Origin of the sequence: Ruegeria sp. HKCCD7221, from assembly GCF_013031225.1 — a bacterium.
In the GTDB taxonomy this organism is placed as follows: Bacteria; Pseudomonadota; Alphaproteobacteria; order Rhodobacterales; family Rhodobacteraceae; genus Ruegeria.
The window spans coordinates 508,819-739,504 of sequence record NZ_WPZE01000001.1 but is presented as its reverse complement, the minus strand read 5'-3'; the positions used below and the strand labels follow the sequence as shown (position 1 = coordinate 739,504).

The following is a 230,686-nucleotide window of genomic DNA, read 5'->3' as shown; positions in this document are numbered from 1 at the left end:
AGTCGATCACTTACTTAGTGGATACAACCTCATCATCGACGAGGTCGTAAACCCCTTTGAGGTGGACCAGACAGTCCGAAAGGTTGACTTTGACACAGCCTACCTAGGCCTTGGTATGGCAAAAGAGGAGCCTGACGGACGAATTGTTCCAACGGAAATGTGGGATGAACTATACCGCAAAGGGAACAAGACATTTGACCGATCCCTCTATGACAAAGCCAAGTCGGGAGCACTGTATCGCATAAGCGAGAAGCTGTTCGTCCTCGCCATTCCCAAAGAACTCTTGCTCAAGCCCAAGTCCGTGACGATTTACACGTATCTTTCGGAAGGATCGGTGCTGCTGCAGTACCTGCAAAAACTGCAGAAAGAGCATCCCGGCTCATTCACTTTGGATGTGCAGCGTCTAGACAAGGAAGTCGAGGCAGCGTGGAGAGAAGATGTTGCTAACGCGCTGACGGTATTACCCATACCGGAACTAAAGAACCAAAAGTGGACACATTGCGCTCAGCTAAAGACGATCAAAACGCACCCGCAGTGCTCCTCGATTGGTCACAAGCTACGCAAGTTCAAGGCAAGAGAACTGTATGGCGTAGACCCCAAAACGGTCATGCTGACGTGTGCACGCCGCCTGTGGCATGACGCTGAGACCGGACAAAAGCCAAAGGCAGGAAGGCTAGCAACGCACACACGGTTGTTTGGTCGCGCCTTAAAAGAAGAGGTGTACAACAAGGACACAGAGGTCTTTGATACAGTGTGGACCACAGACGGTGTTAGCTTCGTACCCAACACCACACGTGGGACCAATGACCATATCGGGTGCACAACTGCGGTGTACCTATATGACCAAAACCCCAACCCACAACTGCTCACATTCCTTGGTATGAAGCGCAACAGCGACGAAGCTCGAAGGTTCTCTGACGCCTATGCGTTGACCGAACTGGTGCAGTGGCTGTTCAGGTCTGCAATACGTGTCGGTGGCCTAAACGGTACGGGACACGCCTTCACACAAAGGCGTCGAGTAACACTCTACATGCCTTCTCAGAGAATGCGGAACCTATTGCTGAACTGGCTGCTATCGGGTCAGGTCAATAGTGGACAGGTTTGTGCCAAAGGGCATAGGCAGAATGAGTTGCTTGCCCGGTTGGAGGGGCGTCAAGTGGCGGCAGCAGCATAATGCCGTTTGACATAGCTGGGGAACAGTTGTTCCCAACTCGTAAAGAGGCCGCACTGCGCGGCCTTTCGCGTTTCTGGACAGGGCGTCCGTGCAAGTATGGGCACATGGCAGAGCGCTACGCCAGCAATCGCCAGTGCGTTCAGTGCAACGCTGAGAAAACGGTCGAACGGGATCGACAGTGTCGAGCAAACGATCCTTCTTACCGTATGTTTCGGTCGGTACTAAACCGGTCAGGGCAAGTGCTGATGGGTCGGGCGAGACCATCCAATTCGGTTGGCTGTTCTAAGGATACACTAACGCGGCACATAGAGGTTCGGTTCTCAGCCGGCATGACATGGGATCGATATGGTCAATGGGAGGTGGACCATATCACCCCTCTCTCGGCTGCCCAGTCACTGGAGCACCTCATCAAACTTTGCCACTACAGCAACCTGCAGCCTCTTTGGAAACGGGACAACCTAGCAAAGGGCGGGGCATAAGCCTCGCCCGTGCGGGCTAGCATCTATTTTCTTTGCACAAGGCTTTTTGGGAAATTGGTTAATTCCGCACCGATAGCGACCATTAAGGAAAAAAGGCAAAGCCGACATCCCTGATTTTAGGCTGAACGTCCGTTCTGCGGGACATACCCGCCGTTGCCGTCAGAACACTTAGAAATTGCTCCCGGCCCCATTGGGCAAACAAGTCATCGTTGGCCCGAGCGTAGCGTATCGCGCCGGCCACCCCATGTCCGGTCAGTGCGAGACGATCGCGAGCCCCGCAAATATGAGCGCGCCGCCTGTCCAATCGCGCGGCTCTAGGCCTTCGCCGATACTGTAGGCGTAGGTCAGTACGATCAGCGTCTCGAGCGCAATTATTATTAGATACAGCTCGGAAAGTGGAACTGTGCGCATCAGCACCACCTCGGACTGGGTGGCGGCAAGAAAACCCAGAATGATCAGAGCGAGCGCCACCGCCGTCCATTCGGCTGAGGCCAGTTTCATTCCGATGGTTGCAACGCCATACCCCACTGCCGCCAAGACGGCCAAGGCCAGTGGTTTCAACGCCAGAAGCTCCATGTTTCAAATCCTTCACCGTGCGCAAAAAAACCGCGCACCTCTCATGAACCAACATTCTCTGCGTAGGATTTTAGCATGCGTATTATGTCGCATCAGTGAAGCCGATTACTTTATTTTAGCGAAGTGAAAGCCGGTAAGAGTATTGCTTATTCAGATGAAGCGAATAGCTGATACCCGCCTTCGAAACGGATGCTGCGCCTGACCCAAAGTCTGAAAAGGGCTCGGTTCGGTCAGCCTTGTATGAGCTTCCCCAACTGAATTGGTCCACTGCTATATTTAGGAAACGGAGGACCAAGAATGGCAAGCAAGAGACCGAAACCTGAAGCGTTGTCCGCCCAAGCACTCAAGATTACGTGTGCGCTCTGGTGGAAATCTGATGCTCGAGAACTTCGGTCCTTGCTGATGCTGACTGACAAACATCTTTGAAACTGCGAAGCGGTGTGGCAACGTTTGGCTATCCTGCGAAACTGTGTGCTACTTTGCAGACTTCCATCATCAATCTCATTAGGAGAAGACATGCTAATCAAACTTCTTGCGTCCGCATTTTTCTTGATTTTGCCCGCGCTCAGTTTCGCTCAAACAGCTGAGCGCAGCGTGACCATCGAAGCCGATGCGACAGTTAAGTCGGTCGATCCGGACACTCGCCTTATCGTGCTGCAAAACTCAGAGACGGGCGAAGAAGAGACCATTGTTGCGGGACCGGAAGTCGTAAACTTCGACCAAATTGAAGAAGGCGACACAGTCAAAGCGGTTTACACACTGGGGGTAGCTGCAAGCATGGCGTTCCCCGGCGAGGTTGACAGTATGGTTGAATTGGAAGCCCAGGTTGCAGAGGGATCAACACCGGGCGTGGCTGCCGGAACGATGGTTACGTTAATTCTGACTTTTGTTTCCTTCGACGCCGCGAGCTCAATCGCCACTGTGACGGACAGCAGCGGCACGGAACAAATGATCGAGGTTGAAACGGATGTTGGTCGTGAGTTTGTTGAACAGCTTAGCCCGGGAGACAGAGTAGCTCTGAGCTTCACGGAAGGTCTCGCTGTGGGAATTGTTGAAAAATAGGCGTCGTCCGCAGCGCAACCTCATAAGGCGTACCTGTTGTTTCTTATGTCGCCACCAATGGAACAACTCGTCCCACAGCTTCCGCCCCCCCAAAGCTCTTAGCATTGTTGGTCCAAATTGGGCGTCGAAAGGTGGAGAAAACCCGCCTTCCAAAAAGGGATAAGGCTGAGGTCATACAATGGTCTCTGCCACCGTATCGATCCGGCACGCGATGGATCACAATAGGCCGCTTTGGGCTCGAAGCGGTCATTCGCTTCAGATCATAAGAACATCCGCTTTGGGACCGGACGAGAGTTTGCAACACATTTTTTTGGGAGGGTATCTATACTAACTGTGTAGCCAGTTGCCCCCATACCCCCATGGCAGGTGACGACCGCTGCGCCTCCGCTGCAAACGCGCTACTGCTCTTACTGAATTACAGCGTTTAGGTATGGGCAAAACACACTTACAGCATTGCATTGCTTTGTCCACTGTGAGAGCGTCAAGCTACTGGCAACGCAAGACATCTTTCAATGGAGTGTCGGTGGCGGCAGTGGAAAACAGCACCTTGTTGCACGTGCGGATTGGGTTAGAGCGCTTCGTTCACATCGAAGATGTCAGGAGTTCAAATCTCTTATCACCCACCACCTACCCTTTTTAGGATCGCGAACAGACCTTTGGACTTGTCGTCCGGGCATAAGAAGAAGGGCGAGGTCGAAACCCCGCCCAATCCATTAAGATCAAAGCTTAGTGCGTCGTTGCAGACGCCCCTGAACTATCCTTCGACTTTGCCGCCGCAGCTGCTGCTTCTTCTGCGGCTTCGTCCCATTCGATCGGCTCAGGCTCGCGCACCAGCGCTTGTTTCAGAACTTCGGACACATGGGTTACGGGAATGATTTCCAGCCCCTCTTTTACATTGTCCGGAATATCCGCCAGATCTTTCTCATTCTCTTCCGGGATCAGGACCGTCTTGATACCACCGCGCAGGGCCGCCAGCAGCTTTTCTTTCAGCCCCCCAATCGGCATTGCGTTACCGCGCAGAGACACTTCGCCCGTCATGGCGATGTCTTTGCGCACCGGAATACCGGTCAGCACCGACACGATCGACGTCACCATTGCTAGTCCGGCAGAGGGCCCATCCTTGGGCGTCGCGCCGTCCGGCACGTGAACGTGGATATCAAGCGTGTCAAATTTCGGCGGCTTGACCCCGATCTGAGGCGAAATTGAACGAACATAAGACGAAGCGGCGTCGATCGACTCTTTCATCACATCGCCCAACTTTCCCGTGGTCTTCATGCGACCTTTGCCCGGCAGTTTCAGCGCCTCGATGTGCAGCAGATCTCCACCAACCGACGTCCAGGCCAGACCGGTTACAACACCAACCTGATCGTCCTGTTCAGCCAGACCATAACGGAACTTGGGCACGCCAAGAAAATCATCCAGATTTTCGGGCGTCACGGTAACCGATTCCGCCTCTTTCTTGATGATCTTGGTCAGCGACTTCCGAGCAACCTTGGCAATTTCACGTTCAAGGTTCCGCACGCCCGCCTCGCGGGTATAGGTGCGGATGATCGACTGCAACGCCTCATCGGTCAGTTCAAATTCCTTGGCCTTTAGACCGTGGTTTTTGACCTGCTTGCTGATCAGGTGCTGCTTGGCGATCTCGGACTTCTCTTCCTCCGTATAGCCAGCCAGCGGAATGATCTCCATCCGGTCCAACAGAGGCCCAGGCATATTGTAGCTGTTCGAGGTGGTTAGGAACATCACGTTGGATAGGTCATATTCGACCTCAAGGTAGTGGTCCATGAACGTGCTGTTCTGTTCCGGGTCCAACACTTCCAGCATCGCCGAAGCCGGGTCGCCACGGAAATCCTGCCCCATCTTGTCGATTTCATCGAGCAAGATCAGCGGGTTCGTGGTTTTTGCCTTCTTCAGCGCCTGAATGATCTTACCGGGCATCGAGCCGATATAGGTCCGGCGGTGACCTCGAATCTCGGATTCGTCGCGCACACCACCCAGCGAGATGCGAATGAACTCGCGCCCCGTGGCTTTGGCAACCGACTTACCAAGCGAGGTTTTACCCACACCCGGGGGGCCAACAAGACACAGGATCGGGCCTTTCAGCTTTTTCGACCGCTGCTGAACCGCTAGATATTCGACGATCCGTTCCTTGACCTTCTCAAGGCCATAGTGATCGGCATCCAGAACATCCTGCGCACGGCCCAAGTCCTTTTTGACGCGGGATTTGGTGCCCCACGGCAGAGACAAGATCCAGTCCAGATAATTCCGCACGACTGTGGCCTCAGCCGACATGGGCGACATGTTCTTGAGCTTCTTCAGCTCGCCTTCGGCCTTTTCGCGCGCCTCTTTCGACAACTTGGTCTCGGCGATTTTGGCTTCCAGTTCAGCAACTTCGTTGCTGCCGTCCTCACCATCGCCCAGCTCCTTCTGAATGGCCTTCATCTGCTCATTCAGGTAGTACTCGCGCTGGGTCTTCTCCATCTGAGATTTCACGCGGGTCTTGATCTTTTTCTCGACCTGCAGAACCGACATCTCGCCCTGCATCAGACCATAGACCTTCTCAAGCCGCTCACTGACGCTGAGGGTTTCCAGCAACTCCTGCTTCTGTTCAACCTCGATGCCCAAATGACCCGACACAAGATCAGCCAGCTTCGCCGGTTCGGCAGTTTCACCTACCGCAGTAAGGGCTTCTTCTGGGATGTTCTTGCGTACCTTCGCGTAACGCTCGAATTCATCGGCAACGGTGCGCAACAACGCTTCGGTTGTGGTCACGTCACCGGGAATTTCGGTCAGGTATTCCGCGCGGGCTTCAAAGAATTCGTCATTCGTCAGGAATTCGTTGATCTGAACACGCGCCTGCCCTTCAACCAGCACTTTTACAGTACCGTCAGGCAGTTTCAGCAGCTGCAGAACATTCGCCAAAACACCTGAGCGATAGATGCCGTCTTCCGAAGGATCATCATCGCTTGGGTCAATCTGGCTGGACAGCAGAATCTGCTTGTCGTCCTGCATCACTTCTTCCAGCGCGCGGACGGATTTTTCCCGACCCACGAACAGCGGCACGATCATGTGTGGGAATACCACAATGTCGCGCAGCGGAAGTACTGGGTACGAGGAATTCAGAGGCTCTTGCATGCTCAATCCTTATCATTGGCAAGACGGCACCGGTCCCTCATCGAGGCAACGCCCGACCGTCTCCTGTTTGGACGATTAAGGTGGGGCTTCACCGCCCGTTTTCAACCTCACCGTCATTTGTCTCAATCAGAATGACCCGTGGTTTTTCGGACTGCAAGGCGTCGCGCCAATATATCCACGGATTTTACCACAAGAAGGTGGGTCCGCGTTATTAAATCGGCTCAATATCGCCTTGCGCGCGCTGCGCGTGGAATTCGGAATGCCACGCCTGAAAGGTTCCCGCCGCGATAGCGTCACGCATTCCCTGCATGATTTCCTGAAAATAATGCAGGTTATGCCAGGTCAAAAGCATTCCCGAAATCATCTCATTCGACCGGAACACGTGGTGCAGATATGCGCGGGAATAGTTGGAACAGGCCGGGCACGCGCAATTCTCGTCCAATGGGCGTGGATCATCGGCGTGGCGCGCATTCTTAATGTTTACAACGCCATAGCGCGTGAACACCTGCCCCGTGCGCCCGGACCGAGATGGAAGGACGCAGTCCATCATATCAATTCCGCGTGCAACGGCCCCAACGATATCGTCGGGCTTTCCGACACCCATAAGATACCGAGGCTTATCTGGCGGCAGCATATCGGGGGCGAAATCCAGCACGTCGAACATGGCCTCTTGGCCTTCCCCAACGGCCAATCCGCCGACCGCGTAACCTTCGAACCCGATTTCTTTCAACGCGTCGGCCGATTCCTCGCGAAAGTCCTGTTCCAGCCCCCCTTGCTGGATACCGAACAATGCATGACCGGGACGGTCACCAAAAGCCTCGCGCGACCGCTCGGCCCAACGCATCGACAGGCGCATGGACTCGGCTATCCGATCGCGGTCAGCAGGCAGCGCCGGACATTCATCGAAACACATGACGATGTCAGACCCCAGCAGACGCTGGATTTCCATCGACCTTTCTGGCGTCAGTTCATGTTTTGACCCGTCAATATGAGATTTGAAGGTCACGCCCTTTTCGGTCAGCTTACGGAGGCCCGCCAACGACATGACCTGAAACCCACCCGAATCCGTCAGAATGGGACGTTCCCAGTTCATGAACTTGTGCAGGCCACCCAGCCGATCAATACGCTCGGCAGTTGGGCGAAGCATCAGGTGATAGGTGTTGCCCAGCAATATATCCGCACCGGTCGCACGCACGCTTTCCGGCATCATCGCCTTTACGGTGGCCGCAGTGCCAACAGGCATAAAAGCGGGTGTACGTACGTCGCCACGCGGCGTGTTTATGACGCCCGTTCTGGTCTTGCCATCGGTGGCCTTTAGCTCGAAAGAAAACCGCTCGGTCATTGGATCGCTCTTTGGGTCGCTGAACCGGGCAGCATTTGCCTGATCTGAGGCTGTATTGCAACCCGTCGGCAAGTCGATGCGCAAAGCCCGGTTTTTATGGATCGCACAATACCCGGAGAATAAACGCCAAACGTGGGGTCGCCTTCGTACATTTACCTCAACCGTACCCAACCTTTTCAGGATGCAAAGCAGCCACATTCCCAAAAATCCGGTACACGGCGTTAAGGTCAAAGATATGCAATTATGCGCATTCCCTTCATACCTGAGTTGAAATTGTGCGATTCAATCCCCAAATGTATACCATCGTACACAATAATAGAGGACAGATATGACCGAAGACCAAATTTTTGGACTGCTTTCATCAAACATTATCTACTTACTTGCGGCGGTTCTGGTTGTCGTCGTTATTTTCAAAGGCATTAAAATCGTACCTCAATCCGAAAAATACGTGGTTGAACGGTTTGGCCGACTGCATTCGGTCCTTGGCCCCGGCATCAATTTTATCGTTCCGTTTCTGGATGTTGCGCGCCACAAGATATCCATTCTGGAACGCCAACTTCCCAATGCAACGCAAGACGCGATCACCAAGGACAACGTGCTGGTGCAAATCGACACCTCGGTGTTCTATCGCATTCTGGAACCGGAAAAGACGGTTTACCGTATCCGCGACGTAGACGGAGCGATTGCCACCACCGTGGCGGGGATCGTGCGAGCCGAGATCGGTAAAATGGATCTGGACGAGGTGCAATCAAACCGTGCCCAACTGATCACTCGCATTCAGGAAAGCGTTGAAACCGCTGTGGATGATTGGGGAATCGAAGTGACCCGGGCCGAGATTCTGGATGTGAACCTGGATCAGGCAACCCGCGACGCGATGTTACAGCAATTGAACGCAGAACGTGCGCGCCGTGCGCAGGTTACCGAGGCCGAAGGTCAGAAACGCTCGGTCGAGCTTCAGGCGGACGCAGAACTTTACGCGGCCGAACAGACTGCTAAGGCGCGCCGTATTCAGGCCGAGGCCGAAGCTTATGCCACCGGCGTTGTTGCCAAGGCCATTCAGGACAATGGCATCGAAGCCGCCCAGTACCAGGTCGCGTTGAAACAAGTTGAAGCCCTGAATGCGCTGGGGAACGGAACCGGTTCGCAAACGATTGTTGTGCCCGCCAACGCACTTGAAGCATTCGGCGATGCGTTCAAAATGCTGAAAGGAGCAAAGTGATGGCCGACCCGTTCTGGCTGACATGGTGGATCTGGCTTGCCGGGGCTTTAGCCCTCGGCATCCTAGAGATCGTCTTGCCCGGGTTCATCTTTCTTGGCTTTGCGATCGGTGCCGCAATTACGGGTATCTTGCTGGTAATTCCCGGCTTCGCCCCGTCGCTGTCGATTTTGCTGCTGATCTTTGCGGTGTTGTCATTGGTTTCCTGGCTTGTGTTGCGCCGCATGTATTCGTTGCCCCATGGACAGGTGAAAACCTTCAACCACGACATCAACGAAAAATAGCGCTGGCGCCCTTTTTGGCGCCACACCCCCACTGGACGCTGCCAGTGGCTTTCCCTATATAAATTCTCAGGAAACAGACCCGAGGCAAAAATGACTCATCCGAGTGAACAGTTTGAAGGAACCCCGCTGATCGCGCCTTCAACCATTGAGCACCCCCTGTATGACGCAGTGGTCGAAGCTTGCCGGACGGTCTATGACCCTGAAATCCCTGTAAATATTTACGATTTGGGCCTGATCTATACGATCGACATTACCAGCGATAACGCAGTCAAGGTCATCATGACACTGACGGCTCCGGGTTGCCCTGTTGCCGGTGAAATGCCCGGCTGGATCGTTGAGGCTATTGAGCCCGTCGCTGGCGTCAAAGAGGTCGACGTCGAACTGACGTGGGAGCCGCCCTGGGGCATGGAAATGATGTCCGACGAGGCGCGGCTTGAACTGGGCTTCATGTAAACCCAGTGATTACAATGGCCTAAGTTGAATAGGGCAACCAGGCCGATATCCCGCCGATCACTGAATGTTGCAAGTGGTCTTTATCTCGTCGGCGCGCTGGTCCAACTGTTTGACGTAATCGCCTGACAACATTGTAAGTCTTTTCTTTTCGGTTCCGGTGACCAGCCCCAGCAACGCGCCTGCGGGGGTGATCGCAATCGCGCTCTCAACTTGCTGATCCTGCGCATGTTTCTTTTCTGCGGCAATTGCGCGAAGATCACCTTCGGCGGTTGCGCAGTTTACAGGGTGACGAGCTGCCTCATCCGCCATCGACATGCCCGAAACGGCTAGAATTGCTGCGGTTGCGGATAAAACAAACAATCCGCGCTGCGTCTTCTTAAATCGACTGTTCATAAGATTGTGCCCTCTGAATTCTCTGCTCAAACACGGTTCAGGCTAAAACCATCATGTTGCCAAAAGCAAACGAATACAGGCCCATTTCGCAAACTTGACTCGAAAAGTTAGGTAAGCAGGGCTGCTATGACTTGAGACTGCGTCGAGTCAGCATTAAATTGAAACCAACCTGTGAAAACGGAGATCAACATGTTCGGCATTCCCGGCAAAAACGCCGTGACGATGACGCCTAAAGCTGCTGCGCAGATTGCCCGCCTGATGGATACTGGCGGACATGCCGGTTTGCGTATTGGCGTAAAGAAAGGGGGTTGTGCGGGCATGGAATACACGATGGACTATGTCGACGAAGCCGATGTCAATGATGAGGTCGTTGAACAGGACGGTGCGCGGGTCATGATCGCGCCGATGGCCCAGATGTTCCTGTTCGGAACCGAGATCGACTATGAAGTGTCGCTGTTGGAATCCGGCTTCAAGTTCCGCAACCCCAACGTTGTCGATGCCTGCGGTTGCGGTGAATCCATTAAGTTCGACGAAACCCTGTCAACACAGCGTTAAGACGCCGTCTTTAGGTGGATGTATGTTTCATTGAACCGACGGGTGAGGTGTTCTCCGGCGGATATAATTTGATCTGAGTCCGGTGGCGCGACATTGGTGTCGTAGGACGGGTTGAAAAACAGCGGAATTGAAAGCCGCTCTTCCGCGCCTCCGACAACCCTGTGCATCGTCGCTTTAACCTGCCCTTTGGTCCAGAACTCCAACATTTCCCCGAAATTGATAATAAAGGTGCCTGGATCAGCACACACCTCGGCCCAGTTACCATCCGGCAACTGCGCCTCAAGACCCGGCGTACCATCTGTGGCCAATAGGGTCAGACAGCCATAGTCCGTATGTGCGCCGATACCGAAATCCTGCGCGCCAGCCCACGCGGGGCGTTGTGGGTAGAAATTGCCCCTCAGCAAAGCCATGGGTGTCTCAAAAGCCGTATCAAAGCTGTGCGCGTCCCGGCCCAAAGCGGCAGCAATAGCGCGCAGGATACGCAGCGCAACAGCACAGGCATCGTCATAGTAATCTTGGATCGTGTCCCGAAACCCTGACGGCGATTGGGGCCACAGGTTCGGGGCATAGACGCTCAACCCCCGGTTTGCATAGGGATCGCCAGCCGCCAGTTCATAGCCGCAATCAAACACCTCTTTGAAATCAGGGTTTGCGCTGGGGTCAACCTGCTCGGATCTGGATGCACCCCAGCCCCGGTTTGCGCCGGTCGTAGCCATGTCAACGCGCCTTTTCTCAGCTTCCGGCAGATGAAAGAACGCGCGGTATTCCAACAGCACCCTCTCGACGCGGGCATTGTCCAAACCCGTGTTGGACACACACAGAAAGCCGACATCCCTGACAGCGCGCTGCAGCCGGGCCAACTCGACCTTGTTGCGGGTATCCAGTTTTTCCAGATCCAGAGTGTCGATCATATCTGCCTCATTCTTTTGCGGGATTTCTGTCGATTTCGCCGCTGGTCTGCAACCAGAATTGTCACGCCCTGCCCCGGGTGTTATCCGAGGGTCAAACAACAGATCATGTGGGAGTACGTAAGATGCGGCGCAAGCTGGCGGCAGGTAATTGGAAAATGAACGGAACGTCATCTGCTTTGGGGGAGTTGACGTCGCTCGCAAATACGTACCCCGCCCCGTCGGTTGAAGTTCTGATTTGTCCGCCTGCCACATTGCTCCATAGGGCTGCCGAAACGGTGCATTCCACCCATATCGAAGTTGGAGGGCAGGATTGCCACGCCAACGGGTCTGGCGCGCATACAGGTGATATCAGCGCCGAGATGTTGGTGGATGCGGGGGCCACGGCCGTTATCCTGGGTCATTCCGAACGGCGCGAAGATCATGATGAGCAAAACGAAGACGTCCGCGCCAAGGCTCGCGCTGCCATGGACGCAGGTCTAAAGGCAATTATCTGCGTTGGCGAAAGCCTTGAACAGCGCGAGGCGGCCAATACGCTGGATATCATCGGTGGACAGATGTCGGGGTCGATTCCTGATCTATCCACCGGCGAGAACCTGATCGTCGCATATGAACCCATCTGGGCCATTGGCACCGGCAAGGTGCCGACCTTGGACGAAATTGGTGAGGTTCACGACTTTATCCGCGCCCGTCTGGAACGGCGATTTGGCGAGGGCGTGGGCCGCTCGGTCCGGCTGCTGTATGGTGGGTCGGTCAAGCCGGGTAATGCCGCTGAAATTTTTGCCGTGTCCAATGTGGACGGGGCTTTGGTCGGCGGATCCAGCCTCAAGGCACAAGATTTCGCCGGTATCATCGACGCGCTCCAAAACGCCTGAGCGTCAGGCCAGCTTCATCATCACCAGACCAGCCACGATCAAGGCCGTTGCAACAAGGCGCGGGGCTGTAAGAGCCTCGCCCAGAAACATGACCCCGACCATAAAAGCGCCAACCGCACCGATCCCGGTCCAGATTGTGTAGGCCGTTCCCAGTGGCAGGTCGCGCATCGCCAGCGCCAACAGGCCAAACGATCCGATCATTGAAACACCCATCAGGGCCGTAGGCCAAAGCCGCGTAAATCCTGCCGATTGCTTCATCGCAACCGCCCAGACGATTTCCAGCAGACCGGCAAATAACAGAAAAACCCAAGGCATTGAGGCACCTCATGTCCGTTCGAGTCGTCCCGAATGATTGACCATAATGGTGAGGTCGTCCTCTGCCCTCAAGATGGGGATGGCGGAAGTGTCATCAAGAGGGGTAGAAAAGAAAAAGCCGGACCGATGAGGCCCGGCTTTTGTGCCGCTTCGGCTAGTTCGTTATGATCTCTGGCCCCATGAAGGTGTTGGGCAAGAAGGTCGATATCCATGGGATATATGTGACCATGATTAGGAAGACGAACAGAACCGCCAGGAAGGGCAGCGCCGCCTTCACGACGCTCATCATAGGCATTCCGGCAACGCCCGAGGTCACGAACAGGTTCAGCCCGACCGGAGGTGTGATCATCCCGATCTCCATGTTGACCACCATGATGATGCCCAGATGGATCGGGTCGATGCCCAGCTCGATGGCAATCGGAAACACCAAGGGTGCAACGATGACCAGCAAGCCCGAGGGCTCCATGAACTGACCGCCGATCAGCAGGATCACGTTTACCACGATCAGGAAGGTCACCGGACCCAGACCAGCCGAAAGCATCGCGCTGGCGATATGTTGCGGTACTTGCTCGTCCGTCAGCACATGTTTCAGGATCAGCGCGTTGGCGATCACGAACAGCAGCGTGACGGTCAACTTCCCAGCCTCAAACAGCGTGTGCTTGGTGTCGGGGTGGATGAACGCCGTGATCAATGCATAGGGCTTTTTGATCAGCGGCAGGTTGGGTTGCCCTTCTTCCGTGCTGAGCGGGCCCATGTCCTTGTAGACAAAGCTGGCGATCAGGAACGCATAGACGGCGGCCACGGCTGCGGCCTCGGTCGGGGTGAAGATACCGCCGTAGATACCACCCAGAATGATCACGATCAGGAACAGGCCCCACCCGGCCTCACGGGCCGAGGCGAAGATCTCGCCCCACCCTTTCCAGTCACCTTTGGGAAGGTTCTTGACCTTGGCAATCACGTAGATGGTAATCATCAGCATCAGACCGGCCATCAGGCCCGGAATAACCCCGGCCAGGAACATGCGCCCGACCGAAACCTCGACCGCAGCTGCATAGACCACCATCACGATGGAGGGCGGGATCAGGATGCCCAGCGTACCGGCGTTACAGATCACACCGGCGGCGAATTCTTTAGAATAGCCCACCTGACGCATACCTGCGATCACGATCGAACCGATGGCTACCACAGTCGCCGGGGACGACCCCGACAAAGCGGCAAACAACATACAGGCAAACACACCCGCAATCGCCAACCCGCCCGGCAGATGCCCCACACAGGCAATCGAGAACCGGATGATCCGACGCGCCACCCCGCCCGTCGTCATGAAGGACGACGCGAGGATAAAGAACGGGATCGCCAGCAGGGTAAAATGCCCCTCGAATGCCTCAAACAGCGTGCCCGCGACCGAGGCCAGAGAGCTATCGGAATAGATCAGCAGGAACAGTGTCGAGCTGAGGCCAAGCGCCACCGCAATCGGAACACCGATCAGCAGCAGGCCGATGACCATTGAGAATAGAAGAACGACGTCCATTAGTTATGCTCTCCTTGCTGAGCGCGGACTTCTTCAATCTCGTCCTCGACTTCGTGGCTGGCGACAAGGCGGTCGGTTTCGCCGCGCCAGATTTGTACAGCGACTTGCGAAAACCGGATTACCAGCAGTAGCATGGAAACCGGCAAAACCAGATACGGGATGACTTTCGGGATCTTCTCGTAGCCCTCGCCATAGTTGATTAAATCTTCCAGAAAGCGCAGCGGTGCGACCATTGGAATGTCGTCAACTTCATAGAAGCTCTGGCTGCGCGCGCCGGTGTCGAACCCGGTCGGGAACCAACGCCCCGAGGTGGGCGGCAGGTCTGCAAATACCGCCCAATAGTCGTATGACCCCTTCAGCAGCAACAGCGAGAAAACCAGGCAACACGCCACCGAAATCAGCGCCAGAATGCGGCGCGGCCCAGGGGCCAGCATGTTCAGGATCGCGTCCACGCCCAGATGTGCGTGCTTTTTGACCGCATAGGATGCGCCCAGCAGAACCAGCCAGCCAAACATGAACACTGTCAGCTCAAGCGCCCAAAGAATGTTGGAATTAAAGGCAAACCGCGCGATCACGTTGGCAAAGGTCACAGCCGTCATCAGGCCAAGCAATACCGCGATCAGGGTTTCCTCGATATGGTCGATCAGCCCGCCTTGGCCGGGATTCGCACCAGACATCTTTCTGTCCCCACATTTTTTTGTGATGAGAAATATTGGGGCGGGCACATTATGGCCCGCCCGGGCGACGCGTCGATAACTCCCCAGTCCCCCGACGCGTTGCCTGAACCGGGATTAGAACCCGGCGTTGATCGCCTGAGCGGCGTCGATCTTGTCCTGACCCACGTCATCAGCGAATTTGTCCCAGACGGGCTTCATCGCATCGACCCAGGCCTGACGCTGTTCAGGGTTCAGGTCACGGATGATACCACCCGCGTCGGTGATCGAGGCTTTGGCCGCTTCGTTCACAGCAAAGGCTTCCTTGTTCCGGGTCTCTGTCACTTCGTCCAGAATGGTCAGGAACTGTTCACGCACTTCCGGCTCGAGGCTGTCCAGCCAGTCGACCGAGGTCACGACCAGATAGTCAATGATGCCGTGGTTGGTTTCGGTGATGCCGTCCTGCACCTCGAAGAACTTTTTGCCGTAGATGTTAGACCAGGTGTTTTCCTGCCCGTCCACAACGCCCTGTTGTAGCGCGCCGTAGACTTCCGAGAACGCCATTTTCTGCGGGCTGCCACCGATGGCTTCCATCTGCGCCACCAGAACGTCCGAGGACTGAACGCGGAACTTCAGACCATCCGCATCCGACGGGTCAACCAGAGGTTTGTTGGCCGACATCTGCTTCATGCCATTGTGCCAGAACGCCAACCCTTGCAGGCCGCGACGCTGCATGCTGTCTTTCATGGCCTGACCGTCTGCCGATGCCTGGAATGCATCGACCGCGTCGATGTTCTTAAACATGAACGGCAGGTCAAACAGGCGGAACTGCTTGGTGAATTTCTCAAATTTCGACAGCGACGGAGCGGCCAGTTGCACGTCACCCTGCAGCATCGCTTCCAGCACTTTGTCATCATTATAGAGGGTCGAGTTTGGGAACACCTCCATGCACATCACGCCGTTCATCTCATCATTGACGCGCTGTTCCAGCAGCGAGGCCGCAATACCCTTGGGGTGTTTATCCGTGTTTGTCACATGGGCGAATTTCACTACGATTTCGCCGTCATCGCAGGCCGCCATACCAGCAGTTGCAGTTACGGTCAGCGCAACAGCGGTTGCAGCCGTTGTCAGGAATTTCATCAGTCTCTTCCTCCCAGACTTCATAGATGCATTCAAAGGACGCATAGGCTGCGTCGCATGCCGGGGAGTGAACCGAATCGTCCCTTACGCCTCAACTTTTTGTTCGATTCCAGATTCCAAAACTTATTTTTGTTTATTTTCAGATACCTATTGGACATTCCCAACCAACTCTGCGTCAAGGGAATTAGGCCAGTGCGAAATTCCGCACAGGTTTGAACCACTTTGTGCGAAATTCCGCACGATTGACGATTCGTTTACCGAGAATCACCCGGAATCGACCGCAGTTCGCCTGGACGAACTGCCACCTCCAACGCCTTTAACTGCATGACAATGCAGAAAAAGGGGGCGCGAGGGCATGTTACCTGCGATAGTCTTCTGGGCGAATCTGATATCGGGCAAGCTTGTCATAGAAAGTCTTCCTAGGAAGTTTCAGTGCCTTTGCTGCGTCTGCCGCCTTGCCGTTGTGGCGACCCAATGCCGCGATCAGCAATGACCTTTCCACTTGCGCCATCTGCTCATTCAACCCCAAATCCGCTGCCCGGGATACCTCTTCGGGCATACCTAGGACAAAGCGCATCGCAGCCGACATCAAAGACCGAGAGTTACCCGGCCAATCACTGGCCATAAGCGATGCCAAATGCTCTGAGGTCACTTCTGGGGCCGCAATCCCCGTCTGCTCGGCCGCCTGCCCCACATAGTGCCTGAAAATTACCGGTATATCCTCACGACGTTCAGCCAGAGAGGGAATGCGCACCCGCATTACGTCCAATCGATAGAAAAGATCGGCGTTAAACTGTCCCTTGGCTGACAAACTGGCCAAGTCGGTCGTCGTTCCTGCCAGAATCCTTGCCTCGACGCCCTGCTCCAGCATCTCAAGGGCTGCATATTGCGTTGCCTCGGGCATCGTCCCGATCTCATCCAGAAACAAGGAGCCGCCCGCAGCATCTTCACATGCCCGCACCAAATCCTCACGCGAAAGCCCTGAAACCTGTCGTTTGACAAAAGCACCCTGTGCCTGCGGTGACATCATATGAATGACCTCGGCGACCTTGGCGATACCACTGCCCGCCGGCCCCGTTACAAGGACCTCGGCTTTGGTCGGGGCAGCGGTTCGGGTGCGGTTTCGTAGTTCTTCCGCTTGGGGAGAATGCCCAAACAGCAATCGGGCCGCCGGATCGCCGCGCTCAAGCTCTCGCTTAAGCGCCCGCTGTTCCAGGACCTGCGATCGCGCGTCCGCCGCCCGCCCAATAACTTCAAGCAACTCGGCGGCGGCACAGGGCTTTTCCAGAAAATCAAAAGCCCCCTTCCCCATCGCCTGAACAGCCATCGGGATGTCGCCTTCTCCGGTCAACAGAATGACCGGCAACTCGGGATCGACCTCGTGCGCGTAGGTGAGCAGATGAAATCCATCCCGACCGGGCATACGGATATCCGAAACAATTACCCCCTGAAAATCGGTCCGAATGTGATCCTTGGCCGCAACGAATGACCCGGCTGTCACAGGCGCATAATCAGCCAGTTCAAGCGTTTGCGCCAGTGCCTCGCGAACGGCGGCATCGTCATCGACCAGTAATACCTTTCGGGTCATATCGCTTCTTTTTCCCTGAAATGTTCAAGTTCAACAGTGAACTCTGCGCCCCTTTCAGTGTTGGAGCCACGAATGTTTCCGCCAAAACTCTGGATCAGACCATAAGAAATCGAAAGCCCCAGCCCCATGCCTTCCGAGGACCCAACCGTCTTTGTCGTGTAAAACGGCTCGAACAGTTTTTCCGAGTTTTCTATGCCCGGACCAATATCCCGAACAGTAACAGACAATTTGGACCCCGATCCGATGTGAATACGAATTCGGACCAGCCTTTCATCCTGATGGCTCATGGCATCAGCGGCGTTATTGATGAGGTTTACAAAGACCTGAACCAGCCGCACCTCACCGCCCCACGCATAAACTGGTTCCGCAGGTGAGGCCCAATCCATTTGCACCTGTTCCGACCTTAGCCGGGCTTGGGTCAACTCCACCGCAGTATCAATGACCTGTACCAAATTGACCTTGCCCATCGGTTCGCTTTCATTTCGGGAAAAGGCACGCAAGTTCTTGATGATCCGCGCCATGCGCGCCGCCATCTCGGAGATACGAGTCAGGTTTTCCGCTGCCCTTTCTTCGCGCCCTCGTGTCAGGAACGCGGTACCGTTGTCCGCAAATTGTTGGATGGCCATTAACGGCTGGTTCAACTCGTGACTGATACCGGCTGACATCTGACCCAGCGCATTCAACTTACCCGCTTGAATAAGGTCCTCTTGGGCGTGCTTCAAGGCTGTCTCAGCCTCCTGCCTCTCGCGCACTTCACGGCGAAGTGCCGTATTCGCAGCCGTGAGAGCGTGGGTTCTCTGCGCGACCCGACTTTCCAAAACTGCATTGGCTTGCGCAAGGGTACGCCTGCGCTCGGTTGCGAGAAACAGCAACGCGCCAAACGCAAGACAGATCGCTGCAACAGTCGCCGCCTGAAGGCTGGCAAGACGTTGGGCTGGCGCAATGTCCATGACAACTTCGCCCGTCATGCCGATCACCGGCAAATCACGGCTCAGATGCAACGCCCGCGCGGGAAGGTATGGCCCCCATCCCAAGTCCCAAACCTCAAAAGGACCAACCTGATCTGCGGCAAACGATAAGGTCTGACCGTCCGGCGGCGTAAGGCCGGGTTGACCTTTCTCGCGCTTCCAGAACAACAGTTCAGTCCTGTTGCTGATGAAGACAACCCCGTTGCGATCTACGAAAAACACAGCTTCGGTGCTGCCGCGCCATTCCTGTTCGATGTCCTCAACATCGGCAATCACCACCAGCGCGCCGGATACCTGACCGCTTGGGGAAAAATCCGGGGCCGCATAGGAAAAGAACCGGTCGCCCTGACTTGTCAAAACACCGTGCTCGCTTCCGAGGGCGCCTTGCATCGCACGTTCGAAGGCCGGCTGCCCGGAAACGCTGCCACCAACCACGTCATGGGCAGCGGCCAGTACACGGCCCGTTGGATCGGCATAGATCACGTCGACAGCGGCTGTTTTGTCGGCGACCTCCAACAACAGCGCGCGCGCCTGCGCCGGGTCATCCGACACCTGAAGGTTTCTCAGGTCCGGGTGACCGGCCATAAGAACAGCCAATTCCTGATATACTTGCAGTTGGGTGCTTAAGCGGTCGGCTGCCAGTTCCAAATCCGCCTGGGCTTTTTCGCTGAGTTGTGACAACGCCTGCCGGAAACCATAGGACCACACCCCGGCCGCCAACAGCGCGACAGCAAACAAGAATCCCAGTACGACCCAAACCCTTTGCATGTCATAGGGTCTTGCATTCACCGGGCCGCATGGCAAGTGTGCCCGTCATGAAGACCCTATCACAATCGCCGGTCGACCCGGATTTCGTCCAAAACCCCTATCCTTTTTATGACCGGGCCCGAGAGCATGGCGACCTGTTCTATTGGTCTGAGTACAAAATGCCCGCAGCCGTTTCGCACAAGGCCGTGCAGACACTGCTGAAAGACCGCCGTTTTGGCCGCGAAGTCCCGGTTGAAATGCAAAGCCCCGGCCCCAGCCACCTTGCGCCGTGGCTCGCCGTCGAAGCGCACTCTTTGCTAGAGGCAGAGCCGCCGCGTCACACACGCCTGCGCGCCCTTGTGATGCGCGCCTTTACGTCCCGCGCCATTACGGGCCTTGAAGATTCCATCTACGATCTGAGCCATTCCCTGATTGAACAGTTTCCAGCAACTCCGTTTGACATACTGGGCGGTTTCTGCACTCAGATACCTGTCGTTACAATTTGCAGGCTTCTGGGCGTTCCCGAGGAAAAGTCGCCCGACCTTCTTAGGTGGTCGCATGATATGGTCGCCATGTATCAGGCCAGCAAAACCCGTGAGACCGAAGACAACGCGGCGACCGCGTCCCGGGACTTCACTGCGTTTCTGTCGTCATACATCGAAATGCGCCGCGATGATCCTCGCGACGACCTGATCACCCGCCTGATCGAGGCCGAGGAGCATGGTGAGAAACTCAGCAAAGAAGAGTTGGTGGCCACCTGCATCCTGCTGCTGAACGCTGGGCACGAAGCAACGGTTCATTCCCTGGGAAATGGGATCAAAACGGTATTAGAACTTGGAATTCACAAGGACGCGTTTTCACCAGATGCGATCGACAAGACGGTTGAAGAATTTCTGCGCTTTGACCCTCCACTGCATATGTTCACACGCTATGCCTATGAAGACATTAAGATATTCGATCACAGCTTCAAGCGAGGGGATCAGGTAGCACTGTTGCTAGGCGCGGCAAACCGTGATCCGGTTGTATGGGCAAACCCCAATACCTTCGATCCGACCCGCACGATAGTAACGAACAGCAGCTTTGGAGGGGGCTTGCATTTCTGCGTTGGCGCGCCGCTTGCACGGCTCGAAATGCGTATCGCGCTGTCAGTTCTGTTCGAACGGTGCCCGAATTTGCGCCTTAGCAAAGGCCCCGACTATTCAAACAGTTATCACTTTCACGGGTTGAGCCAACTTATAGTCGAGGTTTAAGGCTTCAGCTTTCGATCAAGGCATTCAGGGGCAGCATTGTCGTGGATTTGATTTCCTCCATTGACAGCAACGCCGTGACATTATGAACGCGCACCTCAGAGATCAGTGTCTGATAGAATTCGTCATAGGCACGCGCGTTTTTGACCCGGACTTTCAGGATATAGTCAATGTCACCAGCCAGCCTGTGAGCCTCCTGAACTTCGGGACGATCACGAAGGGCTTTCAAGAACTTTCTCTGCCAGTCTGCCTCATGCTCGGACGTGCGAATTAGAACAAAGAAAGTCGCTTCGAATCCAAGCGCCTCGGCGTCCAACAAAACGGTTTGTTGACCAATAACGCCTGCGCCCTTGAGCTTGCGAATACGATTCCAGACCGGGGTCTTCGAACTGCCGACCCGAGCCGCAATTTCGTCCAGTGATTGACTGGCATCGCGCTGAAGCTCTACCAGAATTTTCCGATCCGTATCGTCAATCCGCACCGACATTCCAATTTTTCCTTCGTTTTAAAACTTTCGTTCCAAATGGGCCCCCCACCGGAACGATTGTTCTTATTTACCTGCCCATATGGCGCATTACCGGGAATATTTCCTATATTGCAAGCCAAGTCAAACCAACCGTGGAACGGGACATGCGGCATTCGCAAACAAATGATGGCATTGGGAACGTCGACTTTGTCGGCGCAGGTCCGGGCGATCCCGAGTTGCTGACCCTCAAGGCGCTAAAAGCCTTTGAGCGTGCAGATGTCGTCCTGCATGACCGACTGATCAGCGCCGAGGTACTGGCGCTGGCTGGCCGAAACGCTGTTTTGGTCGACGTAGGCAAGGCGGGGTTTGGTCCGTCTTGGAAACAAGAAGACATCGACGCCCTTCTCGTCAGTCACGCGGTCAACGGTCAGCACGTAGTTCGCCTTAAGTCCGGCGATCCCACGGTGTTTGGACGTCTTGATGAAGAAATCCAAGCGGTTCAGGCCGCAGGAATCTCGTGGACCATCGTTCCGGGCGTTACTGCGGCCTCTGCCGCTGTTGCCGGGATCGGTCAAAGCCTGACCCAACGGGGGCGCAATTCCTCGGTCCGGTTCCTGACGGGCCACGACATGAAAGGTTTCGCGGACCACGATTGGACCGCGCTTGCCCAATCCGGATCCGTCGCTGCGATCTATATGGGCAAAAAGTCCGCTCGGTTCATTCAAGGTCGTCTGATCATGCACGGCGCAGATCGCGCGACTCCGGTAACGCTGATCGAAAACGCATCCCGACCCGATCAGCACGTATTGGCGACCACACTTGATCAACTGCCTGACGATCTAATTGCCGCCGAAATGGATGGCCCAACCCTTATGTTTTATGGCCTCGAACCGCGCAACGCGGTTACTGCCCTGACCCAATACAAGAAGGAGCACGCCTGATGCCCCGCGCTTTTACTCCAAAAGTAATCACCGCAAATCATTTGCTGGAAGGCGACGTGATCTATCTGACCGAGGACGACCGCTGGTCCCGTGACCTGTCCGAGGCCGAGCTAATTACCGACGAAGCACATGCGCAAGTCCGCCTGCTGGATGCTGAACGTCAGGCAAATGTCATCGTCGGCGCGTATCTTGCGGACGCTGTGGCCGGTGAAAACGGCCCCGAACCGACCCATTTTCGGGAAGACTTCCGTCGGACTGGCCCGTCCAACTATGCCCATGGCAAACAGGAAACTTCCCCGCAGCCCCGGACCTGAGATCAGGCCCTCTCTCTCCCCATTAAGCCCCCAGGTATCGGGGCTGCAACCAAGGACAGCTAATCATGTATCGCTACTCCGAGTTCGACACAGCATTTTTGGCAGAACGCAACAAACAGTTCCGCGCACAGGTCGAGCGCCGCATTGACGGCTCATTGACCGAGGACGAGTTTAAACCCCTGCGCCTGATGAACGGCCTGTATCTGCAATTGCACGCCTATATGCTGCGGGTCGCTATCCCTTACGGCACACTCTCCAGCGCGCAGATGCGCCAACTGGCCCTGCTGGCCGAAAAGTGGGACAAAGGTTACGGCCACTTCACCACGCGGCAGAACATCCAGTACAACTGGCCCAAGCTAAAAGACGTGCCGGATATGCTGGACGCGCTGGCCGAAGTGGGAATGCACGCCATTCAGACCTCGGGCAACACCATCCGCAACGTAACTGCCGACCATTTCGCCGGTGCCGCCGCGGATGAGGTCGCCGACCCGCGCCCCTATGCCGAACTGTTGCGCCAGTGGTCCACCGACCACCCGGAATTCCAGTTCATGCCGCGCAAGTTCAAGATCGCCATCACCGGCAGCGAAAACGACCGCGCCGTGATCAAGGCACATGACATCGGTTTGCAACTGGTCGAGCGTGACGGCGTTCTGGGTGCCCGCGTCATCGTAGGCGGCGGTCTAGGCCGCACGCCGATGATCGGCAAAGAACTGTCGGACTTCGTCGCCTTTGATGACCTGCTGGCGTACCTTGAGGCCACAGTGTCCGTGTGGAACCAGATCGGTCGCCGCGACAACAAGTACAAGGCACGCATCAAGATCACTGTGCACGAAAACGGCATCGACACGATCCGCGCCAAGGTCAACGAGCGTTTCCTGCAGGTTCGCCCGCAGTTCAAGGGCGCCGACATGGCCTTGCTGGATGAGATCAAAACCCACTTTGCCGCGCCCGATTTCCGCGAAGCTTCGGTTGCCTCGTTCGAGAGTGCCTACAGCAACGATCCGGTGTTCCGGTCGTGGGTCGACACCAACATCGCGCCGCATAAGAACGCGGACCACGCGATTGTCACGATCTCGATCAAAAAGCACGGCGCAACGCCGGGCGATGCGACCGCCGAACAGATGCGTGTGATGGCCGACCTAGCCGAAGAATTCGCCTATGACGAACTGCGCATCAGCCATGAGCAGAACGTGATCCTGCCGCATGTCCACAAGTCGGACCTGCCCGCGATCCACGCGAAGCTGAAGGAATACGAACTGGCCACCGCCAATATTGGCCTGATCAGCGACATTATCGCTTGCCCCGGCATGGACTATTGCGCGCTGGCCACAGCACGCTCGATCCCGGTTGCGCAGGAAATCGCAACCCGCTTCGATGACCTGAAGCTGGAGCATGATATCGGCCACCTGAAGATCAAGATCTCGGGCTGCATCAACGCGTGCGGGCATCACCACGTGGGTCACATCGGTATCCTGGGCCTGGATCGTGCAGGCGTCGAGAACTACCAGATCACTCTGGGCGGTGACGGCACCGAGACAGCAGCCATTGGCGATCGCACCGGTCCCGGCTTTGCCTATGATGAGATCGTCCCGGCAGTCGAGCGGATCGTGAACACCTATCTGGAACAGCGCGACAGCGCCGAAGAGGAGTTCCTGCAAACCTACCGCCGTGTTGGCATGGCTCCGTTCAAGGCTGCTCTGTACCCCGAGGCTCAGGCGAATGCCGCTTGATCTGATCCAGACGGAACTGGGCAAGGACCGCAGCGAGCTGACCGAAAAGGTCGATGCGCTGAACGCCCGGTTCCGGCACCACAGTGCGCATGACGTGATGCACGGTGCCATCGACCAGATTGAAGACCTTGCCCTGGTGTCTAGTTTCGGGGCCGAGTCGGTGGTGTTGCTGCACATGGCGGCGGTCGTCGACAAGATGACCCCGGTGCTGTTCGTGGACACGCAGATGCTGTTCACCGAAACGCTGGAATACCAGCAGGGGGTGAGCGAACGTCTGGGCCTGAAAAACGTGCAGATCATCCGCGCCGAGGACGAAGATGTGCAACGTGACGACCCCTATGGAGCCTTGCGCTTGCGGGATACGGACGCGTGCTGCAACTTGCGCAAGACCTTTCCGCTGCAAAAGGCCCTTATGGGCTATAGCGGTTGGATAACCGGGCGCAAACGGTTTCAGTCCGGCACCCGCGCTGCGCTTGACTTCTTTGAGGTCGAGGACGGAACGGGCCGGATCAAGGTCAACCCGCTGGCGCATTGGGCACCCGAGGATGTGCGCGCCTATATGGACGAAAACAACCTACCCCGGCATCCGCTGGTGGCCAAAGGATACCCTTCGATCGGCTGTGCGCCCTGCACCTCGCCGGTCAAGGAGGGCGAAGACCCGCGCGCCGGACGCTGGCGCGACCAGAACAAGGAAGAATGCGGCATCCATTTTGTCGATGGCAAGATGATGCGCGCCGGAGAGACATCATGAACGTAATCGTTACCGATGAGGGCTTTGCCCCCGACGACTGGACCGATGGGTTTGTCACACTGGAAGACACCGCCAACGACGTTGTTGCGCTGGACGTTGCCTCGGACACTGACCCCGATGAACTTTTTGAACGCCTGGGTAACGCCAAGATGGTGCGCGTGGATTTTCCGTCCTCGGCAGACGGACGTGGCTTTACGATCGCGCGCATTCTGCGCTTGAAAGGCTATTCAGGCCGCTTGCGCGCAAAGGGGCATGTCCTGGCCGATCAATACGCCATGGCCCGCCGCAGCGGATTCGACGAAGTAGAAATAGATCACAACCTTGCAAATCGGCAACCCGAGGATCAGTGGCTAGCGCGTGCGAACTGGGATGAGAACAACTACCAAGCCCGCCTGCGCGGTTAACCGCAACTAATCGACAGCTTGTCGACAGGACGTAGCGGCAACTGCCCCCTTTTCCTGACTTGGATCAAAGATTAAACGGAGATGTCGGTTTAGCAAACCGACAGTGAAACGATGACAGAGATGAAGCCCGTGACCGAAGCAACCACCGTGAAGGCCCCCGTTCTGCCGGACGCGCAGACCGTAACTGACGTCAAGCATTGGACCGACAGCCTGTTTTCCTTCAAGGTATCGCGCCCTGCCTCGCTACGCTTCCGCTCGGGTGAGTTCGTGATGATCGGCCTGTTGGGCGACAACGGCAAGCCTTTGCTGCGCGCCTATTCGATCGCTTCGCCATCGTGGGATGAAGAGCTAGAGTTCTACTCGATCAAGGTTCAGGATGGCCCGCTGACCTCGAAGCTGCAGCATATCAAGCCCGGCGATCAGATCATCCTGCGGCCCAAGCCCGTGGGCACGCTGGTCCACGACGCCCTGCTGCCGGGCAAGCGATTGTGGTTCTTTGCCACCGGCACCGGTTTCGCGCCTTTCGCTTCGCTGCTGCGCGAGCCGCAGACCTACGAAGATTACGACGAAGTCATCATCACCCACACCTGCCGCGAAGTGGCCGAGCTGGAATATGGCCGTCAACTGATCGAAGACATACGTCAGGATGAGATGCTTGCCGAACTGATGGGCGAAGGTTTTGCAGACAAGATCCGCTACTACCCGACCACGACTCGGGAAGAGAGCCCAAAGATGGGCCGCATAACCAATTTGCTGAACGACGGCACCGTTTTTGCGGACCTTGGCATCGAAGGCGGCATCAAACCCGAGACCGACCGCGCGATGGTGTGTGGCTCGCTAGCCTTTAACCTCGATATCAAGGAAATCCTTGAAGGGTTCGGCCTGCGCGAGGGCGCAAATTCCGAGCCCAAGGAATTTGTGATCGAAAAAGCCTTTGTCGGCTGATCAGACCGTGCCGGTCACCGCACAGACTGTGACCGGCGCATAAACCTGCCGTGAATCATGTGAATTTCAATCGTTTCAGCGCGGTTGGCGCTTGAATCAGGGCGCGTGGCAGTCTAAATTTCGGGCTCGAAATTCTGCAATCATCAAAGGAATGAACCCATAGCCCGCAGACCTCACAACGCGCCGCCGCAACGAGAAACCGGCCCGCGCGTCAATGAAAAGATCCGTGCCCCCGAAATTCGCCTGATTGGTGCTGATGGTGACAACGTCGGGGTGGTTCATCCCGCTAAAGCCATGCAACTTGCCGCCGATGCCGGCCTCGACCTGGTTGAGATTTCGCCCAACGCGAACCCCCCGGTCTGCAAGATCATGGATTTTGGCAAGTTCAAGTACGAACAGCAGAAACGCGAAAGCGAAGCCCGCAAGAAACAAAAAGTCATCGAAGTGAAAGAGGTCAAATTCCGGCCCAACACCGATACGCATGACTATGACGTCAAGATGAAGAACGTCTTCAAGTTTCTGGAAAAGGGCGACAAGGTCAAAGTCACCCTGCGCTTCCGTGGTCGTGAAATGGCACACCAAAATCTGGGGCGTGAGCTGTTGGAACGTGTGGCCGAGGACATCAAGGAACTGGGCAAGGTCGAGAACATGCCCAAGATGGAAGGCCGCCAGATGATCATGATGATCGGGCCGTTGCCGCAGAAATAAATCTGACTCTGTTTAATTTTGCAAAGCCCCCTTTTCAGGGGGCTTTTTTGGACACAAAACACACCTTACCAGACCCGACCTGAACGATAACAATCGCCATAAAATAAAGGCGTTTGCATCCCCTAAGTAATCCCCCTATGTATTTACATGGCACGGTCCGACCGGGTGCGGTTGGAAGCGGTATTCGGGACACAATCGGACGCGTGCGGGACACAACAACGGAAGGTGGATGCGATGGGCAAGGCCCAATCAACTAGCTATGTGGCGCGTCACCTGCCCAAAGAAAGGCGGGGAACGTGGCGCGATAAGGAATTCCGCGGTCTGGAATGCGTGGGGCGTTCTGACAAGGGCGCATGGTATTTGCGGCACACAATCGACGGAAACCGTTTTCGGGTTCGTCTGGGTGACTTTCCAGAAACCACGCCCGCCAAGGCGCGCGAACTGGCGCAGACAAAACTAGGTGCGGTAAATGCGCGGGTTGCAGCCACGGACAAAACAGCGGTTGCCCGCGAACTGCGCCAGTAACAGGCCCAACGACGGAACCGGGCCGAAGCGCCAACGCTGGGCGATGCGATAGACACCTATGCAGATATTCGGCTGGCGGGCACGCGGCTAAAGGATAAGACCGTCAAAGCTATGAAACGGCTATTCGCGAAGTATCTGCACATGCGCCCTGACGCCCTGCCCCCCGAAGCCGTGCGGTTGTGGATTGAAAAGGAACGTGTTCGCGCCCCCTCATCCATCAACACGACGTTGCGCCGCTCAAAGCCGCTGTTTCGCTGGATGTTCGAACAGGGGTGGACCACGCAAGACATTCTGGCCCCGCTAAAGGTGAAGGTCGAAAAAGAGCGCAATGTTTCCCCAACGAAAGAGCAAGTAGCGCAAATCCTGATTGCGCTGGAGGATGAAAAGAGCGCATCCGCCCGCGGGTTTGTTACCGCGCTGATATACACCGCGCAAAGGCGGGCAAACGTGGCGATGATGCAGGCGGGCGAAATCGACGTTGAAAACCGCGTTTGGACCATCCCCGCCGAGAAAGCAAAAACGGATGAGGATTATAAGACACCGTTAAGTGAAACCGCGCTGGAACATATCAAAGCCGCGGCTGAAGCGATTGGCGTTGACCTGAACGGCGACCCCGACACTTACGTTTTCCAAGGCAAGCGCGATGGTCCCTTCGGTGGCTTTGGTTCGATCAAACAGAGGTTAGACGATGCGCTGGGCGCGGACTTTCTGGATTGGACGTTTCACGACCTACGCCGCGCGTTTTCTGACGGGGCAATCAAGGCGGGTTCGGACGTGGCGATTGTTGACAGATGCTTAAACCATAGCGCCAGCGCCACGACGTCACGGCTTCAACGACGGTATCAGCGCGACCAGCAAGTCGAGCGCCAACGCGCCGTGTTTGAAGCGTGGGCGTCGTTGTTGGCCGATGCGCTGGCCGAAGCGCGCGGCGAAGAGCCTGCGAACAGAGTAATCAGTTTGAGCCATGGAAAGGGCTGATGATGAGTGACAATGTTTATGAAGTGCTGAACCTTGAAAACTGGAATGAGGATAAACCTAGCCTGATAAAAGCGCGGTCTATCGTGGGCGACGTGGATCTGAACGCGAACCGCGACGCGGATGGTGATTTGATTAAGTACCCCGCGACATGGGAAACCGGGGCGGAACACTTTATAACGCCATCACGCCGCGTGACCGTTGACTATCTGAAAGACTGCCGCGCGATGGTGGACACCGCCAACCAGAACGAAATTGAAGCCTCAGATTCGTTAAGCCTAAAGGCTGAGGCGTTGGGTTCTGACGTTGTGATGGACCTGAAAAAGGTTGCCCATGGGGTGCACATGGCCGCCCGCGACATGGGGATATCCGCTGACGCTGGCATGGTTAGCCTGTTCATGCATAGCGTAGCGGAAGGGCTTGAACGCGCCGTAACTGAAAACACGGGCCGTGGTGCTGACACGGTAAAAGCGGCAAAACAGACTTTCGACCGCGCTTTATTGGATAGCTTCGGAACGTCAAAAGACGCGCTTAAGTCAGCCCGCGCCCGCGCCAAAAAGCGGTAGGTAACGCAGGCGACACCACGCCGTTACCCACAAACAAAGCTAACCCACCCAACTTACCCCCATCAGTAACCGCAGATGGGGGTTTTTTTTAATGAACCTGACACTATCCCAACCGTTTCCAATGGCCGCGTCCATTCCTGACTTGGTGGCGCTATGGTCTGAGGAAGTAACACCAACGTCAGACACAACAGGGCGGCGCTATCCCGGCAAACGGAACACCGCCACCGGAAAAACCGTTGTAGACCCGATTGATTGGGCTGGGTGGATGTTGGCAAAGGCTGACGACGATTTCGCCCAACGCGTCCTGCACGGCATGTCCATTCACTCAAAAGGGCGTGTGAAGGACGCAATGAAATCGTGGCGCGAAAGGGGCATTCAACCGTCCCGCCGCGGCCACAACCTGACCGCCGATAACGCGGCTTAACCCGACATGAAAAACACCCTGCGCCGCTGGAACGGCACAGGGCGTGTAGGTCGGGCAGTCGATTAAAATCCGTAGTCCCGGCATATCACAGGTTTTCGTGTCTCAGAAATCCGAAGGGATTGAGACAATGACTAAACTTAAAAAGAGGTTCACCGTGAAGGATGAGGGCGGCGAAACGCGCCAGATTAGCGTCGGCGGCAATGACTGCCGGATGCTGGAACAGCTTCGCGCTGGCCCCGTTGAATGCCCGTCGCGGCGTCGCCATAGCGCGGTAGTTCACCGCCTGCGCAAACACCACGGCGTCAACATCAAGACTGAGCGTATCGACGACGGCGGCGGTGCATGGCACGGGCGCTATCACCTGATTTCGGAAATCGGTGTCGTGCGCGACATCACCGAGACAGGGGCGGCGTGATGCGTGTCTATGAGCAAAGCGACGGTTGTTTGACCGTCGCGATTACCGACGGCATTCACCGCATTATCCGCTGTCGCGACAACATTCAGTGGATTGTGCAACAGCGGACCAGCCCGAACGGAAAGCGGCCTTGGTCGTCGCTGGCGTTCTGCGCAACAAAGCGCGGTCTCGAAATCGCGACAAACGCGCTTGATTTGGGCAATCCAATTGCCTGTTGGGTCGGTTGGCTACCCGAACCCGAAACTGAGCCGTTTAACGACGTGACCCACCTTAGAAACGGGCGGGCGGCGTGATGAGCACGCACGAATTCCGTTCTGACAAACTAGACCGCCAGCGCATCGGGTCCGCCCTGCGCGCGCTGGCATGGGCCACAACCGACAAAGCCATGTCACCTGAAGCGTTACGCCGGGGGCTGGCCGAAATCGACACAATGGCCCGCGGCGCAACGCCCGCAATGGATGCGCTGATTGCGGCGCATCAAGACGAAATCTCAAATCAAAAGGATTTATTCCATGACTGAACAACCGAAACAAAACGGCCTGAACGCGCTGGGCAATGGGGCGGCTAGTCCGGCTGGCCCGTCGTTGGCCGATGCGATGAAATCCGCGGCGAAGGTGTTGGAAGCGGGCCTTGCAAAGTCGGGGCGCTACACCGCCGTTGTAACAGACACCAGCGTGGGTGAACGCACTGGCCCCGTGGGTTGGGGTGTTGTCCGCTTCGCGTTGGAAGGCGTGGACGACGTGGACGAAATCGCCGCGTTTGTTCCTGTCAGTCATGGCGCTGACGCGCTGGTTGACGATGGCAACGGAGGCGTGACCCTTAACCCTGCTGTGTTTGAGCCGAAACAAGCCCGCGTTGTTCTGGGTGGCCTCAACCGCCTGCACGCGCTGGTGACGGCCGCGGGGCTGGAAGCGGACGCAATCACGGATGGTGACGACCTGCCCATGTTGCTGGGCGCGCGGGTGGCTGTGATGGTGTCGAAAGGGAAGGACCGCGACGGGCTTCCGCAAAACGAAATCGCCAAAATCATCGGCCCCGCCCCTGTCGATGCAGACGCATCAGCGCCCGAACCTGCCGAAAGCTATGACCCGACGGACGCGCCGTTTTAATCGAACGGCACCTTGAAATGGCACTCAGGCGGGACACAACCGCCTGATGCTGAAATTTCCTGTTGTTTTTTAATTAGTAATCCCATCGCCAAGCCCCTCAGTGGAGGGCTGAGGTGGGGAAGGTCCGAACCTGATGAGATTTGCAGACGCGCCCGAACTTTTTGACAACGGATGGACAACCGTTGTCCCTGCCCACGGCAAAGCCTGCGGTAAGGGCTGGAACAGATGGCAGGCGGAAACACCGCCGCGCCACCTGATTGAAGCATGGGCCAACGTCCGCGCCGCCGAAAATGTCGCCCTGATAATGGACGGGACGATTGTTGCGGTGGACCTAGACCACGATGACGCCGAACGCGCTTTTGCAATCCGCGAAATTGCCGACGAACACCTTGGACAAACCGACCTGTGGCGCACCCGCAAACCGGGCCATAGGACTTTGCGCCTGTACCGCCCTGCCAATGAAAGCATAACCACCCAGCATTTCCACGGCGTTGATATATCCGTCTATTGCACGACTGGCCTGATTATCTTGGGCGGCAAGCATCCCAACGGCAACGAATACACATGGCCCGAAACCAGCCCGTTGGATTGCGGCCCCGATGATTTGCCGTTGGTGGACCAAACCCGCGTGTTGGGTTTCATCGAAGCCGTCACATCGGCGTTTCCACCCCCCGAAGGCGTTACCGGCTTCCGCGCGTCCACGCCGCACGGCGTCAACGCCGACGACGTTTTCGCGCATTTCATGGCTGGGCATGACCGCTTTATCAGCCTGCCCGCCGCCGCCAGCGACTTTATTCAGCGTTCCACCCAGCTACACCCCGCCATGGCCGCCGCCGTTTGGACGCTGGCGAACTACGGATATTCCGAAGCCGCAATATCGGGGTTCCTACGCGAAGCCGTGACAACGCACCCGCGCGCCATCGCGACCAGCCCAACGAACCGCGAACGGGAATTAGAACGGTCTGCCCGCGGTGCTGTGGCTCGGATGGGTGGTTAACTGCGTTGGGTGTGCTGGATAGATATTCGCTGATTATCGGGCTGGATGCGGAATATGTGTCCGCATCCGAACTGCCGAACCCGTCCGCGGATATGCTGGCCCGCCAATGTCCGACCTGCACACGGAAGGGGCCGGACATTCATTGCGAAAAGCGCACCTGCCATCCCGTGAAAAACATAGTCCTGTCGCACCAACTGAGTTACCGCACCCCCAACAACCCAGCGGCCCGCGACCATGTCGTCTATACCGAAGGCCGCACGCGCCGCCCGTATTTCAGTCACATGATTGGCGGCGTGATAGAAGATGCCCGCGCCGCTGGGATGATTTCCGAAGCCGACATTTGCAACGATGCCATCAACATTATCGTTGCGGCGCATTTCAGCCGTGCAGAACTGGCGACGTTTGCCGATTTCAACAAACTGAAAAAGCGCGCGCAGAACGTCCGCGGCACATACGCCACGATTAACCATAGGGACGGCATTCGTGTTCCTTACCGGATGCCGGGCGTCGGACGGGTGAATATCCGTGTGCGTTTGCTGGATACGATGTTGTTGGCCCCCGGCCGCGCACCACTGGCGGCGCTGGGCGATTGGATGGGCGTTGAAAAGCTGAGTATGCCCCCGGTGATTGATGAACAGGGCCAGCGTGTGCCCGCTATCCGCCGCATGGATTTGTGTTTGCAACAACACCCCGCCCCGTTTGAGGCATACGCCCTGCGCGATGCGGTGATAGCGCGGGATTGGATATTTGAAGTCGCGACGCTGGCCGATGCGTGGGGATTGGAAACAATGCCCGCAACCGTCGCCAGCATGGGCATTGAAAAAATACGGTCCTGCATATCGGATTGCGATTTGGACCCGTTACGCTTTTGCGGATGGCAGAAACCCCCTCGTGAACAGAAAACCATGTTGCCAGCCGTGGGCGATATAAAAACGCTGACGGCCGATTGCTTCCATGGCGGGCTGAATATCGCCTGCGAAATCGGCGTGCATGACGGGGATATAACCGACCTTGACCTTAAGGGGGCATACACGTCTGCCATGGCCGCCTTTCGCCCCGCGGATTGGGACTCCATCCAATACACTAAGGACGTGGACACACTGGCCCGCCACGACGCTTTGACGTTTGCACGGGCCGAATTTGAATTCCCGCCAGACACGCGCTTTCCGTGCCTGCCAGTTGCAAACGGGGGTTATGGCCTTTGCTATCCGCTATCGGGGGAAACCTGCTGTTGCGGCCCCGAACTGGAGTTAGCGGTGCAGATGGGCGCGCGCATCACCGTTAAACACGGCGTCTATGTGCCGTGGGCTGGAACGGCGCGGCCGTTGGTTGATTTCGCCAAATTCATCAACCATTGGCGCGCACGGTTTCCGAAGGGCACGCACCCCGGCCTGCACGCGCTGGTTAAGGAGGTTGGCAACAGTGGGTACGGCAAATTTGCGCAGGCTGTGGCAGGCTGGAAAACAAACCCTGTGACAGCTCGCGTGTTTGACACACGCAACGGCACATATCAGGACATGCCAGAAAGCGGCATAACCTGCGCGCCATATGCGGCCTACATTACGTCTATTGTCCGCGCGACACTGGCCGAAGCCGTTGCCGGATTGCCTGCCCACGTCACGATGATGAGCGCGACAACAGACGGTTTTCTGAGTGACGCGACGCTGGCAGAAGCGAAGGCCGCAACGTCGGGGGCAATAGGTACATGGTTTGCCGAACTGCGCGGCATGGTGGACCCAAACGGCGACACTGAAACGCTTGAGGTGAAGCATAGGGCGCAACGCGTGCTGGTGGTGAAAACCCGCGGGGGCATGGCGCTATTTGTCGAAGATGAAACAAACGTTTTTATTGCGCGCGCTGGGCACAAAATCCCCCACTGGGATAGGACAAAGCCGAAGATTGGGGAAGCGCACGCGTGGGAGGAAATCATACGGAACCGCGAATACGGTGACGTCATGACCAGAAAGTCGCTGGTGTCCCTGCCGAAGCAATACCGCCTTGGGTGCGACCTGATAGATGAAACCCGTGACGTTGCATCCAATCTAGACTTTGACTTCAAACGTATGCCCGTGGACGTGCGGGATTATGACGGGATTATCCGGTTTGGAACTGCCCCATTCGCCACGGTTGAGGATTGTTTGCACTGGCGGCGCGCGTGGGATGAATACAGGCATAAGGCCGAAGCGGTACTAAAAAGTGCTGACGATTGGTTGCGCTTTCACGGCTGGATGATGGACGGGCAACCGGGCGGTGTTGATTTGAAGCGGACGCAATTTGAACGCGCTGTGCTTGCGGCGTTTGCGCATCGCATACCCGGCTTTGACATTAAGTACCCCGACGCAGTGAAACTGCTGGATGGGTGCGGGGTGGCAGGCATAACCACCCGCACGTTGGACAACATACGCAGGCGCACTGAACAGCCACAACCGCGGGCCATAGCCATGACGTCCACCGACCTTGCGCTTGGCGGTAATCTGGCCACCGCCCTACCCCTCAACGCCCTGAAATCGGTGCTGTTATGACGGCTGTATCCACACAACTAGAAATAGGTTGTGCCCACTCAACCGGGGGCGATCAAATGCTAGGTTTTTCCGTCAGCGATTTTCAAAACCGCGTAAGTTGTTGTTTTCAGAGAGTTACCAACTGTCGAGATTTTCCGTCAGAATATACTAAGGGGGGGAGTAGGCACCTGACGGAAAAACGAAACCCGCCCAAATCCCCTGCATGGAAGGAAGCGAAATATGCAACCCGAACATCCAGACGATAAGGAACGGGAATTCACGATAACCCTGATGGACCGTGGCACCCACTACCACGCCAAAGTGGTGGACGATTTGACCAGCGCCGACGTGTTTGACGGCGAAGCGCCCACGCAACGCGATATTGTCCACCGCGTGAACATGGCGATTGAACAGTTTCAGGATTGCGTCGCGGAACACGGGGAAAGCATTGCCGTTGCGGTTTGGGGCGCAAAGGGGCTTTCGAATGCCTAAGACGTCGCGTCGTGCTGGCGTAAAATGGCGCATTTTGCGTGAAAAAGGGCGTTTCAATCTATCCAACATCATGGCGCGCGTGGACCTTCCGTCCTGCCCGATATGCGCGATGGACCTTCAAAACCGCCGCGCGGTGGCAACCCTGCACTATGCGGGCCTGTCGAATGCGGACATTGCCGAACGTATTGGCGTGACGCCCGCGACCGTGTGGCGGCATGTCGTGCGGTGCATCCCTCAAATCATCGAAGCGACGCACCGATTGGAACGTCAACGCGACGTTGACCACATTGGCGACCTGCAGAAGCTGGTGCTGGACACGCTGGAAACCATGAAGGTCGGGATTGAAACGCAGATGGGCGAAGGGAACACGGCGGCGGCCCTTCAAATCGGTGCGGACTTTCTGGACCATCTGGATATCTACATGGGGTTGCTGGACCGGGTGGACAAACATCGCCAGCGCCAGTTGTCCGACACAATCCGCGCCCTGTGCGCCGAAATTGTCAAATTGGACCCAATTCGCGGTGCCGATGCGATTGATGCTATTATTGGCGGCAATCCCGCCGTGCAAAATGTTCTGGATGAGGAAAGCGATAATGTCCGAGACAATACCTATACCGACTGAATGGACGATTGAAAGCGCCGCCCGTGCTTTGAAACATGAAGATGATGCGGCCGAAGATATGAGCACCGACGCTAGGGCAATCGCGGCTGTGGTTGCCCCCACGTTTGACCCAAGCACCAGCGACATAGATGGGGCCCGCGATGCCGCGTTTCAGGCGGTGGAAAGGTTAATGGTGCTGGCCGAACTGCATGACATGGATTTTGCGCGTAAGCGGGCGTTGAAGGTTGGCTTTTGCCATCTGGTGAATTGCGCGACCGAAGAACAGTTTCGGGACTATGAACAGGGCGCGTTTGCGGCGCTATGCGAAGGTTTTGGGGTGACACTGGAACAGGTACGCGGGGTTGGGGACGATGAGTAAGGCCACAAAGATTGTGAAGATGCCGAAGGGGAAAGCCAGTGCGCCCCCTGTTGAGGAAAGCGCCGTCGCGCCGCTTCCGACTGCAAACGACTTTCTGGCAATCCTGACTGCTGTGACACGCGACGTCGCATCCATCGCGATGGACCCGAGCAACGACCCGATGGACCGGACACGGGCCGCGGCTGTGGCTGGCACGCTGGCCGTGCGGGGGATTGAAGCGGAGGACCGGGCCGCCGCGGTGCATAGTGCCCAACGCAACAACGCCATACATGACATGTCACCTGCCCGTGTTTGGGATACTTACGACGACAAACCAAGGTTCAATCCGTTTGCAAAGATTGAATACAGGGAAGCCGTAAACCTGCTAACACGCGACGCAAAAGCGGTTGGGCTGGGCGTTACCCTCAAAAGGGGGAAGTGTAAAAGATAAATAACCAGATAAATTATAGTTTTAAGTAAGGCTGATAAACGCTGTGTCCCGCCTGTGTCCCGCAATTGCCGTTTTTCGGGGTTGATGGGGCGACGCGTTTGGAAGCCGCGACCGCCCCGGCACGGAAGGTGCCTTCCCCCTGATATGTCCACCGCGAGCATCGTGCAACCGTTCAACATTTGTTTTGGAAAAAAGTGCTGGATGCGTTTCAGGTGCTGTAGGTCGAGCCAAAGCAAGTGCGACACGGACAATCGTCCCGCCGCCCTTTAATCACGACGGCGTTTCCGATGGAATCGGCCAATGCAACGGCCGCTCGGAATGGCGGACCGGTCATCCGACGAAAAGCCCTGATGACGGCGGTGAGCCCATTTTATCCAGTGATGCGCGGCGCATGAATGTCCGTTGCTAGGTATCTACTCCATGGCAAGCGACGTCGCATTTCCGGTATGATCGTTTCTCCGTGCAATTCGTTTCTGCCATCGCGCTCGCAGCTACTTTCTTTTATTGGCTATGAATCTTGACCCTAAAACGGGAGAGGCAAACTGGCGCGAAACAAAGGTAGTTCCCAACGGAAAGTTCACGTTTAGCGTCGGTTTTGGCTTCTCGCCACAGAAAAAATGATTCCGGCACATACGTTCATGCTGATCCAGTAGAGTATTAGTGCAGATGCAAGTGAATAGACCAACGCAAACAGAACAACCGACACGATCAGGTAGCGGATCAATTGATCCTTTTGGTCATGCCAGCGCAATAAGGCTTCACTAATCCCAAAGAGCAACATCAAAACAGGTAGTAAATTAAATCCAAAAATCAGATGATCTTGGTCCGATAGGTCACTAATTGATAAAAAACTAACGCCTTTCAATTCATCCGAGCCTCCAAAAATAAAGATCGCCGAAATCAGAAATGGAAGCATAACTACGAACGATGTTCCGGCGACGATCGATTTGATCGGATGATAGCCGTGTTTCTCATAGACTTTTTCAACGACTTCGAAACGTTTTTCACCTTTTAGCCCAGCAGCTTGCTTTGCGATGTCGGCATCGACCAACTGCTTGAGCGTAAGAAATTTATCCTCAGACTTTTTCGCCCACTTCTTCAGCGGGATAGTCAAAATCGAGATCACCATTGCAAGCAGAATTATCGATAGCCCTGCAGAATTTGTTGCTGTCCACATCAATTCGAACAGCAACTCCATCGGATATATTACCGGCAACAGGACCGTATAAACGACATCCCGAATCACAGCGGTTCAGTGTGGTAAATCACGCGCTTACCGCCTTTGAGTTCCTTGGAAGCACGCACTTTAAAGCGCTCTTGTAGCTCGCGCTCGAAGCTCTCCCGGCTGTAATCCAGATACTGTTCCGTTTTATTTTGCAGCAACTTGACGACCATCTCGTCGTTCCGATCAACGAACTCAATAACAATGTCGCAATTGAAGGATCGCAACCAGTCAAGGAACAATGCCATCGGAATATTGGCAGAAATCCGAATGTGGTGAACAAGGGCTAGAACCAAGATTGCATCTGGATTGGCGCGGCTGTCAAATGAAGAGCGTTCCTTGCCTGCCCATCCCTGATTGGGGGAAACGTTGGACAGATCCAGCACCAAAGGCAAGATGTTGTTGTGCGCCGAGTGGGTAGATTCGTGCATAAACAGTTTCTGGACCGCATCGTGGTCGCCATCAGCTGCAATGACCAAATCTGCGTGTTCCGCAGCGATTTTTGAGAACGTGCCTGTATTGCAGCCAATATCCATTAGGCAGGATGGTTTCTTTTCCTGTACGAATTCTTGTACGAAGCCTTTTTTTGCCTGGAATTCATCGTCATCGTAAGTGTGGGTTTTGTCGTATTCCGACCAGTCCGTGTGTTCGATGTTTACAGAGAGCGACTTGACGAGGCGCGTTACACTTTCAACAAGTGCCAGCACATATTTTCGACTGACTTTGCGTTGACTTCGGTCCTGGGCAGGAACGGCATCGCGTTCACGCGCCTCAATCCGCCTTTCCACGCGTGCAGGTAGCATAATGTGGCTAGCGACACCGCGCTTGAAACGGGAGAAACCTCTGAAATAGTTGGCTGCCTCAACCGGAGGTATGCCATCTAAGTAGGACCGCAACAACGGAAGGTGATTGATTCCCAAGTGGCTGCGCATCATCAACGGCGTCAGAAAACAGCAACAAAACTGTCGATATGCCACCCAGGGTTCGCCTTCTTGCCAAGGCACAAACGACGGGATGTCGATAAAGACTGGCGCTGTACCTTCAAATTGGATGTTATAGGGCGTTGAGTCCTTCACGGTCCACCCAGCTTCCAACGCGTCGGTCAAGATACGCAGATGCAATAAAGCCGCGCGTCTTAGCATGGCGAAAGACCATTCGTATGAGTACGAAACGAGTGAGACAGGCTCGTGCCGCATCACACCTGCCCAGCCAGCTTCCAGGATTTCCTTTGCGACCGGATCGGCAGGTGCACAAAGAGTGGTTTTTACAACGCGATTTTCGTTTTCAAGTTGTTTGTAGAAGGGCTCAGCCTGGAGCTTTTGGAAGTTTTCAAACGTTTCACTGTCGACACCACGATAAATTGCGCGACCTTTTTTATCGGGCGCGTCGACTGCGTAAACACGGCTGCTGGGGTCACGAAAGGAGCCACTGATTGCGTTAATCATCGAGCGCTCGACTGTCTTCTTCGTCACTTTTTCCGCCAAACATCTTTCGCTTCAGCTTATAGAAGTATTTGCGAAACGTGTACGCAATGGCGGCGAAGAACCCAAGAATTGTGGTTACGATTACACTTCCTGAACCCGGGTCTACATATGCGAGCGCGACGGACGGGTGCACGATGGATGCTACAATAACGAGTAAGGTCAATTTTTTACGATTATTCATATATGTAGTCCTCGAATTTACTGCTGATGCCGTCAACGCGGCCTCTGATTCTATAGTCCTGATCCAGTTCCTGATAGCGACCCTCAGTCAAACATTTGAGGATCGCTTCCGCACCTTGAACGCTTGTCGTATAAGGCTGTTCATTTCTCAAGTTCACATAAGTTTTGCAGCGCCCTTTTGGAAAAATACCCCCTAATATCCCAAAACGGTCATGTACAAAAAACTCTGGGTCTTTCGCAAAACGGGTCTTTCTATCTCCGCGGCTCCGCCAGGGACCGTGATCTCCAAAGATATAAAGAATCGCTGTTGGATCTTCCCGTTCAAGCTGATCCAGCAACTGATCCAACGTTTGCCGTGCTTCTAAAGATTTATTCAAATAATAGTCATTGTAAGCGGCATTCGCTTCTTCGTCTTCGATCAAAAAGTCTTTTCTGGTGTGACCTGGGGAGTAGATGGACGCCAGTAAAAACTGTGGCTTCTTCTGACGTGACAGATACGATACGAAATCCAGCACGTGTGCTGCTTTGTCGATCTTTATATCAGTTTCATTTTTGTCGATGAATCTGCAGAGGCCAAACAATGACACCTGTCGAAACTTGCTATCATTGAATTCGCATGCGCCTGCTGTTTGCAACGGAATGTGATACCGATCCACAAAGCTGCCCTGTTCGGTCCCAAAGTAATTTCCGGAATAGGCTGTGTTGATTTCGTAGCCATTGTTGCGGAAAATCGCGTTTAGACGACCGTCATACTTACCCCTATAGAGTTCTAAACTTTTACCACTAGATTTACCGCGATCAAATTCATCAAGCTCCATCCGTAGCATTAGATTCATCGCGTTCTTTGTGGGGACACGTGCCGAAAACAGATTCTCGAACCTGTCCATTCTGGAGTAAATCGGTTCGTGGAAAGCGGTCTCTTCAATGCCCATGTAACGAGATGTCAAGCTCTTGGGGTGAATTGAGTCAAGCGAGATAAGGTAAACATTTGGTTTATTATCAAACTTGATATCGTCGATGGCTGGAAACTCCGTGTACTCAACCTCTTCATATGCATCCAGTACATCCCGCAAGGGGACAATGATGAAAGCCACAGCCACGAGAATAGCAACTATTGCTCGGCCCCGAATGCCCAAGCTCAGAACAATGTAAGTTAGATAGATCGCAAGAAGGCAAATGCCAATCATCGCAATCGTCGGAAGCAAAACGAATGCTTCGACCATCGACCAGTTTATCGAAACAACGGCAGCAGCAAAAAAAAACCCTGTCACGGCACGTGCCGCGATTGCGAGTTTTGGCGGCAAAAAGTTTGTAACGATGACCAGGGCAACAAGGACTACAGAACAAGCCACAAATGCTGTTCTGATGTAGTCCAGTTCGACAGGGCGAAACTCATTTTTTGCGCTGTAGATGGTATCCAACGTGAAGATCGATAGCGCAACGACCAAAATGAATACACTTAAAAACACACTTCGGTATCGCATTTGGATATTTTTTGTCGCCAAGTCAGAATCTAATTGTCGGGTGCGTGTTAGGTCTAATTTGCTCAACGGCTATTGAAAAGCAGTTTTTTGGTTCATTCGCGGTTTTTGGTAAGCCCGTTTTGACTGGTCCGGATTGATTGTTAGGGTCAGGACTCGTAACCAATAGATGACGGTTGCTGCAAGGGCGATTGCTGAGAGGAAGACCTTTGGGCATCTGTCGTATCGGGTTGCTACGCGCCGCTAGTCCTTGAGCCTGCCTAACATGATCTCGATCCGGTTGCGACGATTACAGTGGTGCTTGTCGTATTTCACAGTCTTCTTGCGCTGTTTCCGGCCGGTGATACAGGTACGTATCCCTTTGTCTTTCAATGCTTCTCTGAAACAGTCGGCGTCATAACCACGGTCACCAAGCAGCCAATCGACGTCCGGCAGGCTGCTCAGCAACTCTACTCCGCAACCACTGGGACGACAACGCCTGACAACCAAAGAAGCCAATGTGAGGGGGTTGGAACTGTGCACGGGCTATATTGATACCCGAGAGCGCCCCGAAACGGCCTTCCGTGGCCCAACATTGCAAATTGACTGCCCCAAGAACGAATAATTCGCATCAAAACAGCATATTAGAAAAATTCTGGCAAAAAATCACAAGTAGACATCGCTCGACTTGAATATATCGCGGGCATAAGGAGTTTCGGACATGAAAAAAATTATCATCCCCGCGTTGGCGGGTTCTATGGCGTTGTCTGCCTGCGCACAAAAAGCAGAAAATGTAACGGCAAGTTATGTTCCCATGACGCTGTATACGGACCAAAACTGCAAACAGCTTCGGCAGGAACAAGCACGAATTGTCGCTCAAGTGAACCATCTGACTGGTGAACAGAATAAGAAAGCAACCAATGATGCCGTGGCAATGGGCGTTGGCTTGGTGTTGTTCTGGCCCGCGCTATTCTTGCTTGCGAATGATAAAGACGAAAGCGCGCAACTGGCCCAAATGAAAGGCCAATACGACGCCATCCAAGCGGCTGGCGGGCAAAAAGGATGTTGGACCTAAGTCCAGCATCCTCGCCACAAAATTTTGGCCGATGCCATTAGAAGCCATTATACTGATAACTTTATTAAATTTGCGGACACAGCAAATCTAAAGCTTAAGAGATGAACACACGCGCCATGTGCGCCGAGAACCCGGCAAACTAATGGCTTGAGGTATTCGGACGCCTAAAGCCCTAATTGCTTTGGTAACGTGGCTTTCGGGACACGGTCGGGACACAGCGCAAAGATTGCGCAAAAACCTGTGTCCCGATATTCGTATTAATTATTCTATAACAATAGGTTAATGCAATATCCTTTGCGGGGTTGTGTCCCGCAAGACGCCCTTTTCAGGGGGCTTTATTGTTCCGCCTGTCGTTCACGCAGCCAAACGATCGAGTCGTTCACATCGAAACCAAGAGAAATGAGATCGACCACCAACAGCAGCACCAAAAACTGCACATAACCCGGTGACAATGCGGAAGCATCCATCAACAGCATTATGACGATTGCCAGCATTGGAACCCAACAGACCAAATGCGGCAGCGCCATCGCCTTTGTCATACCTCTGGCCGCGCGCATGATGGGAATGTTCAGCGCCATTCCAGTCACCGACAGCGCAGCGATCAATGCACCTTGTGGTTGATCGACAAATGCTAGTGGAGCCAAGTTGACGGGAATAAGTACGAAAGCCATCCAAAACTGAACCCAAAGGGGTAATTCCCTAAAGCTCAGCCAAATATCGCGAACCATTCGTCACCTGTGCACTATTAACTAATCAATTACTTTAATTGATACACAGGATTAGTCAGTTCACAAACACGTTAAACGGCTGCAGATAGCGCTTTACTCAACTTTGTGACTAATTCGCCGATTTCCGAGTTTCCGATAATGAAGGGCGGCGCCAATAGGATATGATCGCCATGCCTGCCATCCCGCGTACCGGACATGGGATAACAGATTAGTCCTTCAGAAAACGCGGCTTTTTTTATCTTGGCTGCTGTGCCGTGCGATGGATCAATCGGTGTTTTTGTCGCACGATCTCCAACCAGCTCCAACCCTCGGAACAACCCACGACCCCGGATATCGCCGACATTCGGATGCTGGCCAAACTCCTCCAGCAGCGCATTTTGCAAAACGTCCCCCATCTCGGTGGCCCGCGTTGGAAGGTTGCGTTGTATCAGTTGCTGTACAACTGCCAAGGACGCAGCCGTTGCTACAGGATGGCCAACATACGTGTGCCCGTGCTGAAAGAAACCGGAACCTTCCTCAATCGCGCCATACAACTTACTGGTGCACAGCATCGCTCCGATAGGCTGATACCCTGCCCCCAAACCTTTTGCGATACACAGGATATCCGGAGAGATTCCGTCGTGGTCACAAGCAAACAAATGCCCGGTTCGCCCCATACCGCACATCACTTCGTCCAGAATCAACAGAACACCATACTGATCGCAAATCTCTCGGATGCGGCGAAAATACCCCTCGACCGCCGGGACCGCGCCCAACGTCGCGCCGACAACCGGCTCGGCCATGAACGCCATCACCGTTTCAGGCCCCAATCGCAAAATCTCTGACTCAAGTTCGTTTGCAACACGCTGCCCGTAGTCGTAACTGCTCTCGTCATCCGGCTTCTCAGCGTATTCATAACACGGGGCGATATGTGTCATCTCGATCAGCATCGGCGCGAACTGCGCACGTCGCCACGCATTGCCACCCGCAGACAACGCCCCCAACGTATTTCCATGATAGCTTTGACGACGCGCAATCACATGACGTCGTTCGGGTTGACCAATCTCAAGGAAATACTGTCGCGCCAGCTTGATCGCCGCTTCGGTCGCCTCGGACCCACCGGACACAAAATAGACGCGGTCCAGATTACCCGGCGCATGTTCAATCAACAGGTCTGCCAAGGCTTCGGCTGGTTCGGATGTCATGAAACCGGTATGCGCAAAGGCGATCTTGCCCACTTGATCCTGCACGGCCTCAATAACCGATTGATCCGAATGACCCAAACAAGACACCGCAGCATCCCCGCAATCCAGATAACGCTTTCCTACGGCGTCAATGACGTAACACCCGTCCCCTGCAACAGCGACCGGCAAGTTGGATTTTGTATGGCGTGGAAAGACATGGCTCATGAAACATTCTCCTTCAATGCTGCGACAAGTGCCTTCACCGAGGACCCATTGTCCTTCCAGGGCATGTCATCCCGATCAGTCATGCTGTTTTCAAAACCGACGCGCACATCACCGCCACGTCTGGCGGCTGCCAACAGGCATTCATGCTCTTGCCGGCCAAACGCACAAGCCATCCATCGCGATTGAGCGGTTGGAAACAGGTCCAGTTCCTTCGGATTTGATTGCTGTCCTTCCACATACCGACCAAGAACCAACAACCTGTCTGTCTGACCCGACCTGATCAGCCCCTGTTCCTGCCAGCGACCCAACACTGCGGCATCATCGGCATCGTACAAGATATGTTGCACCTGCGTTCCTTGCTCGGCGCAAACGCCATAAACCTTGTCGACCAGCTCCGGTGATCTGGCAATTTCTCTGACCGCGATCGAAACCCATTTGGGGCAGACCCGCTCTAGACACTCTAACTGAGCGGAAACATCGTACATGTCAGCAGCTTCGGTCGTAATCTGAACGTCCATTTCAGGGACGACCCTGTGCAACTCGGCAATCGTTTCTATGTATCGGCCAGCATCCAAACTGTGCTGCCCATTTTCATCGCGCACGTGCAGATGAATACCTTGCGCACCAGCATCGAAACAGGCCTGCGCCGCCGCTACAATCTGCTCGGTCGTAACGGGCAGATTATGATGGTCACTTATCCCGCGGCGCGCGCCGTTGGGTGCCACAAGAATATACGGCGCATGCTGTAATTGCTCGGGTGTCATCAAAGCGGCCTTCCACAGTTCAATTTTATCTACCCCCATACACCGTGTTTTCAATTTGCAATTTGCAAAACATATGTTTTTTTCATGCTATGAAAGACACGCTCAACAACCTCACCAACAAGCTACGCCGGGACATCGAACAGATGCCCCCCAGCCTTCAAGCCGCAGCAAAGTACATCATAGATTATCCGGGCGATTTTGGCCTGAACCCTATTCGCCTAACGGCTGCACATATTGGCGTCAGTTCAAACGTTTTGGTTCGCCTCGCCCACCGCATGGGGTTTGATGGCTTCGATGCTTTTCGTGAACCTTTTCGGCAAGCTCTGGTTACGGACCGAGAGGGCGAATTGGGTCAAGATTGGCTGGCAAATCTGCAATCAGGGGACCAGCTAAGCCAATCACAAGCAAAATACGCGCAGAATGCTCAGAACGTCGTAACCCGATCGCTCAGGCTCATGCACCCGGAAAAGATACGCAGGGCCGTTGATTTTATCACCAAATCTAAAAGATGTTTTGTGACGGCCACGCGTGCCAGCTATGCGCTGTCATACTATTTTTCCTATGTCGGACGAATGGCACATCCCGGCATTCAACTTGCACCCCGGCATGTCGGGTCGGCTGTTGATGATTTGCTGGACGCAGACCACAGTGACTGCCTTATTGCGATTACAGTCCACCCATATTCAGCCGAAACAATTCAATCGATGCGGTTCGCAAGGCAGAAAGGGATGAAAATCATCCTTGTGTCCGACAGCGATGTCATTGCGCCAAAAGTTGAGCCTGACGTGACGTTTCCCGTCAGCGTCCGCTCCCTACATGATTTCTCGAATTTTACCGGCGCGATGGCTGTTTTGGACTGTATCCTGGGGCATCTTTTCGACGCGGGTGGCAAAGACGCACACCACCGTGCAAGACAATATCAACAAGCGCGCGAAAACACCGGCGCTTATTGGAGGCCTTCGAAAGCACCCAAAATTCGAAAACCATAACCAAGGCCCTTTGTTTCCGGGCCTTGGTTTATTGGTGTGTTACGAGCAGGCGTTGATTGCGCGTTTAGTCATGACGCTGACGAGGTGGGCGCGGTAGTCCTTGCTGCCGTGCAGGTCGCCGATCATGTTTGCGGGGTTGATGCTCAGGCCGGTCAGGGCGTCGGGGCGGAACTCGGTGTTGAGCGCTTGTTCAGCCTCGGACCAACGGAACACGCCATCCTCGCTGGCGCCGGTGACAGCCACGCGCACGCCATCTGCGAACCGCGCCAGATAGACGCCGACCAACGCAAAGCGCGACGCAGGTTGCAGGAACTTCTGATAGCTCGCGGCCTGCGGCACGGGAAAGCGGATCTGGGTGATGATCTCGCCCTCGTCCAACGCCGTTGTGAACATGCCCTGAAAGAAGTCATCCGCCGCGATCTGCCGCGCGTTGGTCACAATGGTCGCGCCCGATCCCAGCACGCCCGCCGGATAACAGGCCGCCGGATCATTGTTGGCCACCGAGCCACCAATGGTGCCGCGATTGCGCACCGCCGGATCACCGATTTGCCCGGCCAAAGCCGCCAGCCCAGGATAGGACCCCGCCGCCTCGCGCGCCACCACCGCATGGGGCGTGGCCCCGCCGATCGAGACCGAGCCGTCATCCTCGACGCACACGCCCTGCATCTCGGCAATCCCACCCAGCGATACCAGCGCCGAAGGGGCCGCCAACCGCTGCTTCAGCGTCGGGATCAGCGTCTGCCCCCCGCCCAACGCCTGTGCGTCCTCGGCCCCCAACGCGGCAACCGCATCGGCAATGGTCGAAGGCTTCTCAAACTCGAAACTGTACATTTCGCATTTCCTTTCCGAAGAACACGGATCCGTTCTTCATCTGGCTATAAATATCCCGGGGAGCGCGAGGGGCTGGCCCCTCGCACCCCAACCTCTCAACTGTTCATCGCCGCCCAGACGCGCGACGGGCTCACCGGCATGTCGATGTGATCGACAGCCTTGCCACCCGAATGCATCGCATCCAGAACCGCATTGACCACAGCGGGGGGCGAGCCGATGGCCCCGGCCTCACCACAGCCCTTCACACCCAGCGGGTTATGCGTACACGGCGTCTGGCTGGAATGATCCACGCCATAGAAAGGCACGTCATCGGCCCGCGGCATGGCGTAGTCCATATAGGACGCACTCAGCAGTTGGCCATTCTCGTCATAGGCGCAGTTCTCCAGCAGCGCCTGACCGATGCCCTGACCGATACCGCCATGCACCTGGCCATCCACGATCATCGGGTTGACGATGTTGCCAAAGTCATCGGCCGCGGTGAACGCCTCGATGGTGACCTTGCCGGTCTCAGGGTCCAGCTCGACCTCGCAGGCATAGGCGCCCGAGGGGAAGGTAAAGTTGGCCGGGTCGTAAAACGCGGTCTCCTCCAGCCCCGGCTCGACTTCCAGCGGGTAGTTATGCGGCACATAAGCCGTCAGGGTCACATCGCCCCAGGCCACCGACTTGTCGGTGCCCGCGACGCTGAACTGACCGTCCTTCAGCTCGATATCCGCCTCGGACGCCTCCAGCAGGTGGGCTGCGATCTTCTTGGCCTTGTCGATCACCTTCTCGGTGGCCTTGACCATGGCCGAGCCACAGACCGCGAGGCTGCGCGAGCCATAGGTGCCCATGCCGAACGGGATCTTGGACGTATCGCCATGCACGATTTCGACCATCGACTCGTCGATGCCGATCATGTCGGCCACAACCTGCGGGAAGGCAGTCTCATGCCCTTGCCCGTGGCTGTGTGCGCCGACCATGACACTGATCGATCCGGTAGCATTCACCCGCACGGTCGCCGCATCATAGAGACCCGCCCGAGCCCCCAGCATCCCCACGATGTTCGAGGGCGCAATGCCGCACGCCTCGATATAGCAGTTGATGCCCAGGCCCCGCAGCTTGCCCTTGGCTTCGCTTTCCGCACGCCGCGCGGCAAAGCCCGCCAGATCGGCGGCAGCCTCAAGCTTGTCCATGGTCCCGTTATAGTCCCCGGTGTCATAGGTCAGAGCCACCGGCGTGTCATAGGGGAACTGGGTGATGAAGTTCTGACGGCGCAGCGCAATCGGATCGACCCCCAGCTCGCGCGCGGCCTTGTCGATCACGCGCTCCAGTTGGTACGTCGCCTCGGGCCGGCCCGCGCCGCGATAGGCATCCACCGGCACCGTGTTGGTAAAGGTCGCCTTGACGTTCACCTGAATGACCGGCGTGGTGTAATTGCCCGCCGCCAGCGTGCCATGCAGCCATGTGGGTACCGAGCTGGCAAAGGTCGACAGATAAGCCCCCATATTGGCCAGCGTATTGGTGCGCAGCCCGACAAAGTTGTTCTCCGCATCCAGCGCCAGTTCGATCGTGGTCACGTGATCGCGGCCATGGGCATCGGACATGAACGCCTCGGACCGGCTGGCCGACCATTTGACGGGCCGGTTGCAGGCCTTGGCGGCAAAGGTCACAAACGCCTCTTCCGCATAGTGGAAGATCTTGGTGCCAAAGCCACCGCCCACATCCGGGGCCACCACGCGCACCTTATGCTCGGGCAGGCCCAACACAAAGGCACACATCAGCAGCCGGATCACATGCGGGTTCTGCGAAGTGGTGTAGAGCGTATAATCCTCGGTCCCGCGGCTGTATTCCGCCACCGCCACGCGCGGCTCCATCGGGTTGGCAACCAGACGGTTGTTCACCAGATCCAGCGTGGTCACATGGGCCGCATTGGCGAACACCTCGTTCACCTTGGCATCGTCGGTCTCGCCCAACTGCCAGTCATAGCAGACATTGTTCTTCAGATCGTCATGGACCAGCGTCGCGCCATCCTGCACCGCCGCCTTCATGTCGATCACGGCAGGCAGTTCCTCGAGGTCGACGTCAATCGCCTCGGCCGCATCGCGGGCCTGGGCCAGGCTGTCGGCCACCACGGCGGCGATGGGATCGCCCACATGGCGCACCTTGCCCTGTGCCAGAATGGGATGCGCCGGTTCCTGCATGGGTGCGCCGTGCTTGTCGGTCACTTCCCAGCCGCAGGGGATGCCGCCCACCCCTTCGAAATCCTTGCCGGTAAACACCTTGACCACACCCGGCATGGCCTCGGCCGCCGAGGTGTCGATGCTGTTGATCTTACCATGCGCGATATCCGAGCGCAGAAAATACACATAGGCCTGTCCGGCCACGTTGATGTCGTCGGTGTAATTGCCTGCTCCGGTCAGAAAGCGCACGTCCTCGCGCCGCTTGGAACTGGCTCCGATGCCACTGTCTTTGGGCATTGCTTGTTCTCCTCCCTCGGGCCGCTTATTCGACGGCGATGTTGCTCACGTCCTGACCAGATGCGGCCATGATCGCCTTGACGATGTTATGATAGCCCGTGCACCGGCACAGGTTGCCCTCCAGGTAATGCCGGATCTCTCCTTCCGTCGGGCGCGGGTTCTCTTTCAGCAAAGCCGCCGCGCTCATCACCATCCCCGGCGTGCAAAAGCCGCACTGAAGACCGTGATGATCCTGAAACGCCTGCTGAATCACGTTCAACGACCCATCCGCATTGGCCTGACCCTCAATCGTGCCAACATCGGCTCCATCCGCCTCCAAAGCCAACATGTTGCACGACTTCACAGCCTGACCATCCACATGCACAACACACGCACCACATTGCGCCGTGTCACACCCAACATGCGTACCAGTCAAAGACAAATGCTCGCGCAAAAAACCAGACAACAACGTCCGACCCTCAACCTCACCGCTCACAGCTACGCCGTTCACAGTCATCGAGACCTGTGTCATGAACTCCTCCCATTTCGTGTTTTCCCTTAACGAGAGTTAAACACGAGGATTTTCATTTGAGAACAAAAAACTGCGATTTTTCTGCGGTCTGGCGAATTGCCGGAACTCAATTACGCTTTCGCGATGACCGTGGCTGTGGCCGTGTCGGAATTTCCTTGAGCAAGCCACCCACGCCCATCCCGGCAATATCGACACCCGTAGTTTCGACCCCGCACGCCACGCGGGACAACACCCAGTCAGCCCCGTTCAATGCCGGAGAGCGCGCACATCCCGGTAGACCGATCACCGGCCGGGATTCCAATGACCCCAAAAACAGCAGGTTTCCGGGGTCTACAGGCATGCCAAACCGATCCACCTGCCCTCCGGCGGCGCGAACCGCTTGGGGTGCCACATCATAAGCGTCGGATGTCGCAGAGCCGGTCAAGATCATCACCAGATCACCAGACATTGCTGCAATCGCCTCAGCCAAAGGCTCGGGGCTATGCGGGACAATACGCACATCTGTAAGCTGCATTCCCAAGGTTTCGACCCGGTTGCGGATTGCCGCAATTCCCTTTTCATTGGACGGTCCGCCGGGGATATCTGTCACCACAAGCCCCGCTGTTTTCAGCGTCGGTTGGACCAATCGAATGGAAGCTTTCGCAAGACGAGAGGCATGCAGCACATCAGCCCCCGGCACGGCATAGGAAATAATCTTGATGGTCGCGACCATCCCCCCTTCGCTCATCTGCTGATATTGCGGCACGGTCGCCACGGAAATCATCGGATTGACCCGATTGAATTCCTCAAGCGCGTCGACATCCAAAACGACGACACCCGGCCCATCCGCAAGCAGGTTCACACGGCCGGTGAAGGGCGACGTCACGCGCAGCCCGACAGCGCCCGGGTCTGGCGCAAGCGAGTCCGCCAACATCTGCGCGGCATCATCTTCATGGCAGTCACCCGGTTCCAGTCGCGCAACTGTAACCGAGGTATGGCCCGCAGCCGTCAACTGATCAAGATGTTCAGGCGCAAGAACAATCCCCTTGCGCAGTTTGTTTTCACCAACCTTGACCGAGTGGGCAAGTATCGCACCGTTTGCATCAGCTACGGGAATGGGTCCGAATTTCACGCCTTGCCTCTTAGTACAGCGGTCATCTGAGCCAGAATTGCCACCGCAATCTCCGACGGGTCGGCGGCCCCGATATCCAAACCGATCGGGCCATGAATACGGTCAATCTGGGCTTTGGTGAAGCCTGCCTCGGTCAGTCGGGCGACGCGTTTCGCATGCGTTCGGGTAGACCCCAAGGCACCGATATAGAACACCCCGGCCCGAAGCGCAGATTCAAGCGCCGGATCATCCAGCTTGGGGTCATGGGTCAGCAAAACGACGGCAGTGCGCACATCCAACCCGAGCTTGGCGACGGCTTCGTCAGGCCAATCGGTTAGTATGGTTTCCCCCGGAAAACGCGAGTCCGAGGCAAATGCATCCCGCGGGTCGATGATCGCGGGGTCGTACCCGGCTATCCGCGCCATCGGTACCAACGCCTGCGCAATATGAACAGCACCCACGATAATCAGACGTAGCGGAGGGTTATGGACCGCCACAAATGTCTTTCCGTCTTCCTCAAAACCCGATCGGTCCATGCGCACACGCTGCGGATAGGCATCTCGTTTCAGGGCCCTGTGGCCCGTTTCGACATTAACTTCGTACACGACAGGCTCGCGCCCGGCCCGCGCATCGACCAGTTCACGCAACATGGCTTCGGGCAGCACGCTTCCGATGGGCTCGACCAGAACCCGGATCGTACCGCCGCAGGCAAGCCCAACGGCAAAGGCGTCTTCGTCGCTGACACCGAATTCCAGCAATCGCGCCTCTTTCTCGTCGATCGCTTCCAGCGCCTCGACAATGACTGCGCCTTCGACGCAACCGCCTGACACTGACCCTTCGATCCGGCCATCTCCGGCGATGACCAATTGCGCTCCGACGCGGCGTGGCGCGCTGCCCCAGGTTTCAACGACAGTGGCAAGAGCGGCAGATTTACCCTCATCATACCAACGCAAAGCCGTTTCCGGGCTGTTGTCGAATCTGTCCATGGCACCCTCCCGGCGTATTCTGATCCAACATAGGGAGGTTTGCCGTAATGAAAAGTGAGCCTAAAGGCCAATATGTTCGTGACCGTTTCTAACCCATTGGTTCATCGCGTCCGTTCGGCGCAAAAAGGCTCAGTTCGAGGCGGATTTTTCAAACCGTTGATTGTCGTGTTCTCTGGTCGTAGCTTGAGCCCACCGCTGGCAGCATCCAGCGTATAACAGATCTCATTTTTACAACGGAGACAGAGAGTTGAAACGCATTGTTACACTGGGAATAGCCATTGGTCTGTTCACATCGACGATCGCATCGGCAGACACATTCCTGCGCTATGGCGAGGTTGAGGGCTGGAAAGTATTCATCGACCAAGACAAGAAATCCTGCCTGATCGAAGCGGTGGATGACTCGGAAAATGTGGTTCAGATGGGCCTAACCGAAGATCGCGGTGTTGGATATGTCGGCGTTTTCACCAAAGCCAAGACCGATATCAAACGCGGCGACACCGAGGCCGTGGCCGTTCTGTTGGGTGATAACCTTTATATCGGCGAAGCGACCGGCATGAAGGGCAACATTACCAAAGGGTACTCGGGCGGCTATGTCTTGTCGGACGACCCGCAATTTGCCGAAGACATCGCCAAGCAAAAGGTCATGGTCGTGTTCCCCGAAAAGGAATTCGCCTTTACCGTTGATCTGACGGGCACCTACAAGGCCATGGAAATGGCCCGCAAATGCAACGAAGAACAACTAAGTTAGACTTCACCCGGAAAGCGCGGACATGAGCCGCGCTTTCTCACCCACATCGTCGGGTTTAGAAATTACGTCTGCTAGGTCTTCTAGCGTGGCAATGGAATGTCCCGCGCGAAAGCTGTCCACATGAGGCAGCATTGCTGCAACACCTTGCGCCTTGGGCGCAAACCCGTCCCAGCGCAGCAACGGGTTCAGCCAGATCAGGCGGCGCGATGACAAGTGCAAACGTTCAGTTTCCTTGGCCAGAGCCTCGGGTTCTCCGCGGTCCAGCCCGTCGGAAATCAACAACACGACCGCACCCTGCCCCATAACACGCCGAGACCAGTCTCGATTGAAGGTGTGGAGGCAATCACCAATGCGGGTTCCCCCTTCCCAATCCTGCGCTTCGGACCCTGCCGCAGCAAGGGCTGCATCCACATCGCGTTGCTGCAAATGCCGAGTGATGTTGGTCAGTCGGGTGCCGAAGGTAAACGCGTGAACCTTGGCCCAGCCCGCCCCCTTTGCATTTGAAACCGTATGAAGGAAATGCAGGATGATCCTGCTGTATTGGCTCATTGACCCAGAGATATCGCAAAGCACGACAAGATTGGGCCAGCGCGGTTTTGGCTTGAGATGCTGGATGTCCCGCAGTTCTCCACCCTGGCGCATGGCCGCGCGCAGGGTTCGGGCCCGGTCAATGCGGTTGCCTAAATGGCTGGCCTGTCCACGCCGCGACTCGATGGGTTTTACCGGCAGGGTCATCCGCGCCAACATGCGCTTAGCCAATGCGATTTCGGCCGTGCTCATCTGTTCAAAGTCAAGGCTGCGCAGCCGTTCCTCGGACGACGCCGTTTGTGATGCGTCAATTTCAAGTTCGGTCTCTTCGTCGGTTTCAGACGTTTCAGGAAGGTCACGCTCGACACCGTCCAATAGAGCCTCGGCCGCGCGTTTTTCGCCCGCATCGGCCTTGCGATCCTCTTGAACGCCCCGCACGGCAGGCAGCATCATGGCCATCATGTGCTCCATATAGCGCGGATCACGCCAGTACATGCGAAAGACTTGCGCGAAAACAGTTCGATGTTCAGGTCGGTTCACGAAACAGGCATGGAGGGTCCAATAGAAATCCTGTTTCTCGGAGAATCCTGCCGCCTGCACCGCACGAATGGCGTCCACGACACGGCCTGTGCCAATAGGCAGTCCGGCTTTGCGCAGAGCCCGGGCAAAATGCGTGATGTTCTGCGCCAGCTTTGGATTTTCAGGGATATCCAGCGGGAGTTGCTCGACCATCAAAAATCATGGGGGCTCTGCCCCCATACCCCCGAAGTATTTTTGAACAGAAGAAACATCAGGCCGGTTCAAGAGTGGCTTTGGCTTCGTCCAAAATGCGTTTCGCCTCGGAGCCCTGAAGTTTCTGAATGTCGTCCTGGTATTTCAGGATCGCGCCCAGCGTGTCGCCGATGACTTCAGGGCTGAGGTTGATCACATCAAGGGCCAGCAGACACTTGGCCCAGTCAATCGTTTCAGCCACACCCGGTTTCTTGAAAAGATCTTCGGTGCGCAAGTGCTGAACAAAAGCCACCACCTCGCGGCTGAGGGCTTCGGCCGCTTCGGGGGCACGGGCGTGGAGGATTTCGATCTCACGCTCGAAGTCCGGGTAGTCGACCCAGTGGTAGAGGCAGCGGCGTTTAAGGGCATCATGCACTTCGCGCGTGCGGTTTGAGGTGACGATGACAATAGGTGGCTCGGGCGCTTGCACAGTACCCAGCTCGGGGATCGTCACCTGAAAATCGCTGAGGGCTTCGAGCAGGAAGGCCTCGAATGGTTCATCCGTGCGGTCGAGCTCGTCGATCAGCAGGACCGGTGCGCCGTTTGCGTCGGGACGCATGGCCTGCAGCAAAGGGCGTTCGATAAGGTAGTCGTCCGAGAAAAGCTCGGTCTGAAGTGCGCCCCGGTCCGCGCTACCAGATGCCTCGGCGGTACGGATCGCTACCATCTGCGCCGGGAAGTTCCATTCATAGACGGCAGAGGACGCATCCAGCCCCTCATAACATTGCAGTCGGATCAGTCGGCGGTTTAGCCCGGCGGCCAGCGCCTTGGCGATCTCGGTCTTTCCGACCCCGGCCTCGCCTTCCAGAAACAGCGGGCGGCCCAGTTTCAGCGACAGGAAGACGACCGTGGCCAAGGCCCGGCCACAGACATAGCCCTGTTCGCCCAGCATGGTCTGAACGGCGTCGATAGAATTTGGCTGCGTCATGGTTTTCTCCCCTTCGGCACAACAGGTCATGACCGAACGCGCGCGTCAAGACCATCGGCTTTCAGGTGACTTACGACGTTCCGACAAGTTGACAAGAGATAGGTGCAAAATCGGGGCCTTTCGCGGCTGCGCGCACTGTGCTAGCCGGGGGCCATGACCGATACCCTGACGATCCGCCGCCCCGACGACTGGCATCTGCATCTGCGCGATGGCGCGATGCTGGAAGCCGTCCTGCCCGAAACCGCGCGCCATTTTGCCCGTGCGATCATCATGCCGAACCTCGTGCCGCCCGTGGTGCGCGGTGATCAGGCCGCCGCCTATCGCGACCGCATTCTGGCCGCCCTGCCCGACGGGATGACGTTCGAGCCGCTGATGACCCTATATCTGACCGAGAACACAGACGCCGAGGACGTCGCTGCAGCCCATGCCAGCGGGCTGATCAAGGCGTGCAAGCTGTATCCGGCGGGGGCCACGACCAATTCGGCCTCGGGCGTGCGGAATTTCGACAAGATACGTCCGGTGCTTGAAAAGATGGCCGAGATTGGCCTGCCCATGTGTGTGCATGGCGAAGTCACGGATGCAGAGATCGACATCTTTGACCGCGAGGCCGTGTTCATCGACCGTGTTCTGGACCCGATCCGTAAATCGACTCCCGGCCTGCGTGTGGTGATGGAGCATATTACCACCGCGAACGGTGTAGACTACGTCAAGGCCAATGACAGTGATCTGGGCGCGACGATCACAGCTCATCATCTGATCATCAACCGCAACCACATTCTGGTCGGTGGCATCAAGCCGCATTACTATTGCCTGCCCGTCGCCAAGCGCGAGAAGCACCGGCTGGCGCTTTTGGCTGCTGCGACCTCGGGCGATGCAAGGTTCTTTTTGGGTACCGACAGCGCGCCGCATACGGATGCGAACAAGGAAATGGCTTGTGGCTGCGCCGGGTGTTTCACCGCGACAAACACCATGTCGCTGGTGGCCGAGATGTTCGACCGTGAAGGCGCTTTGGACAAGCTGGAAGGGTTTACGTCGCTCAATGGCCCCGGATTTTACGGCCTGCCGGTTAATGAGGGCACAATCACGCTGACCAAGGGCGAACCGGTCGTCTATCCCGACAAGATCGAGTCCGGTGACGGGCCTGTCACAGTGTTCGATCCGGGATTTCCGCTGCACTGGCGCGTGGTCTAACCCGCCAGAAGCTCTGCCAGATCACGGGCGCGGCCTCCGGTGCGTAGCATCGACCAGATCGCGTCCGCTTCATCCCCTCCGATCAGCTTGGTGGCCTTGCCGCGCACCCGATCCTCGCGCTCGGACAGAGGCAACTGGGTCAACAGATCATGGCTCGCCTCTTTGCGGATACCGTCGCGGCGCAGCAGGGTCAGGTGGGCTTGAGTCTCAGATAAAGTCTCATCTGCCTCGACCGTCACACGGTCGCGCAGCGAAAGTAGACGCGGATCGGAGCATGTTTTTTCGCAATAGCTGGCTGGCAGCGCCGTGTCATAACCCAGCGCCTGCATCGCAATCACTGTCCGATAGGAAAACTTGGCCCCCAACCCCGTTGTGGGCGACATCTGATTGCACACGCTCATCCAGCGTGGGTGGGTCCTGATCTTGATTTCGGCCACTTCCGGTTCTGCTATGTCGAGTTCCAAGGCGGCCTCAAGCGCCGCGTGCAGGCCATGACAACAGGCATGAAATTTGTGGCTGACCGACTCGAACAACCAATCCTCCCCTAGCCCGTTCAATGCTGCTTCTGCCTCGGATTGACCCTGATGCGTTGCACCGAAACCAAACGGCCCTTCCAACGCATTGGAACTGGGCTCAAACCCCTTGGCGACCAACAGCGCGGCTTCGACGCCCGCTGATGCTGCAAGCCCCGCATTATAGGGTTTGCCCATCGTTCCAAACTGAGCTTTCAAACCTGCCGCCCGGGTGGCCGTCAGACCCAGAGCCTTGCGCATCTTCCCCACATCGAAGCCAAGCACCCGGCCCGCTGCAGCCGCCGCTCCAAACGCTCCGGACGTCGCGGTTTGGTGGAACCCGGCCTGATAATGGTCCCGCCCTAGCCACAGCCCCATCCGGATGGACAGCTCCATCCCGACCAAAGCGGCCTCGAGAAAATCTACAAGTATCCGATCATCCCATTCACATAGCGCCAACGCTGCTGGCAGCACTGCGACCGACGGGTGCCCGATATGAGCGAAATGCGTATCGTCGTAATCCAGAGCATGAGAAACTGTCCCATTAACCAACGCGGCCCCTCGCAAAGGTGCGCGGCCGCCACCAAATAGATGCGCCTGCCCTGTGCCGCCTTCGCCCAAAACAAGATCGCGCACCGTCATAGAAACGGGTTCGTTGGCGCCCGCACGACCAACGGCCATCCAGTCGAATACCGAAAGGGACGTCACAATACGGGTCTGGGACGAAGTCGAAATTGGGCCGGATGCAAACTCGGCCAGAGCTGAAGTGAAATCGGTCATGAGGCGCAGTCTAGCGTGCGCCCATTCCTGGTAAAGGCTTAGCCGTATAAATCGGAAGCCCGGCTCTCGAACGCCTGAACAATCCGGTGCATGGCCTCGTTAAAGACGACTCCGATGATGCCCTGTAAGATTGCGTTCTTGAACTCAAAATCCACGTGGAATGAGATGTTGCATCCCCCCTCGGGCGCATCCGCGAACTGCCAATCGGATTTCATGTATTTGAATGGCCCGTCCAGATACTCGGTGTCGATCCGCCGAGCCTCGGCGTGCAATGTCACACGGCTGCCGAACCGTTCGCGGAACACTTTGAACGAGATCACAAGATCGGCCTCAAGCACCTGCGCCTCGCCCGCCGCATAGGTGCGTCTGATCCGGGCTGCCGCGCACCACGGTAGAAACTGCGGATACTTGGCCACATCCGCGACAAGGTCATACATCTGCTGGGCTGTATAAGGCAGGTGACGTGTCTCGGAATGGGTTGGCATGGCGGTCCGCTATTTGCAGGTGACAATGGCGCGTCATGTCGTATGTTGCGCGCCAAAGATCAAGGGGGCAGTGATGACAGACCGCGCATATGTGATAGATGAGATGATCTCGGCCAAGGCGATCGCCGCCCGGATCGAAGAGCTTTGCCGCGAGATAACGCAGGAATTCGGGAATACCGACAAGCTGGTCGTGGTCGGCCTGCTGCGTGGCAGTTTTGTCTTCATCGCCGATCTTGTGCGCGAACTCGACCTGCCGATCGAGGTGGACTTCCTCGAGGCATCATCTTACGGAGACTCAATGGAAAGCAGTCGTGAAGTTCGTATTCTCAAAGACTTGCGTGGCGCAATTGAAGGGCGTGACGTGCTGGTGGTCGAAGACATCGTCGACACAGGCCATACGTTGAATCATGTGACCAAGCTGTTGAACAGTCGGAAGCCCAGCCGCCTCAAGTCTATTGCCCTGCTCGACAAACCCAGTCGGCGTGAGGTTGACTTTCGCTCGGACTGGATCGGGTTTGAAATACCGGACGAATTTGTCGTCGGCTATGGCATCGACTACGCCCAACGCAATCGCAACCTGCCCTTCATCGGCAAGGTGCGTTTTGTGGACGGCTAAGATGACAAAACACGTGTCTGCGTACCCAACTAAATTCAAACTTTCGAATACAAATAGACAAGGACCGCGAAATGCCCTTACTCTTTCCATGAAAGTGGGAGGAATTTGATGAAGCGACTTGTTGCGACCGTTGGTGTAGTTATGGCGATTGTAGCGTTTGCCGGTGCATCGTCCGCAAAGGACAATAAGGGCAAAGGGCACGGAGCTAACAAAAACAAAGCTGAGAAAGTTATAAACTCAAACGGCAAGGCTGTTCCGCCCGGACAAATCAAACGATATACGCGCGGCCAGAAATTGCCGAATGATCTGAACTTTGACTACATTGACGACCTCGATAACTGGAAGCTGAAGCCGCTGGGTCCCGGTCAACGCTACATTCGGGTCGACGACGAAATTCTTTCCATCTCGGACGACACGAAAACTGTAATAGAAGCCGTTGGAATTGTTAGCGATTTGGCCAACTAGGCGGGCCGATACTAGAACACCCCTTCCAGCACTGCGTCTATGGCGCTTAGGAACACGCCGGTTCCTACAGGTATCAAGTCATCCGGAAAATCATAATCCGGGTTGTGCAATTGCGGGTGCGTCCGACCTGCACCCAACCAGAACATGGCCGTCTTTGCACCTTTGGAAAACTGGCCGAAGTCCTCGGAGAATTTCTGTGGGCTTTGGACAAGCTTGCAAGGCACGCCGTACGTCTTGCATGCAGTCTGCAGATATTCGACCGCCTCAGGATGGTTGACGCAGGCTTCAAACACATCGTCGTAAGTGATCTGGCACGCCAACCCATCAGACGCCGCAGCGTCCTGCACCAACGCTTCGGCGTCCGCAATCATCTGATGCATTCTGGCATCCGTCACAGTGCGCAAGGTCACCCATAGCTCTGCTTGTCCAGGTGCAACGCCGAATGTCCGCTCGCCCAAATTCGCATGAGTGACCGTCACCAGCGCAAAATCCTCGTCCAGATCGTCACCGCGGCTTAGGTTGGCCAATTTCGGGACTAGCTCAGACAACGCAAATGCCGGAGACACCCCATCTTGCGGTGCCGCGGCATGTGAGGTTTTCCCGACCAGTGTCACCTTCATTCCGCGAGAGGCACAATTTGCGGGCCCTTCGCACAGTTCGACCGAACCAAGGTCCAATCCCGGCAAGTTGTGAAGAGAAAACACATAATCTGGGGCGATGTTCGAAAAACCAGTTGAATTTCGGAACGCCGCAGCGCCTTTGCCGGTTTCTTCGGCGGGCTGAAAAATCAGCACGACGCGCCCTTTGGAGGGTCTACACCGCTTTAGCGCCTCAGCGACCCCCAGCACCATGACCATATGGCCGTCATGCCCACACAAATGGCCATTACCAGCGTTCTGCGACGCGTATTCCGCATTGCTGATCTCTTGAATTGGCAAGCCGTCCAACTCGCAGCGGATGGCGACCGTCGGGCCGGGCCTGTTGCCCTCAAAGACTGCAGCGACTCCATAGCCGCCCAACCCTTGCAAGATACGGTCCGCACCAAGATCGGACAACAAACCGACCACGCGCGCCGAAGTTTCTCGCTCCTGCCCGGATAGTTCGGGGTAGCGGTGAAGATCGCGGCGTAAGACCGTGAGCCGTTCAAGGGCGTCAGGGGTCACCCTTGCTCCAGCATTTTTTGACGCGCATCCCGCAGGCGCGCAAAGTCATCGCCAGCGTGGTAGGACGAGCGGGTCAGCGGCGTTGCCGACACCATCAGGAATCCTTTGCCATAAGCCGCTTTCTCATACGATGAGAACTCTTCCGGTGTTACGAACCTGTCGACGCCGTGGTGCTTCGGCGTGGGTTGCAAGTATTGGCCGATCGTCAAAAAGTCGATGTCCGCCGCGCGCATGTCGTCCATGACCTGCCGCACCTCTTGTTCCTTTTCACCCAGACCAACCATGATGCCGGACTTGGTAAAGATAGACGGGTCAAGCTCTTTCACACGCTGCAAAAGGCGCAAAGAATGGAAATACCGCGCGCCGGGCCGAACCTCGGGATAAAGCCCCGGTACGGTTTCAAGGTTATGGTTGAACACGTCCGGCTTGGCTTCGACCACGACTTCCAAAACCTCGGGCTCACATTTCAGAAAGTCAGGCGTCAGAATTTCGATGGTCGTTTTGAGGGACCGATGACGAATAGCGCGAATAGTTTGCGCAAAATGATCCGCCCCGCCATCCGCAAGATCATCACGATCGACCGAGGTGATGACGACATGGTTCAGACCCAGTTTTTCGACCGCATGGGCAACGCGTCCGGGTTCGAAAACATCCAGATCGTCAGGCCGTCCCGTCGCGATATTGCAGAAGGTGCAGCCGCGCGTGCAAATTTCGCCCATGATCATCATGGTGGCGTGGCCTTGGCTCCAGCATTCGCCGACGTTCGGGCAACCGGCTTCTTCGCAGACGGTGACAAGGTTGTTGTCCCGCATAATCTTGCGGGTATCGGCATAGCCCTTGCCGCCCGGTGCTTTGACGCGAATCCAACTGGGCTTTTTGGGCTGCGCGTTGTCCGGGCGATGCGCCTTTTCAGGGTGACGTTGTTCGGGGATCTTCAGATCACGCACGGCTGGCTTTCCTGACTTTGGGTCAATTTGCTTTGCTCTAACATAGTACGTCAAACTGTACCATGCCACCGACACATACCTGACATGCAACATAGTATCTGCTTTTCGGAACCGCAGAACATATGAACAATCCTGGGCAAATTATGGACGTTCTTTCAATAACCTCGGGTAATTCGCGGTTGCAGCAATTCTGACGTTGAAGCCAATTTAGAACTATTTTAAATACGTGCCAAATCATCATGAATCACAGGAGCTTGTTGATGAAAACCGGCACAAAATTACCTGCTGTCACCTTCCACACCCGCGTTCGCGATGAGGCCGTCGAAGGGCCAAATCCATATCGCTGGGAAGACAAAACCACAGCGGACTTTTTCTCGGGCAAGCGGGTCATCCTGTTTTCCCTGCCGGGCGCGTTTACGCCAACATGCTCGACCTATCAGCTTCCGGGGTTCGAAAACGGTTTTGCCGACTTTGCGAAAAAGGGAATCGACGCCATTTACTGCATGTCTGTGAATGACAGCTTTGTCATGAACAAATGGGCGCAGGATCAAGGCCTGAAGAACGTAAAGGTCATCCCTGATGGTTCCGGGGAATTCACCCGGAAAATGGGCATGTTGGTCGACAAGGACAACCTTGGTTTCGGAATGCGGTCTTGGCGTTACGCTGCCATTGTCAATGACGGCGTGGTCGAGGCTTGGTTTGAAGAACCAGGCTTGATGGACAACTGCCCCGAAGATCCTTACGGCGTGTCATCGCCCGATAACCTGATGAAGCATCTGGATGAGGCGAAAGAACCCGCCCTCGCTTAATCGCATAAGCTCAAAGATTAAGACCCGTCCCGGCGGGTCTTACTATTTTCGCGTCTCAGCAACGATGTCTTCGCCAACCTGACGTATGACATCCGCGAGACTGTCGAACCAATCTTCTGCGCTGGTGGACATACGACGCACCAGACCGATTGTTCGGAATGGTTGGGGCGCACCGAAACGCTGCAGCTTTAGGCCGGGAACGGCCTCAGTCTCGGCGCGGGCGGCTAGTTCGGGCATCAGCGTCAGGCCAAACCCTTCGGCGACTAGCCGGGACAAGGTGGCCAGCGAAGACGCACCCATGTTGATCAACCCACTGCTTCGATCCTGTCCACACACCTCCAACGCCTGATCCGTTAGGCAATGACCGTCATCCAGCAGCATGAGTTGTGTCGCCTGCAGATCCAATGGATGCAGCGCCTCAGGGTGTTGCGGCATAGACTGTAGCCGCCCGGCGCTGCCCGCCAACAGAAAGCGGTCTTCGAATAACGGAAGCTCAAACAACTCGGAGCCTCCAGCCGGCAGTGCCAACAATCCGGCATCAACCTCACCCGCGCGAAGCATCGAGAGCAGTCTTTCTGTCCTTGCCTCTCGTATCTGAACCTTCAGAGAAACATCCGCCGCGCGAAGCCCGGCAAGAACCCCAGGCAGCAGGTACGGAGCAATTGTTGGAATTATCCCAATCGAAAGCGATCTATGGCCACCCGACTGATCCTTTGCAAATTGATCCAGCCGATCCGCAGCCCCCAGAACCTGCCGTGCATGATCCAGCACATCCCGTCCCAACGGGGTCAGCAGAATATCGCGGGCTTGCCGTTCAAACAGCGTTCCGCCAAGTGTCTCTTCCAACGCCTTGATCTGAACGGACAAAGCGGGTTGCGAAACATGGCAAACCTGCGCAGCCCTGCCAAAATTCCGCTGCTCGGCCACGGCGTTAAAATACTGCAATTGCCTAAGGGTAAAATTCATAACCTTTGATTATCATATCGCGCCAGACCCGCAAGGCAGAACTATCGCTGGTCCGATCACCCTATAAGTCGGTTTTGTTCAGCCTTTTCCTCATAGTGTCGTTTGAGCCTTTGAAGTGCGATCCGCAGTACGATTTTTCCGGACCGAGCAGACCACCCCATCCGCTTTTCGGCCAATTCCAACCCTTCGAGATAACAACAACAACGCAATGCAACGTCACTTAGTCCGGGGCCAAGATCGGAAAGGGCACTCTCAACCCGATTACGGGCATCCGATGACCCGCAACCATCACCGCTATGGTTCCCAAAGCTGCCGCGCCCTCCGGCGGTCAGGAAGTGATCCCAGTTCTGCGCGACCTTTGGCCCGACCTGCGCCAACTCAAAATCTTCCCGCAGGCGTTCTCCGGCGCTGACCAGCGTTTCGTCCAGAAACGGCTTTCCGTCCCGATCACGTCGGCGCGCTAGCCCGATCAATGGGCTTTCTGCGGCGCTGTAACGAATTCTACGGGGTCGATCCCCCGCCCCCCGTGCCTGAGCCTTTGCGGTCATTGGCTGGAACGGAGTTTGCGCTTCGGACATCCCGAGTTCATTGCGTGTCCGCGCCCGGTTTTCCACCTCGGCCATCAACTGACCCAGCGCGGTTCGTCCGGCAGAAGAGATACGGTACCGTGAGATACGGCCCGGATTGTCACAGCCGATCCAGTCCTTTAGGGCAAGCGCCTGAGCAACCCTGCAATCGACGACAGCCGTTCGTGTGCTTCCCTGATCGCCCGTGCCACGAACGACCACGGCTTTGTCCATATCTTCGGCGACGGCTAAGACTGACCCGGTCTCGCAAAGCCGTCGCAGAACTCTTAATGCCTCACGCTCAAATTCTTCTTCGGCTGCGGCGATGTCATCGCCCCGAATGCCAGACAATGGTTCATCTTTGGCTGTGTTTTCCGAAAAATGCTCGTCAGCCAAAGATTGTAGCTCGGCGTCCACCAATGGATCGTCCCGACGCGACTCGATACGTCTTATCTGCCTGAGTATGGTTGACGCATGGCACCCTGCTGACCGCGCAATGTCGCGGATCGACTGTCCGGTTTCGGTATGCGCAAGATACCGCTGCGCCCCTTCGGGAACCCAAGCCGGAATGGTGAAAGCCATGTTATTTTCCATAGTTAGTTGCCCTCGTAGACAATTCAATTCTGTTCTCTATCGCCCCCGGTGAATTTGTTAACCAATTCTAACTAGAGTCGCTTTCGTTACTCGTTCGTTAACTAGCGAGGACAAGAACCAGATTTGTTTTAAAAACATAAACACTCATGAAGTCAGAGTTCGGCCAGACCGTGGTTGAGGCAACACCCGCTTAGGTTGTGTGACACTCAGGGCAACTGCCACACTGCAATGGAACTTTGAAATGCAAAACCTGATGACAATGATCTCGTCCCTACGCCGCCCGCGCCTGTTGGCCCGCGCTGCAAAGCACGGCGCGCAAGACTATGATCTGGATCGTCATCTACAGCGAATTTTGGGATATGGCTCATTGCCCGGAAACGGGGCGGCCCTCGTTCGCTTGATAGAGATGGAGAAAGAAGCCAACGCGCAAAGAATGGCCGAAGACGCTGCCTATTCTCTGGTTCGGCATCTGGATATTCTGATCGCGCTACTGGGAGAGGCGCAACTGTTCAAAGCCAGTCGCGCCCCTCAATATCACTGACTTAGGTAAAGGCGTCCGGCATGGATGCCTTTTTCTTTTCAATGTACTCGTTCAGAGCGGCATGGACGCCTGGGTCGAGCTGAGGTTGCTGATAGTTGGCCAGCAAGTGTTCGACCCGCGACGTCGCCAGTTGACGCGTGTCACGACCGCCCTCGTCTTCCCAGGTTTCGAACGGCTTGTAATCCAGCAGATCGGACTTCCAGAACGCCTCTTTGAAGTTGGCCTGCGTATGAGCGCATCCCAGATAGTGTCCTCCGGGGCCGACTTCGCGGATCGCATCCATGGCCTGCGCGTTTTCATCATAGGCCACGCCTTTGGCGATACCGTGCAGAACGCCCAATTGGTCGGCATCCATGACGAACTTTTCAAAGTCGGCCACCAGACCGCCCTCCAGCCAGCCGCAGGAATGCAGCATGAAGTTCACACCGGCCATCAGACCCATATTCAACGAGTTCGCGGTTTCATACGCGGCCTGTGCGTCCGGCAGTTTTGAGCCGCAGAACGAACCCGCCGATCGGAACGGCAGCCCCAGACGACGTGCCAGCTGGCCCGCGCCGTAGGTGACCATAGACGCCTCGGGTGTCCCAAAGGTCGGCGCACCCGAGTTCATGTCGATCGACGACACGAACGCACCAAAGATTGCAGGCGCACCCGGACGGATGATCTGGCTATAGGCTACACCAGCCAGAACTTCGGCCAGAACCTGCGTCAGCGTTCCAGCAACCGAGACCGGAGCCATCGCGCCACCCACAATAAAGGGCGAAATGATGCAGGCCTGATTGTTGGCCGCGTAGACTTCCAAAGAGCCCATCATCACATCATCGAAGGTCATCGGCGAGTTGATGTTGGTCAGCGACGTCATGACCGTGTTTTCCTGCACGAATTCCTTGCCGAACAGGATCTCGCACATCTCAACCGAATCCTGCGCACGGCTGGGATCGGTCACCGAACCCATGAAAGGCTTATCCGACAGGGTCATATGCGCCATCAGCATGTCGAGGTGACGCTTGTTCACCGGGATGTCGGTGGGTTCGCAGACTGTCCCGCCCGAGTGATGCAGCCACTTGGACATATAAGCCAGCTTCACGAACTTGTTGAAATCGTCCATGGTCGCATAGCGACGACCACCCTGCGCATCACGCACGAAGGGCGGGCCATAGACCGGGGCCAGAACCAGATTGCGGCCACCGATGACCACCGATTTCTCGGGGTTGCGGGCGTGCTGGGTGAACTCGCTGGGGGCGGTCTTGATCAGCTCGCGCGCAAGACCTCGGGGGATGCGGACGCGCTCGCCATCCACATCTGCACCCGCATCCTTCCAACGCTCCAGTGCGGCGGGGTTGTCGACAAAGTTGACACCGACCTCGGCCAGAATGGTTTCGGCGTTGGTTTCGATGATCTGCAACGCTTCTTCGTTTAGAACTTCGAAGTTCGGAATATTGCGTTCGATGTATTTTGCCGTTTCGATTCGTACCGCGGTGCGCTCGGCGCGGCGGGCAGCGCCACCGCCACCTCTCGCCCTGCGCCGGGTGTTTGCCTCAGCCATGTGAAGATCCCGTGTGTTGGTTGGTTTGAGAATTCTGTTACAGGAGCTGACAGGGGCAAAGCATATAAAATACGGCGCTACAGGTGAAAAAGCGACATTTCCGTTGAGCGCACCAGTTAGCTGATTAGGGCGACTTTGATATAGACTTACCCAATAGTAATCTGTTTTCGCTTTGTTTTTCCACGTTCCAACCCAGATGTTGGTACATGGACACCGTGGAATGCATCAAACGGTGAGTCCGCAGCGTGAGGCGCGATATTCCCCTGTCGCGCGCAACGCTTTCGGCTTGGTCCAGCAATCGTCCCGCGATCCCTCGGCCTTGTGCGTTGGGTGCCACCGCAAGATTGAATATCATCACTGCATCGTCCACTTGCCCAAAAACGATGTATCCAACGATTTCAGCATTCATCTCGGCCACAACCCCGCCATGGGACCGGATGTCATCGGCCACACCCCCTGTTACATCCGGCAGATCCGGAATATCGCGCAATGCGGGTGCATAAGCGGCGGCGAGACAATTCGTGACCTTGCCTACATCAGCAAGAGTGGCTTTTCGCAACGTGATCTCTGACATGTAAGATCCTATTGGCGTTATCCTGAGGCACAATTGCACAAATGATGTCATTGCGCTTGCACATGCAAGGCTTGCGACCTAATAGCCAACCATGACCCAGGACACCCATGACCGCCTTCTGATCATCGACTTCGGCAGCCAGGTAACGCAGCTTATTGCGCGACGCCTTCGTGAGCTGAACGTCTATTGCGAAATCCACCCCTACCAGAATGTCACGATGGACTTTGTGCGCAAGATGGCGCCAAAGGCTGTGATTTTCTCGGGCGGCCCCGACAGCGTAACGCGCGAGGGTTCACCGCGCGCCCCGCAAGAGATTTTCGACTATGGCGTGCCGATTTTGGGCATCTGCTATGGCCAGCAGGTGATGATGCACCAATTGGGTGGCAAGGTCGAAAGCGGCCACGGCACTGCCGAATTCGGTCGTGCTTTTGTCACACCCAAGGGCAAATTGGACATTCTAGATGGCTGGTTTTCCGAGGGTGACGAGCAGGTCTGGATGAGCCACGGTGATCACGTCAGCGAAATCGCACCGGGTTTTGAGGTGTTCGGCACCTCGCCCAACGCGCCTTTTGCGATCACTGCCGACAGCACACGCCACTTCTATGCCGTTCAGTTCCACCCCGAGGTGCATCACACCCCCAAAGGCGCGAAACTGTACGAGAATTTCGTCAAACTGGCCGGGTTCAAGGGTGACTGGACGATGGGTGCCTATCGTGACGAAATGATCCGCAAAATACGCGAGCAGGTGGGCGACAAAAAGGTCATCTGCGGGTTGTCTGGCGGCGTCGACAGCTCGGTCGCTGCGATCCTGATCCATGAGGCGATCGGAGATCAGTTGACCTGTGTGTTCGTCGATCACGGCCTGCTGCGCAAGAACGAGGCCCAGGAAGTCGTCGGCATGTTCCGCGACAACTACAACATCCAACTGATCCACGCTGACGAAAGCGAGTTGTTCCTTGGCGAACTCGAAGGCCAGTCCGACCCCGAGACTAAGCGCAAGATCATCGGCAAGCTGTTTATCGACGTGTTCCAGAAACATGCCGACACCATCGACGGGGCCGAGTTCCTGGCGCAGGGCACGCTCTACCCCGATGTCATTGAATCGGTGTCCTTTTCCGGCGGCCCATCGGTCACGATCAAGTCGCACCACAATGTCGGCGGCCTGCCCGAGAAAATGGGCCTGAAACTGGTCGAACCCCTGCGCGAACTGTTCAAGGACGAGGTCCGCGCTTTGGGCCGCGAACTGGGCCTGCCATCCAGCTTCATCGGCCGACACCCCTTCCCCGGCCCTGGTCTGGCGATCCGTTGCCCCGGTGAAATCACCCGCGAGAAACTGGACATCCTGCGCGAGGCGGATGCCGTCTATATCGACCAGATTCGCAAGCACGGCCTTTATGATGAGATCTGGCAGGCTTTCGTGGCCATCCTGCCGGTGCGCACCGTGGGCGTGATGGGGGACGGACGCACATATGATTACGCCTGCGCGCTTCGGGCAGTGACGTCGGTGGACGGCATGACCGCCGATTATTACCCCTTCACCCACGAATTCCTTGGTGAAACCGCCACGCGGATTATCAACGAGGTCAAAGGCGTCAATCGGTGCACATATGATATCACCTCAAAACCACCCGGAACGATCGAGTGGGAATGAAACAAAAAGCCGGGCTCTGTCCCGGCTTTTTTATTTAACTTCACCCAGAAACCCATAGGTTTCATGTCAGAAACCACGATTCCTTCAGGCTGGTGAATGGACAGTAGTAAACCTCAGATCGGAAAGGCTGCGCTCTGGATGACGGGGGCCATTGCGTCCTTCTCGTCAATGGCAATCGCGGGCCGTGAGTTGAGCGTGACGCACGACACGTTTGAAATCATGTTTTACCGCAGCCTTGTTGGAATCGTCGTCGTGTCCTTGGTTCTAACTCTGTCCGGCACGTGGCATCACGTTACAACCAAGCGCATTGGCCTGCATTGTGTGCGAAATGTCATGCATTTCACCGGGCAAAACCTGTGGTTTTTTGCCGTTACGGTCATTCCTTTGGCGCAGGTTTTCGCGCTTGAGTTTACGCAACCGATCTGGGTCATTCTTCTATCTCCTTTGCTACTGAGGGAAAGGCTGACAACCGTAAGGGTAATGTCGGCACTTATCGGGTTCGCGGGTATCCTGATCGTCGCCCGCCCCGGAGCCGCCCCCCTGAGTACTGGCCTGATTACTGCAGCTCTTTCAGCGGTGTTCTTTGCACTCACGACAATATCGACAAAGAAACTAACCCAATTCGCAAGTATTGGATGCATCATGTTCTGGCTGACTGTCATTCAGGCCATTCTGGGTTTGGTGGCATCTGGGATAGACGGGCAGATCGCTATGCCATCGGCACAAACGGCTCCTTTTTTGCTGCTGGTTGGTCTGGCGGGGCTGCTTGCCCACTATTGTATAACGAACGCTTTGGCGATTGCTCCGGCGACTGTCGTGGTGCCTTTTGACTTTGCGCGGCTGCCGACAATCGCGATCGTCGGTATGATTCTCTACCAAGAACCGCTTGACCAATGGACCCTTCTGGGCGCTGCCGTGATCTTCTCAGGTATCTTTATGAATGTTCACGCCGAAAATCGTAACCGATTAGCAACACTCCCCGGCCACCAGCCAAACAAGTAACGCACCGTCACCTGTTGACGATAAGGTAAAGCGTCAGAGAATAACGAGCATCATGTAGGTGGTCAGCCTTATCCACTCAAGCACTAGTGCTGACCGAACAAGTGACCTTTGAGGGAGGAACTAGATGAAAAAAGCGCTTCTACAGGCGTGCGCTGTGTGCGTTGGTGCTACAGGGGCCTATGCTGGCGGCTTGGACCGCAGCGGCCAGGGCGTCAACATTCTGTTCGAAGAAGGCAATGTTGTTCAGTTGCGGCTTGGCTACGCTGACCCGGACGTGAGCGGGTCGCAGAATGGCGTTCCGTCCGGCAACGTGGCAAACAGCTTCTTTTCGCCGGGCCTTGCGTACAAGCATTCGTTCAATGACCGTCTGGATTTTGCGGTCATCTACGACGAGCCGTTCGGTGCGGATGTCAGCTATCCCAGCGCCTATCCGCTGTCGCAAAACCCGCTTGCTATTGCAGGCGGACGCAACAACGACGTCCTGCGCGCCGAAGCTGACGTAGACGCAATTACTGCGCTGCTTCGCTACAAGTTCGATGGCGGTTTCAGCGCCATTGGTGGTATCCGTGGCCAGCGTGCAGATGCGTCCGTTGCGGTCCCTGCTGCTGCTGGGTATTCGTTTGATCCCGGCGCCGAAGTTGACTTCGGCTATGTTGTCGGTGTCGCATGGGAACGCCCTGAGATCGCGGCGCGTGTCTCGCTGGTCTACAACTCGAAGATCACGCATAACTTCAGCGGCAACGAGACTTTCAACCTGGCACCTCCGCCGGTTCCAGTGCCTTTGGTTTCGGTTCCGTCCGAAACCGAAGTCGAAACGCCGCAGTCGGTCAACCTGGACTTCCAGACGGGTGTTGCACCTAAAACTCTGGTCTTCGGTTCGATCCGTTGGGTCGACTGGCCACAAACCGTTCTGGCTCCGACAAACTATGTTACAATTACCGGTTCGAACCTTGTGGATTACGAAGAAGATACCTTCACCTACACGCTGGGCGTAGGCTATCAGTTCTCCGAAGCATTCTCGGGGGCCGTTTCCGTTGGTTACGAACCTTCGACCGACGCCTTGGTCTCGAACCTGGGCCCGACTGACGGGTTCTGGAGCCTTGGTCTGGGCGGCACCTACTCGTTCGAGCAGGCGCAGATTTCGGGCGGTATCCGCTACACCGACATTGGTGATGCGACGACCACCACCGGTGGTCAGTTCTCGGGCAACTCAGCCTGGAGTGTTGGTCTGCAGTTGACCTACGCTCTGAACTGATCGAGCGTCAAACGATCTGAATAGAGGCCTCGCCAATCGGCGGGGCCTTTTCGCATGTTTCGGGTCGCGTTTCTTTTGGCTGAATGCGAAACATCAGCATGGCACCGCAGAAACGCATATCCACTCAGGCTTGGGCCGAGCTTTTGTTGCTTGGGCTGATCTGGGGCGCATCCTTTGTTTCTATCAGGATTGCGCTGGACACCATTCCCGTCATGACTTCGGTTCTTCATCGTGTCCTGTGGGCGATGTTGGCACTTTGGATCGTCGTATGGATCAAAGGCACAAGAATCCCGACTAACCCGCGTATCTGGGGTGCGTTTCTGGTTATGGGGCTTCTGAATAACGCGATACCCTTTACCCTGATGGCATGGGGACAATTGCATATCGAAACGGGCCTGACTTCGATCCTGAATGCGGCGACAGCGATCTTTGGCGTATTGATCGCGGCCATGTTCTTCAAAGATGAAAAACTGACTCAAGGTCGTGCCCTGGGCGTGGGGCTGGGCTTTACGGGCGTGGCGATTGCTATTGGGCTTAACAACTTCACCAAATTCGATCTGCAAAGCGCCGCACAACTGGCGATCATCGCTGGCGCAATCTCATATGCATTGGCCGGTGCATGGGCCCGAAAGACTTTGTCTGGCCTCTCACCGATTGTTGCGGCAGCGGGAATGCTTACAAGCTCAACCATCGTTATCCTGCCGATAACACTTGCAGTTGATGGTGTTCCATCGTTGGCGTTGCCCACATCAACTTGGCTGGCCATCTCGTATTACGCGCTGATTGCCACGGCGGGCGCATATCTGTTGTATTACCGCGTACTGGCCATGGCAGGTGCTGGAAACCTATTGCTAGTAACCCTCATAATCCCGCCCGTGGCGATTGTTTTGGGCGCAATCCTTCGGGATGAAACCTTGCAGCCTCAGGCCTATGCGGGGTTCGCCGTGCTCGCGCTGGGGCTGCTGATACTCAACCGCTCATCCACTCCTGATTGACGCCAACCCCTGCCCCATTTAGCAAGGTTGCAAAAAGGGATAGCGGACCATGATCTACAGCTCGGCAAAAGAGTGGCGCGAGGCGGCAAGAAAGAAGGTGCTGTTTTTCGGCATGTCGGGCCTTGGCAAGACCTATGTGTCCAATGTGCTGCGTGATTCTGGCGACTGGTTCCACTACTCGATCGACTACCGAATCGGAACGCGATACATGGGCGAGTACATCGCAGACAATGCCAAAGCGCAGGCCATGAAGGTGCCGTTTCTGCGCGACCTTCTGCTGTCGGACTCAATCTATATCGGCTCGAACATCACGTTTGAAAACCTAACTCCGGTTGCCGCTTATCTCGGCAAACCGGGTGATCCGGCGCTGGGCGGGCTGGAACTGTCAGAATATCGCCGCAGGCAGGAACAGTTTCGCATGGCCGAGATTCACGCCCTTTTGGATACGGAATACTTCATCGACCGCGCAGAACGCCTGTATCAGTACCCTCATTTCATTTGCGACACGGGTGGTTCGATCTGTGAGTGGGTTGATCCAAACGACCCTCGTGATCAGGTTCTATCCGAATTGTCTCGCCAGACGCTGATGATCTGGCTAAGGGGCGACGAGGAACATACAGCCGAGCTGATCCGCCGTTTTGACAAAGCCCCCAAACCGATGTCCTACCAGCCCGAATTCCTTACACGGGTCTGGGAGGAATATTTGGATGAAAACGGGTGCCAGCCCGCGCAAGTTGACCCGGATGCCTTCGTCCGATGGACCTATGCGCGCGCGCTTGCACATCGGCAGCCGCGCTATCAGGCGATGGCCGACAATTGGGGCGTATCCATCTCGGCGAAAGACATGCACGACGTCAGAGATGCCTCTGATTTCGACGAGTTGATCGAACGCACCCTTGAGACACGCCCAAACCGCGCTTAACTATCGCTCTTACACAATAATTCCAAAGGCTAGCACCTGATGCCAATCAAGATTCCCGCCGACCTGCCCGCATTTGACGTCCTTACCAATGAGGGCGTCATGGTCATGGCCGAGGATCAGGCTATGCGTCAGGATATTCGCCCCTTGCGCATCGGGCTGTTGAACCTGATGCCCAAGAAAATCCAGACGGAAAACCAGTTCGCCCGCCTGATCGGCGCGACCCCGTTGCAGATCGACTTGTCGCTGATCCGCATGACCGAGCATCGGACCAAAACCACAGCAGCCGAACACATGGCCGAGTTTTATCGCCCGTTTCAGGAGGTCAAGGATCAGAAATTCGATGGCCTGATCATCACTGGCGCACCAATCGAACATCTGGAGTTTCAGGATGTGACGTATTGGGACGAAATTAGCGAAGTGTTCGACTGGACACAAACCAACGTACACTCGACCTTTGGCGTTTGCTGGGGCGGGATGGCGATGATCAACCACTTCCATGACGTCAAGAAACACATGCTGGACGCCAAGGCGTTCGGGTGCTTCCGGCATCGAAACTTGGATTCGGCCTCGCCGTTTCTTCGTGGATTTTCAGACGATTGCGTGATCCCTGTCAGCCGCTGGACCGAAATGAAACAGGATGAGATTGACAGTGCTGAGGGACTGAAGACCTTGCTGGGCAGCGAAGAAGTTGGTCCCTGCCTTGTCGAGGACCCCGCGCACCGCGCAATCTACATTTTCAATCACTTCGAATATGACAGTGACACGCTAAAGCAAGAATACGATCGCGACGTAGCGAGTGGCGCGCCCATCAATGTGCCAAAGAACTACTATCCGGATGACGATCCAAGCCAATCTCCGCAGAACCGGTGGCGTAGCCACGCGCATCTGCTCTATGGCAACTGGATCAATGAGATCTATCAGTCGACCCCATTCGATATGAATGCAATTGGCCGTTAAAACCGTCATAACCCTCGGGCTGTTCCTATCCGGCCTTACACTATTGACGGCTTGGCGCGCGTCACAAAACGAAGCGCGCGCCGAAGCATCCTTCCCGCCCGAAGGACAGATTGTCGATGTGGACGGCATCCCAATCCATGCGGTCGTGATGGGGCAAGGCCCGGATGTGGTTCTGATCCATGGGTCCAGCGGGAATACGCGAGATATGACGTTTGCGTTGGCTCCGATTTTGGCTGAAAACTTCCGGGTGATCGTTTTTGACCGCCCCGGTCTTGGCTATAGCGGAAGCATTAACCCCGACGGGGAAACGATTGAAGAACAAGCGGAAATCCTTCAGAAAGCTGCCGCGCTGCTTGGCGCAGACAAACCGATTGTTGCCGGTCAAAGTTACGGCGGTTCAGTCTCGCTTGCCTGGGCCGTTACACGTCCGGACAATATCGCGGGTTTGGTCCTGATCGCCCCCGCCGCGATCCCGTGGGAAACCCCGCTGGATGGGTTCAACAGGCTCGCGTCAACTTCGGCAGGCAACACACTGGCTTTGCCTTTGATCAGCGCATTCGTACCGGACTGGTATGTAGAAAAAGCGCTTGATCAGGTTTTTGCCCCTCAGTCCGCACCAGACGGCTACGCCAGCCACTTTGGGCCCGGCCTGACCATCCGCCGCGCTTCGATGCATGCAAACGCCAAACAACGCGCAAACCTTCTTGAAGAAATCCGCGCCCTGCAACCGCGTTACAAAGACATTTCCGTTCCGACCGAAATCGTGCATGGAACTGCGGACGACACGGTTGGGCTGGATTGGCACTCCGAGCGCCTGATTGAACAAATTCCCGACGCCGAGTTGATCGAACTGCCCGGAATTGGACACATGCCACAAGTGGTCGCCGCGCCTGAAGTGGCCGAAGCCATCGACCGGGCGGCTCAACGGGCGGGTTTGCGTTAAAGCCTCGGCTAATCCATAGTAGGAATTGGATTTTATCGAGAGGTAGTTCATGGCCCGGTCTGAAAAAGGTTCCATCGAAAAGTACTTCCGCAAAGACGCTCCAAAGGACGTTCGATCCGCTATCGAGAAAGCAGATAAGGATGACATCCTGAATCCCAGCTTTCCATATGACGAGCGAATGAAGCGCAAAGAATATGAAAAACAGATGGAGGCGTTGCAGATTGAATTGGTCAAGATGCAATCTTGGGTGAAGGAAACCGAACGCCGGATCGCTATCATTTTCGAAGGGCGCGACGCGGCGGGCAAAGGCGGCACGATCAAACGCTTTCGGGAAAATCTAAACCCTCGGGGTGCCCGAAACGTCGCCCTTAGCAAACCGTCGGATCAAGAACGCAGCCAATGGTATTTCCAACGATATATCCCGCACCTGCCCGCAGCTGGAGAAATCGTGTTCTTCGACCGAAGTTGGTATAATCGTGGTGTCGTCGAGAACGTATTTGGGTTTTGCACCCCGGAAGAACGCGAAAGGTTCTTTCGACAGGTTTTGCCGCTGGAAACCAGTCTGATCAACGACGGTATTCATCTGTTCAAGTTCTGGCTGAATGTGGGACGGGCCGAGCAGCTTAACCGGTTCTTGTCCCGCGAGACTGACCCGTTGAAACAATGGAAACTCAGCCCGATTGATATTCTGGGGCTTGGTAAATGGGATGAATACAGCCAGTCCATCTCGGAAACCCTAACGCGCAGCCACACCGAACAGTGCCCTTGGACCATCGTACGATCGGATGACAAGAAACGTGCGCGCCTTGCCGCCATTCGAACCGTTCTACACGCCTTGGACTATGACGAGAAAGACGTCAAAGCCATAGGCGAGGTCGACACGAAAATCTGCGGCGGCCCCGAAATCTGGGATTCGTGATGAAATTCACGTGTCTCCAACGCGATAGACATTGGACGAAGGCGCCAACTCGGATTATGTCAAGTTTCGCCCATTCACGACAACAAAGGCACCTGACCCAGGGATGACGAAACGCGGCTATCACCACGGCAACCTCAAACAAGCCCTGATCGAGGCCGCTTTATCCCTGATCGAGGAAAAAGGCCCAACGGGTTTTACCCTGTCTGAGGCCGCCAAAACCGCCGGGGTGACGCCAGCGGCGGTCTACCGGCACTTTCAGGGCCGTGAAGACCTGATTGCCGAAGCAGCCAGACAAGGGTTCGAGATGTTTGCGGACCTCATGCAGTATGCCTACGACAAGGGGCAGCCGTCGGCACTTGCTGCGTTCGAAGCAACGGGGCGCGCCTATCTTGCATTTGCGCGCAAGCACCCGGGCCATTACATCGCGATGTTCGAAAGTGGCGTTTCCATCAACCGCACGCCTGAACTTTCCTTGGCTGCCAACCGGGCAAAAAGCGTATTGGAAAAGGCAGCAGCGGACTTGTCGCAGCACATACCACCTGAAAAACGCCCTCCAGCCTCCATGTTCAGCGCCCATATTTGGGCCATGAGCCACGGTGTCGTGGAACTTTATGCAAGAAACACCGGTGCAACATCGCCCTTCCCTCCCGAAGACTTACTGGAGTCGGGAATTGGCATTTATCTCAGGGGTTTGGGATTGGTGCCGCAAGACGACTGATCAAAACACCGACCTTGGCTGCGGCAAGCTGAGGCCAGAGGTTACGTTAATCAGATCCATTTCCCCCATCCCCTTGATGTCCACACGTCCCAGCTCCGAGACCTGAAATTCATCAATCAGGGCGTACTTCATATCCTCAGGCGCAACAATATTCATAGGGTTAGCAAAGACTTGCAGCCGCGAGGCGATGTTTACCGCCGGTCCGAACACGTCGTAGACATATTTCTGAATCCCGACAACAGAGCCCACTGCAGGCCCCATTCCAAGCCCGATGCGGGCCTGCCATTTATGAGGGTGGCTTTCGTTGCGCCGTTCCAGATAACGCAGGAATCTAACCGCACAATGCGCAACCGCCGTCGCGTGATCTGGGGTCGCGTCCGGCATCCCGGACACGGCAAGGTAGGCGTCCCCGATTGTTTTGATCCGCTCGCATCCGAATTGCTCGACGATCCGGTCAAAGGCCGTGAAAATGTCGTTCAACTCGCTCAACGTGACTGTGGGATCTGTTTTCGCAGCGAAATCCGTGAAACCGACGAAATCCAGCATGACCACTGAAACCTGATCATAAAGCTGCGGCGTGACAACGCCGAAGGTCTTGAACTCTTCATACACCGCGCGCGGCATCAGGTTCAGCAACAGACGCTCGACACGCTCTTTTTCACGCTCCAGTTCACGTGTGTTACGCTCGACCATTGTCGAGTAGCTGTCGATCATGCTCTCCAACTCGCGGATGCGCGTGATGTTCTGGTATTCAACAACCAGCAACTGCTCTTCCGAACCATTTGCCAGAGACACGGCCATCGCAAAGACCAGAGTCCGGCGCTTTGGTTTGATCTGCATTTCGACCGAGTAGCGCAGACCCGATTGTTTGACGTCATCCAGCTCGCGCGGGTCCAGATCGGGGAACATATCCAGCAATGTCTGCCCTTCGGACGGTGCTCCGAACCATTCGGAAAAGGGACCATTATAGAATACAAACCCAAGGTCCGAGGCCCGCACAACGGCAATCCCCACTCCAATTGCCCGCAGCAATTGTTCATTTATCGCCAGAATGCTCATGCTGCGTTGCGCGTCACGATGATTGCGCGCTTGGATTCAATGGCATTCAACGCGATCTTGATATGAGCGTCCTCCATACCGTGCATTTCCAAAGCCTGGCCGAACAAATCCGCCATTTCGTCAAAATCAGCATGAGAAATATTCAGGTGCCGATGAACGGCCTCGATCCTGTCATCGCTGAACGACGCCGGGCCGCCCACAAGCGAAGAAACAAACTTGGTTTGGTGATCAATCAGGCGAGGCATGTCAATGTCTTCGAAATGATCTCCGATCTGGTCGGAATCCAAAGCCATCTCGTAGAACGTCATCACGATCCGGCTGATCGTTTTGAAGCCGCCATAGCGTTCATAAATCGTCTGACTCATACCAAAAACCCAAGTGCCAATTGGAAACAACACCGCGAGGTTATATCAAAATGGTAGTTTTGTTAACGCTTATAGGGCAAATGACCACGTTCGGTGCAAATGGCGCTGCAATCGTTGCGCGCTTACACCTTTAGATCCTTTGCGCAGGGGATAAATCCGACGTAACCGCCCTGCTCCAACAATCGCTTTTCACCGCCCATTCGCCAGTACAATTTCCTCTGAGCCGCGCGAAGTTCACGCCGAATGCGGAACCAGCTTGGTCCTTTATCCAGACCAGTATTCGTTTTGGCGTCAATCGACCGCTCACTGACCTTTACTTCTTCATCTGTCTGGTCCTGTTGCTTTGACCAGATCATCTGAACGCCCACAGCAGGAAAACACTGATACATGCGCCAATCTGTGCGGGGATAGGAAATGAAGTCGTCCAGATGGTCTGAATACTGCTCGGACCAGGAAAGAAGCTTCCGACACGCGGTTTGGGTCACAATATAAGCGGCTGAGCTAGGAGCCATCTCAAGCATAGGTCTGACCGGAACGTCCGAAATGTGGCCTACTTCCCCAAATCTCATTGACCTTGGGGAATAATCGAGCTTGACCATATCGTACTCAGCCGGATTACTCAGCAAGGTCGAGACTTTCTTGCCCGTTTCCGCAGACAATTCCACGTCATCTTCAAATATTGCAACCGACTGAAGGCCGCGATCCAACGCAGCCTGCCAAACCGCACGGTGGCTTTCAAAGCACGCAATTTCACTTTGCTTTAGCCCCCAGCGGCTGCCCGCACCCGGTACATAGCCGTTATTGTCCAAGGCGCCCGGCACCTGACCATCGACTGCGCTGAACCGTGCGGCACCGGCCACGCCTGCAGCGGTAAACTGCCCTTCCATAAAGTCACGCCGTGCGGGGACACGGTCCAAGTTGATATAGAAAATACCCGTTTCCGGGGGCAGTTCGTGATCACTCACGGCATTTCCTTTCCAGTCGCCCCGTCAGATAGACACCGGCGGCGGGGACATTCAACCGCCAACTTCATCTGGATGATCTATCCACCGACCAAGAACCCGGCTAGGTTTTGATCGGAAAACAAGAAACAGGTCTTCAGCTATGTCATCACATGGGTATTCCAGCGGACGCCTCAACCTGCCTTTCGTAGGCATATCAACCTTCGGCAAATCACCCTATGTCGAGGACTGGGATCAGATAGACGCAGACGTGGCCGTTCTTGGCGCTCCGTTCGATTTCGGCACCCAGTGGCGGTCGGGCGCTCGGTTCGGGCCGCGTGCCGTGCGCGAGGCGTCGACCTTGTTCAGCTTTGGTCACGCGGGGGCCTATGATCACGAAGATGACGCGACCTATCTGGATAGCTCGGTCCGCATGGTTGATATCGGGGACGCCGACATCATCCACACCAAGACCGAGGAAAGCCACGCCAACATCCAGTTCGGAGTGCAGAAAATCCTGAACGCAGGGGCCCTACCTGTCACCATTGGCGGCGATCACTCGGTCAATATCCCTTGCATCAACGCATTTGCCGCGAATTGTGCCGAGAATGGTCCTATCCATGTGGTCCAGATCGACGCGCATCTGGATTTCGTTGATGAACGCCATGGTGTCACTGCCGGGCACGGCAACCCGATGCGGCGCGCGATCGAGAAAGACTATGTCTCGGGCATGACCCAGTTGGGCATTCGCAACGTGTCCTCGACCGCGAAAGAAGGCTACGAGGATGCCCGCGCCCGTGGCTCAGACATTCTGTCGGTGCGGCAGGTCCGCAAACTGGGAACCGAGGGCGTATTGGCCCGCATCCCTGAGGGCGCGCGGTATTATGTGACGATTGATATCGACGCTTTTTGCCCTTCGATTGCGTCAGGCACCGGCACGCCCAGCCACGGGGGTTTTCTGTATTATGACGTGCTGGAAATCCTGCAAGGTCTGGCGCAACGCGGCGATGTGGTAGGCATTGATCTGGTCGAAGTCGCGCCGAATTACGACCCAACCGAAAGCACACAAATTCTAGCCGCGCAGGTGTTGCTGAATTTCATCGGCTTCATTTTTCACGAACGTGGCAAGAGGGGCTAAACGCCCCTCTTGCCCTTTGTGTCAGTTGATCGTGTTATGTTCCGGCCCATAGGGGAAGCCGGTGATGTTCTCGGCCCCGCCATCGCCGACAACCAGAATGTCATGCTCACGATAACCACCCGCGCCGGGCTGACCTTCGGGAATCCACAGCATCGGCTCAATTGACACGACCATGCCCGGCTCCAGCACCGTGTCGATATCCTCGCGCAGCTCCAGCCCCGCTTCGCGCCCATAGTAGTGGCTGAGGACGCCGAACGAGTGACCATAGCCGAACGACCGGTATTGCAGCAGGCCCTCATCAGCGAAGAACCGGTTGATCTCGGTGGTGATGCCCGAACAGGTTGCGCCGGGTTTGATCAGGCTTAGGCCCAATTCGTGCGCGGCGACGTTGGCCTTCCAGATTCGCAGGCTGTCAGCGTCTGGCTCGCCCAGGAACAGCGTACGCTCCAACGCGGTGTAATAGCCCGAGATCATCGGGAAGGTGTTCAGCGACAGGATATCGCCCTTTTGCAGGGCCCGCTTGGTTACGGGGTTATGCGCGCCATCAGTGTTCAGGCCAGACTGGAACCAGACCCAGGTGTCGCGGTATTCGGCATCCGGGTATGCGCGGGCAATCTCGGCCTCCATCGCGTCACGCCCAGCCATGGCGATCTCGATCTCAGTCGCGCCTTCGCGGATCGCGGCGTGGATGGCGGCACCGCCCACATCTGCGGTACGGGCCCCGCCCTTGATCAGCTCGATCTCTTCTGCGGATTTCACCATCCGGGCCGCCATCGTATCACCGGCCACATCCACCAACTCGGGCTGACCCAGCATTGCAAGCGCCGTGTCGCGCGCGGCCAGCGTCATGTGATCGCCTTCAATTCCGATCCGCTTAGCACCGCCGATCAGGTTGGCCACCGCGCGCCAGTAATTGTCGCGTTTCCAGTCGGTGTAGATGACGTTTTCCTCGACCGAGCGTCGCCAAGGCTGGCCCGCGTCGATATTGGCCGAAACCGTCGTACACGCGTCCTGCGTCACAACACAGCCGTAAGGACGGCCAAAGGCGCAATACAGAAAGCCCGAGTAATAGGCGATATTGTGCATCGAGGTCAGCAACACCGCCGGGATATCCCGCGCGGCCATCATGGCGCGCAGGCCCGACAGGCGGCGGGCATATTCTGCCTTGCTGAACGGCAGCGAGGCCTTGTCGCCATTGTGGCTGGTGAAGAACTCGGGGCGGTTTGTCAGATCTGTCATCATGCTCTCTCCTGCAATGCCGGACGAAGGGTGCCCGGCCACAAGTCCCGGCGTTCAGGACAAGCGGCCTCGGGAACCGAGAGCCATGCGCCCATTTGACTGTCACGACGCCATCGTGACCGGGCTACATATCGCAATGGCTAAATCACGCCGCGGCGTGCGTCAAGCGGGGGAAAGTCCCCGCAGACGCTCGGACCGGCGGCGCAGCAATTCAACCGTGGTCAGCAGCGCGATCGAGATCACCACAAGGATCGTCGCCACCGCCAGAATGGTCGGGCTGATCTGTTCGCGCAGGCCGGTGAACATCTGCCACGGCAGCGTCTTCTGGCTGGCCGAGCCGACGAACAGCACCACAACCACCTCGTCAAACGAGGTGATAAAGGCGAACAATCCGCCCGAGATCACACCCGGTAGGATCAGCGGCATCTGGATCTTGAAGAAGGTCCGCACCGGCCCTGCCCCCATATTTGCCGCTGCCCGCGTCAGTGACTGGTCAAACCCGACCAGAGTCGCCGTCACGGTGATGATCACAAACGGAATACCCAGAACCGCGTGGGCAAGAATGACCTTCACATAGCCCACAAAGTTCTTGTCCATTCCCAATGTGCCTTCAAGGAACCGGCCAATATCGCTGTAGAAAAAGAACATACCAGTGGCCGAGATGATCAGCGGCACGATCATGGGTGAGATCAGGATGCCCATTATCGCACGCCGCCCGGGAACATGGCTCTGGCTGAGGCCGATGGCCGCCAAAGTACCCAGCGAAACCGAAATGAACGTCGCAATCGGCGCGATGATCAGCGAGTTTTTGAAGCTGCGCTGCCATTCATTATTGGTGAAGAAGTCGCGGTAGTGCTTCAGCGAATATCCTTCAGGGTCCAGCCTCAGCATCTCGGGCGTGAAGGTGAAGAAATCCTGCGCGTTGAACGACAGCGGCAGGACCACAAGGATCGGCGTGATCAGGAACACAAAGATCGCACCACAGATCACCCGGAACGTATAGTGCCAGAACACCTGTTGACCGGTCATATACGGCAGCAGTTTCTGCCGGTAGCGGCCTTCGAAAAGCCAGAAGATGAAGAAGGCGAAGAACCATCCGGCCAGCAGCCCGACAATCAGCCCGGTAACACCGGCAAACAGCAAGCCAAGCCCGCCCAGCCCTAGTATCGTGATCCACCGAGCCACGCTCTCATTGTCCAGAACGTTCATATAGACCCAGGCCAGCCCCGCCATAAGCGCGGCTCCGATCAGAATCCCCAGCAGGACGCTGCCCTGCCCGGCCCCGACGAACATGCCAAGGAAACCTCCGGCAATGGCCACCGCGGGCAGAACCACCGACATGGGTTTGCGGGATATAGGTGTAAGTGCTGCCATCGTCTTTATCCCAGCTTCACGTTGTCGATGCCCACGATCTTGTCATAGCACCAGTAGAGTAACAGAACGACCGCCAGCAGGATCGTACCCAAGGCCGCCGCCAGCCCCCAGTTCAACGAGGACGAGATGTGATAAGCGATCCGGTTCGAGATGAAGACACCCTTGGTGCCGCCCACGATCTCGGGCGTGATGTAGTAGCCGATTGCGAGGATGAACACGAGGATCGACCCTGCGCCGATGCCTGGAATGGATTGCGGGAAGTAGATGCGCCAGAAGGTCGTCCAGTTGGTCGCGCCCATGGATTTTGCCGCGCGTGTGTAAGAGTCTGGAATGGTCTGCATCACCGAATACATCGGCAAGATCATAAACGGCAGCAAGATATGCGTCATCGCAATGATCGTCCCGAATTGGTTGTTGATGATCACCAATCGCGCATCATCAGCCACCAGCCCCAGCCAGACCAGCGTTTCGTTGATCACGCCCTGCTGTTGCAACATCACCTTCCACGCCGAGGTTCGCACCAGAAGTGACGTCCAGAAAGGTAACAACACAAGGATCATCAACAGGTTCGACACACGCATCGGCAGCGTCGCCAACAGATAGGACACTGGGTAAGCCAGCAGGATACAAGACGCCGTAATAATCAGCGACATCATCAGCGTGCGGCCAAACAGCTTGATCAGAATTTGCTTATCTTCAGGTTGCGCCTGCGCCCCTTCGGGGGTGCGGCGCATGTCGATTGCATTCAGGAAATAGCCGTTAGTGATGGGAACCGCGTGCGTCTTGATCGTGCGCCAAGTCTCAACATCCCCCCAGCCATCATGAATATCAATCAGCTTATCTTTGAACGGGCCGTCTGTTTCCGGATCCAACTTTTTGATCTGACGACCAGACCGGCGGAACATCGACGACATACCCGTTTGTTCATAGTTCAAACGCGAGCCCAGACGGGTGTGCGTTTTCTCGTCGATCGCGGTGATCATGTCCTTGGTGAAGGCCGCATAAAGCGCCTCATCCGGAAGTTCACCGCTGTCGGCATCCCAATTGCGTAATTCGACCACAGTCAAAGGCAGCGTGTCGGCCACGATGCTGTTTTCGACCGAGCGGAACAGCATAGACATGATCGGGATCACAAAGGAAAGCAGGACAAACAGCAGCAGCGGCGCAATCAGGGCCAGCGCCCTCAGCTTGCGGCGGCGCAAAGACCGCGCCAGAGATTTCTTCAGCGGCGTGCCATCGGCGGCCAGCATCGGACCGGATTGAGTTGCGTCAGTCATCTGCGTCCCTTGGTCTTTTTTGGTGGATCGGGGCCAATGACGGCCCCGACCAATGACTTAAAGCAGGCTTATTGCGCCAACCACGCCTGGAACTTGGCGTCGATGTCGTCGCGGTAGTCAGCCCAGAACTCGTAGTTGTACAGGAACGTGTTCTTGGCGTTCTCCGGATCGGTCGGCATATGCGGCGCCATGTCGATACCCAGATCGGCGTGCTGACCCACCAGCGGCGCCGAAGACGCACGGGCCGGACCGTACGAGATGTACTTGGCCTGATCCGCCAGACGCTGTGTGTCGGTTGCGAACATGATGTAGTCCAACGCGCGCTGCTGACGCTCTTCGCTCAGACCGGCGGGGATGATCCAGCCGTCCAGATCGAACACCTGCGCGTCCCACAACATTGCGACGGGCTGTTTCTGCTCTTCGATCACGCTGAACAGACGACCGTTATAGGTCGAGCCCATGATGACTTCGCCGTCGGCCAACAACTGCGGCGTGTCGGCACCGGCAGACCACCAAACAACGTTGTCCTTGATGGTGCCCAGCTTGGCCAGCGCCTGATCCTGACCTTCCGGTGTTGCCAGAACATCATACACGTCTTCTTTGGCCACGCCGTCACACAGTAGCGCCCATTCCATGTTGTTGATCGGACGCTTTTCAAGCGAGCGCTTGCCCGGATAGTTCTCCAGATCGAAAACGGCGCAGATCTCGGTCGGAGGGTTATCGCCTACCAGATCGGTGCGATAGCCGAATGTAGTCGAATACACGATCTGCGGAATAAAGCAGTCGCTAACCAGAAGATCGCCGAAATCTTCGGACGCCGGTGTCCCGTCCGGTGCAGCGGCAAGTTGGCTGTCAAAGTCGATTTCAAGCGCCAGACCTTCATCGCACAGACGGATCGCGTCCGCGGCAACAACGTCCACCACATCCCAAGTGATGTTGCCCGCTTCATTCATCGCGCGCAGCTTTGCAACGGCCTCGGCCGAGCTGTCATCATTTAGGATGGTGACGCCGGTCTTTTCCGAATAGGGTTCGTGATACGCTTTGAGCTGCGACTTGGAATACGCGCCGCCCCAGGAGACGATGGTCATCTCTTCGGCCATCGCGCCACCGGCAACGGCAGCAACTGCGCTTGCCATCAGAGTGGTTTTAACTTTCATGTTTAACTCCCTGTTATACCCGTTAAATTTAGATTTTGAGACCGGGTCACGGGGCAACCCGGCCAACTCTTGCCCCGCAACGGCGGGGTATTCATGCCTCAGGCGTCAAGCGCCCGGCAATCATGCGCCAGCCAGCCGATCTCGACCTCTTGGCCGGGGGACAGCCTGATGGCGTCAGGTGCGTTCCGGGTCTTGATGATGAAGTCATCATTGCCCGCCACTGACAGGCGGAAACGGAACACGTCACCCATATAGATGAACTCCTTCACCGTTGCCTTCAGAGTGTGGGCATCGGCGTGCAGGCGATCTTTGTTGAATTCAACACGCTCAGGCCGGATCGACACCTTGGTCCGCTCACCCGCCTTGGTGACGTTCACTGGCTTGGCGTCAATTTCAGAACCATCGTCAAGTGTGACCACGCAAGAGTCGCCATCGATAGATTTAACAACACCTTCCAACGTGTTGTTTTCCCCAATGAACTGGGCGACAAAGCTGTTTTCAGGCTCTTCGTACAGCAGATCCGGCGGCGCTAGTTGCTGAATGCGTCCGTCGTCAAACACGGCGACACGATCCGACATTGTCAGGGCTTCGGTCTGATCGTGGGTCACGTAAACAGTTGTGATCCCCAACTCATGAGCCAGACGTGTGATTTCGAATTGCATATGCTCACGCAGTTGCTTGTCCAAGGCCCCCAGCGGTTCGTCCATCAAGACAAGCTCAGGCTCAAACACCAAGGCACGTGCAAGAGCGATACGCTGCTGTTGGCCACCCGACAATTGCGCAGGGCGACGACTGCCAAAGGCACCCATCTGAACCATATCCAAAGCGCGTTTGACCTTTTCTTCGCGCTCATCCTTGCCAATCTTCCGAACCTCAAGCGGGAATGATAGGTTCTCGGCGACAGTCATGTGCGGGAACAGCGCATAGTTTTGGAAAACCATGCCAATGCCGCGCTTATGCGGTGGGATGTTGTTGATCGGTCGCCCGTCCAACATGATCTCGCCATGCGTTGCCGTTTCAAAACCGGCAAGCATCATCAAACACGTCGTTTTGCCGGAACCCGACGGGCCCAGCATCGTGAGGAATTCCCCCTTTGGCATTGAAAGATTTAAATCTTTTACGACGAGTATTTCGCCATCATAAGATTTCTGGACACGCTGAAATTCGACGAACGCTGCGTCATTAGTCATTACCAACTTGGCTCCCCTGTGCCGTCCTTGGTTGCCCGGTTCATCCGGATCTCAAAGACCTGTCCGGCCCATTTAAGGACAAGCGGGACGCGTCGCGCAACCAAAATATGTCTAGAGAATGACAAAGAAATTGGCACGCGCCTGATATTCAGGCGGAATTCAGGTGCCGCATGTGCCAGGCAAGGCTCTGATTGCTGGAAAGCACGGGCTTACCAAGCTGTTTTTCGATTTCCGGGATCGCGTCAAAAGTTCTGAGATTCGTGCAACTTATGAAAACAGCTTCGACCGCCGAATCAGAACCCAGCCGGATGGCGGCATCGGTGACGGATCGTTGGGATATCCGCACGACTTTGGATTCCTCTGCCTCCCCAAAAGAGCCAAAAACATCCATCGAAATCCCATTTTGAGAGAAAGCATGTCGAAGAGGTTCGTTCACTTCTTCGATATATGGGGACAAAAGCGCGAATTTCGAAACCCCAAGTTCTGCGGCACAGGCCGAAGCTGCGCGCAAAGGATTCGTGACGGTTGCAACGTCACATGTGCGCTGAACCATCCGTTCAACCTGATCTGAGCCAATCACAGAACTGGCTGAGGTGCAGCCATATCCCACAACCTTGTACGGCCGAATTTTTGGCAACAGGTCCGCAGCCGCAGGCAATGATTTCTCCATTTCTGACAGGGTGTCCGTCGTGACTTCGGCCCCGCTTGGAATCCTTGATACGTAAAGCGGAACGCTGCGATCCGCGAAATAGGCGCCGAACTCGGGCTCGATTGTTTCGTCTGTTTGCAGGACAATCAAACCAAGCGGATTGACGGATGGGTCATCTGCATCAAGAGTGTATGGTAAGTAACTCATATCTCAATCAACTCCGTCCCAGACTTAGGACTGATAAATCGCGGCGCGTCTTCGGTGATAACTATGTTTTCCTCGTGAACCAGAATTTTGTCACCAACTGCGATGCCGGGTTCAAGCGTCAGTACCATACCAGCCTCAAGAACTGTTTCATCGCCGGGTATGAGCGACGGCCACTCTGTCAATGACATTCCAAGCCCATGCCCCAACCGACCTGCCCCGGTGTCCCCGCTTTGGCGTGACAGAACTGAGTTCATCGCATGATACACATCGCACGCACGCGCGCCTGCACGGGCGACTTCAAAAGCGGCGTCGATCGCCTCAATCAAGGTTGCATAAGCCGATTTGACATCTGCCCTGGCCGGACCGATCGACCAGTTGCGGTCATAATCGCAATAATAGCCGTCCCAAACCAATCCCGTGTCCAACATCAGAACATCTCCGGGTGCCATAGCGGTATCTCGGGCTGGTGAAATCACGTCTGCATACCCGCCCTGTTCCGCGCCTCCGGCGAGGTAAGGCACCCAATCCGCCCCTTCTTCCAAACACAACATCTGAAAGTGGCGAAAAACAGAGGCAACCGTGACACCGGCTCCCGCAATTTCTGGGACACGCGCGAAGGCACGGCCCGCGATGGTGCAAGCCGCTTCGATCTTTGCAATCTCGGCTTCGGATTTCACCATTCGGAGCCTGCGCAAAATACCCGCGTCGCCTGCAAATACGCGATCGTCCGCCAACTGTTTCAAGCGATAAAGATCGGCCAGGGGTATTCGGGCATGTGTTTCATGACCGTCAGGCAATCCTATACGGTCACCAGGCTGAGTCACCTCTCGTAGTGTGTCTGCCAGCAGGCTGATCCCATCATCGCTTAGATCCGGCGAGCTCCACGTACGGATATCATCAATCCACGTTTGTCCCATCAGCGCCGCGCCAATCGAAGGAATGACGGCAATGGGTCTGCCAGATGCAGGCACGATCAGGAACCAAGGGCGCGTCGGACTTTCCCAGAACCGGGTCAAGTAACCTGTGAAATAGCGCACTTCGGGCTCGGTGGTTAAGAGCAATGCCGAAAGCCCATGCTCGCTCATCAAACGCTGGGCACGTTCGGTGCGTGCCGCGAATTCGGTATCCTCAAACCCCTTCATTCGGCGATCTCGGACAAAAAGCATAGAACCCGCGCCTCGGGGCCAATACCCAATTCAGTGCGCAGGCCAGCATTCATAACCGCCGCGATCCCTGCTCCGCCAGACGCCGTTGTTGCGATGCCTGCCTTGGCCATTGCCGGCAGATAGCGCAGAACTTCTTCATCCGAGAGCGTCAGAAACATATCCGCGTCTCGTGCCAGACCATTCAGCGCAATCAGCGACGGCTCTTTACAGTCAAGGCGGCCCATTACGCTGTCTGGCCCATCGGCGAAGACACACGCGCCCGCCTCGATACTGGCCTGCAAAGCGGGCGCGGCCTCGGGCTCGACCACGACAATCTGAGGAGCATCTTTCCATACATGGCGGGCATAGGCGGCGACGGCCCCTGCCAACCCACCTACGCCAGCCTGCAAGAAGATATGCGTGGGCACCTGTGGGCATTGACGCACGGCCTCGGCCGCCATTTGCAGGTAGCCTTCCATCAGGATATGCGGCAGTTCATAGTAGCCGGGCCAGGAACTGTCAGACAGCAACGTCCAGCCATTATCCCGAGCGGCCTGCGCCGCGGCCTCCATACTGGCCGCATAATCAACACCCTGACGCACGACCCGCGCGTTCTGAGACCGCAAGCGATCCGCAAAGCTTTCGGGCACAGTTTCAGCGATATACACCACTGCATCTGCACCAAATATCCGCGCACCAGCCGCAACACTCATGCCGTGATTGCCCGCGCTGGCGGTCACATAGGTCCGCCCGGTTAAGGTTGTATCGTCGGGGGCGTCGGAGATATCCGCAGCGTGGCGCGCAATCACATAAGCCGCGCCCAATGCCTTGAACGACCCAAGGTTCATCCGCCCACGCTCATCCTTCACCCAGAGATTTGCGACACCGGCAAGGCCGCCAACCTCAGTCAGCGGAGTTTCAGCGGCCGCGGGGCACTGACCCAACAGGGCCGCAACTCGCGCGGCATCGGTTGAGGGGAATGGCGCCTCTGGGATCAGTTTCTGACCACCGCGATACGGGTTGGATGAGATCTTCAATTGCCTGCCTTTCCTGTGTTGCCCATTGACGTGACCGATTTCGTCAAGTTCTGTCAACAAGACTTCACACCAGACAGGAGCAGCCCATGGCCCACGCTGATCCGGCATTTACTCAGGCAGAGTATGACCGCCGCATGACCAAGACGCGCGCGGCGATGGCAAAGGCTGGCCTGGACGCGCTGTTTGTCGAAGACCCCTCGAACATGGCGTGGCTGACGGGGTATGAGGGCTGGTCGTTCTACGTGCATCAAGGCGTCGTGGTTTTACACGATGCCGATCCGATCTGGTGGGGTCGAGGTCAGGATGCCAACGGGGCACGCCGCACTGTCTGGATGACGAACGACCGCATTCGCGGCTATGCGGACGAATATGTTCAGTCGACCGTTCGTCACCCGATGCAGGACCTTGCAGCGTTAATTGCAGATTGCGGTCTTGCCGACGGGCGTATCGGTGTCGAATTAGACAACTACTATTATTCGGCCAAGGCCCACCTGACCCTTCAGGCAGAGCTTCCCAACGCCGAACTGATTGACGCAAACGCGCTGATCAATTGGCAACGCGCGGTTAAGTCCGACGAAGAGATTGTCTTGATGCGCAAGGCCGCGCGTATCTCAGAACATATTATCGACGGCGTTCTGGAACGCGTGGAACCGGGGCTTAGAAAAAACGAATTAGTGGCCCAGATTTACAGCGACGCAATTCATGGCGCTGACGGGAATTGGGGTGACTATGCGGCCATTGTGCCCTTGCTTCCGTCGGGGCCAGACGCGGCGGCACCCCACCTAACTTGGGATGGCGCGCCATTCAGATCGGGTGAGTGCACGTTCTTTGAACTTTCTGGCTGCTATCGCCGCTATCATACCCCGTTTTGCCGGTCGGTGTTCCTTGGTCAGCCACCTGATCACCTGCTGCGCGCCGAAGCAGCGTTGGTTGAGGGGCTCGAAGCAGGCTTGAATGCAGCCCGCGCGGGCAATCAGGCCCGCGATATTGCGCTTGCGTTGGCCGCGCCGCTGGAACGCTCCGGGATCGAACGCGGCGCGCGGTGCGGCTATCCTGTTGGCCTCAGCTATCCGCCAGATTGGGGCGAGCGCACCATATCCCTTCGACCCGAGGATGAAACCGTTCTTGAACCCGGCATGACCTTCCATTTCATGCCCGGCCTTTGGATGGATGACTGGGGGCTTGAGATCACCGAGTCCATCCTGATCACCGAATCCGGGCCAGCAGAGTGTTTCTGTGACCGCCCCCGCAAACTGTTCGTAAAGCCATGACATTGCAAAGAACCAAGGAAATCCTGTCCGATTTGATCGCGTTTGAAACGGTTTCGGCGGATAGCAATCTTGAGATCATCCACTATTTGACCGACTTTCTTACGGCACTGGGTGCGCGGTGTATTCAGACTCAGGATGCGACCGGAACAAAGGCCAACGTCTTTGCCACGCTTGGGCCAGAGATGGATGGCGGTATTGTTTTGTCTGGACATACGGATGTTGTTCCCGTGGCCGATCAAGACTGGACCAGCGATCCGTTCCAGATGGTCGAGCGTGACGGAAAGCTGTATGGGCGCGGTACCTGCGACATGAAGGGGTTCATAGCCGCGGCCTTGGCTTTTGCGGAAACTCTTGATGCGAAGCAGTTGACCCAACCGCTGCATTTCTCGTTCACCTATGACGAGGAAACCGGGTGCCTTGGCGCGCGCAATCTGGTGGATGACCTGTCCGAGCGTGGCATCGTTCCAGATATCGCCATCATAGGTGAACCGACAGAAATGCGCGTGATTGAGGGCCACAAGGGCTGCTATGAATACACCACGTCCTTTATCGGGCTCGAAGGGCACAGCTCAGCCCCGGATGACGGAGTAAACGCGGCTGAGTATGCAGCCCGCTATATCGGAAAACTGCTAGAATTGCGGCAAGTCCTGAAATCCCGCGCACCATCCGGCAGCCCGTTCGAACCACCTTGGACGACCGTGAATATCGGGCGTATTTCCGGTGGTGTCGCGCACAATGTGATCGCCAGCAAAGCCGAGGTTGCTTGGGAAATGCGGCCCGTTCAGTCCAGCGATGCGGATCTGGTCAAGCGCACTCTGTCCGACTATGTCAAACGCACGTTGCTGCCTGAAATGCAGGCCGTGCACAGCGCCGCCAATATTACGCAACAGGCCGTCGCCGAAGTTGCAGGCCTTGAACCGATGGACAAAAACGCAGCCCGAGACCTTGTGGCCGAGCTGACCGGTGCCAACGGCACGGGCGTCGTTTCATTCGCGACAGAAGCGGGGCTGTTTCAACAGCTTGGGGTTCAGGCAATTGTCTGCGGGCCGGGATCAATCACCCAAGCCCATAAAGCAGACGAATATGTCGAGATTGAACAGCTTGAGCTTTGCTGTCGGATGCTCGACCGCTTGGGGCGTCGAATGACCGCCTAGCCTGCGCCGTGAGAACGATCATAAGCTGATCGTGCGGGCTGGACATGCGCATCTCGCGCGTCTTGCCCCGGATCATACACCTCAATCAGCAACGGATAGCAGGCCGCGGAATCCGAGGAGTGCTCGGACGAACAGTCCCCTCCCGGACAGGCCGAAAGCCCGACGATCAGATCAATCTCAGCGTAGAATTCCAGAAAATCGCCGGGGCGCACTGGGCTGGCTTTCATGAAATACTGTCCGGTATCGCGCGTGAACCCCGTGCACATGAACACATTCAGAACGTCATGCACATGCATTTCCGCCTCATGAAGCGGCAGGTCGCAATGGCTGGCCAGAGCCCGCGTCAGGTTCGAGTGGCAGCAATAGTGATAGTCGTCGCCAGACAGAAGGCGGCCCGTATAGGGATCACAACGCGTGCCGATCACGTCATGAACAGAGCCGCCAAATTCGTCAAACCCGTACCAGTCCAACGTATCACCCACGATGGTCGCCATTGGGCGCATGTTGGGAAAGCTGGACCACATGCGATCCCCGGTCGACAGATGTGTCCCGTGCAGGGCGCGGGTTTTGCCGGAATAGAACCGCTCAGACAGGTCATGTTTGTTCCACATATTCAGATCGCCGACCTGTGGGCCATCGACCGAAATAACCCGAACGAAAGCGCCGGCAGGCACATCTATGCAGGCCGCGTCCCGCGGTGCGGCAGTCACCTCGGCAATCTTGGATGCCTGCTGCCTAAGCGTGCTCAGCGCGCCCAAATCAGGTTGCGGCAACGTATCTGGCGAATAGCAGATGACCGGAGGGATACCCTTGCGCTGGTTTGCGTCTGTTGGCGCCCTGAAATGCGGGTTCTTCAATTTCACGGGCATACTCCCTTCCCTGTTTCGGCCCAGACTTAGCGCATTACAAACGGGTTCGCCATCGGCTCTTGCGCGGTGCTGATCCATGTTGTTTTGGTCCGTGTGTAATCCAAAACCGCCTCGACCCCGGCCTCGCGCCCATAGCCGGATTGATTGAACCCGCCAAACGGCGCGATGGGCGAGATTGCGCGATACGTATTTACCCAGCAGATACCAGCCCTGATCCGCTTGGAAACCCTGTGCGCGCGCGCAAGGTTCTGCGTAAAAACGCCAGATCCAAGCCCGTAGGGTGTGGCATTTGCCAGCGATATGGCCTCCTCCTCGGTATCAAACGGCAATAGGGACATCACAGGGCCAAACATTTCGACCTTCAGGGTCTCCGTTTCGGGCGAGCTGCACTGAACCAGCGTCGGATTCATGTAATTCCCCAGCCTGTCTGCGGTATCCCCACCGAACCGGATCACAGCGCCCTGCCCGCGTGCTGCAGCCAGCGTCTCTTGGATCTTGCGAACCTGAGCTTGCGTGCAGAGCGGGCCAACATGCGTGTCCCCATGCAAAGGATCACCCACCTGAATCGCGCGGGATTTTTCTTCGATCCGCTCTATCAGAGCATCCAGAACAGGCCGGTGCACCAGCCCACGGGTTCCCGCGACGCAGCTTTGGCCGGACGCGCCGAAGTTACCTGCAATCAAGCCGTTCGCCGCCCCATCCAGATCCGCGTCCTCAAACACCAGTATCGGGGATTTACCGCCCAGTTCCAAAGAGGTAACCGCGAAATTCTCAGCCGAGTTTCGCACAACGTGGCGCGCGGTTTCCGGCCCGCCTGTAAAAGCGATGCGATCCACGTCAGGATGGCGCGTCAGGGGTATGGCGCAATTTTCGGCATCCCCTGTGATAACCGACACAACACCTGGCGGAAAGCCGGCCTCATCGATCAATCGAGCGAATTCCAGCATCGGGGCCGGTGCGATTTCCGAGGCTTTCAGAACCACGGCGCACCCAGCCGCAAGAGCGGGGCCTAGTTTTGTTGCCGTCAGGAACATCTGCGCGTTCCACGGCACGATCGCGGCGACCACTCCAATCGGTTCGCGCGTCGTAAACACGTGCATGTCCGGTTTGTCGATTGGCAGAACCGTCCCCTCGACCTTATCAGCCAACCCCGCGAAATACCGATAATAGTCCGCGACATACCCCGTTTGCGCCGCAGTTTCCGCCAGCAACTTACCGCTGTCCGTTGTCTCAAGCTCGGCCAGACGCGATGCGTTTTCGGCAACCAGATCAGCCAGTCGATACAGCAGTTTCCCCCGAGCGGTTGCTGACAGATCGCGCCACAGCGGATCGTCCAACGCGCGTTTTGCTGCTGCGACAGCGCGGTCAACATCCTCGGGCGCGGCGCAGGCGAAGGTCGCCCAACCCTGACTGGTAGCCGGGTTTTCAGACGTCATAACCTGTGTCGACGCGCCTTCGGTCCGGCGGCCATCAATGAAAAGCTTAAAGTGCGGCAAGTTACCCATCGTGATCCTCACTGAAAAACCGGCATGACTTCGTCAATGAACCGAGCCAACGACGCGCGTTTGCGATCGTTGGTCATTCCACTGTCGATCCAGAACGAAAACTCATCATAGCCCAAATCTTCGTACCGCTTGATGCGGTCGATGACCTGTTGCGGGGTGCCGACGGTCAGATCGGCCGCCAGCTTCTCGGTCGTGTACATAGGGTTCGCGTCCATTTCGTCTGGCGAGATCGGCTGAATCAAGCCCTGAGTGATCGGGCGCTTGTTCAAGAACCACGCACCGAAATAATTGTAATACCGACGCAAGTCCTGGACGCCCCGAGCAACATCATCTTCATCAGCGCCGACATATGTGTGATGAAGCAACATGATTTTGGGGCGCGGTCCATAATAGCTGTCGCAGGCATCGTTGAACCGCCCCATCAGGGTTTCGATCTCTTCCATGCCTTGCCACAAGGGGGTGACCTGAATGTTAAACCCATTATGGACGCCAAACTCGTGACTGTTGGGGTCGCGTGCTGCGATCCAGATCGGGGGTCCGTCCACTTGCAATGGCTTCGGCGCGGACGTCGTTGCGGGGAAGGAATAGAACTCACCATCATGTGCACAGTCCCCTCGCCAGATTTCTTTCAACAACGGCGTCGACTCGCGCATCCTTTGACCCGCTTCCCACGCGTCCATGCCCGGCATTAGGCGTTCGTATTCAAAGGAATACGCCCCGCGCGCGATCCCCAACTCTATTCGTCCTTTGGTGATCTGATCCGCTGCCGCTGCCTCACCCGCCAGTTTGATCGGATGCCAGAATGGGGCGACAACCGTCCCAGTCCCCAAACGGACGTTGCGCGTGTGATGCGCCAGATCGACCAACGATAGAAATGGGTTCGGCGCGATGGTGAACTCCATCCCATGATGCTCGCCCGTCCAGACCGCGCGCATCCCGCCCTCGTCCGCCATTTTAACAAGCCCAACGAATTCATCGTAAAGAACGTCATGAGGCTGCTGCGGCGTCAGGCGTTCCATATGGGCAAACAGGGAAAACTCCATCAACGGGCTCCTTCATTCAAACTGTGGATGTCACCCTGTTTCGCGTCGCCAAGGTAGAGAGAGAAATTCCCCTCCTGCGCCTCGACCGCAAAGCGGGTCATCATGTCGTGGATGGCTTGAGTGGTATAGGTGAGCTTGGGCAGTGCATCGACCGACACCCATTTGGTGCCTTCTACTGCGGGGGTTTCGTGGCAGGTTGCCAAAAAGAACGTATAGTGTAGCGCGCTTCCCGCGTCGCTAAACGAGGAATACACCTGATCGACCCGCGCAGGCACACCACGGTCTGACAGCCCTTGCGCCAGCCTGTTGCGCTGCCCTCCGGGTTCGACACCTGCGATCTGAAACGGTTGGTAACGACCGTTGTGAACCTCCAGCAAAACATTGCGGTTCGACCGCACCAACGCACCGCAGATCGTTGGCTCTTTCGCGTCGATCTCGCGCTCCAGACCCAGGCTGAAATACGCTCCGCCGACATAACCCAGACCATTGCCCTTGGCGTGTGAAAACTCCTGAACTAGGCCGATCAAAACCGTATGATCCCCGGCAGGGACAGCGGTATGTGTTTCACAACAAAACTGGGCCAGTGCTCCTTGGATCAACGGCAGGTCACCTAACCCTCTGGAGTGGTCAACCTTGGCAAAACGGTCGCCTTTGTAACTGGCAAAGGTGTTGGACACTTCCTGCTGACCCTCAGACAGGATGTTGACAGCGAAATGCGAGCACTTGGCAAAAACATCGTGGCTGGACAGAAATTTGCCCGGACAAACCAACAACAAAGGCGGATCCAGCGATACGGACGAAAACGAGTTTGCCGTGAATCCGACCGGAGCCCCATTGGGATCGAGTGTGGTCACAACGGTTACGCCGGTCATGAAGCTGCCGAAAGCGTCGCGCAGCGCCCTTGGGTCGATGGTCGTCATATCAGGCACTCCTGCACGAACCCCAACAGATACGAATTCACCTCAACCGGATGAGTCATTGGCATCATGTGCGCCGCGCCGGGCACGATCTCGGCACGTCCCTGCGCCACCAGATCCGCCATCTTGCGGGACATAGCGGGGGTTGAGTTCGGCTCGTCCGCGCCTGTCATGAACAGCGCGGGACACGTGATTTTGGATAGGTCATCATCCGACAACCCATCGCTTTCAGCAAAGACGCTGTAGGCGGCTTTATAGGCCGCCGGGTTCACCTCGGTCAGCCATTGGGCGCAGGCTTCGCGTTCTTTGGTCTCGTGATCGCCGAACCAGCGTCTAAGTGTACCTGACGGATCATTCGATGCGTCTGCACTCAATGAAGTGGCGCGTGCAATAACCGCCTCACGCGCCTTGGGATCACGTCGGTAAACTGCATTCAGGGCCGCAACACCCCTGACATGCTCATGTCCAGACGCGGCCAACGACAACGCTACCAACGCGCCCATCGAATGTCCGACCAGAACGGATGGTTCGGACAACAGGGGTTCAACGGCTTTAACGTAGCTGAGCAGCCCACCGGGGTCACAGAAGGGTGACCGACCGTGGCCAGACATGTCCGGACACAAAACGCGGAAGCCTGCCGCGCCGAATGCATCAATCTGCGCATTCCACGCCTCAGCCCGCAGGCCCACCCCGTGTAACAGGATGACCAGCGGCCCCTCGCCTGACTCTATGACGGCAAGATCGCCAAACTCAAACCGAGGCCGGGTTGTCCACGTCATGACCCAGATCCTTCAAATCCTGATAACGGTCTCCGATACGATGATGTGGCCGTCCCGATGTCGCACCACCCAGAACCACAACAACCTCATCAGCGCGCGGCGCGTCGGGAATCGCAAACTGCAGCGTCAGGTAATGCGACCGACGGCCCGCGTCGTTCTTATCCATCATCGGCACCATGATCGGCGTGTTCGCGGGGCCGCGTGTATTAGTGAAGGACAGATAGGATTTCGCACCAACCGCCTGCCGGAAAAAATTCCCGAAATGCAGGGTGTGGATCAGACCCGAGGCGTGCTCGACCTCGCCGTCCAGTCCGACAACAGCAGCTTTGCCATAGGCCTCGATCGCATCGCCCCCTCCGGCCAGCGCGACCATTCGGTTGGTCAGCAGTTCACCCAAGATCGGTCCATAAGCAAGGATTTCAGCGCGCAGATCGTCGACATACCGACCAGCCCACGGGTTCGACACAACCGCTGCAACGGCAAACATGCGCCAAGTACGGTCGGCTTTACGAAATCCTTCGACCAGAACTTCCTCATCATAGGTTACGATTTTTCGGATGTTTGGCTTCACGGTTGCCCCCTTTTTCAGTCAGGCAAAATATCACCGCCGGAATCATCTTTTGACAAACGAAAGAACTTTAGCCTTAGGTATTACCATCACTAATAGGTCAGTTACCGATGGCAAAAACACTGCCCCCGCTTACATGGTTCAGGTCCTTTGAAGCAGCCGCCCGCAGGCTAAGCTCTACCGCTGCCGCTGATGAGATCGGCCTGACGCAATCCGCCGTCAGCCAGCAAATCCGCGCGCTGGAAACGCGGTTGGGTGTGGTCCTGTTTCACCGGCACGCGCGCGGGCTGTCCCTGACGGATGAAGGCCGAAAACTGCTGCCACAGATCGAAGCAGCGCTTGAGATGCTGGAGACCGCCGCATCGCCCTACCTGACCGAGAAAAAAGAGCGGCATATCACCGTGGCGGCCTCGATCAGTATAATCGAATGGGTCATTGCACCCGCCCTGCCACGGTTCAGGTCGCAGCATCCCGAAACATCAGTGCGATTTGTCAGCACGATCTGGCCCGACGAATACGCGGCCTCGCGGGCGGATATCGAAATCAGGTTCGGGTCAGAAAAGCAGGTCGGCAAGAACGCGGTTCCTTTGCAGCCGAACCGCCTTATCCCAGTCAAGGCACCTTCGTTAGTTGGTGATCTGCAAACCTTGCCTTTAATTGAATCTGTGGGAACCTCCGACAGTTGGGCTTCGTGGTCCGAGGTAACTGGCCAACAGGTCGGGCACCCAACTTATTTTGTGGATTCCTATGGTTTGGCGCTGCAACTCGCGGTGGCTGGAAACGGTGTGGCCTTGGTAAACTCGATCATCGCAGCTCATGCCCTGAAAACCGGGGCCGTTCAGCCCGCTTTTGATCAACTCGCGGCGGCCAGCGAAGGGTATTTCCTGTCGGTCCAACGCGACTCTGCGTCAGTGTCCGAATTTGCCGACTGGTTCTCGGACTTGGTGCGTTTTCAGGCAAGGGTCTGATTCAGACATGTCGATGTCGCATCTGAGGATATCCAACCGCCCCAAAATAGTGAATTCTGGCGAAAAAGGTCCGATTCATGCGATATTCTGGCTTTCGAGTCATCAAAGAGGCGTTGACCGGTCACAAGGGCTGGAAACCGGTCTGGCGTGAGCCTGAGCCCAAGCCCCACTACGACGTCATCATCATTGGCGGCGGTGGTCATGGTCTGGCCACGGCGCATTACCTGTCCAAGGTATATGGACTGCGCAACGTGGCCGTGGTCGAGAAAGGCTGGATCGGGGGAGGCAACGTAGGGCGCAACACGACGATTGTACGCTCGAACTATTTGCTGGACGGGAATGAGCCATTCTATGAGTTCTCGCTAAAACTGTGGGAGAGGTTGGAACAGGACGTCAACTATAACGCCATGATGAGCCAGCGCGGGATCATCAACCTTTATCACACCGACGGACAACGCGACGCCTATATAAGGCGCGGCAATGCGATGATCCTGAACGGCGCGGATGCGGAACTGTTGGACGCCGACCAGGTCAGGGCCGAGCATCCCTATCTAAATTTCGACGACGCACGCTTTCCTATCAAGGGAGGTCTGGTTCAGCGTCGCGCGGGCACGGCCCGCCATGACGCGGTGGCTTGGGGTTACGCAAGGTCGGCGGATTTACACGGGGTCGACATCATCCAAAATTGCGAGGTCACTGGCCTGCGGATCGAAAACGGCACCTGTCTGGGGGTCGAAACCAGCCGGGGCTTTATCGGGGCCAGCAAAGTGGGCTGTGCGGTCGCCGGAAACTCGGGCCGTGTGATGGGCATGGCCGGGATGCGCCTGCCCATTGAAAGCCACGTCTTGCAGGCGTTTGTGTCTGAGGGGCTAAAACCCGTTCTGCCCAGCGTCATCACCTTTGGTGCGGGGCATTTCTATGTCAGCCAATCCGACAAGGGCGGGCTGGTTTTTGGCGGCGATATCGACGGCTATAACACCTATGCTCAACGCGGCAATCTGCCTGTGGTCGAGGATGTATGTGAGGGCGGCATGGCCCTGATGCCCATGATCGGCCGCGCGCGATTACTGCGGATGTGGGGTGGTGTGATGGACATGTCGATGGATGGCTCTCCGATCATCGACCGCACCCCGGTTCAGGGGCTCTATTTCAACGGCGGCTGGTGCTACGGAGGGTTCAAGGCCACGCCTGCCTCGGGCTATTGCTTTGCGCACCTGCTGGCAAAAGATGAACCGCACCCCGTTGCCACCGCCTATCGTCTGGACCGGTTCCGCACTGGCCGGATGATCGACGAAAAAGGCGCGGGCAACCAGCCCAACCTGCACTAAGGGGAACACGGACATGATCATCAACCACCCCCTGCTTGGGCCCCGCGATGCTTCGGAGTTCACATATCTGGGCGATGCCTCCCTGATCGACCGGCCTGACGGGATGGCCGAAAATGCCGCCGACGCGTTCTATAACTATGCCTATCTGCGCGACAACCCCGCCGGTGAGCATCAAGAGCTGTGGTATCACGAAGCCGGGGATCGGTCTTGGCTGGTCATCACTCGCAACACACTGACCCATGAGATTTCCAAGGTGGAACTGGCCCGCGATGTGGCCCGCGCGCGGGGACGTTCGAAATGACACAAGCGAACCGGCTGACCGGCGGGCAGATCGACCGCGATACGACCCTGAACTTCCGATTTGACGGGCGCAGCTATACCGCGCATCCCGGCGATACTCTGGCCTCGGCGCTGCTGGCCAACAATGTGCGGCTGATTGGGCGGTCGTTCAAATACCATCGTCCGCGCGGGTTGCTAACGGCGGGTTCCGAAGAACCCAACGGTATGGTGGAACTGCGCAGCGGAGCGCACAAAGAACCCAACACCCGCGCCACGACCATCGAGATGTTTGACGGGTTGATCGCAAACTCGCAAAACCGTTGGCCAAGTCTTCGGTTCGACGCGATGGCCGTGAATGACATGTTTTCTAACTTCCTGTCGGCAGGGTTCTACTACAAAACCTTTATGTGGCCCGCCGCATTTTGGGAGAAGCTGTACGAGCCGATCATCCGCCGCGCCGCTGGCCTTGGGTCGCTGTCGATGCAGCCTGACCCGGATGAATATGACAAAGGCTTCCGTCATTGTGATCTGTTGATCATCGGTACCGGGCCTGCAGGTCTGATGGCAGCGCTGACCGCCGGACGCGCGGGCGCAGATGTCATACTGGCGGATGAGGATTTCATGCTCGGCGGACGTCTGAACAGCGAAACCTTTTCGGTCGGCGACCACAGCGCAACCGACTGGGCGGCACAGGCCGTTGCCGAACTTTCCGCCATGCCGAACGTCCGGCTGATGCCGCGCACTACTGTGATCGGAGCGTTTGACCACGGCATCTATGGGGCCGTGGAACGGACCGGCGATCACCTGCCTTCGCTGCCCGCCGGTAAACCGCGCCAGATACTGTGGCGGATCTACAGTCAAAAGGCGCTGCTGTGTGCCGGGGCGACCGAGCGGCCGATTGCGTTTGAAAACAATGACCGACCCGGCATCATGACCGCCAGCGCGCTTCGAACCTACGCCAACCGCTTTGCAGTAACCGCCGCGCCGCGCGTGGCGATCTTTACCAACAATGATGACGGTCACCGTACCGCCGCCGACCTGCACGCCAAGGGCGTGAAGATTGCAGCCGTTGTGGATGTGCGCGAAGACGCACCGCTCAGCTATGACTACGAGGTCTTAAAGGGCGCGCAGGTCTTGAACACCAAGGGTCGTCTAGGCCTGAGCTTTGTCGAGATCGCCCTGCCCGATGGCTCGACCCGAATGCTGGATTGCGGCGCGCTGGGCGTGTCAGGCGGCTGGAACCCGAATGTCCACCTGACCTGCCACCAGCGCGGGCAGCCTGTTTGGAACGAAGCCCTTGCTTCATTCGTGCCGGGAGAAAACCTACCGGTCGGCATGACCGTCGCTGGCGCTGCCAATGGAGTCATGTCGACCCATGGCGCGCTTCGCTCAGGTGCCCAAGCAGCCGCCACCGCGCTGAACCTAACCACCCTGCCCGACTTGCCCGAGACCGAGGACTCGCCCATTGCACAAGAGCCGTTCTGGTATGTGCAGGGCTGCAAACGGGCATGGGTTGATCAGCAGAATGACGTGACCGTCAAGGATGTGAAACTCAGCTATCAGGAAGGCTTCCGCTCGGTCGAGCATCTGAAACGCTATACTACGCTGGGCATGGCAACCGATCAGGGCAAGACCTCGAACATCACGGGGCTTGCGATCATGGCCGAGGTCGCGGGCAAGTCGATCCCCGAAACCGGCACCACCATTTTCCGCCCACCGTACACGCCCGTTCCTATCGGCGCGTTTGCAGGACGGATGATTGGCAAGGAGTTCCACCTAACCCGCCTGACCCCGTCACATCATTGGGCCAAGGAGCGCGGAGCGGTGTTTGTCGAGGCCGGGAACTGGCTGCGCGCGCAGTGGTTCCCTCAAACCGGTGAAACGCAATGGCGCGAATCCGTCGACCGTGAGGTGCGCCAGACTCGAGCCTCGGTCGGGGTGTGCGATTGCACCACGCTGGGCAAGATCGACGTTCAAGGCACGGATGCCGCCGATTTCCTCAACCGCGTCTACGCCAACGGCTTCGCCAAGCTGGCGGTCGGCAAAACGCGGTATGGCCTGATGCTGCGCGAGGATGGGATGGTCATGGATGACGGCACCGCCGCGCGTCTTGCCGAGGATCATTTCGTCGTCACCACCACAACCGCAAACGCTGTAAGTGTCTATCGCTACATGGAATTTGTGCGCCAGTGCCTGTTCCCAGACCTGGATGTGCAGCTGATCTCGACCACAGACGGCTGGGCGCAATACGCGGTCGCAGGGCCAAATTCGCGCAAGCTTCTGCAAAAGATCGTAGACCCCGAATTCGACATCTCGAACGAGGCGTTTCCCTTCATGGCCTGCGGCAAGATCACTGTCTGCGGTGGGCTGCGGGCACGGCTGTTCCGCATCTCGTTCTCGGGCGAGTTGGCATTCGAGATTGCCGTCCCCGCGCGCTATGGCGACGCGTTGATGCGACGGTTGATGGCTGAGGGTGAGGAGTTTGACGTCACGCCCTATGGCACCGAGGCACTAAGTGTTATGCGTATCGAAAAAGGCCACCCGGTCGGCAATGAGTTGAACGGAACCACCACGGCTCTGAACCTTGGCATGGGCAAGATGGTCTCAAAGAACAAGGACAGTATCGGGTCGGTTTTGTCCGAGCGAGAGGCTTTGACCGCACCGGACATATTGAAACTGGTGGGGCTAAAGCCGATCACTCCTGAAGATAAGGTAACTGCCGGAGGCCATCTTATGAACGTCGAAGGCCCCATCGATGCAGCGCATGATCAGGGATATGTGACCTCGGTGGCCTATTCCCCCAGCCTGAACAGCAACATCGGCCTGGGCCTGCTGAAACGCGGCGATGAACGGCTGGGCGAGAAGATGCGCCTTGTTTCCCCGCTGACCGACCTGACGATCGAAGTCGAAATCGTCTCGGCCCATTTTGTTGATCCCGAAGGAGAACGTCTTCGTGCATGATCTTGTCGCCACAACCGCCCTTGGTGGGTCTGAGCCGCGTGTTGACACGGTTGGTTCGGTCACCTGTGCCGAAGTCCCCGGTGTGGCTTTGGCCTCGGTGGCTGCGCGCCGTGGGAAGGAAACACAGGCGCAAAAGCCTTTGGCCAAGCTGATTGGGGCACCAGCGCCCGAAGTTCAGCGATTTACCGGAGATCAGGTGATCGCCTTTTGGTCAGGGCCAGACCAGTGGATGATCGAAGCACCCTTTGACAGCCACGCAGACCTTGCGGATCAGGTGAAGGCAATCTTTGGCGATACAGCTTCGGTCACGGAACAAACGGATGCCTGGGCGCGGTTCGACTTGCAGGGCGATAGGATCAATGCGGTTCTGGAACTTCTGTGTCAATTGGACCTGCGACGGTTTGAGCCCGGGTACGCGGCGCGCAGTTCAATTCACCATATTGGGTGTTTCGCCCTTTGTCGCGGTACCGACCATGTTAGCCTTTATGGACCCAGATCCTCGGCCGGGTCACTGCATCATGCGATCATTACCGCCATGAGATCGGCCCACTAATACTACCAAGCAGGCGGTCAGCCTGAGAGTTAAGGCAGCCGCACGCTTTCAAGACTTAGTGAAATCTCAGACCCGCTTGGTCAAAACCCGAAGCCGCCACCCAAGCGATCGCGGCGCCGTTGAATCGACAAGCGAAACGCCCAGTCGCTGATTAAGGCAAGCGGGAACAAAACCCTCTCTCCCAGACCGTCGATGATAGTGAGTTTTCCACCCCGTTCTTGTGCACGCACTATGTTTTCATAGCTCATGTCGCCAACGATGATGCGGCCTTTTTCGAGATCATCCAGAAGACCCATGAATTCCTGGCGCAGACGTTCCAACCCTTCGGGATCATTCCTTAGGCCCAACCGTTCCTTATGCAGCGTCGGTGCAAGATCACCATCCGGGCCTGTCAGTTTCTCGACCACAATTGCCGGCCCCAACGAGGTCGGAGCATAGCCCATAAAACGCGCCAAACGCTCAATCTCGGGGCGGCCACGATGCAGCGCCGCCAGATATTCGTTTGCCTCACGGTTCCATTGCCGCAGGTTCCCATAACGCCATTCGGCGTATCGAGGGATAAGGTGGTTGCGGACAGGCTCATCTACCCTGACCTTCAGCAAAGCCTTGTCATTTTCGGGGTGCTGAAAAATCAGGTAGTTGCGGCTTTTGCGCAAGGGTTTCAATTCGCTCAGATCTATCATTTTGCCTGCTATCTAGGGCCAGAAGCCGAACATCCCGCCACTGGATTAAATGCTAAACTGAAACCCGTTCATAAATCCTTCTCCTAAGTGTTACAAATTGCTTTTTTCGGCATGAGCAAAATGCGCGCAGACTACGGTCCGATCGGCGGGTAAGGCATCAGCATGAAGGTTTGATTACCTTCGGACTCTATAATTGGGATATGCGTCCAACCCCGTGGATCAATCGGCGGCTCGACGTCTGCACATTCGTCGGGTGTCTCATCACATATAACGACGTCTAAACCTGTGAGATAAACCAGACGCAACCTCAAACCTCGGGGGAACTGAATGCCGGCGGGTCCTGCACCTGTCAGGCCAAGATAGTGCCCATAGATATACACGGTTTCCGTGGTGTCAGGTATCGCTGAAGCCAAGTCCCGAGTGGCTTCCTGCCATGGTGGAACCCTGACATACGCCGCGCGCCCAAACAGAATTATCTTGATCAGAAGCACGTACATAATTGTGATCCGGGCGATGCTTGCCACCCTTCCCGGCGTTAACGACAGATGCAAAGTCGCGGCGGTAAAGGTGAACCCAAGCAATAGCCAAATCCAGCCAAATGCACGGGCCGGGACAAAAACACCCGACATCAGCGATTTGCCAAGCAACGGTACAAGACCCGCCAACATCGCAACCAACACCGTAATGGCAACGAACCGCTGAGAGCGGAACAATATGCCCCAACCGATAGCGAAGAATGCCAGTAGCACAACGCCACTGCCAGCCGCTCCGCCTCCAAGCTGTCTAATCGTCGTTTGAAGATAGATGCGCAACTTACCGAGGTTCCTTATCAGATCCTCGGTTGATTGGACCTCGGACGGGGCGCGCCAGTCGGCAATCGGTATGCCAAAAACACCGTGATAGATGTAATTCAGACTGTAAACGGACAGCATACCTACACCGAGGCTGAAAAAGAACACGAACAGAGTAATCGCCATGCTCTTGTATGTTTTCGGCGCCTTGTAGGACATCAGCGCCAAGGCCATCAAAAGGAACGGATAAGTTGTATAGGCCATAAAGGACAACGGCACCGCGACGATCAGCAATGCGACCGAAACCCGATGCGGCAGGAACACGACGCCCAACGCATAAAAAGTAATGATCCAAACGCCTGGCAGTAGCGTGTTAAACCAAAATGCGATCATGAATGCCGGGATAGAAAGCGCGACAAACAGCGCAAAATAACCCTTGTACCATCCAGGTGCCTCGCGCCCGAGCATCGTGATTGATGTACAGGCGGAAAATGTGGCCCAGGCCATCAGGTATAAGGCAAAGCTAACGGGCGAAGACCACAGAAACGGCCTGAACTGCCACCAATAATTCAGCCACCGCCCTTCATCCAAGGCTTTTCGATGGGCCATAAATTTTTGCCCCAGCAGTGCGGGGAAGTCATCGTGGCGCACAAGCGGATCAATAACCAGCGGCCCGTAAATCACCAGCAAAGCCGCAAAAGCCAGCAACCACAGGCGCAATAGGTCCTGCCACAGAGGTCTTACGTTCATCACTGGCTCCGGTGCGAGCGCGCGATGACGGATGCGCGGACCTGTGCTATTTTGGTGACCGCCGTTTGTGGCAATCTGCGAACGATCATTTTCCGCAAATTCCAGCCGAACGTGCCCACCTCTTTCAACGCGCCCGGTTTCACTTCGGTCGACAGAACCTCTGCCGGAAGCGTCGCGGCGCCAGCTTCGTTTGCGTAAAGGACGCTGTTATAGCGATACCAGGGTTCGATCGAGGCATCGTCGAACAAAATGGGGCGCAGACAGTCATAGGCCGCATAGCCCTGCTCAGCGAACAGTCCCTGCCAGAACGACAAAGGCTGTTCATTGATGTGGAACTCACCACCCTGCCCCGGCACGGCGGCTGAGAACAGAACCAGATCGCTATGCGTTGTTAGGCTTTGAACCAGGCTTGCCGATGCCTCATGGGGCAAATGCTCGCCTACCTCCAGCGATTGAGCCAACCCAAACTTACGGCCCAAATCGACAGGCTGACTCAGGTCTTTGCCAAAAAAGCAGACCTTTGGAATGGCCAATGTCTCGCGATCGACATAATCGCCATCCACACCTGCAACATCCTGACACCCGGCGGCTGCCCATTCTGACAACCAGACGCCGCGCCCACACCCAAAATCCACGACACTGTCTGGTTTGACATGGGATTGAAGCGTTTCGATCAGCCGAACAGCCGAGCTGCGCGCTCCACGGTCGATGTAGTCAAAGAACTCGTTGGAATAGATATGCGACATGACCACTCTCTAAATTGAGCTTTCTTCGCGATAGACCCACAAACGCAGGATCACGAAATTTATGATGGGAAGAACAACTACGACCAAACCGGCGGCGACCGGTTCGGCGAGGGCCAGCCTAGGTGCAAGGATGCCCGTTATCATCGAGGAAACGACTAAGCCGATCGCGATCATGCACAAAAAGCGGCCAAACTGACCCGGCGCGACCACTGGCCTACCAAACGTCCAAGCGGTTTGGCCAACATACTGGATAAGGATTGCAGACCCGAATGCCAGCAGGTTTGCGATCCAAGGGGAATTGAATATCTGCAGCAGGCCAAGATACGTGACAAAATAGTATGCGGCGACACCGGTTCCGACCACTGCAAACCGAAATATGCGTTTGGGTTCACTCATGACGTCTTCTGCGCTCTCTCGGACAGAGTTTCGACACCTTTGCCAACCTGTTCATCCACAAAGAACAAGGGCCGTCCCTTTGCTTCGACATAAAGCCGTCCAAGGTATTCTCCGATAATGCCAAGGGTCAGCAACTGAATGCCGGAAAAGAAGCTGATGACCAAAACGGTCGACGCCCAACCAGCAACCGTGCTGTACAAGATCAGTGACCAGAACACGTATACAGCCATCAATGCGGCGATGAGCAAGGTCAGAAAGGCCAGCCGGGTGGCCATCTGCAAGGGCTTGATCGAGAAGCTGGACAAGGCATCAAACGCAAGACGGATCATCTTGGACATCGGGTACTTGGTCTCACCCGCCACGCGCGGGTCGCGAACATATTCAATGCCAATCTGCTTGAACCCAGCCCAAGCGAACATTCCCCGGATGAACCGGGACCGCTCGGGCATATCCAAAACCGCGTCCAATGCGCGGCGGCTCACTAAACGGAAATCACCCGTATCGTTGGGAATAGGCACATCCGACAGCCGATTCAGCACCCGGTAAAACCCATGCGCGGTCATCTTCTTGAACCAGCTCTCGCCCTTGCGTTCGCTGCGGCGCCCATAGACCACGTCATACCCGCGATCCATCATGGCCATCATATCTTGCAGCAGTTCGGGCGGGTCCTGCAAATCGGCGTCCAGCATGAAAATCCGCTGCCCCTTGGCCGCCATCAAACCCGCCGTCAAAGCGACTTGGTGCCCACGGTTCGTTGACAGCTTTATGCCGCGAACACCTGCGTGGCTTTCGCTCTGCTTGCAGATTTCGTCCCACGTGCCATCGGTAGAGCCATCATCCACCAGCACGATCTCCCGGTCAGTGGACCAGGGATCAGTTGCCGCGACCAGACGCTCGACCAGCATCGGCACAGAGTCCTCTTCGTTCATACAAGGAACGACTACAGACAATAACATTTAACCTCCGAACGCGAACTGTCCTGCTCGATTATTTGCGATGGGATCGCTTTTTCTAGAACACGTCGCTTTGGTTTTTTCTCGTTTTGGGTCGCTGCCCTTGATATCTCAACTGTTACATTTCGCTAATCGGTAAGTTCCAGTTTCCAAACCGTAGTTACCGCCGCGACACATCCTTGGGGTCAGTCGCCAACGATCAACCCAATGATGCAATACCGGAGTTATTGCCACCCCATGTGGCAGCATTGCGCCAATCTTGCGACAAAGGACGGAAAGCTGTCGAAATTCGGTGCCTTACGCGGCAAATGCACTCATAGAACAGAAAAATCCCACACGAAAACAATATAGTTCCGTGGATGCCGGGAATTTTGGAACATTCTTCCCAGCGGAGCGGTGGTCAATCACTTTCAAATCACATATTCAGTGCCGCGAGTGTAAAACAGGCAGATATCAGACCCGTGTTCGACCTACCTGCGCAGCGTGCGCATCTTTCCGAAAAGTACGACCTTAGCCCCTCAGCGGAACTGGCAGCCAGCATGGAAGACATCTATGCGCGCATGTCCCGCGTCGTTTCGCCGATGGATTGGGCGATCTATGCGCCTTATGTCAAAGCGATCAACGACCTAAAGGCCGAACGCAATGCAGTTGTCCTTGGCCACAACTACATGACGCCCGAAATTTATCACGGCATCTCGGACTTCGGCGGCGACAGCCTGCAACTGGCGATCAAGGCAACCGAGGTCGAAGCGGACGTGATCGTGCAATGCGGTGTGCATTTCATGGCCGAAACATCCAAAATCCTTAGCCCGGACAAGACGGTTTTAATGCCCGATATGGAAGCTGGGTGCTCATTGGCCGAATCCATAACGGCGGACGGCGTGGCCGAAATGCGCCGTCGTTATCCCGGTGCACCGGTGGTGTCTTACGTCAACACCACGGCCGAGGTCAAAGCGGCCTCTGACATCTGCTGCACATCATCTAACGCGGCACAGATCGTTGCGGCGCTGGACAGCGACACCATCATCATGACCCCTGATCAGTACTTGGCGCAGAACGTGGCACTGGACGTTCCACAAAAGAACATTGTCTGGTGGGAAGGATCGTGCATCGTTCACGAACAATACTCGGCCAGCGACCTGCGAGACTTCCGCGAATGGAACCCGGGCACCCGACTGATCGCGCATCCGGAATGCCCCCCCGACGTGGTGGCCGAGGCAGATTTCTCGGGCTCGACCAGCGGCATCATCAAATACGTCACGGATGAAAAACCCGAAAACGCGCTGCTGATCACCGAATGCTCCATGGCTTCGAACATTGCGGACGAACTGCCCGAGGTCGACTTTGTAGGTCCGTGCAACATGTGCCCTTACATGAAGAAGATCACCCTCGAAAAAGTGCTTTATGCGCTGGATACCATGACCGGACAGGTCGAAGTTGAAGCAGATGTGGCCGACAAAGCCCGCTTGTCAGTTCAGCGGATGATAGACCTTTCGCGCAAACTGGGTATCTGACCGGGCGGATGCAACACGTCAGCACCAAGCGCGTGGTGATCATCGGCGCTGGATTGGCCGCCGTCTATGCCGCGCTGAAACTGGCACCGCGACCCGTCGTGATGATCTCGCCCGAGGCGCTGGGGACCGGCGCCAGCTCGGCCTGGGCGCAGGGGGGGGTCGCCGCTGCGATGGCCGAAACTGACAGCCCTGAGGCTCATGCCGAAGATACAGTGCGCGCAGGGGCCGGTTCGGTTCTGCAAGAGGTAGCCGATTTCGTCACGCGCGCCGCGCCGGATCATATTCTTGACCTGTCAAATCTTGGCACCGACTTTGACCGAACCAGCGACGGGGCCTTTGTTCAATCCCGCGAGGCCGCCCACTCGGCCGCCCGGGTCGTCCGTGTGAAAGGCGATCAGGCGGGTGCCGAAATCATGCGCGCATTGGTCACCGCACTACGTGCGACGCCGTCGATCCAAGTAATTGAAGGGGTGCAGGCCATCGGCTTTGACAGTGATGGCCAGCAGGTTCAGGGCGTCTACCTGACCCCGGCGAATGGATCAGATACGCCCTCGATTGCGTTGCACGGGGCGGCTTATGTATTGGCAACTGGTGGGTCCGGCGGGCTTTACGCGCAAACAACCAACCCCACCCGTATCCGAGGTCAGGGCATAGGCATGGCGGCGCGAGCCGGAGCGAAAATTGCAGATGCAGAATTCGTTCAGTTCCACCCAACGGCGATCAATGTCGGCGAAGATCCCTGCCCACTGGCCACCGAAGCCCTGCGCGGCGAAGGTGCAGTTCTGATCGACAAGACCGGTCACAGGTTCATGCCGGAACTGCATCCGGATGGAGAGCTCGCGCCTAGGGACATTGTTGCCCGCGCGGTCTTTCTGCAAACCCAGTCCGGCCTCCAACCTGCGCTGGATACGCGGCAGGCCATCGGCGTCGACATCGCGTCGCAGTTCCCCGCAGTTACTGAAGCCTGTCGTCGCAATGGCGTCGATCCTGTGCTGTCGCCCATACCTGTCACGGCCGCAGCGCATTATCATATGGGTGGCGTCGCGGCAGACCTGTCCGGGCGCAGCACATTGGGCGGGCTTTGGGTTTGTGGTGAGGCGGCCTCGACCGGGCTGCATGGGGCAAACCGGCTCGCTTCAAACGGATTGCTAGAGGCGTTGGTGTTTGCTCGTACCTGCGCGCGAGACATTGCAAAGCATGTGCCTTGTGACGATGCCGAACCGGTAGATCTAAATTTTGCACCCAGTTGCCAAACAGCGATCTTGCAAGCCACGGCAGAGCTGCGCGGGATCATGATGGATCTGGTCGGCGTCGTTCGCACGGGAACAGGTTTGCGCCAAGCGTTGACCCGCATAGCTCTGCTCGAAGCCGAAAACCAAAACTCACCGGCATTTCTCAATATGACGGCGACCGCGACACTGATCGCGGCGGCGACTTTGATGCGAGAAGAAAGTCGCGGCGCACACTACAGGTCGGATTTTCCACAGACGCATTCCGGCCCCGGACAACGATCAATGCTGACGCTTGAACAGGCGCTGGCGTTTCGAGACAAATACACAAAGGAAAACGTATGACCGTTCCTGCCCTACCCGATCTAATCCTAGAACCGATTGTCCGCGCGGCGTTGATGGAGGATTTGGGATCCAACGGCGACGTCACCTCGTTGACGGTCATACCGCCAGAAACAACCTACTCTGCTCGGCTAAACGCGCGTGAAGATGCGGTGGTGTCCGGCATGCAAGTGGCAGAGCTTGCCTTTCGTCTGGTCGACCCTGCGCTTGAGATCGTTCGCCACGTGCAAGATGGCCAACGCTGCGCCAAGGGCGAGACCCTGATGGAGATACGCGGCAATGCAGCCTCGATCCTGTCTGGTGAACGTGTGGCGTTGAACTTTGCCGGACGCCTTACAGGGGTGGCTACTGCGACTGCCGCTCTGGTCGCTGAAACCAAAGGCACCAATACGCGTATCACCTGCACCCGCAAGACAACGCCCGGCCTGCGTATCGTCGAAAAACAGGCCGTACTGCACGGCGGCGGCTTTAATCACCGCTTTTCATTGTCCGACGCAATTCTGATTAAGGACAACCACATCGCCGCCGCCGGAGGCGTTCGGGCGGTCCTCGAAGCAACCAAGGCGCGTGCGTCCCACATGATGAAGGTTGAAATCGAAGTGGACCATTTGGAACAACTGGAAGACGTGCTTGCGGTTGGAGGTGCGGATGTCGTCTTGTTAGACAACATGACCCCAGACATGCTGTCCAAAGCGGTTTCGATGGCAAACGGGCAAATCACAACCGAAGCCTCTGGCAACGTGACCAAAGAAACCGTGGCCGCGATCGCAGCAACGGGCGTCGACTACATCTCATCCGGGGCGCTGACGCATTCCTACAGGACAATCGATCTGGGTCTGGATTTTTAGGGTGAATGGCGGAGAGACAGGGATTCGAACCCTGGAGACGGTTTCCCGCCTACACACTTTCCAGGCGTGCGCCTTCGACCACTCGGCCACCTCTCCGTGGGCGCGATATTTGGACTATCGCTTGGGGATTTGCAAGGCCCGAATATAGCGAAAATTCAACCTTTTCGGATCGCGCTTAAACCGGCCTCAGACCTCATCCCCGTCGCTGTCGGGCATATCCGCCTCGGTCATCTCGATCGGGGAAGACTTGTCTGTGTCGGTCGGGGTGTCCCCCGCCTCATTTGCCGGTTCAGGCGTAGGCGCGGCTGACGATTCCCTAAGCGTATCCGGATTACGCAGCCAGACGTCGCGTTGGGCGAACGGAATCTCGATACCTTCGTCGGCAAAGCGCCGGTTAATCTCGTGATTCATGTCCGATTTTACCGAAAGCACCCAGTTCACGTCGCGCAGGATGGCCCGGATCTCAAAATCCAACGAATCCGCACCAAATCCCTGAAACACGACACTGGGCGCGGGATTGGCCAAAACCATTGGGTGCGCATTGGCGACTTCGCCCAGTATCGTTTCAACCAGTTTGGTATCCGTCCCATAAGCGACGCCAACCGGAACAATGACACGCCCGATGGTATTGCCGCGCGTATAGTTGGTTACAACGCCGCTGATCAGGTCAGAATTGGGAACGATCACATCCGTACGATCAAACGTCTCAATCCGCGTAGACCGGACCGAGATGTCGCGCACGTAGCCCATCATCCCGTTAACGTCGATCCAATCCCCTTTTGAAATCGGACGTTCGACCAGCAGGATGATCCCAGACACGAAATTCGAGACGATGGTCTGCAACCCGAAACCGATCCCAACGGACAAGGCACCGGCGACAATTGCCAGCGAGGACAAGTCGAACCCGGCAACCATAATGGCAACCAGCGCGGCCAGAAAAATTCCGATATACCCGGTGCCGGAAACGATCGCGTTCTGACCGCCGGGGTCAATGCTTGTCTTTGGCAGCAAAGAGTTGCGCAATCCGCCTTGCAGCATTCGGGTCAGACCGTAACCGATCAGGAACACGATCACGAAGACGAAGAAGTTGCTTGGCGATATCGTCACTCCGCCGATATCAAAGCCCAGCAACAGACGTGACCAAGCTTCAAGCAAATCGGTCTGACGCGCCCCCCAGTAAAGGGCAAGGATCGGCAAAGCAAAGATAGCCAACGCGAAACCGACCAGAACCGAAAACAGCGAATCCCAGACAGCTTCGCCCTGCCCCGTGATCCAGCCGTAGACCTGCGTAATGAAGCGCTGAAAAATGACCAACGCAGCAATCAGAACCAGCGTTTTTACTGCGGGAAAGACTATGGCTTCGGCCGCATTTGTATACCCGAAGACGGCTAGAACAGGTGTCGCAATACCCAGAAGCAACAAGGCGCGCCGCAGGAATTCGACCAGTTGGCTGAAGCCTGCCGCCCGAGCTACACTTGGGGCTTCGGCCTCGTCTGGTTGCGCGTCATTGGTCCGGATATGGCGCACCCGAAGCAGCAACAAAGCCGTGGCCACGATGACAGGAAAACTAACTACTGCACGCGTGGAATCCGAGATATTTTCGATCTGCTCGAACAAGACGGCCAGTTCATGAAGGATGAGCATCGCAGCCAGCAGATCAATATAGACGCGAAGTTCCTTGATCCTGGCAGCGGACAGACGCTTGAACCCTCTGGCCTGCCCCATCAAGTATACTTGCCGTCCGATCCAGTCATAAAAGAAGATAATTCCAGCCCAGTATGGCACTTCCTCAAGCAGCAAGGTGCCCCGCACACCCAGCATCCCGGTCAGGTTAATTGCGACAACTGCGGCTAGGACACCCAACCACGGCAAGATGATCCGCAACAGGGATATCACAAATGTCCAGACGCCCGTGCCAGAGCCCCCGAGCTTCCGCAGGTAATCACCGCCCTTTTCCGACCAGTGCCGCCCGAAAATCAGCAACACCGCCGAAATGACCAACAGGACAAATATCCCCAACCCGCGCTCTCTCATTTGCTCGCGGGCGACATCCGTTCTCAGGTTTTCGGTTATTTCATTGATCAAGCCACGGGCGGCTTCTTTCACGTCCACCCACGCAGGTGCCCAATATGTAGGATTAAGAGGCGACGGTCCTCGTTCCAACAACTCTTTGGTCTGACGGTGCCGGATGATCTGGTCTATTTCACTGATAAGCCCGTTGGCCCTGCTATACGCCTCTTCGGATACAACACGCGGCACCCGAAGGCTGTTGAGCTGTTCTTCCAGATGCGCACGGATCGTCGCAATGTCTTCGGGTTCAGAGGCGTCACCCTCAGGTTCTGGCCCCAATGCCTTGAGTTGACTTTCCAGCGTCTGAATACGTTCCGTATTTGCATCCCGCGCGCGATTAAAGACCTCTCGGTACTCGTTGATTTCAGAACGCAGGTTCTCCAAAGCAGCATTCGAAGCGCGGTTCGCTTCGATTACCGCTTCGGCCCGGTCCGCCGTGCTGATCCAGCCCTGATAATACTCACTTTGTCGGTCGGTCAGTTGGGCGGCAACAGGGCCGCCCCAAACGGCCAAACAAACCGTTACAAGGGCAAGAAACAGGCGGACCTGCCGCGGCATCATACGTCCTCGAACACGCCAGGGATGCTGCGGGGGGCTTCGGTCATCCAATCAGGCACCGGCAGCTCTTTTTCACGCAGGAATTCCGGGTTGAACAGTTTGGACTGATAGCGTGTGCCATAGTCGCAGAGGATCGTCACAATGGTATGGCCCGGCCCAAGATCCTTGGCCAGACGCACGGCACCGGCCATGTTGATTGCGGTCGAGCCGCCCATGACCAAACCTTCCTCGCGCAGCAGATTAAAGATGTAGGGCAGCGCCTCGTTATCTGTCATCTGATAGGCGTAGTCCGGCTTGAAACCCTCAAGGTTCTTGGTGATGCGCACCTGACCGATCCCTTCGGCGATCGAGCTGCCCTCCATCGCGATTTCACCGGTGGTGTAATAGGAATAAAGCCCCGCACCCATCGGATCGACCAGACCGATCTTGACCCCTTTGGGCTGCAAAGCATCCGCGACGCCTGCCAAAGTCCCACCGGAGCCCACGGCGCTTACAAAACCGTCAACCTTGCCACCGGTTTGCTCCCAGATCTCTGGGCCAGTGGTTTCCACATGCGCCTGACGGTTTGCCACATTGTCGAACTGGTTGGCCCAGATCGCACCATTGGGTTCGGTCTGCGCCAGTTCCTCGGCCAGTCGGCGCGAGTAATGCACAAAGTTATTGGGGTTGCGGTAAGGCGCGGCGGGAACCTGCACCAGTTGCGCCCCGGCAAGCCGCAGCATGTCCTTCTTTTCTTCGGACTGGGTTTCCGGGATCACGATCACGGTCTTGAACCCCATCGACGCCCCAACCAGCGCAAGGCCGATTCCGGTGTTTCCTGCGGTGCCTTCGACAATGGTTCCGCCGGGCTTCAGCTCACCCCGCGCGATGGCGTCCTTGATTATATAAAGCGCTGCGCGGTCCTTGACCGATTGGCCGGGGTTCATGAACTCGGCCTTGCCAAGGATTTCACACCCGGTTTCTTCGCTGATGCGTTTCAGCCGGATCAACGGCGTTTTTCCTACTGCGTCAGCAAGGTCTCGTGCAATGCGCATGGCACCCTCTTTTCTTTACATATCAACGAAGATTTACAGTCGACGCGCGATAACCACAAGCCGCGATAACTATGCCCGCAAACGGTTCCTGTGACGCGCCAGCCAATTGGCCAACATCAACAGGGGTAAGTCCTTGAACCCGTTGTTGTCCACACCGTCCATGAACTCGGCAAATGGCAGAATTTGAGTGCGAATATCCTCGCCCTCGGAAGCGACCCCGCCGTTTTCAACTGTCTTGGTCAGATCGGCCAGTCCGACATAAAGGTGAATGTACTCGGTTGACGACCCGCTTGAGGAATAAGCACCCCCTACGTATTCCAAGCTGGTCAAGTTTACGTGCGCCTCTTCAAGCACTTCTCGCTGCGCCGCCTGCGCGGGGGATTCTCCGGGGTCAATCATTCCTGCCACCGGCTCCCACATCCAGGGTTCGGGATCGTCAATCAAGTAAACCGGGGCTCGGAACTGCTCCACCAGCAGGACCGTGTCCCTTGCAGGATCATAGGGCAACACCACGACAGCGCTGCCCTGCATCAAGGCGCTGCGATTCAGGACCGGCCCCATGGTTCCGTCATGCTGGCGGTGCTGCACTCGAATCTCGTTCATGCCGAAATAGCTTAGGTACGCCCGTTCATGCTGATGCAGAACGACATCTGACCCAACATCGCGCAGATCACCGGTCTGTCGACGCCGCGCGGCCATTCGCGCCCACGCCCGGGTTCGGATCGACGGAAAGCAGCGTGCGACCGCTTTGGCATCCATCCGACCGTAAAAGCTCATAACCTCCTGAGCTGCGGCGATCGACAACTCCCCCCACTGATCGATCCAAGCTTGCAAGGACCAGCGGTCGCCGGGAAACCATAGATCGGGTTCGGGAAAAAAGACGCTTGCCTGCGTTTGCGAACCGTCTTCCAAATGGATCGTTTGCGGGCTCAGGTCATAATCGAACCCGCCTTCATAAAACACCAGACGCCGCAGGTCTTCTGGACCCAGCCCCTGCACCAGCAGACCGTGTGCTTGGCCGGATTTTTCTTTGACGATCATCGGAAATGGCTGCCCAACTACGCTGTACACCGCGTGCCCCGGCAAAGCAGCCTGCTTTGCCTCAAGACGTGACAATGGACGACCCAATACCAATTCCAACAATGGCAGGTATCTGAGCGTTCCGTAGAAAAAGAGATTGGACAAAGAAGAAGTCTCGTTTGCAGACAGGAATTTATCGCCAGCGGCGGCTGGCCTCTTCTGTGGCAAGGCCTGCCACAACCCCACCGATAGCCAAGGTCAGCAGGATTTCGGACGTCAGAAGCAATTGACCATACTCAATACCGATCTGGAAAATCGCCAACAGGGCTTCGAATGGGCCATTGTATCTGTGGCGCATCGCCAGACTGAACATTTCGTAACAGCCTTGAAGGAACAGCCCCCAGAAAACCAAAGTGGCAATTCCCGTCATGCCGTTATTGATCGCCGCAGTCCATCCTTTGCCCGCGCGCTTACCCATGACGGTCCAGCCACAAACAACGCCCAAAACCATGTTAACAAAGGTGAAAGCGCCGTAATCTTTACCCTCTTCCCCATTCTCGATGATCATGCTCGACACGAGAAATGCCACCACCAATAGACAGATGGCGGCAATAAGACGTGAGGCACTGGGCATTGGGCAGATCCGTTAACTATGCTGGTTTTGCTACGGTAATCTGTGTCACATCGCAATTGCCGGTGTCAAAGGCTGCGCCGCAGGCGGTCAAATAATAATTCCACATGCGGCGAAAACGCTCATCAAATCCCATTTCTGAAATGACATCCCATTTGTCGTTGAATGTCTCGTACCAGCGTCGCAGGGTCAGATCATAACTTTTGCCAAATTCCTTTGATGTCACGACGTTCAGCCCGGCTTGCGTGACCTGCTCTTTCAACACCGAAGGTGCCGGAAGCATTCCACCCGGAAAGATATATTTCTGAATAAAATCAACACCATTTCGGTAGACGTCCCACCGATGATCAGCCACGGTAATGATCTGCAATGTCGCCTGCGCGCCTGGTTTAAGGCGCTCTCTCACAGTTTCGAAATATGTTGGCCAATATTTCTGCCCAACCGCTTCAAACATTTCAATCGACGCGATGCCATCGTATTGGCCCCGCTCGTCGCGATAGTCTTGAAGCTTGAACTCGACCAAAGCAGAAAGCCCTGCTTTTTCAATTCTTTGCCTGGCAAACTTCAACTGCTCTTGGCTAATCGTCAGCCCTGTGACCCGCAAGCCACGCTCTTTCGCAGCGTATTCCGCGAATCCGCCCCAGCCGCAGCCAATTTCAAGAATATGATCACCCGGCTTTGCGCCCATTTCATCAACTAGACTGGCGTATTTCGCCGTCTGCGCGTTTTCGAGACTTTCCTGCCCCGTCTCAAACAAGGCGCTGGAATAGGTCATCGTATCATCCAGCCATAAGGCATAGAAATCATTGCCCAAATCATAGTGGTACGAGATGTTCTTCTTTGCCTGTTTCCGGCTATTGCCATGCAACCAGAACCGTAAACGTTCATAGGTCTGAACAAGGAACTTGCCGGTAAAGTCGTCATAGACCGTTTCAGTGCCCAAATGCACAAGATCCATGAAGGACCGCAGGTCTGGGGTGCTCCAGTCTCCTTCCAGATAGGCGTCGGAAAAACCCAGCTCTCCTTCGCGGATCAGTCGCGCGAAAACGTCGGGGTTGTGAATGTCCACCCGTGCGACAGGTCCGGGCTTGGCGCCCTCGGTTCGAAAAATGCGGCCATCCGGCAGAGCGATATCAAGCCGCCCGGATTCCATCTTGTTCAGCATTTTCAGAACTTGCGCGAAATACCTCGGCAGGCCCTTTTGCCCTTCTGTTGTCGTATAGATCATCCGCTTTCCCCTATGCGGTTGTTGTTTCAGGCTAGGACGAGTTTGTGTTTCTGGCAAGTTTTCAGTTCCTTAGTGGTTTTTTAGGCCTTCATAAGCCGCAAGTGCACGTGCGCGACCGGCAGGCAATTCAACAATCGGGTTGGGATACAAATCGGTCTCGGATATGCCCCAAGAACGTGGAACGGCGTCAAAATACGCACGCGCTGTCGCGGGTGGCGTTGGCTGCCCTTCGGCAATCCAACGGCGCACATACCCCCCGCTCGGATCGAATTTTTCCTGCTGAGTCAGAGGGTTAAAGATACGGAAAAACGGAGAGGCATCAGGCCCCGAGCCTGCAACCCACTGCCAGCCCATCGCGTTACAGGCTGGGTCCCAGTCGATCAGACAGTCAGCAAACCACTGCATCCCAATTTTCCAATGCGTCATCAAATGCTTGGTCAGGTAACTGGATGTGATCATCCGTGCCCGGTTATGCATCCGGCCCGTGACGTACATCTGGCGCATCGCGGCATCTATAACCGGAACTCCGGTTCTGGCCGTTTGCCAGGCAATCACCTCGGGGCGAGTGGCGTTCGTATTCCACGGAAACATCTCCCACTCTGGTTTCCAATTCTCTGCCAACAGGTGTGGCGTATGGAACATCAGGTGGTAAGCGAACTCTCTCCACACAAGCTGGCGCAAGAAGGCATCGGTCCCTGACACTCCAGTCATCGCCGCGTTTTGAACGGCGTGCCAAACGGAGCGCGGGCTTATTTCCCCCAAAGACAGATATTCAGACAGATTGGACGTTGCATCACGATCCAGCCGATCCCTGTTTTCAGAATAATGCGCAATCCGGTCCAGAAAGCCTTGAAGCGCTTCGAACGCTGCGGCTTCGCCTGCCTGCACATAAGGGGCCACGATTGTCGCCCCACGGTTCATACCTTGGGCCAAATTCCACTCTGACAGATCGTCTGAATCCGGCCAACTCTGCGGACCCCGCAACGTTGCAGGCGCAGGTTCAGGCGGCGCGACGTCCCGAACCCGTACTGCCCGCCACATTGGTGTGAAAACGCGGAACGGCTGACCCGCTTTGGTCGCAACGGTCCAAGGCTCGAACAGCAGATGACCGGTGAAAGACTTTGCCTCGATGCCCTGCTCTGACAATCGCGACTTTACATCCGAGTCCCGAGTAATTGCATCGGGATCATATGCCCTCGTCCAGTGTACGGCTGTTGCCCTTGTCTGCGCGATAATATCTTGCAGAACCGCAAGAGCGCGCCCGCGACGCAGAACCAAACGACTGCCCAAATTGTTCAGCGCTCGCGCCAGCGTATCTACGCCCAATCCCAAACGCCATTTGGGTGCAGCCCCGAGTGCTTCGGCTTGGTCGTCCAGAATAAATAAGGGAATAACGGGCCGTCCCGAGGCGACCGCAGCCGTCAGCGCGGGATGGTCCGACAGGCGCAAATCCCGTCGGAACCAAACAATAACCGGTGGCCGCTCGTTTTCCATTTTTGCCCTGTTTTCTTCGATTTACGAAACAGGGCTGAAAGTGGATCACAAAACAGCGTCAAGTGCATTCAATAATTGATCAATTTCCTGTTGAGAGGTGTAGTGCGTAAAGCTGACGCGCAGCACGCCTTGGGTTAGATCAACCCCCATCGCCTTCAATGGCCGCACTGCATAGAAGTCGCCCCCGCTTGCCATGATACCGTATTTCACGAGATCAGCCGCCACCGACTCGGCGTTGCGCGTAAGAGCCAGTGCCACCGTCGGCGCGCGCCGAGTGGCATCGGAGGTTCCGATCAGCCGAACGGCATTCCGATCCTTGACTGCGTCCAGAACCGGCTGAAGCAAGGCCACTTCCTGCCCGCGCATAAGGTCATGTACAAAGGCACCGCGTTCAGTGGCGTCGCCATCCGGCCCGTTGTGATGGTCACACAGAAGGTCGACATAATCCGCCATACCTGCGCTCGCCGCGATTTGCGCATGGTCGGGGCCAGCGGGTGTAAATCGTTTATACAGCACATCCGCGTTGAAATAATGCGCCTGATTGGGCAGCAGTTCTCCAAGAGATTTCCGGATCACCATGCAGCCCTGATGCGGTCCATAGGTTTTGTAGGCGGAAAACAGGTAAATATCCGGCCCAAGGTCTCCGACATTCGGAAACCCGTGCGGCGCGTATGAAACACCGTCGACGCAAACGAAAGCGCCCGCCGCATGTGCGATGGCCGTGATTTCGGTAACCGGATTGATCTCACCGATCACGTTCGAACAGTGGGGGAAACAAACCAGACGCACCTTTTCATCCAGCAAGTGTTCTAGATCGTGCGGGTTCAGCGACCCGGTCTCGGGGTCGATCTGCCATTCGCGGACCTCAATGCCTTCATCCGCAAGCCGCCGCCAAGGACCTGAATTCGCCTCGTGATCCTGATTGGTCACGACAATGGCGTCGCCCGGCTTCATCCACTGGCGAAATGCCTGTGCCAGAACATAGGTGTTTTGAGTGGTCGACGGGCCAAAACTGAGTTCATCAGTTTCAACGCCCAGTATGGTCGCCATCCGGCTGCGGGCCTCGTCCATTTCTTCCCCCGCCAATCGGCTGGCTTCATAGGGACCATAAGGTTGAACCTTGCGTTGGGTATAATATCGGCTCAGCCTGTCGAGAACCGGTTTGCAGGTGTAAGAACCGCCTGCATTCTCAAAAAACGCCTGCCCCTGCAGGCTAGGTTCGGAAAACGCCGGAAACTGTGACCGAACAAAGTTGATATCCAGAGTGCTCATGGCACGGGCCTCCTTGATCATGCACTAAAATCCATGAGGAGCCCGCGCATGATTTCGGTCCCCTCGAAAATCATGGCAGGTCTTCCAGCCCAGCCTGTGCTTTGGAAACACCGGCAGCCCTTGCGGATCACAAGGACGGGGCCAAATTGCCCAGAACACCGTTAATCGTCAAGCGGGCCCTCCTTCACGACAAAAAAAGCCGGGCGTTTAGACCCGGCTTTGCAACGTGAATTGGATAAATTAGCCCTGAACCTTGGTGTAGGTCCCCTCGCCCGCAAGAATACCGCGAAAGCCGCCCGGCTCATCCAAACCAAAAACGATCAGCGGCAAGTTGTTATCCCGTGCAAGCGCGATGGCCGATGCATCCATCACCCGCAGTCGCTTGGCCAGTACATCGTCATAGGTCACCGTGTCATAGCGCACGGCATCTGAGTGTTCTTTGGGGTCTTTGTCATACACGCCATCGACACCGTTTTTGCCCATGAAGATCGCCTCGCACGCCATTTCGTTGGCGCGTAGCGTCGCGGCGGTGTCGGTGGTGAAATAAGGGTTTCCGGTTCCGGCCGCAAAAATACAAACCCGCTTTTTCTCAAGGTGACGTACGGCGCGGCGGCGGATGTAGGGCTCACAGACCTCATCCATCCGAATAGCCGAGATAACGCGGGTAAATACGCCGACTTCTTCCAAGGCGGACTGCATCCCAAGCGCGTTCATCACGGTCGCCAGCATTCCCATATAATCAGCGGTCGTGCGTTCCATCCCCTGTGCCGAACCGCTTAGGCCGCGGAAAATGTTGCCGCCGCCAATGACCATGCAGATTTCGACGCCTAGATCGTGAACCGATTTCACCTCTTGCGCGATACGCTGAACGGTCGGTGGATGCAGGCCAAAGCCTTGATCCCCCATCAGTGCTTCGCCGGATATCTTCAGCATCACGCGCTTGTACTTTGTTTTAGGGGGTTCAACTGTGTTGGTTGTCGGGGAATGGCTCATGTTGCGCTCCGGGCTGGCACGGGTTTAATTCCGGCGCAAAATGAAGCAAAACCTCGGCAGGTTCAATGCGGATGGTAAGTAATGAGGCGTGCCGGGATGACCAATGGCAAAACTCTGCAGACCCTGGGTCGCCTGCCCAAGATTCCGGATGGTGTTCCGGTGCTGATCGCAGGCCCGACGGCGTCTGGAAAATCCGCCCTTGCGTTAGAGATCGCCGAACAGTTCGGCGGCGTCATCGTCAATGCGGATGCCAGTCAGGTATATGACTGCTGGCGCGTTATCTCGGCCCGTCCCTCAGTCGAAGAGGAGGCGCGCGCACTGCACGCGTTATACGGCCATGTCGCATTCGATCAGGACTATTCAACGGGTCACTGGCTGCGCGACGTCAAACCGATATTGGCAGGCGTTCAACGCCCGATCATCGTGGGTGGGACCGGGTTGTATTTCTCAGCACTCACCGAAGGTATGGCAGATATTCCAGCCACGCCCGCCGATGTGCGGGCCGAGGCGGACAGGCTGGACTTGTCCACTCTTATGGATGGTGTCGACGCAGAAACCCTGGCGGGCATCGACACGCAAAACCGTGCCCGTGTTCAACGTGCCTGGGAAGTGCAGCGGTCCACAGGCCGAAGCCTGCGCGACTTGCAGGCCGACACACCGCCCCCGATACTACGGCTACACGACACCGTACCCATCGTCTTTGACGTGGACAAACAATGGCTTCTGGACAGGATAACGCGGCGTTTTGACATGATGCTGGACACTGGCGCGCTTGAGGAAGTGGAAGCGATGCGCGACAAGTACGATCCCACGCTTCCAGCCTGTAAAGCCATCGGCGTACCCGAGCTTATGGCCTACCTTGAAGGTCATATGTCGTTGCAGGATGCCCGTGAGCGCGCAACTATCTCGACCCGGCAGTTTGCCAAGCGGCAGCGGACGTGGTTTCGCGCAAGAATGAAAAACTGGAATCGGGTAGATTTCTCAAAGTGATACCTTGTGCAGGCTGAACTCCAAGATCTGCGTTTCCAACGGCCCCTCAAATTTCCCCGAATCTCCGCTGCTGACGCAGCCAAAGAGGTACAACGGCGCACGTTAACCGGACATTGTTGCTAACAAACTCTGGCCACCGATGTCGCTTTTGTACCTCGAATGACGATTTCGAACATTGACCTGATTTAAATTCTGGTGCCGAATGTCCCCATGGGGGTGTTCAAATTCCGAAAAACAAGAACCCGAGAACCTGCTGCCCGACGTGTTCGGGTCTGAGCTGTTCGAAACTCTATCAATAAAAATACTATGTCACAGGGAGAGACATAAATGGAAAACCAAACAATCACCGGAGCACCGATGCACTGGGCGGCAGAAATGCATGCGCAAGAGTATCGGGACGGTAAACTTAGTCGGCGCGAATTCATGGCGCGCGCAACTGCATTGGGTGTCGCCGTTCCAGCCGCTTATGGCATGATCGGCCTGCAGTCACCTGCGGCAGCCCAAGAACCCCAGCGTGGCGGCACCATTCGCTATCAGATGGAAGTGCGCGCCCTGAAAGACCCGCGCACCTATGACTGGACCCAGATTGCCACCTTTACCGCAGGCTGGCTGGAATATCTGGTCGAATACAACAATGACGGCTCGTTCAAGCCCATGCTGCTGGAAAGCTGGGAAGCAAACGATGACGCAACCGAGTACACGCTGAATGTCCGCAAGGGTGTCAAGTGGAATAACGGTGACGACTTCACCGCCGAAGACGTTGCGCGCAACATCGAAGGCTGGTGTGATGCAGGGCTCGAGGGTAACTCGATGGCGTCACGCATGGCATCGCTTGTAGATGAGAGCACCCAGAAAGCCGCAGACGGGGCCATCACTGTTGTCGACACTCATACCGTTAAGCTGAAATGCAGCGCCCCGGACATCACGATCATTCCGGGCATGGCCGACTATCCGGCGGCTATCGTGCACAGCAGCTTTGACGCAAATAACATGCTGGCCAACCCTGTCGGCACGGGCTTCATGATCCCAGAAAGCCACGAAGTTGGCGTCAAAGGTGTTCTTGTACGCAACGAAGAATTCGAATGGTGGGGTTATGAGGCCGGCAAAGGCGGCTACATCGACCGGATCGAGTTCATCGACTACGGCACCGACCCTGCTGCGTTCTTGGCCGCCTACGAGGCCGAAGAGATCGACATGAACTGGGAGTCGGTCGGCGAGTTTGTCGATATCTTTGACAGCATCGGTCTTGTGCGTTCGGAAATCCCGTCGGGCTTTACCATCGTAATACGTCCCAACCAGTTGGCCGAGGATGAGAACGGAAACAAGATCTACGGCGACAAGCGTGTCCGTCAGGCTCTGGCCATGGCGGTCGATAACGAAGTCTGTCTGGAACTTGGGATGTCAGGTTACGGCATTCCCGCCGACAACTGCCACGTTGGCCCGATGCACCCCGAGCACGACTCGGCTGTAACCCGCATCCCGTATGATCCTGCAGCGGCGAAAGCCCTGATGGACGAAGCGGGCATGGGCGATTTTGAGCATGAAGTTCAGTCCATTGACGATGACTGGCGTCGCAACACCACAGCGGCCGTCGTCGCACAGCTGAACGACGCGGGCATCAAGGCCAAGCACACGATCCTGCCCGGCTCGACCTTCTGGAACGACTGGACAAAGTACCCCTACTCGTCGACCAACTGGAACCACCGTCCGCTCGGCACGCAGGTTCTGGCTTTGGCTTACAAGTCCGGGGTGGCCTGGAACGAGTCCGGCTTTGCCAATGACGAGTTCGATACGCTGCTGGCCGAGGCAAACTCGATCGCGGATGTCGACCAGCGCCGCGAAGTGATGGCCAAGCTGCAAGCGATCATGATCGACGAAGGCGTCGTTATCCAGCCATACTGGAGGACCGCAATGCGCCACCACCGTGACAACATGGTGGGCGTCGAAAAGCACATCGCGGATCTGCCGCAGTTGTATAAGTTCGGCATCGTTTCCTAAGCCAAAAAACACAAGGCCGCACCTACCGGGGGCGGCCTTTTCGTCCTGACCACGGCGACCAGAAAAACAGCGATGCGTGCGGTAAAACCACCGACACGCTAGCCTACCAACAGGGGCTACCATGGGACTTTTCATACTAAGGCGCGTCGGCATTATGCTGTTGACCGCACTGTGCCTTACCTTCCTGGTCTTCTTTCTGACCAACCTCTACCCGAACCTTGAAAAGCTTGCGAAGACGCAGGGCAATTTCAGGATGTCGGACGAGCAAGTCGAAAGCTTTCTGGAAAAAGGCGGATACCTTCAGCCAACGCCCATAAAGTACGGCGAATGGCTGGGTGTTTTGCCTTCTTACAGACACACGAACGAAGACGGCACGGTGCAAGGCAGATGTATCCTGCCCGGCAAAACAGCCGAAGAATCTCCGAATTTCTGCGGGATTTTGCAGGGGTATTGGGGATATTCGACGGTCTTCAAGGAAGAAGTCTCAACTGTTGTTGGTAACCGGCTTGCGCTTACGGGACGTCTGATGTTCTGGGTCATGCTGTTGATGGTTCCATCCGCTTTGATCCTTGGAATTCTGGCGGGCATGAAAGAAGGGTCAGCCACCGACCGGACCCTTTCGACCTTTGCGATCACCACCACGGCAACGCCGGAATATGTGTCTGGTGTTATCTTCATCGCGATCTTCACCTCGTCTGCCGTCGGGCTGAAATGGTTCAAAGGGACCGCCACGCAAGCGATGGAAAATCCAACGTTCGAGAACTTTTTCCTACCGGTGTTGACCATTGCCCTATACGGGATGGGTTACATTGCCCGCATGACCCGCGCCTCGATGACCGAGGTGATGACGGCGCAATACATCCGAACCGCGCGCCTGAAAGGTGTCTCGTTCCCGAACATCGTTATGAAACACGCACTGCGCAACGCGCTTATCGCGCCGTTCACCGTCATCATGCTGCAGTTCCCATGGCTGCTGAATGGCGTGGTAATCGTCGAGACCCTGTTCAACTACAAGGGCTTTGGCTGGGCGCTGGTGCAGGCGGCGGGGAATAACGACATCCAGCTCTTGCTGGCGATATCGGTCGTGTCGGTCTTTGTGGTGCTGGTGACGCAGCTGATCTCGGATATCGGCTATGTCTACCTCAACCCGCGCATCCGCATTTCGTAAGGAGGGATAGATCATGGAACCACTTACCTGGACCGGCTCTATCGCCTTCCTGAACCCGTTACTGGCCATAGCCTTGGCGCTGATGGTTATTTCGATCTTGGCCTGGATACTGGCCAGCATCATCCTGCCGGAACCCCAGATGACCGTGAACCCAGATGGGACGCTGACGTCTGGATCGGGTGTGAGAAACCTCATTCAAACCGTGCTGCGCTTTAGCTTTCTGGCAAGCGTCGGGCTGGGCGTTGCCTATATCGTTCTGGGCGTCCTCATGGGAACAAGCGCCGGTATCATCGGGGCCATGGCCCAACAATTCCTGCCTGTCTGGTTGTCGCTGGTCCTTCTCTACGCCATGTCGATTGCATTCAAACGTAAGCTGGGTCTGTACGGTAAACTGTTTGACAGCCCGATTGGTATGATCGGCTTTGGGCTTGTGATGTTCTGGGTGTTTACCGGCATCTTTGGCGCGCTTGACCTGATCGTGACACACGACCCGCTCTCGCAGGTTTCGGGGATGAAAAACAAAGTACCCGGGACACCTCTGCCCAGTATAGAAGACGGGGAGTACGCCTGGTATCTGCTAGGGGGCGACAATCTTGCCCGGGACGTGTTCAGCCGTATGGTCAAAGGGGCGTGGATCGTTGTTCAGATTGCGCCGCTGGCAACGATGTTTGCCTTCATGGTCGGGATCACGCTGGGCCTGCCTGCCGGTTACTACGGTGGTCGTCTGGACACGCTGCTGTCGTTCCTGGCGAACCTGATCCTGGCCTTCCCGGTGATCCTGCTGTTCTACTTGCTTGTGACGCCCGAGATCGTGGCAACAGGTGTGCCGAACTATATGGCCGCTATCCTGTTCATCTTCCCAATCATCTTCCTTGGTGTGCTTCTGAACTCGCGCTATTACACAAGGCCGACGTTCCGCACACCGCTATTGATTGGTGTTCTGGGTGTTGCGCTGTGGCTGTATCTGTCGCTGATCTCGACGAATGGCTACATCGTAAACACGGACAACTACAGCATTTGGGGACTGCCCACCTATCTGGACCTTTTTGATGTGCCCGGAGGGATTTTAGTCGTCTTTGTGTCGGTGGTTTTTGTAAACTCACCAACCGTGTTCCGTATCGTGCGCGGTTTGGCGATGGACATCAAAACCCGCGACTATGTCGCCGCAGCTCAGACACGCGGTGAAGGGCCGTGGTATATCATGCTGTGGGAAATTCTGCCAAACGCGCGGGGTCCGCTGATCGTCGATTTCTGTCTGCGGATTGGTTATACCACCATCCTTTTGGGGACTTTGGGTTTCTTTGGGCTGGGATTGCCGCCGGAAAGCCCGGATTGGGGATCAACGATCAACGAAGGGCGTAAGCTGTTGTCGATCTATCTGCACCCCGCCCTGCCGCCTGCCTTGGCCCTGTTGTCTTTGGTTCTGGGACTGAACCTGTTGGCGGATGGTCTGCGCGAAGAAAGTCTGAAGGACTGATTGTGATCGAAGGCCGGGGGCTTTGCCCCCGGACCCCCAGGATATTTTTAGCCAGATGAAGGGGATCCCCTGACTCTCGCGAGGAGTAAGCAAGATGAACAAACTGGCGGATTATGACGGGCCAATTCTTGAGATCGACAAGCTGTCGATTTCGTTTTTTACCCGTTTGCGGGAAATTCCGGCCGTTATGGATTTTTCGGTCAGCGTCCAGCCCGGGGAGGCTGTCGGACTGGTCGGTGAATCCGGCTGTGGCAAGTCCACTGTCGCGCTGGGGGTAATGCAGGACCTTGGCAAGAACGGGCGCATTGTCGGCGGTACCATCAAGTTCAAAGGGCGCGATCTAGCCGAGATGACGTCGGACGAGCTACGCGATATTCGCGGCAATGAGATCGCGATGATCTATCAGGAGCCGATGGCATCGCTGAATCCTGCCATGAAGATCGGCAAGCAGCTTATGGAAGTGCCGATGATCCATGAAGGCGTCGGTGCGGAAGAAGCCTATGCGCGCGCTCTGGAGGTGGTTACAGATGTACGCCTGCCCGACCCTGAGCGGATGCTGAACTCATTCCCACATCAGTTGTCGGGGGGGCAGCAGCAGCGGATTGTGATCGCTATGGCGCTGATGTCGAAGCCCGCGCTTTTGATACTGGACGAGCCGACAACGGCGCTGGATGTGACGGTCGAGGCTGCCGTGGTCGAGCTGGTCAAGGACTTGGGCAAGAAATACGGCACTTCGATGCTGTTCATCTCGCACAATCTGGGGCTGGTGCTAGAGACCTGCGACCGGCTTTGCGTGATGTATTCCGGTGAGGCTGTTGAGCGTGGTTCGATCCATGACGTGTTCGACGAAATGCAGCACCCATACACACAGGCGCTGTTCCGCTCGATCCCCCTGCCCGGGGCTGACAAGAACGCGCGGCCTCTGGTGGCAATTCCGGGAAACTTTCCTTTGCCGCACGAACGCCCGCCGGGGTGTAATTTCGGGCCGCGTTGTGACTATTTCGAGGAAGGCCGGTGTAACGCGCAGAACATTCTAATGGAAGCCGTTCCGGGCAATGACCGCCACCATACGCGGTGCCTGAAATTCAAGGAAATCGACTGGAACGCACCGATCACTGTGTCTGAGCAGAAGGAAAAAGCGGAAATCGGCCGTACTGTTCTGAAGATGGACAACCTCAAGAAATACTATGAGGTGGCCGCAAATGCCCTATTCGGTGGCGGTGAAAAGAAAGTTGTAAAAGCCAATGAAACCCTGAGTTTTGAGGCTCATGAGTCTGAGACCTTGGCCATCGTGGGTGAGTCTGGCTGTGGCAAATCCACATTTGCCAAGGTTCTGATGGGGCTGGAAACAGCGACCGATGGTCAGATTTTGCTGGATAATCGCAACATCGAAGCTGTGCCGATCGAGGAGCGCGACGCCAAGACCGTGGGTGAAGTGCAAATGGTATTCCAGAACCCGTTTGACACGCTGAACCCATCCATGACCGTCGGCCGTCAGATCATTCGGGCGCTGGAGATCTTCGGCGTTGGGAACTCTGAGGCTGAACGCAAAAAGCGGATGCTGGAGCTTTTGGACCTGGTGAAGCTTCCACGCGCCTTTGCCGATCGAATGCCGCGGCAATTGTCAGGTGGGCAGAAGCAGCGTGTCGGTATCGCCCGCGCCTTTGCCGGAGACGCGCGGATCGTGGTTGCGGACGAACCGGTCTCAGCGCTGGATGTATCGGTGCAGGCAGCGGTCACGGATCTGCTGATGGAGATTCAACGAGAACACAAAACCACGCTTTTGTTCATCAGCCATGACCTGTCTATTGTGCGATACCTGAGTGACCGAGTGATGGTGATGTATCTGGGTCATGTGGTCGAGTTGGGGACGACGGACCAGGTGTTCTCACCTCCGTATCACCCATATACCGAGGCCCTGCTGAGTGCTGTCCCGATCGCTGATACGTCGATCGAAAAACAGCATATCGTTCTTGAAGGCGACATTCCGTCCGCAATGAGCCCGCCACCCGGCTGCCCTTTCCAGACGCGTTGCCGCTGGAAATCCGAGGTACCGGACGGACGGTGTGAGCATGACGTGCCGCCCGTCAAAGCCCTTGCCGACGGCCATCAGATAAAATGCCATTTGGCTGATGATATTTTGGCGCGGATGGAGCCCGTCATCAAAATTGCGGCGGAATAAACGATCATAGCGACGGAACCGGTCATAGTGCCGGTTCTTTTATCCCTGGATCGTTTGAATTACCCGCCCCAGATGACCTTTACGTAGTTCTGGGTTTCTTTGTACGGCGGAACACCGCCGTGCTTTTCAACCGCCTTTGGCCCCGCGTTATAGGCCGCCAAAGCCAAGCGCCACGATTTGAACTTGCGGTATTGCCACGACAAGTAACGCGCACCACCTTCAAGGTTCTGTTTGGGATCATGCGGATTCACACCCAAAAGCTGCGCAGTACCGGGCATCAACTGCGCAAGACCCAGCGCGCCCTTGTGCGATACGGCATGGGGGTTCCAGCCACTTTCCTGCTGAACAAGTCGAAGAAATAGATCTTCAGGCACATTGTGCTTGCGGGCCGCTTGGCGTGCCAAGGACAGGTATTGGCCGCGGTACTTACCGTTATAGCGCTTGTTGAACGTCCCCGAAGCTGTTTTTCTCTTGGGCTTCAGCCGTTCGGAATCGCGATACTGGGTTGCCGCACGGGTATCCAATATCTTGGCCTGCTTCAGAAAAATGTCCTTGCGGCTTTTGGTAGACAATGTCTGAGCCGCAGCCGGAACTGAAACCAGCGCAAGGCAAAACCCTAAAAACCAACCAACCAGAAAACGCATTAATGCCAATCCCGCTCGTCCACGAACCCGATTGAGTATAGATATTTCAGTAAAAAATGAAAGCTTGGTAAAAATTTTCTGAGTGATTTGCTGCTCGGTGCGGTCTTCATCAACTATGTTTTAACCACGCCGCAGGCCGTATAGGGTCGGCAGCAGAACACAAGCGCCAGATTCGGGCGCGATCCAGTCAGACAAGAACGAGGACATACATGGCGGGTTCAGTAAACAAGGTCATTCTGGTCGGAAATCTGGGCGCAGACCCCGAGGTCCGGTCGTTTCAGAACGGCGGCAAGGTGTGCAACCTGCGCCTTGCCACGTCGGAAACGTGGAAGGACCGCAACACCGGCGAACGGCGTGACCGGACACAGTGGCACTCGGTCGCGATCTTTTCGGAACCTCTGGCCCGCATTGCTGAACAGTACCTGCGCAAAGGCAGCAAGGTTTATATCGAAGGCCAGTTGGAAACACGTAAATGGCAGGACCAGTCCGGCCAAGACCGATATACGACAGAAGTTGTTTTGCGCCCCTATCGCGGCGAACTGACGTTGCTGGATAGTCGTGGCGACGGCGGCGGACAGTCCGGCGGTTACGGCGGAGGCCAGTCTGGCGGCTATGGCGGCGGTCAGGCCGGCGGCGGTTACGGCGACCCCTACGGCGCGCCCTCTGGATCCCCTGCCCCTGCATCCGGCGGAATCGACGACGACGAGATTCCGTTCTAAGCAAAACGGAGATTGGTGATGACATGGTCCTTCTCACTCGGCCGGTTATTTGGGTCGGAACTGAGGGTCCATGTCACTTTTTTTCTGCTGCTGGCCTGGGTCGGCTTTGCGGCATACTCCAACGGCGGCATGTCGGCGGTCGTCGAGAACCTGATCTTCGTACTCGCCCTGTTTGCCTGTGTATTGGCGCATGAATTCGGCCATGCGCTGATGGCTCGGCGTTACGGGATCAGGACTCCTGACATTACCCTTTTGCCAATTGGCGGGCTGGCTCGGCTGGAACGAATGCCGGAGAAGCCAATGCAGGAAGTCTGGGTCGCCCTTGCTGGCCCTGCGGTAAACATCGTCATCTGGATCATTCTGATTGCGTTCGGGGCCGGAATGCCTTGGGAAACGATGACGCAAATCGACAGCACGGCCCCCGGCCTTTTGAACCGGTTGGCCTATGTCAATCTGCTGTTGGCCGCCTTCAACATGATACCGGCCTTTCCAATGGACGGTGGACGAGTATTTCGCGCCTTGCTTTGCCTTAGAATGGATCGCGTCAAGGCAACGCGGGTCGCGGCGCTTGCCGGACAAGCGGTCGCTGTGGGCTTTGGCTTTCTTGGTCTCAGCACGGGCAATCCACTGCTGGTTCTGATCGCTGTGTTTGTCTTCGTTGCAGCCAACGCAGAGAGTCAGGACGTGGCCATGCGGTCTGTCGCGCGGCGGGTTATGGCGCGCGATGCGATGATCACCGAATACCAATCGCTGTCGCCATCAGACACTCTAGCGACGGCCGCCCAAGCCGTTATTCATACCACACAGCATGAATTCCCAGTGTTGGACGCAGACGGAACGCTAAAGGGTTTCGTGACCCGCAACCGCCTGTTTGCGGCTCTGGCTGCGGAAACTCCGCGATCAGACCTCGCCACTTCCATAATGGAGGCCGATATTCCGCAGGTAGAACTCACCCGCGGGTTGGAGACAGTTCTGGAACGTCTGCACAAAGGCGCGCCGGCCATAGCGGTTTGTACCAAGGCCGGTCACATGGTGGGCTACATTACGCGCGAAAACATCGGTGAGTTGATGGTCATCCGGGGACGCTAATCAAGCGGCGGCCAGAGCGTCCTCGAGCACCGACAAGACAGCTTCGCGCGGGACATCCGAGGTTACGAATGCCTGACCGATTCCTCGTGCCAGAATAAAGCGCAACTGCCCGTCGATAACCTTTTTGTCCTGCGCCATCAGATCGACCAATGCCTCTGCCCCCGGAAGATCGCCCGGAATGTCGGCAAGGTCCGTCTTCATTCCCATCTGACGCAGGTGCGCGCGAACGCGGCTGGGGTCTTCTTGCGCGCACAAACCAAGGCGCGACGACAGCTCAAACGCAAGCGCGCAGCCAATGGCTACACCCTCGCCATGCAGCAAGCGGTCCGAATAGCCGGTTGCGGCCTCCAACGCATGACAGAACGTATGGCCAAGGTTCAGCAACGCGCGATCGCCCTGTTCGGTTTCATCGCGCGCGACGATATCGGCCTTCATCTGAACCGATCGCGTCACGGCCCGGACGCGCGCTGCCATGTCGCCGCCCGATACATCGGTGCCGTTGGCCTCGAGCCACTCAAAGAACGCGGCATCGCCCAGCAGACCGTATTTTACGACCTCACCATAGCCTGACAGAAAATCCCTCTGGGTCATTGTACCCAATACCGAGGTATCAGCCAGAACCAGCGAGGGTTGGTGAAAAGCCCCAATCAGGTTTTTCCCCTGTGGCGCGTTGATCCCGGTTTTTCCCCCAACCGAACTGTCCACTTGTGCCAGCAAAGAGGTCGGGATTTGCACGAACCGAACGCCGCGCCGCAAAACGGCGGCGGCAAAGCCTGCAAGATCGCCAATGACGCCGCCCCCAAGGGCCACGACAACATCGCGGCGTTCGACTTTTTCGGCTAGCAGCCATTCGACCGCGCGCTCAAAATGCTGCCAGCTTTTGGTGGCTTCTCCGGCAGGCAAAGCCAGCGCCGACATCTCAATTCCTGCGGTGGCAAGACCTTCGCGCAGCGCGTCCAGATGCAAAGCTGCGACGTTTTCGTCCGTCAGAACCGCAACTTTGGGACGGTTGAGCAAAGGTGCGATCATCTTTCCTGACTGGCCCAGCAAATCAGGCCCGATCTCTACATCGTAGGATCGCTCACCCAGCTCTACATGTACGGTTTGGTGCATTAATTCCGTTCCAAAACATCCGGGCGCGTCATCAAGGCATCGACGACCCTGTCCACCATATTTTCTATCGACGTCTCTCCGTCAGAAGTCACCGAGAGGTCGGCTTGCGAATAGACCGGCACACGTTCCTCATACAAGGCGCGCAACGTCGCATGAGGGTCCGCTGTGCGCAGCAAGGGCCGCGTGTCCTTGTGCTTGACCCGATTCCACAGCACGTTCAAATCGGCCTTTAACCAGACAGAAACCCCGCGATCGGTAATCATCTGGCGATTCTGACCGGCCAAAAACGCCCCGCCGCCGGTGGACAGAACACCTTTTTCTTCGTCCAGAAGCCGCCCAATGACCTGACTTTCCTTCGCACGAAAAAACGGCTCACCGTCGCGTTCAAAGATTTCCGGGATAGTCATATTGGCCGCCGATTCGATCTCGGCATCGCTATCGAGGAACGGAACACCAAGCCTTGCAGCCAAAGCACGGCCAACGGCTGTTTTACCAGCCCCCATCATACCTACCAAAACCACTGTTTTGTGCAGTATGAAGCTGTGATCGTGTTCGGACGTCACGGTGTTATGCTTAATTTCGCTCATTTCACCGTGAATGACGTGATCTTAAGAAAAATGCCAGTTATAACTTGGACAAAACACAAAATTGAGGCAGCGTTGAGCAATGGGTCGTCTGATCAAGTTCCTGATATATCTGGTTTGCCTGTGTTTCATCGGGCTGGTGGGCTACGCCTATCTAGGCCCTCTCTTCGGCGTGGATTTTTCCTCCCCGCAGCAAGAGATACGAGAACCGGTAATCCTGAATGTCGAATAAGGCCGCAGTTGCTGCGCTGTTTCTCGCCACTTCGGTCCACGCGCAGCAGGAACCTCTTTCTGTTATTGAGTGGCTGAGCGAGCCACCCGAAAACCTGCCGGGTACTGTCTTGCTGGAACCACCGGTGACACAAACAGGCCTCGGACCCGAGGTCGAGGTCACGCGTCTGGAGGCGCTGTCGCAACCCTTGGGTCTTGTTTCATCGAACGTAACTGGCCTGCCCATCGGTCTTTGGCAGAACAGCGAAACGGATCGTCTGGCAGAACTGATCGCCCGAGTCCCGGTCAAGTACAACCCGGCCATGCAACGCCTGCTGTTTACCTTGCTGTTGTCCGAGGCGCGCGCGCCGTCCGGACCCGAGGCCGAAGAAACACTATTGCTGGCACGTCTGGACAGGCTGATGCAGCTAGGGGCGGCTGATCCGGCGCAATCTCTCGTTCAGCTTGCCGGCCCGACCAACAGCCGCGAGCGTTTCAAACGCTGGTTCGACGCGACCTTGCTGACCGGTGACGAAGACCGAAGCTGCACCGCATTGATTGCCCAGCCCCACTTGTCACAGGACTATGCCGCGCAGATTTTCTGCAAAGCCCGCCGGGGGGATTGGCCCTCTGCCGCGCTCACTCTGGAAGCCGCGCACGCGCTAGAGGTCTTGTCCCCCGAGGATCTTGATGTCCTTGACCGGTTTCTCAGCCCGGAACTGTTCGAAGACGCAGAATACTTGCCGCAGCCGGAAAACCCTGATCCGCTGAGCTTCCGCCTGTACGAAGCCATTGGCGAGCGTTTACCCTCTGCCCCTCTGCCCCGGGTCTTTGCGAACGCCGATCTGCGCGACGTTGCAGGCTGGAAGGCACAGATCGAAGCGGCTGAGCGTCTGACTCGTGTGGGCGCCCTGACACCGAACCAATTACTTGGGCTCTATACGGAACGATCCCCGGCGGCCTCAGGTGCCGTGTGGGACAGGGTCACAGCGGTTCAACAATTTGAAACCGCGTTGAACTCGGGCGACCCGACCACCATCACAGAGGCATTGCCCATCGTATGGGAGCAAATGCGCAGCGTCGGGCTAGAGGTGCCATTTTCGGAACTGTTCGCAGGTCAGTTGTCTCACGTCACATTGGACGACCCGGCGGTCGAGCAATTGCGGTGGCGGATTATGCTGTTGTCTGACCTTTACGAAACTGCGGCCCTTTCCGCCCCCGATCAGTCAGAGGAAAGTCAGTTTCTGGCGGCGTTGGCGCAAGGTGATCCCGGGCGCGCCCCGTCCCCCTCTCCGTTGGCGGATGCGGTGGCAGAAGGGTTTGCATGGGCCGCGCCAGTGCCTTCGGACATCAATGCCCTGCTGTCCAATGACCAGTTGGGCGAAGCGATCCTTGAGACAATGGAGCTTTTTGCGCATGGCTCGCGCGGGAACCTTGTTGATCTGACGGCGGCTATTGCCACGTTGCGCCGCGTGGGTCTTGAGGACACCGCGCGACGCGCTGCACTGAACCTGCTGATCCTGCAGGGCACCTGATCATGACCGCCCCCGCCACTCAGGAGCTTTGGATTTCCACGTTTCTACAGGCACAAGCGGCCGAATTAGGTGCAGCCACGAACACGCTGTTGGCATATGGCAGGGATCTGAAGGACTTTGCCGAATGGTTGGATCGGCGAAAAACCGGTTTTCCAGAAGCAAGCCGCAACCAGATCGAGAGCTACCTGATCTACTGTGACGCGCAGGGGCTTTCCCAATCCACCCGTGCCCGCAGGCTTTCAGCTATCAAACAGATTTACCGATTTGCGTTTGAAGAAGGCTGGCGTGAGGCCAACCCCGCAATTCAGATCAAAGGACCGGGCCGTCAAAAGCGCCTGCCAAAAACGCTGGACGTGCCCGAAGTCGACCGGTTATTGCAAGCAGCGCGCGAAACTGGGCGCACCAAGGCAGATCGCGTGCGCAACACCTGCCTGATGGAATTGCTGTACGCCACCGGAATGCGCGTGACCGAACTGGTTTCTTTACCCGTGTCATCGGCACGGGGTGATCCACGCATGCTGCTGGTTCTTGGCAAGGGCGGCAAAGAGCGGATGGTCCCGTTGTCCCCACCCGCACGAGAGGCGCTTGCCACGTGGTTGAGTGTGCGGGATGAGACCGAGGATCAAAAAGTTTCAGATGGCGCTCAGCGCTCAAAATTCCTGTTTCCCTCGCGTGGTAAATCCGGGCATCTGACGCGGCATATGTTCTTTCAACTGATCAAGGACCTTGCGGTTCAAGGGGGCGTTTCGCCCGAAAAAGTCACGCCACACACGTTGCGCCATGCCTTTGCAACACATTTGTTGGCCAACGGCGCAGATTTGCGTTCGATCCAGACCTTACTTGGCCACGCTGATGTTGCGACCACGGAAATTTACACGCATGTACTAGACGAACGGCTTGCCGAACTGGTGTACGAGCATCACCCGCTTGCCAAAGACCCCGTCGACAAGGGCTAACCCCTTGATCTGCAGGGGCAGCGCCCCCATAACCATTGCAGCAACACGAACAACCAAGGACCGATGGAACCCTCTTCTTCTCTGATCGACGGCGCATTCTGGTTTACGACCGGCGCCATTCTGTTTTTGCTCGTCCTTTCGGGCTTTTTCTCGGGTTCTGAAACAGCGTTGACCGCCTCGTCGCGCGGCAAGCTACGGGCGCAGGCCGACAAAGGGTCACGCGGGGCGCAAAAGGCGCTGGACATCACCGATGACAACGAACGCCTGATCGGCTCGGTCCTGCTGGGCAACAATTTGGTGAACATCCTCGCGGCGTCTTTGGCCACCGCTTTGTTCACGCGTCTCTTTGGGGAAAGCGGCGTCGCTTTGGCGACTCTGGTCATGACCCTTCTGGTTCTGATCTTTGCCGAGGTTCTGCCCAAGACCTACGCCATCACCAACGCAGAAAAAGCGGCCTCGGCCGTGGCCCCATTGATCAGCGTAGTGGTGACCGTGTTTTCCCCGGTCGTTTCCGCGGTGCGCTTGCTGGTGCGCGGCGTTTTGCGCCTGTTTGGGGTGCAGATCGACCCCGACAGTAACATCCTTGCGGTACGAGAAGAGATCGCAGGCGCGCTGCAACTGGGCCATTCCGAAGGGGTTGTTGAAAAAGAAGATCGCGACCGCATTCTGGGTGCTTTGGATCTGGGTGATCGAACGGTGGAAGAAATCATGCTTCACCGCTCGAACATTGAAATGATCGATGCAGAGGATACGCCCGAGGTTATCCTACAGCAGTGCCTGAAAAGCCCCCATACCCGCCTGCCCGTTTTCCGGGATGAGCCTGAAAACATCGTGGGTGTCGTTCATGCCAAGGACTTGTTCCGCGCCATGTATGCGCATGCAGGCAGCAGCGAAGGGGATGCAAACCGGCTGAAAGAGTTTGATATCTCAAAGGTTGCCAACGACCCGTATTTCGTCCCCGAAACAACGACTTTGGACGACCAGATGCGAGAATTCCTGCGGATGCACAGCCATTTTGCGCTGGTCGTGGATGAATATGGTTCGCTGCGCGGTCTGATCACACTGGAAGATATCCTTGAAGAAATCGTGGGTGAAATTGCCGACGAATTCGATCTTGAAGAGGACGTCCCCGTTACACGAACCGAGGACGGTCAGTTTTTGGTCGAAGGAGCGATGACAATCCGCGACGTGAACCGTGCAATGGAATGGTCCCTGCCCGACGAAGAAGCCAACACCGTCGCAGGTCTGGTTATTCACGAGGCGCAGATGATCCCGGTAACGGGCCAGGTTTTCTCGTTCCACGGCTTCCGCTTCGAAGTCACGGCGCGCGAGGGCAACCGGATAACCGAGTTGAAAATCCGCCCTCTCTGACGCGCGACCAGCGACACAGCATGTCGGGAACGGAACAGTAAACCCAAGCCTGCGCTTGCAGGCTCGGGCCGAAACCGGATGGAGGCAGCAACGTGAAGACGACAACGCAGGTGGCAGTCATTGGGGGTGGTGTTGTCGGGTGCTCTGTCCTGTACCACCTGACCAAACTCGGCTGGTCGGACGTGATGCTGCTGGAGCGGTCCGAACTGACCAGCGGCTCCACATGGCATGCGGCAGGCGGTTTTCACACGCTCAACGGCGACACCAACATGGCCGCCCTGCAAGGCTATACCATCCGTCTTTACAAGGAACTGGAAGAGATCACCGGCATGTCCTGCGGCCTGCATCATGTGGGCGGTGTTACGCTGGCCGACAATCAGGATCGGTTCGACATGCTGCTGGCCGAGCGTGCCAAGCACCGCTTTATGGGCCTTGAAACCGAGATTGTCGGCCCCGAAGAGATCAGGGAAATAGCTCCGATCACCAACACGGATGGGATAATCGGCGCGCTTTATGATCCGCTGGATGGCCACTTGGACCCGTCCGGAACAACGCATGCCTATGCCAAGGCTGCCCGCATGGGCGGTGCAACCATCGAAACACATTGCATGGTGCATGAAACGCTTCAACGGCGGGACGGAACTTGGGATGTCGTCACCGACAAAGGCACGATTCATGCCGAACATGTGGTCAATGCCGGTGGTCTTTGGGCGCGCGAGGTCGGCGCCATGGCAGGTGTGTATTTCCCACTACACCCGATGGAGCATCAGTATCTGGTCACCGACTCGATTCCTCAGATCGAAGCCATCATTGATGCAGGGGGTGAACACCCGCATGTGATGGACCCCGCAGGCGAAAGCTATCTGCGGCAGGAAGGTCGGGGCTTGTGCATTGGGTTTTATGAACAACCCTGCAAACCCTGGGCCGTGGATGGGACCCCGTGGGAGTTTGGGCACGAACTCCTGCCGGACGACTTTGACAAGATCACCGACAGTATCGAATTCGCCTATCGCCGCTTTCCTGTTCTGGCCGAGGCCGGTGTGAAATCGGTGATCCATGGGCCGTTTACCTTTGCGCCAGACGGCAACCCTTTGGTCGGACCTGTGCCGGGGCTGCGGAATTACTGGTCGGCCTGCGGTGTGATGGCCGGGTTCAGTCAGGGCGGTGGCGTTGGACTGACGCTGGCCCAATGGATGATCGAAGGCGAACCCGAACGCGATGTCTTTGCCATGGACGTGGCACGTTTCGGCGACTGGATCGGCCCCGGCTACACTCGCCCCAAGGTGATCGAAAACTACCAGAAGCGATTCAGCGTCGCCTACCCGAACGAGGAACTACCCGCCGCCCGCCCGAACCGAACGACGCCGATGTACGACATCTTCAGTGATCTGGGCGCGGTCTGGGGCCAGCAAAACGGGCTGGAGGTGCCCAACTATTTCGCCCAAGGCGATGAGCCGGACTATGAAACCCCCTCGTTCCGACGCTCGGATGCATTCTCGGCGACGGGCCGCGAGGTCAACGCTGTCCGCAACGGCGTCGGTATCAACGAGGTGCACAACTTCGGCAAATACCGCATCTCTGGCGCCAATGCGCGGGCATGGTTGGATCGGATCATGGCGGGGCGAATTCCACAACCGGGACGATTGTCACTGACCCCCATGCTGTCGTCTAAGGGCAAGCTGATTGGCGACTTCACCATATCCTGCCTTGGCGACGAAGAATTTCAACTCACCGCCTCTTATGGCAGCCAAGCGTTCCACATGAGGTGGTTCCTGCAAAATCAAACCGACGGCGTGATCATCGAAAATGTCAGCGATCGTTTGAACGGGTTTCAGATCGCCGGTCCCAAGGCCGCCGACGTGTTATCAGCCTGCACGCGAGACGACGTCGCAACCCTCCGCTTTCTGGATGTGCGGCGCATGACTATCGGCATGACAGACTGCATCGTTCAACGGGTCAGTTATACCGGCGACTTGGGGTTTGAAATCTATTGCGATTCCATGGCGCAGCGGCAACTCTGGTGGACTTTGTGGCAGGCTGGGCAGCCTCATGGCATGGTGCCCTTTGGGATGCGCGCCATGATGAGCCTGCGTCTGGACAAGTTCTTTGGGTCCTGGATGCGCGAATACTCACCAGATTACACCGCAGCAGAAACAGGGCTGGACCGCTTCATTGCGTTTTCGAAAAACGTTGACTTCATCGGCCGTGCGGCGACCGAATTGGAACGTGCCGAAGGCCCGGCACGCCGACTTGTGGCCTTTGAAGTTGACGCGGACGACACAGATGTAAACGCATATGAGCCGATCTGGCTGGGCGGTCAGGTCGTCGGCTTCTGTACATCTGGCGGATATTCACACTATGCCAAAAAATCGGTGGCGATGGGGTTCCTGCCAGTCGAAGAAATCAGCGACGGGCTGGAGGTCGAGATCGAAATTCTCGGCCAGTTGAGGAAGGCTCGCGTGATTTCGGAACCACTATTTGACGCGGATGGCGCACGCATGCGGGGATGACATACGTCCCCGGCAGCGGCATTCTAGCCACATGATTCCGTTACCCATTATCCTTTTGGCCGCCGGACAGTCACGTCGTATGGGTGGCAAGGACAAGCTATTGCAAGCTGTTGACGGTATGCCTTTGTTGCGTCGCTCACTCGAAACGGCGCTGCAGGCCGGGCCGACCATCGTCGCCCTTCCTCCAAAGCCGCACCCGCGTTACGACGTGATCAAAGGTCTGGACGCGCAGATGGTAGAAATTCCAGATGCTGTCGAAGGAATGAATGCCAGCCTGCGCGGAGCGATGCGGCACGTCCCACCTGAAGCCACCGCCGTCATGGTTTTGTTGGCAGACTTACCCGATATCACGCCCGGTGACCTGAAAGCAGTGATCGACACGGTTCAACACCATCCGGACCACCTGGTTTGGCGCGGCGCGACGGCTAACGGAAAACCCGGCCATCCGGTTGTTTTCCACCGATCACTATTTGATGACCTTGCAAGACTGACGGGCGATGAAGGCGCACAGGCCGTTGTCCGGGCACATGCTGACCGCGTGTGCCTTGTTCCCCTACCGGATCAAAACGCGTTGTTGGACTTGGACACCCCGGAAGACTGGGATGCGTGGCACCAAAAAAGAAACGTCTGAAAAGAACACGGCCCGGTCTTTTCAGACCGGGCCGGTGCCCAAAACAGGACTACCACTTTTCATCAATCCTGAAAGCGCGGCCATTTGTGCCATGTAGCACGCTGGCTATTCCGCCGCTGAACCTAAACAAGACCCCCTCGTTAACATGCCGCTCAGCGCTTCCAGTGACTGTGACGGCCGTTGGCACCCCCTAGTGCCTTCGGCTCCCCTCGCTTGGGCCTGATCATCGTCACCCATCGCGCCGGATCAGACAACGGGAAACTGGAAAGAACGGTAAATTTTCGACGTATCAGAATGGTTTTTGCGCAACATCCTGCCGAAGAAAAAACAATCATTGAGGGAACCGGAATTTGTGCTAATGGCGCTAAAATCGCCATTATGAGCGCTCTTATTCAACTAAAGACCAGTCACTTTTAGGCTTGTTGAAGCCAGTAAAGACTAAACCCCATACCTGGTCACAACCAATACACGAGCGATTACCAAAGGATCTGTGGATCCGTTCCTTTGTTAACCAAACTGTTTCAATTCAGCCCTTTTCAGGCATTGCCCGCATGTGCGTCAACAATTCAGTGATTCGAGCCGTTGATTCGCCTGGGCGCACGAGGTCTTACTGCCCAACCCGCGCATAAGACGGGCCCAATGTGGCGAAATTAAGATTTCTTAATCTTTCAAACAGGAAACACAAAGACTGTTACGTCATCTGCTGATGTAACGCGCGGCCGCAACCGCGTGATACAAACAGGAGACCAATATGAGCATCCGTAAATCCTCTCTTCTTACGCCACGCACGTCCAATTGGGTGGGCGTCACCGCACTGAGCGCCGCTCTGCTTGCGACGACTGCCTTGCCCTCGAAAGCGGACGAAGCACTGGCCGATCTGGTTGAGAGCGTGTCACCATCCGTCGTGACAATTATCGCTGAACAGGACGCCACCGCGGTTCCGGCTAGAGGACAGGACTTTGATTTGGAAGGCCACCCGTTCGGTGAATTTTTCAAGCGGTTTGGTACGCCAGAAGGGTTCAACGCCCCGCAACGCGGCCCGGCACAAGGTCTGGGATCAGGTTTTGTTCTGGATGAGGCAGGATATATCATCACCAATCACCACGTTGTCGACAACGCGTCCAACGTCACCGTTCGCCTGAGCGACGATCGCACCTTTGACGCCGAGGTTGTCGGGACCGACCCGCTGACGGACATCGCAGTTCTGAAGATCGACGCGGGTGAGTCCCTTCAGGCCGTTGAGTTGGGCGACAGCGACGTGATCCGCGTGGGCGAAGACGTTGTGGCAATCGGCAATCCCTTCGGCCTGAGCTCGACCGTGACAACGGGCATCGTTTCGGCCAAGGGTCGTAACATTTCTCAAGGACCATATGCCGAGTTCATCCAGACCGATGCGGCAATTAACAAGGGCAACTCAGGTGGACCGCTGTTCAACATGGAAGGCGAAGTTGTCGGCGTGAACTCGGCGATTTATTCGCCCAGCGGCGGGTCTGTTGGCCTGGGCTTTGCGGTAACCTCGAACATCGTGGAACATATCGCAGCCGACCTGCGTGATGACGGTCAGGTCAGCCGTGGCTGGTTGGGTGTTTCGATCCAGAATGTCAGCCCTGAAATTGCCGCAGCGATGGGAATTGATGCCTCAAAAGGTGCTCTGGTTTCCGAAGTGGTCGATGGAAGCCCGGCCCAGGGAATCCTGGAACAGGGCGACGTCATTCTGACCTTCAACGATGAAACCGTCGACTCCAGCAGCGACCTACCCTTGTTGGTCGGCACGACGAAGGTGGGGACTGACAGCACTTTGACAGTTCTGCGCGATGGTAAGGAACAACAGCTTGAGCTGACCATCGGCCAGCATCAAAGCGCCTCGGCAGACATCGACAAATCCGTTGATGAAACCATCTCGGGGACCGCATTGGGAGTAACCGTCGCACCGCTGACCGATACGACCCGTGCCGAGATGGGAGTGGGTGAAAATGTCAACGGCGTCGTCGTGACCGATCTTACGCCCGAAAGCCCGGCGGCCAAGGCTGGCCTGCAACGCGGCGACGTGATCGTGAAACTTGGCGGGCAGGAAACCGTTTCGCCGGATGCGCTGAAGGCCGCGCTGGACAGCGAAAAGACCGATCCTGCGCTGGTTTTGATCAATCGTGGCGGCAACCAGATCTTCGTCGCGGTGGAAATCGCCTGATCAGACACCCGCGCGCGCCACGTGATGGGGAATATCTGGCGTGCGCCTCCCCGGCGGATTGAATTGTCCGCTATCCGCCGGGACTGCCGGGTGCGCAACGACGCACCCGGCACGTTCTTTCCCTAAAACCAGTTCTTTACCCGAAATTTTGTGTTTAAATACCGGTAGAAAGGAGTTCGGACCATGAGCCGTCGCCTGCTGATCGTTGAAGACGATGAAGACACCCGCGAGTTCATCGCCAAAGGGTTTGGCGAAGAGGGCTATGTGGTCGAACAGGCCGCTGATGGCCGTGAAGGTCTGTATCATGCCACCGACGGCGGGTTTGACGCCATTGTGCTGGACCGGATGCTGCCGGGGCTGGACGGGTTGTCGCTGATCCGATCCCTTCGGGCTGCGGGTCTGAAGACCCCCGTCCTGATGCTCACCGCGATGAGCGCAGTTGATGAGCGGGTTAAGGGGCTGCGCTCGGGCGCGGATGACTACCTTGTAAAACCGTTCTCTTTCCAAGAGCTACACGCGCGGATCGAAGCGTTGTTGCGGCGCCCTCAGGAGGCCGAAGAAAACGCGACCTTGACCTGCCGCGACCTTGAGATGGACCTGCTGACCCGCAAGGTCACGCGCGACGGGCACGAGGTTTCGCTGACCCCGCGAGAGTTCCAGATCCTTGAGTATTTTCTGCGCAGAAAGAACCGTGTGGTGTCGCGCACGATGCTGCTTGAGGGTGTCTGGGATTACCACTTCGATCCGAATACGAACGTGGTTGACGTCCATATCTCAAAACTGCGGCGTCAGTTGGATGAAGGTGGCGGACCGCCTTTGATTGAAACCGTCCGGGGTGCCGGCTACATGATCTCTGATGGATAACCTTCAACTTTCCTTCAATAATTCCCGAACGAGATTGGTTTTCGCCAGCATGGTCCTCAGCACCTTGCTGACAGCGACGGTGCTGGCTTTGGTCTATGTCACGGCCAACCGCAGTATCGAAGGTGAAACACGATCAGTTGTATCCGCTGAACTGACCGGGTTGGCCGATGAATACGAAAGGCGCGGCCTTATCGGTCTGTTGACGGCCATCGAACGCCGCTTGCCCTCAGCGTCCGAGAGGGATGCGCTGTACCTGTTAACCGATCGCTTTGGCGCGAAGCTTGCAGGCAATCTCAAACAATGGCCTGCGGACGTCACCGCCGGCAGCGGATGGGTCGATCTTGAGCTTCGGCGCGCCGACAATGATGAACTGGTCCCCATTTCCGCCGCCTCGATCCGCTTACCGGGTGGCGAACGTCTGCTGGTCGGACGGGACGCTCTGGCGCGGCAGCAGTTTGACAGGGTTCTGTTACGCTCGGTTGGCATAGCACTGGCGATTGCCCTTGCGCTCAGTGTCTTAACAGGGTGGTTGTTTACACGACTGGTGTTCTCTCGCCTGTCAGACATAGCCAGCACCGCCGAGAATATCGTGTCCGGAGACTTGTCCCGGCGTATGCCCCTACGCGGGACAGGTGATGAGTTTGATCAGGTGGCCCGCACGCTCAACACCATGCTGGACAAAAACGAGGAACTGATCAGCAATCTGCGCACGACCTCAAACTCGATCGCGCACGACCTCAGATCCCCTCTGTCGCGCCTGCGCCAGAGAATTGAAACCCTGTCCGACCCAAGCAAAACTGATCTGGACCGCGAGATTGATGTGGCACGGGCCACAGCGGAAATTGATCATGTTCTCAGAGTGCTGGGCCAGCTTACTGACATCTCGCGTGCCGAGGCCGGTGTGGGACGCGAGCAATTTGAAACTGTCGACCTACAACAACTGGTTGGCGATGTTGTTGAACTTTATGAACCCGTGGCCTCGGATCAAGGAGTTCAGATCACCGTCAATGGAACGGCAAACCTAATTCAGGGTCACCGACCTTTGCTGTCGCAGGCCCTGTCAAACCTGCTGGAAAATGCAATGCGCTATGCACCTGAAGATACATCCATCGACATAACAATTTCCGAGGATGGCCCGTTCACGTGCATGAGTGTCCGCGATCACGGCCCCGGCGTTCCAGACGAAGACCTGCCCCGCCTTCAAGTGCCGTTCGTCACGCTGGATCCCGCACGTACCGAACGAAACGCGGGGCTTGGGCTGGCACTGGTTGCCGCGATCTCGCACATGCATGGCGGTGCTTTCATGGCCTCAAACAGCAACCCCGGCCTGCAAGCGACCATCAAGCTGGGACGCCATTAGTCGCCATTGTCTTATTCTTGTACCGGTTGTCCGACGTCACGTCCGCGCCGAACCAATCCGGGGGCGTAAAGGCCACCGCCTCGGCCTCGGTCGAAAACTCGACCTCGACAAGTTGCAGCGGGGCTAGGTCCCCTTGAAACACATCCAGTTCAAACACACGCCCATCCGAGAGCACGCCGGTATACCGCTCTTTCTCGACCCGGCGTCCTGCGGTTTCAGGCCAAAAGGTTTCGAACTGCTCGGCTGAAATTTCCGCCTCACGCTCGACCCGAACCATCGCGCCACCGCCCTTGAGGGTCAGGTAGTAGCGATCGTTCTTCTGCCGAAGGCGCAATTCGGCCGAATCGTTAGGAGATGTCAGATAGCCCTGCCGCACGATGGCCTTATCCGCACGGCTTAAATCCGGCAGGTCAGCCACAAGGAATTTGCGTTCGATTTCGGTACTCATTTGTCTGAAACCACTCCGTTTTCCAACTCATCATAAAGCGCGCGATACGCGGCACTGGCCGCGCTGCGTCCCGCATAGACGCTGACGGGCGCCCTATTCTGCCCCATCCGCTCGACATCCGCGGCAAACGGGACCGACGCCTGCAAGAACCGTTTTCGATACAGTTTTCGCATCACCATCATCGTTTCCACATGCAACGTCTTTCGGCGTTGGACCATCGAAAAGAAGGCGCGTAATTTTTTCTTTGGCAGCCCCTTCTGATCAAAGAAATTCACCAGTTGGTCGAAGGTCCGTTCGGACAGTGTCGTCGGTATGACGGGTACAACAATCTGGTCTGCGGCTTTGAAAATGTTCTCGGACAAGGTCGAAAAATTCGGCGGGCAGTCCAAAACGATCACGTCATAGTCACTGCCTGCCGCAACCAGAGCTTTCTTCAACCGCGATCTCTTGTTGCGCATCCGAGACAGAAACACATCAAAGTCGCGAAAGGTCATATTCGCCGGCAGAACGTCCAGCCCTTCGAAATCGCTGGCACGGATAGATTTGGTAAAGCGCTCTACATCCTCGAAAAAACGGGCATCCGTCAGTTTCTTCGAAGGTTTGACACGCAGATAAAATCCTGACGCCCCTTGCGGATCGAGATCACACAGAAGAACAGTTTTCCCTGCCTTCGCATAGGCATAGGCCAGATTGACCGCAGTCGCAGTTTTTCCAACGCCGCCCTTGTTGCTGTAACAGGCTATTATCTTCAATCCCTAGTCCTCCTTGTGGTGAAACAGACTGCGAAACAGGTGTCGGATGTTCGGGCTGTCGAAATGCTGAAAATTGGCAATGACGCGCGCTCGCTCTGATTTCTGCCGCCGATACAGCATGGCAACCAACCCGCCGACAGACATAGCAAGTTGAGCGTTTGCACGATTTTGAGAGTTACTTTGCAGTGCAACAAATTCCAAAAGCGCCTCTTGCTGGACCGAGCAGTCATTGAACAATCCAAGGTTATCTTGCAGCTTTTTCAACGGCTTGATGATTGTTTTGAAATCCCCTGCGTCGAACAAAGGCCCAAAGAACTCCATCAGATATCGCAGCTTCTTGCAGTCGATCCGTAAATCATGAACCAATTCGTCTGGGGTTTCGGGGGTGATCTGCCGCGCCAGTTTGCAAACCTTTCGGTAGCGTTTCCAAATCAGGGCGCAGGCATACCCATAGGCTCCTCGACTTGCGTTGGGTCCGGGCTCAAGGTTTCCAACATCTGAAAAGAGTGCGGTCAGATCATTCAACTGACGATCATATTCAGCAGATTTGAACCGTCGCGAAAGAGTGCCAAGGGCTTGCAAACGCTCTTTTTCAAACTGCGCGAACATGGCCTCGGTGCCTAAGTAAAGGTCGGAGGGTAATAATTTGAAATATCTATCTTTATCCAGCAAATACACATCAAGATCACGAACCCGTCCCGTCGGGGCCATCAACTCTGAGAACGCGTGTTTCAGCTCGATTGTCTGCTCAGTTGAAAACACACCTTTAAACAGGCTCAACACCGACCTGACACGACGCAGGGACACTCGGTAATCATGCAGATACTCGGTGTCGATATCTGCAATTACGCCTGCCTCATTTTGGCGTGCTACGGCTAAGAAAGTTCGAATGATGTCCGTTGCCACCTCGATGGACGGCTCTTCCTTGCTCAATGTGATATCCGGTTTTGCGCGGTACGGAACCGCGTCTGGAAAGAGCGTCCCGAACAAAGCGTCTGCTCCGTTTGTCTTCGCTGCCAGTCCTTTCAACCTTGTGCAAACGGCGCTGAATGCACTGTCGTATCCTTTCAGCCGCTGAACGAACACGATACTTATTTTACCAACCTCAGAGTCCAAGGCATACACGCATCCACGGACCTGAGTTTTTTGTAGGCCATCCAGAACCGAAAACTCGTGAACTCGGAGCGTTCCTGTTCCAATGCTGGTCAACGCGCGTAATTTGGGAAAGCCCTGCAAAGCCGACTTTACGGCTCCGTCTGGAAGATCTTGAACAAACGCGCCGTTCCCCCGGGCGTTCTGCGCCAATACCTCACCACTGAATTGAAAAAGCAATAGCGACCCGGACGTTTCAACCAAGGCGTCTCCGGACATCCTGATTGACTGATCAAAGCAGTCCAATATCTGAAATTTCTGAGCGGCCTTTGCGGGCTCAACCCGCAAGCAAAGTTTCTTTAGCGGCTTCGCAAGCAAAGAAGGTTCAAACCCGCCATGAATAACGAACAAAGCGTCCGCCCTTGTCATAGCGTGCGTTCCTTCCGTGGCGCTGCAAGGTGCTCGCTCACAAGGACTTCCACGAAGTTCTGCGCGCTTTCACCTTCTTCAATCGCGCGAAGCTTGAGTGGGTTCCCATCCAGCGGCAAAGATTTTTTCTTTTTACCTTGGCTTCGTTCTTTGCGGATTCCTTGTTCTTGGACATCGGCACCTCGCTTGACAGGATGTTGTCATGCAATCGCATACGTCTGTCAAAAGCAAGCCTGCCAAACCTCACCTGATCTGGCTGACCTTACATGCGCGGTCGGAACAAGTGGATGACAGCAGCAACTGGCCTCGCTAAGACGCATGTATGACTGACCCGGTTTCATCCATCCGCAACCTTGGCCCCGCGTTTGAACAGGCCTGCGCGCGTGTGGGCATACACTCGGCTCAGGACCTGCGCGAGATGGGCGCAGATGCTGCGTATACCAAGTTGCTACAGTCCGGATCACGCCCGCATTTCATCGGCTATTACGTGCTGGTTATGGGGCTGCAGGGTCGCCCTTGGAACGATTGCAAGGGTGATGAGAAAAAGGCGCTGCGCAAACGGTTTGACGCAATCAAAGCAAGTGTCGGAACAGCGCCTGAGGCGCAAATGATTTCCGACCTTGATGCGATCGGCGTGCGGGTGTCACCGGACGATTTGAAACCCGCATAGAAAAAGCCGCCCTCAAGTTTTGAGGACGGCTTTTCAACTTGTTCCGGCGACGATTTAGCCGACCAGTTCAATGCCCGAGAAGAAGTAAGCAATCTCAACCGCTGCAGTTTCGGGTGCGTCCGAACCGTGGACCGAGTTTTCGCCAACCGATTCAGCGAACTCGGCGCGGATGGTGCCAGCGGCCGCGTCTGCGGGGTTGGTTGCGCCCATGACTTCGCGGTTCTTTGCAATGGCGCCTTCGCCTTCCAGAACCTGAACAACGACCGGAGCCGATGACATGAATTCACACAGTTCGTCATAGAACGGACGCTCGGCGTGGACTTCGTAGAACTTGCCGGCTTGTTCCTTGGTCATGTGAATGCGCTTTTGCGCGACGATGCGCAGGCCCGCGTCTTCGAACTTGGCGTTGATCTTGCCAGTCAGGTTGCGGCGGGTTGCATCGGGTTTGATGATCGAGAATGTGCGTTCCAGTGCCATGTCGGCCTCTCCTTCGTGTTTGGCGCGCTGCGCCGAAATCCATCGCGCGCCGCCTAGCACGGTATTTGACCCAAGAAAAGCGTTATGATGGCCTAACCGTCAGATCGCGTCGGGCAACGGCTCTACCCGGTCGACCCAGCGCACGTACAAAATGGCCAACAGCCCTGCAAAACTGCACGCGCTCATTATGCCCAGCACCAGGTAAGGACCGTTTTCGGGGCTGACCAGCGCCCCGGTCATTGATGTCAGCACCGCCCCGAGAGCGACTATCATCGCGCCAGATAAACCCGCCGCGCTGCCCGCCAGTTTCGGCCGAACCGACATTACTCCGGCCGATGCATTTGCGTTGGTCAAACCGTTCCCAAAGCCAACACAAATCGCCGATCCGAAGAAGACCCAGACAGACCCCAAGTCTGCCAAGAATAACAGCAGTCCGCAGAATGGACCGGTCGATGCCACGACTCGCCCGATCAGGATCATCGTCGTTAGGCGTGTTCGGGCCGCGATCCGCCCGGTGATGAAATTCCCCACCATGAATCCGCCCGTGATAATACCAATGCCCAGCCCCAACGACGCCGGGCTAAGGTCGAACCAAGCGGCGGCCACAAGGGGCGCTCCCGTGATAAAGGTAAAGAACCCACCGATCGAAAATGCCGCGCACAAAGCGTATCCCCAGAATCGGCGGGCCCGAAACAGATGCGGGTATTCGCGCAGTTGGGCCGCAAACGTTGCTGATGGGGTGCTGTTCGTCTCGCCCATATCCAGCCAAAGCAGCGCAAACATCCCTGCCCCCAGCATGGTGTACAATGTGAATCCGGCCTTCCAACCGAACAGCATATCCAAGGCCCCACCCAGCATCGGACCCAGCATTGGCGCCAAGGCCATCGCCATGGCGACGTATCCCAGTTTGCTGGCAGCTTCATTCGGTGCGTATCTGTCACGGATCGACGCGCTTGATAAAACCGGGCCAGCAACCACGGCCGCCTGCAGCAATCGAAAACCCAGAAAGACCCAGATCGACTCGGCCAAAACGCACCCCAGCGAGGCGATTGCGAATATCCCCAACCCGATCAACATTATAGGTCGGCGCCCGAACCGGTCCGACAAGGGGCCCACGATAAGTTGCAATATCGCTGAAACCGCCAGGTAACCGGCGACCGAGAAGTTAACCAGTGCGTAGTCGACCTGAAAATCCTCGGCCATGCGTGCCAGTGACGGCAGGAACATGTTTAGCGACAGCACCGACAGTGCCGTCGCAAAGATCAAGGTGACCAAGGAAGGGGGCGTCTGGGCCGCTCGCATGGGTCAAGAAACCGTCTGAAATCCAATCGGACCAGCGCTATCACATCGTGTCCGGGAAGAACATGCCAAGCCGCTGGCGGCGGCAACACGGCTCTGCTAAGAGCGGCTCATGTTACGGATCGAAGACATCAACTATGCCGTCGAAGGCCGCCCCCTGTTCGATGGGGCCAGTGCGACAATTCCCGACGGACACAAGGTGGGCCTTGTGGGGCGCAATGGCACCGGCAAGACCACCCTTTTCCGCCTGATCCGAGGGGAACTTGCGCTGGAATCGGGCAATATCGTACTGCCGAAACGCGCGCGGATCGGTGGCGTGGCGCAAGAGGTGCCCTCGTCCGATGTCTCACTGATCAACACGGTACTAGCCGCCGATACCGAACGCAGCGCCTTGATGGCCGAGGCCGACAGTGCCACAGACCCCTCGCGCATTGCCGAGATTCAGACCCGTCTGGCCGATATCGACGCATGGTCGGCCGAGGCGCGCGCGGCCTCCATCCTCAAAGGTCTGGGGTTTGATGATGAGGATCAACTGAAACCCTGCTCGGATTTCTCGGGCGGCTGGCGGATGCGCGTCGCTCTGGCGGCGGTGTTGTTTTCTCAACCCGATCTGTTGCTGCTGGACGAACCGACCAACTATCTGGACCTTGAAGGTGCGCTGTGGCTGGAAAGCTATCTGGCCAAATACCCGCATACGGTCATCATCATCAGCCACGACCGCGGACTGTTGAACCGCGCGGTGGGCTCGATCCTGCATCTGGAAGACCGCAAGCTGACCTATTACGCGGTGCCTTACGATAAATTCGCCGAACGCCGCGCGGAACGTATTGCGCAGGCGGAATCGGAAAACGCCAAGGCCAAGGCCCGCATCGCCCATCTTCAAAGTTTCGTGGACCGGTTCCGCGCCAAGGCCACCAAGGCCGTGCAAGCCCAGTCGCGCCTGAAAATGATCGAACGCATCCAACTGGTCTCGACCCCGCAAGAGGCCGCCCTGCGCGCGTTCTCTTTCCCCGAGCCAGAAGAACTGTCGCCCCCGATCATCCATCTTGAAGGCGGGATCACAGGCTATGGCGACACAGAGGTGCTGCGCCGTTTGAACCTGCGCATTGATCAGGATGACCGCATCGCCCTGCTGGGCAAGAACGGTCAGGGTAAATCGACCCTGTCCAAGCTGCTGTCCGATCGCCTGCCCCTGATGGCGGGCAAGATGACCCGCAGTTCCAAGCTGCGCATCGGCTATTTCGCGCAGCATCAGGTGGATGAACTGTATGTGGACGAAACCCCTCTGGACCATCTGCGCCGTTTGCGCCCGGATGAGGCACCGGGCAAATGGCGATCCCGTCTGGCCGGTTTTGGGCTTAACGCCGATCAGGCAGAAACGCAGGTCGGTCGTCTGTCAGGCGGTCAGAAAGCCCGCCTGTCGCTGCTGATCGCGACGATCGACGCGCCGCATATGCTGATCCTTGATGAACCGACCAACCACTTGGATATCGAAAGTCGCGAGGCGCTGGTCGAGGCGCTGACCGCCTATTCCGGCGCGGTGGTTCTGGTCAGTCATGACATGCATCTTCTGTCACTGGTGGCGGATCGGCTGTGGCTGGTTTCGGAAGGGACGGTCAAGCCGTTCGAGGGTGATCTGGAGGCATATCGTGCCATGCTGCTGGCCCGTGACAAACCGGTGAAGGAAAAGCCAGCAATCGCCAAGCCCAAACGCCCGTCACGTGACACCATGCTGGCCCTGCGTGCCGATCTGCGCAAATGCGAGGACCGGATTGAAAAGCTGACAGACATGCATGAAAAGCTGTCCGCGAAACTGGCGGACCCGGCGCTGTATGAAGATGACCGGATCAGCGATCTGGAATCGTGGAACCGCAAATTCGCTGAGGTGGTCGAAGCCATGCAAAAAGCCGAAGCGTTGTGGGTCGCAGCTGCCGAACGCCTGGAACAAGCAGAGGGAGCGGCATGATTGATCTGGCCTTTTTCGTAACCGCATTCACCACTCTATTCGTGGTCATCGACCCGTTCGGCACCACACCCATCTTCGTGGCGCTGACGCAGGACATGGACGCCGCAACCCGTCGCAAAACTGCGATCCGCAGTTGCCTGACCGCCGTCTGCATCCTGATTGCCTTCGCCGCCTTTGGCGAGGCCGTGCTGGGCTTTGTCGGCATCTCAATGCCCGCCTTCCGCGTGGCGGGTGGAGCGCTGCTGTTCCTGACCGCGCTCGATATGCTGTTTGACCGCCGCACCAAACGGCGCGAGGACCGGGCCGAAGAGGAAGAACACCCCGACCCGTCGGTCTTTCCACTGGCCATTCCCCTGATCGCTGGGCCGGGGTCGATTGCAACGATCATTCTGCTGGCCGGTCAACACCCCGGCGTTCTGGGAATTGTCGAGGCTTGTGTGGTCATGTTGGCCGTTATGGCCGTTGTTTTCGCCTTTTTTCTGTCTGGGGGCGTTATCGCGCGCATTCTGGGCAAGACCGGCCTGAACGTCCTGACACGCCTGCTGGGAATGCTGCTGGCCGCCCTGTCCGTACAGTTCATTCTGGACGGCCTCAAAGCCTTTGGATTTGCGTCCTGACTCCCCATATATCACCCAAGCTCATGGTTTAAGGTGAAAGTATGGATGGCGACAGCATAGCTCGCATTGCGTATCTGGGACTGCTTGGCGCGGCTGTCGTGGCTTGGTTTATTTCGCAGAACAGGCAGACGCTGAACAAGACGCTGCAACAGGCGATGGCCTGGGTGTTCATTTTTATCGGCGTGATTGCCGTTGTGGGTCTGTGGGAAGACATTCGCACGGCCGTCGGCCCTGCCCCGCAGATGACTGTGACGGGCGAAACGATCGAAGTCCCCCGCGCCCATGATGGGCACTATTATTTGCCCGTTGTGGTGAACGGAGAGCCGATTACCTTCCTTGTCGACACCGGTGCCAGTCAGATTGTGCTGAGCGCACAGGACGCCTCCCGCGTTGGTATTGATCCCGATCAGTTGAACTATTTCGGCCGCGCGGCCACTGCGAACGGTGAGGTCCGGACAGCACCCGTTCGGCTTGAAACCTTTACAGTTGGTCCGATCACCGACCAGAATGTCTCGGCCTGGATCAATGAGGGTGAGCTGCACAAGTCCCTTCTGGGGATGGACTACCTGCACAGGTTCTCGAACATTCAGTTTGCCGACGGTCGAATGATTTTGTCCCGCTGAGGGCATTTCCAAATTGAGAACAAAGTGAGAACATGCTAGATTGAAAGCATGTCTACTCATCTTCTTGGCCGCAAACCCGCGCGTGAAGCGCCGGGTGTAAATCTTGATCCGCAAATCACCCTGCAACTGGGTCGCGTGCACGAAGCCTGCGGTCCCGCCCGGCGCAGCTTTGCCATGTGGCTGGCGGGTCAGGCGCAGGGACCGGTGCTGTGGATTTCCCCCGCGTGGGAGCCCGGTCAACTAAACCCCGACGGGATGATGCCCTTTGCGGATCCGGCCCGGTTTATCTTTGTCCATCCCACCCGTGCTGAAGACGTTCTATGGTGCCTTGAAGAGGCGCTGCGCAGCGGGGCCATTCCGCTGGTGATCGGTGACCTGCCCGGTGCCCCCGGCCTGACACCCGTGCGCCGGATGCATCTGGCCGCCGAACAGGGCGGCGCGATGGGGCGGGCTCCGCTGGGGTTGCTGCTGACCCCCGGCGATGGCGGTGCGCAGGGCGTCGAAACGCGCTGGCATATGGCAGCCGATCATGCGGGGGAAGTCCGCCGCTGGACCCTGACCCGCAGCCGTGCCCGCGCCCTGCCCCCGGTCAGTTGGCACGCCACTCAGACCAAACCGCGCGCGGGGCTGAACCTGCGCCAGATGAAAACCGAAGACGCCCGCGTGTGACACTGGCGGAAGATCACGCAAGATGTGACTAGCCAAAACCAAACCTGCGCCCTAGCGTGCCGGGATGAGCCACGCGATCCACGACAGCCGCTATTCCTGGCTTCGCCTCTTGATCACGCTCGCCATTGCGACGGTGGCGAATGTAGGCATGTGGGCCGTGATCGTGGTGATGCCGGCAATCGAGGCGCAGTTCGACGCTGGCCGGGCCGAGGCATCGTTCCCGTATGTCCTGTCCATGATCGGCTTTGCGCTGGGCAACATGTGGCTGGGCCAACTGGTGGATCGGTTGGGTGTGACCAAGGCGCTGATCGGGGCCGCGGCACTGAGCGCAATCAGCTACCTGCTTGCAACTTGGGCACCGAACATGGCGCTACTGTCTGCGGCTCATCTGTTGCTGGGTCTGGGAACCTCGATCGGATTTGGTCCGCTGATCGCCGATGTCTCGCACTGGTTCATGAAGCGGCGCGGCATCGCCGTGGCGCTGGTGGCCAGCGGGAACTATCTATCTGGCGCAATCTGGCCGACCCTGCTGTCTGGCATTCTGGCGCGCGAGGGATGGCAGCAGGTCTATCTGACATTGGCGATTATCACACTGGTCGTCGTGATCCCCCTGTCCCTGCTACTGCGCCGTCAGGTTCCGGTCGAAGCCCATCAAACCGCAGCCGCAAACGCGCAGATCAACGCGCGTAGTGTCGGCATATCCCCACGAACACTACAGTACATTCTGGGTCTAGCCGGGATCGGCTGTTGCGTGGCAATGTCGATGCCACAGGTTCATATCGTTTCGTACTGCGTGGGGCTGGGTTATGGCCCTGCTGTCGGGGCCGAGATGCTGTCGCTGATGCTTCTTGGCGGTGTGGTCAGCCGGGTTATCTCGGGGATGGTCGCGGACAAGCTGGGCGGTCTGTACACATTGCTGATCGGCTCGGTCCTGCAATGCATCGCCCTGTTCCTGTTCCTTCCGTATGACGGGATGGTTTCCCTGTATGTCATCAGCCTTATGTTCGGGCTGGCGCAAGGTGGGATCGTACCCAGCTATGCTTTGGTCGTGCGCGAATACATGCCTCCGCAAGAGGCCGGAGCGCGGGTCGGCTTTGTCATGATGATGACAATCATGGGCATGGCCCTAGGCGGGTGGATGTCCGGGTGGATTTACGACTTTACCGGAAACTACCAACTGGCATTTATCAACGGCATTCTCTGGAATGGTCTGAACATCGTCATTCTTTTGACCCTGCTCAACCGATCACGCCCGCGCAGGCAAGAGGTACCCGCATGACCATACTGTCACGGCGTACCTTACTGGCCGGGCTTGTCACCCTACCGATGGTCCGCCCTGCACTGGCCGCGCTACAGCCTTACGAACTGCTGCAGGACGGAACATCAGTTGACTTTACCTTTGCGCTATCGGGCATCACCCAATCCGGCACGATGCCGATCCAAAGCGCCGATATTCAGATCGACCTTCGCGACCTGCCAAACAGCCGCGTTGCAGTCGTCCTGAGCGTTGCCGAAGCACGCACCAAAGTCCCGTTTGCACGCAAACCGATGCTAAGCGAAAGCGTTCTGGACGCCAGCGCCTTCCCGACCATCCAATTCGAGTCGACCAGCATTCTGTTAGGCGAAGGTGGGCGTATCTCTCACGGGGCGATGGTGGTCGGCGATCTGACATTGCGCGGTGTCACCCGCCCGATCGCGCTGCAGGCGAACCTGTTTCGGGAACGCGGCAGCGACACCGACAATCTTGACGATCTCTCAATCAACTTGACCGGAGCACTGAACAGGCACGACTTCGGCGCATCCGGCTACGCTGATCTGGTGCAGGATACAGTCGGGCTGGACATTCAGGCCCGCATCAAACGCATCGGATAGGTGAAAAACGACGTGACAAAGTCGATAAGCTGCGCGCGTCCCGCTCAGGATGCGCCAATCTGAGGCCATTATGCGCACCATCATTTCTTTTGCCGCCCTGTTCCTCTCGGTCATACTGTTGCAGCTATCAACAGGTGGCGTCGGCCCGCTGGATGCCATCTCGGGCCTGACGCTTGAGTTCACGACCGAGCAGATCGGTCTTTTGGGCTCGGCGCATTTCATCGGGTTCTTTATCGGTTGCTGGTGGGCGCCGCGCCTGATGGGAAGCGTGGGTCACTCGCGCGCTTTTGCGGTCTGTACTGCCTTGGGTGCAATGGGTCTGTTGGGGCATACGTTGACGGAAAATCCATATGTTTGGGCGGTGCTTCGTATCGCATCGGGCACCTGCGTCGCCGGGTGTTATACCGTGATCGAGGCTTGGCTGAACGCCAAAGTGACCAACGAAACACGCGGACGCGCGATGGGCACGTACCGGATCGCGGATATGGGCGCGTCCTTATGTGCGCAGTTGATCATCGCCGTTTTGCCGCCTGCCTCTTATGTCTCGTACAACCTGTTGGCGATATTGTGTTGCGCCTCCCTGTTGCCTTTGACCCTGACCCGGGCAAGCCAGCCGAAAACCCCTGACGCGCCGCGATTGCGACCCAAGCTTGCCTGGCGCAGCTCCCCCTTGGCGGTGGCGGGTGTGATCGTGGCTGCGTTAAGCTCGGCATCGTTTCGGATGGTCGGGCCGGTTTACGGGCAAGAAGTTGGCTTGGACGTAGATCAGATCGCTTTCTTCCTAGCGTCCTTTGTCTTGGGCGGGGCGCTGGCGCAGTACCCTCTGGGCTGGCTGGCGGACAAATATGACCGCCGCTGGGTGTTGATCTGGCTGTCGGTCGCAGCTGTACTAAGCTGTGGCGTGACCATGGCAGCCAGCGGAGCCGGGACGTTGGGCGTGATGCTGGCCGCAGGATTGTTTGGCCTGACAACCTTTCCCATCTTTTCGGTCTCGTCCGCCCACGCCAACGACTTTGCCACAACGGAACAGCGGGTCGAACTCTCTGCTGCGTTGATGTTCTGGTACGCGCTCGGGGCGATCGCCTCACCATTCATCTCATCAACCCTGATTCAGCAATTCGGACCGGGTGCGCTGTTTGCATTTGTGGCGGTTGGTCATGTCGGGCTGATCGTCTTTGGTCTGGCCCGGATGCAATCGCGCCCAACACCAGAAGAGCGCACGAATTATGTCTATGCACCGCGCACCTCTTTCACAATCGGGCGGCTACTGAAGAAGTCACGGGAAGAGCATAAGTCCGGCCCCTGAACTCTGGATTTTCACGTCCAAACTGGCAGGTAAGCAAAAGCTGGGGTTTTGCTGGCCGGTCACATCATGTAGACGGGCGCGCAGACAGTTACGTGGAAGCACAAAATGGCTCGGATTCTCATCACCTCGGCGATCCCTTACATCAACGGGATCAAGCACCTCGGCAACCTGATCGGCTCACAATTGCCCGCCGATCTGTACGCACGCTATCAGCGTGGCCGCGGGAATGAGGTCATGTTCCTGTGTGCCACCGATGAGCACGGTACTCCGGCGGAACTGGCCGCCGCCAAGGCGTGCAAGCCAGTAGGAGAGTATTGTGCCGAGATGCACGGCGTGCAGGCCGATATCGCCGACCGGTTTGGCCTAAGCTTCGATCACTTTGGCCGGTCCTCCAGCGACCAGAACAAGCACCTGACGCAGCATTTCGCGGGCAAGCTGGACGATGCGGGCCTGATCCGCGAGGTCAGCGAGAAACAGGTCTATTCCAACGCTGATGGTCGTTTCTTGCCCGACCGCTATATCGAGGGCACCTGCCCCAACTGCGGGTACGACCGTGCCCGTGGGGATCAGTGCGAGAACTGTACCAAACAGTTGGATCCCACTGACCTGATTGAGCCACGCAGCGCGATCAGTGGCTCGACCGACCTTGAGGTGCGCGAGACCAAGCACCTGTATCTGCGTCAATCCGCGATGAAGGATCAACTAGATGAGTGGATCGACAGCAAAACCGACTGGCCGATCCTGACCACATCCATTGCCAAGAAATGGCTGCATGACGGCGACGGGTTGCAGGATCGAGGCATCACCCGCGATCTGGACTGGGGTGTTCCGGTCAAAAAAGGTGATCAGGACTGGCCGGGGATGGAAGGCAAGGTCTTCTATGTCTGGTTCGATGCGCCGATCGAATATATCGCCTGCGCCAAGGAATGGGCCGATGCCAGCGGCAAACCGGATTCCGAATGGGAACGCTGGTGGCGCACCGACAAAGGCGCAGATGATGTTCGTTATGTGCAGTTCATGGGCAAGGACAACGTGCCCTTCCATACGCTCAGTTTCCCTGCCACCATTCTGGGTTCGGGCGAGCCGTGGAAGATGGTCGATCACCTGAAATCCTTCAACTACCTCAACTACGACGGCGGCCAGTTCTCGACCTCTCAGGGCCGTGGCGTGTTCATGGATCAGGCGCTGGACATCCTGCCTGCCGATTTCTGGCGCTGGTGGCTGCTAAGCCATGCGCCCGAAAGCAGCGATAGTGAGTTCACGTGGGAGAATTTCCAGCAATCGGTGAACAAGGATTTGGCCGACGTGTTGGGCAACTTTGTCAGCCGGATCACCAAGTTCTGCCGTTCGAAATTCGGTGAAGCGGTTCCCGAAGGCGGCGCATTTGGCGAGCGTGAACAAGAACTTATCGCGGAACTTACCCGGCGCGTCCGCGCCTATGAAGGGTTCATGGAGGCGATGGAAGTTCGCAAATCGGCACAGGAGCTGCGCGCGATCTGGGTGGCGGGCAACGAATATCTGCAATCTGCAGCCCCTTGGTCGACCTTCAAGGAAGACCCCGAACAAGCCGCTGCGCAGGTCCGCTTGGGTCTGAACCTGATCCGCCTTTACGCGGTCCTGAGCGCGCCGTTCATCCCCGAAACCTCGGCCAAGATGCTGAGCGCGATGAACACGCTGGACACAAGCTGGCCTGAGGACGTGGCCGAGGCGCTGAACGCATTACCAGCGGGGCATGAATTTTCTGTTCCCGACGTTCTGTTCGCCAAAATCACCGACGAACAGCGCGAAGATTGGCAAACCCGTTTTGCCGGTACACGCGACTAAAGCCACGCGACAGCATTGAACACGAAGGGGGCAATTTGCCCCCTTTTTGTTGTCAGGTTCGTGCTCAGACTCGTCCTTTAACCTGCCCGGCGCGCGACCTTTCGCGCAAGCGCGCTCGTAACCCCGTACGCTACCGCAAGAAATTCCGCCAGCGATCCGGCGGAAACGCGTCAACATGCTTGAGAAAAAGAAACAAAACCGCCATCCTGCCTAAAAGTTCACTCGACTCGGATCGCGGCCGGCAATCCGGGTTGCGTACAGTTTAATTTAATGAGGCAATTGCCATGTCCCTTGCATCGACGTTGTTGAAACTTGGCCAAAGCAAAGCGGAACCCAGTTTTCTGAGGCACGCCGTGGCTTTGACCGTAATCGGACTGGCACATCCTGCCATTGCTCAGGATCAGGGCGACGCAGCGCCGCCCAAAGTGTCCATCGCCGCGGCCTACACGCAGGAAATCACCGAGGAAGCCGCGTTCATCGGACGGGCCGAGGCGCTAAATAAAGCCGATATCGTTGCACGCGTTAGCGGGTTTCTCGAATCTCAGAACGTGGAAGATGGGGCTCTGGTGAAACAGGGCGATCTGTTGTTCACCATTGAACCCGATCTGTATCAGGCGACACTAGACGCCCGTAACGCCGATCTCGACCGGGCCGAAGCCAATCTGGAGCTTGCCAAGGTCGAGCTGACAAGAAAGCAAGAGCTGTATGAGCGGGATGCCACGCCGGAATCGGAACGCGACATTGCGCGGGCCAATGAGTTGGTTGCCGAAGCTGAGGTCAAAGCCTCGAAAGCTGCTATTCAACAGGCCCAACTGGACCTGAGCTATACTGAAATCCACGCACCCTTTGACGGTCGAATTGGCCGCGTCGGAATAAGCGTCGGGGATGTGGTTGGTCCGACCAATCCGCCCTTGGTCAATATCGTCAGCGAAGCGCCGATTTACGTGAATTTTTCTGTAAATGAAAAGCAATTTACTTCGGTTTTGGAAACTGTTGGCGAAAATCCTGCGTCCCTTGCAGAAAGCGACAAAAGTCCGAATGTTCACATCGACCTTCCAAATGGAACGAAACTGGATGAGACTGGCAAGATCGTGTTCGTCGACAACCGGATCGACCCATTGACCGGCGCGATTTCGATGCGGGCCGAGTTTGCGAATGCCAAACGGCTGATCGTCGATGGGGCATTTTTGAACGTCCGGATCGAAGCCCTGCAACCCACGCTCGAAGTGCTGATCCCGCAAGCTGCGCTGCAACGTGATCAACGGGGTGAGTTCGTTCTGGTCGTCAACGATCAGCAAATGGTCGAACAGCGCTATATCACGACTGGCAACAACGAAGGCACCGCCGTGATCGTCAAGGACGGGTTGCGTGAAGGAGAAAGCGTCATCGTCGAGGGCCTGCAACGGGTCCGCCCCGGCGTCGCGGTCGACGCTGTCGTGGCGTCTGAGCAGCCGGGAGAATAACCCATGTTCTCAGCCCTGTTCATCAGCCGGCCAAAGCTGGCCCTTGTTATTTCGCTTGTCCTCACAATTATGGGCGCCATTGGCTATATGGTTCTGCCGGTCGCCCAGTTCCCCGACATCACGCCCCCAGTGGTCAGTGTGACGACAACCTACACCGGGGCCAATGCCGAGACTGTTGAAAATACCGTAGCCGCCCCGATCGAGGCGCAGGTAAACGGCGTCGACGACATGATTTACATGACGTCGACCTCCTCGGACAACGGAAGCTATTCGCTGAATATTACGTTCGAAGTGGGCACCGACCCGGATATCGCCTCCGTGAACGTGCAAAACCGCGTTGCGCAGGCCATGTCGTCGCTGCCGGCCGAGGTGACATCATCGGGGGTGGTTACGCAAAAAGCGTCGACGAACATGCTGTTGCTGGTCACGCTGACTTCGCCCGAAGGTACATATGACAGCGTGTTCCTGTCGAACTATGCCTCTATCAATCTGAAAGACGCGCTGGCACGGGTTCAGGGGGTTGGTAAGGCCGATGTTCTGACCAATCTGGAATACGCTATGCGGATCTGGATGGACCCGGATCAGATGGCTGCGCTGTCTATCACACCCGGCGATGTGATCAGCGCCATCCGCGAACAAAACGTCGAGGTGTCTGCGGGTTCGATCGGCGCCCCGCCGGTACCGAAGGGACAGACATTCCAATATACGATCAAAACCAAGGGTCGACTGACGTCGGCGGAAGAGTTTGGTGACATTGTCATTCGGACCGGGGAAGCGGGCTCGATCGTCCGCGTCAAAGATATCGCTCGGGTCGAGTTGGGGGCTGAATACTACGCCGCCTCAGGTTATTTCCAAAGCGTCCCCGCGACCGTTATCGGCATTTATCAGGCCCCCGGCGCGAACGCACTTGCCGTATCCGAGCGGGTTGAAGCGGAACTGCAGCGCCTGTCCCGCTCGTTCCCGACGGATGTGGAATATCAGGTTCCGTTCAACACCACCGACTTTGTAGAGCAATCTCTGAAGGACGTTGTCTCAACCTTGATCCTGACCTTCATTCTGGTGATCTCGGTCGTGTTCGTGTTTCTGGGCAGTTGGCGCGCAACTATTATTCCTGCCGTTGCGATCCCTGTCTCGCTTATCGGGACGTTCGCGTTTCTGCTGGCCTTTGGAATGTCGCTAAATACGATCTCATTGTTCGCCTTGGTGCTTGCGATCGGGATTGTGGTCGACGACGCCATTGTTGTCGTGGAAAACGTAGAACGCATTATCGCGGATGAGGGGTTGCCCCCGGCAGAAGCGACCCGCAAGGCCATGGGGCAAATCACCGGGCCGGTGATTGCAACCACGCTGGTTCTGCTGGCGGTGTTTGTACCTGTGACCTTCATGCCCGGAATTTCAGGGCGGCTGTACTCTCAGTTCGCCGTAACGATTTCAACGGCTGTGGTCATCTCGTCGATCAACGCCCTTACGTTGTCGCCGGCCTTGTGCGGACTTGTTCTGCGCGCCCGCTCTGGCCCGCCCAAGGGGTTGCTGGCACTGTTCGAAAAGTTCATTGGCACGGTTCGGTCCGGCTATGTCGCGATCGTGCGCAAGCTGCTGATCCTGCCGGTCATCGCCTTGGGGATCGTTGTTGCCCTTGCGATGGGAACAGGAACAATCATGTCAAAAACTTCGAGCGGCTTTATCCCGCTTGAAGACAACGGCTACCTATTCGTTGACATCCAGTTGCCCGACGCCGCAACGCTTGAACGCACCGAGGCGGTCTCGAGCCGCGTGGACGACCAAATTCGCCAAATCCCGGGCGTCGCAAGCACGGTTCTGATCAATGGCTTCTCGCTGCTGAATGGAACGATTACCAACGGTGCCGCAATCTTTGTGAACCTGGACAACTGGGATGAGCGTCAGGAAGACGACCTGAGCGCCAATGCGATTTTGGGCAAGGTACTGGCCATCGCAAATGGCGAATCCGCAGCCTCGATCGTGGCCTTCAACCCACCGCCTATTCAAGGTTTGGGCATGTCGGCGGGCGTCGAGATGGAAGTCCAGCAAACCGGCGGCGGCTCACCTCAGGATCTGGCATCTGCCGTGGGCTCTTTTGTGTACTCAGCCAACCAACGGCCCGAGATCGCACAGGCCTACACCACCTTCCGGGCAAACGTGCCTCAATTGTTTGTTGATCTGGACCGTGAGAAAGCCAAGACGCTGCAAGTGTCGGTGGCCGAAGTCTTCCAGACCATGCAGGCGCAATTGGGGTCGTATTACGTGAATGACTTCAACCTGTTTGGGCGGGTCTACCGCGTGATGATCCAGGCCGACGGAAGCTATCGCGACAACGTCGAGGATATTTCGAACCTCTATGTGCGCTCCACCAAGGGCGAGATGGTGCCGCTTGGAACACTGGTTGATGTTGAGAACGTGCTTGGGCCGGTTCTGCTGAAACGCCACAACCTGTTCCGGTCTGCGACAGTTACGGCGGTTCCTGCCGCAGGGCTATCAACCGGGGACGCAATCAATACGATGACCGAAGAGTCCGCGACTGCCCTGCCCCCTGGATATGCCTTCGAATGGACCGGCACAGCGCAGCAACAGCTTGCGTCTGGCGGATTGGTCATCGTGATCTTGGGACTGGCAATCCTGTTTGGGTATCTGTTCCTTGTCGGGCAATACGAAAGCTGGACGCTGCCGGTCTCTATCCTGTTATCCGTGGTGGTTGCCCTGTTCGGGGCCGTTGCTGCGGTGGCTATCGTAGGCAGCGACATCAACCTGTATACGCAGATCGGGATGATCATGCTTGTGGGGCTTGCGTCCAAGAACGGTATTCTGATCGTCGAATTCGCAATGGAACAGCGCGCAAACGGTCTGCCGATCAAAGAAGCCGCAGCCGAAGCTGCGTTCCAGCGTTTCCGCGCGGTCATGATGACTGCCCTGTCTTTCCTGCTGGGCGTTGTGCCCCTTTTGGCCGCAAACGGAGCGGGTGCAGCCAGTCAGAAGGCAATCGGCGTCGCAGTGTTTGGCGGGATGCTGGCGGCGACATTGGTCGGGGTGATTGTTGTTCCGGTCCTCTACGCGCTGCTACAAGGGTTGCGAGAGTGGCTGAAAGGCACCAAGAACGATCCCGGGCCGTCTGAAAAAACAGCCTGAACATTGAAAAAGGGCCCCGCTGAAACAGCGGGGCCTTTTAGCGTGTAGAGGATCACAAAGTTGATCATTGCCGCTTGTCCAGCCATCGCCCGATCTGGTCGATTTGGTCCGTGGTCAGCTTCAACCCAAGCTTATTGCGCCGCCACACAACGTCTTCGGCGGTTCTTGCGTATTCTTTATCGGCCAGCCACTCCAACTCGCGCTCAGTCAGTGTTGCACCAAACTCTTGGCCTAAGTCACTGGCGCTTTTGGCGTCTGCAAGAATGCCCCGAGCATCGGTGCCGTAGGCGCGCACCAGCCGCTCTGCCCACTCCCTGTTCAGGAAGGAATAATCGGCTTCCAACCCGGCAATCAGTTCCTGCACACCGTCAACCGGAAAGTCACCGCCGGGGAGTGCGACGCCAGCCGTCCAAGGGCCCGGCAGGTGCGGAAAATGCTCAGCAACCTTTTCAAGCGCGCTTTCGGCCAAGCGGCGATAGGTGGTGATCTTTCCACCAAACACATTCAATACTGGCGCACCACCCTGCGCATCCACCTTCAACGTATAGTCCCGCGTGGCGGCCGTGGCGCTGCTGGCCCCGTCATCATAAAGCGGGCGCACGCCGGAATATGTCCAAACGACGTCGTCCCGCGTAACAGGCGTTTTGAAATATTTCGACGCAAAGGCGCACAAATAATCCTGCTCGGCCTCGGTGCATACCGGCGGCTCAGAGGGGTTCGGATGATCCTGATCTGTGGTGCCAATCAGGGTAAATTCACGCTCGTAAGGGATAGCGAAGATGATGCGGCCATCTTCGCCCTGAAAGAAATAGCACTTATCATGGTCGAACAATTTGCGGGTCACGATATGGCTGCCGCGAACCAGCCGCACGCCCTCGCGCGAGTTCACACGGATTTTGGTCTGGATGATGTCGCCAACCCATGGACCACCAGCGTTGATCAGCATCCTCGCCTGTATCATCCGAGTCTCGCCGCTGATTTCGTCGCGGATTGTGACATGCCACAGATCATCGACACGTTCGGCCGACATCACTTTGGTTCGGACCATGATCTGCGCACCGCGGGCCTCGGCATCGCGGGCGTTCAGAATGACCAGCCGCGAGTCTTCAATCCAGCAATCCGAATACTCGTAAGCCGTTTCAAATCTGTCCTGAAGAGGGCCGCCTTCTGCCGCTGTCCGAAGATTCAACGAGGTCGTGCCCGGAAGAATTTTCCGCCCGCCAAGGTGGTCATACATAAATAGGCCCAAGCGGATCAGCCACGCCGGTCGCCTTCCTCGCATCCACGGCATGACAGTACTTAGCAAGCGTGACGTCGGCGTATCCGATTCAAACCGCATATCCTCGTGATAGGGCAGCACAAATCGCATCGGCCAGCTAATGTGCGGCATGGCCCGCAACAGGGTTTCGCGCTCGACCAATGCTTCGCGGACCAGCCGGAATTCAAAATACTCAAGATACCGCAGGCCGCCATGAAACAGCTTGGTCGAGGCCGAAGATGTAGCCGAAGCCAGATCGTTCATCTCGGCCAACACAACAGACAATCCACGCCCTGCCGCATCCCTGGCGATACCACATCCGTTGATCCCCCCACCGATGATAAAAAGATCGGTAACCTCTTCGCTGCGCCCAGCCATATCCAGTCGATTCCCCTTGCCGGCATATTCGCCGCCATTAACCCGGCAGACGCTCGGCTCGTCAACGTTGATTTTCGTTTTTGTTCGCATTTGACACGCCAAACGCCATAAATAACTGTAAAACAAAAATGCAAATCCTACTCCAATCCCTTGCATTTTCACCAAAAGCGAACAAAAACGAATACGCCATACAGTTGGAGATGCCCGTGTCACTTTCATTCCGCCAGTCTGACATCCTGAAAATTGCCAAGCAGGACGGGCGCGTCATGGTTGAGGAACTGGCCGAAACCTTCAATGTCACCGTGCAAACCATTCGCAGAGACCTGTCAGAGCTTGCAGATATGGGAAAGCTGGACCGCGTGCATGGCGGGGCTGTGTTGCGATCGGGTGTTTCGAACATTGGGTATGAAGACCGCCGTGCGCTGAATGCGGATACAAAAACCCGCATCGCGCAAACCTGCGCACAAGACATCCCAGATGGCGCATCCCTTTTCATGAACATCGGCACCTCGACCGAAGCGGTTGCGCGCCAATTGCTGAACCATAAGGACCTGATGGTTGTGACGAACAACATGAACGTTGCGAATATCCTTGTCGAAAACACGGATTGCGAGATCGTGGTCGCCGGGGGCGTCCTGCGTAGGTCAGATGGGGGCTTGGTCGGAAACCTGACGATATCGACAATTGAACAGTTCAAATTCGACTATGCGGTGATTGGGTGTTCCGCCCTTGATGCAGAAGGCGATCTGCTGGATTTTGACTTTCAGGAAGTTCGGGTCAGCCAGACAATCATCGCCCAAGCAAGACAGACATTGCTGGTAGCGGACCATTCCAAGTTCCAAAGAACCGCTCCGGCAAGGATAGCTTCACTCGCTGAGGTTGATGTTTTCTATACAGATTTACCGGTGACTGGTGATCTTCAGCACAAGTGTGCGGAATGGCAGACACGGCTGAATATAGGTCAGTAAGGCGCTGCATTCCCGTATTTGGGGCTTATTCTAAAACCCGTTCTTGTCAGGTGCGACTTAGCCTGACACTATCACAACATATTGCAATCGTTGCACGGCAGGGAGGGTCCGGGCCATGATCGCGCTTTTGTTTGCGTTGCTTACTGCCACCATGGGGCTGAATTACTTTCGATTGACCACAGCGGCCAATGTGCTGTTTTTCATCACCCTTGCGATGAGTGTCTACTGGTTCAAGTTCCATGCAACCAGCCAATTGACGATTCAACTATAGGGGGCTGCGATGACACCTGATCTGTCCCGAAACCTGAACGCCCTTGGCACTCTGGCCGTCAGTCTGGTTTTGCTTCTGGCCTACATCTATCAGTTGACCCTGTACGAACTGCCCTGCCCCCTTTGCCTGCTTCAACGCGTTGGCTTTGTCGCCGTTGGGGTTGGGCTGGGTTTGAACCTTTTGTACGGCGCGCGGCCCAAACATTATGCGCTGATGCTGATTGCCGCGCTCTTTGGTATCAGCGTTTCGGTCAGGCAAATCCTGCTGCATATCGTGCCGGGTACGGGGCATTATGGCTCACCCGTACTGGGTTACCACTACTACACTTGGGCGGCGATCTGCTTTTTCCTGATCTTGCTGGGAACTGCCATCATGCTGATGTTCGACCGGCAATATGCTGACGACACATCCGATCGGCCTCGGTTCGGTGGCAGCACATTGGCGAAGGCTGCATTCTTCATAATGCTGGGCTTGGCCGCCTTGAACGCAATCTCGACCCTGCTGGAATGCGGCCCCGGCATCTGCGCTGACCCGCCGACGGACTACAAACTGATTGACGAACTGGGGACCAACAACTGAGGATGGGTCAACCGTCCCTCAAGGAGGCACGAGCATGGGACTATTGGGGCAGCCGCTGGGCTACTATGACTACCTGACATTTCTTGCACTGATATTGCTGCTTGCTGCGGTTATGGGATTGTTCCTGTTCCTGATGGGGCTGCCCGGCCGTATCGCGATCAAGCGAAACCATCCTCATGCCGAGGCGGTCAAGATCATGGGCTGGATGGGGTTCTTGGCGATCGTGCCTTGGGTTCACGCCTTTATCTGGGCCTTCCACGATGGAACAACCGTCGATATTCGCCGTATGCCAGACGATGAACGGGACGCCGTGCGCAAAGAAATCAAGCGGTTGGGCGGAACACTGACCGACGAATACCGCGATCCGCTTGACCCTGACGAGACGCAGAAAAGCTAAGCCAAAGGAACTGAAACACCATGTTTGTCGCCCTCGGCATTACGCTTTTCTACATCATTTTCGTCTGGTTCATTTTCTTCAAAATGCAATGGCTGCGCTTCAACATCGCCTGGGGCATCGTGTCCTTTTGGGTGGGCGCACACCTGCTGCTGATCTTCCTTGTTGCTTTGCGGTTCTTTCAACCGTTTTCCATCGACGGCCATGTTGTCCGTTCGACCATCCAGATCGTCCCCCGCCTGACCGAGCCGACGATCCTGACGGAGGTTTTGGTTGAACCCAACACCGAGGTCAAAAAAGGGGACCCACTATACCGGTTCGACGACACCGTTTTTTCGCTGGAAGTTGAAGAAGCCAACGCGCAATTGGTTGCCGCACAGCAGAACGCGAAGATCCTTGAACAGGACGTCATCGTTGCCGCAGAAGCCGTCGAACGCGCGAACGCCAAGCTTGCCTATTCGCTGACGCAACAAACGCGGTACGAAAACCTTGTTCCCGCAGGCGGCGCACGACAGGATGAGTTGGATCGCTGGAACGAACAAGTCACCGAAGACCAGGCGTCGATCAAAGAGGCCGAAGCGAACCTTGAAAAGGCGGAACTTGCTCTGAATTCTCAAATCGACGGGGTGAATACCGGCATCCTGCAAGCGCAGGCACAGTTGGAAAAGGCCGAGTACTTCCTTGAGAACACCACGATATACGCCCCTGAAGACGGGATGATCGTGTCGCAACAGGCGCGCCCCGGTCTTGTTGTCGGGGATATTCGTTTAGGTGCGATCGCCAGCTTTGTGACCAAGGATAACCCCTATCTTCTTGCGACTTATCGTCAGCAGAACCTCAAATTTGTTGAGCCCGGTCAAGAGGTCGAGGTCGCGTTGGATCTGTATCCGGGCGAAATCCTTACCGGCAAGGTCGAGGCGATCTGGTGGGCCACACGCCAAGGTCAATACCTGCCATCCGGCCGCCTGCCGGGTTTTGAACTGCCCAAATTGCCGGGTCGCATTGCGGTGCAGATCACGGTCGATCTTCCCGACGGCCACACTTTGCCCGCCGGTGGGCACGCAGCCGTGGCGATCTACACAGGCCAGGGCAAAAGCTTTGAGTTCCTGCGACGCATCAATATCCGGCTTTATTCCTTCGCCAACTTCATCCGACCACTGGACATCTGAGGACGCACGCCATGAACCGGGCCAACTTCCGCAGCAGGATCATCGGTACAGCACTAAGCGCAGCTTTGCTTGTGGCGTGCACACCAGTTGGCCCCGATTTCGTGCGGCCGAACTCTCCGGTCGTGAAGGAATGGATCGAGGTGAACAGCCCCAGCACAGGGCCCAGTGGCTTGACCTCGCGCAGCGCCCCCGTGGTCCGCTGGTGGGAGACATTCAACGACCCCACCTTGAACAAGCTGATCGCAGAAGCCTATGCCCAGAACCTTGACCTGCAAGTGGCAGGTGCCCGCGTTTTGCAGGCCCGCGCGCAGTTGGGTATCGCGTTTGGCGAGCTTTATCCGCAATCACAGGCTATCGGCGGCTCTATCGAACGGCGCCAAATCAGCGAAAATCTCGGGCCGATTTCAGACATCAACCGGATTATTCCGTTGGATACCGAATTTTCGACCTCGCAAGTCGGCTTTGATGCACAATGGGAGCTGGATGTCTGGGGCGCGCAACGGCGGGGTGTGCAGGCAGCACGATCTAACCTTGCGCTTCAGGTCGCCAACTATGACGACGCCTTGGTTACTTTGACAGGCGATGTCGCCGCGCTTTACGTCAACATCCGAGCGTTGCAAGAGTCGCTCTCTGTCGCACGTGAGAACATTCAGTTGCAGCAGGAAAGCGCGAACCTAACCGAACTCCGGTTCAAGAACGGCGTCACGACTGAGCTGGATGTTCAGGAGTCTCAAGCGCTGCTGAACAACACCAAGGCTCTGGTCCCCGCAATCGAAAGCGACTTGCAGCAAGCAAAGAACGCGCTGGCGGTGCTGCTGGGCGCGACCCCGTCACGAATGTCCGGCCTGTTGGGAAGTTCTGGCCGCATTCCGTCCGCTCGTTCCAATGTATCTGTTGGCGTTCCGGCAGAGCTTTTGCGGCGCCGCCCGGACGTGCGTGCGGCTGAATTGGCCGCAGCTACGCAATCGGCGCAAGTTGGGATTGCTCTCGCGGACCTTTACCCACAGTTTATCCTGTCGGGTTCTATCGGAGTGCAGGCTTCGGGCGGCCGCGATTTGTTTTCGGCGGCCAGCACGACCGGGCTTGCCAATGCCGGGGTGGTCTGGAACGTCCTGAACTATGGCCGGATCAAGAACAACGTCCGCGCGCAGGACGCGGCCTATCAAGCCCTTATCGCAAATTACCAGAACACTGTCCTGACGGCCTATTCCGAAGTTGAAAGCGCGATGGTTGCCTATTCTCAGTCCCGCAAGCAGGTCGGCTTTTATGAAAACAGCGTCGCGGCCGCACGCAAGGCGGCTGAGATTGCGGTGGATCAGTACCGCGATGGGGCTGCCAGCTATTCCCGCATTCTGAACACGCAAACCGCGCTGTTGCAGTCGCAGGCGAATTTGATCGAAGCCAGACAGCAGGTCTCCAGCAATCTGGTCGCAGTCTACAAGGGGCTGGGTGGAGGTTGGCAAATTCGTCAGAATCAGGAATTCCTGCCCGAGACCGTATTGGCAGAGATGGCATACCGCACGGACTGGGGCGACCTGCTGCAGGAAGCGCCCACCGGGGTCAGCCTGAACTGATCGCTATTTCGTCAAGCCCCTCAACCCGCCTGAGATAAGGATGTTCACCTCATACAATATTCGGGGGGCCGCCAGACCGCCGGGGCTGGCCAGATAGTTCGGGCTCCAGTCCGGATCGAACTTCTGCTTGAAGGATCGAAGCCCCTCAAAGTGATAAAACTGTTCACCATGTTCGTAAACGAACCCGCCAATGCGATTCCAGATCGAGGCAAGCTGACGGTTTTCGATCCCTGAAAACGGCGCGGCACCCAGCGAAAACCATTGGAACCCCTGCTCTGCCCCCCAAGACATCATCTCGGCAAACAGGGCGTCCATGACAAAGCTGGGACTGTCGGGCTCATACCGCATCAGGTCCAGCGACAGTTCAGATTTGTGACCACCCTGAAACAGATTGGCAAACGCAACGATTTCGCCTGTCGCCCCATTACGCAGAACCGCATGGTCAAAATACGAAAGGTATTCGTCGTCAAACCCACCGAGGGCGAACCCCTTTTCTTCACCCGCTTTTCGCGCGAGCCAATCATCGGAAATCTTCCGCAACTCGGGCAGAACCGGTGCAAGCTGCTCTTTAGGGATGATTTCGAACACATACCCCTCCCGCTCGGCCCGGTTTTTGGCCTGACGGAAGCGTTTTCGCGACTTTCCGTCCAGGGAAAAGTCATTCAGCGGCACACGCGCGACCTCACCGATTTTCAGAATCGACAGACCCAGATCAAGAAAGGTCGGCAGGTATTTGGTCGAAACACTGTAGAACGCACAAAGCTTGCCCTCACGATCCGCCATTTCACGAAGTTGCCAGATCAGTTGCTGGCCGGCGGTTTCATCACCGACAGGCTCGCCCTTGCTGATCAGGGCATTGCCGGTATCGGCGTAGGCCAGAAAAGCGTTTTCCTCGGGCGACATCAAAAACTGCTTGTCGCCAGTCAATGAGATTTGCGCCTCGGTATCTTCGCTTTCCATCGCCAGACGTTCGACCGCTTTGGGGATCTCGGTGCGAACTGGTGGTGGAATGTCCCTTCCAAACAGCGTGTTCACGGCAACCACGCCCAAAATAACCGCCACAATCAGGCTGGAGCGTAGGAAGCGCGACGCGTCACCGTTCCAAGCGAATTCCCACCAAAGGGAGTTTTGATATTCCACGTGGGAATAGGCGAACAAACCGATCCAGAAAATGACCGCCAGCAGGGCAATCACACTGACAAGCCACGGGATATTCAATCTGAAAATCGAAGCACCGCTGACGCGATAGAACGCGCCCCGGAACATGGCAAGCAAGCCGATTGTACCCAGCATACTAATTGCTTCATGCGTATCCAGGCCCTTGGTCAGTGACGCAAAAAAGCCGACAACCATCAGCAGCATAGCCACGATCCAAGCACGATAGAGTTTTCGGAACAGCCCGCGCGAGACAAGGATCAACAGAACGCCAACCGCGCTTCCTGCAAGGTGCGACGCCTCGACAAAAGATAAAGGCAGGAAATCCCGCAGGACCCCAAGGTTTTGGCTGCTGGTCGGAAGCGCCCCAGAGACAAGCAGGATCACCCCGGCAACGGCTGACACACCCGCAGCGACCATCGGCACGATGGGGCGCAGGACGCGGTAAACCCACGTGGCGGCTCCGCCAATTCTGCGGCGATGCGTCAAGGCAGACGCGACCGCGATTGAAAGGCTGGCGATGGCGAACGGCAGGAACGTATAAACCAACCGGTACAGCAACAAGGCAGCAATGACGTCCGAGCGGCCCGAGGCCCCCAGCCCTGCGATCAGCGTTGCCTCAAACGCGCCAATCCCGCCCGGAGCGTGGCTTAGAATACCGACCGCGATGGCGCCAATGTACACAGCAAAAAAGAACGGGAAACCGATACCCAGATCATCTGGCATCAGGACATATAGCGTCATGGACGCTCCGAACAGATCACCAATGGCTGCGAGGGTTAGCAATCCGGCCAATTTCCCACCGGGCAGATTGAACCCCAGCCCACCATAGGCCAGCCTGCGCCCGCCCTTTGCCAGCCAGATCAACAACGTCGCAAGGCCGATAAGAAGACCGATACCTATGACGGTTTCGACAGTTTCGTTGATCGGCAGTATCTTGGAAATCCCGTCAGGATGAAGGGTCAACAGGCAGCCCAGCAACAAGACCATACCTGACCAGAACGCTATCCACGACGTAGCGATAACACCCGCGACCCGCCCAAGGTCCAGTCCTAGCGAGGCATAAATGCGGTACCTGATCGCCGTTCCCGTGATGTAGGAAAAGCCCAAACAGTTCGACACGGCATAGCCACACGCCCCCGCCATCCCCGCGACGGGCAAGGGAACTTCACCATCCGCCACGCTTTGAACTGCAAAAACGTCGTACATGGACAGGGAAACAAAGCTGAATGCCGTCCAGCAGACGGCAAAGAACATCAGCTTCCAAGACGTATTTGCCACGTCTGTCTGAACGTCTGACCATTTCACATGCGACGACAACTCATGCAAAACGACCAGCGCGATCAATGTGACCAACACCGGAATTGCGATACGGACCAGAGGTCGCTCAAGAAAACCTGTCGCACGTTCGGCCCAGCGAACCGCCCACAGTTCTTCGCCTGTGTCCTGCGTCGTCATGATGTTCCCCTGCTCTCAGGCCCGATTATGGTCACTCGCGCGCATCACTACGCCGGGAAACTGTTGCACAATTTCATTGAACGTCAAAGCACTACGGGCGTCAGACGCGCCCCTTGCGGGTCGAGAGCAGCAGATTGGTCTCAGAACGGGTGATCCCTTCCATCCGCCGAATTTGAAAGAGGATCTCATCCAATTCGGCCAAGGTTTCGGTCCCGATTTCCGCAATCAGATCCCAGCTCCCATTGGTCGAATGCACGGCTCGAACCTGCGGCAAAGCCGCGATCCGCGACATGGTCCGTTCGGTGCCACGGCCTTCGATCTCAAGCGTCATCAAGCCGCGAACAGGGCTTTGCGCCACATCTTGCCGGGTCAGCACGGTAAACCCTACGATTTCGCCCGACTGCTTGAGGCGCTGCAAGCGGTTGCGCACTGTCGCGCGCGTTACTCCCAGCGTTTCGGCAAGCTCTGACAGCGACGCGCGGGCATCGCGGTGCAAAGCACTGAGCAATCGACCATCCAAATCGTCCATAACTACTTCTCACTTTGTATTGACAGATATCTTTTTGAACACTTTGCAGTCTATTCGCAACCCGCAACGAGTGGTTAGATAGTAATATGGATACAGGAAACGTAATATTGGTCGGCGCTCCGATGGATGCGGGTAAACGCCGGCAAGGTTGTCGAATGGGTCCTGACGCTTATCGAGTGGCAGGATTGGAGCAGGCTCTGGCAAACTTGGGACATACGGTTCAGGACGTCGGTGATATTCGTGCAGACGACACTGACATACCGCCGCATGATCACCTGTTTGCCCTGCCGGAATGCGTGGGCTGGACGCACGCGCTAAGTCGCGTCGCCCAAGAAACCGCGGCAAAGGGACTGCCTATCTTTATGGGCGGCGACCACGCTTTGTCGATGGGCACGGTCAAAGGCATGTCTGAATATGCCAACGGAATTGACCGGCCCCTGTTTGTGCTCTGGTTGGATGCGCATAGCGACTTCCACACGCCCGGCAGCACCGACAGCGGCAACCTGCACGGCACACCTGTCGCCTATTTCACCGGGCAGCCGGGTTTTGATAGCTTTCCTGCGGTAACGATCCCAGTTCCAACCGATCGCGTTGGCATGATCGGACTACGTTCTGTGGACCCAGCCGAGCGGCAAAGGCTTGAACAAGACAACGCGATGCTGGCCGACATGCGCAGCATCGACGAACATGGAATCAAAGCCCCTCTGATGGCATTCCTTGACAGGGTACGGGCAGCAAACGGAATCCTGCATGTTTCGCTCGATGTGGATTTCCTCGACCCCTCAATCGCACCAGCCGTCGGCACGACCGTTCCCGGCGGCGCAACCGAACGCGAAGCGCATCTGGTTATGGAGCTTCTACACGAAAGCGGGCTTGTGTGCTCATTGGACCTGGTTGAGCTGAACCCCTTTCTGGATGAACGCGGTAGAACCGCAAAACTGATGGTCGATCTGGCCGCCTCTTTGCTGGGGCGTCGAATCTTTGACCGCCCGACCCGGAGTTTTTGATGACACAACCTTCTGACAAGGCACTGGTGCCATTTGTTTCTGTCGACAACATGATGCGATTGGTACACCACATCGGCGTCGAGCGGATGATCACGCAGATCGCGAGCCAGATTCAAGCCGACTTCAAGCGGTGGGAAAGTTTCGACAAAACACCGCGTATACCTGCGCACTCACCGCATGGCGTTATCGAGCTTATGCCAACGTCGGACGGTGAAGCCTACGGTTTCAAATACGTCAACGGTCATCCCAAAAACACGTCAGAAGGGCTGCAAACCGTCACGGCCTTTGGTCTGCTGGCCGACGTGTATACCGGCTATCCCACATTGCTGACCGAGATGACCCTTTTGACGGCATTGCGAACCGCGGCGACCTCTGCGCTTGTGGGCAGCTATTTGGCTCCGAAATCGGCCACAACGATGGCTATGATCGGCAATGGCGCGCAGTCCGAGTTCCAATGCCTGGCCTTCAAGGCAATGTGCGGAATTGATACGGTGCGCTTGTATGATACCGATCCAAATGCAACTCAGAAATGCGCCTCGAACCTCAAGGCGTCTGGCCTAACGGTCGTCTGCTGCAAAACGCCTGAAGACGCCATTGAAGGTGCTCAGATCATCACCACCTGCACCGCCGACAAGAAATACGCAACAATTCTGACCGATAACATGGTCGGGCCCGGCGTTCACATCAATGCCATCGGCGGCGACTGCCCCGGCAAAACCGAGTTGCACCGGGATATCCTGCTAAGGTCAGAGATTTTCGTCGAATATCCTGAACAAACCCGCATTGAAGGTGAAATTCAGGCGCTTGATCAGGATCACCCCGTTACCGAAATGTGGCAGGTAATAACAGGGCAAGCGCCGGGTCGGCGCGACGACCGGCAAATCACACTGTTCGACAGCGTCGGTTTTGCAATCGAGGATTTCTCGGCCCTGCGCTACATCAAAACCGCAATCGACGGGACAGATTTCTACGAGCCGCTCGATATGCTGGCTGACCCTGACGATCCGCGCGACCTGTACGGAATGTTGATGCGAGCAAGTTGATTGGGGGCGCTGCCCCCGCCGCCCTGCGGGCGACTCCCCCGGGATATTTAGAGCCAGATGAAGTGCGGGATCCGTTCTTCATCTGGCCAAAAATATCCCGGAGCGCGAGGCAGAGCCTCGCAAAATACAAACTGCTAACTGGCAAGCGACGGAAGATAGAGAACTATGCCCGGGAACGCGACAAGCAATGCGATAGTGACCGCGTCTGCGACAAAGAAGGGGGTCACCCCTTTAAAAACGTCCTGAACACTCAGGTCTGGGCGTACACCTGCAACAACAAAGCAATTCAAACCGATCGGTGGTGTGATCAGGCAGAACTCGGCCATCTTGACCACAAGTATCCCAAACCAGATGGCACACATCGGCCCTGACATGCCAAAAGCGCTATCTGCAGCGCTGACAGTCTCGCCCCCGTTCAGCGCCATGACCGCCGGGTAAACAACCGGCAAGGTCAGCAAGAGCATCCCGATGGCATCCATGAACATCCCCAGCACCGCATAGGCGAGCAAGATACAAATCAGGATCAGCATCGGGGACATTTCCAACCCGGTGATCCAATCCGAGAAAGCGCCCGGCAAGTCGGCAAATCCCAAAAAACGCACGTAGATCAGAACGCCCCAGATGATCGAAAAGATCATCGCAGTCAGCTTTGCGGTCTCGAGCAGTGCGGACTTCAGCTCGGTCCAGCGCATCCCGTGGAAAAGAGCGAAGCAGAACACGATAAATGCGCCGATTGCTCCGCCTTCGGTCGGTGTGCCCCATGCTTTTTCACCAAATGGGTTATAGACGAAACAGATGATTATCAGGATCACGGCCACGATCGGAAATGCACCCGGCAGCGCGGCAAAACGCTGTTTCCATGAAAAGCCGGTGACCGGTGGGCCAACGGACTTGAACACAACCGCAATCCCCACGATCAGCAATCCATAGACCACGGCCGAGAACGCGCCCGGAATGAAACCGGCCAACAGGAGCTTTCCAACGTCCTGTTCAACGATAATGGCATAGATCACAAGGATCGCAGAGGGTGGGATCAATGACGCCAAAGTTCCGCCAGCCGCAACCACACCCGCGGCGAACTGCTTGTTGTACCCGACCTTCAGCATCTCGGGGATCGCGATGCGTGCGAATACTGCTGACGTCGCAACCGAGGCGCCGGATACAGCCGCGAAGCCCGCCGTCGCGAATACGGTCGATACGGCCAACCCTCCCGGCACCCAGGCGACCCAACGCTTGGCCGCCTCAAACAATGCGCGGGTCAGGCCTGCATAGTAAGCAAGGTACCCGATCAGGATGAAAGTCGGGATCAGGCTAAGGGTGTGGGCTGCGACTTTGGAATGCGGCACCTGCCCCGCCGTTTTGACGGCAACCGTCAGAGCCTTGCCGAACCGGTCCGGGTCGTAACCGAACTTGGCCCAGAAAATCCAAACCAACCCCACCAATCCGGCCAGACCAGCAGCAAAGGCCACGCGCATACCTGTGACGACCAATACAAGCAGGCCACCGGTGACCCAGAGCCCGATGTCAATACTGTCCATCTACTCGTCCTGCCCCTCAAATTGCTCGGCTTCGGCTGCGGCTTGCGCGGCGGCATCCTGAATCAAGGGCACGGCCACGGGGTTTTCCAACCCAAGAATAAAGGCCCGCCCATATCCCCAGATTTGCAGGACCAAACGCACACACAGCACAGAAAACGCGACAGGTGCCAACAGTTTCGCAGGCCAAAGCGGGATACCAATGTCGATCGAGCTGTCGCGGCTCCACAATGGTGCGCCGAAATCGAATGAGCGGTCGAAATGCGACCAGCTCCCCCAGACAAGAGCCAGCATCAACACAAGGATAAGGACGACCGAGATCAGTTCGAACAGCCACAACGCCCGCCCATGCAGGCGAGAGATCACGATATCCATACGTATATGTCCCCCGTCACGCTGAACGAAAGACACGCCAAGAAACGCAATCAGTGGCATGGCCTGTTCGATCCAGTCCACATAGCCGGGTAAAGGCGCGTTGAATGCGTTGCGTCCGCTGACTGACACAACCGCAAGAACCATCAGGCCAAAGACAGCGAGGCCGCTTATCAGGGCAAGAAACCGCTCTATCCTAAGCAGATGGTGATCAAGCCGGCTGAGGCGACTGCCATCTTCCAGCACCGTGGCCTGTCCTGCCATTCCGGTGATCCCCTTGTTTTTTATTTGTATCCGGGTGCCCTGCCAGGCACCCGGAACATGCAGATCAGTTTCCGCTGCGCTGCTGTTGCAACGTGGTTTGAACCAGATCATACAAGTCCTGTGCAGGCAGACCCTGCGCAGACATGTCAGCAATCCACTGTTCACGGATCGGATCGGCGGCCTTTGTGCGGAATTCTTCGATCACCGCATCGTCGATCATGACCTTTTCAACGCCCTTTTCGGACAAAACGCCGTCCCACTGCTCCAACAGCCCGCCATAGTTGGCAAGGTAGTGTTCAATCGCCTCGTCGATCGAACTGTTGAGCGCTTCACGGTGCTCGGCCGGCAGTGCCTCATACGCGTCGATGTTTACAACAACGGGGCAGTTAACAGTGCCGGGGTTCAGGTTTGCGGTCCACCAGTCTGCTTCGTTAATGGTTCCAAAGGACAGGTGTGCGTGCTGGGCAAATGCAACAGTGTCAACAACACCTGATTCCATTGCATTGAACGCCTCGGTCGCGGGAACCGATGTCGGTACGCCGCCAACGGCCTCGAATGCCTGTCCCAGACCGCCCGTCGCACGTACCCGCATTCCATCGAAATCCGCCAAGGTTGCGCGCGGATCGCCTGTGCCAACAAGGTTATACTGCGGCATCGGCGAGGTCATGATGATGCGCGCGTTCCACTGGGCCATCTCATCCTGGACTGCTGGATGGTCGTAAACGGCATGGCTGACGGCCACTTCTTCGTCCAACGTGTTTACGCCAAGGAACGGCAGCTCCAGAACCGTGATCGCCCGGTTCTTGTCGCGGTGATACCCAGCGCAGAACTGAGCCATTTCAAAGGCTCCAATCTCGATCCCATCCAGGTTTTCACGCGGCTTGGACAAACCGCCATAGCTGACATTGATCGTAAATTCACCGCCTGTCTTTTCGCTGACCAGCTCGGCCAGCTTCTCAACATGCTCGGTAAAGGCGCGGCGCTTGCCCCAAACCGAGGCGCTCCATTCGGTTGCTGCGGCTTCGGACACGAAAGCAACGGTCAAAGCGGCGACGGCGGCACCGCTCAACATCTTATTCATCATGATTTCTCCCTTTGTTGCGCCTCCTACCGGGGCGCTTGGGAACAAAGCTAGCGCCAACATATGAACGTGCCAACCCCCGGCACACAGTACATCCTCTTGTTCCTCGAATCTGTTGGGCGCTAACAACCAAAAGATGATTTTCTAATACCTATTGCCTATGGTTCAGATGTCAGCTTTTACACGTCAATTCAATTACAACTAATTATTTGTTTTTTAAATATTTTTAGAAAAAATTTTTAAATTCATTTTCTGTTTTCCGAGATGCACAGAAATTTATTTACAAACTAATCCTTAGTTTTCTGTAATTTATTCCCTTGTTTTCAGTTCTCCGTATTATTCGGTACCGGGAGGATGCGGGTCGACATTGCCAAATCAGCAGGCAAAATCGGGCCCGTAAATTTTAGTCCTAGAGGGAGGAGCCTCAGAATGACAACCGCTGCCCAGGCAGATGCCAATGTTTATCCGCCATCCGCAGAAACCGTTGCGCGTGCACATGTCGATGCTGACAAATATTCCGAAATGTACGCAGCCTCCGTCAACGATCCCGACGCCTTTTGGGGCGAGCAGGGAAAGCGTATCGATTGGATCAAACCTTTCACCCAGGTCAAGGATGTCAGCTATGATTTCGGCTCGGTCGGAATCAACTGGTTTGCTGATGGCACGCTGAACGTTTCAGCCAACTGTCTGGATCGCCATCTTGAAACACGCGGCGATCAGACAGCGATCATCTGGGAGCCGGATGATCCAAATGACGCGGCCCAGCATATCACCTATTCGGAACTGCACCGTCGCACCTGCCGGATGGCAAATATCCTCGAGTCAATGGGTGTGCGCAAAGGCGACCGCGTGGTGATCTATCTGCCGATGGTCCCCGAAGCAGCCTATGCGATGCTGGCTTGTGCGCGGATTGGCGCGATCCATTCTATTGTGTTTGCAGGTTTCTCGCCGGACGCTCTGGCGGCGCGGATCAATGGCTGCGACGCGAAAGTTGTCATCACAGCAGACGAAGCGCCGCGCGGAGGCCGCAAGACCCCGCTGAAATCCAACGCCGATGCGGCGCTGCTGCACTGCAAGGACACTGTTAAATGCCTTGTGGTCAAGCGCACCAACGGCCAGACCACGTGGATCAGCGGCCGCGACTTTGACTACAACGAAATGGCGCTTGAGGCGGATGACTATTGCGCCCCGGCGGAAATGAATGCCGAAGACCCGCTGTTCATCCTCTATACCTCTGGTTCGACAGGTCAGCCCAAGGGAGTTGTACACACCACTGGCGGCTACATCGTTTATGCATCGCTGACCCACGAAGTGACGTTCGATTACCACGACGGCGATATCTATTGGTGTACAGCGGATGTGGGCTGGGTTACCGGCCACAGCTATATCGTCTATGGCCCACTGGCCAACGGTGCGACTACACTGATGTTCGAAGGCGTCCCGACCTATCCCGATGCAGGCCGCTTTTGGGAGGTTTGCGCCAAGCACAAGGTAACCCAATTCTACACCGCCCCTACCGCGATCCGCGCGCTGATGGGTCAGGGCAATGAGTTTGTTGAAAAGCACGACCTCAGCGACCTGCGCCTGCTGGGCACGGTGGGTGAACCGATCAACCCAGAAGCGTGGAACTGGTACAATGACGTGGTCGGCCAGGGTAAATGCCCGATCGTCGATACGTGGTGGCAGACTGAAACTGGCGGTCACATGATGACCCCCCTGCCCGGCGCACATGCGACCAAGCCCGGCTCGGCGATGAAGCCCTTCTTTGGTGTGCAGCCCGTGGTTCTGGACCCGCAGTCGGGTGTCGAGATCCAAGGCAACGGGGTCGAGGGTGTGTTGTGCATCAAGGACAGTTGGCCCGGGCAAATGCGCACCATCTGGGGCGATCATGAGCGGTTCGAAAAGACCTATTTCTCGGACTACAAAGGCTATTACTTCACCGGTGACGGCTGCCGTCGTGACGAGGGTGGCGATTATTGGATCACCGGACGTGTTGACGACGTAATCAACGTCTCGGGGCACCGCATGGGCACCGCCGAGGTGGAAAGCGCGCTGGTTGCCCACGCTGCCGTGGCTGAAGCCGCTGTGGTCGGGTATCCCCATGAAATCAAGGGTCAGGGCATCTATTGCTATGTCACTCTGATGAATGATCGTGAGCCTTCGGATGATCTGCTGAAAGAACTGCGCACTTGGGTACGGACCGAGATCGGACCGATTGCCTCGCCGGACGTGATCCAGTGGGCGCCAGGTCTGCCAAAAACCCGCTCGGGTAAAATCATGCGCCGTATCCTACGCAAGATCGCCGAGAATGACTTTGGCTCGCTCGGTGACACCTCGACGCTAGCTGATCCGTCGGTGGTTGAAGACCTGATCGAAAACCGCGCAAATAAGTGAGGATGTGATGGACGCTGCCACGATCACCACACCCGCTGTTCTGATCCTTCTCGGCCCTCCGGGTGCCGGGAAGGGAACGCAGGCCCGGATGCTGGAAGACAAGTTCGGACTGGTTCAACTGAGCACTGGCGACCTGCTGCGCGCAGCGGTCGCTGCGGGAACAGAGGCAGGCAAAACCGCCAAAGCCGTCATGGAAGCTGGTGAGTTGGTTAGTGACGATATTGTCATCGCCATCCTGCGCGACCGTCTGGCCGAGCCGGATTGCGGCAAGGGTGTCATTCTTGACGGCTTCCCGCGCACGACTGTTCAGGCGCAGGCACTGGATACGTTGCTTTCCGAAACCAGCCAGAGGATCAACGCCGCAATCAGCCTTGAGGTTGAAGATGCGGAAATGGTCACGCGTATATCGGGCCGTTACACCTGTGCAATGTGTGGTGAAGGGTATCACGACACGTTCAAAATCCCGGCGACCGACGGGAAATGCGACAAGTGTGGCGGTTCCGAATTTAAACGTCGCGCAGATGATAACGCCGAAACCGTCGCCTCGCGCCTTGCGGCCTACCACGCGCAAACTGCGCCTCTGATCACGTATTACCAAGACCATGGCGTTCTGAAAGGACTGAACGCCATGGGCAATATCGACGACATCGCAAGCCAGCTTGAGAAAGTTGTCAGCAGCGCGATGAACTAAGGGAATGCAGCCCGCCCTGAATAAGGGCTGAATTCCTAAACGGATACTTCATCGGACCCGCCTTGGCGGGCCGGAGAGGTTTTGCCTGATGCCAACCGGCCTTGGGCGTATCGGAAAGCGGCCCCAAGCACCGGTGGATTGGGCAAAGGGTCGCAACAGGAGGAAGCGAAGGAGGACCCCGCGATGGCGGATCAATCAACAAACTCCGCGCAGACTGCCGAGGCCGACAAGGGCTATTGGCAGGCCAATCTGCGTCTCATCTACATCAGCCTCGTGATCTGGGCGCTGGTGTCTTTTGGATTCGGCATTCTGCTGCGTCCTCTGCTGTCGGGTATTTCCGTGGGCGGCACCGATCTGGGCTTTTGGTTTGCCCAGCAGGGATCAATCCTGGTCTTTCTGGTGCTGATCTTCAACTACGCCTGGCGCATGAACAAACTGGACGCCGAATACGGCGTTGAGGAGGAATAAGTCCCATGGACCAGTTTACCATCAACCTGCTGTTTGTCGGCGCATCCTTCGCGCTGTACATCGGCATCGCGATCTGGGCCCGTGCGGGTTCTACATCGGAATTCTACGCTGCTGGTCGCGGCGTTCACCCGGTTACCAACGGTATGGCGACAGCGGCGGACTGGATGTCTGCGGCCTCGTTCATTTCGATGGCGGGCCTGATTGCCTTTACCGGCTATGACAACTCGACCTACCTGATGGGGTGGACGGGCGGCTATGTGCTGCTGGCCCTGCTGCTGGCGCCCTATCTGCGCAAGTTCGGCAAGTTCACGGTGTCCGAATTCATCGGCGACCGGTTCTACAGCCAGACCGCCCGTATCGTTGCTGTGATCTGTCTGATCGTCGCATCGGTGACCTACGTGATCGGTCAGATGACCGGCGTTGGCGTTGCCTTTGGCCGTTTCCTTGAGGTCAGCAACACCGCCGGTCTGCTGATCGGTGCCTGTGTGGTGTTCGCCTATGCGGTGTTTGGCGGCATGAAAGGTGTGACCTATACGCAGGTCGCTCAGTACTGCGTGCTGATCACGGCCTATACTATCCCGGCGATCTTTATCTCGTTGCAACTGACCGGCACACCTGTTCCGGCGCTGGGTCTGTTTGGCGATACCGCCAGCGGTGAACCGCTTCTGGCCAAACTGGACGCCATCGTGACCGAGCTGGGTTTCAACGAATACACCACCCACCATTCGGACACTCTGAACATGGTGCTGTTTACGCTGTCGCTGATGATCGGTACCGCCGGTCTGCCGCACGTCATCATGCGCTTTTTCACCGTTCCCAAGGTGTCTGACGCACGCTGGTCCGCCGGTTGGGCACTGGTGTTCATCGCGCTGCTGTACCTGACTGCGCCCGCAGTTGGTGCCATGGCCCGCCTGAACATCACCGACATGATGTGGCCCAATGGTGGCATCGAAGGTGGCGCCGTTTCGGTCGAACAGATCGACAATGACGCACGCTATGACTGGATGCAGACATGGCAGAAAACCGGCCTGCTGGACTGGGAAGACAAGAACGGCGACGGCAAGATCCAGTACTACAACGACGCAAATGCCGACATGCAGGCACTTGCCGAGGAAAAAGGCTGGGTCGGAAACGAGCTGACCAAGTTCAACCGTGACATCCTGGTTCTGGCCAACCCCGAGATCGCAAACCTGCCAAGCTGGGTTATCGGTCTGGTTGCTGCCGGTGGTCTTGCGGCCGCTCTGTCAACCGCTGCGGGCCTGCTGCTGGCGATCTCGTCGGCGGTGTCCCACGACCTGATCAAAGGTGCGATCAACCCGCAGATCTCGGAAAAAGGAGAGCTTCTGTCGGCACGGATCGCAATGGCTGTTGCCATCGCCGTGGCAACCTATCTGGGCCTGAATCCTCCGGGATTTGCGGCGCAGACAGTTGCGCTGGCCTTCGGTCTGGCGGCGGCCTCGATCTTCCCGGCGCTGATGATGGGGATCTTCTCGACCCGCATCAACAATGTCGGCGCGGTCGCGGGCATGCTGGCCGGTCTGGTTGTGACCCTGATCTACATCTTCCTGCACAAAGGCTGGCTGTTCATTCCGGGCACCAACTCGTTCACAGATGCTGATCCGCTGCTGGGTCCGATCAAGTCGACCTCGTTCGGTGCGATCGGTGCCATGGTCAACTTTGCCGTCGCCTACTTTGTAGCAGGCGCGACCAAAGAGACCCCGGAAGAGATCAAAGATATGGTCGAAAGCATCCGCATTCCCCGTGGCGCGGGCGCAGCTCAGGATCACTGAACCATGATGCGGCCCCAAGGCCTCTTGCCAAAGGCTGCATCTTTCGACTGACTACTCCCGCCCGGCACACCACCGGGCGGGATTTTTCAACCCCGAAACCGCGGAGTATCCGATGCCCCTGTCCCATGACGAGATCACTCGGTTTCTGAAATCCGTACATCCTTATGACGCCCTGCCAGCGGATGTTCTAGACGCGGTGGCCCGTCAGATCGAAGTCTGGGAAGTCGAAGAGGGTTACCCGGTATACGAGCTGGGCCACACCCTGCCCGGCGTCTTTGTGATCTACGAAGGACAGGTGGAAATAAAGGATGGGAATGACGCGGTCGTATCTCATCTGGGATTGCGAAACTCCTTTGGCGAACGAGGCCTTTTAAAGGGTGGAAAGGCCGCGACGAAGGCCAAGGCGCATACGCCCTCGGTGCTGCTGGTTTTGCCACCCGATCTGGTGCGTGATCTGATCGACGGGCATCCGGTCGTATCCAAATTCTTCAATCGAACCCGCGACACCCGGTCTGGCCCTCAGAGTTTGGCGACAAGCGCCATAGACGTTTTGATGGCGCATAACCCGGCCACCTGCCCGCCTACCACAACAGTGCGCGAGGCGGCGAAGATGATGCGCGACAAACACATCTCATCGCTCTGCGTGACCGAAGGCGAGGCGCTGCTTGGAATCGTAACGCTGCGCGATATCTCGGGTAAATTCGTGGCCGATGGGCTGCCGAACGACACACCTGTGTCGGGCATCATGTCGGCTGATCCGATTACCTTGTTACCCTCGGACATTGGATCAGATGTTCTGCACATCATGATGGAGCGCGGGATTGGCCATATCCCGATCTCGGAAGGTGGGCGGCTTGTCGGTATCGTAACGCAGACCGACCTGACCCACTATCAGGCGGTGAATTCCGCCGAACTTGTCCGCCGGATCGCTTCGGCGCAGACGGCGCAGCAAATGGCAGCGGTGACCGAGGAAATCCCGCAGCTTTTAGTGCAATTGGTCGCCGCCGGAAACCGGCATGAGATCGTGACACGCCTGATCACGGACATCGCGGATACGGCAACCCGCAGGTTGCTGACACTGGCCGAAGCAGAACTTGGCGCGCCGCCCGTCCCTTACCTGTGGTTGGCCTGTGGATCGCAGGGTCGACAGGAACAGACGGGTGTATCGGATCAGGACAACTGCCTGATGCTGGATGACGACGTCACGGATGACGATATGGCCTATTTCGCGGCTCTGGCCAAATTCGTCTCGGACGGGCTGGACACCTGCGGGTATTTCTATTGCCCCGGCGACATGATGGCGACGAACCCGCGCTGGTGTCAGCCGGTGCGCGTATGGCGCGACTATTTCAAAGGCTGGATCGCCAAACCCAACCCCGAGGCACAGATGCTGGCCTCGGTCATGTTCGACCTGCGTCCGATCGGTGGCGCGTTTAAATTGTTTGATGACCTGCAAGCCGACACGCTTGCCGCGGCCAAAGCAAACTCGATTTTTGTCGCGCACATGATCTCGAATTCACTGAAACACACACCGCCGCTAGGACTGCTGCGCGGCTTCGCGACAATTAGATCAGGTGAGCATCGCAACACGCTGGATCTAAAGCATAATGGCGTTGTTCCAGTTGTGGATTTGGCGCGCATCTACAGCCTGCAGGGGGAACTGCCCGAAGCCAATACACGCGCCCGGCTCAAGGCCGCAGCCAGCGCCGGCATCCTCAGCGACTCCGGCGCGCGTGACTTGTTGGACGCTTACGATCTGATTGCCGAAACCCGGTTAGAGCATCAGGTTCGACTTGTGAAAGGCGAAAAGGCACCGGACAATTTCCTGCCCCCCTCTGACTTGTCGGACTTTGAGCGAAGCCATCTGCGCGACGCCTTCGTTGTGGTAAAAACGATGCAATCCGCGGTAGGGCATGGAAAAGGAATGCTCGGCTGAACCAGCCGGAATTGGGAGAGAATGAATGTTCCTGGAATTGATCGCCACAATCTTTGTCGGCATCGCCTGTGCGGGCGTCGTGATGCTGGTGAACAAGCTGGTCAAAGGGCGTCTGCCCAAATGGATAGCCCCTGTCGCCGCTGGGCTGGGCATGATCGTGGCGACGATCAGCAGCGAATATTCGTGGTACGACCGCACGTCTGACACCCTGCCCGAAGGCATGGAGGTCATCCAACAAGTTGAAAGTCGTGCCTTCTATCGCCCGTGGACGTATGCGGTGCCTTATGTGGAACGCTTTGCGGCAATCGACACCGCCTCGGTCCGCAGCAACGAACAAGTGCCGGATCAACGGCTGGTTGATATCTATTTCTTTGGCCGCTGGTCTCCTGTCTCGAAACTTCCGGTCGCGGTCGACTGCGCTCAGAATCTGCGGGCCAATCTGGCAGACGGCGCAGAATTCAGCGCGGACGGCCAGTTGCTGAACGCTGACTGGATCAAGGGGGAAACCAACGACCCGATCATCGAGGCCACCTGCGGAGTGTAACATGCTGATCCGGCTAAGCCTGCGCCTGCGCATTTTCCTGTTTTTCTGCCTGCTGGCTGTTGGTGGTTTGGCGGTTAGTTCGACCGCGCTGTGGGTCAGTTATCAGCGCATCGCTGACCCAGAACTTATCAATGCGTTTGTCTTTGCGGAAATCCTCATGGCGTTCGGCTTTGTCGCTCTGATCGTCGCGGTTTGGCTGTTGTTCGACGACAACGTCGCAAAACCGATTGAGCGGCTCTCGGCTGAACTGCGTGCCCGGGCCCATGCGGGGGTCAGCACCGACATGGACGTTCAGGCCGCAAGGTATCTTGGGGATCTGGCCCCGGCCGCCGCCGGGTTGGCAGGTCAGTTGTCGGAAAAAACCATGGGTGTCGCCGAAGCTGTCGCTGCCGAAACCGCTCATCTGGCTGCCGAAAAGCAAAGGCTGACCGCTCTTCTGACCGAAATTCCGGTTGCCATGGTTCTGGCAAGTCCGACGCATAAGATCGTTCTGTACGACGGACAGGCCGCGCAAGTTCTGGCGCAAATCGCCCACCCCCGCTTGAATTCGTCGCTGTTTGAATACTTGAAGCCGCGCCCGTTGGAAGACGCCTATGCTGCCTTGGCAAAAACAGGGCGGGAAGTCATCTGCGACCTTACGAGTATCGACGGAACGCAAACATTTTCTGCCCGGATGAAACCCCTGGGGGATGCGCCGGGATATATGTTGATCCTCGAAGACAGCGCGGCCAACATTTCGCCCGAGGCAGCCCGACCACTTGTGTATGATTTTGACCTGTTGAACTCTGACACTGACACCGAGTTTGACTCCAAGGCGTTGCGGGACTTGTGTTTTGTTGTATTCGATACCGAAACCACGGGGCTTTTACCGCATAAGGATGAGATCGTTCAGATCGGAGCAGTCCGGGTTGTGAATGGGCGCATCGTGGCGGGTGAAAATCTTGATATGCTGGTGAACCCCGGCATTCCCATCCCGCCGGCCTCGACCAAAGTGCACAAGATCAACGACCGGATGGTCCAAGACTCGCCGGACATCACGGAAGCCGGGCGCGTGTTCCACCAATTTGCGCACGACGCGGTCATCGTCGCGCACAACGCGCCGTTTGACATGGCGTTCCTGCGACGGCACGCGAAACGGATGGATGTGGATTGGAACCACCCGATACTTGATACAGTTCTTTTGTCGGCCGTGCTGTTCGGTGCCAGCGACAAACACACGCTGGATGCCTTGTGCGACAGGCTAGACATCACTATCCCGGTTGAACTGCGCCATACGGCACTAGGTGATGCGGTGGCGACGGCTGAAGCCCTCGTCAAAATGCTGCCGATGCTACAGGCGCGCGGGATGAACACGTTTGGGGCGGTGATCGAAGCAACGCGTCAGCACGGTCGACTGCTGGAAGACCTGAACTGAGCGGGAAAAATACGCCGCAGACTCAGCTTTTCGTGGACAATCCCCACATGCCGTGGCACCTGATGCGCGGCCACGGATTGAGCGGAAGATGACGGAAAACACCTTTACACCAACGACAGACCAAAGCACCGCGTTCCGCGAGGCCTTGGGGTGCTTTGGCACAGGTGTAACCGTTGTAACCACCAATACGGCACAGGGGCCGCGGGCAATCACGGTGAATTCGTTCTCATCCGTGTCTTTGGACCCGCCTCTCGTGTTGTGGTGTCTGGCCAAGGACTCGAACAGATACGATGCGTTCAAGGATTGTCGGCACTATTCCATTCACGTGATGGCCGAGGAACAACAGGAACAAGCCGTGAAATTCGCGCGGAATGGCGAGGACTTCTCGCATGCGGATTGGGTTTCTGACCATATCGGCCGCCCGCAACTGGAGAATTGTCTGGCGCGGTTCGACTGTCACCTGCACGCCTGTCACGAAGCAGGGGATCACTTGATCCTTGTGGGCCAGGTCGAAAAAGTCATGTATCGCACTGGTAAAGGCCTGATCTTCAAACGCGGTCAATTTGGCGGTTTCGCCGACCTGCTTTAGGCGTCAGTCGTCAAGCGAGCCGTGAACGGCCAATGCTTCAAGCTGCGTTTCTTGTGGCGTGATTATCCGGTACGCCTCATGAACACCTGTGTCTGACAATTCACGGGCAACCGTCAGCAACGTATTGGGCGCGTGTTCTTCACACAAATCGGTCATGTGCGCGATTTCGGACCGCGCGACATCCAACGCCGCATCGACGGACGGTGCCCCGTAGAGGTGCACGAAGTGTTCAGCAAGGTTCCGGGTGATCTGATCAATCTCGGCCTGTTCAATTTGCGTGACGGCAACAAAAGTCACACGACCAAAGGTTTCCAGCCCCAACCACCCATTTGCAAAAGCCTGCCGTGCCTTGCCTTCAAGATCGCCTTCGCCCCAGTTCGAGAACTCGAACCCACCGGAAATGCACCACTCACCCGTTCGGGCCGGAGAGTGAAACACATTCAAGTCGCTTTCATCGAAATGGATGGCTCGGGCCAGTTTCATCATCCGTTCTCCAATAACTCCGTCAGCGGCACCAGGTGTGTGTCTGACCCATCTCGGATCAGCATACCGAATCTTTCATCCGTTCCCAGAAAAACGCCCTTATCGCCATAAGGCTCACCAACCCCACGCAATAGACCCATCCATTCAGCATGGAGCGACGCGTTACCGTCCTCTTGCCAGCGGTTGAGCCATGTCAGCGTGTGGCGCGACCAGCTTTCGACCAACTGGGGCGCCGTGACTTCGGCACACCCTTCGTCATAAAGTGCTGTTATATCTGGGTTTTCGCCCGGCGCGTCGCTGGTTTGCAGCAAGGCCAGTTCCCAACCAACAATCAACCAATCCGGCTCCTCATCCGGCGCGTTAGTTGATGCCGCGACGTGAAACACACCGCACGTGGCGCCGTTCACGCGGATCGGTCCGTCCCAATCCAGATGCACCGCGACCTCGGGCGGGGCCAAGGCACCCAGCGCATTCTGGAATCCCACCGAACAAAGCGGCAGCATAGCCATTGCATCCTGCAAGGAAACTTCGGGCGCAAAGACAATGGCAACCCGCAGGCGGTCGGCCTGGATGTTGTAGACCACTGTTCCCGCATCACATCCCAGCGCAGCCATGGCCTGAGCACGCTGGAACGGGTCCTCTCCGCCCTGAACTGGGTGACCCGTCAGCAATGGGGGAAAGACCGGTTCGCTCATACGTTGCCCTTGGCAATCAGGTCGCGGGCAATCTTGCGGAATGCCTCGGCCTGAGGGCTGTCGGGTTTACTGACCACGATGGGGGCTCCACCATCCGCCGCGACCCGAATGTCCAGGTGCAAGGGAATTTCCCCCAACAACGGAACACCCAGCGACTCGGCTTCGGAGGCAACGCCACCGTGACCGAACACGTGTTCCTCATGCCCGCAGTTCGAACAGATATGAGTGGACATATTCTCAATCATCCCGACGATCGGTGTCTTGAGTTGGTTGAACATGTCGATCCCCTTTCGGGCGTCGATCAGGGCAACATCCTGCGGAGTCGACACAACGATCGCCCCATCCACCTTGAACTTCTGGCTCAGCGTTAGCTGGACATCACCGGTACCCGGCGGCAAGTCGACGATCAGTACGTCAAGCGCACCCCACTGCACCTGGTTCATCATCTGTTGCAGTGCGCCCATCAGCATCGGCCCGCGCCAAACAACCGCCTGACCTTCGTTCGTCATCAATCCCATCGACATCATGGTGACGCCGTGATTGCGCAGCGGCAGGATCGTCTTTCCATCTGGGCTGGCAGGACGACCAGAAACACCCAGCATCCGGGGTTGCGACGGGCCATACACATCAGCATCCAACAGGCCAACACGCCGCCCTTCCGCTGCAAGTGCGCAGGCTAAGTTTGCGGAAACAGTAGATTTACCGACGCCCCCCTTGCCCGACGCCACGGCAATGATCCGGTCAACACCCGGCACAGCTTGCGGTCCGGTCTGCGACGGTTTGGGCTTGGGCTTAAGATCGGGCGGTGCCTTGTCCGAATGCGCGGTCATAAGCGCCGAAACCTTGGCAACCCCGTCCACCATCTGCGCGGCCTGTTCCGCAGCAGCACGAACCGGCTCCATCCGCTCGGCCTGTTTCGGGTCGATTTCCAGAACAAATCTGACGCTATCACCTTCGACATTCAGTGCACGTACAACACCCGCGCTGACGATATCCTGCCCGGAAACAGGATCCGTGATCTTCTTCAGGTTCGCCAGAACCGCGTCACGCACGCTCATGCCGAAAACCCACTTAGTTGACCTACCATGTGTCTTTGTCTCTTTCTGTTTATTTGACGCATCCGGGGCGGTGCCCTTAGGCTGCTGCCATGCGCCGTGTCCTTTTGTGCCTGAGCCTGACGCTCTCCGCTACCCCCTCTTGGTCGCAAGAGGCGTTGGGACTTGCTGCCCCCACAGAGGTTACAGACTCTGGTCTGTTGCAACATATCCTTCCGCGCTTCTCTCTCAAGACCGGGATACGCGTTATTACGGATGACACGGGCGTTCTTGTTCTGGAGGCGGAACCGCCGGGCGATCCTGTCTTTGCCCGGAACGGCGTAATTTACCACTTGCGTATCCAAGATGACGCCAAACACGAAAGGTTCCGTGACTGGCTGCTTTCGGATATCGGAAAACGCACCGTGGAAGGGTTCAGCCCCAACAGCGGCCCGCCGTTTTCTGCCAGCTTTGAGGTCGCCGCCGTTCAGCAGGAAACCGTAATCGACGGCAATGCAGCATTGGGCGAAGAACTGTCGATGACTCATTGCGGGCGGTGCCACGTGATCGGCCCCAGGAACCGAATGAACGGTCTGGGCTCTACCCCATCTTTTGCGGTGCTGCGCGCGATGCCTGACTGGTCTGAACGGTTTGAGGCGTTTTTCGCCCTTAACCCCCATCCGGCCTTCACGCAAATTGAAGGGCTGACTGCTCCGTTCGATCCTGAACGCCCGCCCCCCATCCATCCTGTCGAAATGACGCTGGATGACTTGGAGGCTATTTTGGCTTTCGTATCCGTCATAAAAGCCGCCGATCTTGGCGCGCCGCTTCAGCTTCAGTGATCCTTTCTTTTTGAAAAATAGTCGTCGGTGGTGACGACCTTTGGCTTCGGATTGGACTGGAAGGGGTTGTCCGTCTGCTGAAACTGCGCGTTCACGCGGCAGTTGTCGCACATCTGGATCATCCGCGCCTTGTCCGAGGTTGCGAACATCGGGTGCGTGCCCGACAGTTTTTCCATGATACGCTCGACTGTCGATTTGACCCCGAACAGCGCCCCGCATTCGACACAGGCGAAGGGTTCTTCCTCATTCAACACCTGCTGAGACAGGGCCGCATCGCTGAGGTCCAGTTGCGGAACAAGCGTAATCGCGTTCTCGGGGCAGATCGTTTTGCACATCCCGCATTGCAGACAGGCGTCCTGCTGAAAGTTCAACTGCGGCTTGTCCGGGTTGTCGATCAATGCTCCGGATGGGCACAACGACACGCAACTCAGGCACAAGGTACAGGCGTCGGTGTTGACCGCAACGGCACCATAGGGCGCGCCTTCGGGCAATGGCAACGGTGCCTCAGCTTGTGGATTGAGGGCCTGAGCTGACAACCGCGCAATCTGCCGTCGGTTGCCAAGCGGCAGAACCGGATCAGCCAGCGGAGCCGGGGCGTTTTGTTCGTACAACGAATCGCAAAGCGCATCCGGGTCTGCCTCGTCAATCAAACCAAGCGCGCCAATTCCGGCAATCGCCTGCGCCAGTTCAAGCTCACGATCCAATGCGTCCCGTTCCGTTGTCGGCGCAAGCACGACATCAACCCGTGCAAATCCGTGTGCCAGGGCAGCCAGCATTTCGGCATGACCAAAACCGGAAATCACAGCCAACTCGATCGGAATTACATCTGACGGCAGACCCCTGCCGAAACGAGCGGCAAGCCGGATCATTTCCGCCCCATGTGAATCGTGGACCAGCAGCCGAGGGGCCTGCCCTCCGGCCCGGCGATAAGTCCGCGCAAGGATATGCATCCGCGACAGCAAGGCCGATACAGGCGGGTCTTCATACGTGATTGCGGTCGATGGGCAGAGTGCTGCGCACGCTCCGCATCCCGCGCAAATCATCGGGTCAATTGCCACATGCTCACCTGCCGGTGTGATTGCTCCGGTCGGGCAGATGTCCAGGCAATTCGTACACCCGACCTGCTCGGCCCGGGAATGTGCGCAAAGGCTTTCCTCAACCCGAACGTAAAGAGGTTTCTCAAACGTGCCGACCAATTGCGCGGCGTCGAACATCATCCGTTCGACGGCGACAGCATCCTTAGGGTCCGCACTCAGATACCCCTCACGTTTGGCGGGGGCCTGCACAAACGGGGTCCCGCCCGTAAGGTCCAATACGATGTCGCAGGACGATTTAGCCTTATCGCGCGGCTCGCTCCAGGCAAAGGCACCTCGCCCACCGGGTTCAAGTTGCTGCAAGGCGTCCATCGACAGGGTGAACCCACCCAATGCCCCATTCAGCGATTTGATGCGCCCCCGCACAACGTCGTAGGCGCGCGACATTGGTTCAGAGTCGTCCGTCACCAACACCGTTACAGCCAGCGCGGTTGCCAACCGCTCGGCCACGTCAAAAGCGACAGCTCCGGGTCCGATAATAAAACAGGTCCCTTCGCTGAAAACATCCATACTTGGCGTTATGGGCTGGGGCAACAAAGCCTCGGCCGCAAGGGCGGCCATCTTGGGCGCTGCATCTTTCCCTTGCTCGGACCAGCCTGCACGATCCCGCAGGTCGACGAACCCCGGCGCATCCAATTCCAATTCTTCCGCTAGCGCACGAAATACGTCCTGCTCCTGCCCGCAGGCGATAAGTGTGTCGCCTTCTTGCATTAACGCAGCCGCCACTTCGATCTCACGGGTACATAGGGCGGTGTGAACCTTTGAGCACGCCACATCACAGGCCGACGCCAGCTTTTCGGCGTCAATGGATTGAGACCCCGCGCAGTCACAAAGAAGTATTTTGGTGCTCATATCCCCTCCCCGGACGTCGCGCCTTTTCTCAGCACAGTAGGCTGTATTCCCAAACTGGCAATGTAAACCCCACCTCAAAAACGGTTGGGTGCAGGTTTATGATCCCATTCAAGCCTTAAAACCAAGGCATCCCACGGGTTCCTCGCAAACTTGCGATCACGGTTACGACTAAGGTCGTAGATGTCGGGCTTGGCACAGAGCTATTTTGTGTACCATAGTGGACCGAGGGGAAGGCAAGGGAGAGCCTTCCGGGGAGGATTAAGTGGCGAAGGCCGCAAGCCAGATCGAAATGCCAATTGGCGTCGTCGTGCGCAAAACACCCGGTGTAACCCGCTGGGCCAAATGGAACTGGCGCGCCGTTGCCGTTCTGCCCGGTGCGGGACCGGCTGATTGGCTTGAAATGCGACGCGAAGGTGAGGCCATTGAATACCATGCCGCCACCTTGCCACTGACCCTCTGGGCAGATGAAACAGAAGCCTACATGGTGAACCTGTCGGACGGGCAACCGTCGATCTATCTGGTTTTGCGTGATGCGCTGGATGGGAAGCGCCCGATGGACGCAGTTCTGGTCACCGCATCCCCGTTCGAGGGGCAGGACTATGCGGATACCGGGGAAGAGATTGTCGAAAAAATCCCGATGACCGAAGGATTGATTGCCTGGGTTCGGGATTTTGCGTTGGAACATCACCGCGATGAGGTCTTCGTCAAACGCAAGCGAGACAAAAAACGCACTGATCTGGTCGAAGATGGCAAGGGAGATGCACGCATACGGCAAACCTCGGATGTCTACCGTGCCCCGCGGAGGATTCTGCAGTGACCGAAGCGCGCGATTTCTGGTCCCGCCGCAAGGCTGCTGTTCAGGCCGAAGCCGATGCCGAACTGCTGACTGCCGAGGAACAGGCAATTTCTGCGCAAAAGGCCGAACTGGAAGAAAAGACAGACGTCGAAATTCTTGCCGAGTTCAATCTGCCCGATCCCGATCAATTGCAGGCCGGGGATGACGTCTCGGGCTTTATGGCCAAAGCTGTGCCTGACCGCCTGCGTCGCCGTGCGCTGCGTCGGCTGTGGCGGCTGAACCCGGTTCTGGCCAATGTCGACGGGCTTGTTGACTATGGCGAGGATTACACAGACGCGGCCTGTGTCATCGAAAATCTGCAGACCGCTTATCAGGTCGGTAAGGGAATGCTGGCTCATGTCGAAGCATTGGCCGCCCAAGCCGAGGCTGACGAGGCCGAGGCTGACGAGAGCGAGGCTGAAGAACCTCAGATCGAGTTGGAAGAAACCGACACGCCCGATGCGGAACCCGTTTTGATAGCGGCCGAAATAGAACTTGATGAGCCGGACGAGGTCGAACTGGCCCCTGCCCCGCGCCGTATGAAATTTGAATTCGAAGGATGACCGAATGACCGCAAATGAAGCGCAACAGATGGATGTCTCGGCCGAGGATCGCCTGCGCGCGGATTTCTATAATTTTCTGGGTCTGCTTTTGGCCGGCCCACCGGATCAGATGCTGCTGGATCAGGTGGTTGGCCTCAGCGGGGATGATACAGATCTGGGTCAGGCCGTTCAGGCAATGGCACGGGTGGCAAAGGTCACCAAGCCCGCAGCGGCCGAGCGCGAGTTCAACGCATTGTTCATCGGTTTGGGACGCGGAGAGTTGCTGCCTTATGCAAGTTACTACCTGACAGGTTTCCTGAACGAAAAACCTTTGGCCCAGCTTCGCAATGACATGGCCGCGCGTGGGATAACCCGCGCGCAGAACGTGTTTGAACCAGAAGACAACATCGCCTCGTTGATGGAGATGATGGCGGGCATGATCGTCGGGCGTTTCGGCCCGCCTGCTACGTTGGACGACCAGAAAGCGTTCTGGAACAAGCACATTGGCCCCTGGGCCACGCATTTCTATTCAGATTTGGAAGGCGCCGAGAACTCGGTTCTTTATGCCTCGGTCGGTACTGCCGGTCGGGTCTTTATGGAGATCGAGCGCGAAGCCTTCCGAATGTCGGCGTAACCCGCCGCTCGCCGGTGCCCGATGGGCATCAAACCGCAATTGGGACAGGAGGAGCCCATGAGCAAGACCAAGGAAGAAGGCGCAACGCGCCGCGACTTCCTCAAACTGGCCGGAACCGCAGCGCCCGCTGCCGTAGCCGCCGCCAGCCTGACCGGGAAAGCCGAAGCAGCCGAGCTGCCGACGGACGAAACCCGGATGCAGGACACAGCGCACACACGCGCCTATCTCGACAGCGCCCGGTTCTAAGCCGGACGACGTCACACCCGACTGACGGTTGCGATTGGCCCTGACGTCGGCACTAACAGTACCAAGCCAGCCATGGCTTACATGGCCAGCAAGGGAGGAAAGAAATGCTTAGGAAAAAGACCAACGGGGTTGCGAGACGCCCCCAGCGGACAAGTATCCTGTCCCAGGTCGACGAGAAAACCGTCGATCGCCGCGCATTCCTGCGTGGCTCGGGCCTGACGATCGGCGGCCTTGCCGCGATCAGCGCCACGGGTGGAACCGTGACGCCAGCCAGTGCCCAGACAGCGGCCAACACTGCCGTTGAGAATATCAAATCCGTCTGCACTCACTGCTCGGTCGGTTGTACCGTCGTTGCCGAAGTGCAGAACGGTGTATGGGTCGGGCAGGAACCCGGCTGGGACAGCCCGTTCAACCTGGGTGCACACTGCGCCAAGGGGGCCTCGGTCCGCGAGCACGCCCATGGCGAGCGCCGCCTGAAATACCCGATGAAAAAGGAAGGCGGAGAGTGGAAGCGCATCAGCTGGGAACAGGCGATCGACGAGATCGGCGACGGCATGATGAACATCCGTCAGGAATCCGGTCCGGACAGCGTGTACTGGCTGGGGTCCGCGAAACATAATAACGAACAGGCCTATCTGTTCCGCAAGTTCGCTGCCTACTGGGGCACGAACAACGTGGACCATCAGGCCCGCATCTGCCACTCGACCACTGTTGCGGGCGTTGCGAACACATGGGGCTACGGCGCCATGACCAACTCGTATAACGACATGCACAACAGCCGGGCCATCTTTATCATCGGTGGTAACCCGGCCGAGGCGCACCCCGTCTCGCTGCTGCATATCCTGCGCGCGAAAGAGCAGAACAATGCACCCCTGATCGTCTGCGACCCGCGTTTCACGCGAACCGCGGCCCATGCGGATGAATATGTCCGTTTCCGCCCCGGCACCGACGTCGCTCTGGTCTGGGGTATCCTGTGGCATATCTTCGACAACGGTTGGGAGGACAAAGAGTTCATCCGCACCCGTGTCTGGGGCATGGACCAGATCCGCGAGGAAGTTGCTAAGTGGAACCCGGATGAGGTTGAGCGCGTCACCGGCACGCCCGGCTCTCAGCTACGCCGCGTCGCACGGACCATGGTGAACAACCGTCCCGGCACCGTTGTGTGGTGCATGGGCGGCACACAGCACACCAACGGCAACAACAACACCCGCGCCTACTGTGTTCTTCAGCTTGCGCTGGGCAACATGGGCACCTCGGGTGGTGGCACCAACATCTTCCGTGGCCATGACAACGTGCAGGGCGCGACGGACCTTGGTGTTCTGTCCCACACCCTGCCCGGCTATTACGGCCTGTCCGCAGGGGCATGGGGCCATTGGAGCCGTGTCTGGGGTGAAGATCTGGATTGGCTGAAAGGTCAGTTCGCCACGATCAAGGACAAGGAAGGCAAGGACAAGCCGCTCATGAATGAGCGCGGCATCCCGGTTTCCCGCTGGATCGACGGTGTTCTGGAAGATCCGGCCAACATGGATCAGGACAACAACGTCCGTGCCATGGTTCTGTGGGGCCACGCGCCCAACTCGCAGACCCGCATGACGGAAATGAAGACGGCGATGGAAAAGCTGGATATGCTGGTCGTAATCGACCCGTATCCCACTGTTTCCGCCGTGCTGCATGACCGCACCGACGGTGTCTACCTGTTGCCTGCCTGTACGCAGTTCGAAACACGTGGTTCGGCCACTGCATCGAACCGGTCGCTACAGTGGCGCGACAAAGTGGTTGATCCGCTGTTCGAAAGTTTGCCGGACGAGGTCATCATGGCCAAGTTCGCCAACAAGTTCGGCTGGGCGGACCGTTTCTTCCGCAATATCGAGATGGAAGACCCGGAAACGCCGAATGTTGAAAGCATCACGCGTGAGTTCAACTCGGGTCTTTGGACCATCGGTTACACCGGTCAGTCGCCGGAACGTCTGAAAAGCCATATGGCTAACCAGCACACGTTCGACAGAACCACGCTGCAAGCCATTGGTGGACCCAACGACGGCGAATATTACGGCCTGCCCTGGCCCTGCTGGGGAACACCGGAAATGGGTCATACGGGGACACCGAACCTCTATGACATGTCCAAGCCGGTGGCCGAAGGCGGCCTGACCTTCCGCGCCCGTTTCGGTGTGGAACGCGACGGTGACAACCTGCTGGCCGAAGGGGTCTATAGCGTTGGGTCGGAAATTCAGGATGGTTATCCCGAATTCACGATGCAGATGCTGATGGATCTTGGCTGGGACGGCGACCTCACGGCCGAGGAACGCGCGGCAATTGACGCCGTTGCGGGACCAGAGACCAACTGGAAAACCGACCTTTCCGGCGGTATCCAGCGGGTTGCGATCAAGCATGGCTGTGCGCCCTTCGGGAACGCAAAGGCCCGCGCGGTCGTCTGGACCTTCCCGGATCCGATCCCACTGCATCGCGAACCGCTGTATACGAACCGGCGCGATCTGGTCGAAGACTATCCGACCTACGAGGACCGTCAGGCCTATCGCCTGCCTACCCTTTACGCTTCGATTCAGAAGAACGACTTTTCAAAGGATTATCCGATGATCCTGACGTCTGGTCGTCTGGTCGAATATGAAGGCGGCGGTGATGAGACACGGTCAAACCCTTGGCTGGCTGAACTGCAGCAGGACATGTTCGTCGAGATCAACCCCCGGGATGCCAACAACCTTGGTATCCGTGATGGGCAACAGGTCTGGGTCGAAGGTCCCGAAGGCGGAAAAGTCAAGGTGATGGCGATGCTGACCAACAGGGTCGGTGCCGGTGTGGCCTTCATGCCGTTCCACTTTGGCGGCCATTTCCAGGGGGATGATCTGCGGTCGAAATACCCCGCAGGTGCAGACCCCTATGTCTTGGGCGAAAGTTCAAACACCGCCCAGACCTATGGCTACGATTCAGTGACCCAGATGCAGGAGTCCAAGTGTACTCTCTGCAAGATCTGGGCAGCGTAAGGAGGAAAACGAATGGCTAGAGCAAAGTTTCTCTGCGACGCTGAACGCTGCATCGAGTGCAACGCCTGTGTCACCGCGTGTAAGAACGAACACGAGGTGCCATGGGGCATCAACCGCCGCAGGGTGGTAACGATCAATGACGGCAACCCGGGCGAACGCTCGATCTCGGTGGCCTGTATGCATTGCTCGGATGCGCCTTGCATGGCGGTGTGCCCGGTAGACTGCTTCTATCAGAACGAAGAAGGGGTCGTCCTGCACTCCAAAGACCTGTGCATTGGCTGCGGCTATTGCTTCTACGCGTGCCCGTTTGGCGCGCCGCAATATCCGCAGGCGGGCAACTTCGGATCGCGCGGCAAGATGGACAAATGTACCTTCTGTGCCGGCGGCCCCGAGGAAACGCACTCGACCGCAGAGTTCGCCAAATATGGTCGCAACCGGATTGCCGAGGGCAAACTGCCCATCTGCGCCGAGATGTGCTCCACCAAGGCCCTGCTTGCCGGTGACGGTGACGTGGTCTCGGCCATCTACCGCGAGCGCGTTGTTGCGCGCGGGTTTGGCTCGGGCGCGTGGGGTTGGGGCACCGCCTACGACCAGAAAGACGGCTAAGGTCTTAAAACAAAACGATAGTCCCCGCGTCACGTCGGGGGCTATCGCACTATTATGCGCGGCATCCACTGATTGGTTCCGCCGTACGACTTGACCGTGACGGAGTTGAAATGACCGAAGATATCTACTGGCTGCTGAAGCTGGATCTGAACCCCGAAAAACAATCTGATTTCGAGGCACTGATGGCCGAGATGGTGGCGGCCACCCTTCAGGAAAACGGCGCCAAAAGCTATGAATGGCACCAGAGCGGCAATGCGATCCATATCTATGAGCGTTACGCCAGCTCTGACGATGCCCTGATCCATATGCAGAACTTCGGCGCCAACTTCGCCGAGCGGTTCATGTCCCTACTGACACCCGTGCAACTTGAAGTCTACGGACCTGCGAAAGATGACCTGCGTGCGGCCCTATCCCCGGTTGGCGCGGTCTTTCACCAACAGATCGGCGGGTTCGACCGCTAAGCCATCAACCCACAGGAGGGTGTCCAAATGCGCCTGATCTACTTCCTGCTTGTTTCGATATTCCTAACAGGGGTCGCTTGGGCGCAGGACACTTCCGAAGCTCAGGCGCCCGAACGCGCCTCGACCGGCGGGGCAACCACGCTAGAGGACATCCTTGCCAGACAGCGCGGCGAAAAGGTCGATAACTCGTACCGGTCCGAAAACACCGGTCAAGGAAATGCCGAGGGCCTTTTGGGCCAGCTTGGCACGCGGGGCGTTGCGTCCGACAGCGATGTATATCGCGCGCTGCGCTATGGGTCGGCCGATGTCACAGTATCCTCGAAGGGACCCGCCGCCAGTGTCCTTATTCAGGACGGAGGCATGTGGTGGCTGAACTTTCGCACCGGCCCCCTGCGCGAATATGGTAGCTATATCATTGCTGGCATGGCCGCGATCATTCTGCTGTTCTTCCTGATCCGTGGAAAAATCCGCATCGACGGAGAAAAAACGGGGCGCACCGTTCTTCGATTCAATGGGTTCGAGCGCTTTGGCCACTGGCTGTTTGCCGGGTCGTTTCTGATCCTTGGGATTACCGGGCTGCTGACGCTTTATGGTCGAGATTTTCTGATGCCTATTTTCGGCAAGGAAGGATTTGCGACGATCGCACAGGGGTGCAAATGGCTTCACAACAACCTTGCCTGGGCCTTTATGATCGGGCTGGTGATTGTCACTATCAACTGGATTTCGCACAACATCCCGAACCGCGTCGATCTGAAATGGCTGGCCGCAGGCGGAGGGCTTTTCACCAAGGGATCACACCCACCCGCCAAGAAGTTTAACGCGGGTCAAAAAATTATCTTCTGGTCCTGTATCCTGTTGGGAATTTCGATCAGCCTCTCGGGTCTGTCCCTGCTCTTCCCGTTTGAGATGCCGCTATTTGCAAAGACTTTCTCGGTTGCCAATGCAACGGGATTGCCCCAACTGCTGGGTCTGGACCTGCCGACGCAGATGTCCCCGCAAGAAGAGATGCAATATGCGCAGGTATGGCACGTGATGGTTGCCTATATCTTCATCGCCATAATCATCGCACATATCTACCTTGGGTCTGTCGGGATGGAAGGTGCGTTTGACGCAATGGGCACCGGAGAGGTCGAAGAACAATGGGCGCGGGAACACCACTCTCTGTGGCTGGAAGAGGTGCAGGAAAAAGAGGCAGGAAAAGCAGCGGCCTCACCTGCGGAATAGATGCGCGCTCTGGCCTTTGCACTGGTATTGCTACCCCTGCCCGCCTGGGCCGAGTTCTTTACGCTCAAGGGTCACGGCGGCCCGATCATGGGCATAGCCACGGCACCAGACGGGCGCATCGCAACGGCAAGTTTCGACAATTCCGTGGGGCTTTGGTCTGACCAAACCCCCAAATGGCTGGAAGGACACGAAGCGGCGGTGAATTCCGTCGTGTTCAACGGTACATCCATTTACTCGGCCGGGGATGACTTCACACTCAGACGCTGGCCCGGCGGCGAAGTAGTGGGGCGACATCAAGGCAAGATCGTCAGTATCGCGGCCTCAAAAACCCATGTTGCAACGGCAAGCTGGGACGGCACGATAGGCGTTTGGCCGGTGGACGGGTCAGCCCCCGTGGTGCTTGGCCCGACCGGAAGTGGTGTGAATACAGTGGTGTTTTCGCCTGACGGATCGAAACTATATTCCGCAGGAATGGATGGCGCGCTACGGGTGTGGGACCTGAGCACAGGTCAGGAAACCTTGCGTTTGGTAGAGCATGGTTTCGGCATCAACGAGCTTATTCTGAACTCTCAGGACAATTGGATCGCATATGGGGCCGTTGACGGCGTTACCCGCATCCGGGACCTGACCACCGGGGAAGAACAGGATTTTACCCTTGATCGACGCCCGATCCTCGCCCTGGCCCTCAGCCCAGACCGGAGCCTTTTGGCGGTGGGTGACGGAGAAGGCTATATCATGGTCATCGACACAGTCGAATGGCGCATTGCACAGGATTTTCGCGCCACCCTGCGCGGACCGGTCTGGGCCTTGGCCTTTTCCGCAGATGGCCGCAATATCCACGCCGGAGGCATTGATGAGGCCATGTATAGCTGGCCGGTTTCAGATCTTGGCGATCAGGAAAAGATGGCGTCTTCCGAACCCAGCTTTCTGAAAAACCCAAACGAAATGGGCAATGGTGAACGCCAATTCGCCCGCAAATGCTCGATCTGCCACAGCCTGACACCCGATGGTCAGCGGCGCGCCGGACCGACGTTGCACGGTGTCTTCGGCCGCAAGGCAGGTACGCTGCCGGGATATTTCTACTCGGAGACGCTGCAAGACTCTGATATCGTTTGGAATAGCGAAACGATAAATGCTCTTTTCGACGAAGGGCCTGACCACTACATTCCGGGGTCAAAGATGCCGATGCAGCGGATCACGCAACCCAGCGACAGGACAGACCTTATCGCTTTCTTGCGTCGTGCCACGGCGCCCGAAAACTGAGCCGGAGGAGAACATGAAAGCCTTTCTTGCCGCCGTCGCCGCGATGGTCGTGATTACCGTGGCAGCCCCGTACGCTTTGGGCCAGCTTGGTTTCAGTGCCGCAGATGCCGGGACCGGCTCATCCGTGCGATTGGACTAGATGCCCGAATACCTGACCACGAAAGAGCTGGCTGACCTGCTGCGCATTGGCGAGCGTAAAGCCTATGACCTTGCCTCTTCGGGCGAAGTGCCTTGTGTGCGCGCGATGGGAAAGCTGTTGTTTCCACGAGCCGAGGTTATCGCCTGGTTGAACGCGTCACGGACTGGCCCGCAGGTGGCTGAACCGCCCCTGCCCCCGATTGTCGCGGGCAGCCATGATCCATTGCTGGATTGGGCCTTGCGTGAAAGCGGTTCTGGCCTTGCGACATATTACGATGGCTCGTTCGACGGTTTGAACCGGCTCCGGGACCGAACCGCGCAGGCCGCAGCCCTCCACATTCACGAAGATGACGGGTTCAACGAAGGCGCTTTGCGGGATCAGTTGGGTGAAGCCCCCGTCGTCTTATACGAGATAGCACAGCGGCAACGCGGATTGCTTCTTGCCCCCGGTGTCACTGGAATTTCAGAGTTCGGTGACCTGAAAGGCCGACATGTCATTTTAAGGCAGGACAGCGCGGCCAGCCAAAGGTTGTTTGACACTCAGCTCGCCACCCTCGGGTTGACGCGCGATGATCTGGACACCCTTCCAACCTGTGCCCGAACCGAAGAAGAACTGGCCATCGCCCTGCATGACGGTAAGGCCGAAGCGGGTTTTGGCCTTGGTGCATTGGCCAGCCTTTACGATCTTGAGTTCGTGCCGACCCACAGTGAACGGCTGGACCTTGCCATCTGGCGGCGCGCCTATTTTGATGAGCCTATGCTCAAGCTCCTCAGCTTTGTTCAATCCGACAGGTTTGCCACACGCGCTGCTGAGTTTGGTGGATATGACCTGTCAGGGCTGGGCTCGATCCACCATAACGGGGCCAGCGGCTGATCTTACTGCGCGTTCGGGAAGAATAGCTGCTGACCGTCTAGTTTGTAGGACTCGATCGCAGCCTGCCCGTCAGGACCGATCAACCAGTCAATGAACCGCTGCCCTGCGGCAGCCCGAACGCCTGGATGCTTTTCAGGGTTAACCAGAATAACTCCGTACTGGTTGAACAAGCGCGGGTCGCCCTCGACCAGAATATCAAGGTTTCCCTTGTTCCCGAATGACTGCCACGTCGCGCGGTCCGTCAGAGCGTAGGCCCCCATTCCGCTGGCGACATTAAGCGTCGCACCCATACCGGACCCCGTTTCGCGGTACCAAGTGCCTGACGCCTCGGTCGGGTCAATCCCTGCTGCCGCCCAATGATCTAGTTCTGCCTTGTGCGTCCCGCTGTCGTCCCCACGCGAGGCGAACGCAGCCTCCGCCCGTGATACGGCCGTCAAAGCGGCGGCAATATCTGTCCCGCCTTTGACTTTTGCAGGATCTGATTTTGGCCCGACGAGGACAAAGTCGTTATACATCACGTCAAACCGCTCGACCCCCCAACCGTCGGCCACGAACTTCTGCTCGGCCGGCTTTGCATGGACCAACAAAACATCACCATCCCCGTTGATCGCATTGCGTATCGCCTGCCCCGTACCTACGGCAACAACCCTGACGTCGATCCCGGTTTCTGCCTCAAACCCCGGTAGGATATAATCCAGCAGACCCGAATTCTGCGTCGAGGTTGTTGATTGCACCACGATAAAAGGTGCTTCGGCCACGGCTGGCGTAACTGTCAGGCCGAGCGTTACCAATGCTGCCCGAACGAACTTCCGGATCATTCTGATCTCCGCTAATTGATTATGTTACCAACCCACCGGCAAGATAACGGCGCGATGCATCGCTTTCCGGTGCATCCAGTACTTGTTTGGCGGCCCCATGTTCAACCACGCGCCCGCCTTGCATCATCACGATATCAGCGGCCAAGCGGCGCGCCTGTCCAATATCGTGGGTGACCATGACGATCCGCACCCCCCGGTTCGAGGCCCGCTGGATCATTCTTTCGATCATTTGTGTGGCACTGGGGTCCAGTGCGCTGGTTGGTTCGTCAAGGAACAAGGTTTCAGGGTCCAACGCCAGCGCACGCAGGATAGCAAGGCGCTGTGCCTCGCCCCCAGATAACGATCTTGCAGACTGGCGCGCCTTGCCTTCAAGCCCACCCTCGCCCAGCAATTCCTCGATCCGGGCTTTGCGGATACGGCGTGGAACGCCTTGTCGCTTCAAAACAAAATCTAGATTGGCCGCAACGGATCGCCGCAACAAAACGGGTTGTTGAAATACCATCGCCTGCCGAGCTTTGTGTTCCAGACCAAGTGGCGCTCCGTCCTGTTCGACCTGCCCGCGATCTGGTGCAATCAGCCCATGCAGGCACCGCAAAAGCAGGCTTTTCCCCGATCCGTTCGGGCCAAGGATCAAAGTTGGCCCCGGGCCATCCAAAGACAGACGCGGCACCGTCAACAGAGCCTTACCGTTGCGCGCTATCTCAAGATTGCGAACGGACAGACGCCGGACTATCTCGGGGGCCAGATCACGCATGGCGCAGCCCCTCTTGCTCGGCACGCAGGCTAAGCGTGCTGACTATCGCATTCACGGCCACAGCTATTCCGATCAGGATCGCGCCCAAGGCCAGCGCCAGCGCAAGATTGCCCTTGGATGTCTCAAGCGCGATGGTCGTGGTCATCACCCGCGTCACATGGTTGATGTTTCCGCCGACAATGATGACCGCGCCCACTTCGGCAATCGCGCGTCCAAAACCGGCCAGTAGCGCAGTTATCAAAGCCAGCCTTGCGTCCCACAAAAGTACTGGCACCGAGGCCAGGCGCGACACCCCAAGCGACCGCAACTGTTCCGAGTATTCTTCGGCCAGCATTTCGATCACCTGCCGGGTCAGCGCAGCGACGATGGGTGTGACCAAAACCACCTGAGCGATGATCATCGCCGTCGGCGTATAAAGCAGCTCCAACACGCCCAACGGTCCCGATCGTGACAGCATCAGATAAACCAAAAGGCCAACAACAACCGGAGGGAACCCCATCAAAGCGTTCATGACTATGATCAGAACCCTTCGTCCCGGAAACCGTGCAACGGCCAGCGCCGCCCCAACCGGCATCCCTATCAACGCTGAAATCAGCACCGCAAATACCGAAACCTTAAGGGAGAGCAACACAATCGCCCAAAGCTCTGAATCGCCTTCAAGGATCAGAGATATCGCTGCGCTGATTTCTGATGCAAAACCTTGCATATTCTCCCTTTTATTGTGAAATGCTCGCTAAACGCCACTAATTTCAGGATAATACTAGGCCATTTTCGGCTTAAGTACACGCACATTTACGACACTGAAAAAAGAAACGCGGCCCCGAATGGGACCGCGTAGTGTTGGTATAATGAACAAGTTCAGTTCAAGGCTGCATCGGTAATTTGATGGGTCCAGGCACCATCAGGCTGCTTGGTGATCACCGGGTCTGAACCACCTGCCAGCAGCGTGCCAACAGTCCGCTCAAAATCCGCCGGATCCAGCGCGCCATTCGAACCTGCGGTCAGCTTGGCAATCTCGCCCATCATGCGCTTTTGATGTTCTTCGGTCTGAGCGCCCGTCGCATCATTTTCCAAAACGATATCCGCTGCTTCATCCGGGTTTTCTTCGGCGTATTTCCAACCCTTCATCGAGGCGCGTACGAACCGCTCCATCTTATCGACGAATGCATCATCACTAAGGTTCTCTTCCAGAACATACAGACCGTCTTCCAGCGTCGCGACGCCCTGATCTTCGTATTTGAAGGTCACCAGCTCATCGGGGCTGACGCCTGCATCAATGACCTGCCAGTATTCATTGTAGGTCATAGTGCTGATGCAATCGGCTTGACGCTGCAACAGCGGGTCAACGTTGAAGCCCTGCTTCAGAACTTCGACACCGGATTCGCTCTTGCCGCCTGTGTCGATACCAAGCTGGCTCATCCAGCTCATGAACGGGAATTCATTGCCAAAGAACCAGACGCCCAGTGTGCGGTTCTTAAGATCTTCGGGCGAGGAAATTCCTGCGTCCTTCCAGCAGGTCAACATCATGCCCGAGCTTTTGAACGGCTGCGCAATGTTCACCAGCGGCAAACCCTTTTCCCGCGCAGCAAGCGCCGCAGGCATCCATTCCACGGTTACATCCGCACCGCCGCCCGCAATCACCTGAGTGGGCGCGATGTCGGGACCACCAGGCAAGATTGTGACGTCCAGCCCTTCTTCCTCGTAGAACCCTTTGTCCTTGGCCACGTAGTATCCCGCGAACTGAGCTTGCGTGACCCACTTCAATTGCAGTGTCACTTCGTCCGCTGCCAGTGCAGCACTGGCTGCCAAACTAAAGGCGGCGACCGCCCCGCTAAGTAGCTTCTTCATCTTCATGTCTCCTAGTTGCTGTTGATGCCCCGTTTTCGGGGTCTGTTAAGGTTTTGTTGTTATCCACGTTGCGACGGGTGCCAGAATGTCACCGCCTTTTCGATCATCGCCATCAAGCCATAGAACGCTGTTCCGGCCAAAGCCGCGACCACGATTTCCGCCCAGACCATATCCAGCGAAAGCTGACCAACGCTGGTCGAAATCCGAAAGCCCATTCCCAATGTTGGCGAGCCAAAAAACTCGGCCACGATAGCACCGATCAAAGCAAGGGTCGTCGAGATTTTCAAGCCATTGAAAATAAACGGCATTGCAGCAGGCAGGCGCAGCTTGAGGAAACTCTGCCAATAGGTTGCGGCATAGGTCTCCATCAGATCGCGCTGCATGGCAGTCGCCTCGCGCAGCCCTGCGACCGTGTTTACCAGCATTGGGAAGAACACCATGACAACGACAACCGCCGCCTTGGACTGCCAATCAAACCCGAACCACATGACCAGAATGGGCGCCGTCCCTACAATCGGCAGGGCTGCCACGAAGTTCCCCACAGGCAGCAGCCCTAGGCGAAGAAAGTCCCAGCGATCCACCGCGATTGCCGTCAGGAAGGCCGCGCCGCACCCAATAATATACCCGCTCAAGGCCCCCTTGATGATGGTCTGCACAAAGTCAGCCCACAGGATGGGCAAACTGTCGGCAAACCGCACGGCGATGACCGACGGGGCCGGCAGAATGACCAATGGCACCTCAAGCCCGCGGACGACCAGTTCCCAAATCCCGATAATCGTCAGGCCAAAGATCAACGGTGCAAGGAACCGAACCATTCGCGTATCCGCATAAGGCCCGCTGGCGAGGCGACTGTTTAGCCACCAGCCAAACAGCCACAGCAGGATTGCACACAAAACCAACATCATTGCGCTATCCCCATCCGCTTTAGAACCGTCCGTTCGATCAGCCCAAGCAAACCGACAAGACAGGCCGCCAATATCGCGGCAGCAAACAGCGCCGACCAGATTTGCACCGTCTGACCATAGTAGCTACCGGCGAGCAGACGCGCTCCCAGCCCGGCGACAGCACCGGTCGGCAGTTCTCCGACGATGGCCCCGACCAGCGAGGCAGCGATACCTATCTTCAATGAGGTGAACAGGTACGGCATCGACGCAGGCAGGCGCAGTTTCCAGAACCCTTGCGACCGACTGGCGCTATAGGTGCGCAACAGGTCAAGCTGCATCGCATCGGGGCTTCGTAGACCTTTGACCATACCCACGACGACCGGGAAGAAACTCAGATAAGCCGAAATGACGGCCTTGGGGATAATCCCCTGAATGCCTACGGAATACAGAACCACAATGATCATCGGGGCCAAAGCGATGATCGGGATCGTTTGACTGACAATGGCCCAAGGCATCACCGACATATCCATAACGCGGCTATGCACAATTCCGACCGCCAGCAAAATGCCCAAACCTGTTCCAATCGCAAAGCCCAGAACCGTCGCGCTGAGCGTCACCCAGCCGTGATAGATCAGCGACCGTTTCGAGGTAATCTTCTTCAGAACCGTCGTCTCCCACATCTCAATCGCAACTTGATGCGGTGCGGGCAGACGGGGGCGATCCTGTTCCCATGTTGCGGGAATGGCAAAGCTGTTGTTCAGCACCAGACCCAGCTCGGACATATCCCGGCGATCCTTGGCCGAAGGCGGCTGCACTTCGGCACCTGCGCGCTCCTGCTCGGTCAGAACCCCTTTGATATTCATCGGAACACACGCCGCATACCAGAAGGCCACGATCACGGCGAGGACAGTAAGAACCGCCCAGAACGCTTTGAAACCAGAACTACGCATCCGAGTGCCCCGCCCGCAGCCCTTCACGCACGCGATGGGCAACTTCGATGAATTCCGGCGTGTCGCGGATATCCAGAGGCCGCTCTTTGGGCAGAGGGCTGTCGATCACATCCGTAATCCGACCCGGCCGGGGGCTCATGACCACAATCTTGGTGCTGAGATAGACCGCCTCGGGGATCGAGTGCGTCACGAACCCGATAGTCTTTTCCGTCCGTGCCCACAGCGCCAGAAGCTGTTCATTCAGGTGGTCGCGCACGATCTCATCCAGCGCGCCAAAGGGTTCGTCCATCAGAAGGATATCAGCATCAAAGGCCAATGCCCGCGCGATACTGGCCCGCTGCTGCATCCCGCCTGACAACTGCCATGGAAACTTCCCACCAAACCCTTCAAGGTCAACGAGTTCCAAGACCTTCTTGACGCGATCCTCTTGCTCGGCTGAGGAATAGCCCATGATCTCAAGCGGCAGTTTGATGTTCTTGGAGATGGTCCGCCACGGATACAGCCCAGCGGCCTGAAACACATAGCCATAGGCCCGGTTCCGCCGCGCCTCATCCGGGGTCATGCCATTGACGGTCAACGTCCCGGCTGTCGGCGTCTCAAGCGCCGCGATGCAACGCAGGAATGTGGTCTTGCCACAGCCCGAGGGGCCGATAAAGCTGACGAAGTCGCCCTTTTCGATCGTCAGGTTCACGTCCTTCAGCGCGTGAACCGGACCGTCGTTTGCCTGGAAGGTGAGATCCAGTTGTGTCGCCTCTATTACAGGCTGCGCAGTGCTTTCAGTATTCATTCCAGTGCCTTGAAAAGGTTCGGTTATGGGCCGCTTCCAAAGCAGCCCAACCAGATCACACGCCCGTCGCCGGGATTCCCGTCCGTTCAACGGGCCGCGGGGCCGTCAATTCCTTCCACGTACTCAGCGCGCGGTTCACATGCCCGTTCGGTTCTCGAGCCACAAAGTCACCATGTCCTTCCTGAGTACGAATTTCCCCATCATGAACCGCAACCTGGCCCCGTGTAAGAGTAAAGCGCGGCAGGCCCTTGACCTCTTTTCCCTCGAACACGTTGTAGTCAATCGAGGATTGCTGCGCGTCGGCAGTGATCGTCTTGGTCTTTTCAGGATCCCAAACCACGATATCCGCATCCGCGCCCACAAGTATCGCACCCTTTTTTGGATAGCAATTCATGATCTTAGCGATGTTTGTTGATGTAACGGCCACAAACTCATTCGGGGTCAGACGCCCGGTATTCACCCCATAGGTCCACAACATCGGCATCCGATCTTCCAACCCGCCAGTACCATTCGGAATCTTGGTGAAATCACCCACGCCATAGCGTTTCTGCTCGGTCGTAAAGGCGCAATGGTCGGTCGCCACCACGCTCAGCGTTCCCGAATGCAGCCCGTTCCAAAGGCTGTCCTGATGCTGCTTGTTCCGAAACGGAGGGCTCATGACCCGGCGCGCGGCATGATCCCAATCTTGGTGGAAATACTCGCTCTCATCCAAGGTCAGGTGCTGGATCAAAGGCTCCCCCCAAACCCGCTTGCCCTGCATCTTGGCCCGGCGAATGGCCTCATGCGCCTCTTCACACGAGGTATGGACCACATACAAAGGTACCCCCGCCATATCTGCAATCATGATGGCACGGTTCGTCGCCTCCCCCTCAACCTGCGGAGGGCGGGAATAAGCGTGCGCTTCCGGCCCGGTATTACCCTCGGCCAGCAGCTTGGCGCTGAGCTCAGCGACCACATCGCCATTCTCGGCATGAACCATCGCAATCCCGCCCAGTTCGGCCAGACGCTTGAACGAGGCGAACAGCTCATCGTCATTCACCATCAGCGCGCCCTTATAGGCCATGAAATGCTTGAAAGTGTTGATCCCCCGCGTCTCGATCACGGTCTTGATGTCATCAAACACCTGCTCGCCCCACCAGGTGACGGCCATGTGGAACGAATAATCACAATTCGCGCGCGTAGACTTATTGTCCCAGCGTTTCAATGCATCCAGCAGGCTTTCGCCCGGATTAGGCAGCGCGAAATCTACCACCATCGTGGTGCCCCCGGCCAAAGCCGCCCGCGTCCCGCTTTCGAAGTCATCGCTTGAATAGGTGCCCATGAACGGCATCTCCAGATGCGTATGCGGATCAATCCCGCCCGGCATCACATAACATCCGGTCGCATCCAGTTCCTTGTCACCCTTCAGATCCATCCCGATTTCAGTGATCATGCCATCTTCGACCATCACATCCGCCTTATAGGACAAATCTGCGGTCACGACGGTCCCGTTCTTGATTACAGTGCTCATTTTGATCTCCCTGTTGCGGTCTGCGCCGCTTGCTTCATCTGGCTAAAAATATCCCGGGGGAGTCGCCCTCGGGCGACGGGGGCAGCGCCCCCTATTCCACGATTTCCGCTGTCTCGACGACCGCATGAAACAGAACATCCGCCCCGGCAGCCGCCCAGTCCTTGCTGATCTCTTCAGCCTCGTTGTGGCTCAACCCATCCACACAGGGGCACATCACCATGGCCGTCGGCGCTACCCGATTGATCCAACACGCATCATGCCCCGCCCCCGAGATGATATCCGTATGCGAATAGCCCAGCCGTTCGGCCGCATCCCGCACCGCCGCGACGCAACTGTCGTCAAACTTCACCGGGTCAAACCCACCAACCTTTTCGAACTCAATCTCAAGGCCCATCTCTTCCACGATGTCCTCAGCCGCAACCCGAAGGCGCGCCTCCATATCTTTGATCACTTCCAGTTCAGGTGACCGGAAATCAACCGTAAACACAACCTTGCCAGGGATCACATTGCGAGAGTTCGGGAAGACATCGATATGCCCCGCCGCCCCAACCGCATGAGGTGCATGGGACCACGCAATCTCATCTACTTTTTCAAGAATTCGCGCCATGGCGAGGCCAGCATTCTTGCGCATCGGCATCGGGGTCGAGCCAGTATGCGCGTCCTTTCCGGTGACTGTGATTTGCGTCCAGCTTAGGCCCTGACCATGGGTAACGACACCGATGTCTTTTCCTTCGGCTTCGAGAATCGGACCTTGCTCGATGTGCAGCTCAAAGAAGGCGTGCATCTTGCGCGCTCCGACCTCTTCATCCCCGCGCCAACCGATCCGCTGCAATTCGTCGCCGAACTTCTTGCCCTCGGCATCCTCGCGATCATAGGCCCAGTCCTGCGTGTGCATCCCTGCGAACACGCCTGAGGACAACATCGCAGGTGCATAGCGCGTGCCCTCTTCATTTGTCCAATTGGTCGCGACGATCGGGTGCTTGGTCTTAATCCCCAGATCATTCAGAGTGCGGATAATCTCCAGCCCGCCCAGAACTCCCAAGACACCATCGTATTTTCCGCCCGTAGGCTGCGTGTCCAAATGCGAGCCGACATAGACTGGCAAGACTTCGGGATCCGTCCCCTCGCGACGCGCGAACATGTTGCCCATCTGGTCCAGCCCCATCGAACAGCCCGCGTCCTCGCACCATTTTTGGAACAGCGCGCGGCCTTCGGCATCCTCATCCGTCAGCGTTTGACGGTTGTTCCCACCCGCCACACCGGGGCCAATCTTGGCCATCTCCATCAGGCTGTCCCACAACCTGTCGCCATTGATCCTGAGGTTCTGCGCCGGAGCTGCCATCTTGTTTTTCCCTGTTGCTTGCGATTTGGCTCGCTTTTGGTGTCTTGATTTGACCATCTGGTCAAACTCACGCTATCACGGGTTCGAGATCAGTCAAGAAATTGCAGGACTCAGCCAGATTTTTTGCCCTATTCAGCACCCGCCTGCCGGAAAAAGAGACACCCTGAAAACATGCCTGAAGACCGCGCCCCGACCAGAATTCAGAAAAAGAACCGCGCCGCAATTCTCGACGCCGCACTTAATGTGTTCTCAGCCCATGGATTCCGTGGCGCAACGGTTGACCAGATTGCCGCCGAAGCCGGACTAAGCAAGCCCAACCTGCTGTATTATTTCCCTTCGAAAGAAGCGATTCACACCGCGCTGTTGTCTGGCCTTCTGGAAACATGGCTGGCCCCTTTGCACGATCTTGATGCACAAGGCGACCCGATGGAAGAAATCCTGGCGTATATCCAACGCAAGCTAGAGATGAGCCGCGATCTGCCCCGCGAAAGCCGTCTGTTTGCAAATGAACTGGTACAGGGCGCGCCACGCATTCACGATTCGCTGTCCAATGACCTAAAGGCCCTGGTCGATGAAAAAACCGCGATATTGTCCGATTGGATGGATCAGGGAAGGATTGCGCGACTGCACCCCTATCACCTGATTTTCTCCATCTGGGCGCTGACCCAGCACTATGCGGATTTTGACGTTCAGGTTCGGGCGATCCTAGGGGATGAAGACCCATATGAAGGGGCCGAGCCGTTCGTTGATACGCTCTATCGTAAGCTACTGACGCCATAAAAAGGGGCCAGCGCTGGCCCCTTTCTTTGCTTACTCAGCTGCTTTTGCCATGGGATTGTTCGGGTGCGTCGTCCAGTTAGCATAGTCTGGCTGAACCTCGCGTCCTGTACGTGGGTCAACCTCTCCGGCCGTCATCGGCACCATCGAGATACAGCCGTCAACCGGGCAGACATCCACGCAAAGATTACAGGCGACACATTCGTCATCCATGACCTCAAACACGCGGTCATCGGACATGGAAATCGCCTGATGACTGGTGTCTTCGCAAGCCGCATAGCACCGGCCACACTTGATGCACTGGTCCTGATCAATTTTGGCCTTCGCCACGTAGTTCAGGTTCAGATACTGCCAATCTGTGACATTCGGAACGGCAAGACCAACAATTTCCGAAACGTCCTTATAGCCCTTTTCGTCCATCCATTTGGACAGGCCAGCGGTCAACTCGTCGATGATCTTGAAGCCATAGGTCATCGCCGCCGTACAAACCTGAACGGTGCCACATCCCAACGCCATGAACTCTGCCGCGTCGCGCCACGTGGTCACGCCGCCGATGCCGGAAATCGGCAAGCCGTGCGTCGCTTGCGACCGCGAAATCTCGGACACCATTGACAGCGCAATCGGTTTCACCGCAGGGCCGCAATACCCGCCATGGCTGCCCTTGCCATCAATCGAAGGCTCGGGGCTGAACGTATCCAGATTGACGCTGGTGATCGAGTTAATCGTGTTGATCAGCGACACCGCGTCGGCACCGCCGTTCTTTGCGGCCTCGGCAGGTTTGCGAATGTCTGTGATGTTCGGCGTCAGCTTCACGATGACCGGGCGATCATAGTACTTTTTGCACCAACGCGTGACCATCTCGATATATTCCGGTACCTGCCCCACGGCGGAACCCATGCCGCGTTCACTCATCCCGTGCGGACAGCCAAAGTTCAGCTCAATCCCGTCTGCGCCGGTTTCCGCCACGCGCGGCAGGATGGCTTTCCAGGCTTCTTCCTCGCACGGCACCATGATCGAAGCGATCAGCGCACGGTCCGGGTAATCCGATTTAACCCGCGCCATTTCTTCAAGGTTTACTTCCAACGGGCGGTCCGTGATCAACTCGATGTTGTTCAGGCCCAAAAGCCGCCGATCGGCACCATAGATCGCGCCATAGCGCGGCCCGTTCACGTTCACGACCGGAGGCCCCTCGGCCCCGAGCGTTTTCCAGACCACGCCACCCCATCCGGCCTCGAAAGCGCGGCGGACGTTGTATTCCTTGTCGGTCGGCGGCGCCGAGGCCAACCAATACGGGTTCGGGCTTTCAATACCCAGAAAGTTTGTTTTTAAATCAGCCATCTATCCGGCCTCCCTGATGCAGTTCTGCATCTTTATCTGTGGGTTTCACGCAGTAAGGCTTGCGTGGATATCCATTGCGGCATCGCGGCCCTCGGCCACGGCAGTCACGGTCAGGTCTTCGCCGCCAGCAGCGCAGTCGCCCCCGGCCCAGACACCTGCGATCGAAGTACGCCCGGCCCCAGTTACAGCAATCTTGTTGCCGTCCAGTTCCAAGCCTTCCGGCGCGCCTTCCAATGTCTGACCAATCGCCTTGAGTACCTGATCAGCAGGAACGCGGACCATCTCACCCGTGCCGGTCAGTTGACCGTCATGGCTGGCAGTATACTCCAGTTCGATCTCAGCGGCTGCCCCGTTTCCGTGCACGGCCACAGGCTGCACGTTGGTCATAATTTTGACCCCATGCGAAGCAGCCAAGTCCTGTTCGTATCGGCTGGCCCCCATCGCATCACGGCCGCGCCGATAAGCAATGGTGACATGCTCGGCCCCTAGCAACTTGGACTTCACCGCTGCATCCACGGCCGTCATTCCGCCACCGATGACCACGACATTCCTACCGACCGGCAGGTCAGCCAAATCACCAGCCTGACGCACATCGGCGATAAAGTCGACTGCGGCCCGCACACCGTCCTTGTCGACACCATCCGCGCGCAGGGCGTTCACCCCGGCCAAACCGATTGACAAAAAGACAGCGTCATAATTTGCAGACAGACCTTCTAGCGAAACTCCCTCGCCCAGAACCGAACCGGTCTCGATGGTGATCCCGCCGATTCCAAGCAGCCAATCCACCTCGGCCTGCGCGAAATCGTTGGTCGATTTGTAGGCCGCGATTCCGTATTCGTTCAATCCGCCCGGCTTGGGTTTGCTTTCGTGAATGACAACGTCATAACCCAGCATGGCTAAACGATGCGCACAGGCCAGACCCGCAGGTCCAGCCCCCACAACGGCCACTCTCTTGCCAGTAGGTGCCGCACGCTCAAACGGGTGCGTCCCGTCGACCATCACGCTATCTGTCGCATAACGCTGCAAACGTCCGATTTCCACTGGCGAGCCTTCTGCGGTTTCGCGCACGCAGGCTTCTTCACACAGCGTTTCGGTCGGGCAAACGCGGGCGCACATTCCACCAAGGATATTCTGCGCCAGAATGGTTTCACCCGCCGCTTCGGGTTGTCCGGCCTGAATCTGTCGCATGAACAGCGGTATGTCGATGTCTGTGGGACAAGCCGTCACACACGGCGCGTCATAGCAAAAATAGCACCGATCAGCAGCCACGGCAGCCTCATGCGGGGCCAATGGCGGATGCAGATCCGTGAAATTCGAGGTCAGCTCATCGCTGGAAAGTCGCCCGGAAACTATGCCGGGGACCATCTGGCCCTGTGCCATCGCTCTACTCCCTGTAGATATGTTCGTTATGATCTCAGCTTGCCACAATCTGATTTTTTATCAATTGGTAAAATTTGCCAATTGATCAAAAAATGAAAAAACCGGGCCAAAAAGCCCGGCTTCACCGTTCTAATGCCTGTTTTTAAAGCAATCGCGGAATTCAGATCATCTGGTTCAGGTGGCCGGACTTCATCCAAACACGTGCGCCAGATGCCCCGGCTTGCGCGCTAGACTTCTCTCCGGGTGGTAGCCTGAGCCAGTCCCAGACCGCAAAATCCTCGGACGATTCCTGCACCGAGCCTTCGATTATGAACAGCTCAAGCCCTCCGGCAGCGTCCAAATCCACCGTTTCGCCGGGGCCTAACGTCAGAACCCGCACGTCCTCTTGCGCGTCTTTGAAGAGTTGCATGTTGCCCTCTCCGTTGATTGAACGCCGCACTTGGGTCCGGTCCTCGGGGTCGAATTGGTGCAGCTTGACCAATATCGTCGCTCCTTCCTTTGCCGAAGGCGTATGGGACGATGTCGGCGGGTTCCGCACGTAACTGCCCACAGGGAAGTCACCCGTTTCATCCTGAAAGACGCCATCCAGAACAAGGTATTCCTCACCCCCATCATGGGTATGCGCGGCAAACGCGCTGCCCGGTGCAAACCGAACAATCGTCGTCGCACGAGCGACCTCTTCGCCGATCCGATCAAGCATTTTCCGTTCAACCCCAGCAGCCGGGGACGCGACCCATTCGTTTTCGTCGAAATGAACTGCCACGCGCCTGGTGAAATCTGCGTTGACCCTCATGAGCCTTCTCCTGTTTCGTCCCGTGTCCAATAGATGGGCGTGCTGCCGCCAATTTCAAATTTCCCATTTCCGGTGCCGCGTGAACTCTGGTTTTGACGAGCCTTGCTGCGTACAGTACGTGCAACACAAATAATGCGCCAATGAGCGGCCAGATTCCGAAAGTCCCTCGATGCAGGCCAAGACCCCAAAGTTCAACGTCGTAATCGTCGGACAGAACAACCGCCTACAGTACGAGGCGCTTTTGTTTGCCGCTTCGTTGCGGCACAGCTCACCGGATTTTGCGGGCAGATTATTCGTTGCCTCACCCAATTCCGGGCCGCGCTGGTCCCAAGACCCCGGGCTACAAAACGAGGATGTACTTAAGGCTTTGAAGCAGTTGGACGCCGAGGTTTTGCCATTCGACAACCTCGTATTTGGTGAAAGCTATCCCAACGGCAACAAGATTGAAGCCTTGCTCGCGCTGCCCGAGGGTGAGCCGTTTGTGTTTTTTGACAGCGACACGCTGATCACCGGGGATCTGAACAGCGTCGCATTCGATTTTGATCGTCCAAGCGCCTCGCAAAAAGTCGAGGGGACATGGCCCCGCCCAACACTGTATGGACCCGGCTTTGATGGCATTTGGGGCGCATTGTACCGCCGGTTCGGACTGGATTTTGACAGCTCTTTGGACAGATCGCAGCCGCACGACTACTGGCGGCGGTATCTGTATTTCAATGCCGGTTTTTTCTTTTATCGGTGTCCCAAAGAGTTCGGAGAACGCTATCTGGAATATGCCCGCACCATCCGGGACGAAGACATCCCCGAACTGGCCGCGCAAACGCTGACCCCTTGGTTGGATCAAATCGCACTTCCCCTTGTCATCCATTCGCTTGGCGGAGGGCGTGACACCCTGCCCCAAGGTCTGCTGGATGGATCGGTGAGCTGCCATTACCGCCTGTTTCCACTGCTATACGCACGCGAGAGTAACCATGTGGTCGAGGTGTTAGAAACCGTCGTTGCACCGAACAAGATCAAGAAAGTGCTCAAGGGGTATGAGCCGATCAGAAAGCTGGTGATCCAGCGCAAAGGGCATAAGATCCGTCAGATGTTCGATCGCAACAACCTGCCCCAACGCGAACAAGTCATTCGCAACAGGATCAAAACTAGCGGCCTTTGGATGCGTTGACTGGGTTGTTGTGCGCAAGCGCCCAATCGCCTAGAGAGTCAGCAACACACATTCCAGAGGGAGAGTTCAACGATGTCAGACGGTCCAACCTACGGCTTTGACACGCTTCAAATTCACGCTGGTGCGCGCCCTGATCCGGCAACGGGGGCGCGTCAGACCCCGATTTACCAGACAACGGCGTATGTCTTTCGTGACGCAGACCATGCGGCCGCCCTGTTCAACCTGCAGGAAGTCGGCTTTATCTACTCTCGCCTGACCAACCCAACCGTGGCCGTTCTGCAGGAGCGTATCGCCACGCTGGAAGGTGGTGTGGGCGCTGTCTGCTGTTCTTCGGGCCACGCGGCGCAGATCATGGCGTTGTTCCCGTTGATGACTCCGGGCTGCAATATCGTTGCTTCGACGCGCCTTTATGGGGGGACCGTTACGCAGTTCAGCCAAACCATCAAACGCTTTGGCTGGTCCGCCACATTTGTGGATACGGATGACCTAGACGCGGTGAAGGCCGCCATCGACGACAACACCCGCGCGATATTCTGCGAATCCATCGCCAACCCAGGCGGATACGTCACCGATATCCGTGCGCTGGCAGATGTCGCCGACGATGCGGGCATTCCTCTGATCGTCGACAACACCTCGGCCACCCCATACCTGTGCCGCCCGATTGAGCATGGCGCGACGCTGGTGGTGCATTCAACCACCAAATACCTGACCGGCAACGGCACCGTAACGGGCGGCTGCGTTGTGGACTCGGGCAAATTCGACTGGTCGGCGAATGACAAATTCCCCTCGCTTGGCCAGCCTGAACCCGCCTATCACGGCTTGAAATTCCACGAGACGTTCGGTCCGTTGGCTTTCACCTTCCATGGCATCGCCATTGGTCTGCGCGATCTTGGCATGACGATGAATCCGCAGGCCGCCCATTACACGTTGATGGGGATCGAAACCCTGTCGCTGCGGATGGAGCGCCATGTCGAGAACGCTCAGAAAATCGCGGCCTGGCTCGAAGCGGATGACCGGGTGGAATACGTGACCTATGCAGGGCTGCCCTCGTCGCCTTACAACGACCGGGTCAAGGCGCAGTACAAGAAGGGTGCTGGCGCGCTGTTCACCTTTGCTGTCAAAGGTGGGTATGACGCCTGCGTCAAGCTGGTGAATGCGTTGGAAATCTTTAGCCATGTGGCCAACCTGGGCGATGCACGGTCACTGATCATCCACTCGGCCTCGACCACCCACCGCCAGTTGACCCCCGAACAGCAAGAGGCCGCAGGTGCCGGCCCCGGCGTTGTGCGCGTATCCATTGGGATCGAAGACGCCGGCGATCTGATCGCTGACCTGGATCAAGCACTGGCAAAAGCGTCGGCCTAAATCATGGTCGAGCACGTAACGAACGACTTGGGCCAACCCATCGGATTGCCGGTTTCGGGCGAGTTTCCACGCCCGACTCCGCCCTACATGCCGATGGAGGGGCGCTATTGTTCGGTCGTGCCACTGGACGTGAACCGGCATGCGCCCGGATTATACCGGGCGTTTGCCAACGATACTGACGGACGGAACTGGACCTACCTGCCATACGGTCCGTTCAAGGCCGAAGAAGACTTTGAAGTTTGGGCGCGTGCATCGTGTGTGGACGCTGATCCGATGTTTCACACGGTACTGGATCACGAGGGCACCCCGGTTGGGATGGCCTCGTTCCTTCGGATCGACCCCGCTGCGGGCGTCATCGAGGTTGGGCACATCCACTTTTCGCCGCTATTGCAGCGCAAGCCGCCCTCGACCGAAACAATGTTTCTGATGATGCGCCGCGTGTTCGATGAGCTGGGCTACCGGCGCTATGAATGGAAATGCGACGCACTGAATGCCCCGTCACGCAGCGCGGCCGAACGTCTGGGATTCACATTCGAAGGGATTTTCCGGCAGGCCGCGCATTACAAGGGGCGCAACCGGGATACGGCTTGGTATTCCATACTCGACACTGAATGGCCCCGCGTCCGTTCAGCGTTCGAAGCATGGCTGTCGCCCGACAATTTCGACCAAACGGGCCAGCAACGCCAATCGCTGCAGGCCCGCGCCAAAAGCTAGGGTTACTCTGAAATTCCGAACTCCATCGAAACGGTGACAGAGATCGAGATTTCCCCGCCTGCGACTGGCACTCCACCGGAATCCGCCATGTTGAACTCGCGCATTTGCGCGGCAGGCCGGACGCTCGCCACCTGCTCATTGATCGTTTGGACCGGACCCAGTGTCAGGTTCGCAGCTTGTGCCAATTGTTCAGCCTTGGCGGTCGCTTCGGCCACGGCCTTGGCGCGCGCTTCGGCCTCAAGGGGTTTCGGGTCTTTGACACCGAAACTGAGGCCGCCGAAGTCATTAGCCCCGTCCTGAATAACAGCGTCCATGAGCGATCCAAGCTGCGAAAGGTCCTGAACACGTACGATCACCCGGTTCGAGGCGACAAATCCCGTGATCTCTGCCTTTTCTCCGGCCTGGTTGCCGCGCCCGGACCACACAGGCGACAAAGAGATATCTCGGGTCTGGATATCCTGCGCTTCTACTCCCAGTTCCTCCAACCTGCTGAGGATCTGAGATACAGCGTCCGACGTGGCCTGCATCGCGATTGACGCTTGCGCATCCTCATTCGTGACACCCAGATTGATCGTCGCCATATCCGGGGCCGTCTGAACGGTGCCAGCGGCGGCGACTGAGATGCGACGTTCTTCCGCATGTGCCATTCCCGCAGTGGTCATGGCCAGCACGACGGCCAGAAAAGCAAGGTTCTTCAAGGTCTTCCCTCCAAATTCATTTATACTAAGATGGGGTGGCAACGGTCTGCCGAACAAGGGGAAGGATTGGCTTTTTCTTTCCCTCGGCGGGATCCTGCTTTAATGTCAGTCTGCGGACGAGACATCGACCGCGTTGATGATGACAATTGTGGTTCCTCCGGAATATGAAACCTGCCTTTGCGCTGTCTTTTTCTTCTGCCGGGATTTCTTTGCACCACTTCGCGGACGATGAATGGTTCTGCGTTGGCGAAGTTTCCTTGGATGTGGAAGACCTGAACGCGCAGATCGAAGACCTGCGCAACAAGGGTTTCGCGCTGGAAAACGACCTGAGTTGTAGGCTGATCCTTCCAACTGATCAGGTCCGGTTCCTTTCTGTCGAAACCGATGCGTCCGATCCTGCCGGGACGGAGCAACGGGTTCGCAACGCTTTGTCCGAGGCAACGCCCTATGAACTGGACGAATTGGCGTTCGACACCGTCAGCAGCGGCTCAACCACTTATATCGCCGCGGTCGCCAAGCAGACCCTGAAAGAGGCGCAGGCATTTGCTGCCGATCACGGGTTCATCCCGGTAGAATTTACAACACAAGTGGACGATCTGGACTATCCGGCCGACCCTCTGTTTTCCTTGGCAGACCAACCGATTGCGCACCCTACCGCCCCCATCACCGCAGAGGAGCCTGACGGCCTTGCGGTTCATGCTATAGCCGCATCTTCGACCCCGGCTGAGTTCCGCTCGGCCCCGTCGCAAGCGACCGCTGGTCAAGGTTCTACTGCAGGAATGAAACTGCCCCAAGGCCTTGCGATTCCATTGGCAGCAGCGGCGGTGATCGCGGTGGTTTTGATCGGTTGGGGCGTTTTCGGCTCTGATGGCGATGTGCCTTTGGATACGGAACTTGCCGACGTACAGGAAGAACCGGTTGAACCTGTGCCGTTGCCTTTGCAAACCGAAGCTTTGGACGTCGAAGAATCGGAAACGGCAAGCGTCACCCTACCGGAACCCAAGGCGCCGCCGGCAGATGAAGACTTGGCGGGTGAGATTTCCCCAACCGACGCCGCGATCCTTGAGGCGTTGAACGAAACACCGACAGACGCCGCAATTCTTGAGGCGCTAAAAATCGCCCCGACGGTCGTTGAAGATGTCGCAAAAGACCCAGAGCCGGAGCCCGTACAGGTACATGCCAGTGCACGGATCGTCGTCCCCGCCCTCCTGCCTGAGCCCGAACCCGCCGTACCTGAGACGGTCTATCTTACGTCAATAGACAAATCCGATCTTTCGCGGGATGCGATCGCCTTGCCGGAGGTCGACAGCTTTGACACAGACACCCCGTTTGAGCAGGTCGCCGACCCGACCAAGCCCGGCACGCGTTTCGATCTGGACGACCGGGGGCTTGTTGCGGCCACAGTGGACGGCACACTGAATCCCGATGGCATCGTGGTCTATTTAGGGCGCCCAGCGAAGGTGCCGCCAGACGTTCCGGTTCGCTTTGAACAAGAACCCATCGTCGAAGAACTGACCTCGCGTTTGGCAGAGTTACGCCCGAAACCCCGGCCCAGTGACTTGATTGAGCGCTTCGAGCGTCAGCAATTGGGTGGACGAACGCGCGAAGAACTGGCCAGCGTCAGGCCCAAGCTGCGCCCCAAATCTGTTCAAGAGCGGCCACAGGTTGATCACACGCCAACGGCGCTGGCGGTGGTGCGCGTACCGCGCCCCAAACCGCGCCCGGCAGGGCTTATTCAAAGACAGGAAACAAATACGGCCCGGTTGGGGTCAGCCGCAGCAGTTCCACAAAATAACGATGAGGCGGGTTCTTTCCAGGCACGGGCCGTTGCTCCGAAAATTCCGTCTTCTGCATCGGTTGCCCGTCAGGCGACAATCGACAATGCGATCAACCTGCGCAAACTTAATCTGATTGGCGTCTACGGCTCCCCGGCAAACAGGCGCGCGCTGGTGCGGCTTCCCAGTGGCCGCTACAAAAAGCTGAAGGTCGGGGATCGGCTGGATGGCGGAAATGTGGTCGCCATTAGTGACAGCGAGTTACGCTATCAAAAACGCGGTCAGAACGTGACCCTTCGAATGCCACGAAGCTGACGAAAAGGCTCAGAGGCTGAGTCGCACCCTCTGAGCCTTACGTTAGCCAGTCCTTTTAAGCCGCGGAAATCTCGCCGCTTTCGATCTGCTCACGCTCGATGGATTCGAACAGGGCCTGGAAATTACCTTCGCCAAATCCATCGTCACCTTTGCGTTGAATGAACTCGAAGAAGATCGGACCGATGACGGTCTTTGAGAATATCTGAAGCAGAATGCGGGTCTCGCCCCCATCCAGAACACCTTCTCCGTCGATCAGGATTCCGTGTTTCATCATCTGGTCCAGCGGCTCTTCGTGATCAGCGACCCGATTTGTAGACATCTTGTAGTAGGCTTCGTTCGGCCCGGGCATGAATTTCAAACCCTTTTCCGCGATTGCATCGGTCGACGCGTAGATATCTTCGCTGCCCACGGCGATATGCTGAATGCCTTCACCCTTGTACTTTTTCAGGTACGACACGATCTGGCCCGTTTCGCCACGATCTTCATTGATCGGAATGCGAATGCGTCCGCAGGGCGACGTCAATGCGCGGCTGAAAAGGCCCGTGAACTTGCCCTGAATGTCAAAGAAACGAATTTCGCGGAAGTTAAACAGATCACCGTAGAACTTGAACCATTTGTCCATGTTGCCCTTGTAGACATTGTGCGTCAGGTGATCGAGGTAATAAAACCCGTCACCGCGCGGCTTTGATTGCTTGGTCCAGGTGAATTCTTCGTTATAGGGCGAGGTATCGTAATACTGATCAATAAAATAGATCAGCGACCCACCAATCCCCTTGATCGCAGGGACGTTCATTGTCTTGTCTTCGGCGTCATAAGGCTCTGCCCCTTTGACCACAGCGTGCTCATACGCTTTTTGGGCGTCCACTACCCGCCACCCCATCGAAGGCGCGCAAGGGCCGTGCTCGGCGACAAATTTTGCGGCAAAGCTATCTTCGTCTGCGTTCAGGATATATGTCACATCCCCCTGTTGCCAGAGTTCAACCGCCGGTTTGTCCTTGTGATGCCCAACCAGTTCGAACCCCATCTTGGCAAACAGGTCGCGCAGTTCCTGAGGATCGGGGTGAGCAAACTCAACAAACTCGAACCCGTCGGTTCCGGCGGGGTTTTCAGAACTGATGACAGATTTCGGGGCGTTGTGCGGGAAAGGACCCATGGCGCGTCTCCGTAAATAACAGGAATTTCTTTGCTGATTCCAAAATACGCCTTATCCAATGCTTTTTCTGCGCATTGTTTTCGTGTAACCTGATATAGAACGCGCGATTTGCGCATGGTTTACGAATATTTTAGAGAATTTTCGCATATGCTGGACTCCACCGACACACGCCTTTTGTCCGAGCTGCAGAAGAATGCGCATTTGACTGCGCATCAGTTGGGGGAAATGTTGAACCTGTCGCCTAGTCAGGCAGGGCGGCGACGGCAAAGGCTTGAGGCTGAAGGCTATATCACAGGCTATGCTGCCCGGCTGGATCCGCTGAAATTGGGACTACAGGTTCAAGGCTTCATACAGGTTCATCTGGGCACCCACGGCCCCGAGCAATCCGAAAGCTTTTCCCGCATGGTCGACACCCGCCCAGAGATCACCAGCGCGTGGACGATGACTGGAGAAGCGGATTATTTGCTCCATGTTTATTGCGACGATCTTTCTGCCCTGAACCGCTTGCTTCACCAGGTGATACTGCCGCATCCTGCAGTAGCCAGAGTGCAAAGCCAGATTGTGATGGACCAGCTCAAGCGCGACGCGCCGCTGCCCACCTGACCCGAACGAAAGGACCAAAATGGACGACTTCCTTTATCAGGCGACAATCTATCTGGCCGCCGCGGTGATCGCCGTGCCTTTGTCGGCCCGTCTGGGTTTGGGATCTGTTCTTGGATATCTGGCAGCCGGGATTGTGATCGGCCCCGTGTTCGGCCTTGTCGGGGCTGAAACAGAAAGCCTGCAGCATGTCGCTGAATTCGGCGTCGTTATGATGCTGTTCCTGATCGGGCTAGAGCTTGAGCCGCGCGCCCTTTGGGATATGCGGGACAGGCTGTTGGGCTTGGGTGGTCTGCAAGTCCTGCTATCGACGGCTGTGATCGCGGGTGTTGCTATTTATGCAAACCATCCGTGGTCTGTTGCCCTGGCCGTTGGATTGACCTTGTCTTTGTCTTCAACGGCGATCGTCTTGCAAACCCTTTCGGAAAAGGGGTTGATGCAAACGAACGGGGGGCGCGCCACCTTTTCCGTGCTTTTGACACAGGACATCGCGGTTATCCCAATTCTGGCGTTGCTGCCGCTTTTGGCCATGCCTGCCATGCCTCATTTCGAAGGTGACGGCTCTATCGACCGTGGGGTGAAGGACCTTCACGATACCGCGCATCACAGCTTGTCGCTGGTTGAAGGGCTACCGGGTTGGGCCGTGACGCTTGTCACCATCGGCGCGGTTGCATTTGTCATTCTTGCCGGGATTTACCTGACGCGCCCCTTGTTCCGCTTTATCCACGCAACCCGTCTGCGCGAAATGTATACGGCGCTTGCCCTTATGATCGTCGTCGGCATTTCCTTCCTGATGACCCTCGTGGGCCTGTCCCCTGCCCTTGGTGCGTTTCTGGCCGGCGTGGTTCTCGCCAGCTCAGAATTCCGTCACGAGATGGAAAGCGATCTGGAGCCGTTCAAAGGCCTGTTTCTTGGCCTGTTCTTCATCACGGTCGGCGCCGGAATTGATATCGGTTATTTCTTCAATGACCCGTTTGATCTGATCGGGTTGGCCTTGCTGGTCATCCTGGCCAAAGGGATCATTCTGTATCTGGTTGGTCGCGCATTTAAGCTGCGGGGACGTGATCACTGGCTGTTCACCTTAGGTCTGGCACAAGCTGGTGAGTTTGGCTTTGTTCTTCTGGCCTTTTCGACCCAGCAGAACGTGATCCCCCCGGACCTGTCGCAAAAACTGTTGATGATCATCGCGTTGACGATGCTGATCACACCGCTTTTGTTCATCATCTTCGACCTGCTCTCGCGGCGTATCGGCGAAGGAACACCAACCCCTGAACCGGATGAGATCGACGAGAAAGGCCCAGTGATCATTGCAGGCATCGGTCGCTTTGGTCAGATCGTAAACCGTTTGGTGCGCGCCAGCGGTTTTAAGACGATCGTTTTGGATCACGACATCGAAACGATCCAGCTTATGCGCCGCTTCGGGGTCAAGGGGTTCCTAGGCGACCCCACCCGACCCGAACTTTTGCGGGCCGCGGGGCTTGAGAAAGCTGCGGTTCTGGTTGCGGCGATGGACGATCCAAAGACGGTTACCCGTCTTGTCAGTTTTGCACGCCGCCAGCGCCCCGACCTGCACATCGTCGCGCGCGCGCATGATCGTACCCATGTTTATGAGCTGTACCAGGCCGGCGCGGACGATATCGTGCGCGAGATGTTCGACGGATCACTACGTGCGGGCCGGTATGTCCTCGAAAATATCGGACTTAGTGAGTACGAGGCAGCCCACGCTGAACAGACCTTTTATCACCACGACAGGATGTCCGTCCGCGAGCTTGCTGAACTTTGGGTTCCCGGAATGCCGACGGCTGAAAACAAGAAATACATCGAACGCGCACAGCAACTGGAAAAAGACCTTGAGACCGAGTTGCTGGAGCTTTCCGAAAAACACGCGAAAAAGTCCGCCTGATCCGTCATGGATCAGGCTGCATTGATCACCCGTCCGACACGCCTGCCTCGGCAAATGTCGCCATTCCGGAATGGCAGGCCACGGCGCTTTTCAGGATATTGATTGCCAACGCCCCTCCAGAGCCTTCGCCAAGACGCAGGCCAAGGTTCAAGAGCGGCTCTTTACCCAACTTTGCCAAAACGGCCCCATGCGCGCCTTCGGCACTTTGATGGCCTGCTACGGTGTGTTCCAACGCGCCTTTGACCGTCTCAGCCAAACAAGCTGCGGCAGCAGAACAGATGAACCCATCCAAGATGACAGGAATGCGCAATGCACGGGCGGCAGCGATCGCTCCGGCCATGGCCGCGATTTCCCGTCCCCCAAGTCGGCGCAGAATTTCCAGACCATCGCCCGTGCCTGCATGCAAGGACACACCTTCGGCGACGACCCGTGTCTTGTTTGCAAGACCCGCATCGTCAACGCCGGTTCCACGCCCGGTCCAATCGGACGCCTCGCCGCCGAACAACGCACACGCAATCGCAGCCGCCGGGGTGGTATTTCCTATCCCCATCTCGCCAACAACCAAAAGGTCAGCATTGGGGTTCACCGAGCTCCACCCGGTTTGCAACGCCTGCAGCAACTCATCTTCCGACAGGGCTGGTCCGGTTGTGAAATCCGTTGTCGGGACATCCAGATTCAGCGCGTGTACGTCCATGGTGGCACCGGCGGCCTTGGCCAATTGGTTGATCGCCGCTCCGCCATGCTCAAAATTCGCAACCATCTGAACGGTCACTTCAGGCGGAAAAGCTGATACACCCTGCGCAGTGACCCCATGATTGCCAGCAAAAACGATGACCTGAGGCGCGGTTATCTGAGGGCGCGCATCTTGACGCCATCCGGCATACCAGATCGCCAGATCTTCCAGCCGCCCCAACGCTCCCGGTGGTTTTGTCAATTGACCGTTTCGTTCAGCCGCACCTTGCGCGGCATCATCGTCAGGACCGGGGGCCCCGCTCAGAGCTTGACGAAAGGAATTCAGATCGGTCAGTTCGGGCAGCATTCAAAGCCTCGTTGCATCAGAGTGGTCCTGCGTGTTTAACCAAAGCGATCAATCCGGCAAGACCCAGAAAGGCATGGGAGTGCAAAAAACCGACACCAACCTCGTTTCCAGATGGGATATTCCTGTGGCGCTGGTTCTTTTGACACGCCTACCGCTTCCGCGACTGCCTGAACACGTTTTTGAACGCCAGGCAGATGCGGCCTGGGCCTTCCCTGTTGTTGGGCTGGTCGTCGGCCTACTTGCCAGCGCTATCGGGTGGGCCAGCGTTGCAGTAAACCTTCCGCCCTTGGCCAGCGCAATACTCGTCATTGCCGTTCTGGTACTGTGCACGGGTGCCATGCACGAAGATGGGCTTGCGGACACGGTAGATGGGTTTTGGGGAGGGTTTACCCCCGAACGACGGCTTGAAATCATGAAAGACAGCCAAATCGGAACCTATGGCGTCCTGGCTCTGTTGATATCGCAAGGCCTGCGCGTCGTTTTGATAGCGACGCTGCTGTCCCAGGGTGGCTTGTCGGGCATCTTAGCCGCATGCATCGTTTCCCGCGCAGCGATGCCGGTTTTGATGGCCTCACTTCCAAATGCACGGCGCGCGGGCCTAAGCCACTCGGTCGGGGCACCCAGTGCTGGTTCAGTCGCATTGGGCGCGTTGGTTGCACTGGTATGTGCGATGGTTTTGGTAGGTGCCCCAGCAATGGCCGCGATACTGGTTATTGCCATATGCCTGTTTGTTATCGCCGTTGTCGCAAAAGCCAAGATCAGAGGCCAAACCGGAGATGTTCTGGGCGCAACGCAACAAGTGTCCGAAATCGCATTCCTGCTGGTTCTGGTCGTAGCGTCCTAAGAAACGCCTCCGGTTTCGATTTTCAGAACTTCGCCGCAATGCTTGCAATGCACTGCGTCGGGATCATGGCGAAACAGACCACAGCTTGGGCACTTGTGGCGCACTTTCTGCGGCATAAAGATCGCTTGCGCCAAACGAACAAACAGCGCGACGCCAACAACCATAATGAATACTGAAAACAGCTTCCCCCCCGGTGTCGCCAAGGTGATGTCACCAAAACCGGTGGTCGTCAGCGTTGCCATCGTAAAATACAGCGCGTCGATATAGGCAGTCTGACTCTCCTCGGGGATAAAAAAGACCAGAACAGCGGTTGAGGTCACGAACACGAACACCAACAGGTTAATGGCCGCTATCACGGCGTCTTCGTGGGTTCGGAAGAACTCAACATCACGGCGCAAATCTCTGAGCAGGTGATAGGAGTGAATCAATCGCAACGCGCGCAGAATACGCAGGAACGCCAGATTGCCGGAAACGAAGGGATCCAGCATCAACGAAATGATCACGACCAGATCAGCAAGCGTGTAGACCTTGAAGAAAAGTTTCCACCGATCCTTTGATATCCAAAGCCGCGCCGAGAAATCGCACAGGATCAAAAGCCCAATAGACATGCTCAGAACCGTCAGCCCCGGCCCGTGCGGAACATGTGCCGTAGCGACAAAGAACACGATCGTCACCAGATCAAACAGGATCAGCCCATAGCGGAACCAGACGGAGATCGGATCGCGCCCGATATAGAGATACTTGAGGGTCTGCTTTACCTTGGCCATGTACCCGCCTCTGTTTACAGGGAAATTACCCTCAATCAGGCAATTCACCAAGCGCTCGGGCACGAAAAAGGCCGCCCTGTTACCAGAGCGGCCTTAAATCGACATTCTGCGAGGTCAGGCGGCGGCTGCGCGCGAGGTCAGAACCTCATCCACTTGTTTGGCGGCAGACACTTCACCGGCGCCGGAAACAGCGGCAACTTCACGGGTCAGACGTTCCAACGCGGCTTCGTAAAGCTGACGCTCGGAATAGCTCTGCTCACGCTGGTCATCGGTGCGGTGCAGGTCACGAACCACCTCGGCGATCGAGATCAGATCGCCCGAGTTGATCTTTTGTTCGTATTCCTGCGCACGACGCGACCACATGGCCCGCTTTACCTTGGCCTTACCCTTTAGGGTCTTCATCGCCTGACTGATCACATCGGGCGAACTCAGCGAGCGCAGACCGGATTCGGTGACCTTGTTGGTTGGGACCCGCAGGGTCATTTTGTCTTTTTCAAACGAGATGACGAACAGCTCAAGCGAGTATCCCGCGACTTCCTGTTCTTCGATCGAGATGATCTGACCCACGCCATGGGCAGGGTAAACAACGTAATCGTTCGGGCGGAACTCAAGCTTTTTCGACTTAGACATACAGGTTCATCCTTGTTTCCAGAGCAAAGGACAGACAAAACAACACACCAGCCCGCGCCATCTTCGGCCCGGTCAGGCGGTGTATTTGTCAATAAATCAGAACTCCAAAGCGCACATACTTACGGAGCACATCCCCAACTCAGTCATCATTCAGCTTTCGAGTATATCACAAAACTGAGACATACGAAAGCAGCACAGTTCAGGTGCCTTACAAAACTATTTGTGTCCAATAGCTTAGGCGGTATTTCCGATATTGACTGACCGGTTGATAAAAACGAATCGGTTAGCCGCCCTCACCCGGAGCTTCAGAGAAATACTTCTCCATCTTACCTTCTTCGCCGTCACGTTCTTCGGCCTCGGGCAGCGGGTCCTTCTTGGTTACGATCACCGGCCACATTTCCGAGTATTTCCGGTTGAACTCGACCCATTGATCCATCCCCGGCTCGGTATCGGGACGGATGGCGTCTGCAGGGCATTCGGGTTCACACACGCCGCAGTCGATGCATTCATCGGGATGAATGACCAACGTGTTCTCACCTTCATAGAAACAATCCACCGGGCATACCTCGACACAGTCGGTGTATTTGCAGCCAATGCAGTTTTCAGTGACAACGTAGGTCATGGTCGGATTCCCGTTTGCGCTTTGGGCGTCTAGCTAAATCAGTCTGGCGTCAGCTTCAAGATAGGATCAGCTATCTTGAGTGCGAGAAAGATCAAGAGCACGCCGATCTTTCTTGGTTGGACGACCTTTTCCCTCGAACCCGGGATTTCGTGGCGGTGTGTCCTGTTTTTCGGTCAAATCAACATAAAGCGTTTGAGCTTCGGTCGCAGGCCCGCGACGATCACCCAGCTTTTCCACGCGGACAACCCGAACGATGCGACCCTGCGGGAAGGTTAATACATCACCGGTGCCGATGGCTGTCGCCGGTTTCAGCACCCGGTTGCCGTTAACGCGCACATGGCCGCCGCTGACCTGTTTGGCAGACAGGCTGCGGGTCTTGAAGAACCGCGCCTGCCACAACCATTTGTCGATCCGCAGCTTGCTCTCGGACATCCGCGCTTAGTTGCCGTCCTTCAGCCCCATCAGCGCAGCGGCGAAGGGATTGTCGGGATCAATGGCTTTTTCTTTCTTGGGCGGACGGGCCGAGAAAGACTTCGCGCCCTGCGGCTTGCCACCCTTCTTGCCGTGTGGTTTTCCACGACCGTCCTGAGGTTTCCCACGCGGCTTGCCCTTACCCTGCCCCTGTTCACGGCGCGGGCCGCGGTTCGGCTGGCGCTGACGGCCCCATGTGAAGGTATAGAAGACCTCAACCTCGGGCTCTTCGCTTGCGGGTTCTGCGGCCGGGGCCTCGGCTGTCGCCTCGGTGCTTTCCGTGGCCTCGGCTGGCACCTCGGCGGATACAGTTGCATTATCTGTCGCGACTGCATCTGCCGGGGTTTCTTCGGCGGCAGGTTGCTCGGGCGCATCTACCGCAGGTTGTTCCGCAGACGTGACTTTGATCTTTTCACGCTCGCCACGCTC

221 protein-coding genes, 1 tRNA gene and 1 pseudogene (2 of these 223 running past the window's edge) are annotated in these 230,686 nt (G+C 56.8%); 120 read left to right on the top strand and 103 right to left on the bottom strand.

Annotated features, from left to right (window positions below):
- Positions 1-1,174: the 3' portion of a hypothetical protein gene (locus tag GOX73_RS03640; protein ID WP_170603141.1), read on the top strand. It extends 338 nt beyond the left edge of the window; the window shows 1,174 of its 1,512 coding nt (coding positions 339-1,512); the start codon falls outside the window, past its left edge; its stop codon occupies positions 1,172-1,174.
- 731 nt (positions 1,175-1,905) lie between these two features.
- On the opposite strand, the gene GOX73_RS03635 is transcribed toward GOX73_RS03640, so the two are convergent.
- Positions 1,906-2,229, bottom strand: a complete 324-nt coding sequence (locus GOX73_RS03635; protein ID WP_010443746.1) for a hypothetical protein — start codon at positions 2,227-2,229, stop codon at positions 1,906-1,908.
- Between the two features lie 516 nt (positions 2,230-2,745).
- On the opposite strand from GOX73_RS03635, the gene GOX73_RS03630 reads away from it, so the two are divergent.
- Entirely contained in the window at positions 2,746-3,291 is a 546-nt protein-coding gene (locus GOX73_RS03630) for a hypothetical protein (protein ID WP_010443748.1), read from the top strand.
- A 726-nt stretch (positions 3,292-4,017) separates the two neighbouring features.
- On the opposite strand, the gene lon is transcribed toward GOX73_RS03630, so the two are convergent.
- The gene (gene lon, locus GOX73_RS03625; RefSeq protein ID WP_171125227.1) at positions 4,018-6,426 is read right to left on the bottom strand and encodes an endopeptidase La; all 2,409 of its coding nucleotides are present in this window, start codon (positions 6,424-6,426) and stop codon (positions 4,018-4,020) included.
- Positions 6,427-6,637: 211 nt separating this feature from the next.
- On the bottom strand, positions 6,638-7,768 hold the full coding sequence (gene tgt / locus GOX73_RS03620; RefSeq protein ID WP_171125229.1) for a tRNA guanosine(34) transglycosylase Tgt: 1,131 nt from the start codon (positions 7,766-7,768) through the stop codon (positions 6,638-6,640).
- Between the two features lie 328 nt (positions 7,769-8,096).
- Between tgt and GOX73_RS03615 the strand changes: the two genes are divergently transcribed.
- The 3 genes from GOX73_RS03615 to GOX73_RS03605 all read left to right on the top strand — a co-directional run bounded on the left by GOX73_RS03615 (position 8,097) and on the right by GOX73_RS03605 (position 9,721).
- Positions 8,097-8,987, top strand: a complete 891-nt coding sequence (locus tag GOX73_RS03615) for an SPFH domain-containing protein (protein WP_171121318.1) — start codon at positions 8,097-8,099, stop codon at positions 8,985-8,987.
- Positions 8,987-9,268 carry an NfeD family protein gene (locus tag GOX73_RS03610; protein WP_171121317.1) on the top strand — a complete coding sequence of 94 codons (282 nt, stop codon included), beginning with the start codon at positions 8,987-8,989 and terminating at the stop codon, positions 9,266-9,268. The genes GOX73_RS03615 and GOX73_RS03610 overlap by 1 nt, the downstream gene beginning before the upstream one ends.
- A 90-nt stretch (positions 9,269-9,358) precedes the next feature.
- Positions 9,359-9,721 carry an SUF system Fe-S cluster assembly protein gene (locus GOX73_RS03605; protein ID WP_171121316.1) on the top strand — a complete coding sequence of 121 codons (363 nt, stop codon included), beginning with the start codon at positions 9,359-9,361 and terminating at the stop codon, positions 9,719-9,721.
- Positions 9,722-9,778: 57 nt separating this feature from the next.
- Here the strand turns inward: GOX73_RS03605 and GOX73_RS03600 are convergent, their stop codons facing one another.
- Positions 9,779-10,114, bottom strand: a complete 336-nt coding sequence (locus GOX73_RS03600; protein ID WP_254429111.1) for a hypothetical protein — start codon at positions 10,112-10,114, stop codon at positions 9,779-9,781.
- Between the two features lie 189 nt (positions 10,115-10,303).
- Between GOX73_RS03600 and GOX73_RS03595 the strand changes: the two genes are divergently transcribed.
- The gene (locus tag GOX73_RS03595; RefSeq protein ID WP_171125231.1) at positions 10,304-10,669 is read left to right on the top strand and encodes an iron-sulfur cluster assembly accessory protein; all 366 of its coding nucleotides are present in this window, start codon (positions 10,304-10,306) and stop codon (positions 10,667-10,669) included.
- Here GOX73_RS03595 and GOX73_RS03590 read toward each other — a convergent pair.
- A complete protein-coding gene (locus tag GOX73_RS03590; RefSeq protein ID WP_171125233.1) occupies positions 10,666-11,580 on the bottom strand; it encodes an isopenicillin N synthase family oxygenase in 915 nt (304 codons plus the stop codon). The two genes, GOX73_RS03595 and GOX73_RS03590, sit on opposite strands and share 4 nt — an antisense overlap.
- Before the next feature lie 122 nt (positions 11,581-11,702).
- On the opposite strand from GOX73_RS03590, the gene tpiA reads away from it, so the two are divergent.
- Complete coding sequence (tpiA, locus tag GOX73_RS03585) at positions 11,703-12,452, top strand: triose-phosphate isomerase (RefSeq protein WP_171134787.1); 750 nt, start codon at positions 11,703-11,705, stop codon at positions 12,450-12,452.
- A gap of 3 nt (positions 12,453-12,455) precedes the next feature.
- On the opposite strand, the gene GOX73_RS03580 is transcribed toward tpiA, so the two are convergent.
- The 6 genes from GOX73_RS03580 to GOX73_RS03555 all read right to left on the bottom strand — a co-directional run bounded on the left by GOX73_RS03580 (position 12,456) and on the right by GOX73_RS03555 (position 19,415).
- Positions 12,456-12,767: a multidrug efflux SMR transporter gene (locus GOX73_RS03580; RefSeq protein ID WP_171125237.1), complete on the bottom strand. Its 312-nt coding sequence runs from the start codon at positions 12,765-12,767 to the stop codon at positions 12,456-12,458.
- Positions 12,768-12,921: 154 nt separating this feature from the next.
- The gene (locus GOX73_RS03575) at positions 12,922-14,298 is read right to left on the bottom strand and encodes a TRAP transporter large permease (RefSeq protein ID WP_171125239.1); all 1,377 of its coding nucleotides are present in this window, start codon (positions 14,296-14,298) and stop codon (positions 12,922-12,924) included.
- Positions 14,298-14,975: a TRAP transporter small permease gene (locus GOX73_RS03570; RefSeq protein WP_171125241.1), complete on the bottom strand. Its 678-nt coding sequence runs from the start codon at positions 14,973-14,975 to the stop codon at positions 14,298-14,300. The genes GOX73_RS03575 and GOX73_RS03570 overlap by 1 nt, the downstream gene beginning before the upstream one ends.
- A 114-nt stretch (positions 14,976-15,089) precedes the next feature.
- A complete protein-coding gene (locus GOX73_RS03565) occupies positions 15,090-16,091 on the bottom strand; it encodes a DctP family TRAP transporter solute-binding subunit (protein ID WP_304621567.1) in 1,002 nt (333 codons plus the stop codon).
- 358 nt (positions 16,092-16,449) lie between these two features.
- Positions 16,450-17,679 (bottom strand): sigma-54 dependent transcriptional regulator, encoded by a 1,230-nt coding sequence (locus tag GOX73_RS03560; RefSeq protein WP_171125243.1) that lies wholly within the window; start codon positions 17,677-17,679, stop codon positions 16,450-16,452.
- Positions 17,676-19,415: an ATP-binding protein gene (locus tag GOX73_RS03555; protein ID WP_171125245.1), complete on the bottom strand. Its 1,740-nt coding sequence runs from the start codon at positions 19,413-19,415 to the stop codon at positions 17,676-17,678. Before GOX73_RS03555 ends, GOX73_RS03560 begins: the two co-directional genes overlap by 4 nt.
- A 47-nt stretch (positions 19,416-19,462) precedes the next feature.
- Here GOX73_RS03555 and GOX73_RS03550 point away from each other — a divergent pair, with 47 nt between their 5' ends.
- Positions 19,463-20,644 carry a cytochrome P450 gene (locus GOX73_RS03550; RefSeq protein WP_171125247.1) on the top strand — a complete coding sequence of 394 codons (1,182 nt, stop codon included), beginning with the start codon at positions 19,463-19,465 and terminating at the stop codon, positions 20,642-20,644.
- A gap of 4 nt (positions 20,645-20,648) precedes the next feature.
- On the opposite strand, the gene GOX73_RS03545 is transcribed toward GOX73_RS03550, so the two are convergent.
- Complete coding sequence (locus tag GOX73_RS03545) at positions 20,649-21,128, bottom strand: Lrp/AsnC family transcriptional regulator (RefSeq protein WP_170442447.1); 480 nt, start codon at positions 21,126-21,128, stop codon at positions 20,649-20,651.
- A 143-nt stretch (positions 21,129-21,271) separates the two neighbouring features.
- Here GOX73_RS03545 and cobA point away from each other — a divergent pair, with 143 nt between their 5' ends.
- The 21 genes from cobA (at position 21,272) to GOX73_RS03440 (ending at position 36,314) form a co-directional block, all read left to right on the top strand.
- Positions 21,272-22,048, top strand: a complete 777-nt coding sequence (cobA, locus tag GOX73_RS03540) for a uroporphyrinogen-III C-methyltransferase (RefSeq protein WP_171125249.1) — start codon at positions 21,272-21,274, stop codon at positions 22,046-22,048.
- Positions 22,048-22,362, top strand: coding sequence for a DUF2849 domain-containing protein (locus tag GOX73_RS03535; protein WP_171121305.1), 315 nt, complete (start codon positions 22,048-22,050; stop codon positions 22,360-22,362). Before cobA ends, GOX73_RS03535 begins: the two co-directional genes overlap by 1 nt.
- Before the next feature lie 65 nt (positions 22,363-22,427).
- Entirely contained in the window at positions 22,428-24,092 is a 1,665-nt protein-coding gene (locus GOX73_RS03530) for a nitrite/sulfite reductase (protein WP_171125251.1), read from the top strand.
- Entirely contained in the window at positions 24,082-24,843 is a 762-nt protein-coding gene (locus GOX73_RS03525) for a phosphoadenylyl-sulfate reductase (protein WP_171121303.1), read from the top strand. The genes GOX73_RS03530 and GOX73_RS03525 overlap by 11 nt, the downstream gene beginning before the upstream one ends.
- The gene (locus tag GOX73_RS03520; protein WP_171125253.1) at positions 24,840-25,247 is read left to right on the top strand and encodes a DUF934 domain-containing protein; all 408 of its coding nucleotides are present in this window, start codon (positions 24,840-24,842) and stop codon (positions 25,245-25,247) included. The genes GOX73_RS03525 and GOX73_RS03520 overlap by 4 nt, the downstream gene beginning before the upstream one ends.
- A 111-nt stretch (positions 25,248-25,358) precedes the next feature.
- The gene (locus GOX73_RS03515; RefSeq protein WP_171125256.1) at positions 25,359-26,192 is read left to right on the top strand and encodes a ferredoxin--NADP reductase; all 834 of its coding nucleotides are present in this window, start codon (positions 25,359-25,361) and stop codon (positions 26,190-26,192) included.
- 159 nt (positions 26,193-26,351) lie between these two features.
- A complete protein-coding gene (infC, locus tag GOX73_RS03510; RefSeq protein ID WP_171121702.1) occupies positions 26,352-26,900 on the top strand; it encodes a translation initiation factor IF-3 in 549 nt (182 codons plus the stop codon).
- A 147-nt stretch (positions 26,901-27,047) separates the two neighbouring features.
- Positions 27,048-27,425, top strand: coding sequence for an Arm DNA-binding domain-containing protein (locus tag GOX73_RS03505; RefSeq protein ID WP_171125258.1), 378 nt, complete (start codon positions 27,048-27,050; stop codon positions 27,423-27,425).
- Positions 27,426-27,536: 111 nt separating this feature from the next.
- Positions 27,537-28,403 carry a tyrosine-type recombinase/integrase gene (locus GOX73_RS03500; protein ID WP_171125260.1) on the top strand — a complete coding sequence of 289 codons (867 nt, stop codon included), beginning with the start codon at positions 27,537-27,539 and terminating at the stop codon, positions 28,401-28,403.
- Positions 28,403-28,966, top strand: coding sequence for a hypothetical protein (locus tag GOX73_RS03495; protein WP_171134786.1), 564 nt, complete (start codon positions 28,403-28,405; stop codon positions 28,964-28,966). Before GOX73_RS03500 ends, GOX73_RS03495 begins: the two co-directional genes overlap by 1 nt.
- 91 nt (positions 28,967-29,057) lie before the next feature.
- On the top strand, positions 29,058-29,390 hold the full coding sequence (locus tag GOX73_RS03490; RefSeq protein WP_171125264.1) for a hypothetical protein: 333 nt from the start codon (positions 29,058-29,060) through the stop codon (positions 29,388-29,390).
- A 127-nt stretch (positions 29,391-29,517) separates the two neighbouring features.
- On the top strand, positions 29,518-29,805 hold the full coding sequence (locus tag GOX73_RS03485) for a hypothetical protein (protein WP_171125266.1): 288 nt from the start codon (positions 29,518-29,520) through the stop codon (positions 29,803-29,805).
- Positions 29,805-30,098 carry a hypothetical protein gene (locus GOX73_RS03480; protein ID WP_171125268.1) on the top strand — a complete coding sequence of 98 codons (294 nt, stop codon included), beginning with the start codon at positions 29,805-29,807 and terminating at the stop codon, positions 30,096-30,098. Before GOX73_RS03485 ends, GOX73_RS03480 begins: the two co-directional genes overlap by 1 nt.
- Positions 30,098-30,325, top strand: a complete 228-nt coding sequence (locus tag GOX73_RS03475) for a hypothetical protein (RefSeq protein ID WP_171125270.1) — start codon at positions 30,098-30,100, stop codon at positions 30,323-30,325. Before GOX73_RS03480 ends, GOX73_RS03475 begins: the two co-directional genes overlap by 1 nt.
- A complete protein-coding gene (locus GOX73_RS03470; protein WP_171134785.1) occupies positions 30,318-30,914 on the top strand; it encodes a hypothetical protein in 597 nt (198 codons plus the stop codon). The genes GOX73_RS03475 and GOX73_RS03470 overlap by 8 nt, the downstream gene beginning before the upstream one ends.
- A 133-nt stretch (positions 30,915-31,047) precedes the next feature.
- The gene (locus GOX73_RS03465) at positions 31,048-31,911 is read left to right on the top strand and encodes a bifunctional DNA primase/polymerase (protein WP_171125274.1); all 864 of its coding nucleotides are present in this window, start codon (positions 31,048-31,050) and stop codon (positions 31,909-31,911) included.
- Between the two features lie 11 nt (positions 31,912-31,922).
- A complete protein-coding gene (locus GOX73_RS03460; RefSeq protein WP_171125276.1) occupies positions 31,923-34,433 on the top strand; it encodes a hypothetical protein in 2,511 nt (836 codons plus the stop codon).
- Positions 34,434-34,652: 219 nt separating this feature from the next.
- Positions 34,653-34,904 (top strand): hypothetical protein, encoded by a 252-nt coding sequence (locus GOX73_RS03455; RefSeq protein WP_171125278.1) that lies wholly within the window; start codon positions 34,653-34,655, stop codon positions 34,902-34,904.
- On the top strand, positions 34,897-35,526 hold the full coding sequence (locus GOX73_RS03450; RefSeq protein WP_171125280.1) for a helix-turn-helix domain-containing protein: 630 nt from the start codon (positions 34,897-34,899) through the stop codon (positions 35,524-35,526). The genes GOX73_RS03455 and GOX73_RS03450 overlap by 8 nt, the downstream gene beginning before the upstream one ends.
- On the top strand, positions 35,498-35,884 hold the full coding sequence (locus GOX73_RS03445; RefSeq protein WP_171125282.1) for a hypothetical protein: 387 nt from the start codon (positions 35,498-35,500) through the stop codon (positions 35,882-35,884). The genes GOX73_RS03450 and GOX73_RS03445 overlap by 29 nt, the downstream gene beginning before the upstream one ends.
- Complete coding sequence (locus GOX73_RS03440) at positions 35,877-36,314, top strand: hypothetical protein (RefSeq protein ID WP_171125284.1); 438 nt, start codon at positions 35,877-35,879, stop codon at positions 36,312-36,314. Before GOX73_RS03445 ends, GOX73_RS03440 begins: the two co-directional genes overlap by 8 nt.
- Positions 36,315-36,897: 583 nt before the next feature.
- On the opposite strand, the gene GOX73_RS03435 is transcribed toward GOX73_RS03440, so the two are convergent.
- The 4 genes and pseudogenes from GOX73_RS03435 to GOX73_RS03420 form a co-directional block, all read right to left on the bottom strand.
- On the bottom strand, positions 36,898-37,512 hold the full coding sequence (locus GOX73_RS03435; RefSeq protein ID WP_171125286.1) for a YidC/Oxa1 family membrane protein insertase: 615 nt from the start codon (positions 37,510-37,512) through the stop codon (positions 36,898-36,900).
- 44 nt (positions 37,513-37,556) lie between these two features.
- On the bottom strand, positions 37,557-39,008 hold the full coding sequence (locus GOX73_RS03430) for a hypothetical protein (RefSeq protein WP_171125288.1): 1,452 nt from the start codon (positions 39,006-39,008) through the stop codon (positions 37,557-37,559).
- Positions 39,009-39,193: 185 nt separating this feature from the next.
- The gene (locus tag GOX73_RS03425) at positions 39,194-40,621 is read right to left on the bottom strand and encodes a sulfatase-like hydrolase/transferase (RefSeq protein ID WP_171125290.1); all 1,428 of its coding nucleotides are present in this window, start codon (positions 40,619-40,621) and stop codon (positions 39,194-39,196) included.
- A gap of 219 nt (positions 40,622-40,840) precedes the next feature.
- A pseudogene (locus GOX73_RS03420) lies at positions 40,841-41,128 on the bottom strand (transposase); the annotation flags it as partial.
- A 253-nt stretch (positions 41,129-41,381) separates the two neighbouring features.
- Here GOX73_RS03420 and GOX73_RS03415 point away from each other — a divergent pair.
- Positions 41,382-41,735, top strand: coding sequence for a hypothetical protein (locus GOX73_RS03415; RefSeq protein ID WP_171125292.1), 354 nt, complete (start codon positions 41,382-41,384; stop codon positions 41,733-41,735).
- A 335-nt stretch (positions 41,736-42,070) separates the two neighbouring features.
- On the opposite strand, the gene GOX73_RS03410 is transcribed toward GOX73_RS03415, so the two are convergent.
- The 3 genes from GOX73_RS03410 to GOX73_RS03400 all read right to left on the bottom strand — a co-directional run bounded on the left by GOX73_RS03410 (position 42,071) and on the right by GOX73_RS03400 (position 44,615).
- The gene (locus GOX73_RS03410) at positions 42,071-42,463 is read right to left on the bottom strand and encodes a hypothetical protein (RefSeq protein WP_171125294.1); all 393 of its coding nucleotides are present in this window, start codon (positions 42,461-42,463) and stop codon (positions 42,071-42,073) included.
- Positions 42,464-42,534: 71 nt separating this feature from the next.
- A complete protein-coding gene (locus tag GOX73_RS03405; RefSeq protein ID WP_171125296.1) occupies positions 42,535-43,851 on the bottom strand; it encodes an aspartate aminotransferase family protein in 1,317 nt (438 codons plus the stop codon).
- Positions 43,848-44,615, bottom strand: a complete 768-nt coding sequence (locus GOX73_RS03400) for a 3-keto-5-aminohexanoate cleavage protein (protein ID WP_171121283.1) — start codon at positions 44,613-44,615, stop codon at positions 43,848-43,850. The genes GOX73_RS03405 and GOX73_RS03400 overlap by 4 nt, the downstream gene beginning before the upstream one ends.
- Here GOX73_RS03400 and GOX73_RS03395 point away from each other — a divergent pair.
- A complete protein-coding gene (locus GOX73_RS03395; RefSeq protein WP_371808561.1) occupies positions 44,570-45,604 on the top strand; it encodes a MurR/RpiR family transcriptional regulator in 1,035 nt (344 codons plus the stop codon). The two genes, GOX73_RS03400 and GOX73_RS03395, sit on opposite strands and share 46 nt — an antisense overlap.
- 39 nt (positions 45,605-45,643) lie before the next feature.
- Here the strand turns inward: GOX73_RS03395 and GOX73_RS03390 are convergent, their stop codons facing one another.
- The 5 genes from GOX73_RS03390 to GOX73_RS03370 form a co-directional block, all read right to left on the bottom strand.
- The gene (locus GOX73_RS03390) at positions 45,644-46,435 is read right to left on the bottom strand and encodes a xanthine dehydrogenase family protein subunit M (RefSeq protein WP_171121282.1); all 792 of its coding nucleotides are present in this window, start codon (positions 46,433-46,435) and stop codon (positions 45,644-45,646) included.
- Between the two features lie 95 nt (positions 46,436-46,530).
- Positions 46,531-48,891, bottom strand: coding sequence for a xanthine dehydrogenase family protein molybdopterin-binding subunit (locus GOX73_RS03385; RefSeq protein WP_171123165.1), 2,361 nt, complete (start codon positions 48,889-48,891; stop codon positions 46,531-46,533).
- 25 nt (positions 48,892-48,916) lie between these two features.
- Positions 48,917-49,402: a (2Fe-2S)-binding protein gene (locus tag GOX73_RS03380; protein ID WP_171134784.1), complete on the bottom strand. Its 486-nt coding sequence runs from the start codon at positions 49,400-49,402 to the stop codon at positions 48,917-48,919.
- Positions 49,403-49,508: 106 nt separating this feature from the next.
- Entirely contained in the window at positions 49,509-50,513 is a 1,005-nt protein-coding gene (locus GOX73_RS03375; protein WP_171123163.1) for a molybdopterin-binding protein, read from the bottom strand.
- Positions 50,510-51,478, bottom strand: coding sequence for an XdhC family protein (locus tag GOX73_RS03370; RefSeq protein ID WP_171123161.1), 969 nt, complete (start codon positions 51,476-51,478; stop codon positions 50,510-50,512). Before GOX73_RS03370 ends, GOX73_RS03375 begins: the two co-directional genes overlap by 4 nt.
- Positions 51,479-51,725: 247 nt before the next feature.
- Here GOX73_RS03370 and GOX73_RS03365 point away from each other — a divergent pair, with 247 nt between their 5' ends.
- Positions 51,726-52,226 carry a hypothetical protein gene (locus GOX73_RS03365; protein WP_171121277.1) on the top strand — a complete coding sequence of 167 codons (501 nt, stop codon included), beginning with the start codon at positions 51,726-51,728 and terminating at the stop codon, positions 52,224-52,226.
- Positions 52,227-52,229: 3 nt separating this feature from the next.
- On the opposite strand, the gene GOX73_RS03360 is transcribed toward GOX73_RS03365, so the two are convergent.
- Together GOX73_RS03360 and GOX73_RS03355 are read right to left on the bottom strand one after the other, a co-directional pair.
- A complete protein-coding gene (locus GOX73_RS03360; protein ID WP_171123159.1) occupies positions 52,230-53,486 on the bottom strand; it encodes a VWA domain-containing protein in 1,257 nt (418 codons plus the stop codon).
- 58 nt (positions 53,487-53,544) lie between these two features.
- Positions 53,545-54,453 (bottom strand): MoxR family ATPase, encoded by a 909-nt coding sequence (locus GOX73_RS03355; protein ID WP_171123157.1) that lies wholly within the window; start codon positions 54,451-54,453, stop codon positions 53,545-53,547.
- 153 nt (positions 54,454-54,606) lie between these two features.
- Here GOX73_RS03355 and pyrC point away from each other — a divergent pair, with 153 nt between their 5' ends.
- Positions 54,607-55,644, top strand: a complete 1,038-nt coding sequence (pyrC, locus tag GOX73_RS03350; protein WP_171123155.1) for a dihydroorotase — start codon at positions 54,607-54,609, stop codon at positions 55,642-55,644.
- Here pyrC and GOX73_RS03345 read toward each other — a convergent pair.
- Both GOX73_RS03345 and GOX73_RS03340 read right to left on the bottom strand, forming a co-directional pair.
- Positions 55,641-56,936 carry an MmgE/PrpD family protein gene (locus GOX73_RS03345; RefSeq protein WP_171123152.1) on the bottom strand — a complete coding sequence of 432 codons (1,296 nt, stop codon included), beginning with the start codon at positions 56,934-56,936 and terminating at the stop codon, positions 55,641-55,643. The genes pyrC and GOX73_RS03345 overlap by 4 nt on opposite strands.
- 38 nt (positions 56,937-56,974) lie before the next feature.
- Positions 56,975-57,421, bottom strand: coding sequence for a type II toxin-antitoxin system RatA family toxin (locus GOX73_RS03340; RefSeq protein ID WP_171123150.1), 447 nt, complete (start codon positions 57,419-57,421; stop codon positions 56,975-56,977).
- A gap of 73 nt (positions 57,422-57,494) precedes the next feature.
- Here GOX73_RS03340 and hpt point away from each other — a divergent pair, with 73 nt between their 5' ends.
- A complete protein-coding gene (gene hpt, locus GOX73_RS03335) occupies positions 57,495-58,037 on the top strand; it encodes a hypoxanthine phosphoribosyltransferase (protein WP_171123148.1) in 543 nt (180 codons plus the stop codon).
- A 108-nt stretch (positions 58,038-58,145) separates the two neighbouring features.
- Positions 58,146-58,502 carry a hypothetical protein gene (locus tag GOX73_RS03330; RefSeq protein ID WP_171123146.1) on the top strand — a complete coding sequence of 119 codons (357 nt, stop codon included), beginning with the start codon at positions 58,146-58,148 and terminating at the stop codon, positions 58,500-58,502.
- Between the two features lie 11 nt (positions 58,503-58,513).
- Here the strand turns inward: GOX73_RS03330 and GOX73_RS03325 are convergent, their stop codons facing one another.
- Both GOX73_RS03325 and lipA read right to left on the bottom strand, forming a co-directional pair.
- Positions 58,514-59,665 carry an amidohydrolase gene (locus GOX73_RS03325; protein ID WP_171123144.1) on the bottom strand — a complete coding sequence of 384 codons (1,152 nt, stop codon included), beginning with the start codon at positions 59,663-59,665 and terminating at the stop codon, positions 58,514-58,516.
- Positions 59,662-60,612: a lipoyl synthase gene (lipA, locus tag GOX73_RS03320; RefSeq protein WP_171123142.1), complete on the bottom strand. Its 951-nt coding sequence runs from the start codon at positions 60,610-60,612 to the stop codon at positions 59,662-59,664. Before lipA ends, GOX73_RS03325 begins: the two co-directional genes overlap by 4 nt.
- A gap of 260 nt (positions 60,613-60,872) precedes the next feature.
- Between lipA and GOX73_RS03315 the strand changes: the two genes are divergently transcribed.
- A complete protein-coding gene (locus GOX73_RS03315) occupies positions 60,873-61,421 on the top strand; it encodes a peroxiredoxin (RefSeq protein ID WP_171123140.1) in 549 nt (182 codons plus the stop codon).
- Between the two features lie 42 nt (positions 61,422-61,463).
- Here GOX73_RS03315 and GOX73_RS03310 read toward each other — a convergent pair whose 3' ends face one another.
- Positions 61,464-62,387 carry a hydrogen peroxide-inducible genes activator gene (locus GOX73_RS03310; RefSeq protein ID WP_171123138.1) on the bottom strand — a complete coding sequence of 308 codons (924 nt, stop codon included), beginning with the start codon at positions 62,385-62,387 and terminating at the stop codon, positions 61,464-61,466.
- A 56-nt stretch (positions 62,388-62,443) separates the two neighbouring features.
- Positions 62,444-63,547, bottom strand: a complete 1,104-nt coding sequence (locus tag GOX73_RS03305) for a DUF6456 domain-containing protein (RefSeq protein ID WP_171123136.1) — start codon at positions 63,545-63,547, stop codon at positions 62,444-62,446.
- Positions 63,548-63,788: 241 nt separating this feature from the next.
- Here GOX73_RS03305 and GOX73_RS03300 point away from each other — a divergent pair, with 241 nt between their 5' ends.
- Complete coding sequence (locus tag GOX73_RS03300) at positions 63,789-64,088, top strand: DUF6477 family protein (protein WP_171123134.1); 300 nt, start codon at positions 63,789-63,791, stop codon at positions 64,086-64,088.
- Position 64,089: 1 nt separating this feature from the next.
- On the opposite strand, the gene GOX73_RS03295 is transcribed toward GOX73_RS03300, so the two are convergent.
- Positions 64,090-65,634 carry a trimethylamine methyltransferase family protein gene (locus GOX73_RS03295; protein ID WP_171123132.1) on the bottom strand — a complete coding sequence of 515 codons (1,545 nt, stop codon included), beginning with the start codon at positions 65,632-65,634 and terminating at the stop codon, positions 64,090-64,092.
- 124 nt (positions 65,635-65,758) lie between these two features.
- Positions 65,759-66,208 carry a GNAT family N-acetyltransferase gene (locus GOX73_RS03290; RefSeq protein WP_171121263.1) on the bottom strand — a complete coding sequence of 150 codons (450 nt, stop codon included), beginning with the start codon at positions 66,206-66,208 and terminating at the stop codon, positions 65,759-65,761.
- A gap of 91 nt (positions 66,209-66,299) precedes the next feature.
- Here GOX73_RS03290 and guaA point away from each other — a divergent pair, with 91 nt between their 5' ends.
- The 9 genes from guaA to GOX73_RS03245 all read left to right on the top strand — a co-directional run bounded on the left by guaA (position 66,300) and on the right by GOX73_RS03245 (position 75,570).
- The gene (gene guaA, locus GOX73_RS03285; protein ID WP_171123130.1) at positions 66,300-67,859 is read left to right on the top strand and encodes a glutamine-hydrolyzing GMP synthase; all 1,560 of its coding nucleotides are present in this window, start codon (positions 66,300-66,302) and stop codon (positions 67,857-67,859) included.
- Positions 67,860-67,955: 96 nt separating this feature from the next.
- Complete coding sequence (locus tag GOX73_RS03280) at positions 67,956-68,861, top strand: DMT family transporter (protein WP_171123128.1); 906 nt, start codon at positions 67,956-67,958, stop codon at positions 68,859-68,861.
- A 124-nt stretch (positions 68,862-68,985) separates the two neighbouring features.
- Positions 68,986-70,116 carry an OmpP1/FadL family transporter gene (locus GOX73_RS03275; RefSeq protein ID WP_171134783.1) on the top strand — a complete coding sequence of 377 codons (1,131 nt, stop codon included), beginning with the start codon at positions 68,986-68,988 and terminating at the stop codon, positions 70,114-70,116.
- Positions 70,117-70,214: 98 nt separating this feature from the next.
- Positions 70,215-71,111, top strand: a complete 897-nt coding sequence (locus tag GOX73_RS03270; protein ID WP_171123124.1) for a DMT family transporter — start codon at positions 70,215-70,217, stop codon at positions 71,109-71,111.
- 49 nt (positions 71,112-71,160) lie between these two features.
- The gene (locus GOX73_RS03265) at positions 71,161-72,033 is read left to right on the top strand and encodes an ATPase (protein ID WP_171123122.1); all 873 of its coding nucleotides are present in this window, start codon (positions 71,161-71,163) and stop codon (positions 72,031-72,033) included.
- Positions 72,034-72,072: 39 nt separating this feature from the next.
- Entirely contained in the window at positions 72,073-72,990 is a 918-nt protein-coding gene (metA, locus tag GOX73_RS03260; RefSeq protein WP_171121257.1) for a homoserine O-succinyltransferase, read from the top strand.
- The gene (locus GOX73_RS03255) at positions 72,974-73,933 is read left to right on the top strand and encodes an alpha/beta fold hydrolase (RefSeq protein WP_171123120.1); all 960 of its coding nucleotides are present in this window, start codon (positions 72,974-72,976) and stop codon (positions 73,931-73,933) included. Before metA ends, GOX73_RS03255 begins: the two co-directional genes overlap by 17 nt.
- A gap of 49 nt (positions 73,934-73,982) precedes the next feature.
- Positions 73,983-74,852 (top strand): polyphosphate kinase 2, encoded by an 870-nt coding sequence (gene ppk2, locus GOX73_RS03250; RefSeq protein ID WP_171121255.1) that lies wholly within the window; start codon positions 73,983-73,985, stop codon positions 74,850-74,852.
- Between the two features lie 103 nt (positions 74,853-74,955).
- The gene (locus tag GOX73_RS03245) at positions 74,956-75,570 is read left to right on the top strand and encodes a TetR/AcrR family transcriptional regulator (RefSeq protein ID WP_170384099.1); all 615 of its coding nucleotides are present in this window, start codon (positions 74,956-74,958) and stop codon (positions 75,568-75,570) included.
- On the opposite strand, the gene GOX73_RS03240 is transcribed toward GOX73_RS03245, so the two are convergent.
- From GOX73_RS03240 to GOX73_RS03230, 3 genes are all read right to left on the bottom strand, one after another.
- Complete coding sequence (locus GOX73_RS03240) at positions 75,571-76,629, bottom strand: adenylate/guanylate cyclase domain-containing protein (RefSeq protein WP_171121254.1); 1,059 nt, start codon at positions 76,627-76,629, stop codon at positions 75,571-75,573.
- A complete protein-coding gene (locus tag GOX73_RS03235; protein ID WP_171121253.1) occupies positions 76,626-76,994 on the bottom strand; it encodes a group 1 truncated hemoglobin in 369 nt (122 codons plus the stop codon). Before GOX73_RS03235 ends, GOX73_RS03240 begins: the two co-directional genes overlap by 4 nt.
- 122 nt (positions 76,995-77,116) lie before the next feature.
- Complete coding sequence (locus GOX73_RS03230) at positions 77,117-77,959, bottom strand: glycosyltransferase family 25 protein (protein ID WP_171123118.1); 843 nt, start codon at positions 77,957-77,959, stop codon at positions 77,117-77,119.
- A gap of 139 nt (positions 77,960-78,098) precedes the next feature.
- Here GOX73_RS03230 and speB point away from each other — a divergent pair, with 139 nt between their 5' ends.
- On the top strand, positions 78,099-79,073 hold the full coding sequence (gene speB / locus GOX73_RS03225; protein WP_171134782.1) for an agmatinase: 975 nt from the start codon (positions 78,099-78,101) through the stop codon (positions 79,071-79,073).
- Positions 79,074-79,094: 21 nt separating this feature from the next.
- Here speB and GOX73_RS03220 read toward each other — a convergent pair whose 3' ends face one another.
- From GOX73_RS03220 to GOX73_RS03185, 8 genes are all read right to left on the bottom strand, one after another.
- Complete coding sequence (locus GOX73_RS03220; RefSeq protein ID WP_171123114.1) at positions 79,095-80,312, bottom strand: aminopeptidase P family protein; 1,218 nt, start codon at positions 80,310-80,312, stop codon at positions 79,095-79,097.
- A 162-nt stretch (positions 80,313-80,474) separates the two neighbouring features.
- Complete coding sequence (locus GOX73_RS03215; RefSeq protein WP_171134781.1) at positions 80,475-81,686, bottom strand: ABC transporter permease; 1,212 nt, start codon at positions 81,684-81,686, stop codon at positions 80,475-80,477.
- A 5-nt stretch (positions 81,687-81,691) separates the two neighbouring features.
- Positions 81,692-82,963 (bottom strand): ABC transporter permease, encoded by a 1,272-nt coding sequence (locus GOX73_RS03210; protein WP_170649476.1) that lies wholly within the window; start codon positions 82,961-82,963, stop codon positions 81,692-81,694.
- Between the two features lie 68 nt (positions 82,964-83,031).
- On the bottom strand, positions 83,032-84,120 hold the full coding sequence (locus GOX73_RS03205; RefSeq protein ID WP_171121247.1) for an extracellular solute-binding protein: 1,089 nt from the start codon (positions 84,118-84,120) through the stop codon (positions 83,032-83,034).
- Positions 84,121-84,218: 98 nt separating this feature from the next.
- The gene (locus tag GOX73_RS03200) at positions 84,219-85,310 is read right to left on the bottom strand and encodes an ABC transporter ATP-binding protein (RefSeq protein ID WP_171123112.1); all 1,092 of its coding nucleotides are present in this window, start codon (positions 85,308-85,310) and stop codon (positions 84,219-84,221) included.
- 148 nt (positions 85,311-85,458) lie between these two features.
- Positions 85,459-86,166, bottom strand: a complete 708-nt coding sequence (locus GOX73_RS03195; protein ID WP_171123110.1) for an aspartate/glutamate racemase family protein — start codon at positions 86,164-86,166, stop codon at positions 85,459-85,461.
- Complete coding sequence (locus tag GOX73_RS03190) at positions 86,163-87,308, bottom strand: Xaa-Pro peptidase family protein (protein WP_171123108.1); 1,146 nt, start codon at positions 87,306-87,308, stop codon at positions 86,163-86,165. The genes GOX73_RS03195 and GOX73_RS03190 overlap by 4 nt, the downstream gene beginning before the upstream one ends.
- Positions 87,305-88,348 carry a pyridoxal-phosphate dependent enzyme gene (locus GOX73_RS03185; protein ID WP_171123586.1) on the bottom strand — a complete coding sequence of 348 codons (1,044 nt, stop codon included), beginning with the start codon at positions 88,346-88,348 and terminating at the stop codon, positions 87,305-87,307. The genes GOX73_RS03190 and GOX73_RS03185 overlap by 4 nt, the downstream gene beginning before the upstream one ends.
- A gap of 86 nt (positions 88,349-88,434) precedes the next feature.
- On the opposite strand from GOX73_RS03185, the gene GOX73_RS03180 reads away from it, so the two are divergent.
- On the top strand, positions 88,435-89,619 hold the full coding sequence (locus tag GOX73_RS03180; protein WP_171123106.1) for a M24 family metallopeptidase: 1,185 nt from the start codon (positions 88,435-88,437) through the stop codon (positions 89,617-89,619).
- Complete coding sequence (gene argE / locus GOX73_RS03175) at positions 89,616-90,773, top strand: acetylornithine deacetylase (RefSeq protein ID WP_171123104.1); 1,158 nt, start codon at positions 89,616-89,618, stop codon at positions 90,771-90,773. Before GOX73_RS03180 ends, argE begins: the two co-directional genes overlap by 4 nt.
- Here argE and GOX73_RS03170 read toward each other — a convergent pair.
- Genes GOX73_RS03170 through GOX73_RS03145 form a run of 6 tightly spaced genes read right to left on the bottom strand, consistent with a single transcriptional unit; the run spans position 90,770 to position 96,457 of the window.
- Positions 90,770-91,642, bottom strand: a complete 873-nt coding sequence (locus GOX73_RS03170) for a DUF1989 domain-containing protein (protein WP_171123102.1) — start codon at positions 91,640-91,642, stop codon at positions 90,770-90,772. The genes argE and GOX73_RS03170 overlap by 4 nt on opposite strands.
- A gap of 26 nt (positions 91,643-91,668) precedes the next feature.
- On the bottom strand, positions 91,669-93,147 hold the full coding sequence (locus tag GOX73_RS03165) for an aldehyde dehydrogenase (RefSeq protein ID WP_171123100.1): 1,479 nt from the start codon (positions 93,145-93,147) through the stop codon (positions 91,669-91,671).
- Between the two features lie 8 nt (positions 93,148-93,155).
- Positions 93,156-94,190 carry an LLM class flavin-dependent oxidoreductase gene (locus GOX73_RS03160; RefSeq protein WP_171123098.1) on the bottom strand — a complete coding sequence of 345 codons (1,035 nt, stop codon included), beginning with the start codon at positions 94,188-94,190 and terminating at the stop codon, positions 93,156-93,158.
- Positions 94,190-95,110 (bottom strand): flavin reductase family protein, encoded by a 921-nt coding sequence (locus GOX73_RS03155; RefSeq protein WP_171123096.1) that lies wholly within the window; start codon positions 95,108-95,110, stop codon positions 94,190-94,192. Before GOX73_RS03155 ends, GOX73_RS03160 begins: the two co-directional genes overlap by 1 nt.
- Positions 95,107-95,886, bottom strand: coding sequence for an alpha/beta fold hydrolase (locus tag GOX73_RS03150; RefSeq protein WP_171123094.1), 780 nt, complete (start codon positions 95,884-95,886; stop codon positions 95,107-95,109). Before GOX73_RS03150 ends, GOX73_RS03155 begins: the two co-directional genes overlap by 4 nt.
- A complete protein-coding gene (locus GOX73_RS03145; protein ID WP_171121236.1) occupies positions 95,858-96,457 on the bottom strand; it encodes an amino acid synthesis family protein in 600 nt (199 codons plus the stop codon). The genes GOX73_RS03150 and GOX73_RS03145 overlap by 29 nt, the downstream gene beginning before the upstream one ends.
- 107 nt (positions 96,458-96,564) lie before the next feature.
- Between GOX73_RS03145 and GOX73_RS03140 the strand changes: the two genes are divergently transcribed.
- The 5 genes from GOX73_RS03140 (at position 96,565) to GOX73_RS03120 (ending at position 102,543) form a co-directional block, all read left to right on the top strand.
- Entirely contained in the window at positions 96,565-97,422 is an 858-nt protein-coding gene (locus GOX73_RS03140; protein WP_171123092.1) for a LysR family transcriptional regulator, read from the top strand.
- A 77-nt stretch (positions 97,423-97,499) separates the two neighbouring features.
- Positions 97,500-98,750: a sarcosine oxidase subunit beta family protein gene (locus tag GOX73_RS03135; RefSeq protein WP_171123090.1), complete on the top strand. Its 1,251-nt coding sequence runs from the start codon at positions 97,500-97,502 to the stop codon at positions 98,748-98,750.
- A 13-nt stretch (positions 98,751-98,763) separates the two neighbouring features.
- The gene (locus GOX73_RS03130; protein ID WP_171121233.1) at positions 98,764-99,051 is read left to right on the top strand and encodes a sarcosine oxidase subunit delta; all 288 of its coding nucleotides are present in this window, start codon (positions 98,764-98,766) and stop codon (positions 99,049-99,051) included.
- Positions 99,048-101,990 carry a sarcosine oxidase subunit alpha family protein gene (locus tag GOX73_RS03125; RefSeq protein ID WP_171123088.1) on the top strand — a complete coding sequence of 981 codons (2,943 nt, stop codon included), beginning with the start codon at positions 99,048-99,050 and terminating at the stop codon, positions 101,988-101,990. Before GOX73_RS03130 ends, GOX73_RS03125 begins: the two co-directional genes overlap by 4 nt.
- Entirely contained in the window at positions 101,983-102,543 is a 561-nt protein-coding gene (locus GOX73_RS03120; protein ID WP_171123086.1) for a sarcosine oxidase subunit gamma, read from the top strand. Before GOX73_RS03125 ends, GOX73_RS03120 begins: the two co-directional genes overlap by 8 nt.
- An 80-nt stretch (positions 102,544-102,623) precedes the next feature.
- Here the strand turns inward: GOX73_RS03120 and GOX73_RS03115 are convergent, their stop codons facing one another.
- The 5 genes from GOX73_RS03115 to GOX73_RS03095 all read right to left on the bottom strand — a co-directional run bounded on the left by GOX73_RS03115 (position 102,624) and on the right by GOX73_RS03095 (position 106,865).
- The gene (locus GOX73_RS03115; protein ID WP_171123084.1) at positions 102,624-103,226 is read right to left on the bottom strand and encodes a YrbL family protein; all 603 of its coding nucleotides are present in this window, start codon (positions 103,224-103,226) and stop codon (positions 102,624-102,626) included.
- A gap of 131 nt (positions 103,227-103,357) precedes the next feature.
- The gene (locus tag GOX73_RS03110) at positions 103,358-104,767 is read right to left on the bottom strand and encodes a hypothetical protein (protein WP_171123082.1); all 1,410 of its coding nucleotides are present in this window, start codon (positions 104,765-104,767) and stop codon (positions 103,358-103,360) included.
- The gene (locus GOX73_RS03105; protein WP_171123080.1) at positions 104,767-105,513 is read right to left on the bottom strand and encodes a methyltransferase domain-containing protein; all 747 of its coding nucleotides are present in this window, start codon (positions 105,511-105,513) and stop codon (positions 104,767-104,769) included. Before GOX73_RS03105 ends, GOX73_RS03110 begins: the two co-directional genes overlap by 1 nt.
- 9 nt (positions 105,514-105,522) lie before the next feature.
- On the bottom strand, positions 105,523-105,909 hold the full coding sequence (locus tag GOX73_RS03100; protein WP_171123078.1) for a GtrA family protein: 387 nt from the start codon (positions 105,907-105,909) through the stop codon (positions 105,523-105,525).
- Entirely contained in the window at positions 105,906-106,865 is a 960-nt protein-coding gene (locus GOX73_RS03095) for a glycosyltransferase family 2 protein (RefSeq protein ID WP_171123076.1), read from the bottom strand. The genes GOX73_RS03100 and GOX73_RS03095 overlap by 4 nt, the downstream gene beginning before the upstream one ends.
- Positions 106,866-107,323: 458 nt before the next feature.
- Here GOX73_RS03095 and nadA point away from each other — a divergent pair, with 458 nt between their 5' ends.
- From nadA to nadC, 3 genes are read left to right on the top strand one after another with little or no spacing between them, the layout of a single operon-like run.
- Positions 107,324-108,376: a quinolinate synthase NadA gene (gene nadA, locus GOX73_RS03090; protein ID WP_171123074.1), complete on the top strand. Its 1,053-nt coding sequence runs from the start codon at positions 107,324-107,326 to the stop codon at positions 108,374-108,376.
- 8 nt (positions 108,377-108,384) lie between these two features.
- Positions 108,385-109,950, top strand: a complete 1,566-nt coding sequence (locus GOX73_RS03085; RefSeq protein ID WP_171123072.1) for an L-aspartate oxidase — start codon at positions 108,385-108,387, stop codon at positions 109,948-109,950.
- Entirely contained in the window at positions 109,947-110,795 is an 849-nt protein-coding gene (nadC, locus tag GOX73_RS03080; protein ID WP_171123070.1) for a carboxylating nicotinate-nucleotide diphosphorylase, read from the top strand. Before GOX73_RS03085 ends, nadC begins: the two co-directional genes overlap by 4 nt.
- Positions 110,796-110,801: 6 nt before the next feature.
- Here the strand turns inward: nadC and GOX73_RS03075 are convergent.
- From GOX73_RS03075 to pyrH, 9 genes are all read right to left on the bottom strand, one after another.
- Positions 110,802-110,891, bottom strand: a tRNA-Ser gene (locus GOX73_RS03075).
- Between the two features lie 90 nt (positions 110,892-110,981).
- Complete coding sequence (locus GOX73_RS03070) at positions 110,982-113,423, bottom strand: DUF3772 domain-containing protein (protein WP_254429110.1); 2,442 nt, start codon at positions 113,421-113,423, stop codon at positions 110,982-110,984.
- Positions 113,423-114,457: a cysteine synthase A gene (locus GOX73_RS03065; RefSeq protein WP_171123066.1), complete on the bottom strand. Its 1,035-nt coding sequence runs from the start codon at positions 114,455-114,457 to the stop codon at positions 113,423-113,425. Before GOX73_RS03065 ends, GOX73_RS03070 begins: the two co-directional genes overlap by 1 nt.
- 69 nt (positions 114,458-114,526) lie before the next feature.
- On the bottom strand, positions 114,527-115,642 hold the full coding sequence (locus GOX73_RS03060; protein ID WP_171123064.1) for an NUDIX domain-containing protein: 1,116 nt from the start codon (positions 115,640-115,642) through the stop codon (positions 114,527-114,529).
- Between the two features lie 28 nt (positions 115,643-115,670).
- Positions 115,671-116,111 carry a TrgA family protein gene (locus GOX73_RS03055; protein ID WP_171121219.1) on the bottom strand — a complete coding sequence of 147 codons (441 nt, stop codon included), beginning with the start codon at positions 116,109-116,111 and terminating at the stop codon, positions 115,671-115,673.
- Positions 116,112-116,127: 16 nt separating this feature from the next.
- Positions 116,128-117,336: a cyclopropane-fatty-acyl-phospholipid synthase family protein gene (locus tag GOX73_RS03050; RefSeq protein WP_171123063.1), complete on the bottom strand. Its 1,209-nt coding sequence runs from the start codon at positions 117,334-117,336 to the stop codon at positions 116,128-116,130.
- A gap of 69 nt (positions 117,337-117,405) precedes the next feature.
- Complete coding sequence (locus tag GOX73_RS03045) at positions 117,406-118,830, bottom strand: deoxyribodipyrimidine photo-lyase (protein WP_171123061.1); 1,425 nt, start codon at positions 118,828-118,830, stop codon at positions 117,406-117,408.
- Between the two features lie 45 nt (positions 118,831-118,875).
- Positions 118,876-120,102, bottom strand: a complete 1,227-nt coding sequence (locus GOX73_RS03040) for an aminotransferase class V-fold PLP-dependent enzyme (RefSeq protein ID WP_171123059.1) — start codon at positions 120,100-120,102, stop codon at positions 118,876-118,878.
- Between the two features lie 240 nt (positions 120,103-120,342).
- The gene (pyrH, locus tag GOX73_RS03035; RefSeq protein WP_171121215.1) at positions 120,343-121,095 is read right to left on the bottom strand and encodes a UMP kinase; all 753 of its coding nucleotides are present in this window, start codon (positions 121,093-121,095) and stop codon (positions 120,343-120,345) included.
- A gap of 96 nt (positions 121,096-121,191) precedes the next feature.
- Between pyrH and miaA the strand changes: the two genes are divergently transcribed.
- The 5 genes from miaA to GOX73_RS03010 all read left to right on the top strand — a co-directional run bounded on the left by miaA (position 121,192) and on the right by GOX73_RS03010 (position 128,910).
- Positions 121,192-122,085, top strand: a complete 894-nt coding sequence (miaA, locus tag GOX73_RS03030; RefSeq protein WP_171123057.1) for a tRNA (adenosine(37)-N6)-dimethylallyltransferase MiaA — start codon at positions 121,192-121,194, stop codon at positions 122,083-122,085.
- Between the two features lie 327 nt (positions 122,086-122,412).
- A complete protein-coding gene (locus GOX73_RS03025) occupies positions 122,413-124,083 on the top strand; it encodes an ABC transporter substrate-binding protein (RefSeq protein WP_171121213.1) in 1,671 nt (556 codons plus the stop codon).
- Between the two features lie 121 nt (positions 124,084-124,204).
- Positions 124,205-125,251 carry an ABC transporter permease gene (locus GOX73_RS03020; RefSeq protein WP_171121212.1) on the top strand — a complete coding sequence of 349 codons (1,047 nt, stop codon included), beginning with the start codon at positions 124,205-124,207 and terminating at the stop codon, positions 125,249-125,251.
- A 13-nt stretch (positions 125,252-125,264) separates the two neighbouring features.
- Complete coding sequence (locus tag GOX73_RS03015) at positions 125,265-126,728, top strand: ABC transporter permease (protein WP_171121211.1); 1,464 nt, start codon at positions 125,265-125,267, stop codon at positions 126,726-126,728.
- 94 nt (positions 126,729-126,822) lie between these two features.
- Positions 126,823-128,910, top strand: a complete 2,088-nt coding sequence (locus GOX73_RS03010; RefSeq protein WP_171123048.1) for an ABC transporter ATP-binding protein — start codon at positions 126,823-126,825, stop codon at positions 128,908-128,910.
- A 59-nt stretch (positions 128,911-128,969) separates the two neighbouring features.
- Here the strand turns inward: GOX73_RS03010 and GOX73_RS03005 are convergent, their stop codons facing one another.
- On the bottom strand, positions 128,970-129,554 hold the full coding sequence (locus tag GOX73_RS03005; protein WP_171123046.1) for a lytic transglycosylase domain-containing protein: 585 nt from the start codon (positions 129,552-129,554) through the stop codon (positions 128,970-128,972).
- Between the two features lie 209 nt (positions 129,555-129,763).
- Between GOX73_RS03005 and ssb the strand changes: the two genes are divergently transcribed.
- Positions 129,764-130,273: a single-stranded DNA-binding protein gene (ssb, locus tag GOX73_RS03000; RefSeq protein ID WP_171123044.1), complete on the top strand. Its 510-nt coding sequence runs from the start codon at positions 129,764-129,766 to the stop codon at positions 130,271-130,273.
- An 18-nt stretch (positions 130,274-130,291) separates the two neighbouring features.
- Positions 130,292-131,362 carry a site-2 protease family protein gene (locus tag GOX73_RS02995; RefSeq protein ID WP_171123041.1) on the top strand — a complete coding sequence of 357 codons (1,071 nt, stop codon included), beginning with the start codon at positions 130,292-130,294 and terminating at the stop codon, positions 131,360-131,362.
- Here the strand turns inward: GOX73_RS02995 and aroB are convergent, their stop codons facing one another.
- Entirely contained in the window at positions 131,363-132,475 is a 1,113-nt protein-coding gene (aroB, locus tag GOX73_RS02990) for a 3-dehydroquinate synthase (RefSeq protein ID WP_171123039.1), read from the bottom strand.
- On the bottom strand, positions 132,475-133,062 hold the full coding sequence (locus GOX73_RS02985; RefSeq protein ID WP_171121205.1) for a shikimate kinase: 588 nt from the start codon (positions 133,060-133,062) through the stop codon (positions 132,475-132,477). Before GOX73_RS02985 ends, aroB begins: the two co-directional genes overlap by 1 nt.
- A 79-nt stretch (positions 133,063-133,141) precedes the next feature.
- Here GOX73_RS02985 and GOX73_RS02980 point away from each other — a divergent pair, with 79 nt between their 5' ends.
- The 9 genes from GOX73_RS02980 to GOX73_RS02940 all read left to right on the top strand — a co-directional run bounded on the left by GOX73_RS02980 (position 133,142) and on the right by GOX73_RS02940 (position 144,684).
- Entirely contained in the window at positions 133,142-133,291 is a 150-nt protein-coding gene (locus tag GOX73_RS02980; protein WP_171121204.1) for a hypothetical protein, read from the top strand.
- A complete protein-coding gene (locus tag GOX73_RS02975) occupies positions 133,281-134,804 on the top strand; it encodes a hypothetical protein (protein ID WP_171134780.1) in 1,524 nt (507 codons plus the stop codon). Before GOX73_RS02980 ends, GOX73_RS02975 begins: the two co-directional genes overlap by 11 nt.
- A gap of 2 nt (positions 134,805-134,806) precedes the next feature.
- On the top strand, positions 134,807-135,760 hold the full coding sequence (locus tag GOX73_RS02970) for a site-specific tyrosine recombinase XerD (RefSeq protein ID WP_171123035.1): 954 nt from the start codon (positions 134,807-134,809) through the stop codon (positions 135,758-135,760).
- Positions 135,761-135,823: 63 nt separating this feature from the next.
- Positions 135,824-137,131 carry an HlyC/CorC family transporter gene (locus tag GOX73_RS02965; protein ID WP_171121201.1) on the top strand — a complete coding sequence of 436 codons (1,308 nt, stop codon included), beginning with the start codon at positions 135,824-135,826 and terminating at the stop codon, positions 137,129-137,131.
- 92 nt (positions 137,132-137,223) lie between these two features.
- A complete protein-coding gene (locus GOX73_RS02960) occupies positions 137,224-139,641 on the top strand; it encodes an FAD-dependent oxidoreductase (RefSeq protein ID WP_171123033.1) in 2,418 nt (805 codons plus the stop codon).
- 31 nt (positions 139,642-139,672) lie between these two features.
- Positions 139,673-140,272 (top strand): NTP transferase domain-containing protein, encoded by a 600-nt coding sequence (locus GOX73_RS02955; RefSeq protein WP_171134779.1) that lies wholly within the window; start codon positions 139,673-139,675, stop codon positions 140,270-140,272.
- A gap of 751 nt (positions 140,273-141,023) precedes the next feature.
- The gene (locus tag GOX73_RS02950) at positions 141,024-142,460 is read left to right on the top strand and encodes a Do family serine endopeptidase (protein ID WP_171123029.1); all 1,437 of its coding nucleotides are present in this window, start codon (positions 141,024-141,026) and stop codon (positions 142,458-142,460) included.
- A gap of 183 nt (positions 142,461-142,643) precedes the next feature.
- Positions 142,644-143,324, top strand: a complete 681-nt coding sequence (locus GOX73_RS02945) for a response regulator transcription factor (protein ID WP_171121197.1) — start codon at positions 142,644-142,646, stop codon at positions 143,322-143,324.
- 49 nt (positions 143,325-143,373) lie between these two features.
- Entirely contained in the window at positions 143,374-144,684 is a 1,311-nt protein-coding gene (locus GOX73_RS02940) for a HAMP domain-containing sensor histidine kinase (RefSeq protein ID WP_254429109.1), read from the top strand.
- Here GOX73_RS02940 and GOX73_RS02935 read toward each other — a convergent pair.
- From GOX73_RS02935 to GOX73_RS02925, 3 genes are read right to left on the bottom strand one after another with little or no spacing between them, the layout of a single operon-like run.
- Positions 144,665-145,132 (bottom strand): CYTH domain-containing protein, encoded by a 468-nt coding sequence (locus GOX73_RS02935; RefSeq protein ID WP_171123025.1) that lies wholly within the window; start codon positions 145,130-145,132, stop codon positions 144,665-144,667. The two genes, GOX73_RS02940 and GOX73_RS02935, sit on opposite strands and share 20 nt — an antisense overlap.
- A complete protein-coding gene (locus tag GOX73_RS02930; RefSeq protein ID WP_171123023.1) occupies positions 145,129-145,884 on the bottom strand; it encodes a ParA family protein in 756 nt (251 codons plus the stop codon). Before GOX73_RS02930 ends, GOX73_RS02935 begins: the two co-directional genes overlap by 4 nt.
- 3 nt (positions 145,885-145,887) lie before the next feature.
- A complete protein-coding gene (locus GOX73_RS02925; RefSeq protein ID WP_171134778.1) occupies positions 145,888-147,405 on the bottom strand; it encodes a CHAD domain-containing protein in 1,518 nt (505 codons plus the stop codon).
- A 322-nt stretch (positions 147,406-147,727) separates the two neighbouring features.
- Here GOX73_RS02925 and GOX73_RS02920 point away from each other — a divergent pair, with 322 nt between their 5' ends.
- Positions 147,728-148,075 carry a TfoX/Sxy family protein gene (locus GOX73_RS02920; RefSeq protein WP_171123019.1) on the top strand — a complete coding sequence of 116 codons (348 nt, stop codon included), beginning with the start codon at positions 147,728-147,730 and terminating at the stop codon, positions 148,073-148,075.
- Positions 148,076-148,129: 54 nt separating this feature from the next.
- On the opposite strand, the gene ndk is transcribed toward GOX73_RS02920, so the two are convergent.
- Both ndk and GOX73_RS02910 read right to left on the bottom strand, forming a co-directional pair.
- A complete protein-coding gene (gene ndk / locus GOX73_RS02915; RefSeq protein WP_170352964.1) occupies positions 148,130-148,552 on the bottom strand; it encodes a nucleoside-diphosphate kinase in 423 nt (140 codons plus the stop codon).
- Between the two features lie 99 nt (positions 148,553-148,651).
- Positions 148,652-149,854, bottom strand: a complete 1,203-nt coding sequence (locus GOX73_RS02910) for a multidrug effflux MFS transporter (protein WP_171134777.1) — start codon at positions 149,852-149,854, stop codon at positions 148,652-148,654.
- Positions 149,855-149,963: 109 nt separating this feature from the next.
- Here GOX73_RS02910 and GOX73_RS02905 point away from each other — a divergent pair, with 109 nt between their 5' ends.
- The 10 genes from GOX73_RS02905 (at position 149,964) to GOX73_RS02860 (ending at position 163,332) form a co-directional block, all read left to right on the top strand.
- Positions 149,964-151,817 (top strand): ABC-F family ATP-binding cassette domain-containing protein, encoded by a 1,854-nt coding sequence (locus GOX73_RS02905; protein WP_171123015.1) that lies wholly within the window; start codon positions 149,964-149,966, stop codon positions 151,815-151,817.
- Entirely contained in the window at positions 151,814-152,434 is a 621-nt protein-coding gene (locus GOX73_RS02900; RefSeq protein ID WP_171121189.1) for a MarC family protein, read from the top strand. The genes GOX73_RS02905 and GOX73_RS02900 overlap by 4 nt, the downstream gene beginning before the upstream one ends.
- Positions 152,435-152,475: 41 nt before the next feature.
- On the top strand, positions 152,476-153,057 hold the full coding sequence (locus tag GOX73_RS02895; protein ID WP_171123014.1) for a TIGR02281 family clan AA aspartic protease: 582 nt from the start codon (positions 152,476-152,478) through the stop codon (positions 153,055-153,057).
- 48 nt (positions 153,058-153,105) lie between these two features.
- A complete protein-coding gene (locus GOX73_RS02890) occupies positions 153,106-153,726 on the top strand; it encodes an ImuA family protein (protein ID WP_171123012.1) in 621 nt (206 codons plus the stop codon).
- 64 nt (positions 153,727-153,790) lie between these two features.
- A complete protein-coding gene (locus tag GOX73_RS02885; protein ID WP_171123010.1) occupies positions 153,791-155,005 on the top strand; it encodes an MFS transporter in 1,215 nt (404 codons plus the stop codon).
- On the top strand, positions 155,002-155,598 hold the full coding sequence (locus GOX73_RS02880) for a YceI family protein (RefSeq protein ID WP_171123008.1): 597 nt from the start codon (positions 155,002-155,004) through the stop codon (positions 155,596-155,598). The genes GOX73_RS02885 and GOX73_RS02880 overlap by 4 nt, the downstream gene beginning before the upstream one ends.
- A 70-nt stretch (positions 155,599-155,668) precedes the next feature.
- The gene (locus tag GOX73_RS02875) at positions 155,669-156,904 is read left to right on the top strand and encodes an MFS transporter (protein ID WP_171123006.1); all 1,236 of its coding nucleotides are present in this window, start codon (positions 155,669-155,671) and stop codon (positions 156,902-156,904) included.
- 105 nt (positions 156,905-157,009) lie between these two features.
- Complete coding sequence (gene metG / locus GOX73_RS02870; RefSeq protein ID WP_171123004.1) at positions 157,010-158,728, top strand: methionine--tRNA ligase; 1,719 nt, start codon at positions 157,010-157,012, stop codon at positions 158,726-158,728.
- Between the two features lie 284 nt (positions 158,729-159,012).
- A complete protein-coding gene (locus tag GOX73_RS02865) occupies positions 159,013-160,191 on the top strand; it encodes an efflux RND transporter periplasmic adaptor subunit (RefSeq protein WP_171123002.1) in 1,179 nt (392 codons plus the stop codon).
- Positions 160,192-160,194: 3 nt separating this feature from the next.
- Positions 160,195-163,332: an efflux RND transporter permease subunit gene (locus GOX73_RS02860; protein ID WP_171121181.1), complete on the top strand. Its 3,138-nt coding sequence runs from the start codon at positions 160,195-160,197 to the stop codon at positions 163,330-163,332.
- 64 nt (positions 163,333-163,396) lie between these two features.
- On the opposite strand, the gene glpD is transcribed toward GOX73_RS02860, so the two are convergent.
- A complete protein-coding gene (glpD, locus tag GOX73_RS02855) occupies positions 163,397-164,968 on the bottom strand; it encodes a glycerol-3-phosphate dehydrogenase (protein WP_171123584.1) in 1,572 nt (523 codons plus the stop codon).
- A 206-nt stretch (positions 164,969-165,174) separates the two neighbouring features.
- Here glpD and GOX73_RS02850 point away from each other — a divergent pair, with 206 nt between their 5' ends.
- From GOX73_RS02850 to GOX73_RS02825, 6 genes are all read left to right on the top strand, one after another.
- On the top strand, positions 165,175-165,936 hold the full coding sequence (locus GOX73_RS02850) for a DeoR/GlpR family DNA-binding transcription regulator (protein WP_171123000.1): 762 nt from the start codon (positions 165,175-165,177) through the stop codon (positions 165,934-165,936).
- A gap of 115 nt (positions 165,937-166,051) precedes the next feature.
- Entirely contained in the window at positions 166,052-166,207 is a 156-nt protein-coding gene (locus GOX73_RS02845; protein WP_171121178.1) for a DUF5993 family protein, read from the top strand.
- Between the two features lie 9 nt (positions 166,208-166,216).
- On the top strand, positions 166,217-166,786 hold the full coding sequence (locus tag GOX73_RS02840; RefSeq protein WP_171122998.1) for a disulfide bond formation protein B: 570 nt from the start codon (positions 166,217-166,219) through the stop codon (positions 166,784-166,786).
- Between the two features lie 34 nt (positions 166,787-166,820).
- Positions 166,821-167,183, top strand: a complete 363-nt coding sequence (locus GOX73_RS02835) for a DUF3302 domain-containing protein (protein ID WP_170383924.1) — start codon at positions 166,821-166,823, stop codon at positions 167,181-167,183.
- A 20-nt stretch (positions 167,184-167,203) separates the two neighbouring features.
- A complete protein-coding gene (locus GOX73_RS02830; RefSeq protein ID WP_171122996.1) occupies positions 167,204-168,349 on the top strand; it encodes an HlyD family secretion protein in 1,146 nt (381 codons plus the stop codon).
- A gap of 11 nt (positions 168,350-168,360) precedes the next feature.
- Positions 168,361-169,923 carry an efflux transporter outer membrane subunit gene (locus tag GOX73_RS02825; protein ID WP_171122994.1) on the top strand — a complete coding sequence of 521 codons (1,563 nt, stop codon included), beginning with the start codon at positions 168,361-168,363 and terminating at the stop codon, positions 169,921-169,923.
- A 3-nt stretch (positions 169,924-169,926) separates the two neighbouring features.
- On the opposite strand, the gene mprF is transcribed toward GOX73_RS02825, so the two are convergent.
- Both mprF and GOX73_RS02815 read right to left on the bottom strand, forming a co-directional pair.
- Complete coding sequence (mprF, locus tag GOX73_RS02820; RefSeq protein WP_171122992.1) at positions 169,927-172,536, bottom strand: bifunctional lysylphosphatidylglycerol flippase/synthetase MprF; 2,610 nt, start codon at positions 172,534-172,536, stop codon at positions 169,927-169,929.
- A gap of 100 nt (positions 172,537-172,636) precedes the next feature.
- Positions 172,637-173,065 carry an Lrp/AsnC family transcriptional regulator gene (locus tag GOX73_RS02815; protein ID WP_171121173.1) on the bottom strand — a complete coding sequence of 143 codons (429 nt, stop codon included), beginning with the start codon at positions 173,063-173,065 and terminating at the stop codon, positions 172,637-172,639.
- A gap of 86 nt (positions 173,066-173,151) precedes the next feature.
- Between GOX73_RS02815 and rocF the strand changes: the two genes are divergently transcribed.
- Complete coding sequence (gene rocF / locus GOX73_RS02810; RefSeq protein ID WP_171122990.1) at positions 173,152-174,072, top strand: arginase; 921 nt, start codon at positions 173,152-173,154, stop codon at positions 174,070-174,072.
- Positions 174,072-175,115 (top strand): ornithine cyclodeaminase, encoded by a 1,044-nt coding sequence (locus GOX73_RS02805; RefSeq protein ID WP_171122988.1) that lies wholly within the window; start codon positions 174,072-174,074, stop codon positions 175,113-175,115. The genes rocF and GOX73_RS02805 overlap by 1 nt, the downstream gene beginning before the upstream one ends.
- A 134-nt stretch (positions 175,116-175,249) precedes the next feature.
- On the opposite strand, the gene GOX73_RS02800 is transcribed toward GOX73_RS02805, so the two are convergent.
- The 3 genes from GOX73_RS02800 to dctP form a co-directional block, all read right to left on the bottom strand.
- On the bottom strand, positions 175,250-176,653 hold the full coding sequence (locus GOX73_RS02800) for a TRAP transporter large permease (RefSeq protein WP_171122986.1): 1,404 nt from the start codon (positions 176,651-176,653) through the stop codon (positions 175,250-175,252).
- A complete protein-coding gene (locus GOX73_RS02795) occupies positions 176,654-177,286 on the bottom strand; it encodes a TRAP transporter small permease subunit (protein WP_171122984.1) in 633 nt (210 codons plus the stop codon).
- Positions 177,287-177,350: 64 nt separating this feature from the next.
- On the bottom strand, positions 177,351-178,367 hold the full coding sequence (gene dctP, locus GOX73_RS02790) for a TRAP transporter substrate-binding protein DctP (protein ID WP_171123582.1): 1,017 nt from the start codon (positions 178,365-178,367) through the stop codon (positions 177,351-177,353).
- A gap of 429 nt (positions 178,368-178,796) precedes the next feature.
- Here dctP and acs point away from each other — a divergent pair, with 429 nt between their 5' ends.
- The 8 genes from acs to GOX73_RS02750 all read left to right on the top strand — a co-directional run bounded on the left by acs (position 178,797) and on the right by GOX73_RS02750 (position 188,193).
- The gene (acs, locus tag GOX73_RS02785; protein ID WP_171122982.1) at positions 178,797-180,761 is read left to right on the top strand and encodes an acetate--CoA ligase; all 1,965 of its coding nucleotides are present in this window, start codon (positions 178,797-178,799) and stop codon (positions 180,759-180,761) included.
- A gap of 7 nt (positions 180,762-180,768) precedes the next feature.
- Positions 180,769-181,452 carry an adenylate kinase gene (locus GOX73_RS02780; RefSeq protein ID WP_171122980.1) on the top strand — a complete coding sequence of 228 codons (684 nt, stop codon included), beginning with the start codon at positions 180,769-180,771 and terminating at the stop codon, positions 181,450-181,452.
- A 183-nt stretch (positions 181,453-181,635) separates the two neighbouring features.
- Positions 181,636-181,920 (top strand): DUF4212 domain-containing protein, encoded by a 285-nt coding sequence (locus GOX73_RS02775; protein WP_171121165.1) that lies wholly within the window; start codon positions 181,636-181,638, stop codon positions 181,918-181,920.
- Between the two features lie 5 nt (positions 181,921-181,925).
- Positions 181,926-183,710 (top strand): sodium:solute symporter family protein, encoded by a 1,785-nt coding sequence (locus GOX73_RS02770; protein WP_171121164.1) that lies wholly within the window; start codon positions 181,926-181,928, stop codon positions 183,708-183,710.
- A 112-nt stretch (positions 183,711-183,822) separates the two neighbouring features.
- Positions 183,823-185,646, top strand: coding sequence for a DUF294 nucleotidyltransferase-like domain-containing protein (locus tag GOX73_RS02765; protein WP_171122978.1), 1,824 nt, complete (start codon positions 183,823-183,825; stop codon positions 185,644-185,646).
- 25 nt (positions 185,647-185,671) lie between these two features.
- Entirely contained in the window at positions 185,672-186,190 is a 519-nt protein-coding gene (locus GOX73_RS02760; RefSeq protein ID WP_171121162.1) for a hypothetical protein, read from the top strand.
- Between the two features lies 1 nt (position 186,191).
- Complete coding sequence (locus tag GOX73_RS02755; RefSeq protein WP_171122976.1) at positions 186,192-187,604, top strand: 3'-5' exonuclease; 1,413 nt, start codon at positions 186,192-186,194, stop codon at positions 187,602-187,604.
- A gap of 88 nt (positions 187,605-187,692) precedes the next feature.
- Entirely contained in the window at positions 187,693-188,193 is a 501-nt protein-coding gene (locus tag GOX73_RS02750; protein ID WP_171121160.1) for a flavin reductase family protein, read from the top strand.
- A gap of 3 nt (positions 188,194-188,196) precedes the next feature.
- Here the strand turns inward: GOX73_RS02750 and GOX73_RS02745 are convergent, their stop codons facing one another.
- Genes GOX73_RS02745 through GOX73_RS02735 form a run of 3 tightly spaced genes read right to left on the bottom strand, consistent with a single transcriptional unit; the run spans position 188,197 to position 190,429 of the window.
- On the bottom strand, positions 188,197-188,676 hold the full coding sequence (locus tag GOX73_RS02745; RefSeq protein WP_171134818.1) for a DUF6505 family protein: 480 nt from the start codon (positions 188,674-188,676) through the stop codon (positions 188,197-188,199).
- On the bottom strand, positions 188,676-189,371 hold the full coding sequence (locus GOX73_RS02740) for a biotin/lipoate--protein ligase family protein (protein ID WP_171134776.1): 696 nt from the start codon (positions 189,369-189,371) through the stop codon (positions 188,676-188,678). The genes GOX73_RS02745 and GOX73_RS02740 overlap by 1 nt, the downstream gene beginning before the upstream one ends.
- A complete protein-coding gene (locus GOX73_RS02735; RefSeq protein ID WP_171122970.1) occupies positions 189,368-190,429 on the bottom strand; it encodes an Mrp/NBP35 family ATP-binding protein in 1,062 nt (353 codons plus the stop codon). The genes GOX73_RS02740 and GOX73_RS02735 overlap by 4 nt, the downstream gene beginning before the upstream one ends.
- A gap of 89 nt (positions 190,430-190,518) precedes the next feature.
- On the opposite strand from GOX73_RS02735, the gene GOX73_RS02730 reads away from it, so the two are divergent.
- A complete protein-coding gene (locus tag GOX73_RS02730; protein WP_171122968.1) occupies positions 190,519-191,247 on the top strand; it encodes a cytochrome c in 729 nt (242 codons plus the stop codon).
- On the opposite strand, the gene GOX73_RS02725 is transcribed toward GOX73_RS02730, so the two are convergent.
- Positions 191,241-193,193 carry a 4Fe-4S binding protein gene (locus tag GOX73_RS02725; RefSeq protein WP_171134775.1) on the bottom strand — a complete coding sequence of 651 codons (1,953 nt, stop codon included), beginning with the start codon at positions 193,191-193,193 and terminating at the stop codon, positions 191,241-191,243. The genes GOX73_RS02730 and GOX73_RS02725 overlap by 7 nt on opposite strands.
- Before the next feature lie 262 nt (positions 193,194-193,455).
- On the opposite strand from GOX73_RS02725, the gene GOX73_RS02720 reads away from it, so the two are divergent.
- From GOX73_RS02720 to GOX73_RS02675, 11 genes are all read left to right on the top strand, one after another.
- Complete coding sequence (locus GOX73_RS02720) at positions 193,456-194,010, top strand: DUF3305 domain-containing protein (protein ID WP_171121155.1); 555 nt, start codon at positions 193,456-193,458, stop codon at positions 194,008-194,010.
- Positions 194,007-194,591, top strand: a complete 585-nt coding sequence (locus GOX73_RS02715; protein WP_171122964.1) for a DUF3306 domain-containing protein — start codon at positions 194,007-194,009, stop codon at positions 194,589-194,591. The genes GOX73_RS02720 and GOX73_RS02715 overlap by 4 nt, the downstream gene beginning before the upstream one ends.
- 4 nt (positions 194,592-194,595) lie before the next feature.
- The gene (locus GOX73_RS02710) at positions 194,596-195,204 is read left to right on the top strand and encodes a molecular chaperone (protein WP_171122961.1); all 609 of its coding nucleotides are present in this window, start codon (positions 194,596-194,598) and stop codon (positions 195,202-195,204) included.
- Positions 195,205-195,261: 57 nt separating this feature from the next.
- Positions 195,262-195,450: a ubiquinol-cytochrome c reductase iron-sulfur subunit N-terminal domain-containing protein gene (locus GOX73_RS02705; RefSeq protein WP_039530250.1), complete on the top strand. Its 189-nt coding sequence runs from the start codon at positions 195,262-195,264 to the stop codon at positions 195,448-195,450.
- Between the two features lie 104 nt (positions 195,451-195,554).
- Entirely contained in the window at positions 195,555-198,449 is a 2,895-nt protein-coding gene (locus tag GOX73_RS02700; protein WP_171122959.1) for a formate dehydrogenase subunit alpha, read from the top strand.
- A gap of 12 nt (positions 198,450-198,461) precedes the next feature.
- Positions 198,462-199,055: a formate dehydrogenase FDH3 subunit beta gene (gene fdh3B / locus GOX73_RS02695; RefSeq protein ID WP_037307340.1), complete on the top strand. Its 594-nt coding sequence runs from the start codon at positions 198,462-198,464 to the stop codon at positions 199,053-199,055.
- Between the two features lie 110 nt (positions 199,056-199,165).
- Positions 199,166-199,516 (top strand): putative quinol monooxygenase, encoded by a 351-nt coding sequence (locus tag GOX73_RS02690; RefSeq protein WP_171121151.1) that lies wholly within the window; start codon positions 199,166-199,168, stop codon positions 199,514-199,516.
- 27 nt (positions 199,517-199,543) lie between these two features.
- Positions 199,544-200,740 (top strand): formate dehydrogenase subunit gamma, encoded by a 1,197-nt coding sequence (locus tag GOX73_RS02685; RefSeq protein WP_171122957.1) that lies wholly within the window; start codon positions 199,544-199,546, stop codon positions 200,738-200,740.
- Positions 200,741-202,003, top strand: coding sequence for a c-type cytochrome (locus GOX73_RS02680; RefSeq protein ID WP_171122954.1), 1,263 nt, complete (start codon positions 200,741-200,743; stop codon positions 202,001-202,003).
- Between the two features lie 13 nt (positions 202,004-202,016).
- Positions 202,017-202,142 (top strand): hypothetical protein, encoded by a 126-nt coding sequence (locus tag GOX73_RS20890; protein ID WP_256367661.1) that lies wholly within the window; start codon positions 202,017-202,019, stop codon positions 202,140-202,142.
- Positions 202,143-203,015 (top strand): helix-turn-helix transcriptional regulator, encoded by an 873-nt coding sequence (locus GOX73_RS02675; protein ID WP_171122952.1) that lies wholly within the window; start codon positions 202,143-202,145, stop codon positions 203,013-203,015. It abuts the gene before it with no gap.
- A 2-nt stretch (positions 203,016-203,017) separates the two neighbouring features.
- Here GOX73_RS02675 and GOX73_RS02670 read toward each other — a convergent pair whose 3' ends face one another.
- From GOX73_RS02670 to GOX73_RS02630, 9 genes are all read right to left on the bottom strand, one after another.
- Complete coding sequence (locus GOX73_RS02670) at positions 203,018-203,833, bottom strand: extracellular solute-binding protein (protein ID WP_171122950.1); 816 nt, start codon at positions 203,831-203,833, stop codon at positions 203,018-203,020.
- 19 nt (positions 203,834-203,852) lie between these two features.
- Positions 203,853-204,587 (bottom strand): ATP-binding cassette domain-containing protein, encoded by a 735-nt coding sequence (locus tag GOX73_RS02665; protein ID WP_171122948.1) that lies wholly within the window; start codon positions 204,585-204,587, stop codon positions 203,853-203,855.
- Complete coding sequence (locus GOX73_RS02660; RefSeq protein WP_171122946.1) at positions 204,580-205,293, bottom strand: ABC transporter permease; 714 nt, start codon at positions 205,291-205,293, stop codon at positions 204,580-204,582. Before GOX73_RS02660 ends, GOX73_RS02665 begins: the two co-directional genes overlap by 8 nt.
- A 152-nt stretch (positions 205,294-205,445) precedes the next feature.
- Positions 205,446-206,435, bottom strand: a complete 990-nt coding sequence (locus tag GOX73_RS02655; protein ID WP_171121144.1) for an ABC transporter substrate-binding protein — start codon at positions 206,433-206,435, stop codon at positions 205,446-205,448.
- Positions 206,436-206,494: 59 nt separating this feature from the next.
- Positions 206,495-207,340: an ABC transporter permease gene (locus GOX73_RS02650; protein ID WP_171122945.1), complete on the bottom strand. Its 846-nt coding sequence runs from the start codon at positions 207,338-207,340 to the stop codon at positions 206,495-206,497.
- Positions 207,337-208,269 (bottom strand): ABC transporter permease, encoded by a 933-nt coding sequence (locus GOX73_RS02645; protein WP_171122943.1) that lies wholly within the window; start codon positions 208,267-208,269, stop codon positions 207,337-207,339. The genes GOX73_RS02650 and GOX73_RS02645 overlap by 4 nt, the downstream gene beginning before the upstream one ends.
- Positions 208,262-209,056: an ABC transporter ATP-binding protein gene (locus GOX73_RS02640; protein WP_171122941.1), complete on the bottom strand. Its 795-nt coding sequence runs from the start codon at positions 209,054-209,056 to the stop codon at positions 208,262-208,264. Before GOX73_RS02640 ends, GOX73_RS02645 begins: the two co-directional genes overlap by 8 nt.
- Before the next feature lie 55 nt (positions 209,057-209,111).
- On the bottom strand, positions 209,112-210,566 hold the full coding sequence (gene hydA, locus GOX73_RS02635) for a dihydropyrimidinase (RefSeq protein ID WP_171122939.1): 1,455 nt from the start codon (positions 210,564-210,566) through the stop codon (positions 209,112-209,114).
- Between the two features lie 91 nt (positions 210,567-210,657).
- Entirely contained in the window at positions 210,658-211,908 is a 1,251-nt protein-coding gene (locus tag GOX73_RS02630) for a Zn-dependent hydrolase (protein WP_171122937.1), read from the bottom strand.
- Positions 211,909-212,079: 171 nt separating this feature from the next.
- Between GOX73_RS02630 and GOX73_RS02625 the strand changes: the two genes are divergently transcribed.
- Positions 212,080-212,688: a TetR family transcriptional regulator C-terminal domain-containing protein gene (locus GOX73_RS02625; protein WP_171122934.1), complete on the top strand. Its 609-nt coding sequence runs from the start codon at positions 212,080-212,082 to the stop codon at positions 212,686-212,688.
- A gap of 30 nt (positions 212,689-212,718) precedes the next feature.
- Here GOX73_RS02625 and preA read toward each other — a convergent pair whose 3' ends face one another.
- The 3 genes from preA to GOX73_RS02610 form a co-directional block, all read right to left on the bottom strand.
- Positions 212,719-214,023, bottom strand: coding sequence for an NAD-dependent dihydropyrimidine dehydrogenase subunit PreA (gene preA, locus GOX73_RS02620; RefSeq protein WP_171134774.1), 1,305 nt, complete (start codon positions 214,021-214,023; stop codon positions 212,719-212,721).
- Between the two features lie 45 nt (positions 214,024-214,068).
- On the bottom strand, positions 214,069-215,403 hold the full coding sequence (locus GOX73_RS02615) for an NAD(P)-dependent oxidoreductase (RefSeq protein ID WP_171122930.1): 1,335 nt from the start codon (positions 215,401-215,403) through the stop codon (positions 214,069-214,071).
- 160 nt (positions 215,404-215,563) lie between these two features.
- A complete protein-coding gene (locus GOX73_RS02610; RefSeq protein ID WP_171122928.1) occupies positions 215,564-216,196 on the bottom strand; it encodes a cupin domain-containing protein in 633 nt (210 codons plus the stop codon).
- A gap of 169 nt (positions 216,197-216,365) precedes the next feature.
- On the opposite strand from GOX73_RS02610, the gene GOX73_RS02605 reads away from it, so the two are divergent.
- The 3 genes from GOX73_RS02605 to GOX73_RS02595 all read left to right on the top strand — a co-directional run bounded on the left by GOX73_RS02605 (position 216,366) and on the right by GOX73_RS02595 (position 219,440).
- Complete coding sequence (locus GOX73_RS02605; RefSeq protein WP_171134773.1) at positions 216,366-217,361, top strand: hypothetical protein; 996 nt, start codon at positions 216,366-216,368, stop codon at positions 217,359-217,361.
- Between the two features lie 72 nt (positions 217,362-217,433).
- Positions 217,434-218,726, top strand: a complete 1,293-nt coding sequence (locus GOX73_RS02600) for an O-acetylhomoserine aminocarboxypropyltransferase/cysteine synthase family protein (RefSeq protein WP_171122924.1) — start codon at positions 217,434-217,436, stop codon at positions 218,724-218,726.
- Between the two features lie 3 nt (positions 218,727-218,729).
- The gene (locus tag GOX73_RS02595; protein ID WP_171122922.1) at positions 218,730-219,440 is read left to right on the top strand and encodes a GNAT family N-acetyltransferase; all 711 of its coding nucleotides are present in this window, start codon (positions 218,730-218,732) and stop codon (positions 219,438-219,440) included.
- Between the two features lie 2 nt (positions 219,441-219,442).
- Here the strand turns inward: GOX73_RS02595 and GOX73_RS02590 are convergent, their stop codons facing one another.
- A complete protein-coding gene (locus GOX73_RS02590) occupies positions 219,443-220,138 on the bottom strand; it encodes an SIMPL domain-containing protein (RefSeq protein WP_171122920.1) in 696 nt (231 codons plus the stop codon).
- Between the two features lie 164 nt (positions 220,139-220,302).
- On the opposite strand from GOX73_RS02590, the gene GOX73_RS02585 reads away from it, so the two are divergent.
- Positions 220,303-222,228, top strand: a complete 1,926-nt coding sequence (locus tag GOX73_RS02585) for a hypothetical protein (RefSeq protein ID WP_171134772.1) — start codon at positions 220,303-220,305, stop codon at positions 222,226-222,228.
- Positions 222,229-222,283: 55 nt separating this feature from the next.
- Here the strand turns inward: GOX73_RS02585 and hppD are convergent, their stop codons facing one another.
- Positions 222,284-223,381 (bottom strand): 4-hydroxyphenylpyruvate dioxygenase, encoded by a 1,098-nt coding sequence (hppD, locus tag GOX73_RS02580; protein ID WP_171122916.1) that lies wholly within the window; start codon positions 223,379-223,381, stop codon positions 222,284-222,286.
- Positions 223,382-223,528: 147 nt separating this feature from the next.
- Between hppD and GOX73_RS02575 the strand changes: the two genes are divergently transcribed.
- On the top strand, positions 223,529-223,984 hold the full coding sequence (locus GOX73_RS02575) for an Lrp/AsnC family transcriptional regulator (protein ID WP_171121128.1): 456 nt from the start codon (positions 223,529-223,531) through the stop codon (positions 223,982-223,984).
- A gap of 19 nt (positions 223,985-224,003) precedes the next feature.
- A complete protein-coding gene (locus GOX73_RS02570; RefSeq protein ID WP_171134771.1) occupies positions 224,004-225,884 on the top strand; it encodes a monovalent cation:proton antiporter-2 (CPA2) family protein in 1,881 nt (626 codons plus the stop codon).
- Positions 225,885-225,909: 25 nt separating this feature from the next.
- Here GOX73_RS02570 and cobT read toward each other — a convergent pair whose 3' ends face one another.
- Positions 225,910-226,923, bottom strand: a complete 1,014-nt coding sequence (gene cobT, locus GOX73_RS02565) for a nicotinate-nucleotide--dimethylbenzimidazole phosphoribosyltransferase (RefSeq protein ID WP_171122912.1) — start codon at positions 226,921-226,923, stop codon at positions 225,910-225,912.
- Positions 226,924-226,954: 31 nt separating this feature from the next.
- On the opposite strand from cobT, the gene cobS reads away from it, so the two are divergent.
- Positions 226,955-227,767, top strand: coding sequence for an adenosylcobinamide-GDP ribazoletransferase (gene cobS, locus GOX73_RS02560; RefSeq protein WP_371808560.1), 813 nt, complete (start codon positions 226,955-226,957; stop codon positions 227,765-227,767).
- Here the strand turns inward: cobS and GOX73_RS02555 are convergent.
- From GOX73_RS02555 to GOX73_RS02535, 5 genes are all read right to left on the bottom strand, one after another.
- Positions 227,764-228,534 carry an ion channel gene (locus GOX73_RS02555; RefSeq protein ID WP_171122911.1) on the bottom strand — a complete coding sequence of 257 codons (771 nt, stop codon included), beginning with the start codon at positions 228,532-228,534 and terminating at the stop codon, positions 227,764-227,766. The genes cobS and GOX73_RS02555 overlap by 4 nt on opposite strands.
- 114 nt (positions 228,535-228,648) lie before the next feature.
- A complete protein-coding gene (locus GOX73_RS02550; protein WP_170348382.1) occupies positions 228,649-229,164 on the bottom strand; it encodes a CarD family transcriptional regulator in 516 nt (171 codons plus the stop codon).
- A gap of 283 nt (positions 229,165-229,447) precedes the next feature.
- Positions 229,448-229,786 carry a ferredoxin FdxA gene (fdxA, locus tag GOX73_RS02545; protein WP_171121124.1) on the bottom strand — a complete coding sequence of 113 codons (339 nt, stop codon included), beginning with the start codon at positions 229,784-229,786 and terminating at the stop codon, positions 229,448-229,450.
- A 66-nt stretch (positions 229,787-229,852) separates the two neighbouring features.
- Positions 229,853-230,218: an RNA-binding S4 domain-containing protein gene (locus tag GOX73_RS02540; protein ID WP_171121123.1), complete on the bottom strand. Its 366-nt coding sequence runs from the start codon at positions 230,216-230,218 to the stop codon at positions 229,853-229,855.
- 6 nt (positions 230,219-230,224) lie between these two features.
- A protein-coding gene (locus GOX73_RS02535) for a helicase-related protein (RefSeq protein WP_171122909.1) crosses the window boundary here: on the bottom strand, positions 230,225-230,686 show its 3' end. 2,352 nt of this gene lie beyond the right edge of the window; the window shows 462 of its 2,814 coding nt (coding positions 2,353-2,814); its start codon lies beyond the right edge, outside the window — the gene reads right to left on this strand; it ends in the stop codon at positions 230,225-230,227.

Bases quoted from the DNA above. Each gene is read 5' to 3' on its own strand.
- GOX73_RS03265 (WP_171123122.1), top strand. From the start codon at position 71,161: ATGATCTACAGCTCGGCAAAAGAGTGGCGCGAGGCGGCAAGAAAGAAG.
- GOX73_RS03380 (WP_171134784.1), bottom strand. From the start codon at position 49,402: ATGACACAGGTCTCGATGACTGTGAACGGCGTAGCTGTGAGCGGTGAG.
- GOX73_RS03575 (WP_171125239.1), bottom strand. From the start codon at position 14,298: ATGGACGTCGTTCTTCTATTCTCAATGGTCATCGGCCTGCTGCTGATC.
- GOX73_RS03495 (WP_171134786.1), top strand. From the start codon at position 28,403: ATGATGAGTGACAATGTTTATGAAGTGCTGAACCTTGAAAACTGGAAT.
- GOX73_RS02775 (WP_171121165.1), top strand. From the start codon at position 181,636: ATGGCGGATCAATCAACAAACTCCGCGCAGACTGCCGAGGCCGACAAG.
- tpiA (WP_171134787.1), top strand. From the start codon at position 11,703: ATGCGGCGCAAGCTGGCGGCAGGTAATTGGAAAATGAACGGAACGTCA.
- GOX73_RS03390 (WP_171121282.1), bottom strand. From the start codon at position 46,435: ATGTACAGTTTCGAGTTTGAGAAGCCTTCGACCATTGCCGATGCGGTT.
- GOX73_RS03385 (WP_171123165.1), bottom strand. From the start codon at position 48,891: ATGCCCAAAGACAGTGGCATCGGAGCCAGTTCCAAGCGGCGCGAGGAC.
- GOX73_RS03280 (WP_171123128.1), top strand. From the start codon at position 67,956: ATGGACAGTAGTAAACCTCAGATCGGAAAGGCTGCGCTCTGGATGACG.
- GOX73_RS03505 (WP_171125258.1), top strand. From the start codon at position 27,048: ATGGCACGGTCCGACCGGGTGCGGTTGGAAGCGGTATTCGGGACACAA.
- GOX73_RS03550 (WP_171125247.1), top strand. From the start codon at position 19,463: ATGAAGACCCTATCACAATCGCCGGTCGACCCGGATTTCGTCCAAAAC.
- GOX73_RS02825 (WP_171122994.1), top strand. From the start codon at position 168,361: ATGAACCGGGCCAACTTCCGCAGCAGGATCATCGGTACAGCACTAAGC.
- GOX73_RS02655 (WP_171121144.1), bottom strand. From the start codon at position 206,435: ATGAAGAAGCTACTTAGCGGGGCGGTCGCCGCCTTTAGTTTGGCAGCC.
- GOX73_RS03050 (WP_171123063.1), bottom strand. From the start codon at position 117,336: ATGATCTATACGACAACAGAAGGGCAAAAGGGCCTGCCGAGGTATTTC.
- GOX73_RS03305 (WP_171123136.1), bottom strand. From the start codon at position 63,547: ATGGAAAATAACATGGCTTTCACCATTCCGGCTTGGGTTCCCGAAGGG.
- GOX73_RS03100 (WP_171123078.1), bottom strand. From the start codon at position 105,909: ATGAGTGAACCCAAACGCATATTTCGGTTTGCAGTGGTCGGAACCGGT.
- metG (WP_171123004.1), top strand. From the start codon at position 157,010: ATGGCTCGGATTCTCATCACCTCGGCGATCCCTTACATCAACGGGATC.
- GOX73_RS02965 (WP_171121201.1), top strand. From the start codon at position 135,824: ATGGAACCCTCTTCTTCTCTGATCGACGGCGCATTCTGGTTTACGACC.
- GOX73_RS03605 (WP_171121316.1), top strand. From the start codon at position 9,359: ATGACTCATCCGAGTGAACAGTTTGAAGGAACCCCGCTGATCGCGCCT.
- GOX73_RS03500 (WP_171125260.1), top strand. From the start codon at position 27,537: ATGAAACGGCTATTCGCGAAGTATCTGCACATGCGCCCTGACGCCCTG.
- GOX73_RS03615 (WP_171121318.1), top strand. From the start codon at position 8,097: ATGACCGAAGACCAAATTTTTGGACTGCTTTCATCAAACATTATCTAC.
- GOX73_RS03600 (WP_254429111.1), bottom strand. From the start codon at position 10,114: ATGAACAGTCGATTTAAGAAGACGCAGCGCGGATTGTTTGTTTTATCC.
- GOX73_RS03065 (WP_171123066.1), bottom strand. From the start codon at position 114,457: ATGCGCATTGCACGAGACCTTGCTGACGCAGTAGGAAAAACGCCGTTG.
- ndk (WP_170352964.1), bottom strand. From the start codon at position 148,552: ATGGCACTGGAACGCACATTCTCGATCATCAAACCCGATGCAACCCGC.
- fdh3B (WP_037307340.1), top strand. From the start codon at position 198,462: ATGGCTAGAGCAAAGTTTCTCTGCGACGCTGAACGCTGCATCGAGTGC.
- GOX73_RS02760 (WP_171121162.1), top strand. From the start codon at position 185,672: ATGTTCCTGGAATTGATCGCCACAATCTTTGTCGGCATCGCCTGTGCG.
- GOX73_RS03330 (WP_171123146.1), top strand. From the start codon at position 58,146: ATGAAGCGACTTGTTGCGACCGTTGGTGTAGTTATGGCGATTGTAGCG.
- GOX73_RS02740 (WP_171134776.1), bottom strand. From the start codon at position 189,371: ATGAGCGAACCGGTCTTTCCCCCATTGCTGACGGGTCACCCAGTTCAG.
- GOX73_RS02745 (WP_171134818.1), bottom strand. From the start codon at position 188,676: ATGAAACTGGCCCGAGCCATCCATTTCGATGAAAGCGACTTGAATGTG.
- GOX73_RS02735 (WP_171122970.1), bottom strand. From the start codon at position 190,429: ATGAGCGTGCGTGACGCGGTTCTGGCGAACCTGAAGAAGATCACGGAT.
- GOX73_RS03340 (WP_171123150.1), bottom strand. From the start codon at position 57,421: ATGCCAACCCATTCCGAGACACGTCACCTGCCTTATACAGCCCAGCAG.
- preA (WP_171134774.1), bottom strand. From the start codon at position 214,023: ATGGCTGATTTAAAAACAAACTTTCTGGGTATTGAAAGCCCGAACCCG.
- GOX73_RS03545 (WP_170442447.1), bottom strand. From the start codon at position 21,128: ATGTCGGTGCGGATTGACGATACGGATCGGAAAATTCTGGTAGAGCTT.
- GOX73_RS03010 (WP_171123048.1), top strand. From the start codon at position 126,823: ATGAACAAACTGGCGGATTATGACGGGCCAATTCTTGAGATCGACAAG.
- GOX73_RS02835 (WP_170383924.1), top strand. From the start codon at position 166,821: ATGGGACTATTGGGGCAGCCGCTGGGCTACTATGACTACCTGACATTT.
- GOX73_RS02610 (WP_171122928.1), bottom strand. From the start codon at position 216,196: ATGAGGGTCAACGCAGATTTCACCAGGCGCGTGGCAGTTCATTTCGAC.
- GOX73_RS02980 (WP_171121204.1), top strand. From the start codon at position 133,142: ATGGGTCGTCTGATCAAGTTCCTGATATATCTGGTTTGCCTGTGTTTC.
- GOX73_RS03360 (WP_171123159.1), bottom strand. From the start codon at position 53,486: ATGGTCGAGCAACTCCCGCTGGATATCCCTGAAAATCCAAAGCTGGCG.
- GOX73_RS03475 (WP_171125270.1), top strand. From the start codon at position 30,098: ATGAGCACGCACGAATTCCGTTCTGACAAACTAGACCGCCAGCGCATC.
- GOX73_RS02645 (WP_171122943.1), bottom strand. From the start codon at position 208,269: ATGCGTAGTTCTGGTTTCAAAGCGTTCTGGGCGGTTCTTACTGTCCTC.
- GOX73_RS03345 (WP_171123152.1), bottom strand. From the start codon at position 56,936: ATGACCGATTTCACTTCAGCTCTGGCCGAGTTTGCATCCGGCCCAATT.
- GOX73_RS02690 (WP_171121151.1), top strand. From the start codon at position 199,166: ATGACCGAAGATATCTACTGGCTGCTGAAGCTGGATCTGAACCCCGAA.
- GOX73_RS03610 (WP_171121317.1), top strand. From the start codon at position 8,987: ATGGCCGACCCGTTCTGGCTGACATGGTGGATCTGGCTTGCCGGGGCT.
- GOX73_RS03170 (WP_171123102.1), bottom strand. From the start codon at position 91,642: ATGCCCGTGAAATTGAAGAACCCGCATTTCAGGGCGCCAACAGACGCA.
- GOX73_RS03590 (WP_171125233.1), bottom strand. From the start codon at position 11,580: ATGATCGACACTCTGGATCTGGAAAAACTGGATACCCGCAACAAGGTC.
- GOX73_RS03630 (WP_010443748.1), top strand. From the start codon at position 2,746: ATGCTAATCAAACTTCTTGCGTCCGCATTTTTCTTGATTTTGCCCGCG.
- GOX73_RS03195 (WP_171123110.1), bottom strand. From the start codon at position 86,166: ATGAGTTACTTACCATACACTCTTGATGCAGATGACCCATCCGTCAAT.
- GOX73_RS03180 (WP_171123106.1), top strand. From the start codon at position 88,435: ATGGCCCACGCTGATCCGGCATTTACTCAGGCAGAGTATGACCGCCGC.
- GOX73_RS03045 (WP_171123061.1), bottom strand. From the start codon at position 118,830: ATGGAAAACGAGCGGCCACCGGTTATTGTTTGGTTCCGACGGGATTTG.
- GOX73_RS02875 (WP_171123006.1), top strand. From the start codon at position 155,669: ATGCGCACCATCATTTCTTTTGCCGCCCTGTTCCTCTCGGTCATACTG.
- cobA (WP_171125249.1), top strand. From the start codon at position 21,272: ATGCGGCATTCGCAAACAAATGATGGCATTGGGAACGTCGACTTTGTC.
- GOX73_RS02780 (WP_171122980.1), top strand. From the start codon at position 180,769: ATGGACGCTGCCACGATCACCACACCCGCTGTTCTGATCCTTCTCGGC.
- GOX73_RS03315 (WP_171123140.1), top strand. From the start codon at position 60,873: ATGAAAACCGGCACAAAATTACCTGCTGTCACCTTCCACACCCGCGTT.
- GOX73_RS02905 (WP_171123015.1), top strand. From the start codon at position 149,964: ATGTTACGGATCGAAGACATCAACTATGCCGTCGAAGGCCGCCCCCTG.
- GOX73_RS02750 (WP_171121160.1), top strand. From the start codon at position 187,693: ATGACGGAAAACACCTTTACACCAACGACAGACCAAAGCACCGCGTTC.
- GOX73_RS02540 (WP_171121123.1), bottom strand. From the start codon at position 230,218: ATGTCCGAGAGCAAGCTGCGGATCGACAAATGGTTGTGGCAGGCGCGG.
- GOX73_RS03530 (WP_171125251.1), top strand. From the start codon at position 22,428: ATGTATCGCTACTCCGAGTTCGACACAGCATTTTTGGCAGAACGCAAC.
- speB (WP_171134782.1), top strand. From the start codon at position 78,099: ATGTCATCACATGGGTATTCCAGCGGACGCCTCAACCTGCCTTTCGTA.
- GOX73_RS02725 (WP_171134775.1), bottom strand. From the start codon at position 193,193: ATGAGCACCAAAATACTTCTTTGTGACTGCGCGGGGTCTCAATCCATT.
- GOX73_RS02830 (WP_171122996.1), top strand. From the start codon at position 167,204: ATGTTTGTCGCCCTCGGCATTACGCTTTTCTACATCATTTTCGTCTGG.
- GOX73_RS02685 (WP_171122957.1), top strand. From the start codon at position 199,544: ATGCGCCTGATCTACTTCCTGCTTGTTTCGATATTCCTAACAGGGGTC.
- GOX73_RS02865 (WP_171123002.1), top strand. From the start codon at position 159,013: ATGTCCCTTGCATCGACGTTGTTGAAACTTGGCCAAAGCAAAGCGGAA.
- GOX73_RS02885 (WP_171123010.1), top strand. From the start codon at position 153,791: ATGAGCCACGCGATCCACGACAGCCGCTATTCCTGGCTTCGCCTCTTG.
- GOX73_RS03490 (WP_171125264.1), top strand. From the start codon at position 29,058: ATGAACCTGACACTATCCCAACCGTTTCCAATGGCCGCGTCCATTCCT.
- glpD (WP_171123584.1), bottom strand. From the start codon at position 164,968: ATGGCTGGGCGCAGCGAAGAGGTTACCGATCTTTTTATCATCGGTGGG.
- GOX73_RS03125 (WP_171123088.1), top strand. From the start codon at position 99,048: ATGACACAAGCGAACCGGCTGACCGGCGGGCAGATCGACCGCGATACG.
- GOX73_RS03110 (WP_171123082.1), bottom strand. From the start codon at position 104,767: ATGAACGTAAGACCTCTGTGGCAGGACCTATTGCGCCTGTGGTTGCTG.
- GOX73_RS02615 (WP_171122930.1), bottom strand. From the start codon at position 215,403: ATGGCACAGGGCCAGATGGTCCCCGGCATAGTTTCCGGGCGACTTTCC.
- lon (WP_171125227.1), bottom strand. From the start codon at position 6,426: ATGCAAGAGCCTCTGAATTCCTCGTACCCAGTACTTCCGCTGCGCGAC.
- argE (WP_171123104.1), top strand. From the start codon at position 89,616: ATGACATTGCAAAGAACCAAGGAAATCCTGTCCGATTTGATCGCGTTT.
- GOX73_RS03005 (WP_171123046.1), bottom strand. From the start codon at position 129,554: ATGCGTTTTCTGGTTGGTTGGTTTTTAGGGTTTTGCCTTGCGCTGGTT.
- GOX73_RS02600 (WP_171122924.1), top strand. From the start codon at position 217,434: ATGTCAGACGGTCCAACCTACGGCTTTGACACGCTTCAAATTCACGCT.
- GOX73_RS03025 (WP_171121213.1), top strand. From the start codon at position 122,413: ATGGAAAACCAAACAATCACCGGAGCACCGATGCACTGGGCGGCAGAA.
- GOX73_RS03140 (WP_171123092.1), top strand. From the start codon at position 96,565: ATGGCAAAAACACTGCCCCCGCTTACATGGTTCAGGTCCTTTGAAGCA.
- GOX73_RS03020 (WP_171121212.1), top strand. From the start codon at position 124,205: ATGGGACTTTTCATACTAAGGCGCGTCGGCATTATGCTGTTGACCGCA.
- GOX73_RS03405 (WP_171125296.1), bottom strand. From the start codon at position 43,851: ATGAGCCATGTCTTTCCACGCCATACAAAATCCAACTTGCCGGTCGCT.
- GOX73_RS03070 (WP_254429110.1), bottom strand. From the start codon at position 113,423: ATGCCGCGGCAGGTCCGCCTGTTTCTTGCCCTTGTAACGGTTTGTTTG.
- GOX73_RS03015 (WP_171121211.1), top strand. From the start codon at position 125,265: ATGGAACCACTTACCTGGACCGGCTCTATCGCCTTCCTGAACCCGTTA.
- GOX73_RS02755 (WP_171122976.1), top strand. From the start codon at position 186,192: ATGCTGATCCGGCTAAGCCTGCGCCTGCGCATTTTCCTGTTTTTCTGC.
- GOX73_RS03055 (WP_171121219.1), bottom strand. From the start codon at position 116,111: ATGCCCAGTGCCTCACGTCTTATTGCCGCCATCTGTCTATTGGTGGTG.
- mprF (WP_171122992.1), bottom strand. From the start codon at position 172,536: ATGACGACGCAGGACACAGGCGAAGAACTGTGGGCGGTTCGCTGGGCC.
- GOX73_RS03570 (WP_171125241.1), bottom strand. From the start codon at position 14,975: ATGTCTGGTGCGAATCCCGGCCAAGGCGGGCTGATCGACCATATCGAG.
- GOX73_RS03240 (WP_171121254.1), bottom strand. From the start codon at position 76,629: ATGAGCATTCTGGCGATAAATGAACAATTGCTGCGGGCAATTGGAGTG.
- GOX73_RS03580 (WP_171125237.1), bottom strand. From the start codon at position 12,767: ATGCCTTGGGTTTTTCTGTTATTTGCCGGTCTGCTGGAAATCGTCTGG.
- GOX73_RS02985 (WP_171121205.1), bottom strand. From the start codon at position 133,062: ATGAGCGAAATTAAGCATAACACCGTGACGTCCGAACACGATCACAGC.
- GOX73_RS03200 (WP_171123112.1), bottom strand. From the start codon at position 85,310: ATGACTAATGACGCAGCGTTCGTCGAATTTCAGCGTGTCCAGAAATCT.
- GOX73_RS02765 (WP_171122978.1), top strand. From the start codon at position 183,823: ATGCCCCTGTCCCATGACGAGATCACTCGGTTTCTGAAATCCGTACAT.
- GOX73_RS03565 (WP_304621567.1), bottom strand. From the start codon at position 16,091: ATGAAATTCCTGACAACGGCTGCAACCGCTGTTGCGCTGACCGTAACT.
- GOX73_RS03190 (WP_171123108.1), bottom strand. From the start codon at position 87,308: ATGAAGGGGTTTGAGGATACCGAATTCGCGGCACGCACCGAACGTGCC.
- GOX73_RS03105 (WP_171123080.1), bottom strand. From the start codon at position 105,513: ATGTCGCATATCTATTCCAACGAGTTCTTTGACTACATCGACCGTGGA.
- GOX73_RS02845 (WP_171121178.1), top strand. From the start codon at position 166,052: ATGATCGCGCTTTTGTTTGCGTTGCTTACTGCCACCATGGGGCTGAAT.
- GOX73_RS02665 (WP_171122948.1), bottom strand. From the start codon at position 204,587: ATGCGTGATCTGGCCCCCGAGATAGTCCGGCGTCTGTCCGTTCGCAAT.
- GOX73_RS02955 (WP_171134779.1), top strand. From the start codon at position 139,673: ATGATTCCGTTACCCATTATCCTTTTGGCCGCCGGACAGTCACGTCGT.
- GOX73_RS02800 (WP_171122986.1), bottom strand. From the start codon at position 176,653: ATGGACAGTATTGACATCGGGCTCTGGGTCACCGGTGGCCTGCTTGTA.
- GOX73_RS02815 (WP_171121173.1), bottom strand. From the start codon at position 173,065: ATGGACGATTTGGATGGTCGATTGCTCAGTGCTTTGCACCGCGATGCC.
- GOX73_RS03255 (WP_171123120.1), top strand. From the start codon at position 72,974: ATGCAATTGGCCGTTAAAACCGTCATAACCCTCGGGCTGTTCCTATCC.
- GOX73_RS02710 (WP_171122961.1), top strand. From the start codon at position 194,596: ATGACCGCAAATGAAGCGCAACAGATGGATGTCTCGGCCGAGGATCGC.
- GOX73_RS03220 (WP_171123114.1), bottom strand. From the start codon at position 80,312: ATGACAGATCTGACAAACCGCCCCGAGTTCTTCACCAGCCACAATGGC.
- GOX73_RS02575 (WP_171121128.1), top strand. From the start codon at position 223,529: ATGCTGGACTCCACCGACACACGCCTTTTGTCCGAGCTGCAGAAGAAT.
- GOX73_RS02670 (WP_171122950.1), bottom strand. From the start codon at position 203,833: ATGATCCGGAAGTTCGTTCGGGCAGCATTGGTAACGCTCGGCCTGACA.
- GOX73_RS02940 (WP_254429109.1), top strand. From the start codon at position 143,374: ATGGTCCTCAGCACCTTGCTGACAGCGACGGTGCTGGCTTTGGTCTAT.
- GOX73_RS03520 (WP_171125253.1), top strand. From the start codon at position 24,840: ATGAACGTAATCGTTACCGATGAGGGCTTTGCCCCCGACGACTGGACC.
- GOX73_RS02920 (WP_171123019.1), top strand. From the start codon at position 147,728: ATGACTGACCCGGTTTCATCCATCCGCAACCTTGGCCCCGCGTTTGAA.
- acs (WP_171122982.1), top strand. From the start codon at position 178,797: ATGACAACCGCTGCCCAGGCAGATGCCAATGTTTATCCGCCATCCGCA.
- GOX73_RS03635 (WP_010443746.1), bottom strand. From the start codon at position 2,229: ATGGAGCTTCTGGCGTTGAAACCACTGGCCTTGGCCGTCTTGGCGGCA.
- GOX73_RS03215 (WP_171134781.1), bottom strand. From the start codon at position 81,686: ATGGCAGCACTTACACCTATATCCCGCAAACCCATGTCGGTGGTTCTG.
- GOX73_RS02970 (WP_171123035.1), top strand. From the start codon at position 134,807: ATGACCGCCCCCGCCACTCAGGAGCTTTGGATTTCCACGTTTCTACAG.
- fdxA (WP_171121124.1), bottom strand. From the start codon at position 229,786: ATGACCTACGTTGTCACTGAAAACTGCATTGGCTGCAAATACACCGAC.
- ppk2 (WP_171121255.1), top strand. From the start codon at position 73,983: ATGGCCCGGTCTGAAAAAGGTTCCATCGAAAAGTACTTCCGCAAAGAC.
- GOX73_RS02730 (WP_171122968.1), top strand. From the start codon at position 190,519: ATGCGCCGTGTCCTTTTGTGCCTGAGCCTGACGCTCTCCGCTACCCCC.
- GOX73_RS03270 (WP_171123124.1), top strand. From the start codon at position 70,215: ATGGCACCGCAGAAACGCATATCCACTCAGGCTTGGGCCGAGCTTTTG.
- hpt (WP_171123148.1), top strand. From the start codon at position 57,495: ATGACAGACCGCGCATATGTGATAGATGAGATGATCTCGGCCAAGGCG.
- GOX73_RS03535 (WP_171121305.1), top strand. From the start codon at position 22,048: ATGCCCCGCGCTTTTACTCCAAAAGTAATCACCGCAAATCATTTGCTG.
- GOX73_RS03245 (WP_170384099.1), top strand. From the start codon at position 74,956: ATGACGAAACGCGGCTATCACCACGGCAACCTCAAACAAGCCCTGATC.
- GOX73_RS03235 (WP_171121253.1), bottom strand. From the start codon at position 76,994: ATGAGTCAGACGATTTATGAACGCTATGGCGGCTTCAAAACGATCAGC.
- GOX73_RS02910 (WP_171134777.1), bottom strand. From the start codon at position 149,854: ATGCGAGCGGCCCAGACGCCCCCTTCCTTGGTCACCTTGATCTTTGCG.
- miaA (WP_171123057.1), top strand. From the start codon at position 121,192: ATGACCAATGGCAAAACTCTGCAGACCCTGGGTCGCCTGCCCAAGATT.
- dctP (WP_171123582.1), bottom strand. From the start codon at position 178,367: ATGAATAAGATGTTGAGCGGTGCCGCCGTCGCCGCTTTGACCGTTGCT.
- GOX73_RS03410 (WP_171125294.1), bottom strand. From the start codon at position 42,463: ATGGTTCGCGATATTTGGCTGAGCTTTAGGGAATTACCCCTTTGGGTT.
- GOX73_RS03455 (WP_171125278.1), top strand. From the start codon at position 34,653: ATGCAACCCGAACATCCAGACGATAAGGAACGGGAATTCACGATAACC.
- GOX73_RS02605 (WP_171134773.1), top strand. From the start codon at position 216,366: ATGCAGGCCAAGACCCCAAAGTTCAACGTCGTAATCGTCGGACAGAAC.
- GOX73_RS02795 (WP_171122984.1), bottom strand. From the start codon at position 177,286: ATGGCAGGACAGGCCACGGTGCTGGAAGATGGCAGTCGCCTCAGCCGG.
- GOX73_RS03150 (WP_171123094.1), bottom strand. From the start codon at position 95,886: ATGACGTGGACAACCCGGCCTCGGTTTGAGTTTGGCGATCTTGCCGTC.
- GOX73_RS02880 (WP_171123008.1), top strand. From the start codon at position 155,002: ATGACCATACTGTCACGGCGTACCTTACTGGCCGGGCTTGTCACCCTA.
- GOX73_RS03115 (WP_171123084.1), bottom strand. From the start codon at position 103,226: ATGATAGATCTGAGCGAATTGAAACCCTTGCGCAAAAGCCGCAACTAC.
- cobT (WP_171122912.1), bottom strand. From the start codon at position 226,923: ATGCTGCCCGAACTGACCGATCTGAATTCCTTTCGTCAAGCTCTGAGC.
- GOX73_RS02550 (WP_170348382.1), bottom strand. From the start codon at position 229,164: ATGTCTAAGTCGAAAAAGCTTGAGTTCCGCCCGAACGATTACGTTGTT.
- GOX73_RS02925 (WP_171134778.1), bottom strand. From the start codon at position 147,405: ATGACAAGGGCGGACGCTTTGTTCGTTATTCATGGCGGGTTTGAACCT.
- GOX73_RS02895 (WP_171123014.1), top strand. From the start codon at position 152,476: ATGGATGGCGACAGCATAGCTCGCATTGCGTATCTGGGACTGCTTGGC.
- GOX73_RS03555 (WP_171125245.1), bottom strand. From the start codon at position 19,415: ATGCAAAGGGTTTGGGTCGTACTGGGATTCTTGTTTGCTGTCGCGCTG.
- GOX73_RS03130 (WP_171121233.1), top strand. From the start codon at position 98,764: ATGATCATCAACCACCCCCTGCTTGGGCCCCGCGATGCTTCGGAGTTC.
- metA (WP_171121257.1), top strand. From the start codon at position 72,073: ATGCCAATCAAGATTCCCGCCGACCTGCCCGCATTTGACGTCCTTACC.
- GOX73_RS02660 (WP_171122946.1), bottom strand. From the start codon at position 205,293: ATGCAAGGTTTTGCATCAGAAATCAGCGCAGCGATATCTCTGATCCTT.
- GOX73_RS02705 (WP_039530250.1), top strand. From the start codon at position 195,262: ATGAGCAAGACCAAGGAAGAAGGCGCAACGCGCCGCGACTTCCTCAAA.
- GOX73_RS02935 (WP_171123025.1), bottom strand. From the start codon at position 145,132: ATGAGTACCGAAATCGAACGCAAATTCCTTGTGGCTGACCTGCCGGAT.
- GOX73_RS02570 (WP_171134771.1), top strand. From the start codon at position 224,004: ATGGACGACTTCCTTTATCAGGCGACAATCTATCTGGCCGCCGCGGTG.
- pyrC (WP_171123155.1), top strand. From the start codon at position 54,607: ATGACCGATACCCTGACGATCCGCCGCCCCGACGACTGGCATCTGCAT.
- GOX73_RS03445 (WP_171125282.1), top strand. From the start codon at position 35,498: ATGTCCGAGACAATACCTATACCGACTGAATGGACGATTGAAAGCGCC.
- GOX73_RS03155 (WP_171123096.1), bottom strand. From the start codon at position 95,110: ATGACGACCATCGACCCAAGGGCGCTGCGCGACGCTTTCGGCAGCTTC.
- GOX73_RS03355 (WP_171123157.1), bottom strand. From the start codon at position 54,453: ATGACGCAGCCAAATTCTATCGACGCCGTTCAGACCATGCTGGGCGAA.
- GOX73_RS03400 (WP_171121283.1), bottom strand. From the start codon at position 44,615: ATGACACCCGAGCAATTACAGCATGCGCCGTATATTCTTGTGGCACCC.
- GOX73_RS03525 (WP_171121303.1), top strand. From the start codon at position 24,082: ATGCCGCTTGATCTGATCCAGACGGAACTGGGCAAGGACCGCAGCGAG.
- GOX73_RS03210 (WP_170649476.1), bottom strand. From the start codon at position 82,963: ATGACTGACGCAACTCAATCCGGTCCGATGCTGGCCGCCGATGGCACG.
- guaA (WP_171123130.1), top strand. From the start codon at position 66,300: ATGACCCAGGACACCCATGACCGCCTTCTGATCATCGACTTCGGCAGC.
- GOX73_RS02770 (WP_171121164.1), top strand. From the start codon at position 181,926: ATGGACCAGTTTACCATCAACCTGCTGTTTGTCGGCGCATCCTTCGCG.
- ssb (WP_171123044.1), top strand. From the start codon at position 129,764: ATGGCGGGTTCAGTAAACAAGGTCATTCTGGTCGGAAATCTGGGCGCA.
- GOX73_RS03450 (WP_171125280.1), top strand. From the start codon at position 34,897: ATGCCTAAGACGTCGCGTCGTGCTGGCGTAAAATGGCGCATTTTGCGT.
- GOX73_RS03275 (WP_171134783.1), top strand. From the start codon at position 68,986: ATGAAAAAAGCGCTTCTACAGGCGTGCGCTGTGTGCGTTGGTGCTACA.
- GOX73_RS03560 (WP_171125243.1), bottom strand. From the start codon at position 17,679: ATGACCCGAAAGGTATTACTGGTCGATGACGATGCCGCCGTTCGCGAG.
- GOX73_RS03515 (WP_171125256.1), top strand. From the start codon at position 25,359: ATGACAGAGATGAAGCCCGTGACCGAAGCAACCACCGTGAAGGCCCCC.
- GOX73_RS02975 (WP_171134780.1), top strand. From the start codon at position 133,281: ATGTCGAATAAGGCCGCAGTTGCTGCGCTGTTTCTCGCCACTTCGGTC.
- GOX73_RS03160 (WP_171123098.1), bottom strand. From the start codon at position 94,190: ATGGAGTTTTCCCTGTTTGCCCATATGGAACGCCTGACGCCGCAGCAG.
- GOX73_RS02625 (WP_171122934.1), top strand. From the start codon at position 212,080: ATGCCTGAAGACCGCGCCCCGACCAGAATTCAGAAAAAGAACCGCGCC.
- GOX73_RS02950 (WP_171123029.1), top strand. From the start codon at position 141,024: ATGAGCATCCGTAAATCCTCTCTTCTTACGCCACGCACGTCCAATTGG.
- GOX73_RS03135 (WP_171123090.1), top strand. From the start codon at position 97,500: ATGCGATATTCTGGCTTTCGAGTCATCAAAGAGGCGTTGACCGGTCAC.
- GOX73_RS03440 (WP_171125284.1), top strand. From the start codon at position 35,877: ATGAGTAAGGCCACAAAGATTGTGAAGATGCCGAAGGGGAAAGCCAGT.
- GOX73_RS02900 (WP_171121189.1), top strand. From the start codon at position 151,814: ATGATTGATCTGGCCTTTTTCGTAACCGCATTCACCACTCTATTCGTG.
- nadC (WP_171123070.1), top strand. From the start codon at position 109,947: ATGACCGTTCCTGCCCTACCCGATCTAATCCTAGAACCGATTGTCCGC.
- GOX73_RS02890 (WP_171123012.1), top strand. From the start codon at position 153,106: ATGTCTACTCATCTTCTTGGCCGCAAACCCGCGCGTGAAGCGCCGGGT.
- GOX73_RS03085 (WP_171123072.1), top strand. From the start codon at position 108,385: ATGCAACACGTCAGCACCAAGCGCGTGGTGATCATCGGCGCTGGATTG.
- GOX73_RS02650 (WP_171122945.1), bottom strand. From the start codon at position 207,340: ATGATGTTGGTTTTGTGTGCAATCCTGCTGTGGCTGTTTGGCTGGTGG.
- GOX73_RS02675 (WP_171122952.1), top strand. From the start codon at position 202,143: ATGCCCGAATACCTGACCACGAAAGAGCTGGCTGACCTGCTGCGCATT.
- GOX73_RS03165 (WP_171123100.1), bottom strand. From the start codon at position 93,147: ATGGGTAACTTGCCGCACTTTAAGCTTTTCATTGATGGCCGCCGGACC.
- GOX73_RS03040 (WP_171123059.1), bottom strand. From the start codon at position 120,102: ATGAGCACTCTGGATATCAACTTTGTTCGGTCACAGTTTCCGGCGTTT.
- GOX73_RS03205 (WP_171121247.1), bottom strand. From the start codon at position 84,120: ATGAAAGTTAAAACCACTCTGATGGCAAGCGCAGTTGCTGCCGTTGCC.
- aroB (WP_171123039.1), bottom strand. From the start codon at position 132,475: ATGCACCAAACCGTACATGTAGAGCTGGGTGAGCGATCCTACGATGTA.
- hppD (WP_171122916.1), bottom strand. From the start codon at position 223,381: ATGGGTCCTTTCCCGCACAACGCCCCGAAATCTGTCATCAGTTCTGAA.
- hydA (WP_171122939.1), bottom strand. From the start codon at position 210,566: ATGAGCACTGTAATCAAGAACGGGACCGTCGTGACCGCAGATTTGTCC.
- GOX73_RS03300 (WP_171123134.1), top strand. From the start codon at position 63,789: ATGCAAAACCTGATGACAATGATCTCGTCCCTACGCCGCCCGCGCCTG.
- rocF (WP_171122990.1), top strand. From the start codon at position 173,152: ATGGATACAGGAAACGTAATATTGGTCGGCGCTCCGATGGATGCGGGT.
- GOX73_RS03480 (WP_171125268.1), top strand. From the start codon at position 29,805: ATGCGTGTCTATGAGCAAAGCGACGGTTGTTTGACCGTCGCGATTACC.
- GOX73_RS02805 (WP_171122988.1), top strand. From the start codon at position 174,072: ATGACACAACCTTCTGACAAGGCACTGGTGCCATTTGTTTCTGTCGAC.
- GOX73_RS02585 (WP_171134772.1), top strand. From the start codon at position 220,303: ATGAAACCTGCCTTTGCGCTGTCTTTTTCTTCTGCCGGGATTTCTTTG.
- GOX73_RS02640 (WP_171122941.1), bottom strand. From the start codon at position 209,056: ATGAATACTGAAAGCACTGCGCAGCCTGTAATAGAGGCGACACAACTG.
- GOX73_RS02860 (WP_171121181.1), top strand. From the start codon at position 160,195: ATGTTCTCAGCCCTGTTCATCAGCCGGCCAAAGCTGGCCCTTGTTATT.
- GOX73_RS03595 (WP_171125231.1), top strand. From the start codon at position 10,304: ATGTTCGGCATTCCCGGCAAAAACGCCGTGACGATGACGCCTAAAGCT.
- GOX73_RS02840 (WP_171122998.1), top strand. From the start codon at position 166,217: ATGACACCTGATCTGTCCCGAAACCTGAACGCCCTTGGCACTCTGGCC.
- pyrH (WP_171121215.1), bottom strand. From the start codon at position 121,095: ATGAGCCATTCCCCGACAACCAACACAGTTGAACCCCCTAAAACAAAG.
- GOX73_RS03095 (WP_171123076.1), bottom strand. From the start codon at position 106,865: ATGTTATTGTCTGTAGTCGTTCCTTGTATGAACGAAGAGGACTCTGTG.
- GOX73_RS03485 (WP_171125266.1), top strand. From the start codon at position 29,518: ATGACTAAACTTAAAAAGAGGTTCACCGTGAAGGATGAGGGCGGCGAA.
- GOX73_RS02945 (WP_171121197.1), top strand. From the start codon at position 142,644: ATGAGCCGTCGCCTGCTGATCGTTGAAGACGATGAAGACACCCGCGAG.
- GOX73_RS03370 (WP_171123161.1), bottom strand. From the start codon at position 51,478: ATGGACAGATTCGACAACAGCCCGGAAACGGCTTTGCGTTGGTATGAT.
- GOX73_RS02680 (WP_171122954.1), top strand. From the start codon at position 200,741: ATGCGCGCTCTGGCCTTTGCACTGGTATTGCTACCCCTGCCCGCCTGG.
- tgt (WP_171125229.1), bottom strand. From the start codon at position 7,768: ATGACCGAGCGGTTTTCTTTCGAGCTAAAGGCCACCGATGGCAAGACC.
- GOX73_RS03295 (WP_171123132.1), bottom strand. From the start codon at position 65,634: ATGGCTGAGGCAAACACCCGGCGCAGGGCGAGAGGTGGCGGTGGCGCT.
- GOX73_RS03290 (WP_171121263.1), bottom strand. From the start codon at position 66,208: ATGTCAGAGATCACGTTGCGAAAAGCCACTCTTGCTGATGTAGGCAAG.
- GOX73_RS20890 (WP_256367661.1), top strand. From the start codon at position 202,017: ATGAAAGCCTTTCTTGCCGCCGTCGCCGCGATGGTCGTGATTACCGTG.
- GOX73_RS02700 (WP_171122959.1), top strand. From the start codon at position 195,555: ATGCTTAGGAAAAAGACCAACGGGGTTGCGAGACGCCCCCAGCGGACA.
- GOX73_RS02630 (WP_171122937.1), bottom strand. From the start codon at position 211,908: ATGGCAGCTCCGGCGCAGAACCTCAGGATCAATGGCGACAGGTTGTGG.
- GOX73_RS03470 (WP_171134785.1), top strand. From the start codon at position 30,318: ATGACTGAACAACCGAAACAAAACGGCCTGAACGCGCTGGGCAATGGG.
- GOX73_RS03465 (WP_171125274.1), top strand. From the start codon at position 31,048: ATGAGATTTGCAGACGCGCCCGAACTTTTTGACAACGGATGGACAACC.
- GOX73_RS02995 (WP_171123041.1), top strand. From the start codon at position 130,292: ATGACATGGTCCTTCTCACTCGGCCGGTTATTTGGGTCGGAACTGAGG.
- GOX73_RS02555 (WP_171122911.1), bottom strand. From the start codon at position 228,534: ATGGCCAAGGTAAAGCAGACCCTCAAGTATCTCTATATCGGGCGCGAT.
- GOX73_RS03310 (WP_171123138.1), bottom strand. From the start codon at position 62,387: ATGAATTTTACCCTTAGGCAATTGCAGTATTTTAACGCCGTGGCCGAG.
- GOX73_RS03435 (WP_171125286.1), bottom strand. From the start codon at position 37,512: ATGGAGTTGCTGTTCGAATTGATGTGGACAGCAACAAATTCTGCAGGG.
- GOX73_RS02595 (WP_171122922.1), top strand. From the start codon at position 218,730: ATGGTCGAGCACGTAACGAACGACTTGGGCCAACCCATCGGATTGCCG.
- GOX73_RS03415 (WP_171125292.1), top strand. From the start codon at position 41,382: ATGAAAAAAATTATCATCCCCGCGTTGGCGGGTTCTATGGCGTTGTCT.